The sequence below is a fragment of the Mycolicibacterium sp. XJ2546 genome (assembly GCF_053483195.1).
Map to the genome: position 1 here is coordinate 1 of NZ_JBEFRW010000001.1, position 226,406 is coordinate 226,406.

General features: G+C 66.4%; 228 protein-coding genes, 5 tRNA genes and 4 pseudogenes (1 of these 237 running past the window's edge). 135 read left to right on the forward strand and 102 right to left on the reverse strand.

The window, feature by feature from the left end; translation table 11 throughout:
* Positions 1-13: 13 nt before the first annotated feature.
* Together ABQE44_RS00005 and ABQE44_RS00010 are read right to left on the reverse strand one after the other, a co-directional pair.
* Entirely contained in the window at positions 14-1,174 is a 1,161-nt protein-coding gene (locus tag ABQE44_RS00005) for a pyridoxal phosphate-dependent aminotransferase (protein WP_448427656.1), read from the reverse strand.
* Positions 1,174-1,605 (reverse strand): MerR family transcriptional regulator, encoded by a 432-nt coding sequence (locus ABQE44_RS00010; protein WP_448394683.1) that lies wholly within the window; start codon positions 1,603-1,605, stop codon positions 1,174-1,176. The genes ABQE44_RS00005 and ABQE44_RS00010 overlap by 1 nt, the downstream gene beginning before the upstream one ends.
* 56 nt (positions 1,606-1,661) lie before the next feature.
* Here ABQE44_RS00010 and ABQE44_RS00015 point away from each other — a divergent pair, with 56 nt between their 5' ends.
* Complete coding sequence (locus tag ABQE44_RS00015) at positions 1,662-1,964, forward strand: hypothetical protein (protein WP_448394684.1); 303 nt, start codon at positions 1,662-1,664, stop codon at positions 1,962-1,964.
* Positions 1,961-2,335 (forward strand): SpoIIAA family protein, encoded by a 375-nt coding sequence (locus tag ABQE44_RS00020; RefSeq protein ID WP_448427658.1) that lies wholly within the window; start codon positions 1,961-1,963, stop codon positions 2,333-2,335. Before ABQE44_RS00015 ends, ABQE44_RS00020 begins: the two co-directional genes overlap by 4 nt.
* A 3-nt stretch (positions 2,336-2,338) precedes the next feature.
* On the opposite strand, the gene ipdE2 is transcribed toward ABQE44_RS00020, so the two are convergent.
* From ipdE2 to fadD3, 4 genes are read right to left on the reverse strand one after another with little or no spacing between them, the layout of a single operon-like run.
* On the reverse strand, positions 2,339-3,280 hold the full coding sequence (ipdE2, locus tag ABQE44_RS00025) for an acyl-CoA dehydrogenase IpdE2 (RefSeq protein WP_448427660.1): 942 nt from the start codon (positions 3,278-3,280) through the stop codon (positions 2,339-2,341).
* Positions 3,277-4,242: an acyl-CoA dehydrogenase family protein gene (locus tag ABQE44_RS00030; protein ID WP_448394687.1), complete on the reverse strand. Its 966-nt coding sequence runs from the start codon at positions 4,240-4,242 to the stop codon at positions 3,277-3,279. Before ABQE44_RS00030 ends, ipdE2 begins: the two co-directional genes overlap by 4 nt.
* Before the next feature lie 4 nt (positions 4,243-4,246).
* On the reverse strand, positions 4,247-5,371 hold the full coding sequence (locus ABQE44_RS00035; protein WP_448427662.1) for an acyl-CoA dehydrogenase family protein: 1,125 nt from the start codon (positions 5,369-5,371) through the stop codon (positions 4,247-4,249).
* Positions 5,371-6,921, reverse strand: a complete 1,551-nt coding sequence (gene fadD3, locus ABQE44_RS00040) for a 3-((3aS,4S,7aS)-7a-methyl-1,5-dioxo-octahydro-1H-inden-4-yl)propanoate--CoA ligase FadD3 (RefSeq protein ID WP_448427665.1) — start codon at positions 6,919-6,921, stop codon at positions 5,371-5,373. Before fadD3 ends, ABQE44_RS00035 begins: the two co-directional genes overlap by 1 nt.
* A 47-nt stretch (positions 6,922-6,968) precedes the next feature.
* Here fadD3 and ipdE1 point away from each other — a divergent pair, with 47 nt between their 5' ends.
* The 4 genes from ipdE1 to fadA6 are packed head-to-tail and all read left to right on the forward strand — an operon-like array spanning position 6,969 to position 10,666.
* The gene (gene ipdE1 / locus ABQE44_RS00045) at positions 6,969-8,120 is read left to right on the forward strand and encodes an acyl-CoA dehydrogenase IpdE1 (protein ID WP_448427667.1); all 1,152 of its coding nucleotides are present in this window, start codon (positions 6,969-6,971) and stop codon (positions 8,118-8,120) included.
* Positions 8,117-8,905, forward strand: coding sequence for a (5R,7aS)-5-hydroxy-7a-methyl-1-oxo-2,3,5,6,7,7a-hexahydro-1H-indene-carboxyl-CoA reductase (gene ipdF / locus ABQE44_RS00050; RefSeq protein WP_448427669.1), 789 nt, complete (start codon positions 8,117-8,119; stop codon positions 8,903-8,905). Before ipdE1 ends, ipdF begins: the two co-directional genes overlap by 4 nt.
* On the forward strand, positions 8,902-9,489 hold the full coding sequence (kstR2, locus tag ABQE44_RS00055) for a TetR family transcriptional regulator KstR2 (RefSeq protein WP_448394692.1): 588 nt from the start codon (positions 8,902-8,904) through the stop codon (positions 9,487-9,489). Before ipdF ends, kstR2 begins: the two co-directional genes overlap by 4 nt.
* 7 nt (positions 9,490-9,496) lie before the next feature.
* Positions 9,497-10,666 (forward strand): steroid 3-ketoacyl-CoA thiolase FadA6, encoded by a 1,170-nt coding sequence (gene fadA6 / locus ABQE44_RS00060; RefSeq protein WP_448427671.1) that lies wholly within the window; start codon positions 9,497-9,499, stop codon positions 10,664-10,666.
* On the opposite strand, the gene ABQE44_RS00065 is transcribed toward fadA6, so the two are convergent.
* From ABQE44_RS00065 to echA20, 8 genes and pseudogenes are all read right to left on the reverse strand, one after another.
* On the reverse strand, positions 10,667-11,575 hold the full coding sequence (locus ABQE44_RS00065; protein ID WP_448427673.1) for a hypothetical protein: 909 nt from the start codon (positions 11,573-11,575) through the stop codon (positions 10,667-10,669).
* On the reverse strand, positions 11,572-12,687 hold the full coding sequence (locus ABQE44_RS00070) for an NDMA-dependent alcohol dehydrogenase (protein WP_448427675.1): 1,116 nt from the start codon (positions 12,685-12,687) through the stop codon (positions 11,572-11,574). Before ABQE44_RS00070 ends, ABQE44_RS00065 begins: the two co-directional genes overlap by 4 nt.
* A gap of 45 nt (positions 12,688-12,732) precedes the next feature.
* Positions 12,733-13,471: pseudogene (locus tag ABQE44_RS00075) on the reverse strand (hypothetical protein).
* A complete protein-coding gene (locus tag ABQE44_RS00080) occupies positions 13,468-14,109 on the reverse strand; it encodes a SatD family protein (RefSeq protein WP_448428278.1) in 642 nt (213 codons plus the stop codon). Before ABQE44_RS00080 ends, ABQE44_RS00075 begins: the two are co-directional and overlap by 4 nt.
* 52 nt (positions 14,110-14,161) lie before the next feature.
* Complete coding sequence (gene ipdC / locus ABQE44_RS00085) at positions 14,162-15,235, reverse strand: (3aS,4S,5R,7aS)-5-hydroxy-7a-methyl-1-oxo-octahydro-1H-indene-4-carboxyl-CoA dehydrogenase (protein ID WP_448427677.1); 1,074 nt, start codon at positions 15,233-15,235, stop codon at positions 14,162-14,164.
* Positions 15,232-15,975 (reverse strand): cholesterol ring-cleaving hydrolase subunit IpdB, encoded by a 744-nt coding sequence (ipdB, locus tag ABQE44_RS00090; protein ID WP_448428280.1) that lies wholly within the window; start codon positions 15,973-15,975, stop codon positions 15,232-15,234. Before ipdB ends, ipdC begins: the two co-directional genes overlap by 4 nt.
* 8 nt (positions 15,976-15,983) lie before the next feature.
* Positions 15,984-16,877 (reverse strand): cholesterol ring-cleaving hydrolase subunit IpdA, encoded by an 894-nt coding sequence (gene ipdA / locus ABQE44_RS00095; protein WP_448427679.1) that lies wholly within the window; start codon positions 16,875-16,877, stop codon positions 15,984-15,986.
* Positions 16,874-17,629: a (7aS)-7a-methyl-1,5-dioxo-2,3,5,6,7,7a-hexahydro-1H-indene-carboxyl-CoA hydrolase gene (gene echA20 / locus ABQE44_RS00100; RefSeq protein WP_448427681.1), complete on the reverse strand. Its 756-nt coding sequence runs from the start codon at positions 17,627-17,629 to the stop codon at positions 16,874-16,876. The genes ipdA and echA20 overlap by 4 nt, the downstream gene beginning before the upstream one ends.
* A gap of 64 nt (positions 17,630-17,693) precedes the next feature.
* Between echA20 and ABQE44_RS00105 the strand changes: the two genes are divergently transcribed.
* The gene (locus ABQE44_RS00105; RefSeq protein WP_448427684.1) at positions 17,694-18,470 is read left to right on the forward strand and encodes an SDR family oxidoreductase; all 777 of its coding nucleotides are present in this window, start codon (positions 17,694-17,696) and stop codon (positions 18,468-18,470) included.
* Between the two features lie 14 nt (positions 18,471-18,484).
* Complete coding sequence (locus tag ABQE44_RS00110) at positions 18,485-19,390, forward strand: SDR family oxidoreductase (protein WP_448427686.1); 906 nt, start codon at positions 18,485-18,487, stop codon at positions 19,388-19,390.
* A 16-nt stretch (positions 19,391-19,406) separates the two neighbouring features.
* Here ABQE44_RS00110 and ABQE44_RS00115 read toward each other — a convergent pair whose 3' ends face one another.
* Entirely contained in the window at positions 19,407-20,705 is a 1,299-nt protein-coding gene (locus ABQE44_RS00115) for a histidine phosphatase family protein (RefSeq protein WP_448427688.1), read from the reverse strand.
* Positions 20,706-20,886: 181 nt separating this feature from the next.
* The gene (locus ABQE44_RS00120) at positions 20,887-21,342 is read right to left on the reverse strand and encodes a nitroreductase family deazaflavin-dependent oxidoreductase (protein ID WP_448407336.1); all 456 of its coding nucleotides are present in this window, start codon (positions 21,340-21,342) and stop codon (positions 20,887-20,889) included.
* A 35-nt stretch (positions 21,343-21,377) separates the two neighbouring features.
* Between ABQE44_RS00120 and ABQE44_RS00125 the strand changes: the two genes are divergently transcribed.
* Positions 21,378-21,764 (forward strand): DUF8021 domain-containing protein, encoded by a 387-nt coding sequence (locus tag ABQE44_RS00125; RefSeq protein WP_448428282.1) that lies wholly within the window; start codon positions 21,378-21,380, stop codon positions 21,762-21,764.
* A 52-nt stretch (positions 21,765-21,816) separates the two neighbouring features.
* Here ABQE44_RS00125 and ABQE44_RS00130 read toward each other — a convergent pair whose 3' ends face one another.
* The gene (locus ABQE44_RS00130) at positions 21,817-22,980 is read right to left on the reverse strand and encodes a steroid 3-ketoacyl-CoA thiolase (protein ID WP_448394706.1); all 1,164 of its coding nucleotides are present in this window, start codon (positions 22,978-22,980) and stop codon (positions 21,817-21,819) included.
* Positions 22,981-23,110: 130 nt separating this feature from the next.
* On the opposite strand from ABQE44_RS00130, the gene ABQE44_RS00135 reads away from it, so the two are divergent.
* Genes ABQE44_RS00135 through ABQE44_RS00165 form a run of 7 tightly spaced genes read left to right on the forward strand, consistent with a single transcriptional unit; the run spans position 23,111 to position 29,959 of the window.
* The gene (locus ABQE44_RS00135) at positions 23,111-24,361 is read left to right on the forward strand and encodes a cytochrome P450 (RefSeq protein WP_448394707.1); all 1,251 of its coding nucleotides are present in this window, start codon (positions 23,111-23,113) and stop codon (positions 24,359-24,361) included.
* A 48-nt stretch (positions 24,362-24,409) separates the two neighbouring features.
* Positions 24,410-25,447, forward strand: coding sequence for an acyl-CoA dehydrogenase family protein (locus tag ABQE44_RS00140; protein ID WP_448427690.1), 1,038 nt, complete (start codon positions 24,410-24,412; stop codon positions 25,445-25,447).
* 2 nt (positions 25,448-25,449) lie between these two features.
* Entirely contained in the window at positions 25,450-26,625 is a 1,176-nt protein-coding gene (gene fadE29 / locus ABQE44_RS00145) for an acyl-CoA dehydrogenase FadE29 (RefSeq protein ID WP_448394709.1), read from the forward strand.
* Complete coding sequence (locus tag ABQE44_RS00150; protein ID WP_448427692.1) at positions 26,622-27,578, forward strand: bifunctional MaoC family dehydratase N-terminal/OB-fold nucleic acid binding domain-containing protein; 957 nt, start codon at positions 26,622-26,624, stop codon at positions 27,576-27,578. Before fadE29 ends, ABQE44_RS00150 begins: the two co-directional genes overlap by 4 nt.
* A complete protein-coding gene (locus tag ABQE44_RS00155) occupies positions 27,575-27,976 on the forward strand; it encodes a MaoC family dehydratase (protein ID WP_448394711.1) in 402 nt (133 codons plus the stop codon). Before ABQE44_RS00150 ends, ABQE44_RS00155 begins: the two co-directional genes overlap by 4 nt.
* The gene (locus tag ABQE44_RS00160; protein WP_448394712.1) at positions 27,976-29,142 is read left to right on the forward strand and encodes a 17-hydroxy-3-oxo-4-pregnene-20-carboxyl-CoA lyase; all 1,167 of its coding nucleotides are present in this window, start codon (positions 27,976-27,978) and stop codon (positions 29,140-29,142) included. Before ABQE44_RS00155 ends, ABQE44_RS00160 begins: the two co-directional genes overlap by 1 nt.
* A gap of 40 nt (positions 29,143-29,182) precedes the next feature.
* Positions 29,183-29,959, forward strand: coding sequence for a hypothetical protein (locus ABQE44_RS00165; RefSeq protein ID WP_448394713.1), 777 nt, complete (start codon positions 29,183-29,185; stop codon positions 29,957-29,959).
* A 19-nt stretch (positions 29,960-29,978) separates the two neighbouring features.
* On the opposite strand, the gene ABQE44_RS00170 is transcribed toward ABQE44_RS00165, so the two are convergent.
* The 3 genes from ABQE44_RS00170 to kstD all read right to left on the reverse strand — a co-directional run bounded on the left by ABQE44_RS00170 (position 29,979) and on the right by kstD (position 33,637).
* The gene (locus ABQE44_RS00170) at positions 29,979-30,842 is read right to left on the reverse strand and encodes an MPT63 family protein (RefSeq protein ID WP_448394714.1); all 864 of its coding nucleotides are present in this window, start codon (positions 30,840-30,842) and stop codon (positions 29,979-29,981) included.
* A 243-nt stretch (positions 30,843-31,085) separates the two neighbouring features.
* Positions 31,086-31,955, reverse strand: coding sequence for an enoyl-CoA hydratase ChsH3 (locus ABQE44_RS00175; RefSeq protein WP_448394715.1), 870 nt, complete (start codon positions 31,953-31,955; stop codon positions 31,086-31,088).
* A complete protein-coding gene (kstD, locus tag ABQE44_RS00180; RefSeq protein WP_448394716.1) occupies positions 31,955-33,637 on the reverse strand; it encodes a 3-oxosteroid 1-dehydrogenase in 1,683 nt (560 codons plus the stop codon). Before kstD ends, ABQE44_RS00175 begins: the two co-directional genes overlap by 1 nt.
* Before the next feature lie 73 nt (positions 33,638-33,710).
* Here kstD and ABQE44_RS00185 point away from each other — a divergent pair, with 73 nt between their 5' ends.
* From ABQE44_RS00185 to ABQE44_RS00210, 6 genes are all read left to right on the forward strand, one after another.
* A complete protein-coding gene (locus ABQE44_RS00185; protein WP_448394718.1) occupies positions 33,711-34,496 on the forward strand; it encodes a 2-keto-4-pentenoate hydratase in 786 nt (261 codons plus the stop codon).
* A gap of 14 nt (positions 34,497-34,510) precedes the next feature.
* Entirely contained in the window at positions 34,511-35,428 is a 918-nt protein-coding gene (locus tag ABQE44_RS00190; protein WP_448394719.1) for an acetaldehyde dehydrogenase (acetylating), read from the forward strand.
* On the forward strand, positions 35,425-36,483 hold the full coding sequence (gene dmpG / locus ABQE44_RS00195) for a 4-hydroxy-2-oxovalerate aldolase (protein ID WP_448394720.1): 1,059 nt from the start codon (positions 35,425-35,427) through the stop codon (positions 36,481-36,483). The genes ABQE44_RS00190 and dmpG overlap by 4 nt, the downstream gene beginning before the upstream one ends.
* Before the next feature lie 73 nt (positions 36,484-36,556).
* Positions 36,557-37,234 (forward strand): PAQR family membrane homeostasis protein TrhA, encoded by a 678-nt coding sequence (gene trhA / locus ABQE44_RS00200; protein ID WP_448394819.1) that lies wholly within the window; start codon positions 36,557-36,559, stop codon positions 37,232-37,234.
* Between the two features lie 15 nt (positions 37,235-37,249).
* Positions 37,250-39,328: a RecQ family ATP-dependent DNA helicase gene (locus ABQE44_RS00205; RefSeq protein WP_448427694.1), complete on the forward strand. Its 2,079-nt coding sequence runs from the start codon at positions 37,250-37,252 to the stop codon at positions 39,326-39,328.
* Between the two features lie 84 nt (positions 39,329-39,412).
* On the forward strand, positions 39,413-39,811 hold the full coding sequence (locus tag ABQE44_RS00210) for a hemophore-related protein (RefSeq protein ID WP_448394722.1): 399 nt from the start codon (positions 39,413-39,415) through the stop codon (positions 39,809-39,811).
* Positions 39,812-39,866: 55 nt separating this feature from the next.
* On the opposite strand, the gene ABQE44_RS00215 is transcribed toward ABQE44_RS00210, so the two are convergent.
* Complete coding sequence (locus tag ABQE44_RS00215) at positions 39,867-40,784, reverse strand: IclR family transcriptional regulator (RefSeq protein ID WP_448394723.1); 918 nt, start codon at positions 40,782-40,784, stop codon at positions 39,867-39,869.
* Between the two features lie 84 nt (positions 40,785-40,868).
* On the opposite strand from ABQE44_RS00215, the gene ABQE44_RS00220 reads away from it, so the two are divergent.
* The 3 genes from ABQE44_RS00220 to ABQE44_RS00230 are packed head-to-tail and all read left to right on the forward strand — an operon-like array spanning position 40,869 to position 43,924.
* The gene (locus tag ABQE44_RS00220) at positions 40,869-41,996 is read left to right on the forward strand and encodes a hypothetical protein (RefSeq protein ID WP_448394724.1); all 1,128 of its coding nucleotides are present in this window, start codon (positions 40,869-40,871) and stop codon (positions 41,994-41,996) included.
* Complete coding sequence (locus ABQE44_RS00225; RefSeq protein ID WP_448394725.1) at positions 41,997-42,782, forward strand: SDR family oxidoreductase; 786 nt, start codon at positions 41,997-41,999, stop codon at positions 42,780-42,782.
* On the forward strand, positions 42,782-43,924 hold the full coding sequence (locus ABQE44_RS00230) for a sulfotransferase family protein (protein WP_448394726.1): 1,143 nt from the start codon (positions 42,782-42,784) through the stop codon (positions 43,922-43,924). Before ABQE44_RS00225 ends, ABQE44_RS00230 begins: the two co-directional genes overlap by 1 nt.
* A gap of 31 nt (positions 43,925-43,955) precedes the next feature.
* On the opposite strand, the gene ABQE44_RS00235 is transcribed toward ABQE44_RS00230, so the two are convergent.
* The 4 genes from ABQE44_RS00235 to ABQE44_RS00250 form a co-directional block, all read right to left on the reverse strand.
* Positions 43,956-44,594, reverse strand: coding sequence for a sensor domain-containing protein (locus tag ABQE44_RS00235; protein WP_448394727.1), 639 nt, complete (start codon positions 44,592-44,594; stop codon positions 43,956-43,958).
* A gap of 109 nt (positions 44,595-44,703) precedes the next feature.
* Positions 44,704-45,111 carry a hypothetical protein gene (locus ABQE44_RS00240; RefSeq protein ID WP_448394820.1) on the reverse strand — a complete coding sequence of 136 codons (408 nt, stop codon included), beginning with the start codon at positions 45,109-45,111 and terminating at the stop codon, positions 44,704-44,706.
* 44 nt (positions 45,112-45,155) lie between these two features.
* Positions 45,156-46,310, reverse strand: a complete 1,155-nt coding sequence (locus ABQE44_RS00245; protein ID WP_448427696.1) for a 3-ketosteroid-9-alpha-monooxygenase, oxygenase component — start codon at positions 46,308-46,310, stop codon at positions 45,156-45,158.
* Positions 46,311-46,423: 113 nt separating this feature from the next.
* Positions 46,424-47,059, reverse strand: a complete 636-nt coding sequence (locus ABQE44_RS00250; RefSeq protein WP_448427698.1) for a hypothetical protein — start codon at positions 47,057-47,059, stop codon at positions 46,424-46,426.
* A gap of 55 nt (positions 47,060-47,114) precedes the next feature.
* Here ABQE44_RS00250 and ABQE44_RS00255 point away from each other — a divergent pair, with 55 nt between their 5' ends.
* Entirely contained in the window at positions 47,115-48,098 is a 984-nt protein-coding gene (locus ABQE44_RS00255; RefSeq protein WP_448427700.1) for an MOSC domain-containing protein, read from the forward strand.
* Between the two features lie 2 nt (positions 48,099-48,100).
* Here ABQE44_RS00255 and ABQE44_RS00260 read toward each other — a convergent pair whose 3' ends face one another.
* From ABQE44_RS00260 to ABQE44_RS00275, 4 genes are read right to left on the reverse strand one after another with little or no spacing between them, the layout of a single operon-like run.
* Positions 48,101-48,979, reverse strand: a complete 879-nt coding sequence (locus ABQE44_RS00260) for a TIGR03619 family F420-dependent LLM class oxidoreductase (RefSeq protein ID WP_448394821.1) — start codon at positions 48,977-48,979, stop codon at positions 48,101-48,103.
* Positions 48,979-50,154, reverse strand: a complete 1,176-nt coding sequence (locus tag ABQE44_RS00265; protein ID WP_448427702.1) for a thiolase family protein — start codon at positions 50,152-50,154, stop codon at positions 48,979-48,981. The genes ABQE44_RS00260 and ABQE44_RS00265 overlap by 1 nt, the downstream gene beginning before the upstream one ends.
* Positions 50,151-51,218, reverse strand: coding sequence for a thiolase family protein (locus tag ABQE44_RS00270; protein WP_448427704.1), 1,068 nt, complete (start codon positions 51,216-51,218; stop codon positions 50,151-50,153). The genes ABQE44_RS00265 and ABQE44_RS00270 overlap by 4 nt, the downstream gene beginning before the upstream one ends.
* Positions 51,219-51,228: 10 nt before the next feature.
* Positions 51,229-52,233 carry a Zn-ribbon domain-containing OB-fold protein gene (locus ABQE44_RS00275; protein WP_448394733.1) on the reverse strand — a complete coding sequence of 335 codons (1,005 nt, stop codon included), beginning with the start codon at positions 52,231-52,233 and terminating at the stop codon, positions 51,229-51,231.
* A 58-nt stretch (positions 52,234-52,291) separates the two neighbouring features.
* Between ABQE44_RS00275 and ABQE44_RS00280 the strand changes: the two genes are divergently transcribed.
* The 3 genes from ABQE44_RS00280 (at position 52,292) to ABQE44_RS00290 (ending at position 55,318) form a co-directional block, all read left to right on the forward strand.
* Entirely contained in the window at positions 52,292-53,332 is a 1,041-nt protein-coding gene (locus ABQE44_RS00280) for an LLM class F420-dependent oxidoreductase (RefSeq protein ID WP_448394734.1), read from the forward strand.
* Between the two features lie 76 nt (positions 53,333-53,408).
* A complete protein-coding gene (locus ABQE44_RS00285; protein ID WP_448394735.1) occupies positions 53,409-54,128 on the forward strand; it encodes an acetoacetate decarboxylase family protein in 720 nt (239 codons plus the stop codon).
* Positions 54,125-55,318, forward strand: a complete 1,194-nt coding sequence (locus tag ABQE44_RS00290; RefSeq protein ID WP_448394736.1) for a cytochrome P450 — start codon at positions 54,125-54,127, stop codon at positions 55,316-55,318. Before ABQE44_RS00285 ends, ABQE44_RS00290 begins: the two co-directional genes overlap by 4 nt.
* Here the strand turns inward: ABQE44_RS00290 and ABQE44_RS00295 are convergent.
* A complete protein-coding gene (locus tag ABQE44_RS00295) occupies positions 55,315-58,020 on the reverse strand; it encodes a cation-translocating P-type ATPase (protein WP_448427706.1) in 2,706 nt (901 codons plus the stop codon). The genes ABQE44_RS00290 and ABQE44_RS00295 overlap by 4 nt on opposite strands.
* A 70-nt stretch (positions 58,021-58,090) precedes the next feature.
* Positions 58,091-58,900 (reverse strand): crotonase/enoyl-CoA hydratase family protein, encoded by an 810-nt coding sequence (locus ABQE44_RS00300; protein WP_448427708.1) that lies wholly within the window; start codon positions 58,898-58,900, stop codon positions 58,091-58,093.
* Positions 58,901-58,935: 35 nt separating this feature from the next.
* Between ABQE44_RS00300 and ABQE44_RS00305 the strand changes: the two genes are divergently transcribed.
* Together ABQE44_RS00305 and ABQE44_RS00310 are read left to right on the forward strand one after the other, a co-directional pair.
* A complete protein-coding gene (locus tag ABQE44_RS00305) occupies positions 58,936-60,624 on the forward strand; it encodes a medium/long-chain-fatty-acid--CoA/3-oxocholest-4-en-26-oate--CoA ligase (protein ID WP_448394739.1) in 1,689 nt (562 codons plus the stop codon).
* On the forward strand, positions 60,624-61,745 hold the full coding sequence (locus ABQE44_RS00310) for an NAD(P)H-dependent flavin oxidoreductase (RefSeq protein ID WP_448427710.1): 1,122 nt from the start codon (positions 60,624-60,626) through the stop codon (positions 61,743-61,745). The genes ABQE44_RS00305 and ABQE44_RS00310 overlap by 1 nt, the downstream gene beginning before the upstream one ends.
* Before the next feature lie 83 nt (positions 61,746-61,828).
* Here the strand turns inward: ABQE44_RS00310 and ABQE44_RS00315 are convergent, their stop codons facing one another.
* On the reverse strand, positions 61,829-62,530 hold the full coding sequence (locus ABQE44_RS00315; RefSeq protein WP_448427712.1) for an envelope biogenesis lipoprotein LpqN: 702 nt from the start codon (positions 62,528-62,530) through the stop codon (positions 61,829-61,831).
* 312 nt (positions 62,531-62,842) lie between these two features.
* Here ABQE44_RS00315 and ABQE44_RS00320 point away from each other — a divergent pair, with 312 nt between their 5' ends.
* The 18 genes from ABQE44_RS00320 (at position 62,843) to ABQE44_RS00405 (ending at position 80,073) form a co-directional block, all read left to right on the forward strand.
* Positions 62,843-64,282, forward strand: a complete 1,440-nt coding sequence (locus ABQE44_RS00320; RefSeq protein ID WP_448394742.1) for an aldehyde dehydrogenase — start codon at positions 62,843-62,845, stop codon at positions 64,280-64,282.
* 184 nt (positions 64,283-64,466) lie between these two features.
* On the forward strand, positions 64,467-65,858 hold the full coding sequence (locus tag ABQE44_RS00325; protein ID WP_448427714.1) for a cytochrome P450: 1,392 nt from the start codon (positions 64,467-64,469) through the stop codon (positions 65,856-65,858).
* Positions 65,855-66,043, forward strand: a complete 189-nt coding sequence (locus ABQE44_RS00330; protein ID WP_448394744.1) for a ferredoxin — start codon at positions 65,855-65,857, stop codon at positions 66,041-66,043. Before ABQE44_RS00325 ends, ABQE44_RS00330 begins: the two co-directional genes overlap by 4 nt.
* A gap of 31 nt (positions 66,044-66,074) precedes the next feature.
* Positions 66,075-67,808: an N-acyl-D-amino-acid deacylase family protein gene (locus ABQE44_RS00335; protein WP_448394745.1), complete on the forward strand. Its 1,734-nt coding sequence runs from the start codon at positions 66,075-66,077 to the stop codon at positions 67,806-67,808.
* Positions 67,809-67,897: 89 nt separating this feature from the next.
* Positions 67,898-69,145 carry a phosphotransferase family protein gene (locus ABQE44_RS00340; RefSeq protein WP_448427716.1) on the forward strand — a complete coding sequence of 416 codons (1,248 nt, stop codon included), beginning with the start codon at positions 67,898-67,900 and terminating at the stop codon, positions 69,143-69,145.
* A 370-nt stretch (positions 69,146-69,515) separates the two neighbouring features.
* Positions 69,516-70,343: an ABC transporter permease gene (locus tag ABQE44_RS00345; protein WP_448394822.1), complete on the forward strand. Its 828-nt coding sequence runs from the start codon at positions 69,516-69,518 to the stop codon at positions 70,341-70,343.
* A gap of 44 nt (positions 70,344-70,387) precedes the next feature.
* Entirely contained in the window at positions 70,388-71,203 is an 816-nt protein-coding gene (locus ABQE44_RS00350) for an ABC transporter permease (protein WP_448394747.1), read from the forward strand.
* A 131-nt stretch (positions 71,204-71,334) separates the two neighbouring features.
* On the forward strand, positions 71,335-72,258 hold the full coding sequence (locus ABQE44_RS00355; RefSeq protein ID WP_448427718.1) for an MlaD family protein: 924 nt from the start codon (positions 71,335-71,337) through the stop codon (positions 72,256-72,258).
* On the forward strand, positions 72,255-73,253 hold the full coding sequence (locus ABQE44_RS00360; protein WP_448394749.1) for an MlaD family protein: 999 nt from the start codon (positions 72,255-72,257) through the stop codon (positions 73,251-73,253). Before ABQE44_RS00355 ends, ABQE44_RS00360 begins: the two co-directional genes overlap by 4 nt.
* On the forward strand, positions 73,250-74,209 hold the full coding sequence (locus tag ABQE44_RS00365) for an MlaD family protein (RefSeq protein ID WP_448394750.1): 960 nt from the start codon (positions 73,250-73,252) through the stop codon (positions 74,207-74,209). The genes ABQE44_RS00360 and ABQE44_RS00365 overlap by 4 nt, the downstream gene beginning before the upstream one ends.
* Positions 74,203-75,306 (forward strand): MlaD family protein, encoded by a 1,104-nt coding sequence (locus tag ABQE44_RS00370; RefSeq protein ID WP_448394751.1) that lies wholly within the window; start codon positions 74,203-74,205, stop codon positions 75,304-75,306. Before ABQE44_RS00365 ends, ABQE44_RS00370 begins: the two co-directional genes overlap by 7 nt.
* Positions 75,303-76,295 (forward strand): MlaD family protein, encoded by a 993-nt coding sequence (locus ABQE44_RS00375; protein WP_448427720.1) that lies wholly within the window; start codon positions 75,303-75,305, stop codon positions 76,293-76,295. Before ABQE44_RS00370 ends, ABQE44_RS00375 begins: the two co-directional genes overlap by 4 nt.
* Entirely contained in the window at positions 76,292-77,245 is a 954-nt protein-coding gene (locus ABQE44_RS00380; protein ID WP_448394753.1) for an MlaD family protein, read from the forward strand. Before ABQE44_RS00375 ends, ABQE44_RS00380 begins: the two co-directional genes overlap by 4 nt.
* A 21-nt stretch (positions 77,246-77,266) precedes the next feature.
* The gene (locus ABQE44_RS00385) at positions 77,267-77,902 is read left to right on the forward strand and encodes a hypothetical protein (protein WP_448394754.1); all 636 of its coding nucleotides are present in this window, start codon (positions 77,267-77,269) and stop codon (positions 77,900-77,902) included.
* A gap of 126 nt (positions 77,903-78,028) precedes the next feature.
* Entirely contained in the window at positions 78,029-78,646 is a 618-nt protein-coding gene (locus ABQE44_RS00390; RefSeq protein ID WP_448394755.1) for a hypothetical protein, read from the forward strand.
* Positions 78,647-78,678: 32 nt separating this feature from the next.
* Complete coding sequence (locus ABQE44_RS00395) at positions 78,679-79,113, forward strand: hypothetical protein (protein ID WP_448427722.1); 435 nt, start codon at positions 78,679-78,681, stop codon at positions 79,111-79,113.
* A gap of 25 nt (positions 79,114-79,138) precedes the next feature.
* Positions 79,139-79,507, forward strand: a complete 369-nt coding sequence (locus ABQE44_RS00400) for a hypothetical protein (protein ID WP_448394757.1) — start codon at positions 79,139-79,141, stop codon at positions 79,505-79,507.
* 68 nt (positions 79,508-79,575) lie between these two features.
* A complete protein-coding gene (locus tag ABQE44_RS00405) occupies positions 79,576-80,073 on the forward strand; it encodes a hypothetical protein (protein WP_448394758.1) in 498 nt (165 codons plus the stop codon).
* Here ABQE44_RS00405 and ABQE44_RS00410 read toward each other — a convergent pair.
* Positions 80,054-81,595, reverse strand: coding sequence for a GMC family oxidoreductase (locus ABQE44_RS00410; protein ID WP_448394759.1), 1,542 nt, complete (start codon positions 81,593-81,595; stop codon positions 80,054-80,056). The two genes, ABQE44_RS00405 and ABQE44_RS00410, sit on opposite strands and share 20 nt — an antisense overlap.
* A 349-nt stretch (positions 81,596-81,944) precedes the next feature.
* Between ABQE44_RS00410 and ABQE44_RS00415 the strand changes: the two genes are divergently transcribed.
* The gene (locus ABQE44_RS00415; protein ID WP_448427724.1) at positions 81,945-82,910 is read left to right on the forward strand and encodes an Lrp/AsnC family transcriptional regulator; all 966 of its coding nucleotides are present in this window, start codon (positions 81,945-81,947) and stop codon (positions 82,908-82,910) included.
* Between the two features lie 30 nt (positions 82,911-82,940).
* Here ABQE44_RS00415 and ABQE44_RS00420 read toward each other — a convergent pair.
* From ABQE44_RS00420 to ABQE44_RS00435, 4 genes and pseudogenes are all read right to left on the reverse strand, one after another.
* Positions 82,941-83,234, reverse strand: a pseudogene (locus tag ABQE44_RS00420) (3-ketosteroid-9-alpha-hydroxylase); the annotation flags it as partial.
* A gap of 77 nt (positions 83,235-83,311) precedes the next feature.
* Positions 83,312-84,835: a long-chain-fatty-acid--CoA ligase FadD17 gene (gene fadD17 / locus ABQE44_RS00425; protein WP_448427726.1), complete on the reverse strand. Its 1,524-nt coding sequence runs from the start codon at positions 84,833-84,835 to the stop codon at positions 83,312-83,314.
* A gap of 2 nt (positions 84,836-84,837) precedes the next feature.
* Entirely contained in the window at positions 84,838-85,938 is a 1,101-nt protein-coding gene (locus tag ABQE44_RS00430) for an acyl-CoA dehydrogenase family protein (RefSeq protein WP_448427728.1), read from the reverse strand.
* Between the two features lie 12 nt (positions 85,939-85,950).
* Complete coding sequence (locus tag ABQE44_RS00435; RefSeq protein ID WP_448427730.1) at positions 85,951-87,132, reverse strand: acyl-CoA dehydrogenase family protein; 1,182 nt, start codon at positions 87,130-87,132, stop codon at positions 85,951-85,953.
* A gap of 126 nt (positions 87,133-87,258) precedes the next feature.
* Between ABQE44_RS00435 and ABQE44_RS00440 the strand changes: the two genes are divergently transcribed.
* The 12 genes from ABQE44_RS00440 to ABQE44_RS00495 all read left to right on the forward strand — a co-directional run bounded on the left by ABQE44_RS00440 (position 87,259) and on the right by ABQE44_RS00495 (position 99,028).
* On the forward strand, positions 87,259-87,450 hold the full coding sequence (locus ABQE44_RS00440) for a ferredoxin (protein ID WP_448394764.1): 192 nt from the start codon (positions 87,259-87,261) through the stop codon (positions 87,448-87,450).
* 13 nt (positions 87,451-87,463) lie between these two features.
* Positions 87,464-88,414 carry a 3-oxoacyl-ACP reductase gene (locus tag ABQE44_RS00445; protein ID WP_448427732.1) on the forward strand — a complete coding sequence of 317 codons (951 nt, stop codon included), beginning with the start codon at positions 87,464-87,466 and terminating at the stop codon, positions 88,412-88,414.
* Between the two features lie 255 nt (positions 88,415-88,669).
* Positions 88,670-89,434, forward strand: a complete 765-nt coding sequence (locus tag ABQE44_RS00450; protein WP_448427734.1) for an MlaE family ABC transporter permease — start codon at positions 88,670-88,672, stop codon at positions 89,432-89,434.
* Positions 89,431-90,273 (forward strand): MlaE family ABC transporter permease, encoded by an 843-nt coding sequence (locus tag ABQE44_RS00455; protein ID WP_448394767.1) that lies wholly within the window; start codon positions 89,431-89,433, stop codon positions 90,271-90,273. The genes ABQE44_RS00450 and ABQE44_RS00455 overlap by 4 nt, the downstream gene beginning before the upstream one ends.
* A 10-nt stretch (positions 90,274-90,283) precedes the next feature.
* A complete protein-coding gene (locus tag ABQE44_RS00460; protein ID WP_448394768.1) occupies positions 90,284-91,483 on the forward strand; it encodes an MCE family protein in 1,200 nt (399 codons plus the stop codon).
* Positions 91,483-92,520, forward strand: a complete 1,038-nt coding sequence (locus tag ABQE44_RS00465; protein WP_448394769.1) for an MCE family protein — start codon at positions 91,483-91,485, stop codon at positions 92,518-92,520. The genes ABQE44_RS00460 and ABQE44_RS00465 overlap by 1 nt, the downstream gene beginning before the upstream one ends.
* The gene (locus tag ABQE44_RS00470; protein ID WP_448394770.1) at positions 92,513-93,571 is read left to right on the forward strand and encodes an MCE family protein; all 1,059 of its coding nucleotides are present in this window, start codon (positions 92,513-92,515) and stop codon (positions 93,569-93,571) included. Before ABQE44_RS00465 ends, ABQE44_RS00470 begins: the two co-directional genes overlap by 8 nt.
* Complete coding sequence (locus ABQE44_RS00475) at positions 93,568-94,971, forward strand: virulence factor Mce family protein (RefSeq protein ID WP_448394771.1); 1,404 nt, start codon at positions 93,568-93,570, stop codon at positions 94,969-94,971. The genes ABQE44_RS00470 and ABQE44_RS00475 overlap by 4 nt, the downstream gene beginning before the upstream one ends.
* Entirely contained in the window at positions 94,968-96,128 is a 1,161-nt protein-coding gene (locus ABQE44_RS00480) for an MCE family protein (protein WP_448394772.1), read from the forward strand. Before ABQE44_RS00475 ends, ABQE44_RS00480 begins: the two co-directional genes overlap by 4 nt.
* A complete protein-coding gene (locus ABQE44_RS00485; protein ID WP_448394773.1) occupies positions 96,129-97,853 on the forward strand; it encodes a virulence factor Mce family protein in 1,725 nt (574 codons plus the stop codon). It begins immediately after the preceding gene.
* Positions 97,854-98,546 (forward strand): Rv1363c family protein, encoded by a 693-nt coding sequence (locus tag ABQE44_RS00490; RefSeq protein WP_448394774.1) that lies wholly within the window; start codon positions 97,854-97,856, stop codon positions 98,544-98,546.
* Positions 98,546-99,028: a mammalian cell entry protein gene (locus ABQE44_RS00495; protein ID WP_448394775.1), complete on the forward strand. Its 483-nt coding sequence runs from the start codon at positions 98,546-98,548 to the stop codon at positions 99,026-99,028. The genes ABQE44_RS00490 and ABQE44_RS00495 overlap by 1 nt, the downstream gene beginning before the upstream one ends.
* Positions 99,029-99,044: 16 nt before the next feature.
* On the opposite strand, the gene ABQE44_RS00500 is transcribed toward ABQE44_RS00495, so the two are convergent.
* The 4 genes from ABQE44_RS00500 to ABQE44_RS00515 form a co-directional block, all read right to left on the reverse strand.
* A complete protein-coding gene (locus tag ABQE44_RS00500) occupies positions 99,045-100,487 on the reverse strand; it encodes an alpha,alpha-trehalose-phosphate synthase (UDP-forming) (protein ID WP_448394776.1) in 1,443 nt (480 codons plus the stop codon).
* Positions 100,488-100,652 (reverse strand): hypothetical protein, encoded by a 165-nt coding sequence (locus ABQE44_RS00505; RefSeq protein WP_109747019.1) that lies wholly within the window; start codon positions 100,650-100,652, stop codon positions 100,488-100,490.
* Between the two features lie 34 nt (positions 100,653-100,686).
* Positions 100,687-101,064 carry a hypothetical protein gene (locus ABQE44_RS00510; protein ID WP_448394777.1) on the reverse strand — a complete coding sequence of 126 codons (378 nt, stop codon included), beginning with the start codon at positions 101,062-101,064 and terminating at the stop codon, positions 100,687-100,689.
* A gap of 81 nt (positions 101,065-101,145) precedes the next feature.
* Entirely contained in the window at positions 101,146-101,493 is a 348-nt protein-coding gene (locus ABQE44_RS00515) for an intersectin-EH binding protein Ibp1 (RefSeq protein WP_448394778.1), read from the reverse strand.
* Between the two features lie 151 nt (positions 101,494-101,644).
* Here ABQE44_RS00515 and ABQE44_RS00520 point away from each other — a divergent pair, with 151 nt between their 5' ends.
* On the forward strand, positions 101,645-102,565 hold the full coding sequence (locus tag ABQE44_RS00520) for an enoyl-CoA hydratase (protein WP_448394779.1): 921 nt from the start codon (positions 101,645-101,647) through the stop codon (positions 102,563-102,565).
* 46 nt (positions 102,566-102,611) lie between these two features.
* Positions 102,612-103,436 (forward strand): SDR family oxidoreductase, encoded by an 825-nt coding sequence (locus ABQE44_RS00525; protein ID WP_448427736.1) that lies wholly within the window; start codon positions 102,612-102,614, stop codon positions 103,434-103,436.
* 112 nt (positions 103,437-103,548) lie between these two features.
* Here ABQE44_RS00525 and ABQE44_RS00530 read toward each other — a convergent pair whose 3' ends face one another.
* The 5 genes from ABQE44_RS00530 to ABQE44_RS00550 form a co-directional block, all read right to left on the reverse strand.
* Positions 103,549-104,019 carry a (2Fe-2S)-binding protein gene (locus ABQE44_RS00530; protein WP_448427738.1) on the reverse strand — a complete coding sequence of 157 codons (471 nt, stop codon included), beginning with the start codon at positions 104,017-104,019 and terminating at the stop codon, positions 103,549-103,551.
* A complete protein-coding gene (locus ABQE44_RS00535; RefSeq protein ID WP_448427740.1) occupies positions 104,012-104,887 on the reverse strand; it encodes an FAD binding domain-containing protein in 876 nt (291 codons plus the stop codon). Before ABQE44_RS00535 ends, ABQE44_RS00530 begins: the two co-directional genes overlap by 8 nt.
* The gene (locus ABQE44_RS00540) at positions 104,884-105,588 is read right to left on the reverse strand and encodes an SRPBCC family protein (protein ID WP_448427742.1); all 705 of its coding nucleotides are present in this window, start codon (positions 105,586-105,588) and stop codon (positions 104,884-104,886) included. Before ABQE44_RS00540 ends, ABQE44_RS00535 begins: the two co-directional genes overlap by 4 nt.
* An 8-nt stretch (positions 105,589-105,596) precedes the next feature.
* Positions 105,597-107,966 (reverse strand): xanthine dehydrogenase family protein molybdopterin-binding subunit, encoded by a 2,370-nt coding sequence (locus tag ABQE44_RS00545; RefSeq protein ID WP_448427744.1) that lies wholly within the window; start codon positions 107,964-107,966, stop codon positions 105,597-105,599.
* Positions 107,967-108,063: 97 nt separating this feature from the next.
* Complete coding sequence (locus tag ABQE44_RS00550; RefSeq protein ID WP_448427746.1) at positions 108,064-109,185, reverse strand: XdhC family protein; 1,122 nt, start codon at positions 109,183-109,185, stop codon at positions 108,064-108,066.
* 80 nt (positions 109,186-109,265) lie between these two features.
* Between ABQE44_RS00550 and ABQE44_RS00555 the strand changes: the two genes are divergently transcribed.
* A complete protein-coding gene (locus tag ABQE44_RS00555) occupies positions 109,266-109,919 on the forward strand; it encodes a M15 family metallopeptidase (RefSeq protein ID WP_448427748.1) in 654 nt (217 codons plus the stop codon).
* Here ABQE44_RS00555 and ABQE44_RS00560 read toward each other — a convergent pair.
* The 3 genes from ABQE44_RS00560 to ABQE44_RS00570 form a co-directional block, all read right to left on the reverse strand.
* Positions 109,916-110,389 carry a hypothetical protein gene (locus ABQE44_RS00560; RefSeq protein WP_448394787.1) on the reverse strand — a complete coding sequence of 158 codons (474 nt, stop codon included), beginning with the start codon at positions 110,387-110,389 and terminating at the stop codon, positions 109,916-109,918. The genes ABQE44_RS00555 and ABQE44_RS00560 overlap by 4 nt on opposite strands.
* Before the next feature lie 4 nt (positions 110,390-110,393).
* Complete coding sequence (locus ABQE44_RS00565; protein ID WP_448427750.1) at positions 110,394-112,538, reverse strand: glycoside hydrolase family 183 protein; 2,145 nt, start codon at positions 112,536-112,538, stop codon at positions 110,394-110,396.
* Between the two features lie 358 nt (positions 112,539-112,896).
* On the reverse strand, positions 112,897-113,262 hold the full coding sequence (locus ABQE44_RS00570; protein WP_448394789.1) for a hypothetical protein: 366 nt from the start codon (positions 113,260-113,262) through the stop codon (positions 112,897-112,899).
* 54 nt (positions 113,263-113,316) lie between these two features.
* On the opposite strand from ABQE44_RS00570, the gene ABQE44_RS00575 reads away from it, so the two are divergent.
* The 6 genes from ABQE44_RS00575 to ABQE44_RS00600 all read left to right on the forward strand — a co-directional run bounded on the left by ABQE44_RS00575 (position 113,317) and on the right by ABQE44_RS00600 (position 118,946).
* Positions 113,317-114,585, forward strand: a complete 1,269-nt coding sequence (locus tag ABQE44_RS00575) for a spinster family MFS transporter (RefSeq protein WP_448394790.1) — start codon at positions 113,317-113,319, stop codon at positions 114,583-114,585.
* A 621-nt stretch (positions 114,586-115,206) separates the two neighbouring features.
* Positions 115,207-115,734: a MarR family winged helix-turn-helix transcriptional regulator gene (locus tag ABQE44_RS00580; RefSeq protein WP_448394791.1), complete on the forward strand. Its 528-nt coding sequence runs from the start codon at positions 115,207-115,209 to the stop codon at positions 115,732-115,734.
* Positions 115,735-116,128: 394 nt separating this feature from the next.
* Positions 116,129-116,467, forward strand: coding sequence for a hypothetical protein (locus ABQE44_RS00585; RefSeq protein ID WP_448394792.1), 339 nt, complete (start codon positions 116,129-116,131; stop codon positions 116,465-116,467).
* A complete protein-coding gene (locus ABQE44_RS00590) occupies positions 116,464-116,976 on the forward strand; it encodes a hypothetical protein (RefSeq protein ID WP_448394793.1) in 513 nt (170 codons plus the stop codon). Before ABQE44_RS00585 ends, ABQE44_RS00590 begins: the two co-directional genes overlap by 4 nt.
* Positions 116,977-117,044: 68 nt before the next feature.
* Positions 117,045-118,073 carry an NADP-dependent oxidoreductase gene (locus tag ABQE44_RS00595; protein WP_448427752.1) on the forward strand — a complete coding sequence of 343 codons (1,029 nt, stop codon included), beginning with the start codon at positions 117,045-117,047 and terminating at the stop codon, positions 118,071-118,073.
* Between the two features lie 105 nt (positions 118,074-118,178).
* Entirely contained in the window at positions 118,179-118,946 is a 768-nt protein-coding gene (locus ABQE44_RS00600) for a cutinase family protein (RefSeq protein ID WP_448427754.1), read from the forward strand.
* Here the strand turns inward: ABQE44_RS00600 and ABQE44_RS00605 are convergent.
* Positions 118,943-119,278, reverse strand: coding sequence for an Lsr2 dimerization domain-containing protein (locus tag ABQE44_RS00605; RefSeq protein ID WP_448427756.1), 336 nt, complete (start codon positions 119,276-119,278; stop codon positions 118,943-118,945). The genes ABQE44_RS00600 and ABQE44_RS00605 overlap by 4 nt on opposite strands.
* A 457-nt stretch (positions 119,279-119,735) precedes the next feature.
* On the opposite strand from ABQE44_RS00605, the gene ABQE44_RS00610 reads away from it, so the two are divergent.
* From ABQE44_RS00610 to ABQE44_RS00625, 4 genes are all read left to right on the forward strand, one after another.
* Positions 119,736-120,275, forward strand: coding sequence for a hypothetical protein (locus tag ABQE44_RS00610; RefSeq protein ID WP_448427758.1), 540 nt, complete (start codon positions 119,736-119,738; stop codon positions 120,273-120,275).
* Positions 120,276-120,405: 130 nt separating this feature from the next.
* Entirely contained in the window at positions 120,406-121,812 is a 1,407-nt protein-coding gene (locus ABQE44_RS00615) for a PepSY-associated TM helix domain-containing protein (RefSeq protein WP_448427760.1), read from the forward strand.
* Positions 121,805-122,302: a copper chaperone PCu(A)C gene (locus ABQE44_RS00620; protein WP_448394799.1), complete on the forward strand. Its 498-nt coding sequence runs from the start codon at positions 121,805-121,807 to the stop codon at positions 122,300-122,302. Before ABQE44_RS00615 ends, ABQE44_RS00620 begins: the two co-directional genes overlap by 8 nt.
* Positions 122,295-123,515 carry a Dyp-type peroxidase gene (locus ABQE44_RS00625; protein WP_448394800.1) on the forward strand — a complete coding sequence of 407 codons (1,221 nt, stop codon included), beginning with the start codon at positions 122,295-122,297 and terminating at the stop codon, positions 123,513-123,515. The genes ABQE44_RS00620 and ABQE44_RS00625 overlap by 8 nt, the downstream gene beginning before the upstream one ends.
* Positions 123,516-123,533: 18 nt before the next feature.
* Here ABQE44_RS00625 and ABQE44_RS00630 read toward each other — a convergent pair whose 3' ends face one another.
* From ABQE44_RS00630 to ABQE44_RS00690, 13 genes are all read right to left on the reverse strand, one after another.
* On the reverse strand, positions 123,534-123,908 hold the full coding sequence (locus ABQE44_RS00630) for an HNH endonuclease (RefSeq protein WP_448427762.1): 375 nt from the start codon (positions 123,906-123,908) through the stop codon (positions 123,534-123,536).
* 45 nt (positions 123,909-123,953) lie between these two features.
* Positions 123,954-124,029, reverse strand: a tRNA-Thr gene (locus tag ABQE44_RS00635).
* A gap of 23 nt (positions 124,030-124,052) precedes the next feature.
* Positions 124,053-124,871 carry a hypothetical protein gene (locus ABQE44_RS00640; protein WP_448427764.1) on the reverse strand — a complete coding sequence of 273 codons (819 nt, stop codon included), beginning with the start codon at positions 124,869-124,871 and terminating at the stop codon, positions 124,053-124,055.
* A 74-nt stretch (positions 124,872-124,945) separates the two neighbouring features.
* Positions 124,946-125,353, reverse strand: a complete 408-nt coding sequence (locus tag ABQE44_RS00645; protein WP_448427766.1) for an HIT family protein — start codon at positions 125,351-125,353, stop codon at positions 124,946-124,948.
* A 38-nt stretch (positions 125,354-125,391) separates the two neighbouring features.
* Positions 125,392-126,222, reverse strand: coding sequence for an SDR family NAD(P)-dependent oxidoreductase (locus ABQE44_RS00650; protein WP_448428284.1), 831 nt, complete (start codon positions 126,220-126,222; stop codon positions 125,392-125,394).
* 25 nt (positions 126,223-126,247) lie between these two features.
* The gene (locus tag ABQE44_RS00655) at positions 126,248-126,679 is read right to left on the reverse strand and encodes a nuclear transport factor 2 family protein (protein ID WP_448394803.1); all 432 of its coding nucleotides are present in this window, start codon (positions 126,677-126,679) and stop codon (positions 126,248-126,250) included.
* 5 nt (positions 126,680-126,684) lie between these two features.
* Positions 126,685-127,812: an NDMA-dependent alcohol dehydrogenase gene (locus ABQE44_RS00660; protein WP_448427768.1), complete on the reverse strand. Its 1,128-nt coding sequence runs from the start codon at positions 127,810-127,812 to the stop codon at positions 126,685-126,687.
* A gap of 92 nt (positions 127,813-127,904) precedes the next feature.
* Positions 127,905-128,465, reverse strand: a complete 561-nt coding sequence (locus ABQE44_RS00665) for a nuclear transport factor 2-like protein (RefSeq protein WP_448427770.1) — start codon at positions 128,463-128,465, stop codon at positions 127,905-127,907.
* Between the two features lie 2 nt (positions 128,466-128,467).
* Positions 128,468-128,674: a ferredoxin Fdx gene (locus tag ABQE44_RS00670; RefSeq protein ID WP_448427772.1), complete on the reverse strand. Its 207-nt coding sequence runs from the start codon at positions 128,672-128,674 to the stop codon at positions 128,468-128,470.
* A gap of 9 nt (positions 128,675-128,683) precedes the next feature.
* Entirely contained in the window at positions 128,684-130,054 is a 1,371-nt protein-coding gene (locus tag ABQE44_RS00675; RefSeq protein WP_448394807.1) for a lanosterol 14-alpha demethylase, read from the reverse strand.
* On the reverse strand, positions 130,047-130,877 hold the full coding sequence (locus ABQE44_RS00680) for an SDR family oxidoreductase (protein WP_448394808.1): 831 nt from the start codon (positions 130,875-130,877) through the stop codon (positions 130,047-130,049). Before ABQE44_RS00680 ends, ABQE44_RS00675 begins: the two co-directional genes overlap by 8 nt.
* Entirely contained in the window at positions 130,877-132,088 is a 1,212-nt protein-coding gene (locus tag ABQE44_RS00685) for a cytochrome P450 (RefSeq protein ID WP_448427774.1), read from the reverse strand. Before ABQE44_RS00685 ends, ABQE44_RS00680 begins: the two co-directional genes overlap by 1 nt.
* A 20-nt stretch (positions 132,089-132,108) precedes the next feature.
* The gene (locus tag ABQE44_RS00690; protein ID WP_448394810.1) at positions 132,109-132,717 is read right to left on the reverse strand and encodes a TetR/AcrR family transcriptional regulator; all 609 of its coding nucleotides are present in this window, start codon (positions 132,715-132,717) and stop codon (positions 132,109-132,111) included.
* 140 nt (positions 132,718-132,857) lie between these two features.
* Here ABQE44_RS00690 and ABQE44_RS00695 point away from each other — a divergent pair, with 140 nt between their 5' ends.
* From ABQE44_RS00695 to ABQE44_RS00715, 5 genes are all read left to right on the forward strand, one after another.
* Positions 132,858-134,324: an aldehyde dehydrogenase gene (locus tag ABQE44_RS00695; RefSeq protein ID WP_448427776.1), complete on the forward strand. Its 1,467-nt coding sequence runs from the start codon at positions 132,858-132,860 to the stop codon at positions 134,322-134,324.
* 89 nt (positions 134,325-134,413) lie between these two features.
* Positions 134,414-135,166, forward strand: coding sequence for an SDR family oxidoreductase (locus tag ABQE44_RS00700; RefSeq protein WP_448394812.1), 753 nt, complete (start codon positions 134,414-134,416; stop codon positions 135,164-135,166).
* On the forward strand, positions 135,163-136,014 hold the full coding sequence (locus ABQE44_RS00705) for an NAD(P)-dependent oxidoreductase (RefSeq protein WP_448427778.1): 852 nt from the start codon (positions 135,163-135,165) through the stop codon (positions 136,012-136,014). Before ABQE44_RS00700 ends, ABQE44_RS00705 begins: the two co-directional genes overlap by 4 nt.
* A 4-nt stretch (positions 136,015-136,018) precedes the next feature.
* On the forward strand, positions 136,019-136,450 hold the full coding sequence (locus tag ABQE44_RS00710) for a carboxymuconolactone decarboxylase family protein (RefSeq protein ID WP_448394814.1): 432 nt from the start codon (positions 136,019-136,021) through the stop codon (positions 136,448-136,450).
* Positions 136,440-137,666 carry a hypothetical protein gene (locus ABQE44_RS00715; RefSeq protein WP_448427780.1) on the forward strand — a complete coding sequence of 409 codons (1,227 nt, stop codon included), beginning with the start codon at positions 136,440-136,442 and terminating at the stop codon, positions 137,664-137,666. Before ABQE44_RS00710 ends, ABQE44_RS00715 begins: the two co-directional genes overlap by 11 nt.
* On the opposite strand, the gene ABQE44_RS00720 is transcribed toward ABQE44_RS00715, so the two are convergent.
* From ABQE44_RS00720 to ABQE44_RS00730, 3 genes are read right to left on the reverse strand one after another with little or no spacing between them, the layout of a single operon-like run.
* The gene (locus ABQE44_RS00720; protein ID WP_448393590.1) at positions 137,663-138,157 is read right to left on the reverse strand and encodes an EspA/EspE family type VII secretion system effector; all 495 of its coding nucleotides are present in this window, start codon (positions 138,155-138,157) and stop codon (positions 137,663-137,665) included. The two genes, ABQE44_RS00715 and ABQE44_RS00720, sit on opposite strands and share 4 nt — an antisense overlap.
* Positions 138,158-138,201: 44 nt before the next feature.
* A complete protein-coding gene (locus ABQE44_RS00725; RefSeq protein WP_448393591.1) occupies positions 138,202-138,798 on the reverse strand; it encodes a TetR/AcrR family transcriptional regulator in 597 nt (198 codons plus the stop codon).
* A gap of 26 nt (positions 138,799-138,824) precedes the next feature.
* A complete protein-coding gene (locus tag ABQE44_RS00730; protein WP_448427782.1) occupies positions 138,825-140,063 on the reverse strand; it encodes a cytochrome P450 in 1,239 nt (412 codons plus the stop codon).
* 62 nt (positions 140,064-140,125) lie between these two features.
* Here ABQE44_RS00730 and purD point away from each other — a divergent pair, with 62 nt between their 5' ends.
* Positions 140,126-141,394 (forward strand): phosphoribosylamine--glycine ligase, encoded by a 1,269-nt coding sequence (purD, locus tag ABQE44_RS00735; RefSeq protein ID WP_448427784.1) that lies wholly within the window; start codon positions 140,126-140,128, stop codon positions 141,392-141,394.
* A gap of 87 nt (positions 141,395-141,481) precedes the next feature.
* Here purD and ABQE44_RS00740 read toward each other — a convergent pair whose 3' ends face one another.
* On the reverse strand, positions 141,482-142,303 hold the full coding sequence (locus ABQE44_RS00740; RefSeq protein ID WP_448427786.1) for an alpha/beta hydrolase: 822 nt from the start codon (positions 142,301-142,303) through the stop codon (positions 141,482-141,484).
* A gap of 78 nt (positions 142,304-142,381) precedes the next feature.
* Between ABQE44_RS00740 and ABQE44_RS00745 the strand changes: the two genes are divergently transcribed.
* The 5 genes from ABQE44_RS00745 (at position 142,382) to ABQE44_RS00765 (ending at position 147,821) form a co-directional block, all read left to right on the forward strand.
* Positions 142,382-143,005 carry a TetR/AcrR family transcriptional regulator gene (locus ABQE44_RS00745; RefSeq protein WP_448427788.1) on the forward strand — a complete coding sequence of 208 codons (624 nt, stop codon included), beginning with the start codon at positions 142,382-142,384 and terminating at the stop codon, positions 143,003-143,005.
* Between the two features lie 31 nt (positions 143,006-143,036).
* Positions 143,037-144,461, forward strand: coding sequence for an APC family permease (locus ABQE44_RS00750; protein ID WP_448393596.1), 1,425 nt, complete (start codon positions 143,037-143,039; stop codon positions 144,459-144,461).
* 37 nt (positions 144,462-144,498) lie between these two features.
* Positions 144,499-145,917, forward strand: a complete 1,419-nt coding sequence (gene purB / locus ABQE44_RS00755; protein WP_448393597.1) for an adenylosuccinate lyase — start codon at positions 144,499-144,501, stop codon at positions 145,915-145,917.
* Positions 145,914-147,152 carry a cytochrome P450 gene (locus tag ABQE44_RS00760; RefSeq protein ID WP_448427790.1) on the forward strand — a complete coding sequence of 413 codons (1,239 nt, stop codon included), beginning with the start codon at positions 145,914-145,916 and terminating at the stop codon, positions 147,150-147,152. Before purB ends, ABQE44_RS00760 begins: the two co-directional genes overlap by 4 nt.
* 99 nt (positions 147,153-147,251) lie before the next feature.
* Entirely contained in the window at positions 147,252-147,821 is a 570-nt protein-coding gene (locus ABQE44_RS00765) for a DUF1707 SHOCT-like domain-containing protein (protein WP_448393599.1), read from the forward strand.
* On the opposite strand, the pseudogene ABQE44_RS00770 reads toward ABQE44_RS00765, so the two are convergent.
* Both ABQE44_RS00770 and ABQE44_RS00775 read right to left on the reverse strand, forming a co-directional pair.
* Positions 147,818-148,425 (reverse strand): annotated as a pseudogene (locus tag ABQE44_RS00770) (type IV toxin-antitoxin system AbiEi family antitoxin domain-containing protein). The gene ABQE44_RS00765 and the pseudogene ABQE44_RS00770 overlap by 4 nt on opposite strands.
* A gap of 93 nt (positions 148,426-148,518) precedes the next feature.
* Positions 148,519-149,130 (reverse strand): hypothetical protein, encoded by a 612-nt coding sequence (locus ABQE44_RS00775; protein WP_448393600.1) that lies wholly within the window; start codon positions 149,128-149,130, stop codon positions 148,519-148,521.
* Between the two features lie 30 nt (positions 149,131-149,160).
* Between ABQE44_RS00775 and ABQE44_RS00780 the strand changes: the two genes are divergently transcribed.
* Positions 149,161-150,066 (forward strand): phosphoribosylaminoimidazolesuccinocarboxamide synthase, encoded by a 906-nt coding sequence (locus tag ABQE44_RS00780; RefSeq protein WP_448393601.1) that lies wholly within the window; start codon positions 149,161-149,163, stop codon positions 150,064-150,066.
* Positions 150,063-152,171: a S9 family peptidase gene (locus ABQE44_RS00785; protein ID WP_448393602.1), complete on the forward strand. Its 2,109-nt coding sequence runs from the start codon at positions 150,063-150,065 to the stop codon at positions 152,169-152,171. Before ABQE44_RS00780 ends, ABQE44_RS00785 begins: the two co-directional genes overlap by 4 nt.
* On the opposite strand, the gene ABQE44_RS00790 is transcribed toward ABQE44_RS00785, so the two are convergent.
* Positions 152,130-152,579, reverse strand: a complete 450-nt coding sequence (locus ABQE44_RS00790) for a DoxX family protein (RefSeq protein WP_448393603.1) — start codon at positions 152,577-152,579, stop codon at positions 152,130-152,132. The two genes, ABQE44_RS00785 and ABQE44_RS00790, sit on opposite strands and share 42 nt — an antisense overlap.
* Positions 152,580-152,663: 84 nt before the next feature.
* On the opposite strand from ABQE44_RS00790, the gene ABQE44_RS00795 reads away from it, so the two are divergent.
* The 4 genes from ABQE44_RS00795 to ABQE44_RS00810 all read left to right on the forward strand — a co-directional run bounded on the left by ABQE44_RS00795 (position 152,664) and on the right by ABQE44_RS00810 (position 156,173).
* Complete coding sequence (locus ABQE44_RS00795) at positions 152,664-153,230, forward strand: TetR/AcrR family transcriptional regulator (protein ID WP_448427792.1); 567 nt, start codon at positions 152,664-152,666, stop codon at positions 153,228-153,230.
* Between the two features lie 10 nt (positions 153,231-153,240).
* Positions 153,241-153,738, forward strand: a complete 498-nt coding sequence (locus ABQE44_RS00800) for a glutathione peroxidase (RefSeq protein WP_448393605.1) — start codon at positions 153,241-153,243, stop codon at positions 153,736-153,738.
* 68 nt (positions 153,739-153,806) lie between these two features.
* Positions 153,807-154,511, forward strand: a complete 705-nt coding sequence (locus ABQE44_RS00805) for a DUF2334 domain-containing protein (RefSeq protein WP_448427794.1) — start codon at positions 153,807-153,809, stop codon at positions 154,509-154,511.
* A gap of 24 nt (positions 154,512-154,535) precedes the next feature.
* Positions 154,536-156,173 (forward strand): FAD-binding dehydrogenase, encoded by a 1,638-nt coding sequence (locus ABQE44_RS00810; RefSeq protein WP_448427796.1) that lies wholly within the window; start codon positions 154,536-154,538, stop codon positions 156,171-156,173.
* A 63-nt stretch (positions 156,174-156,236) separates the two neighbouring features.
* On the opposite strand, the gene ABQE44_RS00815 is transcribed toward ABQE44_RS00810, so the two are convergent.
* Positions 156,237-156,920, reverse strand: coding sequence for an MBL fold metallo-hydrolase (locus tag ABQE44_RS00815; RefSeq protein ID WP_448427798.1), 684 nt, complete (start codon positions 156,918-156,920; stop codon positions 156,237-156,239).
* A gap of 45 nt (positions 156,921-156,965) precedes the next feature.
* Here ABQE44_RS00815 and ABQE44_RS00820 point away from each other — a divergent pair, with 45 nt between their 5' ends.
* From ABQE44_RS00820 to purQ, 3 genes are read left to right on the forward strand one after another with little or no spacing between them, the layout of a single operon-like run.
* A complete protein-coding gene (locus ABQE44_RS00820; protein WP_448393609.1) occupies positions 156,966-157,631 on the forward strand; it encodes an ATPase in 666 nt (221 codons plus the stop codon).
* 36 nt (positions 157,632-157,667) lie between these two features.
* Entirely contained in the window at positions 157,668-157,907 is a 240-nt protein-coding gene (gene purS / locus ABQE44_RS00825; protein WP_448393610.1) for a phosphoribosylformylglycinamidine synthase subunit PurS, read from the forward strand.
* On the forward strand, positions 157,904-158,578 hold the full coding sequence (gene purQ, locus ABQE44_RS00830; protein ID WP_448393611.1) for a phosphoribosylformylglycinamidine synthase subunit PurQ: 675 nt from the start codon (positions 157,904-157,906) through the stop codon (positions 158,576-158,578). Before purS ends, purQ begins: the two co-directional genes overlap by 4 nt.
* An 18-nt stretch (positions 158,579-158,596) precedes the next feature.
* On the opposite strand, the gene ABQE44_RS00835 is transcribed toward purQ, so the two are convergent.
* Both ABQE44_RS00835 and ABQE44_RS00840 read right to left on the reverse strand, forming a co-directional pair.
* The gene (locus ABQE44_RS00835; protein ID WP_448393612.1) at positions 158,597-159,400 is read right to left on the reverse strand and encodes a family 1 encapsulin nanocompartment shell protein; all 804 of its coding nucleotides are present in this window, start codon (positions 159,398-159,400) and stop codon (positions 158,597-158,599) included.
* On the reverse strand, positions 159,397-160,437 hold the full coding sequence (locus ABQE44_RS00840; RefSeq protein ID WP_448393613.1) for a Dyp-type peroxidase: 1,041 nt from the start codon (positions 160,435-160,437) through the stop codon (positions 159,397-159,399). The genes ABQE44_RS00835 and ABQE44_RS00840 overlap by 4 nt, the downstream gene beginning before the upstream one ends.
* 42 nt (positions 160,438-160,479) lie before the next feature.
* Here ABQE44_RS00840 and ABQE44_RS00845 point away from each other — a divergent pair, with 42 nt between their 5' ends.
* Positions 160,480-161,757 (forward strand): M18 family aminopeptidase, encoded by a 1,278-nt coding sequence (locus ABQE44_RS00845; RefSeq protein ID WP_448427800.1) that lies wholly within the window; start codon positions 160,480-160,482, stop codon positions 161,755-161,757.
* A 7-nt stretch (positions 161,758-161,764) separates the two neighbouring features.
* Here the strand turns inward: ABQE44_RS00845 and ABQE44_RS00850 are convergent, their stop codons facing one another.
* A complete protein-coding gene (locus tag ABQE44_RS00850) occupies positions 161,765-162,154 on the reverse strand; it encodes a nuclear transport factor 2 family protein (protein ID WP_448427802.1) in 390 nt (129 codons plus the stop codon).
* A gap of 63 nt (positions 162,155-162,217) precedes the next feature.
* Between ABQE44_RS00850 and ABQE44_RS00855 the strand changes: the two genes are divergently transcribed.
* Positions 162,218-162,568: a VOC family protein gene (locus ABQE44_RS00855; protein ID WP_448427804.1), complete on the forward strand. Its 351-nt coding sequence runs from the start codon at positions 162,218-162,220 to the stop codon at positions 162,566-162,568.
* Positions 162,569-162,574: 6 nt separating this feature from the next.
* On the opposite strand, the gene ABQE44_RS00860 is transcribed toward ABQE44_RS00855, so the two are convergent.
* Positions 162,575-162,805 (reverse strand): hypothetical protein, encoded by a 231-nt coding sequence (locus ABQE44_RS00860; protein ID WP_448427806.1) that lies wholly within the window; start codon positions 162,803-162,805, stop codon positions 162,575-162,577.
* Positions 162,806-162,914: 109 nt separating this feature from the next.
* Here ABQE44_RS00860 and purL point away from each other — a divergent pair, with 109 nt between their 5' ends.
* Genes purL through ABQE44_RS00875 form a run of 3 tightly spaced genes read left to right on the forward strand, consistent with a single transcriptional unit; the run spans position 162,915 to position 167,595 of the window.
* Positions 162,915-165,221, forward strand: a complete 2,307-nt coding sequence (purL, locus tag ABQE44_RS00865) for a phosphoribosylformylglycinamidine synthase subunit PurL (RefSeq protein ID WP_448393618.1) — start codon at positions 162,915-162,917, stop codon at positions 165,219-165,221.
* Entirely contained in the window at positions 165,218-166,948 is a 1,731-nt protein-coding gene (locus tag ABQE44_RS00870) for an alpha/beta hydrolase (protein ID WP_448427808.1), read from the forward strand. The genes purL and ABQE44_RS00870 overlap by 4 nt, the downstream gene beginning before the upstream one ends.
* The gene (locus tag ABQE44_RS00875) at positions 166,945-167,595 is read left to right on the forward strand and encodes an Rv0804 family intramembrane glutamic endopeptidase (RefSeq protein WP_448427810.1); all 651 of its coding nucleotides are present in this window, start codon (positions 166,945-166,947) and stop codon (positions 167,593-167,595) included. Before ABQE44_RS00870 ends, ABQE44_RS00875 begins: the two co-directional genes overlap by 4 nt.
* A 36-nt stretch (positions 167,596-167,631) precedes the next feature.
* Here the strand turns inward: ABQE44_RS00875 and ABQE44_RS00880 are convergent, their stop codons facing one another.
* Positions 167,632-168,837 carry an MCE family protein gene (locus ABQE44_RS00880; RefSeq protein ID WP_448427812.1) on the reverse strand — a complete coding sequence of 402 codons (1,206 nt, stop codon included), beginning with the start codon at positions 168,835-168,837 and terminating at the stop codon, positions 167,632-167,634.
* Between the two features lie 16 nt (positions 168,838-168,853).
* Here ABQE44_RS00880 and ABQE44_RS00885 point away from each other — a divergent pair, with 16 nt between their 5' ends.
* Together ABQE44_RS00885 and purF are read left to right on the forward strand one after the other, a co-directional pair.
* Positions 168,854-169,258: a sterol carrier family protein gene (locus ABQE44_RS00885; RefSeq protein WP_448393622.1), complete on the forward strand. Its 405-nt coding sequence runs from the start codon at positions 168,854-168,856 to the stop codon at positions 169,256-169,258.
* 12 nt (positions 169,259-169,270) lie between these two features.
* Positions 169,271-170,854 carry an amidophosphoribosyltransferase gene (gene purF, locus ABQE44_RS00890; RefSeq protein WP_448393623.1) on the forward strand — a complete coding sequence of 528 codons (1,584 nt, stop codon included), beginning with the start codon at positions 169,271-169,273 and terminating at the stop codon, positions 170,852-170,854.
* A gap of 9 nt (positions 170,855-170,863) precedes the next feature.
* Here purF and ABQE44_RS00895 read toward each other — a convergent pair whose 3' ends face one another.
* On the reverse strand, positions 170,864-171,826 hold the full coding sequence (locus ABQE44_RS00895) for an NAD(P)H-binding protein (protein WP_448427814.1): 963 nt from the start codon (positions 171,824-171,826) through the stop codon (positions 170,864-170,866).
* 323 nt (positions 171,827-172,149) lie between these two features.
* Here ABQE44_RS00895 and purM point away from each other — a divergent pair, with 323 nt between their 5' ends.
* Positions 172,150-173,223, forward strand: a complete 1,074-nt coding sequence (gene purM, locus ABQE44_RS00900; protein WP_448427816.1) for a phosphoribosylformylglycinamidine cyclo-ligase — start codon at positions 172,150-172,152, stop codon at positions 173,221-173,223.
* A 4-nt stretch (positions 173,224-173,227) separates the two neighbouring features.
* Here purM and ABQE44_RS00905 read toward each other — a convergent pair whose 3' ends face one another.
* Together ABQE44_RS00905 and ygfZ are read right to left on the reverse strand one after the other, a co-directional pair.
* A complete protein-coding gene (locus ABQE44_RS00905) occupies positions 173,228-173,395 on the reverse strand; it encodes a DUF3073 domain-containing protein (RefSeq protein WP_448393626.1) in 168 nt (55 codons plus the stop codon).
* 126 nt (positions 173,396-173,521) lie between these two features.
* Positions 173,522-174,595: a CAF17-like 4Fe-4S cluster assembly/insertion protein YgfZ gene (ygfZ, locus tag ABQE44_RS00910; protein WP_448393627.1), complete on the reverse strand. Its 1,074-nt coding sequence runs from the start codon at positions 174,593-174,595 to the stop codon at positions 173,522-173,524.
* Between the two features lie 33 nt (positions 174,596-174,628).
* Between ygfZ and ABQE44_RS00915 the strand changes: the two genes are divergently transcribed.
* Positions 174,629-175,516: an aminodeoxychorismate lyase gene (locus ABQE44_RS00915; protein ID WP_448393628.1), complete on the forward strand. Its 888-nt coding sequence runs from the start codon at positions 174,629-174,631 to the stop codon at positions 175,514-175,516.
* Positions 175,517-175,814: 298 nt separating this feature from the next.
* On the forward strand, positions 175,815-176,684 hold the full coding sequence (locus ABQE44_RS00920) for an ABC transporter substrate-binding protein (protein WP_448393629.1): 870 nt from the start codon (positions 175,815-175,817) through the stop codon (positions 176,682-176,684).
* 15 nt (positions 176,685-176,699) lie between these two features.
* Here ABQE44_RS00920 and ABQE44_RS00925 read toward each other — a convergent pair whose 3' ends face one another.
* The 7 genes from ABQE44_RS00925 to lmeA all read right to left on the reverse strand — a co-directional run bounded on the left by ABQE44_RS00925 (position 176,700) and on the right by lmeA (position 181,003).
* Entirely contained in the window at positions 176,700-177,329 is a 630-nt protein-coding gene (locus ABQE44_RS00925) for a heme-binding beta-barrel domain-containing protein (protein ID WP_448393630.1), read from the reverse strand.
* A gap of 132 nt (positions 177,330-177,461) precedes the next feature.
* Entirely contained in the window at positions 177,462-177,782 is a 321-nt protein-coding gene (locus tag ABQE44_RS00930; protein ID WP_448427818.1) for a DUF732 domain-containing protein, read from the reverse strand.
* Positions 177,783-177,897: 115 nt separating this feature from the next.
* Positions 177,898-178,200, reverse strand: coding sequence for a DUF1416 domain-containing protein (locus ABQE44_RS00935; protein ID WP_448393632.1), 303 nt, complete (start codon positions 178,198-178,200; stop codon positions 177,898-177,900).
* A gap of 1 nt (position 178,201) precedes the next feature.
* Positions 178,202-179,035: a sulfurtransferase gene (locus ABQE44_RS00940; protein WP_448393633.1), complete on the reverse strand. Its 834-nt coding sequence runs from the start codon at positions 179,033-179,035 to the stop codon at positions 178,202-178,204.
* 35 nt (positions 179,036-179,070) lie between these two features.
* Positions 179,071-179,547 (reverse strand): DUF4395 domain-containing protein, encoded by a 477-nt coding sequence (locus ABQE44_RS00945; RefSeq protein WP_448393634.1) that lies wholly within the window; start codon positions 179,545-179,547, stop codon positions 179,071-179,073.
* 239 nt (positions 179,548-179,786) lie between these two features.
* Positions 179,787-180,209 (reverse strand): thioredoxin family protein, encoded by a 423-nt coding sequence (locus ABQE44_RS00950; protein WP_448427820.1) that lies wholly within the window; start codon positions 180,207-180,209, stop codon positions 179,787-179,789.
* Complete coding sequence (gene lmeA / locus ABQE44_RS00955; RefSeq protein ID WP_448427822.1) at positions 180,206-181,003, reverse strand: mannan chain length control protein LmeA; 798 nt, start codon at positions 181,001-181,003, stop codon at positions 180,206-180,208. The genes ABQE44_RS00950 and lmeA overlap by 4 nt, the downstream gene beginning before the upstream one ends.
* Positions 181,004-181,181: 178 nt before the next feature.
* Here lmeA and ABQE44_RS00960 point away from each other — a divergent pair, with 178 nt between their 5' ends.
* From ABQE44_RS00960 to pstB, 6 genes are all read left to right on the forward strand, one after another.
* Complete coding sequence (locus tag ABQE44_RS00960) at positions 181,182-181,967, forward strand: winged helix-turn-helix transcriptional regulator (protein ID WP_448393637.1); 786 nt, start codon at positions 181,182-181,184, stop codon at positions 181,965-181,967.
* Complete coding sequence (gene mshD / locus ABQE44_RS00965) at positions 181,964-182,884, forward strand: mycothiol synthase (protein WP_448427824.1); 921 nt, start codon at positions 181,964-181,966, stop codon at positions 182,882-182,884. The genes ABQE44_RS00960 and mshD overlap by 4 nt, the downstream gene beginning before the upstream one ends.
* A gap of 104 nt (positions 182,885-182,988) precedes the next feature.
* Entirely contained in the window at positions 182,989-184,122 is a 1,134-nt protein-coding gene (gene pstS / locus ABQE44_RS00970; RefSeq protein WP_448393639.1) for a phosphate ABC transporter substrate-binding protein PstS, read from the forward strand.
* Between the two features lie 46 nt (positions 184,123-184,168).
* Positions 184,169-185,212: a phosphate ABC transporter permease subunit PstC gene (pstC, locus tag ABQE44_RS00975; protein WP_448393640.1), complete on the forward strand. Its 1,044-nt coding sequence runs from the start codon at positions 184,169-184,171 to the stop codon at positions 185,210-185,212.
* The gene (gene pstA, locus ABQE44_RS00980; RefSeq protein WP_448393641.1) at positions 185,209-186,123 is read left to right on the forward strand and encodes a phosphate ABC transporter permease PstA; all 915 of its coding nucleotides are present in this window, start codon (positions 185,209-185,211) and stop codon (positions 186,121-186,123) included. Before pstC ends, pstA begins: the two co-directional genes overlap by 4 nt.
* Positions 186,124-186,131: 8 nt before the next feature.
* Positions 186,132-186,908: a phosphate ABC transporter ATP-binding protein PstB gene (gene pstB / locus ABQE44_RS00985; protein WP_448393642.1), complete on the forward strand. Its 777-nt coding sequence runs from the start codon at positions 186,132-186,134 to the stop codon at positions 186,906-186,908.
* Between the two features lie 104 nt (positions 186,909-187,012).
* On the opposite strand, the gene phoU is transcribed toward pstB, so the two are convergent.
* The 4 genes from phoU to ABQE44_RS01005 form a co-directional block, all read right to left on the reverse strand.
* A complete protein-coding gene (phoU, locus tag ABQE44_RS00990) occupies positions 187,013-187,681 on the reverse strand; it encodes a phosphate signaling complex protein PhoU (protein ID WP_448393643.1) in 669 nt (222 codons plus the stop codon).
* A gap of 91 nt (positions 187,682-187,772) precedes the next feature.
* Positions 187,773-189,869 (reverse strand): LCP family protein, encoded by a 2,097-nt coding sequence (locus tag ABQE44_RS00995; RefSeq protein WP_448428286.1) that lies wholly within the window; start codon positions 189,867-189,869, stop codon positions 187,773-187,775.
* Positions 189,870-190,068: 199 nt separating this feature from the next.
* The gene (gene dusB, locus ABQE44_RS01000; RefSeq protein WP_448428288.1) at positions 190,069-191,202 is read right to left on the reverse strand and encodes a tRNA dihydrouridine synthase DusB; all 1,134 of its coding nucleotides are present in this window, start codon (positions 191,200-191,202) and stop codon (positions 190,069-190,071) included.
* A 26-nt stretch (positions 191,203-191,228) separates the two neighbouring features.
* Complete coding sequence (locus tag ABQE44_RS01005; protein WP_448393644.1) at positions 191,229-192,227, reverse strand: acyl-ACP desaturase; 999 nt, start codon at positions 192,225-192,227, stop codon at positions 191,229-191,231.
* Between the two features lie 195 nt (positions 192,228-192,422).
* Here ABQE44_RS01005 and ABQE44_RS01010 point away from each other — a divergent pair, with 195 nt between their 5' ends.
* From ABQE44_RS01010 to ABQE44_RS01020, 3 genes are all read left to right on the forward strand, one after another.
* Complete coding sequence (locus tag ABQE44_RS01010) at positions 192,423-192,878, forward strand: hypothetical protein (protein WP_448393645.1); 456 nt, start codon at positions 192,423-192,425, stop codon at positions 192,876-192,878.
* A gap of 124 nt (positions 192,879-193,002) precedes the next feature.
* Positions 193,003-193,410 (forward strand): hypothetical protein, encoded by a 408-nt coding sequence (locus tag ABQE44_RS01015; RefSeq protein WP_448393646.1) that lies wholly within the window; start codon positions 193,003-193,005, stop codon positions 193,408-193,410.
* A 92-nt stretch (positions 193,411-193,502) separates the two neighbouring features.
* On the forward strand, positions 193,503-193,931 hold the full coding sequence (locus tag ABQE44_RS01020; RefSeq protein ID WP_448393647.1) for a PASTA domain-containing protein: 429 nt from the start codon (positions 193,503-193,505) through the stop codon (positions 193,929-193,931).
* Positions 193,932-193,934: 3 nt separating this feature from the next.
* Here ABQE44_RS01020 and ABQE44_RS01025 read toward each other — a convergent pair whose 3' ends face one another.
* The gene (locus ABQE44_RS01025) at positions 193,935-194,519 is read right to left on the reverse strand and encodes a TetR/AcrR family transcriptional regulator (RefSeq protein WP_448393648.1); all 585 of its coding nucleotides are present in this window, start codon (positions 194,517-194,519) and stop codon (positions 193,935-193,937) included.
* Between the two features lie 72 nt (positions 194,520-194,591).
* On the opposite strand from ABQE44_RS01025, the gene ABQE44_RS01030 reads away from it, so the two are divergent.
* The 4 genes from ABQE44_RS01030 (at position 194,592) to nrdF (ending at position 199,298) form a co-directional block, all read left to right on the forward strand.
* Positions 194,592-195,629, forward strand: a complete 1,038-nt coding sequence (locus tag ABQE44_RS01030) for an oxygenase MpaB family protein (RefSeq protein WP_448393649.1) — start codon at positions 194,592-194,594, stop codon at positions 195,627-195,629.
* Between the two features lie 46 nt (positions 195,630-195,675).
* Positions 195,676-196,869, forward strand: coding sequence for a serine/threonine-protein kinase (locus tag ABQE44_RS01035; protein ID WP_448427826.1), 1,194 nt, complete (start codon positions 195,676-195,678; stop codon positions 196,867-196,869).
* A 70-nt stretch (positions 196,870-196,939) separates the two neighbouring features.
* Complete coding sequence (locus ABQE44_RS01040; RefSeq protein ID WP_448427828.1) at positions 196,940-198,154, forward strand: RtcB family protein; 1,215 nt, start codon at positions 196,940-196,942, stop codon at positions 198,152-198,154.
* Positions 198,155-198,329: 175 nt separating this feature from the next.
* Positions 198,330-199,298: a class 1b ribonucleoside-diphosphate reductase subunit beta gene (nrdF, locus tag ABQE44_RS01045; RefSeq protein ID WP_448427830.1), complete on the forward strand. Its 969-nt coding sequence runs from the start codon at positions 198,330-198,332 to the stop codon at positions 199,296-199,298.
* 108 nt (positions 199,299-199,406) lie between these two features.
* On the opposite strand, the gene ABQE44_RS01050 is transcribed toward nrdF, so the two are convergent.
* Positions 199,407-199,482: transfer RNA gene (locus tag ABQE44_RS01050), tRNA-Lys, on the reverse strand.
* A 142-nt stretch (positions 199,483-199,624) separates the two neighbouring features.
* Positions 199,625-201,058 (reverse strand): RNA-guided endonuclease InsQ/TnpB family protein, encoded by a 1,434-nt coding sequence (locus ABQE44_RS01055; protein WP_448393652.1) that lies wholly within the window; start codon positions 201,056-201,058, stop codon positions 199,625-199,627.
* 143 nt (positions 201,059-201,201) lie between these two features.
* Between ABQE44_RS01055 and ABQE44_RS01060 the strand changes: the two genes are divergently transcribed.
* The 5 genes from ABQE44_RS01060 to ABQE44_RS01080 all read left to right on the forward strand — a co-directional run bounded on the left by ABQE44_RS01060 (position 201,202) and on the right by ABQE44_RS01080 (position 203,009).
* Positions 201,202-201,274, forward strand: a tRNA-Glu gene (locus ABQE44_RS01060).
* 35 nt (positions 201,275-201,309) lie between these two features.
* A tRNA-Asp gene (locus tag ABQE44_RS01065) sits at positions 201,310-201,386 on the forward strand.
* A gap of 41 nt (positions 201,387-201,427) precedes the next feature.
* Positions 201,428-201,504: transfer RNA gene (locus ABQE44_RS01070), tRNA-Phe, on the forward strand.
* 2 nt (positions 201,505-201,506) lie between these two features.
* A complete protein-coding gene (locus tag ABQE44_RS01075; protein ID WP_448427832.1) occupies positions 201,507-202,100 on the forward strand; it encodes a TetR/AcrR family transcriptional regulator in 594 nt (197 codons plus the stop codon).
* 72 nt (positions 202,101-202,172) lie between these two features.
* Positions 202,173-203,009: an SDR family NAD(P)-dependent oxidoreductase gene (locus ABQE44_RS01080; protein WP_448427833.1), complete on the forward strand. Its 837-nt coding sequence runs from the start codon at positions 202,173-202,175 to the stop codon at positions 203,007-203,009.
* Between the two features lie 4 nt (positions 203,010-203,013).
* Here the strand turns inward: ABQE44_RS01080 and ABQE44_RS01085 are convergent, their stop codons facing one another.
* From ABQE44_RS01085 to ABQE44_RS01095, 3 genes are read right to left on the reverse strand one after another with little or no spacing between them, the layout of a single operon-like run.
* The gene (locus ABQE44_RS01085; RefSeq protein WP_448427835.1) at positions 203,014-203,805 is read right to left on the reverse strand and encodes an MBL fold metallo-hydrolase; all 792 of its coding nucleotides are present in this window, start codon (positions 203,803-203,805) and stop codon (positions 203,014-203,016) included.
* The gene (locus ABQE44_RS01090; protein WP_448427837.1) at positions 203,802-204,266 is read right to left on the reverse strand and encodes an ester cyclase; all 465 of its coding nucleotides are present in this window, start codon (positions 204,264-204,266) and stop codon (positions 203,802-203,804) included. The genes ABQE44_RS01085 and ABQE44_RS01090 overlap by 4 nt, the downstream gene beginning before the upstream one ends.
* Before the next feature lie 29 nt (positions 204,267-204,295).
* Positions 204,296-204,784 carry a DUF2834 domain-containing protein gene (locus tag ABQE44_RS01095; RefSeq protein WP_448427839.1) on the reverse strand — a complete coding sequence of 163 codons (489 nt, stop codon included), beginning with the start codon at positions 204,782-204,784 and terminating at the stop codon, positions 204,296-204,298.
* A gap of 73 nt (positions 204,785-204,857) precedes the next feature.
* Between ABQE44_RS01095 and ABQE44_RS01100 the strand changes: the two genes are divergently transcribed.
* Genes ABQE44_RS01100 through ABQE44_RS01110 form a run of 3 tightly spaced genes read left to right on the forward strand, consistent with a single transcriptional unit; the run spans position 204,858 to position 208,127 of the window.
* Positions 204,858-205,472, forward strand: a complete 615-nt coding sequence (locus ABQE44_RS01100; protein ID WP_448427841.1) for a TetR/AcrR family transcriptional regulator — start codon at positions 204,858-204,860, stop codon at positions 205,470-205,472.
* A 54-nt stretch (positions 205,473-205,526) separates the two neighbouring features.
* Positions 205,527-207,089 (forward strand): phytoene desaturase family protein, encoded by a 1,563-nt coding sequence (locus ABQE44_RS01105; protein ID WP_448427843.1) that lies wholly within the window; start codon positions 205,527-205,529, stop codon positions 207,087-207,089.
* Between the two features lie 57 nt (positions 207,090-207,146).
* Positions 207,147-208,127, forward strand: a complete 981-nt coding sequence (locus ABQE44_RS01110; protein ID WP_448427845.1) for an NAD-dependent epimerase/dehydratase family protein — start codon at positions 207,147-207,149, stop codon at positions 208,125-208,127.
* Here the strand turns inward: ABQE44_RS01110 and ABQE44_RS01115 are convergent.
* Together ABQE44_RS01115 and ABQE44_RS01120 are read right to left on the reverse strand one after the other, a co-directional pair.
* On the reverse strand, positions 208,124-208,288 hold the full coding sequence (locus ABQE44_RS01115; protein ID WP_448393661.1) for a hypothetical protein: 165 nt from the start codon (positions 208,286-208,288) through the stop codon (positions 208,124-208,126). The genes ABQE44_RS01110 and ABQE44_RS01115 overlap by 4 nt on opposite strands.
* Before the next feature lie 138 nt (positions 208,289-208,426).
* Complete coding sequence (locus ABQE44_RS01120; protein ID WP_448427847.1) at positions 208,427-208,870, reverse strand: nuclear transport factor 2 family protein; 444 nt, start codon at positions 208,868-208,870, stop codon at positions 208,427-208,429.
* 32 nt (positions 208,871-208,902) lie between these two features.
* On the opposite strand from ABQE44_RS01120, the gene ABQE44_RS01125 reads away from it, so the two are divergent.
* The gene (locus ABQE44_RS01125) at positions 208,903-209,346 is read left to right on the forward strand and encodes an SRPBCC family protein (protein WP_448393663.1); all 444 of its coding nucleotides are present in this window, start codon (positions 208,903-208,905) and stop codon (positions 209,344-209,346) included.
* Positions 209,347-209,450: 104 nt separating this feature from the next.
* On the forward strand, positions 209,451-212,027 hold the full coding sequence (locus ABQE44_RS01130; RefSeq protein WP_448428290.1) for a helix-turn-helix transcriptional regulator: 2,577 nt from the start codon (positions 209,451-209,453) through the stop codon (positions 212,025-212,027).
* On the opposite strand, the gene ABQE44_RS01135 is transcribed toward ABQE44_RS01130, so the two are convergent.
* Positions 212,024-215,632: a cadherin-like domain-containing protein gene (locus tag ABQE44_RS01135; RefSeq protein WP_448427849.1), complete on the reverse strand. Its 3,609-nt coding sequence runs from the start codon at positions 215,630-215,632 to the stop codon at positions 212,024-212,026. The two genes, ABQE44_RS01130 and ABQE44_RS01135, sit on opposite strands and share 4 nt — an antisense overlap.
* A gap of 270 nt (positions 215,633-215,902) precedes the next feature.
* On the opposite strand from ABQE44_RS01135, the gene ABQE44_RS01140 reads away from it, so the two are divergent.
* Both ABQE44_RS01140 and ABQE44_RS01145 read left to right on the forward strand, forming a co-directional pair.
* Positions 215,903-216,982 (forward strand): CaiB/BaiF CoA transferase family protein, encoded by a 1,080-nt coding sequence (locus ABQE44_RS01140; protein WP_448427851.1) that lies wholly within the window; start codon positions 215,903-215,905, stop codon positions 216,980-216,982.
* A gap of 58 nt (positions 216,983-217,040) precedes the next feature.
* Entirely contained in the window at positions 217,041-217,520 is a 480-nt protein-coding gene (locus ABQE44_RS01145) for an SRPBCC family protein (protein ID WP_448393668.1), read from the forward strand.
* A 33-nt stretch (positions 217,521-217,553) separates the two neighbouring features.
* Here the strand turns inward: ABQE44_RS01145 and ABQE44_RS01150 are convergent, their stop codons facing one another.
* Positions 217,554-218,726: a pyridoxal phosphate-dependent aminotransferase gene (locus tag ABQE44_RS01150; protein ID WP_448427852.1), complete on the reverse strand. Its 1,173-nt coding sequence runs from the start codon at positions 218,724-218,726 to the stop codon at positions 217,554-217,556.
* Positions 218,727-218,932: 206 nt separating this feature from the next.
* Between ABQE44_RS01150 and ABQE44_RS01155 the strand changes: the two genes are divergently transcribed.
* From ABQE44_RS01155 to ABQE44_RS01165, 3 genes are all read left to right on the forward strand, one after another.
* A complete protein-coding gene (locus tag ABQE44_RS01155; protein ID WP_448427854.1) occupies positions 218,933-220,144 on the forward strand; it encodes an acetyl-CoA C-acetyltransferase in 1,212 nt (403 codons plus the stop codon).
* Between the two features lie 5 nt (positions 220,145-220,149).
* Complete coding sequence (locus tag ABQE44_RS01160) at positions 220,150-222,318, forward strand: 3-hydroxyacyl-CoA dehydrogenase NAD-binding domain-containing protein (protein WP_448427856.1); 2,169 nt, start codon at positions 220,150-220,152, stop codon at positions 222,316-222,318.
* Positions 222,319-222,423: 105 nt separating this feature from the next.
* A complete protein-coding gene (locus ABQE44_RS01165; protein WP_448427858.1) occupies positions 222,424-223,896 on the forward strand; it encodes a class I adenylate-forming enzyme family protein in 1,473 nt (490 codons plus the stop codon).
* Between the two features lie 6 nt (positions 223,897-223,902).
* On the opposite strand, the gene ABQE44_RS01170 is transcribed toward ABQE44_RS01165, so the two are convergent.
* Entirely contained in the window at positions 223,903-224,328 is a 426-nt protein-coding gene (locus ABQE44_RS01170) for a pyridoxamine 5'-phosphate oxidase family protein (RefSeq protein ID WP_448393673.1), read from the reverse strand.
* A gap of 43 nt (positions 224,329-224,371) precedes the next feature.
* Positions 224,372-224,569, reverse strand: coding sequence for a hypothetical protein (locus ABQE44_RS01175; RefSeq protein ID WP_448427860.1), 198 nt, complete (start codon positions 224,567-224,569; stop codon positions 224,372-224,374).
* A 146-nt stretch (positions 224,570-224,715) separates the two neighbouring features.
* On the opposite strand from ABQE44_RS01175, the pseudogene ABQE44_RS01180 reads away from it, so the two are divergent.
* Positions 224,716-225,612, forward strand: a pseudogene (locus tag ABQE44_RS01180) (amidase family protein); the annotation flags it as partial.
* 11 nt (positions 225,613-225,623) lie between these two features.
* Positions 225,624-226,406 carry the 5' portion of an LLM class F420-dependent oxidoreductase gene (locus tag ABQE44_RS01185; RefSeq protein ID WP_448393675.1) on the forward strand. Its footprint extends 210 nt past the window's final position, so only the first 783 of its 993 coding nucleotides appear in the window; its start codon is at positions 225,624-225,626; its stop codon lies beyond the right edge, outside the window.

Consider the following 226,406-nt stretch of genomic DNA (forward strand, 5'->3'; position numbering starts at 1 on the left):
AAGGGCAGGGGGCCTAGCCCAACCAGGAGCCGATACGGCGCAACGCCTCATCGATATCACTGGTTGGCCCGGCGAACGACAACCGCACGTAAGAACCACCGCGTGTGGGGTCGAAGTCGATGCCGGGTGCGATGGCAACACCGGTGTCGTTCAGCAGCTTTGAGCAGAACGACAGCGAGTCGGTGGTCAGATGGGACACATCGGCGTACACGTAGAACGCACCGTCGGTCGGTGCCAGCCGGTCGATGCCGATACCGCGCAACCCGTCGAGCAGTCGGCGACGGTTGGCGGCGTAGTGCTCCAGCAGCGCATCGGCCTCGACGACCGACTCCGGCGTGAACGCCGCGACGGCCGCGACCTGCGCCAGCGCCGGCGGGCAGATGGTGAAGTTTCCGGTCAGGCAGTCGACCGCGCGCTGCAGCTCCTTGGGCACCAGCAGCCAGCCCAGCCGCCAACCCGTCATCGCGAAGTACTTCGAAAAGCTGTTCACCACAACGGCTTCCCGGGATGTCGCCCAGGCGCAGCTGGTCGCGGGCGCGCCTTCGTAGACCAGGCCGTGGTAGACCTCGTCGCTGATCAGCCGCACGCCCGACAACTCGCACCAGGATGCGATCGCGGCCAGCTCCTCAGGCGGGATCACCGTGCCGGTGGGGTTGGCCGGGCTCGCGACGATGACGCCATGCACCGGTGGGTCCAGTTCGGCGAGCATCTGCGCGGTCGGCTGGAACCGCGTCTCGGGTCCGCACGGGATCTCGACGACTTCACAGCCCAACGCCGAAAGGATGTTGCGATAACACGGGTAGCCGGGGCTGGCGATCGCGACCCGGTCGCCGACGTCGAAACAGGCCAGGAACGCCAACAAAAACCCACCCGACGAACCGGTGGTGATCACCACGTCGTCCGGGTTGATGGTCACCCCGCGTCGCGCGGCATAGGACTGGGCGATGGCGTTGCGCAGTTCCGGAATCCCCAGCGCGACGGTGTATCCGAGCGCGGTGTTGTCGAGTGCGTCCTTGGCCGCGGCCCGCACCGCCGCGGGCGCTCCGGCGCTGGGCTGGCCCGCCGACAGGTTCACCAGGTCGCCGTGGCTGCGCTGGCGCTCGGCGGCAGCCAGCCACACGTCCATCACATAGAACGGCGGAATACCCGCCCGCAACGCGATCTTCCCGCTCATCACCCGTGATCCTCGCACGCCGGCTCGGCGAGGCCGCGCAGCACGGCACAGTCCGCACCCGGGCCGCCGTCGCAGACGCCGTCGGCTGCGTCGAGAAACCCCGCGATGTTGCGCTCGAGCGCATGCAGTTCCGCCAGCCTTTCGCGGATCGAAGCCAGATGCGTCTCGGCCACCTCGCGGGCCTCGCTGCAGGAGCGGTCGGTGTCTTGCATCAGCGACGCCAGCGTGCGCACCTGGTCGATCGGAAAGCCGAACTCCCGGCAATGCCTGATGAACGTCACCCGCCCGATGGCGTCGTGACGGTAGCGTCGCTGACCTCCCGCCCGGCCCGGCGGTGGCAACAGACCGATGTCCTCGTAGTAGCGGATGGTGGACGGCGATGTGCCGGCCGCCCGCGCCAGTTCCCCGATCTTCAATTCCGTGCGAGCCATCGAAAACATCTCGCTCTCTTGAACCTCAAGCGACGTGAAGGATCATCATCGAGGATATGGAACCGTCCCCAGCATGTAACCTGCCGGCGGCCGACTATCAGAAACGCCTCGCATGGATCCGTGAGCTCAACTCCACAGCCTTGCGCGGCTACCGCCGCGAAAGCCGGGAGATCCAGCTCGAATATCACCCGAGCGCCATCGACCGCGTGCACGAATTCGTCCGCGGTGAGCGCGAATGCTGCCCGTTTCTCGGCTTCAGCGTGCACGAAAACCGCGACGCGGTCGTGGTGCGCATCGAGGTGCCCGACGATCTGCGCCATGCCGCTGACGAGCTGTTCGCGCCCTATACCGCGTCATGATCGAATTCGAGGCCACCGAGGCCACCGAAGCCGCCGACGTCCTTGTCGTCCACGCGCGAGGGAGGTTGACCCGGCACGACTACCGCGACGTCCTCGCGCCGCGGGTGCAGTCGCTGCTCGAACAGTCCGGCACGCTGCGGGTGATGTTGGTGATGGACGACACCTTCGAGGGATGGACTCTCGGCGCCGCATGGGAGAACACGCTGTTGGATATCAAACACCGCCGCGACTTCGAGAAAGTGGCGATGGTGGGGGCGCCGAAATGGGAGGAGTGGTGCGTCAAAGTGGCGGCCGCCCTGCTGATGAGAGGCCAGCTGGCGACGTTTCCGCTCGACGAACGTGCGCAGGCGTGGAAGTGGCTGTACGCCTGAGCTTTACAGCACCTCGGGTTCAAGTCGGCGCAAATGTTCGCGGGGCGCCCCGAGCAGCTGGGAGCTGCCGTGCGCACGCTTGAAGTACAGCTGGATGTCGTGCTCCCAGGTAATCGCGATACCGCCGTGCATCTGCACCGCCTCGGCGGCCACCTTGGAGAACCCCTCGCTGGCCGTCACCCGCGCCAGCGCCGCCGACGTCGCCGACGGTGCGCTGATCGCCTCGTCGACGACCGCACGCGCCGACTGCACCGTGACATACAGATCGGCCATCCGGTGCTTGAGCGCCTGGAAGCTGCCGATCGGACGGCCGAACTGTACCCGCTCCTTGGTGTACTGCACGGTCAGGTCGAGACAGCGCGACGCTGCGCCGATCTGCTCGGCCGCCAACAGGATCGCCGCGGTGTCGGCCAGGCCGGGATCGGCGCCGACGTCGGCGGTGTCGCGTGGCTGAATCCGTGCCAGCCGGCGGGTGAGGTCCATGGTTTCGACGCGCTCGGCGCTGAAATCGGTCCAGCGGGTCAGCCGCTCACCGTCGGCGGCGATCACGACGTCGGCGACGTCGCCGTTGATCACGTAGTCCGCGTCGAACACGACGGCACCCAGACGGGTGCCCTCGGTCAGCCCCTCGAGCGCCGCGGTGTCGGGTTCATCGGCGGCCAGCAGGGCCAACTCGGCGAGCGTCGTGCCGAGCAGCGGTGTGGGTACCAGCGCCTTACCCAGCTCCTCGAGGACGACGGCGGCGTCGGCGAGCTCACCGCCTGCCCCGCCCAACTCCTCGGGCACCACCAGCGCCGCGGCGCCGACCTGCTCGCACAACAGCTGCCATAGCGTCTCGTCGTAGCCGCGCTCGGATGCCATCGCGTCGCGCACGGCGGCCGGTGCCGCGTGCTTGTCGATCAACGCCGCGACGGTCTGCCGGAGCAATTGACGTTCTTCGGTCACAGCGCCTCCAATACCCGTCGCCGGTGCACGGTCGGATCACCCCAGGCCGAGCGCAGCGCCTGCACCCGCAGCAACCACAGCGATAGGTCGTGTTCCTGAGTGAAGCCGATCGCGCCGTGGGTCTGCAGCGCCGAACGCGCCGACAGCAGCGCGGCGTCAGCGGCGGCGACCTTGGCGGCGCTGACATCGCGTGCGGTGTCGGAGGGGCCCCCGGCCCCTTGATCGGCTAGAGCCAGCGCCGCCCCGTACACCAGCGGGCGCGCCAGCTCGACGGCGATGTGCACGTCGGCGAGCTTGTGTTTGATGGCCTGATAGGTGCCGATCACCTTGCCGAACTGGCTGCGCTGCTTGGCGTATTCGACCGACATGTCCAGCATCGCCTGCCCCGCCCCGACCAGTTGGGCGGCCGTGGCCAGCGCCCCGAACTCGTAGGCCCGCACCACATCGGCCGGCCGCCCGTCACCGGATGCGGTGACGTCGAACAACTTTCGGCTCGGGTCGACGGATTCGTGCTGGGCGTCGGCGCTCGCGTCGCGTACCTCGCCGTCGGCCGCCATCAAGACCAGCCCGGCGTTGTCGGCATCGACAGCGCGTGGGACGTGCGGCGGCAGCGCGACGGTGGCGATCAGTTCACCGGCGGCCAACCCGGCGGCACGGTCGTCGTCCGCAAGCAAAACCGGTGCCACCGCAATCGATTCGGTGACCGGCCCGGGCACACACCAGCGGCCGAGCCGTTCGGCGGCGACCACCAGGTCGACCGGATGCGCCTCGATGCCATCGTATTTCTCCGCCACGTTCAGCGCGGTGACGCCGAGCTCAGCCAGCTGCGACCACACCTTGCGGCCCGGTGCGGTGTCACCGGCCGCCCACGCCCGTATCGCGCCGGGCAGATCGGCCGCACCGAGCGCCGCGTCGATACTCGCGGCGAAGTCGCGCTGCTGTTCGTCCAGTTCGAAGTTCATATGTCTACTTTCTCGGCAGACCCAGCAGGCGCTCGGCGATGATGTTGCGCTGAATCTCGTTCGTGCCGGCGTAGATCGGGCCCCCGAGTGCGAACAGCAGCCCGTCTGTCCAGGAATCGGTCAGCTCGCCGTCGGCACCGCGCATGTCCAGCGCGGTCTGGTGCAGCGCGACGTCGAGATCAGACCAGAACACCTTGGTCACGCTCGACTCGGCGCCCAGCTCACCGCCCGCAGCCACCCGGGTGACGGTGCCGAAGGTGTGCAGCCGGTAGGCCTGCGCCTTGATCCAGGCGTCGGCCACCCGGTCGGCGTAGGCGGGCTCGGGATTCATTTTCCACTGCGCAACAAGACGTTCCGCCGGCGCCAGGAAGCGCGCCGGGCTGCGCAGCGACATGCCGCGTTCGTTGCTCGACGTGCTCATTGCGGCACGCCAACCGTCGTTGACGTCGCCGATGACGTCGTTGTCGGGCACGAACACGTCGTCGAGAAAGATCTCGCCGAATCCAGTGTCGCCGCCGAGCTGGGCGATGGGGCGCACCGTCACGCCGTCGGCTTTGAGGTCGAACATGAAATAGGTCAGGCCACGGTGCCGTTCGGCCTCCGGGTCGGAACGAAACAACCCGAACGCCCGCTCCCCGAACGGTGCCCGTGAGCTCCAGATCTTCTGGCCGTTGAGCAGCCAGCCGCCGTCGGCGCGGGTCGCCGTCGAACGCAACGACGCGAGATCGCTTCCGGACTCGGGCTCGGACCAGGCCTGCGCCCAGATCTCCGCACCGCTGGCCATTTTCGGCAGCACCCGGTCGAGCTGCTCCTCGGTGCCGTGTGCGAACAAGGTGGGGGCCAGCATGGACGTCCCGTTGGCGCTCGCGCGCCCGGGGGCGCCGGCGCGGAAGTACTCCTCCTCGAACGCCACCCACTGCAGCAGCGAAGCGTCACGGCCGCCGTACTTTTCGGGCCAGGTGATCACCGACAGACCCGCGTCGAACAACACCCGGTCCCAGAGCCGGTGCTGCTCGAACCCCTCGGCGGTGTCGTAGGACTTCGTCGGGAACGAGTCCCGGTTGGCCGCGAGGAACTCGCGCACCTCGGCCCGGAACTCGAGCGTCGCGTCGTCGAAACTCAGATCCATCAAGCTTCTTCCTGTCTCATCGTCCCGCGAAGAACTGGCTTGACCACCTTGCCGCCCGGGTTTCGCGGCAGCCCGTCGAGGAACTCCACCGACCTCGGCACCTTGAAGTTGGCCAAATGCTGCCGTGTGTAAGCGATTACCGTCTCTTCGTCCAGGTCGACACCCGGTTTGGTGACCAGGAAAGCCTTGCCGACCTCACCGAGGCGTTCGTCGGGCACACCGATGACCGCGGATTCGGCGACGCCGTCGAGCCGGGCCAGGACCTGCTCGACCTCGGCGGGATAGACGTTGAACCCGCCGCAGATGTACATGTCCTTGAGGCGGTCGGTGATCTGCAGGTTGCCCCGGTCGTCCACGCGTCCGACGTCGCCGGTGTGCAGCCAACCGTCGGCGTCGATGGCCGCGGCGGTGGCCTCGGGGTCGTCGAGATAGCCCAGCATGACGTTGGGGCCGCGTAACAGCACCTCACCGGCGCCGTCGTCATCGGCTGCGTCGATGCGCAGTTCGAAGTCGGCGATCGGGCGCCCGCAGGTGGTGGCGACGGTGACCGCGTCGTCGTCGGGGCGGCACATGGTGCCGAAGCCGCTGGCCTCGGTGAGCCCGTAAGCGGTCAGCACGATGTCGATGTCCAACTCGTCCTGCATGCGTTCGATCAGCACCACCGGGATCGTCGCGGCGCCGGTGACTGCGAACCGCAACGACGTCAGGTCGTAGTCGCCGCGGCGCGGGTGGTCCAGCAGGCTCTGGTAGATGGTCGGCGGCCCGGGCAGCACGGTGATCTTGTGCTGGGCAACGGCCTGCATCGCCTGCTCGGGATCGAAGGTGAGCTGGGGGATGAGCGTCGCACCGGTCTGCAGGCACGCGAGGATGCCTGCCTTGTAGCCGAAGTTGTGAAAGAACGGGTTGATGCACAGATAGCGGTCGGCGCTGGTGAGCTGACCGCACTCGGCCCACGCCGCGGGGGCGGCCAGCGACTGCCGGTGTGCGCACAGCGCGCCCTTGCTGCGGCCGGTGGTTCCAGAGGTGAACAGGATGTCGGACACGTCGTCGGGTGTGACGGCCGCGGCGCGGGAGTCGACGGTCGCCAGGTCCGTTCCGCGCGCGACGAACTCGTCCCAGTTGCCGTCGTCCTTTTCGATCGGCACCCGCACAATGTCGCGTAGCCGCGGCAGCGCCTTTCGGTCGAGCGAAGCGGCTTTGTCAGCGCCGAGGAACTCACCCGAAGCGAACAACAACGGTGCGCCGGTGCGGCCGATCACGTCGGCGGCCTCGCCGGCCGTGTAGCGGGTATTCAGCGGGACCAGGACGCCGCCGGCGTAGTGAGTGGCCAGACACGCCACCACCCAGTGCCAGGTGTTGGGCGACCAGATCGCCACCCGGTCGCCAGCCGCGATGCCGAGGTCGATCATGGCTGCGGCGGCCGTGCGGACCTCGTCGCGCAGTTGGGTGAATGTGAACGTGCGGTCGTGGGTGACCAGCGCGGGATGGTCACCGAATCTGTCGGCAATGTCGTCCAAGACCTGCGGAATGGTCCTTGGATCCGAACTCATCGACGCTCCCTTAACAAAGCAAGTGCTTGGTAGGTTAGCCTACAAGGGTGATTGAGGTCGAGGCGTTCCGGGCCGAGGTCCGCGACTGGCTGGCCGCCAACCTGGTCGGTGAGTATGCCGCGCTCAAGGGCTTGGGCGGGCCCGGTCGCGAGCATGAGGCGTTCGAAGAACGACGGGCGTGGAACCAGCATCTGGCCGCCGCCGGGCTGACCTGTCTGGGGTGGCCGGAGGAGCACGGCGGGCGCGGCCTATCGGTGGCCCACCGGGTGGCGTTCTACGAGGAGTACGCGATCGCCAATGCCCCCGCCAAGGTCAACCACTTCGGCGAGGAATTGCTCGGGCCGACGCTGATCGCCTACGGCACCCCCGACCAGCAGCAGCGGTTTCTGCCGAAGATCCTCGATGTGACCGAGCTGTGGTGCCAGGGCTATTCGGAGCCCGGCGCGGGCAGTGACCTCGCCAACGTGTCGACGACCGCTGAACTCGACGGCGATCGGTGGGTCATCAACGGGCAGAAGGTGTGGACGTCGCTGGCGCACTGGGCGCAGTGGTGCTTTGTTGTCGCGCGCACCGAGAAGGGCTCCAAACGGCATGCGGGCCTGTCATATCTGCTGGTGCCGCTGGATCAGCCGGGTGTAGAGATCCGCCCGATTGTGCAGCTCACCGGTGACTCGGAGTTCAACGAGGTGTTCTTCGACGACGCCCGCACCGAGGCGTCGCTGGTGGTGGGCGACCCCGGGGACGGCTGGCGGGTGGCGATGGGTACGCTGACGTTCGAGCGCGGGGTGTCGACGCTCGGCCAGCAGATCGAGTACGCGCGTGAACTGTCCGGTGTGGCTGAGTTAGCGAAACAGACTGGCGCGGCCGATGATCCGCTGATCCGCGAGCGGCTGACCCGGTCCTGGGTGGGGCTGCGCGCGATGCGGTCGTATGCGTTGGCGACCATGGACGTGGAGCAGCCGGGCCAAGACTCAGTGTCGAAGCTGTTGTGGGCCAACTGGCATCGCGAGCTCGGCGAGATCGCGATGGACGTGCTCGGCCGTGCCGGGCTGACGCTGACCGACGGCGACTTCGACGAGTGGCAGCGGCTGTACCTGTTCTCGCGGGCCGACACGATCTACGGCGGCTCCAACGAAATCCAACGCAACATCATCGCCGAGCGCGTGCTCGGCCTACCGAGGGAGGTCAGGCCTTCGTGAACCTGTCCGAAGCCCCCAAAGAGATTGCCGGACATGGACTTCTGACCGGAAAGGTCGTCGTCGTCACGGCCGCGGCCGGCACCGGAATCGGGTCGGCTGTCGCGCGTCGGGCACTGGCCGAGGGCGCCGACGTCGTGGTCTCCGACCACCATGAGCGCCGACTGGGCGAAACCCGCGACCAGCTCAGCGAACTCGGCCTGGGCCGGGTCGAGAGCGTGGTGTGCGACGTCACCTCCACCGCGCAGGTCGACGCGCTGATTGCGTCGACGACGGCCCGGATGGGACGGCTGGACGTGCTGGTGAACAACGCGGGCCTCGGCGGGCAGACGCCGGTGATCGACATGACCGACGAGGAGTGGGACCGCGTCCTCAACGTCACGCTGACGTCGGTGATGCGCGCGACGCGCGCGGCGCTGCGCTACTTCCGCGACGCCGACCACGGCGGTGCGATCGTCAACAACGCCAGCGTATTGGGCTGGCGCGCACAGCATTCACAGTCGCACTATGCGGCGGCCAAGGCCGGGGTGATGGCGCTGACGCGGTGCAGCGCCATCGAGGCCGTCGAGCACGGCGTGCGCATCAACGCGGTGTCGCCGAGCATCGCGCGGCACAAGTTCCTGGAGAAGACCAGCAGCTCAGACTTGCTGGACCGGCTCTCGGAGGGCGAGGCGTTCGGCCGGGCCGCCGAGCCGTGGGAAGTGGCGGCCACCATCGCGTTTCTAGCCAGTGAGTACTCCAGTTACCTGACTGGAGAAGTTATTTCGGTGTCGAGCCAGCACCCATGAGCAGCCAACCGGTGAGCAGACGCGACGAGCTACTCGAGCTCGCCGCGTCCATGTTCGCCGAGCGCGGTCTGCGCGCCACCACAGTGCGCGACATCGCGGACAGCGCGGGGATCCTGTCCGGCAGCCTGTACCACCACTTCGCCTCCAAGGAAGAGATGGTCGACGAGGTGCTGCGCGGGTTCCTGGATTGGTTGTTCACCCGCTACCAGGAGATCGTCGACACCGAGCCCAACCCGCTCGAGCGGCTCAAGGGCCTGTTCATGGCGTCGTTCGAGGCGATCGAACATCGGCACTCGCAGGTGGTCATCTACCAGGACGAGGCCAAACGGCTGTCCGGTCAGGACCGGTTCTCTTACGTCGAAGAGCGCAACCGCCAGCAGCGAAAGATGTGGCTGGACCTGCTTCACCAGGGCGTTGAGGAGGGATACTTCCGGCCCGACATCGACGTCGACCTGGTGTACCGGTTCATCCGGGACACCACCTGGGTTTCTGTCCGCTGGTATCAGCCGGGCGGACCGCTGACGGCCGAACAAGTCGGTCGTCAATACCTCGCTATCGTTCTTGGTGGCATCACGAAAAAATGAGGAACCAATGACTCCAACATCGCAGGCATACGTCATCGACGCCGTCCGCACCGCCGTCGGCAAACGCAACGGATCGCTGGCCGGAGTGCACCCGGTCGATCTCGGCGCGACCGGGTGGCGCGGGCTGTTCGACCGCAACGACGTCGACCCCGGCGCGGTCGACGACGTCATCGCCGGCTGCCTCGACACCATCGGGCCCCAAGCCGGCAACATCGCCCGGTTGTCGTGGCTGGCGGCGGGCTTTCCCGAAGAGGTTCCCGGCGTCACCGTCGACCGGCAGTGCGGCTCCAGCCAGCAGGCGATCTCCTTTGGCGCCCAAGCGATCATGTCCGGCACCGCCGATCTGATCGTGGCCGGTGGCATGCAGAACATGAGCCAGATCCCGATCTCGTCGGCGATGACGGTCGCCGAACAGTTCGGGTTCACCTCGCCCACCAACGAATCCAAGAGCTGGCTGCACCGCTACGGCGACCAGGAAATCTCCCAGTTCCGCGGCGCCGAGCTGATCGCGGAGAAGTGGAACCTCTCCCGCGAAGAGATGGAGCAGTTCTCCCTGACCAGCCACCAGCGTGCACAGGAGGCGATCCGCGCCGGCTACTTCGAGAACGAGATCATCCCGGTCGAGGTCGACGGCGGCACCTTTGTCACCGACGAGGGTCCGCGCGACACGTCGCTGGAGAAGATGGCGGGGCTCAAGACGCTCACCGAAGGCGGACGGTTGACCGCCGCGATGGCCAGCCAGATCTCCGACGGTGCCAGCGCGGTGCTGCTGGCCTCTGAGCAGGCAGTCAAAGAGCACGGACTGCAGCCTCGCGCCCGCATCCACCACATCAGCGCCCGCGGCGCGGACCCGGTGTTCATGCTGACCGGACCGATTCCCGCCACCGAGTACGCCCTGAAGAAGACCGGTCTTTCGGTCGACGACATCGACACCGTCGAGATCAACGAGGCCTTCGCCCCGGTGGTGATGGCCTGGCTGAAGGAGACCGGTGCCGACCCGGCGAAGGTCAATCCCAGCGGCGGGGCGATCGCGCTCGGCCACCCGCTCGGCGCCACCGGCGCCAAGCTGTTCGCAACCATGTTGAACACGTTGGAGCGCACCGGTGGTCGCTATGGTCTTCAGACCATGTGCGAGGGCGGCGGCACTGCCAACGTCACGATCATCGAGCGCCTCTGATCAGCCCCCAGAAGGTTGCCCCTCGGTAGCGCTGAGCTGGCGCAACTGGGCGAACCCGTTGTGCCGCTGGGCTTCCAGCACCCAGATCGCGGCGATCACCGGAAGGGGCGCCAACGCCGCCCACCAGTTCACGCCCGCCGGTAGCAACTCGGCGATCACGTCGGCCCGCGGCCGCCCGTTCACGGTGGCCGGCAGCCAGTCGTTGAGCAGGGTCTGCAGCAGCCGGGTGGTCTCGAGCGGTCCGACGGTGGTCGCAATAATCCAGCTGGCCCAGCCGATTCCGAGCGACCACGGCCACGCCAGCAGCAGCGACTGCTTGTCCACCACCTCCGCCGAGCACCGCACCGTCTCGGCGAGGAAGGCAAACCCCAGGGCGGTCAGCAGCACACCGATCTGCGCGGCCAGCAGATCGTCGAGCACCGAGTACGCCCGCTCGGTGTCACGACGCGTCGGCAGCCCGATCGCGAGCGCGACGACGCCGGCCAGCAGCGCAAGGGTCGCCAGCCGGGCGGTGGTGTCGGCGACGCGGTCGAACGAGTCGACGATGGTGCGGACCACCAGCCGCGACGATTCCGCCGGGCCGGTTCGGTAGAACACCACGAGCACCAGCCCCGAGACCGCGGTAGCGACCACCCAGGTGACCACCGCCGTGCCCACGGCCGTCAGCGCCACCGACCCCAGCAGCGGAACCAGCACGTCGTCGGTGTCCACGCCGGTGCGGATCACCAACAGCGGCACCGCCCCGAATGCGAGCACACTCACCACTCGCAGCAGCAGCGGAAAGGTGAACCGGGTGAGATCTGCTGGGTTCAGGTCGATCTGGCGATGACGAACCGTATCGATCTCGGCGCGCAGCACCGACCGCAGATGCGACAGCCAGCGCGGCCGCTTCCTACCGTTGCCGGTCAAGGATGATCGTGGACGACCACGCCGCGGATGTTGCGGCCCGCGAGCATGTCGTCATAGGCCTCGTTGACGTCGTCGAGCTTGTACTCGGCGGTCACCGTCTCATCGAGAAGCAACTGTCCGTCGCGGTAGAGGTTGAGCAGCCGCGGGATGTCGGCGCGGGGGTTGGCCTCGCCGTAGAGGCTGCCCAGCAGACGCTTCTGGAAGAGCGTGAACATCATCATCGGCAGGGTCGGCGTGACGTCGGTCATCGCCGCGATCGCGGTCACCACCACCGCGCCGCCCTTGCGCACGAGGTTGAGCGCCTCGTCGATCATCGCGCCTTCCAGTAGACCCACGGTCAACAACACCGAGTCGGCCATCACCCCGCGGGTGAGGTCGCCGACGAGCTCCATCGCTTCGGCCGCCGATGTCACGAAGTGGGTGGCGCCGAACAGCAATGCCTTGTCCCGCTTGCTCTCCACGAGATCGACGACGACGATCTTTTCCGCACCGGCCAGCCGCGCACCCTGGATCGCGCCGCTGCCGATACCGCCGCATCCGATCACCACTACGGTATCGCCCGGACCCACCTTGGCGGTGTTGACCGCCGACCCCCAGCCGGTCGTCACCCCGCAGCCCAGCAGGCAGGCCCGCGACAGCGGAAAGTCGTTGTCGATCTTGACCACCGAGGCCTCCGGCACCGTGCCGAATTGCGAGAAGGTGCCGACGAGCGCCATCGCCCCGATATCCGTGCCGTTCAGATGGCGGCGGTATGTGCCGTCCAACTGGGTGCCGGTCATGATCATCGCGCCGAGATCGCAGAGGTTCTGCTGGCCCGTGGAGCACCATCGGCAACGACCGCACGCGGGGAGGAACGACGCCACCACGTGGTCGCCGGGCGCCAAACCCGGTACGCCGGGCCCCACTTCCTGCACGACGCCCGCGCCCTCGTGGCCGCCGACGAGCGGGAGCGGCGCAGGCAGATCACCCCGATGGACGTGTTCGTCGGAATGGCACAGCCCGGTGGCCTCCCACGACACCAGGACCTCGCCCGCCTGCGGCGGGTCCAACTCGATCTCCTCGACGCTCCAGTCGGCGCCGAACTCCCACAAAACCGCTGCCTTGGTCTTCATGCGCCGAGTGTAGGAACGGGCGGCGGTAGAAATCGGCGAATCGCGCTACTGCGCGAGGGCCAGACCGCCCAGCGCGACGATCCAACTGGCGAAGCTACCCACCAGGAAGTACTCGACGACATCCCCGATGCCGATGTGCCCGTTCTCTCGGGCCTTCTGGGCGTTGATTTCCGGGAACCGGATGATGCTCTTGGCGGCGATGACGACCGAGACGGCCATGAGTTGACCGGCCAGCCCGAGCCCGAGGATCAGCAGCCGCTCCATCGGGCCGAGCAGGCGGCCGCCCTTCAACCGGTCCGACGGCTGCGGCTCGCCGGTCGGTTTCACCGCGCCGATCGCACCGAGGACCAGACGCACCAGCTGGTTTCCGGTGACCACCTGTAGCAGCACAACGCCGACGATCATCAGCAGCCGGTCGGCGTCCACGCCGCGGATGTCAGGCAGACCGACCCACGCGAACCAGCGCTGCACCAGCCCGGCCACGTCAGAACCCAAGCCCGACAACAGAAGCAGTAGCCCGACGGCCACACCGAACACCACCAGCGGGGTCAACTCCCGCTCACCGCTCCGCTCGGCACGCGCGCACAGCACCGCCCAGCACATGGTGGCCACCGCCGCGATGATCAACAGCACGATGTCACCGAGGTGCCACAGCGCCGGTCAGCGCGGCGCACCCCGCGACGACCACGGGTGCGGTCAACACCGGCGCCCAGAGCCGGGGCGTCAGCCGTCGCACGATGTCGGCGACACCCATCGCGATGAACATCACCGCCAGCGCGCTCACGGGATACTTCTCAAATAATCGGAGGCCATCACGATCAGGTCCAGCCCGTCACGGCCGGCGCGCTGCGAAACGGCCGAGGCGCTGATGCCCTCGGCTGCGGCGATGTCCTTCTTGGTGTGCTCGCTCAACAGTCCCTTCACAATCCGTAGTGAGCGGTCATCGAGCGATCCAAGCAGATGGTCCCGACAAATCAGCGCCGCGTTGATCGCGTCGGTATCGCCGCGAGCATCGCCGGCCCGGAACGACGTGCGCACCAGCGCCAACCCCGGCCGCCGCTGTGCGGTGGCGGTCCACGTGATCGCCTCGCGGGCGGTCCACCATCCCGGTCCGTCTTGTATGCCTGTGGTGGCGTCGAGCACCGTGACGGCGCCCCAGCCGATGCCGAACCGCACGTCGATGTCCGGTGCGACGGCCAGCCGGATGGTTAGCGCCGCGTCGATCGCCGCGCCGATGGTCGGATAGCTGCCCTGAAACTCGTCGCCGACAGTGAAGGCCGGTGCGGCGATTGCCCCGCCTGCCGCGTCGGCCAACGCGTTGTTGAGCGCGCGGTGCGCGGCGGCGCGGTCAGCGACGCGGCGTGAACCGACCATATCGCCGATCAACGTCGCGCGGGCATCCGCTGAAGCTATTACCTCCATCACGGACATATGAAGATTATAGCTTCATTTGAACTAAGTTAAGTTGAGAGCTTCACTCGATGTAGTCGGTGGCCGCCCGCAGGTGCTTGACCGCGTCGCCGACAATCGTCTCGACCAACTCCGCACACGTCGGCAGATCACCCAAGATGCCCGCGACCTGGCCCGATGCCAACACGCCCGCATCGGTGTTGCCTTCCACCAGGCCGGCCTTCAGCAGCATCGGGGTGTTGGCGGCCATCACGACTTGCGACCACGTCAGCTCCTTGCCGTGGCGCATCTCCAGGCCGTCTTTGATCATCGACCGCCAGGTCATGCCGGACATCTTCTTGAACTTCTGGGCGTTGCGCACTGCCGCGGTGAAGCCGCGAAGCCGTGAACCGCTTTCGAGCTTCTCGACGAGCCCGGTGCGCAATACCCGGTGCGGCATGCCGTCGACACGGGTGGAGACGACGGTGCCGTCCAGCCCGGCCTCCAGGTAGCGCCGTTTGACCGCATCGGGCACCGTGGAGTCCGACGTCAGCAGAAACCGGGTGCCCATCGCGACGCCTGCCGCGCCGTAGGAGAGCGCCGCCGCCAGACCGCGGCCGTCGAAGAAGCCGCCCGCGGCGACCACCGGGATATCGACGGCATCCAGCACCGACGGCAGCAGCAGCGTCGTCGCGATCGGACCGGTGTGGCCGCCGCCTTCGCCGCCTTGAACGATCACCGCGTCAGCGCCCCAGCCGGCGACCTTCTTGGCATGCTTGGCCAGCCCGACCGACGGAATCACCACCACGCCGGCCTCTTTCAGTTTGGCGATCAGATCCGGCTTGGGCGCCAACGCAAACGACGCGACCTTGACCCCTTCGCGGATCAGCAGGTCGATACGCTCACCTGCGTCGCCGGCGTCGGCGCGGATGTTGATGCCGAACGGTTTGTCGGTCGAGCTCTTGACCTTGGTGACCGCGGCCTGCAGTTCGTCGAGCGTCATGGTCGCCGACGCCAGGATGCCGAGGCCGCCGGCGTTGGAGGTCGCCGACACCAACCGTGCACCTGCCACCCAGCCCATCCCGGTCTGGACCACCGGATGGTCGATGCCGATGAGCTCGGTCAGCGGGGTGCGCAGCCTGTGCGACGGAGTGCTCACCTTATCTCCTTGTCCCGCAGGCCTTTCGGATCGATAACCGTGCGGATCAGATCCAGTTCACGTTCGGTCGGCAATCGGGTCGGTTCGGCTTTGTCCAGATCGTGGATCTCGAAGGAGGTGTTCTCGGCTACCTCTTCGGGCCCGATGCCGGGATGCAGCGAAACCGCCCGCATCTGATGGTCGGGGCCGTTGAAGTCGAACACCCCTAGGTTGGTCACCACCCGGAACACGTTGACGAACCGGAACGCCGGGTTGTCCGGATCCACCTTGTCCCAACCGATGCCCGACACGACGTCAACGGCCTCGCCGAACACCCGCTTGGAATGGTTGCCTACCCAGTAACTGGTGGCGTGGTTGATGGTGTTGCCGGGGGCGCCGCGCACGCCGAACATCTGCCGGGTGGGTTGTTGCAACGGTCCGAAGGCCGACAGGTTCTGGTTGCCGTAGCGGTCAATCTGGTTGGCGCCCATGACGACATGACGCCGACCCCATGCCAGGGTCTCGAACACGCGGCCGAACGGCATCCAGCCCTCGATAGCGCCAGCGGCGCCGACAGCGGGGGTATCGGCCAGCAGGCGTGCCTCGCCGTCGGTGAGCAAGATGTCGGGGGAGAACGTCAACCTCGCCAGCCGCGCGCCGATGGCCACCATCGTGGTCATCGGGCTCACCATGATCTCGCGGGCGTCGCGGAACAGTTCCGCACACGCCACCACGCACACTTCGGGACGGCTCGCGGACATCGCTGCGCTCATGCCTTTTCGCTCCTCGCGTCCGCGGCCTGGAATCTGCGTACTGCGGCCTGATAGTCGGATTCGCTGCCGGACAGATACGTCTGGATGAACTGCTGCCACGACTCGTCTGATGCGGCGGCCTCGGCGTAGTGCCGCTGGAACTTCTCGTCGCGCCGGTAATCGGGTTCGGCCGTGGTGAAGTGGGCGCCGTTGGGCGCTTCCACGACGTTGTCGACCATCATCCGGTTGATCAGCAGCGCCTGCGGCGGAACGGCTTTGACCAGTTCCTCGGTGGACACCACCCGTTCGACCGACAGGAACCGCTTCTCGGCGGCCATCAGGTACAGGTCGTCGAAATACGGGTCGATGCCGGTGTAGGCGGCGTTGCCTTGTGCGTCCCCGAGGTTCATGTGCACGAACGCGGCGTCCAACGTCAACGCGGGCATCGCGATGAGCTCCTCATAATCATCACCGGTCGGGTAAGGCGATCGCACGGTCGTGAGTTCGTCACCCCAGAAGGACCGCACATCGCTGCCCAGTCCCGCCCGGATCGGCAGGAAAGGCAACCGCTGCGCGGCCGCCTGCAGACCGCACCGCAGCATGCCCTCGTCCATCTCGCGTGCCTCGATCGTGCCGGCCTTACGTGCCTTGCCGAACCACGGGTCGTAAAACGGTGGCGAGTCCAATGACACGAAGCCGTAATACGCGCGCCGCACCTTGCCCGCAGAGCACAGCAAGCCCAGGTCGGGGCCGCCGTAGGTGACCACGGTCAGGTCGGTGACCTCGGTGCGCAGCAGGGCCCGCACGAACGCCATTGGCTTGCGACGGGAGCCCCAGCCGCCGATACCGATGGTCATACCGCTCTGGACCGAGGACACGGCCTCGTCCAGAGTTGTTCTCTTATCGGTCATTTCGACCCCTTGTCGGTCCCGGCGAAGGCGTCGCGGTGCTCGTCGGACACACCGGCGAGGTTCAGCTCGAACGTGAAACCCTGCTCCATGCGGTATCTCGCGTTTACCGGTTGCACGTCGATGAAGTTCAGCGCTTCCTTGGCCGCGCGGATCACCCGAGTGTCCTTGGCGGCGATGTCGCGGGCCACGCGCAGCGCCGCCTCGTCCAAGCCGTCGCGCGGCACCACTTCGTGCACCGAGCCGTAGTGGTGCAGCGTCGCGGCATCCACGGTGGCGGCGGTGAAGAACATCCGCCGCATCACGTGTTGCGGCACCAGCCTAGACAGGTGCGTGGCCGCGCCCAGCGCGCCGCGCTCGACTTCCGGAAGACCGAACGTCGCGTCGTCAGAGGCGACGATGACGTCGGCGTTGCCGACCAGGCCGATGCCGCCGCCCACGCAGAAGCCGTTGACCGCGGCCACCACGGGAACCGCGCATTCGTAGACGGCCTTGAAGGCGGCATAGCAACCGCGGTTCGCGTCGATCAGCGCGGTGAAGCCCTCGGTGCGCTGCATCTCTTTGATATCCACGCCGGCGTTGAACCCGCGGCCTTCGGCGCGCAGGATCACGACGTGCGTGGTCGGGTCCTGGCCGGCCGTGGTGAGGACATCGGCGAGTTCGAACCAGCCGCGCGAGGGAATCGCGTTGACGGGCGGATAGTCGACCGTGACCGAGACGATGCCCGGTTCGGTGACGGTATGCGTGATGGTCATCTAAGCCTCCGAGCACTTCCTGGGTCCGGTAGGAAAGCAAGCACTTGCTTGGTACGCTAGCACAGTGACCGACCGGCCAGAGATCAAGCTCGGACTTCACGACAAGGTCGTGCTGGTGACCGGCGGCGTCCGCGGCGTCGGCGCCGGCATCAGCGCCGTCTTCGCCGCTCAGGGCGCGACCGTCGTCGCCTGCGCGCGCAGACCTGTCGAAGGTTCGCCGTATGAGTTCCACAGCTGCGACGTACGCGACGACGCGTCGGTCGCGGCCATGATCGAGACGATTGTCGATCGTCACGGCCGCCTCGACGTGGTGGTGAACAATGCCGGCGGGTCGCCGTACGTTCCGGCCTCAGAGGCGTCGGCGAAGTTCAGCACCAAGATCGTTGAGCTCAACCTGCTTGGGCCGCTTTCGGTTTCCACCCATGCCAACGCGGTCATGCAGAACCAGGATCGTGGCGGCTCGATCGTCAACGTGGCAAGCGTCAGCGGCAGGCGGCCGACTCCCGGCACGGTTGCCTACGGTGCCGCCAAGGCCGGCATGGAGAGCATCACCAGCACTCTCGCGGTGGAGTGGGCGCCGAAGGTGCGCGTCAACTCCGTGGTCGTCGGGATGGTCGAGACCGAGCAGTCGGAATTGTTCTACGGTGACGCGGATTCGATCGCGGCGATCTCGAAGAACGTGCCGCTGGGCCGGCTGGCCACTCCGGCCGACGTCGGCTGGGCAGCAGCGTTCCTGGCGTCGGACGCCGCGTCATACATCAGCGGGGCGTCGCTGGAAGTGCACGGCGGCGGCGAGCCTCCGCACTATCTGGCCACCACGACAGCGGACATCAAACAATAAAGGAGACAACGGATATGGGACTGCTCGACGGTCGTGTGGTCATCGTGACGGGTGCAGGCGGCGGCATCGGCCGGGCGCACGCGCTGGCGTTCGCCGCCGAGGGGGCGCGCGTCGTGGTCAACGACATCGGTGTCGGCCTGGACGGCTCACCCGCCGGCGGTGGCAGCGCCGCGCAGGGCGTCGTCGACGAAATCACCGCTGCCGGAGGCGAAGCCGTGGCAAACGGGGCCAATGTGGCGGACTGGGCGCAGGCGGAAGGGCTGATCCAATCGGCGGTCGACACCTTCGGCGGGCTCGATGTGTTGGTCAACAACGCCGGCATCGTGCGCGACCGGATGTTCGCCAACACCAGCGAAGAGGAGTTCGACTCCGTCGTCGCCGTACATCTCAAGGGCCACTTCGCCACCATGCGCCACGCCGGGTCGTACTGGCGCACCAAGTCCAAGGCGGGCGAGACCGTGGATGCCCGCATCATCAACACCAGTTCCGGCGCCGGGCTGCAGGGCAGCGTGGGACAGGCGAACTACAGCGCCGCCAAAGCCGGGATCGCCGCCCTGACGTTGGTGGCGTCGGCGGAGATGGGCCGCTACGGCGTCACTGTCAATGCGATCGCGCCGTCGGCGCGAACCCGGATGACCGAGACCGTGTTCGCCGAAATGATGGCGACGCAGGACAAGGACTTCGACGCGATGGCGCCGGAGAACGTTTCGCCGCTGGTGGTTTGGCTCGGCAGCGCCGAGTCCAAGGACATCACCGGCAAGATGTTCGAGGTCGAGGGCGGCAATATCCGGGTCGCCGAGGGCTGGGCGCACGGTCCACAGGTCGACAAGGGCGCGCGGTGGGATCCCGCCGAGCTGGGTCCGGTCGTCAAGGACCTGCTGGCCAAGGCCCGTCCGCCGGTTCCCGTCTACGGGGCCTGAGCACACCAGCCAGGGGCTAAGCGGCGGCCTGCTCCGATCCCGCGTCGGCGTCGGCCTTATCGGTGCCACCGAGGCGGTCGGTGATCGCTGTGACGAAGCCCTTGAGATTGCGAGGCTCGGCATCGGAGTCCGCGTCGGCGTCAGTGTCCACGTCGACATCGGCGGATTCGATGGTGTCACCGGGCTTGACCTTGTTGCCATCCGTCAGATCCGTTGCCCCGGCGCGGTTCCTGACCTTGGTCAGCAGCGGCGTGGCGTCGGCCTCGTCCGTCGTCTCAGCAACAGCCGTTGTCTCCGATTCGATTGTCGTCGCGTCGACTTCCACGTCCAGCGAGCTGATATCGACGGCATTGATGTTCACCGGTTCGTCGACCGTCTGCGCGGACGGACCGCGGAACTCGTCGACGATGTCTCGAATCACGTTGGGCACGAACTCGACCGCGGTCTTGACGACGTCGATCACCCCGTCTCGCACCGCGTTCGCCAACGCGGCGATGTCCCCGCTGGCGAATGCCTGGCCGATGTTGTACAGCGCCGTCTGAGGTGCTGTGACGAGATCGCGGACATCGACGAACAGTTTGGTGAGCAGGGGCGGATCCGTGGAGACAGCCACGCCGTCCCACTCGGTGAGCAGCCAACCGTCTTCCGGGTTGCCGGTGACGATGACGATTCCGGTGTTGCCCAACGGACGACGCAGCATCAGTCCTAAGTCGGGGTTATCGACGTTCATCATCACCCAGAACATGATCGTGGCGCCGTGCGAGAACGCCACGGCGTTGCGGTCTCCGCTGTCGTAGATGGTCTGAATGGCGTTGTCCACCCGGGCGTCGAACGCGTTGCCGTCCGCAGCGCCCAACACGGGCACGAAGCGTGCGCCCAGCGTCCACGCCGCCGGCACCACGACGTAGCCCAGCCGGCCCAAGCCGCCGGACTCCGGTGAGCCTTCGAAGATGCCCGCGTTGATCTCTCGCAGTCCTGGCAACACCACCACAGGTTGGCCCAACATGGTGGCCAGCGGTGCCGCGGTCAACTGGGTTCGCACCATGTTGGAGGCGTAGATGCCGTCGAAGCCCCTGTCCGCCAGGACGATCGCGACATCTGCCGCCTGCTGCTGGCCCAGCGGGGTGAGCCCCGGCCCCGGAACCGACGTGTCGATGCGATCGGCTGCGTTGGCCTCCGACTGGCCGTGGCGGACGAAGGTCAACGTCATCGACTCCGCGGCCCACGCCGGCAGCGCCGACACGAAGAACAGGACCGCGGCTGTGATCGCGGTGAACACAAGGCGCAGAAGCCGCCTGGTGGAATAAGGCTGCATATCGACGCTCCGCCAGTAGCCCGGTTGTCCGGCTCACAGTACGTCCGGTGGGCCGCCGGTGAGCACAGAACCCAAGAATCAGGTGGGCTCGCTGTGGATGAACGGCCGCCGGTGCGCCGATGGCCCCGAATGTGGGCGCGCGCAAAGTATCCGGCCTGTCATGCGAAATTACTGCCCGGGTTCAGGGCTCGCAGACGACGAGCGGGATGACCCGGTCGGTCCAGGACTGGTAGTCCTCGTAGGTCGGGTACATCTCGACCAGCTTCGGCCAGTACTTCGCGCGTTCGGCGTCGGTGGCGTCGCGTGCGGTCAACTCGAGCACATCTTTCTTGATCTGCACCTGCACCTTGGGATTGGCCTTGAGGTTGAGGTACCACATCGGGTGCTTGTCGCTGCCGCCTTTGGACGCGGCCACCACGACGATGTCGCCGTCGCGGTGGAAGTACAACGGGCTGATCCGCGGCTGGCCCGTTTTGCGACCGGTGGTGGTCAGCAGCGCCACGGGGATGCCCTGAAAGTCGCTGCCGAAGCCCTCGCCGTCGCTGCGGCGGTACATGTAGGTGTTGACCTTCGCCATCCACTTGATGAAGAAGTCCGCTGGCTTGGTGTCCATGAAACGCGGGCGCGACTTTGCCATGGCGGTCATCCTATGCTGGGGAAATGGACCAGGAAATGGGCACCGTGTCGGACACCGACCGTATCGCGGCCGCTGACGCGTACATCGACGCGCTCGCCAGCCATCGCGCCGAGCAGGTGCAGTTCGCGCCGGGCTGTGTCCGGATCGAGGTGGGCCTCAAGACCGGTTTCTCCGCAAATCATCTGCGGCGCAGCCTGAACCGCGGCCCGCAGTACCGCGTCATCGACGCGACCACCGATCGCGAGTTCCGCGTCGACGGCGACCACGTGCACGCGACGTTCACCGTGGTCACCAAGGCGGCGCTGGGCCGGCGTCGCGTCGTCGCCGACGTCGACGAAACCTTTTTGATCCCAGCCGCCGACGGCAAGATCCACCACATCAGGGCGCGGATCCGTCCGCGCATCCGGCGCGAGCAGGCATAGAAGGCCGTTCTCAGACTCCGAATCGCGGCCTTCTGCAGCTGCTCGCCGAGAATTAAATCCGCTCGATGATCGTGCCGGTGGACAGTGCACCACCTGCGCACATGGTGATCAGCGCCGTGCTCTTGTCGGTGCGTTCGAGCTCGTGCAGGGCGGTGGTGATCAGCCGGCTACCGGTGCTGCCCACCGGGTGCCCCAGCGCGATCGCCCCGCCGTTGACGTTGACCTTGTCCATATCGGGGTTGTGCACCCGGGCCCACGACAGCACGACCGACGCGAACGCCTCGTTGATCTCGGTGATGTCGATGTCGCCCATCTTCATCCCGGCCTTCTCAAGCACCTTGGCAGTGGACTGCACGGGTCCGTCGAGGTGGTAGTAGGGCTCGGCGCCGACGAGCGCCTGGCTGACGATCCGCGCGCGCGGCTTCAGTCCCAGCGCGCGAGCCTTGTCTTCGTCCATCCACAGCACCGCGGCCGCGCCGTCGGAGATCTGGGACGACGTACCCGCGGTATGGATACCGCCCTCGATCACCGGCTTGAGCGCGCCGAGGCCCTCCACTGTGGTGTCGCGCAACCCCTGATCGCGGGTGACGACGTGGCGCTCGCTGGTCGGCTGCTTCTGGTCGTCGAGCACCGGCGCCTCGATACCGCTGATCTCGCGGTCGAACCGGCCTTCGGCCCATGCCTGCTTGGCCTTGGCCTGCGACTGGAAACCGAACTGGTCGATGTCCTCGCGGGTGATGCCGCGGCGTTTGGCGATCCGCTCGGCGGCGGTGAACTGGTCGGGCAGGTCAATGTCCCAGGATGACGGCCGCAGGATGCTGCGGTCGGGTCCGGCGTTCGCGCCCAGCCCCACCCGGCTCATCGCCTCGATGCCGCAGGCGATGCCGATGTCGATGGCGCCGGCCGCGATGAGGCCCGCGATCAACCCGTTGGCCTGCTGCCCGCTGCCGCACTGGCAGTCCACGGTCATCGCGCCGACGTGGTCCGGCAGCCCGGCGACCAGCCAGCTCACCCGGGTGATGTTGTTGGACTGCTCACCGAACTGGGTGACGCAGCCGCCGATGACCTGCTCGACTTCACCGGCGTCGATCCCGGCTTTCTCGACAAGAGCCTTCTGCGTGGCGCCCAGCAACTCCGTGGCGTGCAGGCCGGACAACCAACCGTTGCGCTTTCCGATGGGGCTACGAGTGGCTTCAACAATGACAGGGTTACCCATTACGTCAGGCTAGAACACGTTTCATTACCCTGACAAGCGAGGATGGTTACCTGCCTTTCATCTGCGCAGAAGGCATGTTTTACTGGCACTAGAACACGTTGCAGAAGTGTTGCGCAAAGGAGCTCACCGCATGTCTGGTCCGAACCTGCCCAAGGGATTCGATCCCCTCGACGCCGATTTGAACCTCAAGGGTCTCCCCGTCGCTGAGCTCGCCGAACTGCGCGATTCCGACCCCATCCACTGGGTCGACGTACCCGGTGGCACCGGCGGCTTTGGAGACAAAGGGTACTGGCTCGTCACCAAGCACGCCGACGTCAAGGAAGTCTCTCGGCGCAACGATGTCTTCGGCAGCTCGCCCGACGGCGCCATTCCCGTCTGGCCGCAGGACATGACCCGCGACGCCATTGATCTGCAGCGCAATGTGCTGCTCAACATGGACGCCCCGCAGCACACCCGGCTGCGCAAGATCATCTCCCGCGGCTTCACCCCCCGCGCGATCGGGCGCCTCGAGGACGAACTGCGCGCCCGCGCGCAGAAGATCGCCGAGACCGCTGCTGCGCAGGAAAGCGGCGACTTCGTCGAACAGGTGTCGTGTGAGCTGCCGCTGCAGGCCATCGCCGAGCTGCTCGGTGTTCCGCAGGAGGACCGCGACAAGATCTTCCGCTGGTCCAACGAGATGACCGCTGGTGAGGATCCCGAGTACGCCCATGTCGACCCCGCGATGTCGTCGGTCGAGCTGATCCAGTACGCCATGCAGATGGCCGAGGAGCGGGCCAAGAACCCGACCGAGGACATCGTCACCAAGCTGATCGAGGCCGACATCGACGGCGAGAAGCTCACCGACGACGAGTTCGGCTTCTTCGTGGTGATGCTGGCGGTGGCGGGCAACGAGACCACGCGCAACTCGATCACCCACGGCATGATCGCGTTCTCTCAAAACCCCGACCAGTGGGAGCTTTACAAGAAGGAACGTCCCGAGACCGCCGCCGACGAGATCGTGCGCTGGGCCACCCCGGTTTCGGCGTTCCAACGCACCGCCCTCGAGGATGTCGAGCTTGGCGGAGTGAAGATCAAGAAGGGCGAGCGGGTGGTGATGTCCTACCGGTCGGCCAACTTCGACGAAGAGGTCTTCGAAGACCCGCACACCTTTAATATCCTGCGCGACCCGAACCCGCACGTCGGCTTCGGCGGCACCGGTGCGCATTACTGCATCGGCACCAACCTGGCGCGCATGACCATCAACCTGATCTTCAACGCGATCGCGGACCATATGCCCGACCTCAAGCCGATCGGCGACCCCGAACGGCTGAAGTCGGGGTGGCTCAACGGCATCAAGCACTGGCAGGTTGACTACACCGGTAAGTGCCCCGTCAAGCACTGATCGGTACCGAACCCGCGCGGGGCGCGTCGTTTGCAATAAGGAGGACGGGTGGATTTCACGCCCAACCCGGAGCAGCAGGCTGTCGCCGACGTGGTGACATCCGTGCTCGACCGAGACAACAGCTGGGAAGCACTGGTCGCCGGCGGAGTGGCCGCCCTGGCGGTGCCCGAGCGCCTCGGCGGTGACGGTGTCGGGCTGCCCGAGGTGGCCACGGCACTGACCGAGATCGGTCGGCACGGCACCGTCAGCCCGGCGCTGGCCACGCTGGGTCTTGGGCTGTTGACGCTGCGGGATCTGGCCTCCGACGAGCAGCAGGACCGCTACCTCTCAGGAGTTCCCAAGGGGGCGGTGCTGACGGCCGCGCTCAACGAACCCGGTGCGCCGCTGCCCGACCGGCCGGCCACGACACTCACCGACGGCAAGATTTCCGGCACCAAGGTCGCGGTTCCCTATGCGGGACAAGCGGAATGGATGCTGGTGACCGCCGACAACGGGGTCGCCGTCGTGTCGCCGAAGGCCGACGGCGTCCAGGTGACCAAGACCCCGACCTCCAACGGAGGGGATGAGTACACCGTCACGTTCACCGACGCGCATGTCGACGCGGTACTGGACGGCGCGACACCGCGCCGCGTCAACCAGTTGGCGCTGGCCGCGATCGGGGCCTTCGCGGCCGGTCTGGTCGCCGGCGCACTGCGGCTAACCGCGGACTACGTCGCCAACCGCGAGCAGTTCGGTAAGCCGTTGTCGACGTTTCAGACGGTGGCCGCACAGCTGGCCGAGGTCTACATCGCTTCTCGCACTTTGACGTTGGCGGCCACGTCGGTGGTTTGGCGGCTCTCCGAGGGGCGCGACGCCAGCCCACAAACTCAAGAGGATCTCGACGTCCTCGGCTACTGGCTCGCATCGCAGGCACCTCCGGTGATGCAACTCTGTCACCACCTGCACGGCGGGATGGGTATGGATATCGCCTACCCGATGGACCGCTACTACTCCACGATCAAAGACCTCACCCGACTGGTGGGTGGTCCGGCACACCGGCTCGACCTGGTGGGAGCCGCATTGGGCGAGCGAAGCGACGGGAGATAGCAGTGTTCATCGACCTGACGCCCGAACAGAAACAGCTGCAGGCGCAACTGCGGGCGTACTTTTCCAACCTCATCTCTCCAGAAGAGGCCAAGGAGATGGAGAAGGACCGCCACGGCGAGGCGTATCGTGCCGTCATCAAGCGGATGGGCTCCGACGGCAAGCTCGGCGTCGGGTGGCCCAAGGAGTTCGGCGGTCTGGGCTTCGGTCCGATCGAGCAGTCGATCTTCGTCAACGAGGCGCAGCGGGCGGACGTGCCGCTGCCGGCCGTCACGTTGCAGACCGTGGGGCCCACGCTGCAGCAGTACGGCACTGCGGAGCAGAAGAAGAAGTTTCTGCCCGCCATCCTCGCCGGCGAGGTGCACTTCGCGATCGGCTACACCGAGCCCGAAGCCGGCACCGACCTGGCGTCGCTGCGCACCACGGCGGTGCGACGCAGGGAAGGGTCCGCCGAATACTACCTAGTCAACGGGCAGAAGGTGTTCACCACCGGCGGGCACGACGCCGACTACATCTGGCTGGCGTGCCGTACAGACCCAGAAGCGGTGAAGCACAAGGGCATCTCGATCCTGATCGTCGACACCAAGGACCCCGGCTACTCCTGGACGCCGATGATTCTGTCCGACGGCGCACACCACACCAACGCCACCTATTACAACGACGTCCGGGTCCCCGCCGACATGCTCGTCGGCGAGGAGAACGGCGGTTGGAAGCTGATCACCACTCAGCTCAACAACGAGCGCGTGATGCTCGGCCCGGCAGGCCGGTTCGCCTCGCTCTACGACCACGTACACGCGTGGGCATCCAAGCCGGGCAGTAACGGCGTCGCCCCGCTCGAACATGACGACGTCAAGCGTTCGCTGGGTGAGCTCAAGGCGATGTGGCGCATCAACGAGCTGCTCAACTGGCAGGTCGCCGCGTCCGGTGAGACCATCGACGTTGCCGACGCAGCAGCGACCAAGGTGTTTGGCACCGAACGCATCCAGTACGCGGGCCGGCTGGCCGAGGAGATCGTCGGCAAGTACGGGGATCCGGCGGATCCGGAAACCGCGGAGCTGCTGGAGTGGCTCGACAGCCAGACCAAACGGAACTTGGTGATCACGTTCGGCGGAGGTGTCAACGAGGTAATGCGGGAGATGATTGCGGCTGCGGGACTGAAGGTTCCAAGGGTCCCCCGGTGAGTATCGACGACATCAAGGCCGCCGCCGAGCGGGTCAAGGCGGAAGGCAAGAGCAAGCCCCGTGTGGGCCGCCACCCGGTCAACCAGCCGATGATCGACCACTGGGTCGATGCGATGGGCGACAAGAACCCGATCTACGTCGACGAGGCCGCGGCGAAGGCGGCCGGTCACCCGGGCGCCGTCGCGCCGCCCGCGATGATCCAGGTGTGGACGATGATGGGTCTGGGCGGTGTGCGCCCCGACGACGACCCATTGGGCAAGATCATCGAATTGTTCGACGACGCAGGCTATATCGGTGTGGTCGCCACCAACTGCGAACAGACCTATCACCGATATCTGCGGGTCAGCGAACAGGTCAGCGTCACCGCCGAACTGACCGACGTCATCGGGCCGAAGAACACCGCGCTGGGTGAGGGCTTCTTCATCACGCAGAAGATCACTTGGCAGGTTGGCGATGAAGATGTGGCCGAGATGATGTGGCGCATCATGAAGTTCAGACCCGCCGACAGCGGTGCGCGAACCCAGGTGCCCGAGGATCTGGATGCTGATTCGATGATGCGGCCGGCGTCGTCGCGGGACACCAAGTTCTTCTGGGACGGCGTCAACGCGCACGAACTGCGGATCCAAAAGCGTCCCGACGGCACGCTGCAGCATCCGCCGGTGCCCGCGCTGTGGCAGGACAAAGAGCAGCCCACCGACTACGTCGTGGCAAGCGGCAAGGGCACGGTGTTCAGCTTCGTGGTGCACCACGCCCCGAAGGTGCCCGGTCGCACACTGCCGTTCGTCATCGCGCTCGTCGAACTCGAGGAGGGCGTCCGGATGCTCGGGGAGCTGCGCAATGCCGAACCCACCGCCGTGGAGATCGGAATGCCGGTCCGGGCAACGTTTATCGACTTTCCAGAAGGCGATTCAGGCCCACCCTGGACACTGTACGCATGGGAGCCGGACACGTGAGCACACCCACTGTCGAAGTAGGCACCAAGCTGCCCGAACTGGCGCTGTACGGCGACCCGACGTTCATCGTGTCGACGGCGATCGCCACCAGGGACTACCAGGACGTCCACCACGACCGCGACAAGGCGCAGGCCAAAGGGTCGAAGGACATCTTCGTCAACATCCTCACCGACACTGGGCTGGTTCAGCGCTACATCACCGACTGGGCCGGGCCTACCGCGGTCATCAAGTCGATCGGTCTGCGCCTCGGGGTGCCGTGGTATGCCTACGACACCGTGACGTTCAAGGGTGAGGTCACCGCGATAGAAGACGGTCTCATCAGCCTGAAAATCACTGGCAGCAACAGCCTGGGTGATCACGTGATCGCCAACGCGACGCTAACCCTCGGAGGTAACTGATGCCCGGCGAGTTGTCCGGCAAGGCGGCGATCGTCGGGATTGGCGCCACCGACTTCTCCAAGAACTCCGGTCGCAGCGAGCTTCGGCTCGCCTCTGAAGCCGTTCTGGACGCGCTCGACGACGCGGGTCTGACCCCTGCCGACGTCGACGGCATGGTCACGTTCACGATGGACTCCAACACCGAGGTGGCGATCTCGCGCGCGATCGGCATCCCTGAGTTGAAGTTCTTTTCCAAGATCCACCACGGCGGCGGCGCGGCCTGCGCCACGGTCCAGCAAGCCGCGATCGCGGTGGCGACCGGAGTCGCGGATTGCGTTGTGGCATACCGGGCTTTCAACGAGCGCTCGGGAACCCGCTTCGGACAGGTGCAGATGCGGCTGGTGGAGAACGCCGACTCCACCGGCGTGGACAACTCGTTCTCGTATCCGCACGGGCTGTCCACCCCCGCTGCGCAGGTGGCGATGATCGCCAGGCGCTACATGCACCTGTCCGGTGCCACCAGCAAGGACTTCGGCGCGGTATCGGTGGCCGACCGCAAGCACGCGGCCAAGAACCCGAAGGCGTACTTCTACGAGAAGCCGATCACTATTGAGGACCACCAGAATTCGCGGTGGATCGCCGAGCCGTTGCGGCTGCTGGATTGCTGCCAGGAAACCGATGGTGGTGTGGCGTTGGTGATCACGTCCGCCGAGCGGGCCAAAGACCTCAAACACCGGCCCGCGGTCATCGAGGCGGCGTCGCAGGGTTCCAGCGCCGACCAGTATTCGATGGTCAGCTACTACCGGCCCGAACTCGGCCTGCCGGAGATGGGGCTGGTGGGCAGGCAGTTGTGGGAGCAGTCAGGGCTCAAGCCAACCGACATCCAGACCGCCGTCCTCTACGACCACTTCACGCCGTTCACGCTGATCCAGTTGGAGGAGCTGGGCTTCTGCGACAAGGGCGATGCCAAGGACTTCGTCGCCGACGGCGCCATCGAGATCGGTGGGCGGCTGCCGATCAACACCCACGGCGGCCAGTTGGGTGAGGCCTACATCCACGGCATGAACGGCATTGCCGAAGGGGTACGCCAACTGCGCGGCACATCGGTGAACCCGGTGCCGGACGTCGAGCACGTGCTCGTCACCGCGGGCACCGGTGTGCCGACATCGGGTCTGATCCTGGGCTGACCCCGCCACGGCGGGTGCCGCTGCTACTACCCTCGGAGCCGTGAGTTCGCCGCAGCCACCGGACCCGTCGTCGACGCCGCACGACGACTTCCACAGTCCTGGCCCCAACGACGACGACACCGGGCCGGTGCGCGCTGTGCCGCGCGCACCAGACACCCAGATGAGGCGCTTTGACGCCCCGCTCTCCGTGACACCGCGGCCGGTGCAGCCGCGTTCGGTGCCCAAAGCGGTGCCAGTTGCGGTGGCTGCGGTCATTGCCGTCGCCGCGATTGGCGGGTTGGGATTCTGGCTGCTGCGTCCGTCACCGCAGGACGATGCGCCCGCCGTCGCCGCGCCGCCGACATCGGATCCAACAACAACGCCGCCAACAACGCCGGCGACGACAATCCGGCCCGACGACGCGCCACGCCTCATGCAGATGCTTCCACGCGGCTACCCGCCGGGCGCGTGTGAAGCGGTCGACGCGCCGGAAAACGTTCTGGCACAGGTCAACTGCACACAGAACGTGGACCCGGACGGCCCGCAGTCAGCCGTCTACACGTTGGTCGAAGACAGGGCTGCACTCGACGCCGTGTTCAACAACGGGATGCGGACCGCGACCCAGGTGGTCTGTCCCGGCAACATCCAGTCACCTGGGCCGTGGCGACGTAATGCCACCCCGGACAAGGTAAGCGGCACGTTGTTCTGCGGCCTTCGGGAAGGTCAGCCCACGGTGATCTGGACCGACGACGACCGACTTGTGGTCAGCGCCGTCGAAAGCGGCCCGCAGGGGCCGACCTTCCCGCAGCTGTACGCGTGGTGGTCATCCCACTCGTGACAGCCGCTGGCCGCTGCGATCAGGGCGTCGGAGCCGGCGTGTAGGTGGCCGGCGTCGGCGCCTGGTCATCGGCGGGCACCGGAGTTCCCTGGCTGCCCGCGGGCTGCGGCGTCCCCTCCGCGGTCGCTTGGGTCGGCGCACCCTCGGCCGGAGGTGCGGCAGGAGCGCCCTCAGCCGGCGGCAGCGGCGTTCCCGCCGAACCTGCCGGCACCTGCTCGGTGCCCTCCGGCAGCGGGGTGCCCTGGCTGCCCTCGGGTGCCTCGGTTCCGACTGCCGCGGGCGCGGCCTCGGTTGCCGGCGCCTGGGCCGGGCTCTGCGACCCCGTCGACGGGTACGACGTCGACGCAGCGCCGCTCGACGTGGATTCAGGGGCCTCGACCCAGACGATCAGGTCCTGGCCGCCCGCGTTGTAGACGATGCTGTTCGGCTCGGCGCCGGTGACGTCGAAATACACCTTGCCCGTGGTCTGTTCGCCTTGCGGTATCGCGGCCGGGTTGACGCCCTGTGGGGTGGCGACACCGAACAGCGCGCGATACGCCTCGCCGTTGGCGGCCCGGGCGTTGAGGTTCGACACGATCGGGATCACGGTGCCTTGGATCGCTTGATCGTTGGCGGTGATCTCCCACAGGGTTCCTTGTACGTTGTAGGGAATCGGGTCGGAACTCGGCTGAAGGTTGTCGACCGTCCAACCCTGAATGACGTTTCCGTCAACCAACTTTCCCTGATCGCCCAGCGTCAGTGTCTGAACTTGGATTTGTGGCTGAGTTGGTGTCTGTGTGGTGGCTTCGGCTTCCGGGTCCGCGCCTGCGACCGGCGCGGCGAAAACGCCGATGACTCCGGCCGCAGCGAATGTGGCGGTTGCCGAGATCGTGATCTTGCTCATCTTGTTCAAAGTGATGCTCCTGGTCGTCCGAAATTCGGCATCCCCTTACCCGCGGGGACGGTTTCCCAAACCGAAAGTAGCAGGTCGGTAGGCCGTCATGCCCGGTCGGTAGTGCATCGGGACGCGAAATACGTTCTGCGAGCATGCGTTGAGCAACGCGTTGTAACCGATGGTATGGGCGAACACCTACGTAGACACCGGAACTGGGTTCTGCTGGCAAAGTAGCTAGGCCAATGCCATTTGTCAGGCCGGAATCAGTTCCACTCCGGCCAGCGCCACGGCGTCGTCACGCTCCGGCGCGGTAACCATCGCGACGAAGCCGTCACCCTCTTTCCAGATGCGCGCCTTCAGCGTTTCGCCAGGGAACACAACTCCGGCGAAACGCGCACCGTAACTTGCGACCCGGGCGGTGTCACCGTCGAGCAGGGCGTCCACCATCGCCTTACACGTCATGCCGTAGGTGCACAACCCGTGCAGGATCGGCCTCGGAAAGCCTGCGGCCGCCGCGAAATCCGGATCGGAGTGCAGCGGGTTGCGGTCTCCGCACATGCGGTAGAGCAGGGCCTGCTGCGGCGACGTCGGGATCGCCAGTTCGAAGTCGGCCGCGCGCTGCGTGTGGCCCGAGGACAACGAAGATCCAGACGGACCTCGCTCGCCGCCGAAACCGCCCTCACCGCGGGCGAAGATCGACCGCTTCTGCGTCCACAGCAGCGTGCCGTCCGGTGCGGTGACCGTTGTCTCCGACCAGATCACCGCGGCCTTGCCCTTGTCCCAGATGTCGGTGAACCGCGTGACCGCGCGCCCGGTGCCCGACGCGGGGATCGGGCCGGGCGCCGACACCGCCTCGCTGGCGTGCAGCACCTTGGACAGCTCGATGTCGATACCCGGGAACTTCACCGTCGGGGGCTCGGTCATGTGAAAACTCTGTGCGACATTGCCGAACGTCGGCAACACCTGCGGGGTTTCGTCGGTCAGGTACCGCAGCTCGCGCCTGTCCATCGGGTCCATCCCGGCGCCGAGGCCGAGATGGTAGAGCTGGATATCGCTGCTGGACCAAGAGAATTCGGCGGCGGGAAGTTCCGCGCCGAGGGCCTCGTCGAGATTGATGGGCATTAGTTCTTTCCTGCCAAGTGGAGAGCCGCCAGGTAACCGAACGTCATCGCCGGGCCGATGGTCCCGCCCGGACCGGGATAGGTGTGTCCCATCACCGGGGCGCTGACATTGCCCGCAGCATAGAGCCCTTCGATGATCGAGCCGTCGTCGCGTAGCGCGCGGCCGTGCACGTCGGTGCGAATACCGCCCTTGGTGCCCAGATCGCCCGGCACCATCTTGGCGGCGTAATACGGCGCATGGCTGATTTCACCGAGGTTGGGGTTGGGCTTGTTGGTGGGATCGCCGTAGTAGCGGTCGTAGGCGCTTTCGCCGCGCCTGAAGTCCTCGTCGACGCCGGTGCGCGCGAAACCGTTGAACCGCTCGACCGTCGCCTTGAACGCGTCGGCGGGCAGGCCCGCCTTCGCTGCCAGCTCGTCGAGAGTGTCGGCCTTGACGATGACCCCCGACTCGAGCCATTTGCTCGGGATGCGTTGTCCGGGTTGTAGCCCGGCGAAGATGTAGCGGTCGCGGTACTGCTGGTCGAACACCAGCCAGGCCGGGATGTTCTCGCCCGGACCGGGCCCCTGTCCGTACTGCCCGCCGTACATGTGGTGGCAGGCCTCGACATAGGGCATCGATTCGTTCATGAACCGCTTACCCGCCATGTTCACGATGATCGAGCCCGGCGAATTGCGCTCCGACAACGCAAACCACGGCGCACCGACCAGCGGCACCGTCGGACCCCACCAGGCGTCTTCCATGACGTCCAGTGCGGCGCCCAGCTTTTCGGCAGCCAGGATGCCGTCGCCGGTATTGGCCACCGCGCCCACCGTCCACTCGGTGCTGATCGGCGCCCGCTGGTACTTCACCCGCATCTGCTCGTTGTGCTCAAAGCCACCCGAGCCGAGAATCACGCCGCGGCGGGCTCTGATGAGCTCGGGCTCAGTGGATTCCGGGGCGTTGGTGTCGCGGACATAGATTCCACGAACGACACCGTCCTCGATGTAGAGGTCGGTCAGCGCGGTGTTCAGCCGCACCGGCACGCCAGCTTTCCGCAGCCCGATGCGCAGCGGCGCGATCAGCGCGCGGCCCATGCCGACCAGGTTCTTGCCGGTGACCTTGCCCCAGGTGGCGCGCACGCCGACCTTGAGGCTGCGGAGCAACCCGCGGGGGTGGCGCTTGAGCTGGTTGAGCCGCACGTAGTCCTGCTGCATGACGACCATGTTCATCGGAACCTTGCCGTAGGGCGGCTCCAGCCCCGGCAGGTCGGGGCCCAGCTTGTTGGCGTTGAACGGCTTGGGCTCCACGGACCGCCCGGTGGGCTTGCCGCCGGGAGTCTCCGGGTAGTAGTCGGAGTAGCCGGGCACCCAGCACAGCTTCAGCGGCGAATTTCGGAGCACGAAGGACAGCATCTCCGGGCCGCGCGCGAGGTAGGTGTCGATCTTCTCGGCGGGCACGACGTCGCCGATGATGTTGTGCAGGTAGGTGCGGGCGGCCTCAGGTGTGTCCTTGACCCCGTCGCGTTTGAGCACCTCGTTGTTCGGAATCCACACGCCGCCGCCTGACCGCGCAGTGGAACCACCGTAGTGCGGCGCCTTCTCAACGACTATCGTCGAGAGTCCCTGGTGAGCAGCGGTGAGGGCGGCGACCATGCCGGCGGCGCCGCTGCCCACCACCACGACGTCATACTGCTGTCCGGTCATGTAGAACACGTTATAGAATTGCCCGGCCGACCTACAACTGCGCCGGTCGACGAAACGAGGGGACTTCACGTAAATGCTTAGTTCCGAGGTTCGTGAGCGACTGGCCGCCGATCTGGCCGAGGCCGAGCGCACCCGGGTTCCGGTCGCGCCGTTGACCGACGGCTACCCGGGTATCGACGTTGTTGATGCCTACGAGATCCAGCTGATCAACATCCGGCAGCGGGTCGCCGAAGGGGCGAAGGTCATCGGCCACAAGGTCGGGCTGTCGTCGAAGGCGATGCAGCAGATGATGAACGTCGACGAACCCGACTACGGACACCTGCTGGACGAGATGGCGGTGTTCGAGGACAAGCCCGTGAAATCCGCCGACTACCTCTATCCGCGCGTCGAGGTGGAGGTCGGGTTCATCCTCGCCGAGGACCTTCCGGGTGCTGACTGCACCGAGGAGGACGTGCTGGCCGCGACGGCGGCGTTCGCGCCGGCCATCGAGTTGATCGACACCCGGATCAAGGACTGGAAGATCAAGCTCTGCGACACCATCGCCGACAACGCTTCCTCGGCGGGCTGGGTGCTCGGGAAGAACCGGGTCTCACCCAGCGACATCGACATCACCGCGATCGAGGCCGTGCTGACCCGCAACGGCGAGGTGGTGGCCAAGGGCCGCAGCGATGCGGTGCTGGGCAACCCGGTGACGGCGGTGGCGTGGCTGGCCCGCAAGGTGGAGAGTTTCGGGGTCCGGCTCAAGGCAGGTGACATCGTGTTGCCCGGGTCGTGTACCAAGGCGTTCGACGCCACCCCCGGCGCCGCATACGTCGCCGATTTCGCCGGGCTCGGCTCGGTGCATTTGAATTTCGAATAGTCGAGGAGCTAGTTATGCCGAACAAGGTTTCGGTCGCGATCGTCGGATCGGGCAACATCAGCACCGACCTGCTCTACAAGCTGCTGCGCTCGGAGTGGTTGGAGCCGCGGTGGATGATCGGCATCGATCCGGAGAGCGAGGGCCTGGCGCGGGCCCGCAAGCTGGGCCTGGAGACCTCGCACGAGGGCGTGGACTGGCTGCTGGCCCAGAGCGAGAAGCCCGACATGGTCTTCGAGGCCACCAGCGCCTACGTGCACCGTGACGCGGCCCCGAAGTACGCCGAGGCGGGTATCCGCGCGATCGACCTCACGCCCGCGGCGATCGGCCCCGGCGTGATCCCGCCGGCCAACCTGCGCGAGCACCTCGAGGCACCCAACGTAAACATGGTCACCTGCGGCGGGCAGGCGACCATCCCGATCGTGTACGCGGTCTCCCGCGCGGTGGAGGTGCCCTACGCCGAGATCGTCGCGTCGGTGTCGTCGGCCTCGGCCGGACCCGGAACCCGCGCCAACATCGACGAGTTCACCAAGACCACCGCGGCCGGGGTGGAGGTGATCGGCGGCGCCCAGCGCGGCAAGGCCATCATCATCCTCAACCCGGCCGAACCGCCGATGATCATGCGCGACACCATCTTCTGCGCGATTCCAGAGGATGCCGACCACGACGCGATCACGCAATCCATCCGCGACGTCGTCGCCGAGGTGCAGACGTACGTGCCCGGATACCGGCTGCTCAACGACCCGCAGTTCGACGAACCGTCGGTGGTCAACGGCGGCAACCACCTCGTTACCACGTTCATCGAAGTGGAGGGTGCGGGCGATTACTTACCGCCCTACGCTGGAAATCTGGACATCATGACCGCCGCGGCGGCCAAGGTCGGCGAGGAGATCGCGAAAGAGAGCCTCGCTACGACAGCAGGAGGCCAGGCATGAGCACGCAGGAAATCTACTTCAACCCGATCTGGGACGTCCGGATGACGGACACGTCGCTGCGCGACGGCAGCCACCACAAGCGGCACCAGTTCACCAAGGACGAGGTACACGCGATCGTCGCTGCGCTGGACGCCGCCGGTGTGCCGGTCATCGAGGTGACCCACGGTGACGGGCTGGGCGGTTCGAGCTTCAACTACGGCTTCTCCAAGACCCCCGAGCAGGAGCTGATCAAGCTGGCCGCCGAGACGGCCACGGAATCCAAGATCGCGTTCCTGATGCTGCCCGGGGTGGGCACCAAGGAAGACATCAAGGAGGCCCAGCACAACGGCGGGTCGATCTGCCGGATCGCCACGCACTGCACCGAAGCCGACGTGTCGATTCAGCATTTCGGGCTGGCGCGCGAGCTGGGTCTGGAGACCGTCGGTTTCTTGATGATGAGCCACACGATTCCGCCGGAGAAGCTGGCCGCCCAGGCCCGCATCATGGCCGACGCCGGCTGCCAGTGCGTCTACGTCGTCGACTCCGCCGGCGCGCTGGTGCTCGAGGGCGTCCGGGACCGGGTGGCCGCGTTGGTGGCCGAACTCGGCGACGACGCGCAAGTGGGGTTCCATGGTCATGAGAACCTCGGGCTCGGCGTCGCGAACTCGATCGAAGCGGTGCGCGCGGGGGCCAAGCAGATCGACGGCTCCTGCCGCCGGTTCGGCGCGGGCGCGGGCAACGCACCCGTCGAGGCGCTGATCGGGGTGTTCGACAAGATCGGCGTAAAGACCGGCATCGACTTCTTCGATATCGCCGACGCGGCTGAAGAGGTCGTCGCACCTGCGATGCCCGCCGAGTGCTTGCTGGACCGCAACGCGCTGATCATGGGCTACTCCGGGGTGTACTCGAGCTTTCTCAAGCACGCGATCCGGCAGTCGGAGCGCTACGGCGTGCCCGCCCACCAACTGCTGCACCGCGCGGGCCAGCGCAAGCTGATCGGCGGCCAGGAGGACCAGCTCATCGACATCGCGCTGGAGATCAAGCGCGAACTGGACGCCGCGTCGACGGCCGGCTAGCGCATCCGGCCGGTACCCTCGGCGTGGGTTTTCGACTGCCCCACGACATCGGGGGGATCTGACGGACCAGCTACTGGCAGCAGGCGCAAACGTCGTCCGCGTCGGGGACCCCACCGGCACCCCGCGCGCACGGGGCTGGATCCATCTCGTCTTCGCGGTAGTGGCCGTCGTCGCCGGTGCGGCGATGGTGCCCGTTGCGTGGAGTTCGGGCACACCGCGCGCCGGATGGTCGGCGCTGGTCTACGTGGCCGCCATCATCGCCATGTTCGCCGTCAGCGCCGTCTATCACCGGGTCCGCTGGGTTTCGGCGGTCGCGCACCGATGGATGATGCGCGTCGACCACTCGACGGTGTTCATATTCATCGCCGCCACATACACGCCACTGGCGGTGGTGGCGATGCCGCCGCAGATCGGATCGAAGATGTTGGCCATCGTCTGGACGGGGGCCGGGTTGGGCGTTGCGCTCAAGATGGTGTGGCCGTCGACGCCTCGATGGGTGGGTGTGCCGCTGTATCTTCTGCTCGGCTACGTCGCCGTCTGGTTCGCCGAAACCCTGCTTGACGGAGCAGGTCTGGCGGTCGTCGCGCTCCTGGTCGCCGGCGCGGTGCTCTACAGCATCGGTGCCGTCGTCTACGGCGTGCGGTGGCCCAACCCGTGGCCGCAGACGTTCGGGCACCATGAGTTCTTCCACGCATTCACCGTGGCTGCCGCGGTCTGCCACTTCGTCGCGATCTGGCTTGTCGTTGCCTAGTTGCACGATGGAGCGATGACAACGCGAGAGCAAGCCCACACGATCCTCGAACAGTTGGCCGGCCCGCAGGCGCGGTTGCGCGACGACCAATGGGCCGCGATCGAGGCGTTGGTCGTGCACCGTCGGCGCGCGTTGGTGGTCCAGCGCACCGGTTGGGGCAAGTCCGCGGTCTACTTCATCGCCGCCAAACTGCTGCGCACCGACGGGCATGGCCCGACGGTGATCGTGTCGCCGCTGCTGGCGCTGATGCGCAACCAGGTCGCCGCCGCCGAACGGGCGGGCGTGCACGCCGCGACCATCAACTCGAGCAACGTCGCTGAGTGGGACGACATCCACCGCCGGGTGCGCGCCGGTGGCCTCGATGTGCTGCTGGTGAGCCCAGAGCGGTTGAACAACCCGGACTTTCGCGATGCGGTGTTACCGGCACTGGCGCACGACGCCGGGCTGGTCGTGGTCGACGAGGCGCACTGTGTCTCCGACTGGGGCCACGACTTCCGCCCCGATTACCGGCGGATCCGCACGCTGATCGCCGAACTGGGCGCCGACATCCCGGTCCTCGCTACGACGGCGACCGCCAACGACCGCGTCGTCGACGATGTCGCGGCGCAGTTGGGCGTCGGCGGCGGTGACACGCTGGTGCTGCGCGGCGGCCTGGACCGCGAGTCGCTGCGGCTGTCGGTGGTGAAGGCCGGCAATCCCGCGCAACGCGCGGCTTGGCTTGCGGCGCATCTGGATTCGTTGCCCGGCTCGGGCATCGTGTACACGTTGACGGTGGCGCAGGCACACGACATCGCCGCACTGCTGCGCGAGCAGGGACATCCGGTGGCGGCCTATACCGGTTCGACCGAGGCGGCGGAACGCGAGCAACTCGAGGCGGATCTGTTGGCCAACCGGGTGAAGGCGCTGATCGCGACGTCGGCGCTGGGCATGGGGTTCGACAAACCCGACCTCGGGTTCGTCGTACATCTGGGCGCCCCGTCTTCGCCGATTGCCTACTACCAACAGGTCGGCCGCGCCGGCCGGTCGACCGAGAGCGCCGAGGTGGTGCTACTGCCCGGCCGCGAGGACCAGGACGTCTGGCGGTACTTCGCATCCGTCGCGTTCCCGGCGGAAGCGCTGGTACGAAAGGTGATTCGGGAGCTCGACCCGGCGCGCCCGCAGTCGACGGCCGCTTTGGAGCCCCTCGTCGATCTGAATCGGACGCGGCTGGAGATGGTGCTGAAGGTGCTCGACGTCGATGGTGCGGTGCGGCGCGTCAAGGGCGGTTGGGTCGGGACGGGTCAGGAGTGGACCTACGACAAAGCCCGCTATCGCAAGCTCGACGAGGCGCGCAAACGTGAACAGCAGGCGATGCTCGACTATCAAGCGACCGATGGCTGCCGAATGGCGTTCCTGCGAGCACAACTCGATGATCCCGAACTCACCGAGGGTGAGCGGTGCGGGCGCTGCGACAACTGCACGGGTTCGCGCTATGACGCCGTCGTCGACGCCGGGGCCGTGGCGGACACCCGGGCCCGGCTCATGCGGCCCGGTGTCGAGCTGACGCCGCGGAAGCAGTGGCCGACCGGGCTGGACAAGGTCGGGCTGGACGTGCGTGGCCGAATCACCGACGGCCCGGAAGCCGGCCGGGTCATCGGGCGGTTGACGGACCTCGGATGGGGCGCACGGTTGCGCCGTCTGCTCGACGAACCCGATGCGGAGGTGCCGGGGGAGGTGGTCGAGGCCGGCGTGCAGGTGTTGGCGTCGTGGGACTGGGAGATCCGCCCGACGGCGGTGATGGCGCTGGATTCCGACACCCATCCCGTGCTCATCACGTCGATGGCCCGCGAACTCGCCCGCCTCGGCCGGCTGGTCGACCTGGGTGTACTGCGCTACGCGCCTGGGCGCAGGCCGGTGACCGCGGCGAATTCGGCCTATCGCGTGGCCGCGCTGAACGGTGCGTGGCAGCAGCCTGACCTGGTGGGGAACACGGGACCGGTGCTGCTGGTGGACGACGTGACCGATACGGGGTGGACGCTGACGATGGCATCGCGGCTGGTCAGGGCGGCGGGGGCGGCCCAGGTGCTGCCGTTTGCGCTGGCCAGCGTGAGCTGAGCTGGGGTTTGTTTAGCCTTGCCCCGACGCCGGTTATGCCTTTGGGGAGCGACCACCGAGTCGCAGACCGAAGGAGAGAAATCCATGAAGATGTCCGCAACGACCGTTCGACGCGGCCTGTACGGAATGTTCGCCGGGGGTCTGCTTGCTTTCGGGTCCGCAGCGATCGTCACGCCGGTCGTCAACGCACAACCGGCCCCGGAAACTGACTGCAGCGTGAGCGCGATTGCCACTACCTCCAGCACGGTGGCGGCATCCACCGGCACCTACCTCGCCGCCAACCCGGAGGCGAATCAGGCGCTGACGCAGATCACGACGCAGTCGCCTGCCGAGCCGACTGAGGCGTTCAGCGCATACTTTGAGCAGAACCCCCAGGTCGAGTCGGAACTGAAGGCGATCAACCAGCCGGCCGCGGAAATCTCGAACCAGTGTGGCGTTGAGGTGAACCCGACGCCGCTTTCCGAGGCGCTGACTGACGCCTAACCCATAGCGCGACCTTGTGGCGCCGGTTTCGACCGGCGCCACAAGCGTGTTTCACTCACCCGAGACGCTTCGGCTTCACCCCGCCGAGCTGCGCCGTCACGGAATCGGCCGTCGCGACCAAAGCGCGTGCCCGCTCGGTGATCTCGGTGTCGGTCAGCGCCGTTCCGATATGCATCGAGGCAACCATGACCTGCCGTTGGTAGTGGTCGTACACCGGTGCCGAGATCACGCTGATGTCATGGCGCTTGCGCGCGCCGGTGTTCTCGTCGCGCAGATACACCCGCTCGCCGATGTCGGACACCAATTCGCCCAGCAGAGCGCGCAATTCGTCGGGCAAGTCTGTCGACATACCGGCCATCAAGGAGTACAGCCGACGTCCACCGGGCGTCAGCCGCTCGACGAGGTATCCATCCGCGCGGCACTCTTCGACCACCCGGTTCAGGCGTCCGGTGTTGGTCCGCAACGGCGTCCGAAGTGGCACGGTCGGCTCCTTGGCCAACCACTCGCGTTCGGCCTCGTCGTCCCACAGCACGAACATCAGGCCCACCGGCGGGGCGAACGGATAGCTCTGGCCGACCTCGACCCCGGGCCGGGAGCCGGGCGGCGCCACCAGGTCCAGGACCGTGATCCGGTCGTCGACCACGCCTGAGAGCGCCGCGGTGACGCCGAACCGTGCCGAGAGCCGACGCAGTTCCTCCCGTGCGGCCGGGTTGACGCGCATCGACTCCTGGGCCCGGTGACCGAGGGTGATCAGCGACGGACCCAGCCGGTAGGTCTTATCGGCGACGTCGCGCACCAGGTAGCCGGCGTCGCACAACGCGGTGACGATGCCCAGGCAGGTCGGCTTGCTCAGACCCACGCGGCGAGCCAGGTCCGACACACCGAAGCGCTCCGTGGGACGGTCCGCGAGGTAGTCCAGGACGCGTACCACCCGATCGGTTGGGGGTGAGGTGCGGCCGGTCGGAGTCAACACGTCAGCAGCGTACCCTTCGTTCCATATATGTACCGTTGCGGTCGAAATATTGACTCTGGCTAGAACGAGTTCTAGTTTCAAGGCGTGTACTCACAGCCACTGATCGACGCCATCGCCGAGGCCGAGCGACTGGTCACCGAGGCGCCCTTCATCGAATCCGAAGCCGACCTACTGGAAGGTCTGCAATACCTCGCCGGATGCATCTCCGCATGCACGCACCTGGCATTCGACTACGAACGCGACCATCCATTCCTGCAGTCGGGGACGGGGCCGTTCACCAAGATGGGCCTCGACAACCCCGACGCGCTGTACTTCGGCACCCGGGTGCAGGCCAGCCACGAGTACGTCGTCACCGGAAAGCGCGGCACCACGACCGATCTGGCGTTTCAGATGATCGGCGGGGAGTACACCGACGACAACGTCCCGCCCAGCCAGGCCGCGTTCGACGACCGCGAGCTCGACATCGCCGACGACGGTACGTTCGAATGGCGGGTGGTGCCGAACAGCCCAGCGCAGTTGGTCATTCGCGAGGTGTACAACGACTGGGCGGCGCAGCGCGGACACCTCAGCATCACGCGCACCGACACCGCGGGCACCGCGCCGCCTCCGCTGACACCCGAGAAGATCCACAAGCGTTACGCCGTCGCGGGAAAGCAGCTAGTGCAGCGGGTCAAGACGTGGTTGCAGTTTCCGCAGTGGTTCTACGACAACCTGCCGGTCAACACGCTGACCGCGCCAAGGCTCACCCCCGGTGGACTGGCCACGCAGTACTCGTCGGTGGGGCACTTCGACCTGGCGCCGGAGCAGGCGATGGTCATCACGCTGCCGGTGCCAGACGCGCCGTATATCGGCTTTCAGCTGGGCAGCCTCTGGTACATCTCGCTGGACTACATCAACCATCAGACTTCGTTGAACGGTACTCAGGCACAAGCTGATCCGGACGGCAAGGTCCGCATTGTCGTCGCCGACAGCAATCCGGGCGTGACGAACTGGTGCGAGACGCTGGGGCGCCGCAAGGGCTACCTGCAATTCCGGTGGCAACGGCTGTCGCGGGCGTTGACCGAAGCCGACGGGCCCACCGCCGAAGTGGTCGACCTCGACAAGGTGGCGAGCGCATTGCCGTACTACGAATCGAACAAAATATCCGATGAGGATTGGCGTGCCCGGATCGCGTTGCGCCAGCAGCAGATTCAGAACAGGATGGTGGGCTGAATGGCGGCGGAACTGCTCAAAGACCGAGTCGTGGTCATCAGCGGCGTCGGACCGGCGCTGGGCACCACGTTGGCGCGCCGGTGCGCCGAGGCGGGTGCCGATCTGGTGTTGGCCGCGCGTACCGTCGAGCGCCTCGACGACGTGGCCAAGCAGGTCGCCGACATCGGCCGTCGTGCCGTGACCGTCGGCACTGACATCACCGACGAGACTCAGGTGAACAACCTCGTCGAGGAGACGATGAAGGCCTATGGCCGCGTCGACGTGTTGATCAACAACGCGTTTCGGGTGCCGTCGATGAAGCCGCTGGCCAACACCACGTTCGAGCACATGCGCGACGCCATCGAGCTGACCGTCTTCGGTGCACTGCGGCTGATCCAGGGCTTCACCCCGGGGCTGGCTGAGGCCAACGGTTCGGTGGTGAACGTGAACTCGATGGTGGTGCGTCACTCGCAGGCCAAGTACGGCGCCTACAAGATGGCCAAATCCGCGCTGCTGGCGATGTCCCAGTCGCTGGCCACCGAACTGGGTGAACAAGGCATCCGGGTGAACTCCGTTCTCCCTGGCTACATCTGGGGCGGCACGTTGGAGAGCTACTTCAACCACCAGGCCGGCAAGTACGGCACCACGGTTGAGGAGATCTACAACGCCACCGCCGCCGCATCGGACCTCAAGCGGTTGCCCACCGAGGACGAGGTCGCCTCGGCCATCCTCTTCATGGCCAGCGATCTGTCCAGTGGTATCACCGGCCAGGCCCTCGACGTCAACTGTGGGGAGTACAAAGCCTGATGGCACGCACCGATGTGGGTACCGTCGAAGACCTGCACGCGTCAGCGACCAAGGCCTGCGGGCTGGACGACTTCGGTGCCGATGACGACAACTACCGTGAGGCGCTGGCCGTCCTGCTGGAGTCCTATAAGCGCGATGCGGACCTGACTGAGTTCGGCAGCAAGATGCAACGGTTCTTCGTCCGTAATGCGCTGGTCGCCCGGTTGCTTTCGGAGGCGGCGTGGAGGCAGTTCCCGCAGCACGCCGACGTCGTCATCGAACGGCCCATTTTCGTGACCGGCCTGCCGCGCACCGGCACGACCGCCATCCACCGGCTGCTCACTGCCGATCCGTCGCACCAGGGCCTGGAGCTCTGGCTCGCCGAGTTCCCACAACCCCGGCCGCCACGCGAAACCTGGCCGGACAACCCGGCGTTCGCCGGACTGGACGCGCGGTTCAAGAAGGCCCACGATGAGAACCCGGACTACACCGGGCTGCATTACATGACCGCTGACGAGGTCGAGGAATGTTGGCAGCTGCTGCGGCAGTCGCTGCACTCGGTGTCCTATGAGACGTTGGCGCATCTGCCGACGTACTCGCAGTGGCTGGCCAAGCAGGATTGGACCAAACCGTACCAACGGCACCGTCGCAACCTGCAGCTGATCGGCCTCAACGACGCCGAAAAGCGTTGGGTGCTCAAGAACCCCAGCCACCTGTTCGCGCTCGATGCGTTGTTCGAAACCTATCCCGATGCGTTGATCGTGCAGTGCCATCGGCCGGCCGAGACCATCATGGCGTCGATGTGCTCGCTGTCACAGCACACCACTGCGGGCTGGTCGAACTCGTTTGTCGGCGCCCAGATCGGTGAAGACGCCATGGAGACGTGGTCACGAGGTCTGCGGCGGTTCAACGCCGTTCGCGCCGAGCACGATGCAGGGCAGTTCTGCGATGTCGACTACTCCGAATTCGTTGCGGACCCGGTCGCTTGTGTCGAAGGTATCTACCGGCACTTCGGCATCGAGTTCACCGACGCGGCGCGCGCGGCGGTGCAGCAGCGTTACGCCGAGAGCCAGCAGGGTCCGCGCGCACCCAAACACACGTATTCACTGGCCGATTACGGGTTGACCGCCGACGAGGTCAAGGAACGGTTCAGAGGACTGTAACCTCTTTTGGCGAGCAGCTATAGGGGCGGTGTCAGGCCGTCATATTGGCCAGCGTCTGAATGCGTTGCAACGCATCCTCAGCCAATCGCAGCGCGTCGAGACCGCCGGCCGCCCCGCACGTCGAGATTTCGACGGCCGCATTGTGCGCAGCCACGAACGTGTTGTCGCACGCCCAGTCGGAGGCCTCGAAGGACCACCGCACGATGTCGGGCGATCCGGACGCCACCTCCGGTAACAGCGCGAACTGGTATGTGCGGCCCTTCATATCGGTGACGGTGAACGGTGTGTCGCGGCACGTCTCGATGGTGTGCCTCGCCTGCGTGACTGCCTCTTGAGCATCGAAATCGGCGCGGTAGACGGCGACCATCTCCTCGATGTACACCGCGCTGTTCTCATAGACCGTCCAGTGGCCGCCGTCGGTGGCGGCCGGGCCGGAGTCGAACAGGAACGGCGGATCCACCTCCCTGGCAACCCCGCTGCACATGTCGGGTTCGACGGTGGTGAACAGGTTGCCGTCGGTCTTGTCGACCTTGTCGCTGAGCAGATCGCCGACCTGACCTGCGGTGATGGGCGCCACCGGCGGGGCGGGCTGCGGTTGCGGCGTGTCGATGACCCGGGTGCAGCCGGCCAGCGCCACGCCAGCCACCAGCACCGCCGTGCGTGCACCCATATGCCGCAGTGTAAGGACCGCTGCGCCTCGCGCCGAAACCGACGTTTTGGCGAGGTCTACTCGCACTTCCCCGTCCGTTTGTCCCGTTGGGCCAAGAAGAACAAAGCGCTCAGCCGTCGCCGGGGGACGGGGCTGAGGACGGTTCCTCCAAACACCCCTCCGCGACGGCGTGTTTGATGCTGTCGGTGAGCCTCGGACAGGACGGCACGCGGGCCGGATCGCCACCGGACTGTCGAATCTCGCTGAAGTATGCGCAGCGCCTCGACGCCTCGGTGTTCCACTGCACCGACGTGTGCGTCGGCCCGAGCTTCTTCACATCGACAGCCACATGGCAGAACCGGCAGTCGACCGAAACCAGGCCCGAGGTCAGATACCGTTCGCGGTCGCGTTGGGTGGCCTCCCGCAGCGCCGCGGCCCGATCGGCACTGAAAACCCTTGCCTTGGACCGTGTTCCACCGCTACCGCGGTCGCCGACCGGATGCTCGTCGTCGTCATGACCGCCGTGCAGCATCAACATCGCCCGGGCCAGCCGGTCGACGTCGGGTGCCTGGCGGTCGTCGGTCACGACTTCTGCTCGGCCCTTTCCTTCTCCGCGGCCTGCCGCTTGAGGTTCTCCTCGACCTCGACGTTCCACTTCTCGTTGGCCGCCGTGGTGTCGACCTCGATCTCGAAGCGGTCGGTCATCTCCGGTGTGACGTCGGCGACGTCGACGTAGAACTGCTGATACCACCGGCGCATCTGGTAGACGGCGCCGTCCTCTTCGACCAGCAGCGGGTTGTCGATGCGGGTCTTGTGCTTCCAGATCTCGACGTCCTGCAGGAAGCCCTTGCTGACACCGTCGGTGAACGTGTTCGCCAGCTTCTCGGTCATCTTCTCGTCCAGGCCCTTGGGCTTCTCGACGATGACGCCCCACTGCAGCATGAACGAGTTCTGCGTGACCGGATAGTGGCAGTTGATCAGGATCGACTCAGCCTTGTATCCGCCGTAGTTGTTGTGCAGCCAGTTGATCATGAACGACGGACCGAAGTACGACGCCTCCGAATCGAGATGCGCCTCACCGTAAGTCGTGCCCATGTCGCTGATGTCAGGCCGGCCCACGTTGTGCAGGTACTGCGACGCGATGTGGCCCTCGAAGACGTTCTTGAAGTACGTCGGCAGCCCGTAGTGGATGTAGAAGAAGTGCGCCATGTCGGTGACGTTGTCGATGATCTCGCGACAGTTGGCGTTCTCGATCAGGATCGAGTTCCACTTCCAGTCGGTCCACTCCGGGTTCTCGACCTCCGGGATCTCGGGGATGCGCACCTCGGGCTGCGGCGGGTTGCCTTCATGGTCGTGCCAGACGAACAGCAGGCCGCCGCGGACGTCGGTGTGCCATGCGCGGGTGCGGGCCAGCCGGGGGGTGCGCTTGGCGTAGGGCACCAGCTTGCATTTGCCGTCGCCGCCCCACCGCCAGTCGTGGAATGGGCAGGCGACCTCGTCGCCCTTGATGGTGCCCTGGGCCAGGTTTCCGCCCATGTGCCGGCAGTACCCGTCGAGCACGTTCAGGTTGCCCTTCGAGTCGGCGAAAACGACCAGCATCGTGCCGAAGATCTCGACGCCGTGTGGCTTGCCGTCCAGATAGTTCTGCACCGGCCCCAGGCAGTGCCAGCCGCGCGCATACCGATCGGGCAGGGTGCCGGTATCTATCTCGCGGATTCCTGCGGTTTCCGTGTTCACGGTGGCCTCCCCGTTTCTGTGTCTCTAACTAGAACACGTTACAGTTTTCCCCGCGTCGGGCGCAATCTAAACCCCTCTACCTGCGGAAAAAGTCTGTGAAGATTCGTCGGCCCTCACTGCAGGCCGGTGCGCAGGGCGATTTGTTGCATCTTGCCGATGTTGATGACGAAGCCATCCGTGGTGGCATCGCCCAGCGCGCTCTGGAACTCCAGGCGCGCCAGGGCCGGACCGTGCGTGAACAGCAGCAGCGTGGCCGCCTTGGTGCCGTCGGGTGACGTACCGATGGCAATGGTGCCGTCGGTGCCGACCGGGACGGACTGCGGTGTCGCAGCCGAGACCGCCGTGTCGATCCTGGGTAGGGCCTCGCGCAGCGTCTTGGACGCCGTCTCGGCGTCGGGATAGATCACGATCGTGTTCGAGATGGCCCGAGTGTCGTCCTGGTTGACGAACAGGGCACTGGCGCCGGGCAGCCCGTCCGGCCCGGGGTTGGTCGACGCAACCCTGAACGTGTCCTCGGCATCGCTGAGGTCGGATGCGGTAAGCAGCAGGTGACTGTAGTCCTGCGCGATATCGGTTGGGCTCGTCGTTGGAGAGGCCTGCGCCGACGTGGTCGTCGGGGCGGCGGCGGGGTCCTGCACACCGCTGCCGTTCGGGTCGGGGCCCGTCGTTTCACAGCCGACCGCGGCCGCACAGATCAACACCGCTGCAGCGGTGACATAGAGCGACTTCAGTCGGCGGCCAGCGATCACGCACTCACGGTACTGAAAAAGCCGTATGCGCTGGTACTGACGGTACGGTGTCGAGATGACAATCGGCCGGGTCTGTCAACTGTGGCGTTATCCGGTCAAATCGCTGGGCGCAGGGCCGGTCGAGCAGGTCGAGATCAGCGCCCGCGGCCTGCACGGCGACCGGCTGTGGGCGGTGCGTGACGTCGCCCGCGACGTCACCGCGTCCGCGCGACGGATACCGGCGCTGCTGAGCGCCACGGCGCGCTACGTCGACCCGGTCCCCGCCGACGCGGGCCCCGGTAACGTGCCCGAAGTCGAAATCAGCTTCGCCGACGGCACCGTGCTGTCCAGCAGCGACGGCGCCGTCCATGCCAAGCTCTCCGAGCTCGCCGGGCGCGAGGTCCGGTTGACGCCATTGCCGCCCGCCGACGACACCAGCCTGCACCGGTTGAGCCGCGCCGAACGCGCCAACACCTCGATCGCCTCGGTGCGCAACGACTTGGGCATCACCGACGGCGAGAAACTGCCTGACTTTTCGATACTGCGGATGTCTGATGTGGCGACACAGGCGCGCTACTCGACACCGCCGGGCGCCTTCGTCGACTTAGCGCCGGTCCATGTGCTGTCCACGACCAGCATCGCGACCATCGGCGCCGAGCTGGACGCGGAACTCGACGTGCGCCGGTTCCGGCCGAATATTCTTCTGGCGTTGGATGATCCCGATGACGATCTACCTGAATCGCAGTGGTTAGGCGCGCGGCTCACGCTGGGCGGAGCGGTTCTGGACGTGACGAACCCGACGATCCGCTGCGTGGTGCCCAGCCGCGCGCAACCGGGCCTGGACGTCGACCGCAGGATCACCCGGGCCGTGGCGCGGCGGGCCGGCCGAAACCTGGGCGTGTACTGCTGGGTCGGCGCCGCCGGGGCCGTCCGCGTCGGTGACCCCGTGACGCTCGGTGAGGTGGCGGTCCCGCGGCGGCTGCTCGGTGGCGCGGCGCGGCACGCCAGGCGGTTCGCGTTCCGGCTGGCTACCGCGGCGGTGGAACGGCTTTCACACTAGCGCTAGTTCTGCCAGCCCGAGTGGATGAAGGTGTCGGCGAAGCGTTTCATCGCGTCCTGCTTCTTGTCCAGCGGCGCGTCGAAGCCGAGCCCTTCGAAGACCCACGGCATCACGATGTTGTCGGTGACCCCCGACTCGGCCAGCTCGCGGTGCCCGTCGACGTCGAACTTGTCGATGCACACGGCCTGAAATTCGAACGGGTCGTCCCCGCGGCCGAATTCGGCGAGCAACGCCTTGAGTTTGCCGACGGTTTCGGCCAGCTCGGCGGCCGTCATCATCGCGCTGGTCCAGCCGTCGCCGACACGGGCGGCCCGCTTGAGTGCGATGTCGGTGTGCCCGCCGACGTAGAACGGCACCGGCTCGCTGGGCGCCGGGCTCATCTGCAGCTTGTCGAAATCGTAGAACTCGCCGTGGAACTCCACCATGCCGCCGCCGAGCACGAGCTTGATCACCTCGATCATCTCGTCGACGCGTTTACCGCGTTTGGCGTAGGGTTGACCGCACCACTCGAACTCTTCTGGGGCCCAGCCGATTCCGACTCCGAAACCGAACCGGTTGCCGGTGATGTTGGCGACCGAGCCGACCTGGCGCGCCAGCAGCAGCGGATTGCGGGAGCCCAGCTTCATCACGTTGGTGTAGAACCGCAGCGTCGAGGTCACCGCCCCCATGGCGCCCGCGGCGATCAGCGGGTCGATCCACGGGGTGTCGGAGTCCCACATCCGCGAGCCGTCCGGCGTGTACGGGTAATCCGCCGACTGCTTCTCCATGTAAAAGATCGAGTCGGGTAGCGCTATCGAGGTAAAGCCGACTTCCTCAGCGGTCTTGGCGATCTCGATGAGCTGGTCGATCTGGCACATCGGCACCGCGCAGGTGTACTTCATCATCGGGCCGGTTTGTCCGCCCCGACGACCCACATCGAGTAGTACTGTGACCCGCCGCCGTAGGCGTGGCCCAACGCCTTACGGGCGTTCGGGACCTGGTGGTCGCCGGCCTTGCCCATCACCTGAATCGCCGATTCGGCGAACCGGATCATGCCTGAGGCGCCGATCGGGTTCGACGACAGCACACCGCCCGAGGCGTTGACCGGAAGCCGCCCGCCGATCGCGGTCTCACCGGCCTCGGTCAGCTTCCAGCCCTCACCTTCGGGGGCGAAGCCGAGGTTCTCCAGCCACATCGGCTCGAACCAGGAGAACGGCACGTAGATCTCGGCGGTGTCGATCTCGTCGATCGGGCTGGTGGTCCCCGCCGCCTGCCACAACGCCTTGGCGGCGTCGCGGCCCGCCTCGGGGTTGACCTGGTCACGACCGGAGTACGCCAACGGTTCGGTGCGCAGCGCGGTGGCGTGAATCCACGCGACGGGATGGCCTTCGGCGGCCCGCTTGTCGGCGATCTCCTCATCGCCAATCACCAACGCGCAGGCGCCGTCCGAGGACGGACACGTCTCGTCGAAGCGGATCGGATCCCACAGCATCTGGGAGGACAACACCTTCTCCAGCGTGATGTCGGGTTGGTGCAGATGCGCAAGCGGGTTCTTAGCCCCGTTGAGCCGATCCTTGACCGCCACCATCGCACCGATGTGTGTCGGCGCCCCCGAGCGGCGGATATAGGCGCGCACATGCGGTGCGAAGTATCCGCCGGCCCCGGCGCCGACGGGCTTGGTGAACGGCACCGGAATGCTCAACGCCCACATGGCGTTCGACTCCGACTGCTTCTCCCACGCCATCGCCAAGACGCGGCGGTACTTGCCTGACTGCACCAGGCTGGCCGCCACGATGGCCGTCGATCCGCCCACCGAGCCGGCGGTGTGCACCCGGATCAACGGTTTACCGGTGGCACCCACGGCGTCGGCCATGAACAGCTCGGGCATCATCACGCCCTCGAAGAAGTCCGGCGCCTTACCGACCACCACGGCGTCGATATCGTCCATCGTCGCACCCGAATCCGCCAGCGCCCGGTCGATGGCCTCGCGCACCAGACCGTTCATCGACACGTCGTGACGCTTGGAGACGTACTTGGTCTGCCCGGTGCCCAGCACCGCGGCCAACTGCTTGCTCATGCCCGTCCCTCCATGACTGCGACCAGATTCTGTTGCAGCGCAGGACCGCTCGTCGCATGCGCCAGCACTCGCTGTGCCGAGCCGTTGAAGATGTGCTGCGCGGCGAAGCCGATGCGCTCCAGCCCGGCCGAGAACATCGGGTTGGCGGCCAGCGCCCCGCCCGACGGGTTCACCTTCGCCGACGACGGCAGCCCGATCGCCTCGGTCAGGATCAGGTGCTGGTGCGTGAACGGGGCGTAGATCTCGGCCACCTCAACCGAATTGACGTCACCACCGGTGGCCGCCTGTGCCGACGCGGCCGTGGACGGCGAGGCGGTGAGGTCGCGGGCGCCCAGCACCGGTGTCTCGATGCGGTGCTCGAACCCGGCGATCCACGCCGGGTTCTCGCGCAGCTCGCGGGCCCGGTCACCGGCCGCGAGCACGATCGCCGAGGCGCCGTCGGTGATCGGCGCGATGTCGTGGCGGCGCAACGGATCCGCGAAGTACGGCCGCTCGAGCAGTTCGTCGATGGACTTGGCCGGTTTCTCGCTGTCGGTGCGGCCCGCGGCGGCCATCGAGTCCAATGCCACCTGCGCCATCTGCTCGGCCGTCCACTTGCCGCCGTCGAGGCCGAGCCGCGCCTGCAGCCCGGCGATCGACACCGAGTCCGGCCACAGCGGCGCCATGCTGTACGGGTCGGTCTGCAGCGCGAGGATCCGGCGCAGCACACTCGCACTGGACTTGCCGAAGCCGTACACCAGCGCGGTGTCGACCTCTCCGGTCAGCACCTTGATGTAGGCCTCATACAGCGCCCATGCCGCGTCCATCTCGACGTGCGACTCGTTGATCGGCGGCACCGCGCCGATCGAGTCGATCGCAGAGATAAACGAAAACGCCCGGCCGGCAAGGTAATCCGAGGAACCCGAGCACCAGAACCCAATATCGGTCTGCTGCAGGCCCAGTTCGTCATAGAGCTCGTGAAAGCACGGCATCAGCATTTCCACGCCGTTGGTGGTGCCGTCGGTGCGGCGCACATGCGGTGCATGTGCGAAGCCGACCACTGCTACATCTCTTGAACCAGTCACGTCCAGCCCTTCACAGATGGTGCTTGTAGGAGTCGTAGTCGGCGTCGGGTTCACCCGTGGGCCGGAAATGGTCGATGTTGTCGATGCCAAGACCCCACTCTTCGCGGGGCTTCCACACGGCCTCGACGCGCATACCCATCCGGACCTCGTCGGCCTCGATCTCGGTGACCAGATGCAAGAACGCGATATCCGCTCCGTCGAGCAACACGTAGGCCGCGACGTAGGGGGGTTTGATGCGCTGTCCGGCGAACGGGATGTTGATGACGGCAAAGGTCGTCACGGTGCCCTTGTCGGGCAGTTCGACGAACTCGTCGAGCGCCAGGCCGGTGGCGGGATCGGCTTCTTTGGGCGGGAAGTACACCTTGCCCGGCTTGCCGTCGCGGCCGCTCTTGGTCCGGGCGCCCAGCAGCTTGCCCTCCTCGAGCGCGCGCAAGAACACGCTCTCGGGCAGCGATGCGGTGTGCTGGATCTCGATCTCCGACGGGCTCACCTGCACGGTGACCGGCTCGCGCTCGTCGGGTGGGCCCTCAGGTTCGGCCTGAGCGCCGAGCTTGAAGTACGCAATGTCGGTGATCGCGCCGACGGGCTCGTCGACCCAGTGCGCGTGCACCCGCGCGCCGGTGCTGATGGATTCGGAGGAACCGGCGTCGACCGCGTGCAGCAGCGCGGTGTCGGCGCCGTCGAGTTTGATCAGCGCCCACGCGAACGGGCGGTCCAGCGGCTGGCCCGGGAGCGGGGCCGGCTGCCAGGTCCACGACAGCACAGTGCCTACGGCGCTCACGGGTACGATTTCCGTCAATCGTTCGTAGGTGACGGGATCGAACTCCGCAGGCGGCACGTGCACTCGCCCGTCGGAACCGCGCACGCCGACGATGCGTCGCTCACGCAGAGCGGTGAAGAACTGGGACAGGAGTGGCCCTACTGAACGGGTGTAGTCGAACGAGAGCTTCAGCGGTGCTGAAAGCGGTGGCTCATGCGTATCGATCTGCACCGGGCTGCCATGGCTGGTGGTCACGGCATCGAGTAGAACAGGTTCTAACAATGGTTTCAAGAACAGGTCGAGAGGCTCGCTAATGAAGTTGGGACTTCAACTGGGGTATTGGGGCGCGCAGCCGCCGGACAACCACGCCGAACTGGTCGCGGCCGCCGAGGAAGCCGGTTTCGACACGGTATTCACTGCGGAGGCCTGGGGGTCGGACGCGTACACGCCGCTGGCCTGGTGGGGCCGCGAAACCAAGCGGATGCGGCTGGGCACGTCGGTGGTGCAGTTGTCGGCGCGCACACCGACGGCCTGCGCGATGGCGGCGTTGACGCTCGACCACCTCTCCGGCGGCCGCCACATCCTCGGTCTCGGGGTGTCCGGGCCGCAGGTCGTGGAGGGTTGGTATGGGCAGAAGTTCCCGAAGCCGTTGGCGCGTACTCGCGAATACGTCGACATCCTGCGCCAGGTGTGGGCGCGGGAGGCGCCCGTGCGCAGCGACGGCCCGCACTACCCGTTGCCGCTGTCCGGCGAAGGCACCACGGGCCTGGGCAAGAACCTCAAGCCGATCACCCATCCGCGCCGCGCCGACATCCCGGTGATGCTGGGGGCGGAGGGACCCAAGAACGTCGCGCTGGCCGCCGAGATCTGCGACGGTTGGCTGCCGATCTTCTACTCGCCGCGCGTCGCCGACATGTACAACGAGTGGCTCGACGAAGGTTTCGCCCGCCCGGGTGCGCGGCGCAGCCGCGAGAACTTCGAGATCTGCGCGACGGCTCAGGTGGTGGTCACCGACGACCGCGCTGAGATCATGGAGCTGATGAAGCCGCACCTGGCGCTGTACATGGGCGGTATGGGCGCCGAGGACACCAACTTCCACGCCGACGTCTACCGCCGGATGGGTTATGCCGAGGTGGTGGAGGACGTCACCAAGCTGTTCCGCTCTGGTCAAAAGGACGGCAAAGAGCAAGCGGCCAAGATCATTCCCGACCAATTGGTGGACGACTCCGCGATCGTCGGCGACCTCGGCTACGTGCAGGAACAGATCAAGGCGTGGGAAGCCGCGGGCGTCACGATGATGGTGGTGGGTGCGCGTTCGCCCGAGCAGATCCGGGATCTTGCGGCCCTGGTGTAGCCGGCGGCGAGCCGCCAATCCAACCCCGACTAGACACTTCCTTGATAGTTGTCTACCCGCGTTCTAGATTGACGCAATGACCCAGCACACCATCGCGGGCACCGTGCTCACCATGCCGGTGAGGATCCGCAAGGCACACCAGCACATGGCGATGTTCTCGGTGGACGCCGAGGCCGCGCAACGCTTGATCGACTACAGCGGCCTGACGGTCTGCCGTTACCTTCCCGGGCGCGCGATCGCCGTGCTGATGCTGATGCGGTACGAGGACGGCGACCTCGGTCAGTACTACGAGTACGGCACCAACCTGATGGTGAACCCGCCCGGTTCGACGGCGTCCGGCCCGCGCGCACTGCAGGATGCGGGTGCGTTCATCCACCACCTTCCCGTCGACCAGGCGTTCACCCTCGAGGCGGGCACCAAGATCTGGGGCTATCCGAAAGTCATGGCGGACTTCACGATCCGCGACGGCCACAGGTACTCGTTCGACGTGACCATCGACGGCCAGTTCGTTGTCGGGATGGACTTCGGGAAGGGGTTGCCCGTCCCGGCCCGGTTCACGTCAAAGCCGCAGGCGCATCCCACCTACTCCTACCGCGACGGGGTGGTGCGCCGCACGCTCGGCGAGATGATGCTGCACGATGTTCGCTACCGCCCCGGCGGTGCGAAGGTGCGGCTCGGGCAACATCCCTACGCCAAAGAACTTGCGTCGCTCGGCTTCCCGAAACGCGCGCTGTTCTCGGGTTCGGCAGGAAACGTGGAGATGTCGTTCGCAGACGCGCAGGAGGTGCAGCCGTGACAGAATCCAAACCCGACGTCGATCTGACCGACGGCGACTTCTACGCCGGGGACTCCCGTTTGGTCTACAAGTGGATGCGCGAGAACGAACCGGTGTTCCGCGACCGCAACGGGTTGGCCGCCGCAGCAACCTATGCCGCGGTGATCGAGGCCGAGCGCAACCCCGAGTTGTTCTCCAACGCCGGCGGGATCCGGCCCGACCAGCCGGGTGTCGAGATGATGATCGAGATGGACGATCCGCAGCATCTGTTGCGGCGCAAGCTCGTCAACTCGGGCTTCACCCGCAAACGGGTGAAAGATCTCGAGGGATCGATTGTGGCCCTCTGTGATTCGCTGATCGATGCGGTATGCGAGCGCGGTGAGTGCGACTTCGTCTGGGATCTGGCCGCGCCGCTGCCGATGGCGGTCATTGGCGACATGCTCGGCGTGCGCCCCGAGGAACGCGAGATGTTCCTGCGCTGGTCCGACGATCTGGTCGGCGCGTTGAGCAGCACCGCGGACCCCGAGAAGTTCCAGCTGACCATGGACGCGTTCGCGGCCTACAGCGAATACATGATGGGCATGATCAATGTCCGCAAGGACCAGCCCACCGACGATCTGGTGAGCATCCTGGTGCACGCCGAGGTCGAAGGCAGCAAGCTGGAGGACCATCAGATCGTCACCGAGGTGCTGCTGCTACTGATCGGCGGCGACGAGACCACCCGCCACACGCTGTCGGGCGGCACCCGCCAGTTGCTCGAGCACCCCGACCAGCACCAGCGCCTCGCCAACGATCTGAGCCTGCTGCCCAACGCCATCGAGGAGATGCTGCGCTGGACCGCGCCGGTGAAGAACATGGCGCGCACGCTGACCGCCGACACCGAATTCCACGGCACCGCGCTGGCGGAGGGCGAGAAGATGCTGCTGCTGTTCGAGTCGGCCAACTTCGACGAGGACGTGTTCGACGACCCGGACACCTTTAACATCGAGCGCTATCCGAACAACCACCTGGCATTCGGCTTCGGCACCCACTTCTGCCTCGGCAACCAGTTGGCCAGGCTCGAACTGTCGATCATGCAGACCCGCCTGCTGCAGCGGCTGCCCGACATGCGGCTGGCCTCCGACGCCGAACTGCCGCTGCGGCCCGCGAACTTCGTCAGCGGGCTGGAGAAGATGCCGGTCAAGTTCACCCCGTCGAAGCCGGTGAACTAATCCCAGTGCACGTGGCTGGTGCCGAGTGGCCACCGGCGGCGCACCCACTTGTGCGCCTCGACGACGACCAGCACCGACACCGCGACGGCGATGGCCCGCACCCAGGCCTCGGCGCTGATCGGTTCGACGCCGAGCACGAACTGGGTGGGCGGGAAATACAGCGCGGACACGTGTAGACCGATGGCGCCGAGCGTGGCCCAGAACAAAAACGGGTTGCCCCACGGGGTGATGGTGAACAGCGAACGGTTCTCCGCGCGGGCGTTGCCGGCCTGAAAGACGTTGTAGATCACCAATGTCGTCAATGCGACGCTGTGCGCTGCGATCAGCGAGTCGTCGCGGCCGAGTTGCCAGTGGAACATGTACAGCGCTCCGGCGGCCATCACGGTGCCGACGAGCACGGTGCGTTCCCACATCATCGCCGACAGGATTCCTTCGCGGCGCGGTCGAGGTGGGCGCTTGAGCACGTCGCGGCTGCCCGGCTCGAACGCCAGCGCCAAGTCCTGCACGCCGTTGGTGACGAGGTTGAGCCACAGGATCTGGGCCGGAACCAACAGCAGCGGCCAACCGAGCCACACCGACACCATGATGGCTGCGGTTTCCGCTACCGCGGTGGAGATGAGGAAGAACGCGACTTTGCGGATGTTGGCGAAGGCGATGCGGCCCTCTTCGACAGCGCTGACGATGCTGACGAAGTTGTCGTCGGAGAGCACCATGTCGGAGGCTTCCCGTGCCACGTCGGTGCCCGACCGGCCCATCGACACCCCGATGGCGGCCGCACGCAGCGCCGGGGCGTCGTTGACGCCGTCGCCGGTGACCGCGACGACGTGGTCGCGGTCCTGCAGGGCGCGCACGATGCGAAGCTTGTCGTTGGGTGAGACCCGCGCGTACACCGAGACGTCGTCGACCAGGTCGCGTAGCGCGTCGTCGTCGAGATGGCGCATCTCGGCGCCGGTCAGCACCCGTCCGTCGGGCTCATCGAGGATGCCGAGCGCGTGTGCGATGGCCCGCGCGGTGATCGAGTGGTCACCGGTGATCATCGCGACCCGCACGCCTGCGGTGTGGCAGTCTTCGATCGCCTCCCGTACGCCCTCGCGCGGCGGATCCATCATCGCCTGGAACCCCACCAACACGAGGTCGTCCGGGTCGGTGTAGTCGCCAGGCGGCCCGTCGCCGTCCCCGGCCAGCGAGCGTGCGGCCTCGGCGGTGAGTTTCCGATAGGCCATGCCGAGCACCCGCATCCCGCGGGCGGCGAGTTCGCGCACCGCCTTGTGCGCGGTCTCCGGATCGAGGGGCACCGGTCCCTGGTCGGTGTTCATCGCCGTGCACATCGAGATGATTCGCTCGGGTGCGCCCTTGACGAACACCGCGTGCCCGCCGCCGTACTCGCGGAGGGTGGCCGAGTATCGGCGATGCGACTCGAACGGGATCTCGGCGACGACCCGGTGGCTGTCGCGGAGTTCGCCGGGGTCGATGCCCGCCCGGTCCGCCGCCACCAGCAGCGCGACCTCGGTGGGATCACCGGTCGTGACGGGGCCCTGGGCGGTCTTGACCAGATCGGCTTCGTTGGTGAGCACGCCGGTGGTCAACAACATCTCCACGGTCGGGCCTGCGCCCCGCAGCTCGGGGGCGTCGTAGTTGCGCCCGCCGGCCCACACCGCCGGCACCGTCATGCGGTTCTCGGTGAGGGTGCCGGTCTTGTCCGAGCCCACCACCGTCGTGCTGCCCAGCGTCTCCAATGCCGGCAGCCGGCGCAGCACCGCGTTTCGCCGTGCCATCCGGGTCACCCCGATCGCGAAGGTGACGGTCATCGCCACCGGAAGGCCTTCGGGCACGGCCGACACCGCCATCGCGACGGCGACACGGAACATCTGGCTGACCGACTCGCCGAGCAGCACACCGGATACGAACGCGACGATCGCCGCGACGACGACGGAGACGCCGATGATCTGCGCGAACTTCGCCATCCGCGCCTGCAGAGGCAACTCCCCGGCCTCTTCGGTGCGGATGCTCCCGGCGATCGATCCGAGCTCGGTGTCGTCTCCGGTGGCCACGACGTAGCCGCGGCCGCGGCCGTTGGCGACGATGGTGCCGGTGAACGCCATCGAGTGGCGATCAGCCGCGCCCGCGTTCTTCTGCACCGGCGCGGTCGTCTTGGTGACCGGCAGCGATTCACCGGTGAGCAGCGACTCGTCGATCGTGAGGCTGTTCACCGCGCTGAGCCGGATGTCGGCGGGCACCCGGCTACCCGATTCCAGCAAGACCACATCGCCGGGTACGACGTCGCGGCTGTCGATCTCCCATTCCTGCCCATCGCGCACCACCCGGCAGTGCGGCACCACGAGCTGCATCAGCGCCTGCACGGCGTCGGCGGCGCGACGTTCCTCGTGGAACCCGATCACCGCGTTGAGCAGCAGCGCGATCGCGATCAGGGCGGTGTCGAGCAGTTCACCCAGCGCCAGGGTCACCACGGCGGCGACGACGAGGATGAGGATGAACGTGCTGGAGAACTGGCGCAGGAACACCACGATCGCGCGCGGTGGCGGTTGCTCGCGAATGCGGTTCGGGCCGTACCGCATAAACCGTGCTTCCGCGTCTTCGGCCGTCAGGCCGTGCGGTGAGGTCGCCAATGACTCTTCGACGTCGGCGACCGCGGTGGCGTGCCAAGGGATTTCTTCGGTTACGCCGGCCGAGCTTTCGGTCATCGGCCACTAGCGTAACGACGACACCGGGCCTCCGGCAGGCGCATCGTCACCTCGTGCCGGATCAGGGTGGCTACTTCATCTTGAAGTTCGGGGCGCGCTTCTCCTTGAACGCCCGCGGGCCCTCCTTGGCGTCCTCGGAAAGGAACACCTCAATACCGATCTTGGTGTCGATCTTGAAGGCCTCGTTCTCGTGCAGACCCTCGGTCCCGCGGATGGTCTTGAGGATGGCCTGCACCGCGAGCGGGCCATTGTTGTTGATCACCTCGGCGATCTCCAGCGCCTTGTCCAGCGCGGATCCGTCCGGCACGACGTAGCCGATCAAGCCCATGTCACGCGCCTCGGCGGCGGTGATGTGCCGACCGGTCAGCAGCAGATCGCAGGCCACGGTGTAGGGGATCTGACGCACCAGTCGCACCGCGGAGCCACCCATCGGGTACAGGCTCCACTTGGCCTCGGAGATGCCGAACTTCGCGCTCTCACCGGCGATGCGGATGTCGGTGCCCTGCAGGATCTCGGTGCCGCCCGCGATCGCCGGGCCCTCGACCGCGGCGATCAACGGCTTCCTGAGGCGGCGGCCCTTGAGCAGGGCGTCGATGCGCGACGGATCGTAGCTGCCGTCCTTGAACGAGTCGCCCGGCGGCTTGGCGGTCGCGGCCTTGAGGTCCATCCCCGCGCAGAAGTAGCCGCCGGCGCCGGTGAGGATGCAGGTGCGGATCTCCGGGTCGTTGTCGACGCGGTCCCAGGCCTCCACCATGATCGAAAGCATCTCGGTGGACAGCGCGTTGCGCGCCTCGGGCCGGTTCAGCGTCAGAATCAGGGTGTGTCCGCGCTGCTCAATGAGGGCGTCGGGGTCCTTGTCGGAATTTCCTGCTTCGCTCACAAACAGCCGTCCCTTCCAGCATCAATAGCACAGACTTGAATGAAAATGTAACACGTTCTAGTTTAGGTGCTGTGGCCCTGAACATTGCTGATCTCGCCGAGCACGCCGTCGACGCCGTGCCTGACCGCGTTGCCCTGATCTGCGGCGACGATGAACTCACCTACGCCCAACTCGAGGAGAAGGCCAACCGGCTGGCCCACTACCTCATCGACAAGGGCGTCCAGAAGGACGACAAGGTCGGCCTGTACTGCCGCAACCGCAACGAGATTGTCATCGCGATGCTCGGCATCGTGAAGGCGGGCGCCATCCTCGTCAACGTCAACTACCGCTACGTCGAAGCGGAACTGAAGTATCTGTTCGAGAACTCCGACATGGTCGCGCTGGTGCACGAACGCCAGTACGCCGACCGCGTCGCCAACGTGCTGCCCCAGACCCCGGCGGTCAAGACCGTGCTGGTGGTCGAAGACGGCAGCGATCTGGACTACCAGCGTTACGGCGGCGTGGAGTTCAACGAGGCACTGAGCCAGGCGTCACCGGAGCGCGACTTCGGCCCCCGTAGCGCCGACGACATCTACCTGCTCTACACCGGCGGCACCACCGGTTTCCCCAAGGGCGTGATGTGGCGCCACGAGGACATCTACCGGGTGTTGTTCGGCGGCACCGACTTTGCCACCGGCGAGTTCGTCAAGGACGAGTACGACCTGGCCAAGGCGGCGGCCGAGAACGCGCCGATGATCCGCTACCCGATCCCGCCGATGATCCACGGTGCCACCCAGTCGGCCACCTGGATGTCATTGTTCTCTGGCCAAACCACCGTGCTGGCACCGGAATTCGATCCTGCTGAGGTTTGGGCCACCGTCGAGAAGCACAAGGTGAACCTGTTGTTCTTCACCGGCGACGCCATGGCGCGCCCGCTGCTCGACGCGCTGCTCGCCCGCCAGGCCGACGGCAAGGACTACGACTTGTCTGCGTTGTTCCTGCTGGCCAGCACCGCCGCACTGTTCTCGACCAGCATCAAGGACAAGTTCCTCGAACTGCTGCCTAACCGGATCATCACCGACTCGATCGGGTCCTCGGAGACCGGTTTCGGCGGCACCAGCATCGTGGCCAAGGGCCAGCCGCACGCCGGCGGGCCGCGGGTGACCATCGACCACCGCACCGTCGTTCTCGATGAGGACGGCAATGAGGTCAAGCCCGGCTCCGGGGTGCGCGGCGTCATCGCCAAGAAGGGCAACATTCCGGTCGGCTACTACAAGGACGAGAAGAAGACCGCGGAAACCTTCAAGACCTTCAACGGGATTCGCTACGCCATCCCCGGTGACTACGCGACGGTCGAGGAAGACGGCACCGTGACGATGCTCGGGCGCGGTTCGGTGTCGATCAACAGCGGCGGTGAGAAGATCTACCCCGAAGAGGTGGAGGCCGCGCTCAAAGGTCACCCGGATGTATTCGACGCGCTGGTGGTCGGCGTCCCCGATCCGCGGTTCGGCCAGCACGTCGCCGCCGTTATCCAACCGCGCGAAGGGGCCCGGCCCAAGCTGGCCGACCTGGACACGTTCGTCCGCAACGAGATCGCGGGATACAAAGTGCCGCGCAGTATCTGGTTCGTCGATGAGGTGAAGCGTTCGCCAGCGGGCAAGCCGGACTACCGGTGGGCCAAGGACCAAACCGAGCAGCGGCCCGCCGACGAGGTCAACGCCAACCACGTAGGGACCGCCACTTGATGCGCACCGAACTGTGCGACCGCTTCGGCATCGACTACCCGATCTTCGTTTTCACCCCATCGGAGAAGGTGGCAGCCGCGGTCAGCAAGGCCGGTGGACTCGGCGTGCTCGGTTGCGTGCGGTTCAACGACGCCGACGACCTCGAGAGCGTGCTGCAGTGGATGGATGAGAACACCGACGGCAAGCCCTACGGTGTCGATGTGGTGATGCCCGCCGAGGTGCCGCAGGAAGGCTCCGCGGTCGACATCGACAAGCTCATCCCGCAGAGCCACCGTGACTTCGTCGCCAAAACCCTTGTCGAACTTGGAGTTCCACCACTGGACAAGGAAGAATCGGGCAATGAAGGGGTGCTCGGCTGGCTGCACTCGGTGGCCCGCTCACACGTGGAGGTCGCGCTGCGGCACCCGATCAAGCTGATCGCCAACGCGCTGGGGTCGCCACCGCGCGACGTCATCGAGCAGGCGCATGCAGCCGGCGTGCCGGTGGCGGCGTTGGCCGGCAGCGCCAAACACGCCCAGCGCCATGGCGAGAACGGTGTGGACATCGTGGTCGCCCAGGGGCATGAGGCGGGCGGCCACACCGGCGAGATCGGTTCGATGGTGTTGTGGCCGGAGATCGTCGACGCCCTTGACGGTCAGGCGCCGGTGCTGGCGGCCGGCGGTATCGGCACCGGCAGGCAGGTCGCCGCGGCGTTGGCTCTTGGCGCGCACGGGGTCTGGATGGGCTCGGCGTTCCTTACCTCAGCCGAATACGACCTTGGGCACCGCAATCCCAGTGGCACGTCGACGATTCAGGAGGCGCTGCTGCGTGCGGCGTCCAGCGACACCGTGCGCCGGCGTATCTACACCGGTAAGCCCGCACGGCTGCTCAAGAGCAAGTGGACCGATGCCTGGGATGCACCCGACGCGCCGGAGCCGCTGCCGATGCCGCTGCAGAACATCTTGGTCAGCGAGGCTCATCAGCGAATGAACGCCTCGGACAACCCCGACACCGTCGCCATGCCCGTCGGCCAGATCGTCGGCCGGATGAACGAGATCCGCCCGGTCGCCGACATCATCGCCGAGCTGGTCGACGGATTCACCGAGGCCACCCGCCGCCTCGACGATATCCGGGACACCTAACCAGCGCGAGCAGACATGAAAACCCCTAAAATGCAGTAAATTTGGGGGGTTTCGCGTCTGCTCGGCCAAGAATGGCGGCCCGCTCAGAAGCCGATCGTGCTCTGCGCGTCGATCACGTCGGTTGCGGCGCCGACGATTCCGGCTTGGGCCTCCAGCCCGTCGGCGTTGAGCTGCAACACGTAAAGCCCGTCGGCACCGGGGATCACGACCGTCTTCTGCGCGACGACCTTGGTCTGCTCGTCTGATTCCCATGTGCCGGCGAGTTGGTAGGCCGGGTAGTCGCCGAGCGAGCTGACCTCTCCGGTGTTCAACGGATTCCAGCCAGGCAGGTTCTGCAGTTCACCGGGCGCGAGGTCGATGATCGCTTGCGGGTCAACGTTTCCGGCCAGCTTCGACACCAGGGCGACGATGCTCGGGGTGTACTCGCTGGCTTCGGGCCCGGTGTAGACGATGGCGCCGTACGCCCACTCCGGGGTGTTCTCAGCTGCATGCGCCCATCCCTCGGGCACCGGCAGATCCAGGACGGGCGCCCCCGGATCGCCCTGCTGCACCGGAGTCTCGCGAATGTTGTTCTCGGCGATGTAGTCGGCGATCGTCGGATGGGGGCCGGCCGCGTCCTCTGCGCGCGGTGCGATGCGGGCCGTTGTCGGCGCCGCCTCGGTGCTCGTCGTCGAGGTGGTGGGCGTGGCACTGCCTTCGGTCTTGGTGTCGGAGCCGCAGCCCGACAGCACGAGGGCGACGGTCGCGGCAAGCGCAGCTGCGCCCGAGATAACGGTGGGCTTCATCGGAACTCCTATCTGCGCAAGTATCGCTGCAGCGAAGAGTAGTGCAGAAGCTCGGCTATGAAGTCGGCCACTTTTATCTACTTTATGCGATCTGAGCAAACCCCACTGCACAGCGTCGGGCCTGCGTCAGGTGCTGACGAGCCGATAGCCTTCTGGTCGCTCGGTCCAGGCAATGAGAGCAGCGGGTCTACTGTATGCGTATCAATGACCGAAAGTTGTAACGCATCATTCGATATGGTGCTGAGTTTGCGGGGTGTATGCGAAGGCATATGTAGCGCTGGTGCAGGTCTCAGCGGGTCAGAAGGGAAGAGGATGATGCACCACCACACCGAGCTCTACATCGACGGCGCATGGGTCGAGGCTTCCGGTGGAGAGCCGATCGACGTGATCTCGCCGACGACCGAACAACGCATCGGCGCGATCCCGCGGGCGGCCAAAGGTGACGTGGACCGGGCCGTCGCGGCAGCCGGCCGCGCGCTCAGCGCTCCCGACTGGGCGGGCGTCGGCGCCGAGGGGCGCGCCAAGATCCTGCTTCGGTTGGCTGACGAACTCGAGGCCAACGCCAAAGAGCGAGCCGCTCTGACGTCGACGCAGAACGGCATGCCGATCGTGATCGCGACGGAGGCCGAGGGTGCCGCGCCGGTCGCGATCCTGCGCTACTACGCGACGTTGGCGACGCAGCTTCCGCTGGAGGAACGTCGCCCGCGGCTCGGCGGTGCGGGGGAGACGGTGGTGCGACGGGAGCCGGTCGGCGTGGTGACTGCGATCGTGCCGTGGAACTACCCGCAGGCTCTGACCATGTTCAAGCTGGCGCCGGCACTCGCCGCCGGGTGCACCGTGGTGCTGAAGCCCGCGCCCGAAACCACCTTGGACGCACTGGAATTGGTTGAAGCGGCAGAGCGGGCAGGACTCCCGGCGGGCACCCTTAACGTCGTCACCGGTGGTGCGGACATCGGTGCGTACCTGGTTGCGCACCCGAACGTGCACAAGGTGGCCTTCACCGGGTCGACGGCGGCGGGCCGGGCGATCGGCGAGGTCTGCGGCAAGCTGCTACGCCCGGTCACTCTCGAACTCGGCGGCAAGTCGGCAGCCATCGTCCTCGACGACGCGGACCTCGAGGCCACCGCCGCCGGTCTGGCCACCGCCGCCATGCTGAATAACGGGCAGACGTGCTACCTGTCCACGCGGATCCTGGCGCCGCGGTCGCAATATGACGAAGTGGTCGGTGCCGTGGCCGCGATGGTGTCGTCGCTGCCGATCGGTGATCCTCTGGAACCGACGACCTATGTCGGGCCCCTCGTGTCCAGTCGCCAGCGTGAGCGCGTGGAGAACTACATCGAACTGGGCAAAAGTGCCGGCGCGCGACTTGTCACCGGTGGTGGTCGGCCGGACCGTGATGTTGGTTGGTTCGTGCAGCCGACAGTGTTCGCCGATGTCGACAACTCGAGCCGGATCGCACGCGAGGAGATCTTCGGCCCGGTGCTGTCGGTCATCCCCTATGACGACTTCGAGCAGGCCGTACGCATAGCCAACGACTCCGAATACGGTCTCGGCGGGACTATTTGGACTTCGGACCCGGAGAAGGGGCTCGAGGTCGCCCGGCGGGTCGAGACCGGCACGGTGGGTGTCAACTTCTACGAACTCGACCTGGGTGCGCCGTTCGGGGGCGTCAAGGCCAGCGGCCTTGGCAGGGAACTCGGGCCCGAAGGTTTGGCGCCCTACTACCAGTTGAAGTCCATCTACCTGAAGTGAGTTTGAGGCCTGCGGCGGTGCATTCCCGATGGGAGACGACGCCGCTTTCTGTTGGGCCGCGAGAACTCGAGCACTCTATTACGAAAAATAACTACAAATTCCGAAAAGCGATAGACTTTGCGTAAGCGCTTTCGGCATACTGATGCGCAAGACAAAGTTGAATACGTGAGGTAGGTACAGTTCGTTGGCAATCAAGGAGCCGGTGAGCCACCCCGCCGCGGCGGGGCTGAGCAAGGCGCGACCTTCGGCAGACGGCCGGGCGCCCGGGCCGGGGGTCGGCAGGTTGGCGCTGATGTTCGCACGGTCGCGCGACCCGTTTCAGTTGCTTGCCGCTTGCGTTGACCGGTACGGCGACATCTACACCCTGCCGCTGGGGCCCGGTGGCACGACGGTGGTCAACGATCCGGAATATGTCGGCAGTTGGCTGCTGGACTATGGGAGCTTCCACAAGGGCGTCATGTCCCGCGCCCTGGTTCCCGCGCTGGGCGAGAGCATTCCGGTCGCCGATGGTGAGCCGTGGAAGCAAAATCGCAAGGCACTCAATCCCGCGTTCGCCCGCCGGAACCTCAACGGAATCGCGAAGATAGTCTCCGCGGCCGCAGATGACGTGCTGGCCGGGTGGGAGAAACTCGCCGACGCCGGCGAGGAGGTCGACCTCTATCGCGAACTCTCGATCCTCACGATGACTGTGGTGCAGCGATCGATGTTCTCGTCGTCGGTGTCCGACGACGAGGTGCCCGAACTGATCGACCTTTTCCGGGTTCAGACCCTCTACATGGGCGGTCTGATGCTCACGTTCTGGGCGCCGTCGTGGGTTCCGGTACCCGGTGCGCGCGCGGGAAGCCGTGCGGTGGCCAAGATCCGGCGTCGCATCGAGCAGGCCATCGCCGACCGGCGGGCCAACCCGAGCGAGGCCAGCGACATCATGAACACGCTTCTCGAGGTTCCGATGGAACACGAGAACCTGGTCGATCAGCTGATGGGGTTGTGGTTCGGCGGTTTCGACACCACCGCATCCGCACTGGCCTGGACCGTCGCGATGCTGGCGCAGAATCCGGACGCGATGGAGGCGCTTCGGGCAGAAGCCGACGCTTACAGCGGTGACTTCGACTCCTTCGCCGAGCTCACCCACTTGCCCTATGCCAGAGCCGCTTTCGATGAGGCACAGCGTATTCAGGGCGCGCTGCTGCTGACGCGCCAGGCGCTCAACGAGGACGAGATTGGTGGCTACTACATCCCGAGGGGCAGCCAGGTCGGGGTGAGCGCCTACACCATCAACCGGCATCCCGCGTTGTGGGACCACCCGGACCGCTATGACCCGATGCGCTGGCTGGACGAACGAAAGGACAAACAACACCGGTTCCAGTTCGTGCAGTTCGGCGGCGGTCCCCGGCACTGCATCGGAGTCGGGTTGGCTTACATGGAGGCGCAGTTCGTGCTCACCAAGGTCGCCAAGCGGTTCCATCTTCAGCCCCGGCCCGGCTGGACACCGCGGCATCAGTTCCACCTCAGCGTCGGGCTGAAGGACGGGCTGCCCGGCCGGATCATCCATCGGCATCGCGAAGGAGTCCAGTGACGCGCATCGAAATCGATGGCGATCTATGCATGGGATCAAAGGAGTGCGCCGGAATAGCCGCTCATGCAGTCACATTCGATGAGAACGGTATCGCATCTCCGACGGGCGCGGATCTCGACGAGGTGACCGCCGCACAGCTCGAGTCGTCCTGCCCCGCCATGGCGATCTCCGTCATCACCGACTGAACACGTGAACCCAACGAAAGAGGAGCAGACAGTGACAGGCAACGGCACCGACTACGACATCATCATCAAGGGCGGCACCCTGATCGACGGGACGAACACGCCCCGCAAGGTCACCGACATCGGCATCCGGAACGGCAAAATCGCCAAGGTCGGCAGACTCAACGGCGCTTCCGCCGCCCGAGTCGTCGACGCGTCGGGTCGTATCGTCGCGCCGGGCGTTATCGACGTTCACACCCACTACGACGCGGCGATCTTCTGGGATCCCTACTGCACACCGTCTGGCTACCACGGCATGACGACCGCGATCGTGTCCAACTGCGGGTTCGGCTTTGCTCCGTGCAAGCAGGACAAGGCAACCCAGGAACGCTACATGGGCATGATGGAGACCACGGAGCAGATTCCGACCGCCGCGTTGCGTGAGGCGCTGCCGTTCAACTGGGAGTCGTTCCCCGAATGGCTCGACGTCGTCCGGGGTATCGACAAGGGGATCAACGTCGCCAGCTACGTTCCGCTGAACTCCCTGATGATCTACGTCATGGGATCGGTCGAGGATGCCCGGGACCGGCTGCCCACCGAAACTGAGCTCACCGAGATGAAGCGGCTGCTGCGCGAGGCGCTGGAAGCCGGCGCGATCGGGTTCGCGTTCTCCAAGCTCAACGAGTTCAACTCGCATAAGGACCACGGCAAGCCGATGCCGACGGACGCCGCGGACGAGTCGACCGCGTACGCCCTGGCCGAGGTGCTGCGCGAAATGGACTACGGCATCATCCAATCCCTGGTCTATCTGCCGATGGCCATCGACAACAATCACATCGCCGAGAAGCTGGCGCGGATCTCGGGTCGTCCCGTGGTGCAGAACATCCTGGTGCCGTTCGACCACATTCCGGACGACGTCGACCGGGTGCTCGAATGGCTCGACCACTGTGAAGCCGAAGGTCTGGACTGCTACTCGCAGGCGCTGGCATTCCGCACCTGGCAAGAGTCCCGGCTGCTGGACTGGAACACCTGGGATATTCACCCCGTCTTCGCCGAGTTCTCTGAACTCGAAGACGACATCGATGCGCGGGTGGCCAAAGCCGCCGACCCCGACTGGCGCGCACGGCTGAAAGAGGTGCACACCGTCGACAACATGACCGCCGGTGGTGGCCTGTTGGACAACCTCAAGGTGATCGCGATGCCGGACGAGAGTGATCCGCGGATCGGGAAGTTCTTCTCGGAGATCGCCGCGGAACGGGGTATCGACGTGATCGACGCGTTTTTCGACGCGGTCGTGGACTCCCGGTGCGACATGGATTTCCGCACCGTCCAGTCCATGAGCCAGAATCCCGCGCTGTTCGAGAAGATGTACAAGCATCCGCGGGTGATCGCCGGTACCTCCGACGGTGGCGCGCACATCCGGTTCTTCAGCGGTGCCAACTTCTCGACCGACCTACTGCAGTGGCTGGCGCTCGAGGAAAAGCGATTCACTCTCGAGGAGCTGCACCACAAATTCAGCATGCTGCCCGCGCGGGTCCTCGGTTTCAACGACAGGGGCGCTCTCCTCCCGGGCTTCGCCGCGGACGTGATGGTCTACAACCCCGACGAACTCGGATACCCCGATCAGTACGAGGTGCTGCGGGACCTGCCCGGCGGTGAGTTCCGCCGGGTGATCCCGGCGTACGGTATCGACATGGTCACCGTCAACGGCCAGGTCACCTTCGAGAGCGGGATGAAGTCGACCGGCGCGACGCCGGGCCGCGTCCTGGTCCCCGCAGGGGCGAACTGATTGAGAACGCCGCGGCGGGCCGGTCCGGCCCTGGTCAACACCGGACCGGTCGCCGCATCATGTCCATGACGTCGAAAAGGTCAGGTTTCGTGAAGAGTTCAGTGCAGCCGTCAACGACGCGGGCTCCCCGGATTGGTAATCCCCCGTCCGCCGCGACGGCGGTGCGGCTCGCAGGCGAACTCGCGCCGGTGATCGCCACCGCGGTGCTCGACCGATTTCGCAGCACGCGGGTCCGGACCTCCGCGCCCGTGCCGGCGCGGGTGGAAAACATCACCACCGAATGGCTGAACCGGATCATGGCTTCCACCCTGCGCGGAACGCGAGTGGCCTCCTTCAGGGTGGAATCCCACTCCTCGGGAACTTCGGTACGAGCCCGAATCCACCTGAGCTACGGCGCTTCCCCGGATGCTGAGGCCGAACAGCCGCCGTCCACCGTCTTCGTGAAAACCGCGTCATCGTTGGTGACCCGAATCGGTAACGGTTTGTCGAAGACGTCCTACGCCGAAGCAGGCTTCTACAACGAGCTTCGCAAGTACTTCGATCTCGAAGCGCCATACGGCTACTACAGCGCCGCGGAGCCGCGAACCTGCCGGGCCATCCACCTGCTCGAGGATCTTGTGGCCACCCGAGGCGCTGACTTCTGCGACCCCACCACGTCGATCTCGCGCCAGCAGGCCGATCAGATCGTGGAACAACTGGCACTGTTACACGGACAGGCGAACGGCCTAAATCTCGAAAAGCAGCGGCCGACTTGGTTGTTCACCTATCCGCAGTGGTGGGATGCGACTGGTTCCATCGCCATGATCCGCCGCTACCACCTGCGAGGTCAACGTCTCGCGGACGAGGAGGGAATTTCGCCCCGTCGCCTCGTCGGGCGCGGTGAAGAGTTGTGGCGCAGCTTCGAGGCATCTGTGGATGAGCATCGCAGGCTTCCCTCGACCCTGATCCATAACGACACACATCTCGGCAACTGGTACATCAACGGGGCCGGTCACATGGGATTGTGTGACTGGCAGTGCGTCTCGGCGGGCCACTGGTCGCGCGACCTGGCTTATGCGCTCTCCTCGACATTGACTGTCGACCAACGCCGTGCCTGGGAGTGCGAGTTGATCGAGTCCTACCTCGATCACCTCGCGACTGCCGGAGGGAGCACCGAAACCCTTTCCCGCACAATGGAGTTGTACCGACATCAGCTCCCGGGTGCACTGGCGATGTGGACGACGACCTTCCACCCGCCGAAGTTCCTCCCGGACATGCAGCCCAAACAGACATCTGCCGAGATGCTGCGTCGGATTCTCACCGCGATCGTCGATCACGACGTGCTGGGCCATGGCTGAGTTCACTCTTGCCCCATACGGCCGGATGCTCTGAAAACCAGGTGATTTCGCGTGCAGTGCCAAGGCGGAGGCCGGCTCTGGCCAGGTGGGTCATCGGGGGCGGCGCTGCGACTGTGTAGTCCCCCGAGCGAAGATCGAACACCCGCGGCCATTGCAGCATTCTCGCAGCGCAATAGCTACAATATTACGCATACTGTACATAAAATGCGGCAGTAGATAAAAGTATTCATTGTGAAACAGTGGATCCTGTTGGGCATTGTGTGGTACACATCTCCCTTGTAGTTAACGGGGCTATCACGAGGTGGTGCAGTGCGGCGTTCTGGGAGCAAACGTGGTCGGTGACGTCCACGTCGGTAGCCGGGCGTCGGTCCTGCCGCTCGCCGGCGCGGCCGCTCGCCGACCTCTGCACCGGATCCTGTCGGTACCTGTGCGCAGCGCTGCGACGACCGGGCGGGGCGTGCTGTTGGCGGCCCAGGTCCTCCGGTATCTCGCCACCGATGGGGCCTCCCTGCGGATACCGTTCGGCGAAACGATCCTGCAGGCTTGGTTCCTCCTGAAGGTGACCGCCATTCCCGCGGTGCTGATGGCCATCCCGTTCGGGGCGATGGTGTCGGTCCAAACATCAGGCCTTGTCAACCAGGTCGGCGCGAGCTCGCTGGTGGGGGCGGCCAGCGGCGTCGGGGTCATCCGCCAGGGCGCCCCGATCGCGGCTGGGCTGCTGATGGGCGGTGCCGCGGCCTCGGCTATCGCGTCGGACCTCGGTGCCCGGCAGATCCGCGAGGAGCTCGACGCGATGCGCGTTCTGGGGATCGATCCGGTGCGGCGGTTGGTGGTGCCGCGGTTCGTCGCGCTGATCCTTGTCGCACCGATCCTCTGCACGATCATCATCACGTCCGCGGTTGCGGCGTCGTACATCCTTGCGGTGACGGTCAGCGACGTCACGTCGGGCAGCTTCTGGATGTCGTTCGGGTCCTTCGCGAAGATGGTGGACGTCTGGTTCGCCATGGGTAAGGCCGTGATCTTCGCCGGCATCGTCGCAGTGATCTCCTCGCTGCGCGGCATGGAGGCCAACGGCGGTCCACGGGGCGTCGCCGACGCTGTCAACTCGTCGGTCGTACTGAATGTCGTCGGTATCGTCATCGTGAATCTCGCTGTCACGCAACTCCAGACGATGTTCTTCCCGATGGCGGTGGCGTAGTGGCTGCGGGGCGGTCCGCGACGCCGTCGAAGCATCTGCCCGGGTTGCTGCCCACCGGGGCTGCCCAGGAGGCGTTGAGACTCACCGGGCAATGGGTCGCGTTCATCGCACAGACCTTGTGGCTCCTGCCGTTGACAGTCACCAAGTACCGGCGGCAGACACTGCAGGTGATGAACAACCTCGCGTGGGGGCGGGGTTCGCTCATCGTCGACGGCGGTGTTCTCAGCGTGCTGGTCATCCTCGGACTGGCCGTGGGTGCGTCGATCGCGATCGAAGCCTTCGCGACCCTCAACATCATCGGGTTCGGGGCGCTGTCGGGCATCGTCGGCGGCCTGGCGAATGTGCGCGAGATGGCGCCCCTGGTCGCAGGCATCGCCTTTGCGACGCAGGCTGGCTGTCGAATGACCGCCGAGATCGGTTCGATGCGTATCGCGGAGGAGATCGACGCGACCGAGGCGATGGGGTTGCGGGCCCTGCCGTTCGTGGTTGGCACCCGCCTCATGGGCGGCATGCTCTGTGTCATACCGGGGTTCCTGCTGACATTGATACTCAGCTTCTCCGTTTCGGACTTGATGATCCGGGTGGTCTACAACCAGCCGGGCGGCACCTACGAGCACTACTTCGTCCAGTTCCTGTCACCAGAGGATCTCTTCTACTCGTTGATCAAGGCGACGATCTTCTGCGCTGCGGTGACCATAATCCACTGCTACTACGGCTATTTCGCGTCAGGTGGGCCGGTCGGCGTCGGCCAGGCGTCCGGCCGTGCAGTCCGCGCGAGCCTCGTCGCGATCATGGTCCTCGACTTCGTGATGACCGTTGTTCTCTGGGGCCTCCGACCGGAATTCGTCTTCAAAGGGTAGGGATCAGATTGCTGTTCCGTGCAACGCCGGAGGAAGAGGCGCGACGGCTCAGGCTGATCGGCCTAGCCGTGGTTGTCGGCGTATTCGCTGTCGTCTCAATCGTTATCGCCAACCCGCTCCAGAACCGCCCGATGGCTCTGATGTCTGTCGTGATCGAGACGCCATACGTGGGTCAAGGCGTCGACGTGGGGACGGGTGTCATCATGCACGGCGTCGAGATCGGCCAGGTGACAGGCGTGTCCAGCCTGCCCGGCGGCGGGGTTCGACTCAGTGCTGATCTGCAGGCCGCATCAGCGGCGGGACTGACGGACACACTGGGGATCGATTTCCGCCCGGCGAACTACTTCGGCGTGACCGGCGTCAACCTGGTGCGCGGTGGTGGTGGCCGCCCCCTCGAAGACGGCATGCGGATCCAGGTGACACCCCGCGGGAACTTCGCGCTGCAGACGCTGCTCTCCCGGCTCGGCGAGATCACCGACGGGGTGGTGACACCGCAATTGGTCCAGGTGATCGACCGGTCGACGGCCTACGTCGACGGGCTAAACCCACTGATCGAGACGATGTTGATGGTGACGAAGGCGGTCGACAACGTGCAGACCGTGAGCACTGCGCGGCTGCTGGCCAATGCAACCGGATTGAGCGCCGTGTTCCCATTTTTCGTCGATGCGGCCACCGAAAGCGGTCACGTGTTCGACAACGCCGGGCTTGTCGTCTTCGACCACACAGGTGGAGAGGTGACTGAAGAATTCTGGCAGAAGCACTACCTCCCGACTGTCGAACTCGCAACGTACGGGCTTTTCGGTGCGGTCGGCAAGCTGGAGTCGTCGCACGTCGAGGAACTATTGCCGGCCGTGGAGATCGTCAAGACCCTGACCGACACCGTGCCGGGACTCGTCCGACCGGAGGACTTCGCTGAGACGATGACGGAGTTGCGGCGGCGGTTCGAGAACATGTACGGCGGTTCGCCGGAGCAGCGGGCACTGCAGGTGCGGATCGTGCTCGACAATCTGCCCGGTGTGGCGGCGCCGCTGGGCGCGATGGGAGTCACGCCGTGAGGCCCTTTGCCGCATTGTGGCGGTTCGGGCTGAGTGCAGCGGGCGCGTTAGTGTTGTTCATCGCGCTCGCGAACGTGATGCTGCAGCCCGTCGCCAGTGAGACTCGGTCCTATACAGCGGATTTCGCCGATGCCGCCGGTTTGCGGATCGACGCCGACGTGCGCGTGCGCGGTGTGCGTGTCGGCAAGGTGACGTCGCTGGGGCTGAAGCGCCAGAGCGGACAGAGCGTCGCATCCGTCGGCTTCACGTTGGACCGGCAGTACACCGTGACGTCCAAGACCCGGCTTGCCATCAAGTACCAGGCCCTCACCGGGTTGCGCTATGTGGATGTGGAGAATTCGGCCGAAAGCTCGTTGGACCCAGGAGTCAGCCACGTTCCGACGTCGATGACCCAGCCGTCGTTGGACATCACCACTCTGTTCAACGGCCTGCAACCGGTTTTCGCCACGCTGAGCCCCGAGGAGATTGACATCTTCACCGCGAATGCCGCCGCCTACCTGTCCGGTGATGGCAGCGGACTCGGCCCAATGCTCGACAGCATGCGCAAGCTGACCGACTTCATGTCCAACCGCCAGCAAGTTGTCGCGACCTTGATGCAGAACCTCGACGCGATCGCCGAGAAGATGGGCGGTCACTCCAAGGATCTGGTGCAGATCCTGGACTGGCTCAACCGGCCCCTCGACCAGATACTGAGCATCCTCGACGAATTCCGCAAGTCAGATCTCTACGGTGCCGGCTTCACCTCACCGGTTATGCGCCTACTGCACAACCTCGGTCTGCAGAAGGACATCGATATCGACGCTGCGCTCGACAAGGCGTTCACGAACCTGGACAACGCAATTCAGGCCTTCAAGGTGGTGCCTGTTATCTGGGAGAACATCGGCCCGCCGGTACCCACCGGAGAACCGAAGCCGTGCTCGCGGGGGCCGGCACAGCTGCCGCCGACGATGGACGTACTGCTCAACGGGCAGAGGGTGGTGCTATGCAACCGATGAAACTCCTGCGTAACCCGACCACGTGGGGTGTCGGCGCGCTGGCATTGTTGTGTGCACTGGCGACGGTCGTCGCGATGCTCTACATCAGCCCGCCCGGGTCCCAGAACATCGCCTTCTACACCAGGGACGCCTCATCGATTAGTCACGGCGACACCGTCCGGATCGCCGGGATCACGGTGGGCAAGGTGACCGACCTCGCCATGGAACGCGATCAGGTCAAGGTGAACGCGAAGATCGAAGGGTCAGCCTTCGTGGGCGACCAGTCCCAGGTAGAGATCCGGATGCTCACCGTCGTCGGCGGTTACTACGTCAACATCGCCTCGCTTGGCGAGAAGCCGCTGGGACGCACTGCGATTCCCGCTGAGCGGGTGACGGTTCCGTACAACCTCATGCAGACTCTGACCGATGCCACTGAGCTCACCGGACAGATCGACGCGACGCCGCTCCGGGAATCGCTTGACGAGATGCAGGAGGGGCTCACCGGTACCAACGTCGAGGCGCTGACCGCTGTCATCGAGGCCGGGAACAGATTGACTTCGATCAGCGAGCGACAGCGCGGTCAGATCACGGCGATCCTGAACCTCTCCGACGAGTACATCGAGAGTTTGAGCAACTTCAAGGGCCAACTCAGGGCGATCATCTCGAAGATCTCGATCGTCGAACAGACACTGGTGATCTACGGGGAGGGGTTCGCCGCGGCGCTGCAGGGGCTGGGTGCGGTCGGCGACTCGTTGGTCCCGGTGGCACCGTTCTACCTGAAACACCGCGAGAAGTTCATCGAGAAGATCCGCAACTGGCAGGAGATCTTCCGCACCTGGGCCGACCGCAACGGTGCCGTCGTCAAAGGGCTCCGCCGAATCAGGAACAAGCTCGATCGGGTCCTGGACGCCCAGAACGCACGCCCGGAATTACTCGCAACCGATATCTGCATACCGATGCCGGAAAGCCCATGTTGACACCGAAGATGTTGCCGCGTCGTCGCGAACGCGGCACGGTCACCGGACTCGTTGCAACGGGGCTCGCCGCGGCGACGCTGTCCTGCTCATCGAGCGCCGGGCGGCCCGCCGAATCCGTCGCCTACTGTGCGCACATGTCCGACAGCGTCGGTCTGTACGTCGGCAACCCGGTTACCCAGATGGGTTATCCCATCGGAGAGGTGACTTCCGTCGAACCCTCGACCACCCACGTGCGGGTCAATTTCAGCGTGACCGAGGACCGGCCGCTGCCCAGCGATGTCAGGGCGGTCACCCGGTCCCCGTCGATCCTTGCCGACCGGGCGCTGGAAATGGTCGGCAACTACGAGTCCGGTCCGCAACTGGCCGTCGGTGAGTGCATACCGATGGACCGGACAGCCACTCCGAAATCGCTGTCGGCGGTGATCGGGTCGGCGACCGAGTTCGTCAACTCCATCAGTCCGGACGGTGCGACCAGCATCGCCGCCACGGTCAGTGGGCTGGACAAAATGATGCAGGACAACGGACAGGCCGCCAATCAACTTCTCACCGCGTCGTCAGCCCTGTTGGACAGCCCCGACGGTGCGATCAGCGACATGGGTTCGATCATCCGGAATCTCGCCGAGTTGACCACCATGCTGACCGAGATGCGAGGCCCACTGAAGCAGATCCTGCTCGACGCGCAGACGACGACTCCGGAAGTCATTCGGGCCGTCGAAGGAGGTACCCGGTTTGTGGACGCCTTTCCGGAGGTGATCACGGCGGTCGCCGATCTGGAGGAGAACCTCGGTGAGGAAACACAGCTCACGCTGGACTCGCTGTCGATGGCGCTGCGGAAGATGAGCCCGCACGCGAACGCGATGGCCGACCTACTCAACCCGGTGCCCTGGTGGATTAACACCGCCGCCAATCACTTCAACAAACAGCAGTTCACGATCGCCTGGCGTCCGCCCATGTACCGCATACCCACTCATGACGGCCTTGCGCTCTGTGGCTTCATGAACACCACCGTTCCCGGTAGTTGCGCCGACGTGGCCGGCCAACCGTACGCGGTCGACGTCGCGCTCCTTCAGTACGTCCTGATGCAGGCGAAACGATGAAGCGCCGCTTGTCCTCGATGCTCGCGCTGATCTACACGCTGCTGCTCTCGTCGTGTGCATCGATCACCGTCAACTCATTGCCGGAACCGGGCGCAAGCTACCGCGATGGGTACGAGCTCGTCCTGGAGTTCTCCAACGTGCTCAACCTGCCCGATCGGGCGAAGGTGGTGATGGACGGCCGAAATATCGGCGCGGTCAGCGGAATCCGGCTCGCCGGCGATCACGTCGATGTCACCTCTCGAATCGATCCCGAGGTGGCGGTGCCATCCGATGTTCACGCGACGTTGCAGCAGGCGACCGTGCTCGGAGACATCTATGTCGCCCTCGAACGTCCATCGACTGTCGACACACCAGCACAAGCCTTACCGCCGGATGGGCGAATCCCGCTCGCGCAGACCACATCCCCGCCCCAGCTGGAAGACACTATCGCCGGCCTGGCGAACTTCATCGCAAGCGGGTCGATCCAGCGCGCACAGGACACCGTGATTCGGCTCAACCGCATCAATCCGCCAGAGCCGGAGATCCGTGGGCTTGCAGCGCGATTCGCCACCGACCTGTCCGAGCTGTCGGACAACATCGACGTCGTCGACACCTGGCTCGAGGGAGTCGCAGGCACGGTAGACGTGATGCACACCAAACTGCCCTACTTTGAGCACTGGTTCTCGCCCGCGGGCATGCTGGGCTTCGACCGGGGCTTCGAGGTGGCCTCCTACATCGGGATCCTGCTGCCCTCAATCGGCAGCATCTACAGCGGCGGATTCTGGCTGGTGCCGATGCTCGATTCGCTGGCTACCGCAGCCGGCGCCATCCAGCAGAGCAAGTGGGCCTTCGAAGACGAAGCCCCTCGCTGGCGAAAGCTGTTCACCGACTACTTCATGCCGGTGGACAAGTACCCCGCGATCAACATCACCTCGATCATCGGTCCCGATGGGCAGGAGATGATCCACAACGTCGAGGACGTGCTGCGAATACTGGGAGCGATGCCGTGAGGAAGCGAGCGCTGTTGTCATTTCTGGTTTTCGGAGCCATCTGCGTCTTGGCGATCGGCTATATCGCGTCGCTGGGAATCCGGCTCAAACCACCGGCCGACCGGGTCAGCCTGTTTATGACAGTCCCGGATATCAACGGCCTTGTGGTGGACTCGCGCGTTCTGCTCCGCGGCGTACCCGTAGGGAAGGTCACCCGCGTCGACGCGACGGTCGACCACGCGACAGTCGACTTCTATGTCGACGGCACCTACGAGGTCCCGGTCGACACCATCGTTCGCGTCGACAACCTGTCGGCGCTCGGCGAAACCTACATCGGTCTCTTTCCGCGGACGTCGGATGGCCCGATGCTGCAGGACAACCAACGCATCTCGACCGAGTCAGTCGAGCAACCCCCTTCCATTTCCGAACTGGCCACCAGCGTCGTGCGCGTCCTCAACCAGCTCGAGCCCGATCAACTCAAGCGGATCGTGGACGAGGCCGACGCCGCCTTACCCGACCCCCAACGGGTACTGCCGAATCTGCGGCGGACGAGCGTTATGCTGCGCAACGCCGCGGCCGATATGAACGGCCGAGGGCAGGCACTGCTCGACAACATGCAGACCCTGCTCCAGAACGCGGACTGGCTCGGCCCGACGCTGGCTGATCTCACCCCGGATATCCGAAAGCTCGGCCCGACGATTCACGCGAACTTCGACGCAGCGATGGATATCGTGCGCGCCAACAACCCACACAACCTAGAGCTGTTGCAGGCCTTCCTCAACCGGATCCAGAAGTTTCTCGACGATCGGGCGCCCGACCTGAAGGTCGTCACCGAGGCGCTCCTGCCGAAGATGCAGGGCATCTCGGGATCGCTGCTGAACTTCGACACCGGACGGATGCTGTCGAGCATGCTGGCGGCCGTGCCCGAGGACGGCGCGATAACACTGCGTGTCACTATCCCGCCGCCGTGACCGAAAAACGAAAGGCAAACGATGTCCACAAACCGCACTGAACACACCTCGGCAATCGCGACGGTCGCCGACGAGGAGGAGACGATCGAGTCTCCATCGACCGACTCCGATACGGCATCGACCCGAGTGCACCGGCTACCGGCGTCTATCAGCGTCCGCTCCGTGGTCGTCGGCGTCGTTCTCGTTGCCCTCATCGGTGCTGTCGCGGTCCTGGGTTGGCTGTACTACGACGCCGAAGCCGAACTCGACGCGAACGCCGCCCAGGCGGCGAACGACCGGCATGCCGAGCAGGTGGCGCTCGACTATGCCGTCAACGCCGCCGCGATGGACTTCAAAGATCTGGGCGCCTGGAAGTCCCGGCTCGTCGAGGGAACCTCACCCCAGCTGAAGGAGAAGCTGTCGAAAGCCGCCGACTCGATGGAGCAGATTCTCGTTCCGCTGCAGTGGAACTCGACAGCCAAGCCATTGGTGGCGAAAGTGCGCTCGCAGGAGGGTGGCATCTATGTGGTCGACGCGTTCGTCAGCGTCCTGACGAAGACCGTCCAGGCCCCCGAGGGGCTGCAGTCGACGGCGACCTACAGCATCACGCTCGACGGCAACAACAACTGGCAGATCACCGATGTCGGTGGCATCGACGCCGTCATGCCCCCGAACTGACCGACTTCGTCCACAGAAAGGTGTTCGTGTGTGACTGAGCCGACCCGAACGCGCCGACCACGAGATCTCCTGCGGTGGTTGGGAGTCCTGGCGTCCTGCGCAAGTATCGCCGCGTCCGCGGCCGCCGTGCTGACCGGTGTCGCCGGCGCGGATCCGGCAGGGGGCAGCGCGCCGAACCCGGTGCCGGGGCTCACGCAGGTGCCCTACTCGGATCCGTGGCGATCCGAGGACGCCCCGGCCGCCCCGCTGCCGGTGATCACACCGACGCCGTCGAACTGGGAACCCCAGTTCCCTCTCCCCTACGACCAGATGCGTGACGAGGTGACACCGGCCGACATTACCGCCATGGGCGAGATGTGCCAGTGGTACAACGCGCAGTATGACGAGCTGAACGGCCAGATCGACCGGATCAACGTCAACCTGATCAAGGCGAACGGGAACTATGCGACACCCGGGATCGCGGCGCAGGCGGACGCCGTGGCGGCGAACCTCGATCGGTCGTTGGACTTTCTGACCCCACGCGCCAACGCGCTAACGATCAGCCGGAACTACGTGGGTGACCTTTATTTCCCCGTCTACCAGGGGGAGAGCTTCTACCGGTTGTGGGAACAGCTGACGAACGTGCGCGACGGGATCAAGGGGCGGCAGCCGGCCTGGTTCACCGGGCCGTCGTTCCAGCATGCGATGCGCTTCGGCAGCAAGATCGACCGCTCTCACATCTGTGATCAGGGGAACGGCCCATGACAATGCGATACCCGGGAAGAACGGCACGGCTGGTGGCGGCGTACACGATTGTGCTGATCATCGATGGTGGGGGTCTTGCCGTCGCCGCCGCAGACCCGGCTCCGGCCCTGAGTGACGCTGTGTCACAGCTTCGCGCCGGCGGGCAATGCGGTCCACTCACACACGACCCGATCGCGGACGCGACTGCAAAGGTCGTCAACCGGTCGACCGACACCTACGTCAGTCACAACGCGAGGCACGTTCCGGTCAGCGACGCCTTGCCGATCTTTCATGATCTGGGCGGCGGAGGCGGAAAGACTCACATCCTGCGCGGCGCAGCCGATAACGAGGCGGACGCGATCAAAGGTCTGATCCTGCAGGGGTATGCGGCGATTCCAGACTGCTCCTACACTGGGTTCGGCACGAGCATGTCGCGCAATCCGGATGCGGCGAAAGTGCTGACCGCTGTCGTCCTGGTCGGGCCGTGAGCGCCACGTGCCGGCGGAGACTGCGATGAAACTCATTGCCCCGCTGATGATGGCGACTGCCGTTGTCGCGCCAGCCCTGTCGACCGCGACGTCTGCGGCGGCCGACGACGTCGTGACGTATGAGATCTACTCGAATGTGGTGCGCACCACGAACATCGAGTACAGGGACGGCGACCGGAAGACGCTTGTTCCCTCCGTACCGCTTCCGTGGCGGATCGAAACGGTCGTGGCTGGCGGTCCAGGCCGCGCCGAGGTACGCGCGGACTGGCGACCGGGAGCTTGGCCGAACAAATGGGTGACGGTACGAATCGTCCATCGAGGTGACGTGCTCTGCCAGAGCACGCTGGATATCGGGAACGCGACATGCTACGGCAACACGCCACACTTCGCCTAGACACAGCAATAACCATCGGCACGAGGGCTTTTCGGGGATCACGTTTGCTTCTGTGCGCCGCACTCACCATGGTCGGAACCTTCGCCCTGAGTGCCGTCGCCCCCGTGCACGCCGAGCCGGTTTCGCCGGCTGACCCGTGGCCGGACATCCGCTACTACGAGGAGGCCGACCTCAACCGCTTCATGCTGCCTGGCGGTCTGTGGTTCGTGGCGCCGACCGGACAGAACTGCGGAATCTGGGGCCGAGGCAACTTCGGCTGCACCGGCGTTATTCCCGGCGCCCCGCCTGACGTCAGGCATATCGGTTGGATCAACGGCGACCGCGCCGTGCACTACGACTGGTCGATGGCGGTGAGGTTTCCACCCACGCAAGCCCGCGAGTCGATACCACCGCGAAGTTTCATCCGCCACGAAGGCACCACCTGCGCGGTGACCCCGGATAGCAGAACCTATTGTGAGCGAGGGCCGTTGAGGTTCCTGATCGAGCCGACGCGGACGTGGCTTTCAGCGCCGTGGATGGACCTGAGTTGGCAGGTGCTGGGACCGACTACCGGTGCGGCGCAGTAGCCGTGTGCCTGATTGCTGACGTGATCAGGGCGGCGATCCGCTCCGCGATCATCACGCAACCGAGATAGGTATTGCCGGCTGGAATCGTCGGCATCGCCGACGCGTCTGCCACGCGCAATCCGGAGACACCCAGAACCCTGCACTGGGCGTCGAGCACCTGACCCATCGGGCAGGTCCCGACCATGTGCCCGTAGCTCACGGTGATTCGGGACAGTGCATCGGCCACTGCGGTCGGTGCGGTCAGGTCGTGCGGTTCGACGGCCCGGCAGCCAATCGCTTGAGCGGCGGGGGATTGTTCCCAGACGGCGATCTGACGGAACGCCTGGCCGAGTCGGTCGCCGACATCATCGGGCAGCGGTGGAGCGGTCACCCGCGGCGGAGCAGCCGGATCGGCGTCGAGGACAACGCCGCCACGGCCGGTGGAGCGCAGCAGAAAGACCAGCATCATGAACGTCGACGGGTCATCGCTGCCCAGCAGTGGTGTCGGAAAGGCATGGTAGTCAATGTCTTTACCGTTCGAAGCGCCGACCAGCACGGACTGTGCGGGGCCACCGGATCCGGCGCGGGGCGCGTCGTGGTGATAGATCAGCGCAGTGCCGAGATGGTCGCTCATCGTCGAGCCGACCGGGAGGTCCGCGTGGACGGGAAGGCCCCGAGCAGTCAACTGCTCACGCGGGCCGATGCCGGAACGCAGCAGCAGGGTCGGTGTTTCGACCGCCCCTGCCGTGACGATGACTTCATCGGCATGGAGTTCTTCGCCGGTGTCGAGCATCACGCCCCTGGTGCGCCCGTCGTCAACGAAAAGCCGGGCCACCGTGGCGCCGGTTCGGATGAGCAGGTTCGGCCGGCTCCGGACGTCCGTGGTCAGATACGCAGTGCTGGTTGTCATGCGCTGGCGCGACGCATTCAGGGTGGCAGGGAAGACACCGATACCGGGCAACTGAGCTGGATCGTTGACGTCTGCGACCGGCTTGATCCCGACCTGGCGCAGTCCTTCGGCGAACGCGGCTTGATAAGCGCTGTGTTCACCGGGCTTCCACCGTGAGACGGTCAGCGGACCCGCGTTGCCGTGAATAGCTGACCGACCGAAGTCGAGGTCGCTTTCGACGGCAATGAAATACCGCTGGACGTCTGACCATCCCCACCCAGCCAGGCCGGCCGCCTCCCAGGCGTCGTAATCCTGCGGCTGGCCGCGAAGCGTCGCCAGATAGTTGATCGCTGAAGTACCGCCCGTGATTCGGCCCTGTAGCATGGGGATGTCACCTGCCGGGCCTTTCATCGGGACGAAGTCCGAGTTAGCGAGGCTCGACCAAACCTCATGCGCCCGAGCCGGATTGGTGATCTCGTCGCCGTAGTCGTCGGTACCGCCGGCCTCCAGCAGCGTCACCGACAGGGCGGGCGATTCACTGAGCCGTGCGGCCAGGACGCTTCCGGAGGTTCCCGCGCCGACGATCAGCACCGAACGGTGAGACCCGGAGGGCGAAGCGGAAACGTGAGTAACTCGAACTTCGGCATCGGTCACGCGATGAGTATAGGCATACTTGATTAGTATCAACTGATAGCATCAACTATGCGTAGAACATTCTGGGCTTTCGATGCGCACCTCGGCGTATTGAGGACCGAGTTCATCGGTTGCGGGATAACGGGTTCGAAGCCCCAACGGAAGGGACGCACGTGGCGCACATTTTAGCGCGACAGTGCACGCTACCGGTGCAACGCCGTGTTGGCTCGCCTGCCCGCCGACGTGTTATAGCGTACGGAGGGCAGGCTGCGGAAGCGGCTGTATGTCGCAGACTTCGATGTGACAGGACGGTGGGGTGGCTCGCGACGAGGCAAGATCTCGTGTTGGCGATCAAGCTGATGGTGGCGACGTGGCAGATGTCGTAGATCCGTCCGCCCTATCGGAGTTGACCGATCTCGATCGTGCCCTGATCGAGCGACTGCGGCGCGATGGGCGGGAAGGCCACCGCTCCCTGGCGTCCCACCTCAGAGTCAATGAGGTCACGGTTGCGGCCCACTTGCGTAGGTTGGAGGAGTCCAATCTGATGCGCGTTGTCGCGGTCACCGATATCCGCCTTTTCGGCCACCGCGAAATGGTTTTGGCGATGCTGAACGTCTCCGGACGGCCCGCGCGTGACGTTGCGGCCGATTTCGCGAAGCTTCCAGAGGCGATCGGGGTGACCATCTGCTCTGGTCGCTATGACGTCATCGGCCCGGTGCTGTGCCGCGACCGTCAACACATCTCGGAAATGTTCGGCGGTCAACTCCGGTCGATTCGCGGGGTCGCGTCGGTGCACGGTGCGCTCTCGCTCGACGTTCTCAAGTTCGACAGCAACTGGGCCACATTTCGGGATCCCGGCACCATGCCCGAGGCGCAGCCGAGTGACACCGTCGACGAGACCGATCTGGAGATCATCCGACTCCTGCAGCAGAACGCGAGGCGCAGCAACCGCAGTATCGCCACCGAGTTGGGGGTGTCGGAAGGCACGGTGCGCGGGCGCATCAAGCGGATGCTCTCGGACCGGGTGTTCCGGATTCAGGCGGTGTCGAACGTCGCAGCGTTCGGCTTCGCGGCACACGGCTATATCGGTATCAAGACCGCGCCGGGCAAACAGAAGTCGGTTGCGGCAAAGGTGGCCAAGAGGGACGACGTTCCGGAATTGAGCCGGGTGCTCGACGACTTCGACCTGATCGCGGTGCTCATCGCCCCGGACCACGACGCGCTTATCTCCGCCGCGATGGACGAGATTGCCCAGTACCCTGGCGTCGATAAGGTGGAGATCTTCTACGGGTGTGACAGCATCAAGCACACCTACGGGTGGACGTGGATCGTCTGATCCGGCTTGGCTATTCGCCCGTCGCGGGTTAAGTGCCGCCGCCAGCTTCTCGGCGTTCTGAGCGGGCAGGCCGGGAATCCGCTGCACCGTAACCCCCCACTGCAACACGAACGAGTCGTGGGTGACGGGGTCGTGGCTGTTGATCAGCACCACCTCGGCGGTGAAGCCGGGGCCGAGATCGTGACTCCATGTACTGGCTCTCGGTGTGACCGTCGATCACGTTCTTGAAGAGGTCGCGAACGTGTGGTGGATATAGAAGAAGTGCGCCATGCCGACGACGTTGTCGAGCATGAGATCCGGTGTGCTGCAGTGCTGGTCGTCGACGCGTCGAGGTGGGCCACCACCTTCAGCGCCGAGGGCCGGGTCGGTGTTTAGCGCGTCGAGCCTAAGGCGTGTGTCGGTCATGGGCGGGTGGAGTGTGGCCGGGGCACCCGGTACACCGGGTCGGCGCAGTCGACGCCTTCGGCGGCCAGGTGACGCTTGATCACCTTGAACGTCTCGGTGCGCGGAAGTGCGTTGCTGATCCTGACGAACGGCGGCCACTGCTTCGGGCTCAGGTCGGGTTGTTCGGCCAGGAACCGGCGGAACGCCTCGGGATCGAACGTCGAACCGTCCGCCAACGTCAGCGCGGCCATCACCTGATCGCCGACGTCGGGCGCCGGGATGCCGTACACCGCCACCTCCACCACGTCGGGGTGGCGCAGCAGCACCCGCTCGATCGGTGCCGCGCCGAGGTTTTCCCCGTCCACCCGCATCCAGTCGCCGAGCCTTCCGGCGAAGTACGCGTAGCCGTCCTCGTCGCGGTAGGCCAGGTCGCCGCTGTGGTACGCGCCGTCGCGCATCCGCTCGGCGTCGGCCTGCGGATCGTTGTAGTAGCCCTCGAAACGCCCAGCGCCCGAGACATTCACCAACTCACCGGTCACCCCCGGTGGGCACGGTTCGCCGGTTTCGACGTCGACGATGTCGGTGCCCGGCGGCAGCGGGCCCAGCGCGCCCGGAGGCGTGTCGGGTGTCTTGGCGATCGCGATGCCGCCCTCGGTCGACCCGAACCCGTCCATCACCACGGTGGCGAACCGCCGGGCGAACCTCTCGACGTCCGCGGGTGCCCCCTCGTTGCCGTACACCGCCCGCAGCGGGTTGTCCGCGTCGTCGGGAAGCTGTGGGGTGGCGAGGATGTAGGACAGCGGCTTGCCGACATAGTTGGCGTACGTCGCCCCGTAGCGACGCACGTCGGGCAGGAATTGCGAGGCGGAGAACTTGCGGCGCAACGCAAGTGAGCTTTGTGACGCCACCGCGACCGACCAGCCCACCAGCACCGCGTTGGAATGGAACAGCGGCATCGAGACGTAGCAGACATCGCGGGGTCCCAGGTCGAAACGCCCCGTCATGGTCACCCCGGCGATCGCGACCTTGCCGTGGCTGCATTTGACCGCCTTGGGGTCACCGCTGGTGCCCGACGTGTAGATCAGCATGAACAAGTCGCCGGGTTCGGCGTCGTAGGCGCGGACCGGTTCGTCGGCGTACCCGGCCAGCTCCTGCGCCCAGTCTGGCGAGTCGACGTTGACGTGCTCGACGTCACCCAGGATGTCGGCATAGGCCGTATCGGCCAGCACCACTTGGCAATCCGCATGGGTGATGTCGCGGCGCAGCGCCTCGCCGCGGCGCACCGGGTTGAGTCCCACCGGCACGATGCCGGTCAGCCCCGCGGCCACCAGCACTGCCGAGAAGACCGGGGTGTTCTGCAGCAGCACGCCGACATGAGGTGGGCGGTCGGGATCCATGCGCGCCCGCAGCGCGGCCGCCACCGCCGCACTCTCGCTGAGGTGATCGCGCCAGCAGACGAAGGACTTCTCGAAGTACAGCCCGCGGTCCTCGACGTCGACCAGCGGCGTCAGCAGGGCCGCGACGGTGGGCAGTGCGTTCACGGCTACGCCGGCGAGTCCGCCAACTCCCTGCCGATGCGCAGCAACTGCCCGGTCGCGCTGCCGACCGCGAACTCGATCTGCTTGGCGGCCAGGAAGTACCGGTGCACCGGGTGGTCGATGTCGATGCCGACGCCGCCATGCACGTGCACCGTGGTGTGCGCGACGCGGTGCCCGGCCTCGGCGGCCCAGAACGCCGCGGTGCCGACGTCGATGTCGGCGGGAAGACCCTCGGAGAGCCGCCACGCCGCCTGGGTCACGGTCAGCCGCAACGCCTTGACATCGATGTAGCCGTCGGCCAACCGCGACGACACCGCTTGGAAGCTACCGATCGGCCGGTCGAACTGCTCACGCTCACGCGCGTACTCGGCGGTGAGCTCGAGCGCACGCTCGACCACGCCGAGCTGGAACGCGCTGCGGCCCAACGAGGCCCGCGTGGTCAACCAGGCCAGCACCTCGTCGCCGCCGACCGCGCGATCGGCGCCCAACTCCACGCCGTGCAGCGCAAGATGCCCGACGCTGCCATGGCCGGTGGTGTCCAGCGACTCGACCGTCACCCCGGCGTCATCGGCTGCCACGATGAAAACCGTTGTTCCGGAGTCGGTGTCAGCCGGGAGGAGAAACGCATCTGCGACGGGTCCGTAGAGCACCTGCGTACGCGACCCGGTGAGCCGATATCCGCCCTCCCCGGAGGACTGCGCCTTGACCGGACCCTCGCCCATCTCGCCGTCGAGCGCGACGGTGAGGATCATCTCGCCCTTGACCGCAGGCACCGCCCACTGCTGCTGCTGTGCCTCGGAGCCGAACGCCGCCAGGGCGCCCGCGCCCAGGACGATCGACTCGAGGTAGGGCACCGCGGCCAGCTGCCGACCCAGCGCCACCAGCACCGCGACCTGCTCCAGCACTCCGAAACCGCCGCCGCCCACCGCATCCGGCGCGGCGGCCGAGAGCACATCGGCCTCGATCAGCTTGGCCCACAGCGTCTTGTCGAACCGGTGGTCGAGGCCGTCGAGGTTCCGCTGGTGCTCGGGCGTGCACACCGAGTCGGTGATGGTGCGGACCAGCCCGCCGAGATCGTCGGCGGCTTCCGTCGTCTTGAAATCCATTGGGTGCCGTCCTTACCGGTTCACTCTGGGCAGGCCAAGCGCGACCATCCCGATGATGTCGCGCTGGATCTCGTTGGTACCGCCGCCGAAGGTCAGGATCAGGCAGCTGCGGTGCATCCGTTCGATCCGGCCCCGCAACAGCGCGCCCGGCGAGCCCGGCCGCAGTGTGGCCGCGGTGCCGAGCACCTCCATCAGCAGCCGGTAGGCCTCGGTCGCCAGTTCCGTGCCGTAGACCTTGGCCGCCGACGCGTCAGCGGGGGACGGTGCGGCATCCTCGGTGGACGCCAGCTCCCAGTTGATCAGCTTGAGCACCTCGGCCTTGGCGTGCACCCGGGCGAGGTTGAGCTGCACCCATTCCGCGTCGATCAGCCGGTTGCCGTGCACATCCTTGGTGTTCTGCGCCCATTCGCGAACCCCGTTGAGCGCCAGGAAGATCGGCTGTGCAGACACCAGGGCCACCCGCTCGTGGTTGAGCTGGTTGGTGACCAGTTTCCAGCCGGCGTTCTCCTCGCCGACCAGGTTGGAGACGGGCACCCGCACATCGGAGTAATAGGTGGCGCTGGTGTCCACGCCGGCCATGGTGTGCACCGGGGTCCAGGAGAAGCCCTCGGCGTGCGTGGGCACGATCAGCATGGAGATCCCCCGGTGCTTCTTGGCGTCCGGGTTTGTACGCACCGCCAGCCACACGTAGTCGGCGTAGGCGATCAGGCTGGTCCACATCTTCTGGCCGTTGATCACATAGTCGTCGCCGTCGCGCACGGCGGTGGTGCGCAGCGCGGCGAGGTCGGTGCCTGCACCCGGCTCCGAGTAGCCGATCGAGAAGTGCAGATCGCCCGAGGCGATCTTGGGCAGATAGAACTTCTTCTGCTCGTCGGCGCCGAACGCCATGATCGTGGGCGCGACGCTGTTGATGGTCAGGAACGGCACCGGAACGTTGGCGATGGCGGCCTCGTCGTTGAAGATCAGCCCGTCCATCGGCGGGCGGCCCTGACCGCCGAACTCCTTGGGCCAGCTCAGCGTCAGCCATCCGTCCTTGCCCATCTGGGCAACCGTCTCGCGGTAGACGTTGCCGCGGCCCATCTCGCCGTCGTTGGATGCGAGCGCCTCGGCACGCTCGGGTGTCATGAGCTTGGTGAAGTACGCGCGCAGCTCGCGGCGTAGCTCCTCCTGTTCGGGGGTGTAGCCGATCCGCATTCCGTCGTCCTCACTAATCTGCGCGCCGTAGTCTTGGGTGCCTGTGCACCCTGAGCCCAATTCCGGTTGTAACACGTTCTAGTCTGGTGGTCCAGGGTGGAGACGCCTGAGGGGTAGGAGGTTGTCATGCGAGTGGAAGTGGACCGGGACCGGTGCGAGGGTAACGCGATCTGCGTGGGAATCGACCCGGAACTGTTCGAGCTAGATGATGATGATTACGCCGTGGTGAAAATTGACCCGGTGCCCGCCGACCATGTGGAGAGGGCCGAGCGCGCGATCGAGGAATGCCCTCGCGCAGCCCTGAAACGCCAAGACTAGAGGTATTCATTAAGTGACGACCGAGCAAACCGCAACCGATCTGTCCGGACGCGTCGCGGTGGTGACCGGGGCAGCCGCGGGCCTGGGCCGCGCCGAGGCCATCGGCCTCGCCCAAGCCGGCGCGACCGTCGTGGTCAACGATATCGCCGCCGCGCTGGACAAATCCGACGTCATCGACGAGATCGTCGCGGCGGGCTCGAAGGCTGTCGCGGTCGCCGGGGACATCTCCGCGCGGTCGACGGCCGACGAGTTGGTCGAGACCGCCGACGGGCTCGGCGGGTTGAGCATCGTCGTCAACAACGCCGGCATCACCCGCGACCGGATGCTGTTCAACATGTCCGACGAGGATTGGGACGCGGTGATCGCCGTGCACCTCCGTGGGCACTTCCTGCTGACCCGCAACGCCGCCACCTATTGGCGCGCGAAGGCCAAGGCGGCCGGAGCCGACCCGTCGGCGACCTCGGGGCAAGCCGGGTCGGTCTACGGCCGGGTCATCAACACCTCGTCGGAGGCGGGGCTGGTCGGTCCGGTTGGGCAGGCCAACTACGGGGCGGCCAAAGCCGGTATCACCGCGCTCACGTTGTCGATGGCGCGGGCGCTGGAGCGCTACGGGGTGCGCGCCAACGCGATCGCACCGCGCGCCCGCACGGCGATGACGGCCGACGTGTTCGGCGAGGCGCCCGAGCTCGCCGAAGATCAGGTCGATCCGTTGTCGCCCGAGCACGTGGTAAAGCTTGTTCGATTTCTCGCTTCGCCGGCATCGGAAAGGGTCAACGGGCAGCTGTTCATCGTCTACGGTCCCACGGTGACGCTGGTGGCCGCGCCTACCGTCGAAGCTCGGTTCAATGCGGAGTCCGATGCATGGGACGCCACCGAATTGTCGGCGGTGCTGCAAAACCACTTTGCTGATCGCGACGCCGGACGGTGTTTCTCGGCCACGGAGCTGATGGAACAGCCAGACTGAGCCTGCGCCGAAGAAAGGCCGGCACGCACTAGAACACGTTCTACAATGACGCAGGTCACAGTGCTTCTGACCAGCGGCTTTATAACAGTTTGGTCTGTTTTTGCCGTTCTTTGACACTGCGAACTTGTTCTAGTTAGGATGAGCCGGCTCACTAAGAGCATCGCTTAGACCAGGGTTGGGCGGACCTCCGCGGCAAGGACTTTGGGATCCTTCGCCAAAAGAGTCCGCAGTCACCTATCCGAGAAGGAGCCTAGGTTGATCGAACAGCTCGCGGCACCGGCTCGGGCCGTGGGCGGGTTCGTCGAAATGTCGTTCGACACTTTCGCCAAGACCTTCCGGCGACCTTTTCAGTTCCGCGAGTTCCTCGATCAGACGTGGATGATCGCGCGGGTCTCGCTGGTGCCCACCCTGTTGGTCGCCATACCGTTCACCGTGCTGGTGGCGTTCACGCTCAACATCCTGCTTCGCGAAATCGGTGCCGCCGACCTTTCCGGCGCCGGTACCGCGTTCGGCACCATCACCCAGCTGGGCCCGGTCGTGACGGTGTTGGTGGTGGCCGGCGCGGGTGCCACCGCGATCTGCGCCGACCTCGGCGCGCGCACGATCCGCGAGGAGATCGACGCGATGCGGGTGCTGGGCATCGACCCGATTCAGCGTCTGGTGGTGCCGCGCGTGTTGGCGTCGACGTTCGTCGCGCTGATGCTCAACGGCCTGGTCTGCCTGATCGGCTTGTCCGGCGGTTACGTCTTCTCCGTCTTCCTGCAGGGCGTGAACCCCGGCGCGTTCATCAACGGCCTGACGGTGCTGACCGGGCTCGGCGAGCTCGTCATGGCCGAGATCAAGGCGTTGTTGTTCGGTGTCGTGGCCGGCCTGGTCGGCTGTTACCGCGGCCTGACGGTCAAGGGCGGACCGAAGGGGGTGGGCACTGCGGTCAACGAAACGGTCGTCTATGCGTTCATCTGTCTGTTCGTGATCAACGTGATCATGACGGCTGTCGGGGTCCGGGTGCTGGAACGATGAGCTACGACGCGACGCTTCGTTTCCGCCGGATTTTCCGCGGCCTGCCGAAGGTCGTCGACACCGTCGGCGAGCAGGCGCTGTTCTATGGCGAGACGATTCGCTACCTGCCCAACGCGGTCACCCGCTATCGCAAGGAGACCATCCGCAACATTGCCGAGATGACGATGGGCACCGGCGCGTTGGTGATGATCGGCGGCACCGTCGGCGTCGCGGCGTTCCTCACCCTGGCCTCGGGCGGCGTCATCGCCGTGCAGGGTTACTCCTCGCTCGGCAACATCGGCATCGAGGCGCTGACCGGGTTCCTCTCGGCATTCCTCAACGTGCGCATCGTCGCTCCGGTCATCGCGGGCATCGCGCTGGCGGCGACCATCGGCGCGGGCACCACAGCACAACTGGGCGCCATGCGGGTTTCCGAGGAGATCGACGCCGTCGAGTCGATGGCTGTGCACTCGGTGTCCTACCTGGTTTCCACGAGGCTGATGGCCGGGATGGTCGCGATCATCCCGCTGTACTCGCTGGCGGTGTTGGCGTCGTTCTTCGCAGCGCGCTTCACCACGGTGTTCATCAACGACCAGTCGGCGGGCCTCTACGACCACTACTTCAACACGTTCCTGATACCGACGGACCTGTTGTGGTCCTTTCTGCAAGCCATCGTGATGGCGGTCGCGGTGATGCTGGTGCACACCTACTACGGTTACAACGCATCCGGCGGTCCGGTCGGCGTCGGTATTGCGGTGGGCCAGGCCGTGCGCACCTCGCTGATCGTCGTCGTCACCATCACGTTGTTCATCTCACTCGCCGTGTACGGCGCGTCCGGCAACTTCAACCTCTCGGGCTAGGCGGGATTCGATGTCAGACGGTGACGCCAATCGCGGCCACGTACGGATCGCTGCTGCGATCCTGGCTGCGATCCTGTTGGCGGCGACGGTCTTCACCTATCTGGCCTACACCGCCGCGTTCACGCCCACCGACACCGTGAGCGTCACCTCACCGCGGGCCGGCTTGGTGATGGAACGCGACGCCAAGGTCAAGTACCGGGGTGTGCAGATCGGCAAGGTCAAGAAGATCGAGTACACCGGGGACGAAGCGAAGCTGACCCTGGCCATCGACAGCAGCGAGATGCGCTACATCCCGGCCAACGCTCCGGTACGAATCGGGAGCACAACGGTTTTCGGTGCCAAGGCCGTGGAGTTCCTCCCACCCGAGGAACCGGTCGGACACCTCAAATCCGGGGCGACGGTGGCCGCGAAAGACGTGCAACTCGAGGTCAACACGCTGTTCCAGACCTTGAACAAGGTGCTGCAGAAGATCGACCCGATCCACCTCAACGCGACGCTGAGCGCGTTGGCAGAAGGGCTGCGCGGTAACGGCGATGACCTCGGGGCTACCCTGGCCGGCTTGAATTACTATCTCGAGCAACTGAACCCGAAGCTGCCGACGCTGCAGGAGGATCTGCAGAAGACAGCGGTGGTGGCCAACATCTACGGCGACGCCGGGCCCGACGTGGCACGGATCCTCGACAACGCGCCGACGATCAGCAACACGATCGTCGACGAACAGGACAACCTCAACGCGACACTGCTCGCCGCGACGGGTCTGGCCAACAACGGCACCGCCACCCTCGAGCCGGGCGCGGAAGACTACATCGCCGCGATGCAGCGGCTGCGCGCGCCGCTGAGCGTGGCGGGCGAGTACTCGCCGGAGTTCGGCTGCATCCTCGAGGGCACGGCCCTGGCGGTGGACCGGTTCGCGCCGGTCATCGGTGGTATCCGTCCGGGCCTGTTCGTCGCATCGAACTTCCTTCCGGGTTCGCCTGCCTACACCTACCCGGAGAGCCTGCCGATCGTGAACGCCTCCGGCGGGCCCAACTGCCGTGGCCTGCCCAACGTCCCGAGCAAGCAGTTCGGCGGCTCGTGGTACCGCTCCAAGTTCCTGGTCACCGACAACGCCTATGTGCCGTACCAACCGAACACCGAGGTGCAGTTCGACGCACCCTCGACGCTGCAGTGGTTGTTCAACGGCGCGTTCGCGGAGAGGGACGACTTCTGATGAGGCGCGACCGCACGCTGCTCAACGTCAGCATCTTCACCGTGGTGATGCTGTTGGTCGCGGCGGGTCTCGTGGTGGTGTTCGGTGAGTTCCGGTTCGCGCCGGAAACCGGCTACCACGCGACGTTCGCCAACGCGTCACGGCTGAAGCCCGGTCAGGATGTGCGCATCGCGGGTGTGCCCGTCGGCAACGTGAACGAAGTAACGCTTAACCCCGACAACACCGTCGACGTCGCGTTCGACGTCGACGAGCGCTACCAGCTCTACACCTCCACCCGCGCCGTGGTGCGCTACGAGAACCTCGTCGGCGACCGCTATCTCGAGATCACCTCCGGACCCGGCGAGCTGAAGAAACTTCCTGCGGGCTCGACCATTCCGAAGACCAACACCCAGCCGGCGCTGGACCTCGACGCGTTGCTCGGCGGTCTGCGCCCGGTGCTCAAGGGCCTCGACGGCCAGAAGGTCAACGAGGTGAGCAACGCGGTCATCGAACTGCTGCAGGGCCAGGGCGGCGCACTGTCGAACCTGCTGTCGAGCACCAGCGCGTTCACCCAGAACATCGCCGCCCGAGACCAGCTCATCGGCGACGTGATCACGAATCTGAACACCGTGCTCGCCACCGTCGACGAGAAGGGGGCACAGTTCAACGCCAGCGTCGACCAACTGCAGAAGCTCATCACCGGTCTGGCCGAAGGCCGTGACCCGATCGCCGGCGCGATCCAACCGCTTGCCACCGCCGAGAACGACCTCACCGACATGCTGGTGCAGTCACGCCGACCGGTACAGGGCGTGATCGAGAACGTCCGCCCGTTCGCCCAGCGGTTCGACGAGCGCAAGGCCGACGTCAACAAAGTCATCGAGCCGCTCGCCGAAAACTACCTGCGGCTCAATGCGCTCGGCGCCTACGGTTCGTTCTTCAACATCTTCTACTGTTCGACCCGCTTGAAGATCAACGGTCCTGCCGGTAGCGACATTCTGGTCCCGTTCGGTGGACCGCCTGATCCGTCCAAGGGGAGGTGTGCACCGGTCGATGAGTAGACCCGACGAGTCGAACCCCTTGCGGACGGGGATCTTCGGCATCTTCCTGGTGACGTGTTTGGTGCTGGTGTCGTTCGGCTACACCAGCCTGCCGTTCTGGCCGCAGGGCAAGCCCTACGAGGCGTACTTCACCGATGCCGGCGGGATTTCGCCCGGCAACGACGTCAACGTGTCGGGCATCAAGGTCGGTCAGGTGACCGGCGTCGAGCTGGCGGGCGATGCGGCCAAGGTGACCTTCACCGTCGACCGCGCTGTCCGGGTTGGTGACCAGTCGCTGGTCTCGATCAAGACCGACACCGTGCTCGGCGAGAAGTCGCTGGCGGTGACGCCACAAGGGGGCGGTGATTCAACGGTGATCCCGTTGGGCCGCACCACGACTCCGTACACGCTCAACACGGCGCTACAGGATCTCGGCCAGAATGTCGGTGACCTGGACAAGCCACGCTTCGAGCAGGCGCTGCAGACGTTGACCGACTCGCTGCAGGAAGCCACCCCGCAGTTGCGCGGCGCCCTCGACGGCATCGCCAACCTGTCGCGCACCATCAACAAACGCGACGAGGCCCTCGATCAACTGCTGGGCCATGCCAAACGGGTCTCCGACACGCTCGCGGAGCGGGCCGGCCAGGTGAACCAGCTCATCGTCGACGGCAACCTGCTGTTCGCCGCGCTCGACGAGAAGCGCCAGGCGCTGAGCAACCTGATCGCCGGTATCGACGATGTGTCCGAACAACTTTCGGGGTTCGTCGCAGATAACCGCCGCGAGTTCAAGCCCGCAATGGAGAAGCTCAACCTGGTGATGGACAACCTGCTCGAGCGTCGCGAACACATCAGCGAGGCGCTTCAGCGGCTTCCCCCGTATGCCACGGCACTGGGCGAGGTGGTCGGTTCCGGACCCGGGTTCCAGATCAATCTGTACGGCCTGCCGCCCGCGCCGATCGCCGAGGTGCTCTTGGACGTCTACTTCCAGCCGGGCAAGCTGCCCGACAGCCTGTCTGACATGCTGCGCGGCTACATTTCCGAACGACTGATCATCAGGCCGAAGTCACCATGACGGACGCGAACCCGATTCTGGAACGCAGCCGCTGGCTGCGGGTGACGCTGGCCGTGCTGCTGGCGGTGACGCTGGTCGCCGGTGTGTATCTGGTGTGGCCGTCGCGCACCGGCGACAAGCTGACCGCCTACTTCACCTCGGCCATCGGCCTCTATCCCGGCGACGACGTGCGCATCGTCGGGGTGCCCGTTGGCAAGATCGACTCGATCGAACCGCGCGCCAACGACGTGAAGGTCTCGATGACCCTGCGCAACGGCATCAAGGTACCCGCCGACGCGAAGGCACTCATCATCTCGCCGAACCTGGTGGCGGCCAGGTTCATCCAGCTCACCCCCGCATACACCGACGGTCCCGCACTCGGCGACGGCGCCCAGATCGGCCTGGACCGCACCGCGGTGCCGGTCGAATGGGACGACGTCAAAGAACAGCTCACCGCCCTCAGCGCGCAACTGGGTCCGCAGCCAGGATCCGTGCAGGGCCCGCTGACCGAGTTCGTCAACCAGGCCGCCGACACGTTCGACGGCAACGGCGACACGTTCCGCCAAGCGCTGCGGGAACTCTCGCAGACCGCTGGCCGGCTCGGTGACTCGCGCACCGACCTGTTCGGCACCATCCGCAATCTGCAGGTGCTCGTCGACGCGCTGTCCAACAGCAACGAGCAGATCGTGCAGTTCTCCAACCACGTCGCCTCGGTGTCGCAGGTGCTCGCCGACAGCTCCGCCGACCTGGACAACACGCTGGGCACGCTCAACCAGGCGCTCGGCGACGTGCGCGGGTTCCTCGACGACTCCAACCAGGCGCTGATCGATCAGGTGACCAAGCTGACCGACTTCACCAGCCTGCTCACCGAGCGCAGTGAGGACATCGAGCAGATCCTGCACATCACGCCCAACGGCCTTTCGAACTTCTACAACATCTACAACCCGGCCCAGGGCACCGTCGGCGGCCTGCTGACCCTGCCGAACTTCGCCAACCCGGTGCAGTTCATCTGCGGCGGCACGTTCGAGGCCGGGGCATCGACGGACAACTACAAACGCACCGAAATCTGCCGCCAGCGCATGGGTCCGGTGTTCAAGCGCATCTCGATGAACTACCCGCCGGTGATGTTCCACCCGATCAACAGCATCACCGCGTACAAGGGCCAGATCATCTACGACACACCGGAAACCGAGGCCAAGGCCAAGACCCCGGTGCCGTATCTGCAGTGGGAATCTGCGCCGGGCGTCACACCACCGCCGGTGTCGGCCGACATGGACCTCAGCTCGCTGTTCGTGCCGCCGACGCCCGACGCTGCGACCGGCGCCTCGTCATCGCACGCCGGTGGACCCGAAGCGGCGCCCGCCGCACCGGAAGCGCACGGGCCGCAGGCATCGCTACCCGCCGAGGCAGGGGGCCGATGATGCGCAGAGCGTTGGCGATCTCGTCGCTGGCCATGCTCTTGGCCGGCTGTCAGTACGGCGGTCTGAACTCGCTGAACATGCCCGGCACCGCGGGCCACGGAGCCGGTTCCTATGAGGTCACCGTGGAGTTGCCCGATGTGGCGACGCTGCCGCAGAACTCACCGGTGATGGTCGACGACGTCACCGTGGGCAGCGTGTCGGGCATCGACGCCGTGCAGCGCGCTGACGGCACGTTCTACGCCGCGGTCCAACTGTCGCTGGACCGCAACGTCGAGCTACCCGCCAACGCGGTCGTGCGGGTGGCCCAGACCTCGCTGCTGGGGTCACAGCACATCGAGCTGGCCGAACCCGTCGGCGAGCCGGGCGTCGGGAAGCTGGCGAACGGCGACAACATCCCGATCGACCGCGCCGGACGCTATCCCACCACCGAGGAAGTGCTGTCCGCGCTGGGTGTCGTCGTCAACAAGGGCAATCTCGGTGCGCTGCAAGATATCACCGAGGAGACCTACAACGCGGTAGCCGGCAGGCAGGGCAGCTTCGAACATCTGGTCCCGCGGCTGGCCGAGCTGACCAGCTCCCTGGAAGAACAAACCGGCGACATCATCGCTGCCGCGGAGGGGCTGAACCGCTTCGCGGGCATCCTGGCGCGCAGCAAGGACAGCCTCGGCCGCACGCTCGACACCCTTCCCGAAGCGCTGACCGTCCTGAACAACAACCGCGCCAACATCGTCGACGCGTTCGGCGCGCTGCGCAGCTTCGCCACCGTCGCCTCGCACGTCCTGCAGGAGACCAAGGACGACTTCGCCGCCAACTTCATCGACCTCTACCCGGTGGTCAAGTCACTCAACGACAACGTCGACTTTCTCATCAAGGACCTGGAGTTGTTGCCGACCTTCCCGTTCCACTACAAGTACCTGCGTAATGCGGTGCGCGGTGACTACCTGAACGTCTACACCACCTTCGACCTGACGCTGCGGCGCACCGGCGAGTCGGTGTTCACCACCTCGTGGGGGCTGGACCCGAACATGAAGCGCATGCACGAGATCATCACCCCGCCAGAGTTCCTCACCGGGGCGTTGGCGAATCTGTCCGGCCAGGCCGCCGACCCGTTCGAGATCCCGCCGGGGACGGCGACCCAGCACGAGGCGGGGCCCTAGATGATCGACCGGCTCACCCGAATCCAGCTCGGGATCTTCGCGATCGTCACGGTGCTGACTGTCGGCGCGATATCGATCTTCTATCTGCGAGTGCCTGCCGCGCTCGGCATCGGCGTCTACAATGTGACGGCGAATTTCGTTGTGGCAGGCGGTCTTTACCAGAACGCCAACGTCACCTACCGCGGCGTGACCATCGGCCGGGTGGAGTCGGTCGGGCTGTCCGACGACAGCGTGGTCGCCCGCATGCGGCTCGACAGCGGAACGCCGGTGCCGGAGAACGTCACCGCGACAGTCAAGAGCGTCTCGGCCGTCGGTGAACAGTACGTCGACCTGGTGCCTCCGGAGAACGCGTCGCAGGAGAAGCTGCGCAACGGGGCCAACATCGACGTGTCGCGCACCGCGGTCGGCCAGGATATCGCCGGCCTGCTGGCTGAAGCCCAGGCTCTGGTCTCCAGCGTCGACGACAGCAGGATGCAGGATCTGCTGGACGAAACGTTCAAGGCGTTCAACGGGTCCGGGCCCGAACTGGCCAGGCTGATCACGTCCGCGCGCCTTCTCATCGACGAGGCCAACGCCAACTACGGCCAGATCAACCAACTCATCGACCAGGCCGGACCCTTCCTGGATGCGCAGATCCGCAGCGGCGATGACATCAGGTCGCTCGCCGACGGGTTGGCCCGGTTCACCACCGAGGTCGCCAACGCCGACCCGCAGTTGCGCAGCACGCTGCAGACGGTGCCCGGCGCCACGGCCGAGGCCAACGAACTGTTCAGCGGGATCCGGCCGTCGTTTCCGATCCTGGCCGCCAACCTGGCCAACTTCGGCCGCATCGGGGTGATCTACCGCGATTCGATCGAACACGCCCTGGTGGTGTTCCCGGCGCTGATGGCAGCGCTGCTGACAGTCGGCGGCGGGGTCCCCGCCGACGAGGGCGGCAAGCTCGACTTCAAGATCCACCTGCAGGATCCGCCGCCGTGCCTGACCGGGTTCGTCCCGCCCTCGCAGATGCGCTCACCGGCTGACGAGACGCTGCGTGAGCTGCCGAAGGACCTGTACTGCAAGACCCCGCACAACGATCCGGCCGTCGTGCGCGGTGCGCGTAACTACCCGTGCCAGGAATACCCGGGTAAGCGGGCACCGACCGTCCAACTCTGCCGCGACCCGCAGGGTTACGTGCCGCTGGGCAACAACCCGTGGCGCGGACCGCCGGTTCCGGTCGGCACGCCGATGGACACCCGCGAGGACGACACCACCGAGATCGGGCGCAACATCTTGCCGCCCAACAAGTTCCCGTACATCCCGCCGCAGGTCGATCCGGATCCGGGTCCGCCGGTGGTGCAGCTGCCGCCGGGTGTTCCGCCTGGCCCCGGCCCGGCGCCGCATGCGCCGTTCCCGCTGCCGACGCCACCGAATGAGGTGCAGCCCACCTTGCCGCCGGCGTGGCCGTTCTTCGCGCCGCCCGATCACGTGGTGCCGCCGTACGGCAGAACGCCGCCGCCGCCGGCGGGCGCGCCGGCCCCTGCGCCGCAGGCACCGCCACCCCCCAACGCTCCGCCGCTGCCCGCGGAGGTGCCCATGGCCTCAGGTGCGCAGTTCACGACCTACGACGACGACGGCAAGTTCGTCGATCCGGCCGGCGGAACTGGCGTGCTCGCGGACGCAACTGACACACTGGCGCCAGCAGAGAACTGGGTTGATCTGATGTTGGCTCCAAGGCAGGCGTAGATGACGGAACAGACGGCTTCGACGGAACGATCGCCGGGGCCCGCCGGGCGTCGGCGCGCGTCTCGCGCCGCCGGACCGGCCAGCGGTAGTGCCACGGCGACAGCCGTGCGGGTGGAAGCGCCACCCACGATGAAGGTTCGGCTGCCTCGGCAGCCCGGTCCACCGGCCCGGCGGCAACCGAACCGCCGGCTGGTTGCCGCGATCTTCGCCGCCACCGCGTTGGTGGCGGTGATGGTCCTGGTCGGGTTGACCGCCCTGATGTACGTCCAGCAGCGCGACACCGAAGAGGTCTTCGCGCGAGAGCAGCGGTTCGTCGACACCGCCGCCCAACTCGTCGTCAACATGTTCAGCTACGACCAGGAGAGCATCGACGAAAGCGTCGAACGGTTCGTCAACAGCACCAGCGGCCCGCTGCGCGCGATGATGACCGAAGGCAACAACACCGAGAACCTGAAGATGATTTTCCGCGAGACCAACGCCAGTGCGGAAACGGTGATCAACGGTGCGGCGCTGGAGAAGATCGACGAGATCGCGAACAATGCCGCGGTGTTGGTGTCGGCGCGGGTGACCGTGACGGACATCGACGGCAACAATCAACCGTCGCAGCCGTACCGGTTGCGGGTGATCGTGCACGAGGACGGCAACGGCCACATGACGGCCTATGACCTCAAGTACCCCGATGGGGGCAACTGATGCCCAGGCTGGTCGGTGTGCTGTGTGGGTTGTTGGCGGTCGCGTTCGTCACGGCGGCCGGCGTGGGTGGCGCGATGTACTGGAACCGGGTGGAGTTGCGCGGTGAACAAGCTGCCCGCGCCGAGCTCGCCCCGTTGGCGGAGAAGCAGATTCCGCAGGTCTTCGGCTACGACTATCAGACCGTCGAGCGCAGCCTCAACGAGGTGTACCCGATGCTGACCCCGGCCTACCGCCAGGAATTTCAGGATCGCGCCGCCAAGGACATCATCCCGCAGGCCCGGGAACGGCAACTGGTCAGCCAGGCCAACGTGGTCGGTGTGGGGGTCATGAAGGCACAACGCAACTCGGCGTCGGTGATGGTCTACATGAACCGCACGATCACCGACAAAGCCGAGGAGCCGATCTACGACGGCAGCCGGTTACGCGTCGACTATCAAAAGATCGACGGCAAGTGGCTGATCGAGTACATCACCCCGATCTGAGCCGGCCGGACCGCCGTCACGCGTTGGTGTTCGTGGCGGCGAGCGCGTCGAGAAACGACCGCGCCCAGCGGTCGACATCGTGGGCGAGCACCTGGCGGCGCAGGGCCCGCATCCGCCGTCGACCTTCCTCGGACGTCTGCGTCAACGCCTCCTCGATGGCGTCCTTGACGCCCTCGAGGTGGTGCGGGTTGACCAGGTAGGCCTGACGCAGTTCGGCTGCGGCGCCGGTGAACTCGCTGAGCACCAGCGCTCCGCCCAGATCGCTGCGGCAGGCGACGTACTCCTTGGCGACCAGGTTCATGCCGTCGCGCAGCGGGGTCACCAGCATGACGTCGGCGGCCACGAAGAACGCGATGAGCTCATCGCGGGGGACCGGCCGGTGCACATAGTGCACGATCGGCTGACCGACCTCGGCGTACTCACCGTTGATGTGCCCGACCTGGCGTTCGATGTCTTCACGCATCTCGATGTAGCTCTCGACGCGTTCGCGGCTGGGGGTCGCCAGCTGCACCAGCACGGTGTCCGCACGGCTGGCCCGGTTCTCGGCGAGCAGTTCGGCGAGCGCCCGCAGTCGAACGTCGATGCCCTTGGTGTAGTCCAGCCGGTCGACACCCAGCAGGATCTTGCGCGGGTTGCCCAGCTCGGCGCGGATCTCGCGGGCGCGTTTGCGGATCGCCTTGCTGCGCGCCTGCTGGTCGAGCGAGGCCGAGTCGATGGAGATCGGGAAGGCGCCGACCCGCACCACGCGGTCCTCGAGTTGGGCTTCACCGAAGCGCGCTCGCACACCGATCGAGCCGCGCGACGTGCTGGCACCCGCCAGGCGTCGGGCCAGGATCAGGAAGTTTTGTGCGCCGCCGGCCAGATGGAAGCCGACCAGGTCGGCGCCGAGCAGGCCGTCGACGATCTGGCTTCGCCACGGCAGCTGCATGAACAGCTCGATCGGCGGGAAGGGAATGTGCAGGAAGAAGCCGATGGTCAAATCGGGCCGCAGCGTGCGCAGCATCTTCGGTACCAGCTGGAGCTGGTAGTCCTGGACCCACACGGTGGCGCCTTGGGCCGCGGCCTTGGCGGTGGCCTCGGCGAAGCGCCGGTTCACCTCGACGTAGGAGTCCCACCATTTGCGGTGGTAGATCGGCTTGACGATGACGTCGTGGTACAGCGGCCACAGGGTGGCGTTGGAGAAGCCCTCGTAGTATTCGGCGACCTCGTGGGCCGACAGCGTGACCGGGTACAGGACCATATCGTCCTGCTCGATCGGATCTTCGTCGGCGTCGGGCACGCCGGGCCAGCCGATCCACGCGCCCCGACGGCTTCGTAGCAACGGCTCCAACGCCGTGACCAGACCGCCCGGACTCCGCTTCCACGTCGTGCTGCCGTCGGGCAGCCGTTCCATGTCGATCGGCAGCCGGTTGGCCACCACGACGAAGTCAGAGTTCCCCGTGCCGGCCTGCGGACTCACTTACGCCTCGAGCTTCGAGGGCCCAATACCGAGCATGGACAAAAAGACCCGGCACTCGTCGGCGTCGGTTGCGTACGCGGCGACAACCCGCCGCGCTTGGCGCGCGGTGCTGTCGGCGAGCGGCTCGACGTCGCCGAGCTCGGAGTGGTCAGATTTAGCAGCCATAGGACAACTCTAGCTGCGCGGCCGTCACCGCTGCTCAGGGACTATGGCCGGTCACCGTCGGGCTGTGGCCGACCACCGGATCCGGTGGCGGCGTCACCGTCATGGCTTCGGCTTCCTCGGCCAGGCCGATGCACCCTCCGGAGTTGTGCCCGAGACAGGGGACACCCAACACCTCGGGGACGTCCGGGTTGGCCGCGGTGGTGGTGAACGGCGAACCGGCGTTAGGCACGGTATGGGGGACGCACACGCCGGTGAACTGGTCGGCCTCTTCGCCGGAGGGGCAGTCCTGGGCGGTCGGGGTCATGGTGGGCACGGGCGCTGCAACGACGGCCATCACTGGCGCGGCGGCAACAGCGACGGCAAAGCCACCGGCAAGGAGCAGTCGTCGAGCTGAAAGCTGAAAGGTTGCCATCGTCACGCTTTCTGTGGTGATCAATCGCGTCGTCGGCAAGATTCTATGGAAGCCGCGAGCTTTCTGCACAACTTACGGGAGCTACGGGCTGGAACTGATGGTGACCTTCGGCTGCGCGGGCGGGCCTTCCATCTCCGCGTCCTCGGCCAAACCGATGCATCCTCCGCCGTTGTGCCCGATGCAGGGGATGCCGTCGATCTCGGGCACGTCGGGATTGGCCGCGGTGGTGGTGAACAGCGGTGGCGATTTGGGCACCATGAACGGCACGCACGTGGTGGTGAAGGTGTCGGACTCTTCCCCCGAAGTGCATTCAGCCAGCGGATTACCGGCCTGCGGCGCGGACTGAGCCGCGACGACAGGCGCGGCGGCCGCCGCCAGGATGAACACGCCGATCACGAACTGCCGTCGGACGGCCAACGATGAAGTCATCTCGCGATTCTAGAGAGCTTGTGGCTTTTGCGTAGTTCGTCGCGGAGCTTGCTAAGTGGCGCCTGGGATTTCGAGCGAAGCCGCCGAAACAAGCCGTCGACAGGCACCGTAATGTGCACGTAGTCGAACGAGAGCGAACGAGGTGGTCTGCGTGACAAGCGCGAAACCCGCTGTTGACGGTGCGTCCCAGCAGGTCACATACGAAACACTGGAGGACGGCCAGATCGCCCGGATCTGGCTGAATCGGCCCGATGCGCAGAACGCCCAGTCGCGCACATTGCTGGTGCAATTGGACGAGGCATTCGCCCGGGCAGAGGCCGATGACCAGGTGCGGGTGGTGATCCTGGCCGCGCGCGGCAAGAACTTTTCCGCTGGCCATGATCTCGGTTCCGAAGAGGCGATGCTCGAGCGCACACCGGGGCCGGATCAACATCCGACGTTTCAGGCGTTCGGTGCCACCCGGCCGGCGATCGCCGAGCGGACCTATCTGCAGGAGTGGCACTTCTTCTTCGAAAACACCCGCCGCTGGCGTGATTTGCGCAAGATCACCATCGCGCAGGTGCAGGGCAACGCGATTTCGGCGGGGCTGATGCTGGTCTGGGCGTGTGATCTGATCGTCGCCTCCGACGACGCGAAGTTCAGCGACGTCGTCGCCGTCCGGATGGGCATGCCCGGCGTCGAATACTATGCGCACCCATGGGAATTCGGTGCGCGTAAGGCCAAAGAGCTTCTACTGACCGGTGATTCGATCGACGCCGAGGAGGCCTACCGCCTCGGCATGGTTTCCAAGGTGTTCCCGCGTGCCGAACTCGAGGACAAGACGCTGCAATTCGCCAGGCGCATCGCCGAACGTCCTACCATGGCGGCGCTGCTGGTCAAGGATTCGGTCAACGCCGCAGCCGACGCGATGGGCTTCACCGAGGCCCTGCGGCACGCCTTCCACATTCACGAACTGGGGCACGCGCACTGGGCGGCGCACAACGAGAATCGCTATCCGGTCGGGCTGCCGCCCAACGTTCCGGACTGGCGCACGTTGGGCGCACCCAAGCCCGCCCGCCGGGACGAGCCGTGACGTATAACTGGGACTTGTTCTAGTTAGATCAGCGAAGGAGTCTGCGGTGTCATTGGCGGGTCAAACGGTACTGGTCACCGGTGGTGGCAGCGGGATCGGCAAGGGTGTTGCGGCCGGGGTGCTGGCCGCCGGCGGCAACGCGATGCTGGTCGGCCGCAACGCCGATCGGCTGGCGGCCGCGGCCGAGGAACTCTCCGCCGACCGCACCGGTGCGGTGCGCTACGAACCCGCCGACGTCACCAATGAGGACGAAGTGGCCCGCGTGGTGGCGGCCGCCACGGCATGGACCGGGCGACTGTATGGCGTCGTGCACTGCGCAGGCGGCAGCGAGACGATCGGCCCGATCACCCAGATCGACTCCGAGGCGTGGCGGCGCACGGTGGACCTAAACGTCAACGGCAGCATGTACATGCTCAAGCACGCGGCCCGCGAGATGGTGCGCGGCGGCGGCGGATCGTTCATCGGTATCTCCTCGATCGCGGCCAGCAACACCCACCGGTGGTTCGGCGCCTACGGTGTGAGCAAGTCGGCCGTGGACCATCTGATGATGCTGGCGGCCGACGAACTGGGCCCGTCGTGGGTGCGGGTGAACTGCATCCGGCCCGGGCTGATCCGCACCGAGTTGGTGGAGCCCATCATGAGTTCACCGGAAATCAGCGCCGACTACGCGTCGTGTACGCCGTTGCCGCGGGTCGGTGAGGTCGAGGACATCGCGAACGCGGCGGTGTTCTTGCTCAGCGATGCGGCCGGTTGGATCACCGGGCAGGTGATCAACGTCGACGGCGGCCACGGCCTGCGCCGCGGACCGGACATGTCGGCGATGCTCGAGCCGGTCTTCGGTGCCGACGGGCTGCGCGGCGTGGTCTCCTAACCCTTGCGGCTAGCCCTTACTCCCGCGATCCTTACTCCCGCGAGCGTGGGATTGACGCACGCTTGCGGGCGCTTGAGCGTGACACAACCGCACGCTCGGCGGAGTAGGGAACCTAGCTCATCTCCGCCGCGCGGCGCACGGCGTTGACGATGCCCTGGTAGCCGGTGCAGCGACAGAAGTTGCCCGACAGCCCTTCGCGGATCTCGTCGTCGGTGGGCTTGGGGTTCTCGCGCAGCAGCGCCGTGATGCTCGTGACGAATCCCGGTGTGCAGAAACCGCATTGCAGCCCGTGGCAGTCCCGCAGCGCGGCCTGCACCGGCGACAGTTCACCGTCGGGACCCGCGATACCCTCGACCGTCGTCACCTCGGTGTCCTCGGCCTGCACGGCGAAGACCAGGCACGCCCGCACCGCGTCACCGTCGAGCAGCACCGTGCACGCACCGCACGCTCCGTGCTCACAGCCCAGATGCGTCCCGGTCAGGCCGCACTTCTCGCGCAGGAAGTCCGCGAGCGTCAGGCGTGGTTCCACCACGGCGCGGTACGTGCGTCCGTTGACCGTCAATTCGACCGGTTGCTCATGCATCGAATGCCTCCGTAGTGGCTTTGGACCAGGCGCGCGCCACCATCGTCGCGCCGATTCTGGCGCGGTAGGCGGCCGAACCTTGCAGGTCGGACGGAATCTCGTCGATACCCGACAGGGCGAGTCCGCCGATCTCGTCGGCGCTGATTTCGCTGACCGGTCGGCCGGTGATCGCCTTTTCGGCCGGTGAGCCGCGCAGCGGTGTCGAGCCGAGGCCTAGAAGCCCTATGCCGCAGCGGTTCACCCGGTTGTCGTCGTCGAGTTCCACCGCGACGGCCGCGCCCGCGATCGCGAAGTCGCCGTGGCGGCGCACGAACTCCTCCATCGCGAAACCCGAGCGCGTACCCCAGACCGGGAAGTGCACGGCGGTCAGGATCTCCGCGGGTTGCAGCGAGGTCTCCCACAGCCCGGTGAAGAAATCCTTGGCGGCGATCTCGCGGGATCCGGTCGGGGACACCGCATCCATCCGGGCGTCGAGCGCCAGCGCCACCGCCGCGTACTCGGCGGCCGGATCCGCGTGGGCGATCGCCCCGCCGAGCGTCCCGCGGGTACGGATTTGGAAGTGGCCGATGTGCGGTGTGGCCAGAGTCAACAGCGGAACCGACTCGGCCACTTCGTCATCCATGCCGACATAGGAGTGCGGGGTGCCGGCGGCGATGCGCACCGCGCCGTCCACCAGGTCGATGCCGCGCAGCTCGTCGATACGGGAGATGTCGACGAGGTGCTCGAAGTGGGTGAGCCGCATCGCCAGCATCGGCACCAGGCTCTGCCCGCCGGCGAGCACCTTGGCGTCGTCGCCGTACTCGGCGAGCATCTCCACCGCATCCTTCACCGATTCGGCCCGGTGGTAGGCGAACGGGGCGGGCTTCATGAGACCAGCCGGGCCAACAGGGTTTGCAGATCCTCGGTGGCGCCGGCGCGGTTGCGCCTGCGGCCGACGAGGAACCCGATCAGCACACCCGCCGCGAGCGCGCCGGCCGCCGGGGCGTAACGCTTGGCCATCCCCGGTGCCACGGCCTTCGCCAGTGCCAGGGAGTCGATGACGTCGCCCTGTTCGGCACCTGATGCGGCATCCGTTGTGGGAGTCGATGATTCGGCAGCAGCAACGGGGGCGGCGCCGCCGAGCAGCTCGGTCTCCAGGCTGTTGGCGAACTGTGCGATCAGATGGCCTGCCACATCGGCGAGTACGCCCCGGCCGAACTGTGCGGCCTTACCGGAGATGGTCAGGTCGGTGTTGATGAGCACGCTGGTTGCAGGTTGGGTGCCGGAGCCCTCGCTCTTGAGCTGCGCGGTGACGACGGCCGCGGCGTTGCCGTTGCCCCTGGTCTCCTTACCGTTGGCCTTCAGCACCATCCGCTGCGCTGCGGCGTCCTTTTCCACGAACGCCGCTTCGCCCTGATACGACACGGTGATCGGGCCGACTTTCACCTTGACCTTGCCGGTGAACTCGTCGCCGTCGACGGACAGCACGGTCGCACCGGGCAGACACGGCGCGACCCGCTCGACGTCGGTGAGGAACTCCCACGTCTTCGCGGCGGGCACCGCGACGCGGAACTCGTTGTTCAGTTCCATTCTCTCCCTTACTTCGTGGCTTGTTCGATGAGGTCGACGATCGCCGCGGGGCTGGCGGGCAGTTTGGTCAGCGTCACACCCAGCGGTGCCAGCGCGTCGTTGATCGCGTTGATCACCGCGGGCGTCGACCCGATCGCGCCGCCCTCACCGCAGCCCTTGTATCCGCCGACACCCGGGCCGGGAATCTCGACGTGGCCGTACTCGATGACGGGCACCTCGGTGGCCGTCGGCAGCAGGTAGTCGACGAACGTCGACGACAGGGGGTTTCCGTCGTCGTCGTAGACCATGTCTTCGAGCAGCGCACCGCCGATGCCCTGCACCGTGCCGCCGGCGATCTGGCCCTCCACGACGTTGGGGTTGATCATCGGACCGACGTCCTCGCTGACGATGTAGCGCGTCAACGTGACCCGTCCGGTCTGCACGTCGACCTCGCAGGAGCAGACATGCGTGGCGTTGGCCCAGTGGATGGGCGCCTCCGAGGTGAACCGCGCGGTCGCCTCCAGTGATGCGGACACCCCCGGCGGCAACTGCTGGGGCTCGTAGTACGCGCGGTACGCCAGCTCGGCGAAACTCACGCTCTTGTCGGGGTTGTCGCGCACGACCGCGCGGGACCCGGCGAGCTCGATGTCGGCTTCGTCGACCTCGAGACGCGGCGCGGCCATGGCGAGGATCTGGCTGCGCAACATCGCGCCTGCCTCGTCGACGGCGCCTGCCGTCATCGGCGCGCTGCGGCTGCCCTGGGTGCCTGCGCCGTACGGGGTGACCGCGGTATCGCCCTGGATCGTGGACACGTCGTTGATGTCGGCACCGAGCGCGTCGGCCGTTAGCTGAACGACGGTGGTCTCCAGGCTGTTACCCGTGGAGCCGCCGTTGACGTAGACGTTGATCTTGCCGGTCGGCTCCATCCGGATGGTGGCGCCCTCGGTGGCCAGGTGACCGGTCGCCGCACCCGTCGGCTCGATGTAGGCCGAGAAGCCCAGGCCGAGGTAGCGGCCCGCGGCCAACGCGTCGGCCTGCTCCTTGCGAAAGCCTTCGTGGTCAAGGATTTTCACGGCCTGCTCGAAGGTGTCCGCCGGCGCGACGTGGTCGTAGGGCATGCCGTTGGGGTTGACGTACGGCATCTCGTCGCCGCGCAGGATGTTGCGTCGGCGCAACTCGACCGGGTCGATGTCCATTTGGCGTGCGGCGATGTCGAAAAGTATTTCCCGAGCCAGGGTTTCGTACTGCCACGGGCCGCGGTAGGCGTGCAGGCCCGCGGTGTTGGAGAACACCGTCTTGTAGTTGAAGCTGGCCTTGGGCACCCGGTACGGCCCGGGAAAGAACATTCCGACGGCGGCGGTGGTCAGCACCGGATACGGGGTCGGATAGGCGCCGACGTCGTAGGTGAAGTCGATGTCGGCGGCCAGGATCTTGCCGTCCTCGTCGAACGCCATGCGCGCCTTGCCGTCGACGTGGCGGGCCTGCCCGGCCGACATCAGGTTCTCGCGGCGGTCCTCGATCCACTTCAGCGCTACGCCCGACGTCCCTGTGCCCGATGGCGCGTTCGACGTCGCGGTCACCTTGCGCGCGGCCAACATGATGCACATGTCCTCGCGCATCGGTACGACCTTCTGCCCGAAGCCGCCGCCGGTGTCGCGCATGATGACCCGCACGTTCTGCGCGGGGATGCCGAGCAGTCGGGCGCAGAACGCCCGCAGCTCGTGCGGGGTCTGCGTGGACGCCCACATCGTCAACTCGCCGGTGGACGCCGCCCATTCGACGACCAGGCCGCGTGTCTCGATCGGCACCGGCGCGTGGATCTGCTGATAGATGTCGGCCTCGGCCACGTATGCGGCGTTGGCGAACACCTCTTCGTCGGGCGGCGCACCGCCCATCCCGCCGGCGACGTTGTCGGGGTAGGCCTCGTGCACGATCACGTCGGAGCCGATCGCCTTGCGGAAGTCGGCGACCGCAGGCAGCGGTTCGTAGTCGACGTCGACCAGTTCGACGGCGTCCTCGGCGAGGTACCGGCTGTCGGCGACGACGAGCGCGACGGGGTCACCGACGAACTTCGCCTCACCCTCGGCCAGCGGCGGGCGCGGGGTGTCGGGCATATCCTTGCCCGCCACCGCATGCCAGGCCTCCTTGACCTCGTGGTTGAGGTCGGCGGCGGTGAACACCGCATGCACACCGGGCATGGCCAGCGCCGCGGACGCGTCGATGCCCTTGATACGCGCCCGCGCGAAGGGGCTGCGCACGAAGCACACGTGCAGCATGCCCGGTCGGATCACATCGTCGACAAATGTGCCGTGACCAGTGAGAAGTCGATTGTCCTCGACACGTGCGAGGCGGGTGCCCGCATACCGGGTCGCGACGGTTCCTCCTGCGGGGGAAGCCACGGCTAGCGCTCCAATCCGACGGCTTGAAGAGTCTCGTTATCCTACTGCGGTAAATAAAATGCCGAAAGACGAGAACGACATTATCGGATGATCTGTCTCATCCGTCGTGGTGGATGCGACCCGTCGTCTCGGTCAGCGGGCGCCCGCCGCCGCCCCACCGCTGGGCGATGATCTCCGCGGCGATCGACACCGCGGTCTCCTCGGGCGTGCGCGCGCCCAGGTCGAGCCCGATCGGACTGGCCAACCGGTCCAGTTCGGCGTCGGTTACCCCGCCCTCCCGCAACCGGGCCGTCCGGTCGTCGTGGGTGCGCCGTGAACCCATCACCCCGATGTAGCCGACCTCGGGTAGCCGCAGCGCGACCTGCAGCACCGGGACGTCGAACTTCGGGTCGTGGGTGAGCACACAGATCGCCGTGCGCGCGTCGATGGCGCCCTGTTCGGCCTGCTCGGCCAGATACTTGTCGGGCCATTTGACGATCACCTCGTCGGCTGCGGGGAAGCGGGCAGGCGTCGCGAACACCGCACGCGCGTCGCACACGGTCACCCGGTAGCCGAGCAGCGCGCCCTGCGCGGCGAGCGCGCTGGCGAAGTCGATCGCCCCGAAGATCAGCATCCGTGGCCGCGGGGCGTGGCTGGCGACGAACACCTCCATCCCGGACTCCTGGCGTTGTCCGTCGGGGCCGTAGCACAGCACCGCGGTCCGCCCCGCCGCGAGCAGTCCGCGCGCGTCGTCGGTGACGGCGGCGTCGGCGCGCGCCGAACCCAGCGAACCGTCGGCCGAGTCCGACGAGATGACCAGCCTGCGACCGAGGACCTGCGGGTCGGGGTGAGTGATGACCGTCGCGACGGCGGTCGGGCGGTGCGCGGCGATGTCGTCGGCGATCGCCTGCAACTGTGGGAAATTGTCGCGCGACATCGGCTCGGCGAAGATGTCGATGATGCCGCCGCAGGTGAGGCCCACGGCGAACGCGTCGTCATCGCTGAAGCCGTAGCGCTGCAGTTCCGGGCGGCCCGAGGCCACGACCTCGTTGGCCAGTTCGTACACCGCGGACTCGACGCAGCCGCCGGACACCGAACCCGCGACCGTGCCGTCGGGGGAGACGACCATCGTGGCGCCGGGTGGACGCGGTGCCGACCGGATGGTGCGCACGACGGTGGCGACCCCGGCGGTGCCGCCCGCCTTCCAGACCGATAGCAGTTGGTCGAGTACGTCACGCACGCTATGAGTATGCCGCGGATGCGCGCGTCCGCTGTGCAAATGCAAAGCGGGCTAACCTGGTTGCTGCGTAGGAGGTATCGATGCGACGGGTCGTGACAGCGTTGGCCGCGGTGGGTGTGGCATGCGCGACGCCTGCGGTGGCCGCCGCGTCACCGCAGCAGCCGGTGCCGCCGGTTTCCGAAGCGGCCCGGGCGGCCGGTCTGGTCGATGTGCGCACGGCCGTGCCGGACGCCGTGATCGACCTGCGCTACGCGACGCCGAACAACTTCGTCGGCCAACAGCTCTATCCGTCCGACGCGCGATGTCTGGTGCATCAGTCGATTGCGGCGGGCCTTGCCGCGGCGGCCGAGGCGCTGCGGCCCGACGTGCTGGTGTTCTGGGACTGCTACCGCCCGCGCGAGGTGCAGAAGCGGATGTATGACGTGGTCTCGGATCCGGGCTGGGTGGCGCGGCCGGGACCCTACGCCCGCAGCCACGAGGCCGGTTTGTCGGTCGACGTCACATTGGCGCGCGACGGCGCGTACGTGGACATGGGCACCGACTTCGACGACTTCGCACCGCGCGCCAACGCGTATGCGACCGAGGGCGTCAGGCCTGCCGCGCAGCAGAATCGAGCCCGGCTACGCGAGGCGATGAAGATCGGTGGGCTCTCGGTGTACTCGGGTGAGTGGTGGCACTTCGACGCCCCCGACGCCCATGCCAACCATCGCGTCCTCGACGTGCCGGTGAACTAGTCCGTTTTCTCCCACAGGCATTCACCGCTGAGCGTGGCCTCGAACATCCTCGGCGGCACCGTGATCGAAAGCGGTTGGCCGGGCTGGCTTTCGGCCTCCTGGGCGGGTCCGACCACACCGGCGCTGACCACATCCGACAGCACTGCGCTACACCGGCTGTCCGGATCTTGCGGCGTCCCCGTCCAGCTGCCCGAAGCGACTTGAGGGTTGCGCTTGCCCTGTCCGCGCAACGTTATCGGGGGCCCGTAGCTCAACCACCTGTCGTTGGGCGGTTGCGGGGTGGTGACGGCCTGCCATTGCCCGTCGTGGCAGGTCAACGGCATACGGGCGTCCTGCGGTACGGTGGCGACGTTGGCCAAGTCGCTTGGGCATGGCGTATTCGGTTGCGGCTCAGAGGGATTCGCGGATGCGACGGCGGGTACGGCCAATAAGGTCGCCGCCGCGGCCAGTGCGATAACGCTGCCACGCATCGGGTTACACCTTGTCGAGGTCGGTACTCATCAACATCACGTTGTACTCCGACCACAGCGACAGGTTCCAGTACAGCTCCGAACCTGTACCCTGCGTGGACGGCGACCAGGGGTGCATCATCGGCGCGTAGATGCCGCCGTTCTGCTGGCCCATCAGGATTTTCGCGCTCGACCACGTCCCCTCCGGGCGGTCGGCCGTGCGCATCACGATATTGTTGAACTGGTCACCGTGCAGCACAACGTACTTGCCGAGATGCTCGTTGTACTGAACCGACATCTCGCTGACCTGGTTGCCCACCTTGGCGACTCCGCAGGCGCCCTTGTCGACCCCGAACACCGCGGTCGCCTTGCCGGGATCGTTCTTGTACCATCCGGCCGGGGTGCTCCAGAACCAGCCCTTCTGGCCCTTGTTGTAGTACTCGTACTGGCTGACGTCGAGGATGTCCTCCTCGGCGACGCGGGCCAGATGTGCGGCGCCCTGACGGCCGTTCGGCGTGCCGTACACGTAGACGTAACCGTCATCGCCTCGCACGAACGCCGACTGCTGGAAGTTCTTGTGACCGCTCCAGGGGTCGTTGTAGCGCACCGAAGTCGGTGCGACGGTCCAGTTCTCGCCGTTGTCGGTCGAATACGCGATCGCCGAGTAGTTCGTGGTCCACCGGCCCGGTGAACCCCACTGGGACACCGACATGAAGCTGACGTACTGGGTGACGCCGAACTGGGTGCCTTCCGACGGAAGTGCGATGCCTGCAGTCGGGATGAGCGTCACCCCGGTCGGCAACCCCGGGGCGGGATGGATGATCTGCCTGGCGAACGTGGGGTTCGATAGCGGCGCACCGCCGAACATGTTGCCGTTGAACCATTCGCCGTCCGGAATCGTCATGCCGTCCGAAAGGTCGTCGTCGGAACTGCGGAAAAGCGTGTTGAGCCGCCATATTCCGGACATGTTGGGACCGCTGAACGTGTCGCCGACCGCGATGAGCACCTGGTTCTCGTTCCACGGCGTCTCCGGGTCGTCGACCATGCCGTTGTCCCACATGACGCCGACATCGGTGCCCCACACGCCGAACCGGTCGGCGGTGTTGTTCGTCGGGTAGTTACCCGTGACCCAGTCGATGAACTTGGTGGACCCGCTGAGCTGCTGACCGGGCCTCGGAAAGCCCGGCCGTGGGTTGGCTGCCGCGGCGGCCAGGGCAAGGCTGGTGGTGGGCAGGGCGGCGATAGCCGATTCGGCCGAAGTCTGTCCGCTTAAACCGGTGAGGAAGCTCTCGAACTCACGGCGCGCGAACGCGAGCAGGCCCCACATGAACATCGGCTGGGTGGGCGCCGTCGGCGCCGTACCCGCGAGCGGGTTCAGCACCCAGTTGACCACGCTGGAGACCACGGTCGTCACTGTTGCGAGCAGATCCTCCGGCGGGGCCGGCGCGGCTACCTCCGTGACGTCGGTCGACTGTGCGGCCATCTTCGGCGACATCATCATCGGCGAGGCCGCAGCCAGCACCCGCGCATCGACGAACTGGGCGACCGCTTCGGTGCGCCGGACCGCTGACGCCGGGTCGTCGAGCGACGCGACGGTGCGGGATGTGGCCGTGGCGGGCGTGGCCGTCGGTGATTTGGCCGAGGTGGTCGGCGCCGCACTGGCGGACTTCGACTTCGACTTCGACTTCGACTTCGACTTCGACGAGTCCGCTGAGTTCGACGACGACGTGGACGCGTCATCCTCGGGGGCGGTCGGCTCAGGGTCTGGCGTCTCGGAGGTGGCGGACGGTTCTTCGTCCTCGTCGACCTCCTCTGCGTTGTCGGTCTCCGGGTCTTCGACGTCGGCCTCGTCAGCCTCCTCGTCCTCGGTGTCCTCGGCGGCGGGTGACGTGCCGGTATTGGTCTGCGCCTGTACGACGCCCGTCGTCGTGTCGGACGTCTCGTCTGAGGTCTCATCGGCTGTCGAGTCGGTCCGCGACGGTGCCTCGGTGCTCTGCGACGTCTCGCTGGCCTCGGCGGGGCTCGACGCGCTCTCAGCCGACGACGAGGCTGCGGTCGCGCCGGCACCGTCGTCGGCCAGCGCCACCCCGTGTCCGGTGGCGATTGCCGTACCGACTCCCAACGCGACAGCCAGTCCCCCGACCCGGCCGATATGAGCTGCGGCTCCCATGGTGCTTGTCCTCCAGTTACTTCTCCCCCGAGCGTTTGCGCTATGGGCATTAAAGCGAACCTCGGAGATGATCACAGCAAAAGAGGCGAATGTCTCAGAAACCACATGAGACTCTTTGGCACTGATCTTGATGGGCTTTTGTTCACCCGCTTAGATGCCGAGCAATGACGTCAAGCCCGTACAGCTAAATTGTGGACCGCGAGATGCACGTTAGCGATGTCTCTACTCGCACTTCTCCGCGTTAACGTGCATCTCGTGACGGATTCGCCGGCGCGCACCCGTGTGTGGGCACCGGCGGCGCCGAGGGCGCCGATCCCGCATCGGTGGCGTTCGACGTCGTCGACGCCGCCGCCCGGCGCTACGGGGTGATGCCGGCCTCGCGCAGGGCCTGCTCATAGAGGTCGGTGGCTTCGGTGAGCCCGTCGTTGACCCAGGCATCCACGATCCCGACCCGGTCGGCGACAAGCTGGGCCTGGTTCAGCCACACCTGGAAGTCGTCGTCGCGACGCAGCGCGTCGATTTGCGCCTCCGAGCCCTGGATCAGGATGAAACCGCCCAACTCGATGCTCTGCGGTTTGAGGATCGCAATGTCGAAACGCTCGATCTTGCCGTCCTGGCTCAGGCGGTCGAGGTAGCCCGTGGTGTCTCGCAGCAGCGCGAGCGCCTGCGGTTCACGTCCGGGCGTGGGTATCCCCCAAGCAATCCAGAATGCTGCGTCGGCCATTGCTTACCTTCTACACCACATGTGGCCGTGGGCCAATCATGCGACGCTCCTTGGATGCTGCAACGTCATCAGCCACGCCGCGCATGGGCGGCGGTCGTACTGCTCGCGATCGTCGGCACGCTGAACTACGCGGACCGCTTCCTGCCTGCGGTGCTGGCCGAGCCGATCAAGCGGGACCTGGCGTTGTCGGACACGATGATCGGGGTCATCAACGGCTTCGGGTTTCTGGTCGTGTACGCCGTTATCGGCATCGTGATCGCCCGGATCGCCGACCGGGGCGCCTTCGGTCTGGTGGTCTCGGTATGTCTGACGCTGTGGGGTGGGATGACGATATTGGGCGGCGCCGTGCAGTCGGGGTTCCAACTCGTGCTCACCCGCGTCGGCGTCGCGATCGGCGAGGCCGGCAGCACCCCGGCCGCGCACGCCTATGTGGCACGAAACTTCGTACCCGAACGTCGCGCCGCCCCATTGGCCGTCATCACGTTGGCCATCCCGTTCGCCAGTGCCGCGAGCCTGATCGGCGGCGGCCTGCTGGCCCAGTCGCTGGGCTGGCGAACGACTTTCGTGGTGATGGGTGTGATCAGCGTGCTTTTCGCCCCGTTGGTGCTGCTGGTCTTGGGGCGCCGCCAGGAAATGCCCGCCCGGCCTGCGCAAGGTGAGGTGGCATCGGGTAACCCGTGGGACCTGCTGAGGAAGCCCGCGTTTTTGATGATCGTCGCGGGCGGCGCAGGTGTTTCGTTCGCGGGGTACTCGCTGACGGCGTTCGCTCCGGCATACCTGGTCCGCACCAGGGGAATGTCGCTGGGTGAGGTCGGTGTGCAATACGGGATTGCGAGCGGTCTGACGGGGATCGTCGGCCTTTTGGTCGTCGGCCGGATAGCAGATCGCCTGTCGGCCAGGGATCCCCGCTGGTTGCTCTGGCTGGTGGGGGTGATGATAGCTGCGCTGCTGCCCTTTTCGGCGCTGGCGTTCCTGGTGCAAGACCGGACGCTGTGCATTTTGTTCATCGCGATGAGCTATGTCGTCGGCACCGCCTATATGGCGCCGTCGATCGCGGCGATCCAACGGCTGGTTCGCGTCGAACAGCGCGCGACGGCGTCGGCGGTGTTCCTTTTCTTCGGCGCCATCGTCGGGTCCGCCGGCCCGTTCCTGACCGGTGTCATCAGCGATGCGCTGAGCGCGGGCATGGGTGCGATGTCACTGGGGCGGGCGCTGTTGATTGTTCCGGTGGCACAGATCGTCGCGATCGGATGCTACGCGGCGGCGAGCAGGTGGTTCATGAGCGACGTCGTCGATGTACCGGAGCTGGCAACCAGTAATTGACCGGAGTGGGTTGGCCGCCGCAGGCATGTGGTGCGGCTCAGCACGCACACCGGGCCCTGCCCACCATTTGCTGTGGTGGATCCGAGGTGGTGCGCCGACCTGCCCATAGCCGATGGCCGCAGCATTTTGGATGCAAGTGGGGATTTCCATCGGCGCAGTAATGGCGGTAATTTCTGTACTTTCCGAGAACATGATTTCGTCGCACTTCGCAATTCGAACAAACCGGAACACCGCACCTAAATCTCGGTTTTGTGGATTTGCTCCCGCTTCGCGCCTACCTGCCAATGGTTCGTCGGGGGAGGTATCGACGGGATCGTGTCGCACCGGTCACAGCAAACACCCGAGATGGTCGTCCGCTGAGTTTTGCTGGGCACTTAACGCAGAGGGGGCACCTACAGCCAACTTACGGTTCCGAGTAGAACGCGTTACAGTATCAGCGATGGCTGGCTGCTGACGCATTGGTGCATTCGATCCGGCAGGGGGTTCTACTGTCTTGTCGGAACGGCCGTGTCGAGCGACTTGATTGGCTTTGCCCATTGCTGGAATTGATCGTGGATCGGGGGATCGATGACAATTGCTGGAATTGCCGTCCAAGGCTCCGGCGACGAGCAATCAGCGTCCATGCCATTGCCCGCCGCCGACGGCGCCAGCGTCGAGCCGCCGTCCGGGTACCTGCCGGGACTCGACGACACCGAGTACATCTCCTGGCAGAACTTCAGCGAGACCGCTACCGCGCTCTGTGCCATGCTGAACCGAGAACTCGTCGCGGCGCACGGGCTCACCCTCTGGGATGTCATGTTGTTGCGGTACCTGGCCAACTCGACCGACGGCTTCGCGCGGATGGGCGAGATCGCCGAGGTCCTTGGGGTGATACCCAGCCGGGTCAGCCAGCAGATGCGTCGACTGGAGGCGCAAGGACTGGTCCGTCGATGCAAGAGCCAGCATGACCGGCGAGTCGTACTCGCCAGCATCACCCGCGCGGGTCGGGCGAGGCTCAAACCGGCACTCTCGACGTACGCCGACGGTGTTCGCGCCCTGTACCTGAAACCGCTGACCCGCCAACAGATGACGAGCTTCGGCGACAGCTGTCGACGAATCGGCACCCCGTTGCGCCACCACGGCACGCGGCCTAAGTCCGCCCGCAATTAGCCGTTCGGTGTTGCGGTTACGCGTGCCCGAGGGCAAAGTCATGGCCATCGTGGTGGCGCGCACCGCAATGGCCGCATTTCGAAGGTTCCTCGCTGTAGTTTCGGCTTGAAACTGTCTGACGCTGCCGTTATTTTGCGGGCAACTCGGCGCAATCGACTGCCCAGCAGTTTCGCCCAACCGTCCAATTGCCCGAGTCGCGACGTCGCTGACGAATCCGTCAACCGCACCGGCAAAAGGGGCGATGGCCTGCGGTTTTTCGGTACCTTCTGCCGTAGTCGACCAGGGGAGTTGCATTGGCGGATAGCGCCGGACGACAGGCATCGGCAGCTGCCGGCCGGGCAACATCTCACGGCGTTGCTGTGTTCGTTTTCGGGCTAGAACGGAGCCATTCCTGATGCACTCGGATGAATTCAGCGTGCCGCCCCCAATCGACGCGACCGGTGTCGGCGCGTGGAAGAACCGCGACGGAGACATCGCACGGCATTTCCTCGGCACCCGCCGGGGCGAACAGGTGCCCGTCCAGATCGTCGGTCTGCAGGACGCAAGCGGCGCCGTTATCACCCGACAGATTCGGATCGGCCGCGAGCAGGTGGAGCTCGATATCGCTGATGTGCACAAGCTGATATGGACGCTTGCCGATGCGTGCAACGAAGCCGATCGGTTAAACCACCTGTCGAGTGAGTTCGAGCGCGACTGGTGCCCGGATCTCCTTTGGGATGTCGACTCGGCGTGAACGTCGGCGCGATCCCTCCCACCAACCGCCACAAACTCCGCGGCACGAACGTCACCTGCGCGGAGTTGCAGGACCTTCTGCGTCGTGACGCGGCCATCGCCACCGAATGGCTCGTCCGTCGCCGATTCCGCGGAAGCGCCGAGGATCTGGCCACACAACGCAGACGGGCGCTGGCCTATATCGAGTGGTGTGGGGCCGCCTCAGCTGCCTTACAGGAAAGTGAGCTGCTCGACTACACCGACTTCATTCGTGAGTGGCGAATGCAGGCGGTGCACAGCGACATTCGCGGTCTGCCGCATCGTTTCGCATGGCTGTTTGGTTCCCAGGTGCTCTTCGCCATCTCGATGATGCTGTTCATCGCCGGTCTCCCGGCGGTGGCCATACCGGTTCTTGCCGGAGCGCTGTTCGGCGGATTGCATGTGTACCTTGCCGTGCCGCCGGTAGCCGTTGGTCCCGACAACGCGCGGCTCTCGCGGGCCGACAGCGATCTCGGTGTGCGACGGGCGTAACGGGTCTAGTCGGCTCAGCCGCGGGCGGGTTCCCACCAATTCCGATGGAAGCCGGTAGTTTCGCGGGCGTGGCCGAGTTGATGAATCGCCAGATCGTGTTGCGGCGCCGGCCCAGCGGCCTGGTACAACCCGATGACACCGAGTTGATCAGCACGCCTGCGCCCGAACCTGCCGAGGGTGAAGCGCTGGTGCGCACTACCTATATCGGCATCGACGCCGCAGCGCGCACCTGGCTCAACGATCAGCCCGGCTATCTGCCGCCGGTGCAACTCGGCGAGGTCATCCGTGCGGCGGGAATCGGCGAGGTGGTGGCCTCCCGCTGCGACGCCTACGCCGTCGGCGATGTCGTCACCACGCTGACCGGGTTTCAGGAGTATGTGATCAGCCGCGACGACGTGTTCACGACACCGGTGCCCGGTCCGGCGGTCGACCAGCTCGCGGTCATGAGCGTGTACGGGCCGACCGGCGCCACAGCGTATTTCGGCATGAACGACATCGGCAAGCCACAGCCGGGGGAGACGGTTGTGGTGTCGGCGGCTGCCGGGGCGACCGGGTCTGTCGCCGGGCAGATCGCCAAGATCGCGGGTGCGCGTGTGGTCGGAATCGCGGGTGGTTCGCAGAAGTGCCGTGCGGTGGTGGAGGATTTCGGCTTCGACGCCTGCATCGACTACCGCGAGGACAATCTCAAGGCAGCACTCAAGCAGCACTGCCCGAAGGGGGTCGACGTCTACTTCGACAACGTCGGCGGCCCGATCCTGGACGCGGTACTTGGCCGCCTGGCGCCCAAGGCCCGCGTCGTGCTGTGCGGCGTCATCTCGAGCTATCTGACCGGAGAGCATCCCGGGCCGGCCAACTACGTGAACCTGCTGTCGAAAACGGCGTCGATGCAGGGATTCAATGCCCTCGACGAATGGGGACGCTTCGAGGAGGCGTTCGGCCCGCTTCGAAGGTGGGCACAGCAGGGCCGCCTGGTGCACCGCCAAACGATCTTCGAAGGCATTGAGTCCTGTGTCTACGCATTGAATGGGCTTTTCACCGGCGTTAACATCGGCAAGATGCTGGTGAACGTCAGCGAAGCTACTGCCCCGGTCAAATGACCGCAACCGCCGCGGTTAGACCAGCAAACGCCGGGGTATGGGGTCACCGGCGACGGCCGTCGCACTTCAGTTTGACGTGATGCATTGACGTGTAGGAGTTGAACCATGAACGCTGGGCGAATCGCTCGATTGCTGGCCGTTGCGGCGGTGACGTCCGCTGCGCTGCTTGCAGGACCCGTCCCGATCGCCGCAGGACAACCGGCCCCAGCCCCAGCCCCGGCGCCGGCACCGCCGCCGTGTCCGGACGTGCAGTTGGTCTTCGCGCGCGGAACCGGCGAGCCGCCCGGTGTCGGCGGTATCGGCCAGGCGTTCGTTGACACCCTGCGCACGCAACTGGCGCCCAGGACCATGAACGTGTACCCGGTCAACTATCTCGCGAGCGGTGCGTTCGGCGATCGAATCCAATTTGCTCGCACGGTGATCGATGGCATTCGCGATGCGGCGCTCAAAGTCCAAGCGACGGCTGCCAACTGCCCGGATACCAAGGTGGTTCTCGGCGGCTTCTCGCAGGGGGCGGTCGTTGCCGGTTACGTCACCGCCGCCGAGATACCCGAGCAGATTCCGGCCGAGTATCGCGAGTTCATTCCGGAGCCCATGCCCGAGGAAATCGCCGAGCACGTCGCCGCAGTGATTTTGATCGGCATGCCGTCGGATCAGTTCATGCGGGATATCGGCGCCCCGCCGGTCGTGATAGGCCCGTCCTACGTGGACAAGACCATGGAACTGTGTGCACCTGACGACACCATCTGCAACGGCGCGCCCGCCGGCGGACCGTCCTTCGCGCACAACGTCTATGGCGTCAACGGAATGGTCGGTGAGGGAGCAGCTTTCGTGGTGAGTCAACTCGGGCCTGAAGCCGACGACGCCAGCTAACCCTGCTGCACTTTTCTGCCGTGGGCTGCCTCGTAAGCGTTGAGGACGTCGCGCGGTATTCGACCGTGGACTGCAACGCCGTGACCGTACATCCAGGCCCACTGTCGAATTGCCGCGCGACGCATCGCCGCGGCCTCGGCGGAGTCTAGCTTTGCGCTGAATAGGTGCGTGCGCTGACGGATTGCTGTTTGGCGCGCGGCGCCTATCCAGGAAGCGAAAGTATCGCGGAGCTTCTTTGCATTCTCCCGCGAGAGGTAGATCTCGTATCGGACGCCGTCCAATTCGAACACGACGATCTCATCAGCTGCGCTGGTTCGATCGTATTCGTCCACGAATGCGACCTCGGCCGACAATTTCGTGCCCCCCTTGCAGCGATTTCACAGCGCAGCCATAACAGGAAGAGCGGACCTGCACGCCAGCGCTACACCCCTCGTTGTTAATCGAAGCGCTGGCTGCCTTTGCAATTCCCTATGGCGGGTGCGATTGCAGTCAATTGGCAAAATACCCCCGTGCCGCCCACCGAGGAGGAGTTTGTCGCAAATAATTAACGCGTGCGTCGACCGCAGCGAAGATCTGCGCAGCTGCGCCGCCCGACGACGGCTGATCAATGCTCACACCGCCGCTTGCCAGCAAACGCAGGACCGCCAGCAGTTGGTTGAAATCGCAAATTGACCCGGGCCGAAACGCCAGCTTGCAAGGGGGTTATCACCAAGACCGGTGACCTGTACGGACAAGTGGCAACCTGCTCTCTACTAGGCGCTGTAGTAGCGAAGCGGTAAGGTTCGGCACGTGAGCACTCCGCATGTCCGTGCGCGCTGGTTGCGCGGCGGCCTGGTCGGCGGGTGCTCGGCCTTGCTCACCGTTGCTGCCCACACCGCCGTCGACGACGCGATTCCGCACGGCGCTGTGCTGATGGTCGTCCTGTTGCTGTGTGCCACCGCGGGTGTCGCGGTGGGCACCGCGGCACCGGGTGACTCCCACGGCCGTCTTCTCAGTGTCATCGCCGCATTGGGCGGCACGCAGCTCCTGGGTCACGGGGCGCTGGCGTTGTTCGGTGGCCACGGCCATGGTGTCAGCGGGTTCGGCATGTCCGTGTCCATGGCAGCCGCCCATGCGGTCGCGGCGGTCGTGCTCGGTGCGGCCATCGCAGCGGTGGAATACCTCTACGTCGTATGCGAGTCAGTGCTGTGCTGGCTGCGGCTGTTCACACTCGACGCGGTCCGCGCGACCTCACGTCCCCGGCACTGGACCGCCAACAGCGTTGTCGCGCAGGCAGTCCTACTGCATTCAGGTTTGGGCATGCGTGCCCCGCCTGCGCCGATTGTCTAGCTTCACGCCTTTCGTTCCTGTCGCCATCGCGCTGATGGCCGTTCAGCACGCCGCGTAAGCGGCGAAATTCTGCGCTGCACCGTCCGTGGTGTCGGGGCGCGCACCCTACTTTCGAAAGCCCTTCCCGTTTATGACAACAACCCCCGAGACATCCCGCGGGCTGCGAGCCCTGCTCATGCGCCTGCACTTCTATGCGGGCGTATTCGTCGGTCCGTTTCTTTTGATCGCCGCCGTCACCGGCCTGCTCTACGCGGTCATCCCGCAGATCGACAACGCGGTGTACCGCCACGAGCTGACCGTTGACCGTGTCGGCGAGCAGCGTCTCGCGTTGGCCGACCAGATCGCTGCCGTGCGCACATCCCATCCCGCCGGAACCGTCGAGAGCATTCGGCCGCCCACCGACGCCGACGAGACCACCCAGGTCAGGCTGCTGGTCGATGACGTGCCTGCCGACTATGCCCGCACCGTGTTCGTCGACCCCTACACCGGGGACGTGCGCGGCGCGCTGACCACCTACGGGCAGTGGATGCCGCTGCGGGCGTGGTTCGACGAGCTGCACCGCACACTGCACCTTGACGCGACCGGACGAAATTACAGCGAGCTCGCCGCGAGCTGGCTGTGGGTGATTTCGCTTGCCGGGCTGATGCTTTGGTATCTGCACCGCCGGGACAGCCGCAAGCTGCGCCGGCTGGCGCTGCCCGACCGCACCAAGAAGGGCCGTCGCCGAGCACTGTCCTGGCACGGTGCGGTTGGAGTGTGGATCCTCGTTGCGCTGCTGGGGCTCTCGGTCACCGGCATCACATGGTCGCGCTACGGCGGCAATTCCGTGGACCTGATCCAGCATAAGCTGAACACCACCGCGCCCGCCGTGGACACCACGCTGGGGCAGCACAACGTTGCGGGTACACACCATCACGCAGGCCACCCCGGTGGTAGCGACCCGTTGCTGTACGGGGTCGACACCGCGCTGCGCACCGCCGAGCACGCGGGGTTGGAAGGGCCGATGTGGTTGTATCCGCCGGCCGAAGCGGGGCGGAGCTGGCGCGTCGAGGAGAACAAGCGCGACTGGCCCACCCGACGTGACGCTATCGCGGTCGACCCGGACAGCGGTGCCGTCACCGACCGGGTCAACTTCGCGGACTGGCCGTTCTTGGCCAAGCTCACCCGCTGGGCCATCGACACGCACATGGGCATCCTGTTCGGGTGGCCCAACCAGATCCTGCTGGCGCTCACCGCGATCGGGCTCATCACCATCATCGCCCGCGGCTACCAGATGTGGTGGCAACGCCGTCCGACCCGCGGGTCGTCGTGGGCAGTCGGGCGTCCGCCGCTGCGCGGAGTCCTCAGTACCCTGCCGCCGACGGCAATAGTCGCGGTGATCGTCGTGGCTGGTGTAGTCGGCTGGTTGCTGCCGCTGTTCGGCTTGAGCCTGGTGGCTTTCGTGGTCGTCGATCAAATCATCGGCGTGGTCAAACAGCGGCGAACCGCCGCGGACAACAACAAAGAAGGCAAGGAGAAGGAGTACTCGGATGCGTAGCGCACGTATCGCGGCGCTGGGCGCCGTCGCATTGTTGGTCTCGAGTTGCACCTCGCAGCCACACGACGAGCCGCCGATGGCGGAGGCGGTCACCATCACCGACCAATGGGCGAGCGCGGCCGACGCGGGGATGGCGGCGGTCTTCGGCACGTTCACCAACACCGGCCATCACGATGCGCACATCGTCTCCGGCGATTCACCCGCGGCCGACCGGGTCGAGCTGCACGAGGTGACGGCCGACGCCACCGGTGCGAAAACGATGCGCGAGAAGGACGGCGGGTTCGTCGTTCCCGCGGGCGGCACCCGCGACCTGGTGCCCGGCGGCGATCACCTGATGCTGATGGATCTGCGCGAGCCGTTGCATCCGGGCGCCGACGTCGAGGTGACCGTGGTGTTCGAGGACGGTTCGACGTTGCCCGTCACCGCACAAATCCGCGATTTCGCAGGCGCTGACGAGGACTACGACGCGCCCGCGCACGACCATGGTTGAGCAGGCCCCGCGCGGTCGTTTCACGGTCAACCGGCGGCGCCTTCTGACCGGAAGTGCCGCCGCGTTGGCCGCCAGCGCCGCGCTGACCCAGTGTGCAAGAGGCCAACCAGCCACGGACCAACATGGGTTCGGGACCGAGGTCGAACCGTTCCACGGCATACACCAAGGCGGAATCGCCACACCGCCGCAGGCACATGCGCTGTTCATCGCGCTCGATCTGAAACCCCAGGCCCGGCGCACGCCGCGTGACACCTTGGCGGCGGTACTGCGACTGTGGACCGCCGACGCCGCCAGGCTTACTCACGGCCAGCCGGCGCTCGCCGATACCGAGCCCGAACTCGCCCACCGGCCGGCACGCCTCACCGTCACCGTCGGGGTGGGTCCTGCGCTGTTCGACCGCGTCGGGCTGGCCCATCTACAACCTCCAACGGCCACCGAGCTACCGGTGTTCCGCACCGATCAGCTCGAATCCCGTTGCAGTGGAGGCGATCTGCTGCTGCAGATCTGCGCCGACGACCCCGTCGCCGTTGCGCACGCCAGCCGCGTCCTGCTGAAGAACGTGCGCACCATGACGACCCAGCGTTGGCGCCAGAGCGGTTTCCGCGACGCTCGCGGCTCGGATGCGTCGGGCGCGACGATGCGCAATCTGATGGGACAGATCGACGGCACGGTGAACCTGGCCGATCCGGCGGCATTCGACCGCCAGGTGTGGGACTCCGGCGATGCGCAGCCGTGGTTTGCCGGCGGCACGATTCTCGTGCTGCGACGGATCCGCGCCGAGATGGACACCTGGGATCAGATCGACCGGGAGAGCAAAGAACTCGCGGTCGGTCGGCGGCTCGACAGCGGCGCGCCGCTGACCGGGCGCCAGGAGTTCGACGAACCCGACTTCGCCGCGAGCGTCAACGGGATTCCGGTGATACCACCCAACTCGCACATCGCGTTGGCCAGGCACCGCACCGAGGACGAGCAGTTCCTGCGTCGGCCCTACAACTATGACGACCCGCCGCCGGACGGCCAGACCAGCGACAGCGGCCTGATCTTCGCCACCTACCAACGTGACCCCGCCAAGCAGTTCGTGCCCGTGCAGCAGCGGCTGGCCGACGCCGACGCGCTCAACGAGTGGATCACCACGATCGGGTCCGCGGTGTTCGCGATCCTGCCGGGCGTCGACGATGGTGAGTATCTCGGCCAGCGGCTGCTGGCGGCGTAACAGCGGCTGCGGTAAACCTCAGTACGACTGCCAGTTGGCGTAGCGCTGCCGGCGGAAGTGGCGGCCCTTGCCGCGGTTGCGGCTCTTGTATGTCGGTAGCTGAGTATCGCAGTTCGGGCAGCCCAGCGGCAGGTTCTCGCGTCGATTATTGGTCGGGCTGCCGTCGACGTGGGCCAACACCAGCGCGAGCGGCATACCCAGCCAGGTGCCGGCGCCGCCGCAAGTCGCGCAGCAACCCTGAGCGTTCACGCTCGGATGTGATAAGTTTGGTGGCTGTCGAATCCAGTGCTTCGTACTAGCGTGGCGCCGGAACGATGGCTGACATGCATTGCTGCAGTAGACCTTCTGGCTGCGTTTCGAGAACGGCGAACCGCAACCGCGACACTGTCTCATGCTGCAAAGCTGCGGCCGGGTACAACGCAAACGTCGTGACCCGTATGGAGCCTCCTGTCGGAATCGAACCGACGGCCTACACATTACAAGTGTGTCGCTCTGCCAACTGAGCTAAGGAGGCCTGCGAGGTCCGAGCTTATCGGGTCACTCCTCGGCCTCGATGATGCGCTGTGACGTCACGGTACGCGACGTCGTACGGGCCCGCGGCCGCCGGCCCGGGATCGGGATCCGGTCGGCGATGTTGCTCAGCGGATTGACCACCTGCGCCAGCGTGACGACGGCCTCGTGCAGCGCGTCGATCGTCGGCGCCAACGCCTCCAGCCCGGGCGCCAACCGGTTCAGGGTGTCGGCGACGTCGGCCAGCTTCAGCAGCGGCCCGTCGGGATCGGTCAACGTGTCGAGCAGCCCGTCCTCGGCGAGCAGCCGGTCGGCCACCCCGTCCTCGCGCAGCACCCGCTCGATCAGGCCGTCGTTGGCCAGCAGTTGATCCGCCAGCCCGCCCGGCGCGATGACCCGAGAAAATGCGCCGTCGTCGGCGGTCATCCGGTCGATCAAGCCGTCTTCGGAGGCGATCTGGTCCACCAGCCCACCGGGAGCCAGAGCTCGGGACATCGGACCGTTCTCCGCGGTCAGCCGGTCCAGCAAGCCGCCCTCCTCGGTCAGCTGATCGACCAGCCCGCCGGGCTGCAGCAGCCGGTCGATCGGGCCATCGGGCCGCAGCGCCCGCCCCAGCGGTGCGTCGTCGTCCATCAGCCGGGCCAGTCGGTTCGCGCGCTCTACCGCGTCATCGATACCCAACATGTGCGCCACCGAGGCGTTGCGCGTCGCCGTATTCGGTTCACCAAGTGACCGCTGCGCCATGCCGAGCGCGCCGCTGGCCATGGAAATGCCGGCGTCGGCCATCGCGAGCCCGACTCGTACCGGGGCTGTCGCCAGGTCCGTCACGGCTTTGCCGAGGTTCATCGCCCCAGTCTAGAGACTGCGAGTTGTGTGCGTTTTGTTGCGCTGAGCGCGCTCAAACGCACACAAATCGCCGATCAGGAGGATAATTCGGCCAGCGCTGCCTTGATCTTGGCCTGTGCCTCGTCGAGTGACTCCGCTGAGGGGTTGCGGTCGACGTGCGCGAACCCGAAATCGGTCAGGTTGTAGGCCGGAAATACGTGCACGTGCAGATGCGGTACTTCGAGCCCGGCGATGATCACACCGGCCCGGTCGGCACTGAAGGCCCTACACACCGCCTTGCCGATCAGCTGCGAAACCTCCATGACCCGGCCGAAAACCGCGGGTTCGATCTCCTGCCAATGGTCGATCTCCGCTCGCGGCACCACCAACGTGTGGCCCTGCGTCATCGGTTCGATCGTCAGAAACGCGACGATCTCGTCGTCTTCGTACACGAACCTGCCGGGCAGTTCCCCGTTGATGATCTTGCTGAAGACTGTTGCCATCCTTCGAGCATAGTGAGCGCAGCGATGTCAGCCTGGCCTCAGCCTGCGTGGACGGCTGCGTGGATCTCGGCAACCGTCCACGGCGGCGAGTCGTTGTGATCGCGGAACGCGAGGACCGTTGGCGTCGGCCGGTCGAAGCGGCCGACGAAACCGCCCGCGGCGATGAAGACCTGACCAGTCACGTCCTTCGCCAAGTCGCTGGCCAGGTAAGCGTAGGTCGGGGCGACGTACGCTGGCGGCGCCGCGTCGAGGGCGCCCTGCATGCTCACGTCGTCCAGCAACCCACGCCGATTCAACTCCGCGATGTGGGCCTCGTACTCCCGGCCGGTCGACAACCTGGTCTTGGCGCCGGGGCATATGACGTTCGCGCGGACGCCGTGCTCCTTCAGTTCGGCCGCGATCGCCATCGTCAACGCGTTGACGCCGCCCTTGCCCGCCGGATAGCCGGTCCCGCCGTAGTCGCCGAGGAAGGCGAACGAACTGGTGTTGACGATCGCGCCGCCGCCCTGGGCCACCATCTGCGGTGCCGCGGCGCGGCACGTCTCGAATACCGTGCCGAGATGCGCGTCGACCAGATCGCGAAACTGCGCGCTGCTGACCGTCAGTATTGACGAGCCGGGCGGCTCCGCGATGCCCGCACAGTTGACGAGGATGTCGATGCGGCCGAACTCGCCAATGCACTTATCGATCAACGCGTCGGCAAGCTCCGGTTCGACGGGAGAGCCTGCGAGGCCCACTGCATTCGGGATGCGTTGGGTCGCTTCGGATACCGCGTCGGCATCGCGTCCGTTGACCACCACGCCTGCACCCTGTTGGGCGAGCAGTTCAGCCACCGCGAGCCCAACGCCGCGCGAGCCGCCGACGACCACAGCGCCGCGGTCGGCCAACGGTGGGTTAATTGCTTTCGCCCGCCTGACCGAACTGCATCGCGTCCATGTTCCAGTAGCCGCGCAGGTTGGTCAGCAGACCGGCGTCGTTGACCTGGTAGGTGAATACGCCGCGCACCGTGCTGGTCATACCGTTCTCGAACTTGCTGCGCAGCACCAGGATATGGGCGATCTCGGTTGGTGAGCTCGACGGGAACGTTTCCTCACAGGTGATGCGGAGATCGTTGGTGGCGATGTTGGCGTCGAAGAACGCCGCGACCGCCTCCTTACCGCGCACGCCGTTGCCGTCGGGGTTGGTGATGGCCGGCCCGATCGGGTCCTCGATGACGACGTCGTCGGCCATCAGGGCCAGCCAGCCCTCTTTGTCGTGAGCATGAACGCAGCGCCACGAACCCTGCGATGCGGCCAAAGCCGGTGTCTGCGCGACGGTTTCGGTCATGCCGGTCACCTGTCGTCGTCGGTGTAGCGGATGATGCCGCGGATGTTGCGGCCCTCCAACATGTCCTGGTAGCCCTCGTTGATCTGCTCCAGCTTGTACTGGCGGGTGATCATGTCGTCGAGGTTGAGCTTGCCTGCCTTGTACATCGACAGCAGCTGCGGAATGTCGTAGTGCGGGTTGCCGCCGCCGAAGATGGTGCCCTGCAGGTTCTTCTGCATCAGCGTGAGCATCGCCAGGTTGAGTGTGACCTGGGTGTCCAGCAGGCTGCCGATGGCGGTGGCCACACACGTGCCGCCCTTGGCGGTGATGTTCATGTAGTTCTCGATGTCGGCGCCGTGCAACTCGCCGACCGTCACGATCACCTTGTGCGCCATCAGGCCCATGGTGACCTCGGCCATGCCCATCATCGCGGTCTCGAGATCCGGATACACGTGCGTCGCACCGAACTTCAGTGCGGCGTCGCGCTTCCACTCGACCGGCTCGATCACGAAGATGTGCCGGGCGCCCGCGGCGACCGCGCCCTGTAGCGCCGACATGCCCACCCCGCCGACACCGACGACCGCGACGTCCTGGCCGGGCCGGATGTCGGCAGTGCGGGTGGCCGAGCCGTACCCGGTGGTGACGCCGCAACCGACAAGGCACGCCACCTCGAAGGGGATCGACGGGTCGATCTTCACGACCGAGGACTTGTGCACGACCATGTACGGGGAGAAGGTGCCCAGCAGGGTCATCGGGAAGACGTTCTGGCCCTTGGCCGTGATCCGGAACGTGTTGTCGGACACCGCCGCGCCGTTGAGCAGGCCCGCACCGAGGTCGCACAGGTTGCGCATGCCGGCCTGACACGACGGACAGCTGCCACAGGACGGGATGAACGACAGCACCACGTGATCGCCGGGGGCGAGGTCGTCGACGCCCGGTCCGACCTCGGTGACGATGCCGGCACCCTCGTGGCCGCCGAGCACGGGGAAACCGCCCATCGGGATACCGCCGGTGACCAGGTGGTGGTCGGAGTGGCACATCCCGGACGCTTCCATCTGGATCTTGACTTCATCCTTGACGGGGTCGCCGATCTCGATCTCCTCGATCGACCACGGCTGGTTGAACTCCCAGATGAGCGCGCCTTTTGTCTTCATTCCTACGTGCCTTCCATTTCAGCGTGTGACCACAGACTAGAGCTAATAGTTAGATGCGTCACAGGCACCCCCAATCAACTGCTTGGCCGGGTTCACCAGAGCGGCACGGGCGCCTGTCCCACCGGGTAGTAGCCCGGCAGCTTCTCTCCGGCCAGCGAGCGCTCGATGCGCTTCTGCATCCCTGCAGACAGGTCGCCGGACTCGATCAGCTTGCCGAACATGGAGGACACGTGGCCGAAGTCGAAGAAGTCGCGCTGCCATTCGATCTTGAGCGCCCCGTCCTGTCGTTGGGCGGCGAGCCGGAACCAGCTGCCGCCGATGCCGTAGATCTCGCCCTGGGTGCCGTCGGACTTGTTCACAATCTGCTTCCAGAAGCCGACGATCTCACCGAGCTTGTCGTCGATCAGCACCCGCTGGTACTCGTAGACCCAGTTCTCCAGGCCTTCCATCTCCAGGCCCAGCGCGACGTCACGGATTTCGTCGCGGCCGACGCACATCACGTCCTCCTTGGGGCCGATGTTCCAGCCGTAGGTCGCGTCCTCGGTGAAAAACTCTGCCAACGGCTTCCAGTCACCGTCCCGTTCAGCCTGACGGTTGGCTTCCAGCCACTTCTCGACCCAATCTTCCATTTGCTCACGCGGCAATGACGGCATTGTCAGTCTCCTATTTCTCTGATGGACAAAGCTTGGGTGGGACACAGCAGGACGGCCTCCTCGACCTGCGCGCGGGCGTCGTCGGGCGGCTCGGAGTCGAGGATCTCGACCTTGCCGCGTTTGGGCACCGCGAACACGTCGGGTGCCTCCAGTTCGCACATGGCGTGGCCCTGGCACAGGTCCAGATCCACTTCGACTCGGTAACCCATCGGCTCCTCCTACGACCGACGCTTGCGGTAGCGGGCCTTGGCAGGGCGCTGCAACTGCACGACCATCTTGGAGTGGTCGTTGCGGTATGTGTCGGCGGGCTGGGCCATCTCGAACTCGTACTCGCGCAGCAGAACCGAGAAGATTGCCTTGATCTGCATCTGGGCGAATGCCGCGCCGACGCAGCGGTGTCTGCCCGCGCCGAACGGAATCCACGTCCAGCGGTTGACGATGTCGGCCTGCTCGGGCTTGTTGTAACGCTCCGGCTTGAACGCGTCCGGTTCGGGGAAGTCCTCGGGGATCCGGTTGCTGATGGCAGGTGACGCGGCGACAAAGTCACCTTTGTGGATCGGAAAGCCGGCCACTTCGAACTCGCCCTGGGCCACCCGCATCAGGATGATCAGCGGCGGGTGTAGCCGCAGTGTCTCCTTGACAACGTTGTCCAGCAGCGGGATCTGGCGCAGCGCGTGGAAACTCACCTCTTGCCCGTCGGCGTAGAGCTCGTCGAGCTCCTGGGTGACTTCCCGGTAGACCTCGGGATGGCGGATCATCTCGATCAGCGTCCAGGCCGACGTGCCCGAGCTGGTGTGGTGCCCGGCGAACATCAGCGAGATGAACATCCCGGTGACCTCGTCTGCGGAGAACCGGGGATTGCCGTCTTCATCCTTGATCGACACCAGCACGTCGAGCATGTCGCGGTCGGCCTTGTCCTTGGGCGGGTTGGCCAGCCGCTGGTCCATGATCTCCTGCACCAGCCCAACCAGTTTCACCCGTGCCGCATCGCGGCGCTGGAAGCTCTCGATCGGCAGGTAGGGGTCGACGTAGCACAGCGGGTCGGTGCCGCGCTCGAGGTCGTGGTAGTACTCGGCGAACCGGTGGTCGAGTTGGTTGCGGAACTTCAACCCGATCAGGCATGCGGTGGAGGTGTAGATGGTCAGCTCGGCGAAGAAGTCCAGCAGCTCGATCTCGCCTTCATCGCCCCAGTCGGCGATCATCTTGCGCACTTCGCCTTCGATGGTGACCGCGTGGCCTTTCATGTGTTCGCCACGTAGCGCCGAGTTGTGCAGCATCTCCTTGCGCCGCTCGGGGCTGGCGTCGAACACCACGCCTTTGCCGAAGATCGGTGTCATGAACGGGTACGCCTCGGCCTGATCGAGATCCTCGTCGGCAGAACGGAAAAAGAACTCGTTGGCCTCCGCCCCGGACAGCAGGATGACGTGCTTGTCGACGAGCTGGAACCAGCCCACATCCCCACATTCCTGCCGCGTTCTCCTCATCAACCCGATCGGGTCGGTGCGGAACTCCTCAAGGTGTCCGTGTTCTTCCTCGCCGCCGGAAACCCGGGGCACGATCGCGGTCGTCGCGGCACTTGATTCAGCCATGTCCTGGCATCCCCTCTTCGCCCAGTGCGAGCTTCTGACGGTCGGTGTTGTCGGCCAACGGGGCTTCGGGCTGAAGCTCCATGTTCGCGATGAACCCGCCGCGCGGTGTCTCGGCCACGAACGTGATGGCGCGGGCCAGATCCGACGCCCGCAGGAAGTAATCGTGCCGGGCCTGTCCCCACTTCGCCCAGTCCTCAAGGGCTGGACCGATTTTCTCGGCAGGCAGGCTCCATCCCATGCTTGTCTTGGTTGGCCCGGGATGCACCAGCGACGCGCGTACGCCGGTGCCCTCCAGTTCCATCTGCAGGTTGTTGACCATGGCCACCAGGCCTGCCTTAGCGGCGCCGTAGGCGCCCATATGTGGGCGCTGGCGCAGCGCGACATCGGAGCCGACGAAGATCACATCGCCTCGCTGGCGTTCGATCATCCCCGGCAGCACCGCGGTGGCCAATCGGTTGGCGCCGACCAGATGGATCTGCAGCTGCGATTCGAACTCGTCGGTGCTGATCTCATAGAGCTTGCCGAAGTAGGTGTCACCCGCGCCGGCGACCAGCACCTCGATCTCCCCGAGTGCCTCAACCGACTGGGCGACAAACGATTTGACCGAGTCGGGATCAGTGACGTCGAGGTAAAACCCGACGGCCTCGCCGCCGTCGGACCGAATCTTGCCGACCAGCTCGTCGAGCTTCTCGACGCGCCGTGCCCCGACGGCGACGGGAAATCCGCGCGCCGCCAGATGCAGTGCGGTGGCTTCGCCGATTCCCGACGACGCGCCCGCCACGATGGCGGGTCGACGGTCCGGAAGTGGATCAAAGCGTGGCATCAGGCAACCTCAACAGTGATGGGTAGGTGGGCGAATCCGCGGACGTTGCTCGAGTGGACGCGGACGGCGTTGGCTTCGTCGACCTCGTATCCCCGGATTCGTTTGAACAGTTCGGTCAACGCGACCCGCGCCTCCATCCGGGCCAGATGCGCACCGAGGCAAAAGTGCGCACCGCTGCCGAAACTGAGGAGCTTCGCCCCGATGTCGCGGCCGATCACGTACTCGTCGGGTTCGTCGAACACCCGCTCGTCGCGATGCCCCGAACCCGGCAACAGCAACACGACGTCGCCGTCGGGAATCTTGGTGCCGTACAGGGTGAGGTCGCCGACCACCGTCCGCGCCAGGATCTGGCTGGAAGTGTCGTAGCGCAACGTCTCCTCCACCCACAGCGGTACGCGGTCCAGGTCGGCATACACCGGAACGAGCTGGTCGGGGTTTCTGTGGCCCCAATACGCCGCGTTGGCAAGCAGTTTCGTGGTGGTCTCGTTGCCGGCGATGACCATCAGGAACATGAACCCGAGCACTTCGTCGTCGGTGAGCCGGTCACCGTCGATCTCGGCCTCCAGAAGCGCGGTGGTCAGGTCGTCGGTGGGTTTCTTGCGGCGCCCGGCCACCATCTCCTGGTAGTAGACGATGAGGTTGATCGAGGCCTCGACGGCGGCCGGCGGCACGTCGGTGACGCCTTCATCGCGGTGCATGACGCCGTCGGCCCACGCGCGCACCTGATCTCGGTCGGGTTCCGGCACGCCCATCAACTCGGAGATGACGTCCATCGGCAGCTTGCCCGCGAATTCGTTGACGTAGTCAACCGTTCCGGCATCGGCCTTCTCCAGCATGACGTCGAGATGCCGCACCGCGATCTCGGTGACCCGAGGTTCCAGTTCGCGGATTCGACGCGGGGTGAAGCCTTTGGAGACCAGGGTGCGCAGCCGCAGGTGTGCGGGGTCGTCCATGGCCAGAAACGACATCGTCTTCGACGCATGTGGGCCGCGCGACGCCGGATCCAGTGACACGCCGTACTTGTTCGACAGCGTCGTGCTGTTGCGGAAACCCTGCAGCACATCGCTGTGCCGCGACAGCGCCCAGAACCCCAACTCGTCGTTGCGGTACAGCGGCGCCTCGTCACGCAGCCGCTTGTAGTAGGGGTACGGGTCTTCGTGGAAGTCGTAGTTGTACGGGTCCAGCACCAGGTCGCTGGTCGGGACGGTCACTGTTCTGCTCCGAGCTTCATCTATGGATCCTCTCCGAGGATCAGGCCGACCACGTAGCTGAGGCGGTCGGCGATCTGGCGATAGGTGAAGGCGCCGCTGCCCGCGTTGACCAGCGCGCCGAAGAACGTCATCTCCAACGCCGACAACATGCGCGGATCCGCGTCGGGGCCCATGGCTGCGCGGATGCGGCGGTGGATCTCCGCGCCGATGCGATCACGCACGCTGCGCACCGCGGCGTCATTTCCGCTCAACAGCGCCGTCGTGCATGCGGCCGCGAACTCGGGTTCGTCGGCGATCATCAGCGCCATGCTGCGCAGCGTCTTCTCGACCCGGACCAGCCGGCTCTCGTTGACGTCGGTGAAGTACGGCACCTGACGCATCAGATCCAGGTAGACCTCCGCGATCAGGTGGTTCTTGGAGGAGAAGTAGGTGTAGGCCGTTGCGGGTGCGACCTTGGCGCGCGCCGCGACCGCGCGGACGGTCAGATCGGCGTACGAGGATTCGCGCAGCATCTCCATCCCGGCGGCGAGCACCTTGCGGAAGGTCTCCTCCTGGCGCCGGTTGCGCGGGGTTTCACCGGACGCCTCGGTGGGCGGGCTGGTGATCGCAACCGCCGGATCGCTGGACACGTGTCCAAGGTATCCGATGAACACATTCATCGGCAAGCGTGCAGGTAGGAGAAGTCGCCCTTGCCAGGCGCGACGATCTGCGACTATGGTTCGACTGATACATTTCGGACAGTTGTCCAGTAGCGTTCGATCGGAGGCCGATGGCACTGCTAGCCAATCGCGAGAGTCGACTGTTCATCGACGGCAAGCTTGTCGCGGGAAGTGTGGGGACGTTCCCGACGATCAACCCGACCACCGAGGAGGTGCTCGGCGTCGCGGCCGACGCGAACGCTGACGACATGGGTCGCGCGATCGAGGCGGCGCGTCGCGCCTTCGACGACACCGACTGGTCGACGAACTCCGGGCTGCGGGTGCGCTGCGTGCGCCAGTTGCAGGAGGCGATGACCAGGCACGTCGAAGAACTGCGCGAGATCACCATTGCCGAGGTCGGCGCGCCGCGCATGCTGACCTCCGCCGCGCAGCTCGAAGGACCCGTCGCCGACCTGAGCTTCTGCGCCGACACCGCCGAAAACTACCAGTGGACAACCGATCTCGGTGTCGCCTCGCCGATGGGCATCAAGACACACCGGACGATCGCCCGCGAGCCAGTCGGGGTAGTGGGTGCTATTACGCCGTGGAACTTCCCGCATCAGATCAACCTCGCCAAGCTCGGGCCCGCCTTGGCGGCCGGTAACACCGTGGTACTCAAACCCGCCCCGGACACCCCGTGGTGCGCAGCCGTGCTCGGGGAGCTGATCGCCGAGCACACCGACATCCCGGCGGGCGTGGTGAACATCGTCACCGCCAGCGACCACAGCGTCGGCGCGCTGCTCTCCAAAGACCCACGGGTGGACATGGTTTCGTTCACCGGGTCGACGGCGACCGGCCGCAACGTGATGGCCGACGGCTCGGCCACCGTCAAGAAGGTGTTCCTCGAACTCGGTGGCAAGTCGGCGTTCGTGGTGCTCGACGACGCCGATCTGGCGGGTGCCTGCTCGATGTCGGCGTTCACCGCGTCGATGCACGCCGGCCAGGGCTGCGCAATCACCACCCGACTGCTGGTGCCGAGGGCCCGCTACGACGAGGCCGTCGACGCCGCCGCGGCGACCATGGCCGGATTGGTCCCGGGTGATCCCGACGACGCCGGAACCATTTGCGGCCCGCTGATTTCGGCGCGCCAGCGCGACCGCGTGCAGGGCTATCTCGATTCGGCCGTCGAGGAGGGCGGCCGCTTCGCCGCCGGCGGTGGTCGACCCGCCGGCCGCGACAGGGGATTCTTCATCGAGCCCACCGTGATCGCCGGGTTGGACAACAACGCCAAGGTGGCGCGCGAGGAGATCTTCGGCCCGGTGCTCACCGTGATCGCCCACGACGGCGACGACGACGCCGTCCGCATCGCCAACGACTCGCCCTACGGTCTGTCCGGCACCGTGTTCTCCCCGGACGTCGAGCGCGCCAACCGCGTTGCAGCACGGATGCGCGTCGGTACGGTCAACGTCAACGGCGGCGTCTGGTATTCGGCCGATATGCCGTTCGGCGGATACAAGCAATCCGGGATCGGCCGGGAAATGGGGCTGGCCGGCTTCGAGGAGTACCTGGAAATCAAGGCGATCGCGACAGCGGTCTGACTTTTCACCCGCCGAACGTGGATTACCCGCACGCGAAAGAGCGCGAGAACGTGCATCAAGCCCACACTCGGCAGTGAGGAAGGAACACGATGGGGCAGTTCGACGACAAGGTGGCGATCGTCACCGGATCCGGTGGCGGGATCGGCCAGGCCTACGCCGAGGCGCTGGCCCGTGATGGTGCGGCGGTGGTGGTGGCCGACATCAACGCCGAGGCGGCCGAAGCGGTGGCCAAGCAGATCAGCGCCGACGGCGGCACGGCGATCAGCGTGCCCGTCGACGTGTCGGACATCGACTCGGCGAAAGCCATGGCCGACCGTACGCTCGCGGAATTCGGCGGCATCGACTACCTGGTCAACAACGCGGCGATCTTCGGTGGGATGAAGCTGGACCTGCTGCTCACCGTGGACTGGGAGTACTACAAGAAGTTCATGAGCGTGAACCTCGACGGCGCGCTGGTGTGTACCCGCGCGGTGTACAAGAAGATGGCCAAACGCGGTGGGGGAGCGATCGTCAACCAGTCCTCGACCGCGGCATGGATGTACGCGAACTTCTACGGGCTGGCCAAGGTCGGGGTCAACGGGCTCACCCAACAACTGTCCCGCGAACTGGGCGGTATGAACATCCGCATCAACGCGATCGCCCCGGGCCCCATCGACACCGAGGCGAACCGCACCACCACGCCGCAGGAGATGGTCGCCGACATCGTGAAGGGAATCCCGTTGTCGCGCATGGGACAACCCGACGACCTCATCGGCATGTGCCTGTTCCTACTCTCCGATCAGGCCAAGTGGATCACCGGCCAAATCTTCAACGTCGACGGCGGACAGATCATCCGGTCATGAGCGAGCAGGTGAAGCTGGGCTACATCGGGCTGGGAAACATGGGCGCGCCGATGGCCAAGCGGATGGTCAAATGGCCCGGCGGCGTGACGGTGTACGACGTGCGTACCGAGGCGATGACGCCGCTGGCCGAAGTCGGTGCGACGCTTGCCGACAGCGTCGCCGACGTGGCCGGTGCAGACATCATCAGCGTGACGGTGCTCAACGATGAGCAGGTGCGCACCGTCGTCGGCGAGTTGGCGGCACACGCGAAGCCGGGCACCGTCATCGCGATCCACTCGACGATCAGCCCGCAGACCGCCGAGCAGCTCGCAGCGGAGCTGCAGCCCAAAGGTATTCATATCGCCGACGCGCCGGTCAGCGGCGGCGCGGGCGCTGCGGAGAAGGGTCAGCTGGCGACCATGGTGGGCGCCAGCGACGAGGCGTTCGCGTTGGTGAGCGAACCGTTCAAGCAGTGGGCATCGCTGGTGATCCACGCCGGCGCACCCGGTGCGGGCACCCGGATGAAGATCGCCCGCAATATGCTGACCTTCGTCGGCTATGCCGCGGTGTGCGAGGCACAGCAGCTGGCCGAAGCCGCCGGGGTGAACCTGCAGGATTTGGGCAACGTGGTGCGCCACACCGACAAGCTGACCGGTGGGCCGGGCGCGATCATGTTCCGCGACGACACGAAACCGCTTGAAGCCCACCATTTCCTCTACGAACCGTTCCTGCACACCCGCGGGCTGGGGGAGAAGGACCTGACCCTTGCCGTCGCCCTCGGCGAGGACACCGGTGTCGACCTCCCGCTGGCACAGCTCGCGTTGAAGAACCTCGCTGCAGGGTTGGGCGTACCGCACACAAAGGAGTAGCACCGTGGACGAACAGCGCCGCAAAGGCCTCGAGAAGATGAACGAGGTCTACGGCTGGGAGATGCCCAACATCGAAGGCGACCCGTACTTCGATCTCACCGTCGACCATCTCTTCGGCACCATCTGGACGCGTCCCGGCCTGTCGATGCGCGACAAGCGGATCATGACACTGACCGCCGTAACCGCCGTCGGGAGCGCCGAACTCGCCGAGATCCAGGCCAACGCGGCGCTGGCCAACGATGAGATGACCGAGGACGAACTCAAGGAGATGGCGGTCTTCTTGACCCACTACCTCGGGTTCCCGCTGGGCTCGAAGTTGGACGGGGCGGTCAGCAAGGTCATCAAGAACCGCAAGAAGGGCAAAGGCGAGGACAAAAAAGCCAACGTGAACGCGGCAGTGAAGATGCACTCCGGGAAGACGCTCGATGACCAGTAGGTATGCCGGGCTGTCCCGGGAGCAGCTGGCCACCTTGCTCCCGGAGCTGCTGTTGATCGGCCAGATGATCGACCGGTCCGGAATGGCCTGGTGCATCAGTAATTTCGGCCGAGAAGAAATGCTGCAGATCGCGATCGAGGAATGGATGGGCGCCAGCCCCATCTACACCAAGCGGATGCAGGAGGCGCTGCGCTACCAGGGTGACGACGTCATCACGATCTTCAAGGGCCTGCAGCTCGACATCGGTGCGCCGCCGCAGTTCATGGATTTCCGCTACACCGTGCACGACCGCTGGCACGGCGAGTTCCAGCTCGACCACTGCGGTGCGCTGCTCGACGTCGAACCGATGGGCGAGGACTATGTGCGCGGCATGTGCCACGACATCGAAGACCCCACATTCGACGCCACCGCGGTCGCGACCAACCGTAAGGCCCAGATCCGTCCGATCCACCGCCCGCCGCGCGAACCCGCCGACCGGCAACCGCATTGTGCGTGGAGCGTGATCATCGACGAGTCCTACCCGCCGGTCGACGATCACCCCGTGCTCGACGTGGTGCGCCGAACGTGTGCGGCCCGAACCGACCTCGATCCGATCGATCCCGACGACGACGGTCAGTCGGACTACTCGGGTCCGTTGGTGACGGATCTGGACTTCTCCGCGTTCTCCCACTCGGCGCTGGTGCGCATGGCCGACGAAATCTGCCTGCAGATGCACCTGCTGAACCTGTCGTTCGTCATCGCCGTCGGCAAGCGCGCCGGTACCGACCAAGCGCTGGCCACCGAGATCTGCACCAAGCAGCTCATCGGCGTCGCCGGGCTGGGCGCCGAGCGTATCCACCAGGCACTGGAACTGCCCGGCGGCATCGAGGGGTCCGTTCGGGTGCTGCAGTTGCACCCGCTGCTGAACCCCGCCGCCTACGTCGACGCCGAGTTCGGGCCCGACGTCGTAGGGGTGCGGCGCTCGCCCGCCCACGAGGACGGCGCCTGGGTGTCGCTGGTGACGCCGGACGAAAAGCGCCCGTTACAGGCCATCGTCGCCGCCGTGGACCGCCACCTCGACGTGGAAATCGGTGGCGATCAGCAGAACTGGACGGCACGCATCGTCGAAACCGACACGGCCGCCAAGGAATTCTCCGAGGTTTCGGTCGCCAAGGTCAGCGGCGGCGCGACTTTTGCGTTCCAGCCGCGCAAGTCGCTGCCGCTCACCGTGCTCTAGGCGTCGCGGTTATCGTCGCCCAGCTCCCCGTACTGGCCGCCGAGCGAACGGATCCGTTCGGCGATCGCCGACAGGTCGCCGTGCGCGCGTTCGATGATCTCCGCGACCTCGCGGGCGCCCTTGCTGACCACCGGCCAGACCATCTGCTCGTTGGGTGCGGTGGCTGCGGCGTCGAGCACCCACTGTCTGACGGCGTCGAGCTCGCGGCGGCCAGCCGCGACGACGGCCGCGGAGCGGTCGACCTCGGCGGCCAGCCGCTGATCCAGCTCGGCGAGCGCGCCGAGAGTGCGCCCGTGGCGGATGTTTTCGTCCGCGTAGGTGTCGGAGGACGCACCGGTCCACTCGGAGGTCGGCACGGCCGATTCCACGTCGCCCTGCAGCATCCGCAGCCGTGCGCTTTCGTCGAACTCGGCGCCGGCCTGCGGACTTCCCTCGCCGAATGTGGCGCGGGCGTGCGACCACGTCGTCAGAAAGCCGTCCAGGGCGCCCATGGTGACAAGTCTATGGCCGGCCGGACCGTGCATCGCGCGGCAATTCAGCGCGTCGGGAGGGCAGCCCCGACCCAGCGGCGCAGGTAGTCACGCAGCTCGAGGCCCTGTCGCGGTGGGCGGCCCGGGTCGATGACGAACGACTGGATGATCCTCAGCAGGTGCTCGGCCAGCTCTTCGAGGTCGTCCTGGGCGAAGCCCAGCCCGGCCCAATCGACGTCGAAACGGTGTAGCAGCGCATCGGCGAACTGCAACGCGACGTCGGATGTCACCGTCTGGCTGAAGGCGTTGGCCTTACCCGGCATGAGCAGCAGGCCGATGTGCTTGTCCTTGGGGATCCACTCCAGCGCGGTGGCGATACCTTCGGCGACCGCTTCCCGCGGGTCGGAGAGCCCTTGCAGATGGTCGGCCAACCGGTCGAGAAAGTCGGTGGCCGCCCGCTGCGCCGAGGCCTGCAGCAGGGCGTCGGTGCTGGGGAAATACCGGTACACCGTCTGCCGGGTCACCCCGAGCGCGCGGGCCACGTCGGCGATGGAGAACTCCGCGCCGCGGGCGTCGATGGCCTTGCCTGCGGCATCGAGGATACGCTCGATGGCCTCGTCATCGGTCGCTGGCGTCGAACCGGACCAACCGTGGGTGCGCACGGCGAAATCCTACTCAGCCAGCCGAATCAACCTGAGTACGACACCTGCAGATCCTTGACCCCGTTGATCCACCCGGACCGAAGGCGTTGCGGTTCAGACAGTTTGGCGACGTCAGGAATCTGCTCGGCGATTTCGTTGAAGATCAGGTTGATCTCCATCCGGGCCAGGTTCGCCCCGATGCAGTAGTGCGCGCCGTTGCCGCCGAAGCCCAGGTGCGGGTTGGGGTCGCGGCTGATGTTGAACTGGAAGGGCGCCTCGAACACGGCATCGTCGTAGTTGGCCGAGCTGTAGAACAGCCCCACGCGCTGCCCCTCGCGGATCGTGACGCCGCCGATTTCGGTGTCCGCCAACGCCGTTCGCTGGAAGCAGTGCACCGGCGTGGCCCAGCGCACGATCTCGTCGGCGGCGGTCTGCGGCCGCTCACGTTTGTAGAGCTCCCACTGGTCGGGGTTCTCGAAGAACGCGTTCATGCCGTGGGTCATCGCGTTGCGTGTCGTCTCGTTACCCGCAACCGCCAGCAGGATGACGAAGAACGCGAACTCGACGTCTTGGAGGCCTTCACCGGCTTCGCCATTCATGTCGGCCTCCACCAGCCGGGTGACGATGTCGTCGGCCGGGCAGCGGCGACGCTCCTCGGCCATGGCATAGGCGTAGCCCATCAGCTCGGCGTTGGCCGCCGCGTAATCGCTTGCGTAGTCCGGATCGTCGGTGTTCATGATCGAGTTGGTCCACTCGAACAGCTTCTGCCGATCGGCCTCGGGGACACCGATCAGATCAGCGATCGCCTGCAGCGGCAGCCTCATCGCGATGTCGTCGACGAAGTTGCCGCTTTCCTTATCCTTTGCCGCGGCAACGATTTCGCGCGCCGCGTTGGCGAGCTTCTCTTCCAGGCCGGCCACCGCCCGCGGGGTGAACAGCCGCGAGACGATCTTGCGCAGCCGGGTGTGCTCGGGTGCGTCGTGGTTGATCAGCAGCGCCTTGGTCAGCTCGAGCTGCTCGGCGTCGGTGCCCTCGGGCAACCGCATGACGACACCCTTGCGGTTGGTCGACCACCGATCGCCGTCGCGGGATATCGCCTTGATGTCCTCGTGGCGGCTGATCACCCAGTAGCCGCCGTCGTCGAAGATCGATTCCGCCTGCTCGTTCCACCACACCGGGGCGGTTTTGCGCAGCTCGGCGAACTCGGCGACGGGTATGCCCTTGAGCAGCAGGTCAGGGTCGGTGAAGTCCCATCCCGGCGAAAACGGGCAGGTGCTCTGCGTCATATTTCGACCATACACCCCGGTGTCAAGTGTATGGCCAAGTGAAGTTGTTTAGAGTTGGCGCTGTGCGTGTCCTGGTGATCGGCTCCGGAGCCCGTGAACATGCGTTGCTGCTCGCCCTGCGCCGCGACCCGGAGGTCGAGGCGATGGCCATCGCCCCCGGAAACGCCGGCACCGCGGCCATCGCCGAACAACACGACGTCGACATCACCTCCGGCGAGGCTGTCGCCACGTTGGCCAAGCAGTTCGGCGCCGATCTGGTGATCATCGGCCCGGAGGTGCCGTTGGTGCTCGGCGTCGCCGACGCCGTGCGCGAGGTGGGTATCGCCTGTTTCGGACCCAGCAAGGCGGCCGCGCGCATCGAGGGCTCCAAGTCGTTCGCGAAAGACGTGATGACCGCCGCCGGGGTGCGCACCTCGCGCAGCGAGATCGTCGACAACCCGGCGCGGTTGGACGCGGCGCTGGACCGCTTTGGGCCGCCGAGCGGCGAGTCGGCGTGGGTGGTCAAGGACGACGGGCTCGCCGCGGGCAAGGGCGTGGTGGTGACCACCGACCGCGACGTGGCCCGCGCGCACGCCGCCAGCCTGCTCGACGCCGGGCATCCGGTGCTGCTCGAGTCGTTCCTGGACGGCCCTGAGGTATCGCTGTTCTGCATCGTGGACGGGGAGACGGTGGTGCCGCTGCTGGCGGCGCAGGACTTCAAACGCGTCGGCAACAACGACACCGGCCCCAACACGGGCGGGATGGGTGCATACGCGCCGCTGCCGTGGTTGCCGGCAGAAGCCGTCGACCGCATCGTCGACGAGGTCGTCAAACCCGTTGCCGCCGAACTCCTTCGCCGGGGCAGCCCTTTCTCCGGGCTGCTCTATGCCGGACTGGCCATCACCTCGAACGGGCCGGCCGTCATCGAATTCAACTGCCGTTTCGGCGATCCCGAGACGCAGTCCGTACTAGCGCTGCTCGACAGCCCGGTCGGTCAGCTGTGCTACGCCGCGGCGACCGGCACGCTGGCCGAGGTGCCTCCACTGCGCTGGCGCGACGGCGCCGCGGTGACCGTGGTGCTGGCCGCTGAGAACTACCCGAGCCGCCCCCGGCTCGGTGACGTCATCGCGGGCTGTGAGGTCGACGGTGTGCTGCACGCAGGCACCGCCCGCCGCGCCGACGGTGCAATCGTGTCGTGCGGCGGTCGGGTGTTGTCGGTGGTGGGCACCGGGTCCGACCTGGCCGCGGCCCGTGCCGCCGCGTACGCGTTGATCGACTCGATCCGGTTGCCCGGCAGCCATTTTCGTCGTGATATTGGGTTGGCGGCGGTCGACGGCCGCATCACCCTTTGACGGCGAGTTGCGCCCACGCGCGAGCAGACAGAGAATGGTGTGAAACCCGGCCGCAACACCACCTTTTGTGTCTGCTCGCGCAGGAAGTCAGCCGGTCAGCAGCGGCGCGATCCAGGTCAGCTCAGCGGGCAGCTGCGAACTCCAGAACCCGCCGTCGTGTCCGCCGGGCGAGAAGCCGCCGGCGGGCGGGTTGGGTAGTTGGGCGATGAACTGTTTGGTCGCGGCATAGAAGGGATCGCCGGTGCCGCAGTCGATCCGGATCGGAATGCGGCCGAGCTCAGGTAGTCCCCACACGTTGTTGGCCGCGTAGTCGTGGGCGCCGTCGAACGCGCCGGGAGCCGTCGCGCCCGAGGAAGTCCACAGCGCCGGGCTCACCGCGCAGATGGCCGCCGTCCGGGTCGACCCCAGCCGCGCCCCGAGCAGAAGCGCACCGTAGCCGCCCATCGACCAGCCGAGGAACGCCACCCGCGAGGTGTCGAGGTCGTGCTCGCCCAGCATCGGGATGAGCTCGTCGAGCACCATGGCGCCGGAGTCCTCACCGGATGCGCGCTTGTGCCAGTAGCTCCCGCCACCGTCGACAGCGACGACCGCGAACGGCGGCAGGCCCGCCGCCACCGCCTGGGCCAGACCTTGTTCGACACCGCCGGCCATGACGGTGGCGGCGTCGCTGCCTTTACCGTGCAGCGCGATGACCGGACGCAGCGGGCCGGCGTGCCCCGGTGGCCGGGCGATCGCCCAATTGGTCGTCACACCGCCGCGCGCCGCCGAGACGAACGAGCCCTCGACGTAGGTCGGTGCCGCGGCCGCGGTAGGCGCCGTGCGAAAGACTGCCATCCCGGCGGCCACACCCGTCACACTGCCGCCCAGACGCAGCAGCGCGCGCCGGCTCAGTTCGGACATGGCGGCCATCATGCCATCGCCGAGAGTTTCTGAGTAAAGCCTGTTGATTGGCCGAAAGCGCAATGGGAGACCCGCCCGGCTGGCAGCATGCTAGAGGTGACGGCAGCAGTCACTCCTAAGGGAGAACGTCGGCGGTGCGCGCTGGTCAGCGCGGCTGCCGATCTGCTGTGCGAAGGCGGCTTCGACGCGGTCCGGCACCGCGCGGTGGCCCGTCGCGCCGGGCTGCCGTTGGCGTCGACGACGTACTACTTCTCCTCGCTGGACGACCTCATCGCCAAGGCCGTCGAACACGTCGGTGAACGCGAAACCGAACAACTGCGGGCGCGGGTGGCAATGCTGCCGCGGCGCCGTCGCGGCGCTGAGTCGACCGCCGCCATCCTGGTCGACCTGTTGGTCGACGACGCCGTCGGGCAGGGCGGCAGCGAACAGTTGATCTCGCGGTACGAGCGCTACATCGCATGTGCGCGCCAACCGATGCTGCGCGACATCCAGCGGCAGATCCTGCGCCAACGCACCGACGCCGTCATCGAGGTGATCGAGCGCTCCGGGCGGTCGGTGCGGTCCGAGTACCTGACGGCCTTGGTCAACGCCGTCGACGGTGCGGTGGTGGCCGCGCTCGTCGGCGACGGCGACGGTCCACGCGCATCGGCACGCGCCACGCTCATCGACGTCATCGATGTCCTGGCGCCGGTCGACGAGCGAATCGCGTAGCGGCGGGCCCAGGAAAGGCCCGGGACAGCTGATGGGCACTCCCGCCACCGCGAATCAGGAGCCGGAACTACGACGGGTGCTGGGCCCCGGCCTGTTGCTGCTCTTCATCGTTGGCGACATCCTCGGCACCGGCGTCTACGCGCTGACGGGTGACGTCGCGGCCGAAGTCGGTGGGGCGGCGTGGCTTCCGTTCTTGATCGCGTTTCTGATCGCGACCCTCACCGCATTCAGCTATCTGGAGCTGGTGACGAAGTATCCGCAAGCCGCCGGTGCTGCGCTCTACGTGCACAAGGCGTTTGGTATCCAGTTCGTGACATTCCTGGTCGCCTTTGTGGTGATGTGCTCAGGTATCACTTCGGCGTCCACCGCATCGCGCTTTTTCGCCGCCAACTTCGACACCGGTTTCGGGCTGGGTTGGAGCAAGTTCGGAATCGCCGTCCTCGCACTGCTGTTCATGGCGCTGCTGGCGATGGTCAACCTGCGCGGTGTCGGCGAGAGCGTGAAACTCAATGTCGTGCTGACGATCATCGAGGCGACCGGCCTGATGCTGGTGCTCTTCGTCGGGTTGTGGGCCTTCACCCGCGGGATCGACGTCGACTTCGGCCGGGTGGTCGCGTTCGAGACCGCGTCGGACAAGAACACGTTCATGGCCGTGACCGCCGCGACGTCGCTGGCGTTCTTCGCGATGGTCGGATTCGAGGACTCGGTGAACATGGCCGAGGAAACCAAGGATCCGGTGAACATTTTTCCCAAGGTGCTGCTTTCGGGTCTGGGTATCGCCGGGGTCGTCTACATCCTGGTGGCGATCGTCGCGGTGGCGCTGGTGCCGGTCGGCACGCTGGCCGCCAGCGACACTCCGCTGGTGGAGGTGGTCAAGACCGGCGCGCCAAACCTGCCGATCGAAGAGATCTTCCCGTTCATCTCGATGTTCGCAGTGTCCAACACCGCGTTGATCAACATGCTGATGGCCAGCCGGTTGATCTACGGCATGGCCCGCCAACACGTTTTGCCGCCGGTCCTGGGCACTGTCCATCCGCGCACCCGCACGCCATGGGTGGCGATCGTGTTCACCACGTTGATCGCGTTCGGGCTCATCCTCTACGTGTCGGTGTTCGCCAGCTCGAACGCCATCGCGGTGCTCGGCGGCACCACGTCGCTGTTGCTGCTCGCGGTGTTCGCGATGGTCAACGTCGCCGTGCTGGTGCTGCGGCGCGACGTGGTCGCGGGCGGCCGACATTTCCGCACGCCGACGGCGTTGCCGGTGATCGGGTTCATCGTGTCGCTGTATCTCGTGACCCCGCTGTCGGGTCGGCCCGCCCAGCAGTACGTCGTCGCGTTGGCGCTGGTCGCGATCGGGATCGTGCTGTTCTTCATCACGATGGTGATCAACCGTCGGCTCGGTGTCGACTCGGCGGAGCTCTTCGACGAGAAGCATCTGAGCGACGCGCCGGACTAGGTCTGGGCCCGCCCGGTGGCCCGTAAGCTGTGTGGCTGTGACGATCCCCAATGTGTTGGCGAACCGCTACGCCAGCGAGGAGATGGCGACCATCTGGTCGCCCGAGGCCAAGATCGTCGCGGAGCGCCGACTGTGGCTGGCGGTGCTGCGCGCGCAGGTAGAGCTGGGGGTCGACGTGCCCTCGGCTGCTCTCTCCGACTACGAGCGGGTGCTCGAACAGGTCGACCTGTCCTCGATCGCAGCACGCGAACGGGTGCTGCGCCACGACGTCAAGGCGCGCATCGAGGAGTTCAACGCGCTGGCCGGCCACGAGCACGTGCACAAGGGCATGACGAGCCGCGACCTCACCGAGAATGTCGAACAGCTGCAGATCCGCCGGTCGATGGAACTGGTGCACTCCCATGGCGTCGCCGTCGTGGCCCGGCTGGCCGAGCGGGCGATCAGCTACCGCGACCTGGTGATGGCCGGCCGCAGCCACAACGTCGCGGCGCAGGCCACCACGCTCGGCAAGCGGTTCGCCTCGGCCGCCGAAGAGATGCTGATCGCGCTGCAACGACTGCGTTCGCTGATCGACCGTTATCCGCTGCGCGGAATCAAGGGCCCGATGGGCACCGCACAAGACATGCTCGACCTATTCGGCGGAGACACCGCCCGGCTGGCCGACCTGGAACGCCGGGTTGCCGAATTCCTGGGGTTCACCGAGCTTTTCAGCAGCGTCGGGCAGGTGTATCCGCGGTCGCTGGACCACGACGTGGTCTCGGCGCTGGTTCAGGTGGGTGCCGGCCCGTCCTCGTTGGCGCACACCATCCGGTTGATGGCGGGCCACGAGCTGGTGACCGAAGGGTTCGCCCCGGGGCAGGTCGGTTCGTCGGCCATGCCGCACAAGATGAACACCCGCTCGTGTGAGCGGGTCAACGGGCTGCAGGTGGTGTTGCGTGGCTACGCGTCGATGGCTGCGGAACTCGCAGGCGCGCAATGGAATGAGGGCGACGTATTCTGCTCGGTGGTGCGACGGGTGGCGCTGCCCGACGCGTTCTTCGCGATCGACGGGCAGACCGAAACGTTCCTGACGGTGCTCGACGAGTTCGGCGCCTATCCGGCCGTGATCCAGCGTGAACTCGACCGGTACCTACCGTTCTTGGCCACCACCCGGATCCTGATCGCTGCGGTGCGCGCGGGTATGGGTCGCGAAGCCGCTCACGAGGTGATCAAGGAGCACGCGGTGGCCGTCGCGCTCGCCATGCGGGAGAAGGGTTTCGAACCCGACCTGCTCGACCGGCTCGCCGCCGATACGCGGCTGCCGCTGGACCGGCCCGCGCTCGACGCGGCCCTGGCCGACAAGCAAGCCTTCACCGGTGCGGCCGGTGACCAGGTGGACCGGGTCGTCGAGGCCGTCGACGAGTTGGTCAGCCGCTACCCCGAAGCGGCCAAGTACACCTCGGGTGCCATCCTGTGACCTCGGCAGCGGAGCTGGCCCGGGTCGACTTCACCGATCTGGACAACTTCGCCGACGGTTTTCCGCACGAGCTGTTCGCGCTGCATCGGCGTGAGGCGCCGGTGTACTGGCATGAACCGACCGAGCACACCCCCGACGGTGAGGGCTTCTGGTCGGTGGCCACCCACGCCGAAACCCTTGCCGTGCTGCGTGATCCGGCGACCTATTCGTCGGTGACCGGTGGGGAGCGACCGTACGGCGGCACGCTGCTGCAAGACCTGTCGGTCGCCGGGCAGGTGCTCAACATGATGGACGACCCGCGACACTCCGAGATCCGGCGGCTGGTCAGCTCCGGTTTGACCCCGCGGATGATCCGCCGAGTCGAGGACGACCTACGCGCCAGGGCCCGGCGGCTGCTGGACGCCGTGGTGCCAGGGGAGCCGTTCGACTTCCTTGTCGACATCGCCGCCGAACTGCCGATGCAGATGATCTGCATCTTGCTGGGAGTTCCTGAGTCCGAACGCCATTGGTTGTTCCACGCCATCGAGCCGCAGTTCGACTTCGGCGATGCCCGCAGAGCCGAACTGGGGCAGGTCGGGCCGGTGTCGGTGGAGGAAGCCGGGGCCAGGATGTATGCATACGGCCAGGAGTTGATCGCGGCCAAGCGCGCCGAGCCGACCGACGACATGTTGTCCGTCGTCGCCAACGCCACGCTCGAGGAGGGCTTGTCGGAGCTGGAGCTGTACCTGTTCTTCAGCCTGCTGTTCAGCGCCGGAGCCGAGACCACCCGCAACTCCGTGGCAGGTGGGTTGCTCGCACTGATCGAGCATCCCGACCAACTGGCGGCGCTGCGCACTGATCTGGACCAGCTGCCCACCGCCGTCGAGGAGATGGTGCGCTGGACGTCGCCGTCGCCGTCGAAGCGGCGTACCGCCACGCGCGAGGTCGAACTGGCGGGCTGCCACCTCCATGCCGGGGAGAAGGTGCAGGTCTGGGAAGGTTCGGCCAACCGCGACGCGACGGTGTTCGCCGAACCGGACACGTTCGAGATCACCCGTAAACCCAACCCGCACTTGGGTTTCGGGCACGGCGTGCACTACTGCCTCGGGGCGAACCTGGCTCGTTTGGAGCTTCGGGTGCTGTTCGGGGAGCTGCTGACCCGGTTCTCGTCGGCGCGGCTGGTAAAACCCGTGGAGTGGACACGCAGCAACCGGCACACCGGCATCCGGCATTTGGTGGTCGAGCTGCAGGTGTGAAGCCCGATGCGTTCGCCGCCGTCATGGCGACCGGCATCGTGTCGATCGCGGGGCTATCGCTGTTGGGGCACCATCTGCGCCAGCGCCTACCCTTGAAGCATGGACTCCGGTGACGCGAACCTGCGTGTGTCCGATGCCGACCGTGAACACACGCGCCAACTGCTCGAGCGCGCCGTCGGCCAGGGCCTGCTCACGCTCGACGAGTTCAGCGAGCGGCTCGACACGGTGCTGACCGCCCGCACCCGCGGTGACCTGCGTGCGGTGCTGGCCGACCTGCCGCAGTCGCCGTCGGCGTCGCCGGACGGCGGTGAGCTGGTGCGGGGCCGGATGTCGACGATCACCCGCCGCGGACAGTGGACGGTGCCCTCGCACCTGCGGCTGCACACCCGGATGTGCGACACCACGCTGGATTTCACCAGCGCCACGTTGCAGAGCCCGTCCGTCGTGCTGGACATCGACGACTATTTCAGCTCGACCGAGCTGATCCTGCCCGACGGCGCCACGGCCGATCTCAACGGCGTCGGCACCCTCGGCGGCAGCGCCACCTTGAAGGTGCCCTACGGTCCGCACTCGGCGCAGCTGCACCTCGTCGTGCGCGGGCGGGTGCGGTTCGGTTCGGTCACCGCGCGCTACTCCTACGGGCGGGTGTGGCGGCGCATGCTCGGCTAGCGGCACGCGCACTTGATCTCGGCGATGACGCGGTCGGGGTACTCGGCGAGGTCCAGCCATGTGAAGCGCAGCACCTGCCAACCGAGCAGGGCGAATGGCGGCCCTTGTTTCGTAGGTGTGCACGCCAGAGCTGCGGCAGTTCGACGCGTCGTTGCAATGCCGCATCCATCAGCATCGCACCGCCGCGACGGACGGCTGCTTCGACGACCGTCAGCGGCAGCGCGGTAATCTGCAAGCCTTTTCGTTCGACGATGTCCTTCGGCGCCAAGTCGCGTCGTCGAGTGCGGACTCCCGGCCGCCGCCGATGATTGCTGACTCTCGGTACCGTCACTTCGACGACATCCGGTGCGAAGCCGGTTAGTCCGTGCCACCATGCTGCGCTCAAGCCGCTGGCGACTGCCAGCGGACCATGAGACCAGACCGCTGCGCGGATTCGTGACGCGTCGGTGAACGGGCGATCGTCGGCGAAAAACACACCCGGCGAGCACCGAAGCCACCGGCCGGAGCGGACCCGCCTGCCGACTGCGTCGTCGCTGAGGCCTGCGGCGCGCGCCTGAGCCAGCGTGATGACGCCGTCGTGGTCGCGAAGGTAGTCCTCCAGCACACTTAAGCAGACGCGCCGCGACCGAGAACGGTTCCATCCCCGCGATTTGTGCACGAAAACCCGCGGTCACCGCGGGAAATCGTGCACAAATCGCTAACGGCGGATGCCGGCCGCGCGTAACTCCAGCGCGGCCAAACCCTGGATCGCCACCGCGTCGTGGTTACGCCAGGCCCCGACGGGATCGGCATGGATCTGCGCCAACTGCGCCAGCGGCCGATTGGCCAGTGCCCGCAGCGCCAACAACTGTTCGCCCGCCGGCGTACGGGCCAGCGTGATCGCCGTCCACTTGCGACGGGCGAACCGCACCCGCAGCATCAGCCACGGCATCGCGACGAACAGGATCGGCGGGGCGGCCACGGCGAGCGCCAACACCCACGCCAGCCACGACGCGGTGGTGTCGAGGCTGTGCCCGGCACCGGCGATGTCGAGCGCGGCATCGGCGGCCGCCCGCAACGGTTTGGCCAGCGCATCACCGACGAACGGCACATCGTCAGTGCGGCTGCCCGCCGTGTCGAGGTTGTCGGCGACACCGTTGGCGCCGATCTCGACCTGGCGGCCGACGGCGGCGATGGTGGCCACCGCGGATTGCACGGCCGCGCCGACCGACAGCCACACGATGGTCCAGCCGAGCACGACGACGTCGCTGAGGAACTGGCCGACGAAGCGCGAAGGCGTCGTGGCATAGGGGAGAAACCGCGAACTCATGCGGTTGATGCTGCCCGATAGGCTGGCCGGATGCGCCCCGCTCTGTCCGACTACCAACATCTGGCCAGCGGTAAAGTCCGTGAGCTGTACCGCGTCGACGACGCGACGCTGCTGTTCGTCGCCAGCGACCGCATCTCGGCCTATGACCACATCCTGGACTCGCAGATCCCGGACAAGGGCCGCATCTTGACCGCGATGAGTGTGTTCTTCTTCGAATTGTTGGCCCGGTCGGCTGATGCGCCGAACCACCTGGCCGGCCCGCCCGACGACGAGCGCATCCCCGAAGAAGTGCTCGGCCGCGCGCTGGTGGTGGCCGAACTCGAGATGCTTCCGGTGGAAGCGGTGGCCCGCGGTTACCTCACCGGCTCGGGCCTGATCGACTACCAGAATAGCGGCACGCTGTGCGGGATCGCGTTGCCGTCCGGGCTGGTCGAAGCCAGCAGGTTCGACGAGCCGCTGTTCACCCCGGCCACCAAAGCCGAACTGGGACAGCATGATGAGAACATCTCGTTCGACGCGGTGGTGGATCTGATCGGCGCCGAGCGCGCCGAGCAGGTGCGCGATGTCACCCTACGGACCTACCGCCAGGGCGCGGATTACGCGCTGAGCAAGGGCATCATCGTGGCCGACACCAAGTTCGAGTTCGGCGTGCACGACGACGGCACGCTGCGACTGGCCGACGAGGTGTTCACCCCCGACTCGAGCAGGTACTGGCGCGCCGACGACTGGAAAGAAGGGGTTGTGCAGCAGAGCTTCGACAAACAGTTCGTCCGCAACTGGCTCACCAGCCCGGAGTCCGGTTGGGACCGCTACGGGGAGGACCCACCCCCACCGCTACCCGCGCACATCGTCGACGCCACACGAGCGCGCTACATCGAGGCCTACGAACGTATTTCCGGCCGCAACTTCGCCGACTGGATCGGAACCGCCGCGTGAACCCTCCTGAAGCCAAGCGCATCGAACACCGCCGCGAACATCACGGCGACGTCTTCGTCGACCCCTACGAGTGGCTGCGCGACAAATCCAACCCCGAGGTCATCGAGCACCTCAACGCCGAGAACGCCTACACCGAGCACGTCACCGCACACCTGGCGCCGTTGCGCGAGAAGATCTTCGACGAGATCAAGGCCCGGACCAAGGAGACCGACCTCTCCGTGCCGACCCGGCGCCAGGACTGGTGGTATTACGGGCGCAGCTTCGAAGGCCAGCAGTACAGCGTGCACTGCCGCTGCCCGGTCGAGGACCCCGACGACTGGACGCCGCCGGTGCTCGACGAGAACACCGAGATACCCGGCGAGCAGGTGTTGCTCGACGAGAACGTGGAGGCCGACGGACACGAGTTCTTCGCGCTGGGCGCCGCGTCGGTGAGCCTGGACGGCACCGTGCTGGCGTATTCCGTCGACGTCAAGGGCGACGAACGGTACACGTTGCGGTTCAAGGACTTACGCACAAACCAGCTGTTTGATGACGAGATCGTCGGGATCGCTCCCGGGGTGACGTGGGCGGCCGACAACCGCACCGTCTACTACACCACCGTCGACGCCGCGTGGCGTCCCGACACCGTCTGGCGCCACCGCATCGGGTCCGGGTTGCCCGCGCAACGCGCATATCACGAACCCGACGAACGGTTCTGGCTCGCGGTGGGCCGCACCCGAAGCGACAAGTACATCCTGATCGCGGCGGGTAGCGCCGTCACGTCGGAGATGCGCTACGCCGACGCGAGTGACCCGCAGGCCGAATTCGCCACGGTGTGGCCGCGCCGCGAACTCGTCGAGTACTCGGTGGAACACGCTGTTGTCGGCGGGCAGGACCGCTTCCTGATCCTGCACAACGACGGTGCGGAGAACTTCACGCTCGTCGAGGCGCCGGTATCCGATCCGACTGCGACGCGTACGCTGATCGAGCACCGCGACGACGTGCGGCTGGATTCGGTGGACGCGTTCGAATCGCATCTGGTGGTCGGCTACCGCAGCGAGGCGCTGCCCAAGATCCAGCTGTGGCCGCTCTATGAGGACGGCCGATACGGGCAGCCCCAAGAGATCACGTTCGACACCGAGTTGACGTCGGCTGGTCTGGCAGGCAACCCGAACTGGAGCTCACCGAAGCTGCGGATCGGCGCGACCTCGTTCGTGACGCCCGTCCGGATCTACGACTTCGACCTGGCGACCGGTGAGCGCACGCTGCTGCGCGAGCAGCCTGTGCTCGGCGATTACCGGCCAGAGGACTACGTGGAGCGCCGGGACTGGGCCGTCGCGCCCGACGGCGCCCGCATCCCGATCTCGATCGTGCACCGCATCGGCGTGCAGTTTCCGGCGCCGACGCTGTTGTACGGCTACGGGGCCTACGAGATGTGTGAAGACCCGCGCTTCTCCATCGCGCGGCTGTCGCTGCTGGATCGCGGAATGGTCTTCGCGGTCGCGCACGTGCGCGGCGGCGGCGAACTCGGCAGGCCATGGTATGAGCACGGCAAGATGCTGGAGAAGAAGAACACCTTCACCGATTTCGTCGCGGTGGCGGAGCATCTGGTGGCCACCGACGTCACGCGCCCGGAGAACCTGGTGGCGCACGGCGGAAGCGCAGGCGGACTGTTGGTGGGTGCGGTGGCCAACATGGCGCCCGAGGTGTTCGCGGGAGTTCTGGCCGTGGTGCCGTTCGTCGACCCGCTCACCACGATCCTGGACCCGTCGCTGCCGTTGACCGTCACCGAATGGGACGAATGGGGAAATCCGTTGGAGGACAAGGCCGTCTACGAGTACATGAAGTCGTACTCGCCGTACGAGAACGTGACCGCCAAACGGTATCCGAAGATCCTGGCGATGACGTCGCTCAACGACACCAGGGTCTACTACGTGGAGCCGGCGAAATGGGTTGCCGCCCTTCGCTACACCAAGGCCGACAGCGAGCCGGTGCTGCTGAAGACGGAGATGAACGCCGGCCACGGCGGCATCAGCGGACGCTATGAACGTTGGAAGGAAGCCGCGTTCCAGTACGCCTGGCTGCTAGATGCCGCCAAGGCCGACCACGATGGCGGCGGCGCCTAGAAACAGCACCTGTTCGGCGGTGCGCAGAGGCAGCCGCGTGTTCATCGACTTCGGGGGGTTGGGCATCCGGGCCGCGTAGACATTGGCGGGAAACATCACCAGCATCAGCGCGAACAGGCACACCGCTGCCGCGACCCGGGTGGGCGGATACAGCAACCCGACCGCGCCGAGAAGTTCCAGCACGCCGGTGATGCTCACCAGCAGGGCAGGTGCGGGCAGCCGCGGCGGGACGATCGCGATCATGTCGCGGCGCAGCGGGTTGACGAAATGCGCGACGCCGGTGAGCGCGAACATCGCGGCCAGTCCGACGGCGATCGCCGCGGGCCAGCTGTCGACGTAGTCGATTCCCAACCAGCCGACGACCCGGGCCGCAAGCGTGCCGAACACCAGGGCGAGAACTACAGCCATGACAAACTCCGATCTTGACAGTGACAAGTTCACGGTAGAGCCGGAATCTAGTCATTGTCAAGATTGAGCCGGTATGCTGGCCCCGTGAGCAAGGCGTCCTATCACCACGGCGACCTCAAGGCCGTCATCCTGGCCCAGGCCGCCGACCTGGTGGCCGAGCGCGGCGCCGACGGCATCTCGCTGCGCGAACTGGCCCGGGCCGCCGGCGTCTCGCACGCCGCGCCCGCACACCACTTCGCCGACCGCCGCGGGTTGTTCACCGCGCTGGCGGCCGAAGGTTGGCGGTTGCTGGCTGCCGAACTCGCCGACGCCCGAGGAGAGTTCATCGACGCCGCGTTGGCCTATGTGCGGTTCGCGCTGGGCCACTCCGGTCACTACGCGGTGATGTTCGACCGCGCCCTGGTCAACCCCGGAGACCCCGAGTTGACGGCCGCGGTGGGCGCGGCCGGCACCGAGCTCGCGCAAGGCGTCGGCACCCTCGGCGACTCCCGCGCCGTCGGCGACCCGCAAGCCGCGGCGCTTGCGGCATGGTCTCTGGTACACGGCTTTTCGCTGCTGTGGCTGAACGGCAACATTCCAGCGATCGACACCGGCGACGATCCGATCGCGTTGGTGCACCGAGTCGCGGGGATGCTTTTCAAAAGCGAGTAGCGTGCCAGTCATGACCGACACACCGCTGACCGATATCCCGCTGACCACACTCGACGGCAAGAACACCACGCTCGGCCAGTTGGCCGACGGCGCCGCGCTGGTGGTCAACGTCGCCTCCAAGTGCGGCCTCACCCCGCAGTACACGGCGCTGGAACAGTTGGCGAAGGACTACCGCGACCGTGGACTCACCGTCATCGGCGTGCCGTGCAACCAGTTCATGGGACAGGAGCCCGGCACGGCCGAGGAGATCGGCGAGTTCTGCTCGACCACCTACGGTGTGACGTTTCCGCTGCTGGCCAAGACCGACGTCAACGGCGCAGAGCGGCATCCACTGTACGAACAGCTGACCAAGACACCCGACGCCGACGGCGAGGCCGGCGACATCCAGTGGAACTTCGAGAAATTCCTGCTGGCCCCTGACGGCAAGGTGGCCAAGCGGTTCCGGCCGCGCACCGAACCCGACGCGCCCGAGGTGATCGCGGCCATCGAAGAGGTCTTGCCGAAGTAAACCAGCGGCCACCTGGCGTCGACGTGTCAGACACCGTCGCGACACCTGGCGTTGCCACAGTGGGGCGCGTGGCTGGACAACTCATCGTCTCGATCTGCGGGATCAGCGACCGCACCCTGGCCGACGTCGACGCGTTCTGTGCCCAGCTGGACACGCGCGGTGTGCCCGCGTCGTTTCTGGTTGCGCCCCGGCTCAAGGGCGGCTACCGGCTCGAGGCCGACGCGCCCACCGTGGACTGGCTGAGGACCCGCCGCGCCGGCGGTGACGCCGTCGTGCTGCACGGCTTCGACGAAGCCGCCACCAAGAAGCGCCGCGGCGAGTTCGCGACGCTACCCGCGCACGAGGCGAACTTGCGGCTGATGGGTGCCGGCCGGGTGATGGAACACGCCGGGCTGCGCACCAGGATTTTCGCCGCACCCGGGTGGGCCCTGTCGACGGGGACGACGACGGCGTTGCCGCGCAATGGGTTCCGGCTTGTTGCCGGGCTGAGCGGCATCACCGACCTGGTCCGTGCGACGACGGTGCGCGCCCGGGTGCTCGGTATCGGCGAGGGTTTCCTTTCCGAACCCTGGTGGTGCCGGACGCTGGTGCTGTCCGCGCAACGCACGGCGCGCCGCGGCGGCGTCGTGCGGATCGCGGTCGCCGCACGCCAGCTCCGCAGGCCCGGGCCACGGCAGGCGATGCTCGACGCCGTCGACCTCGCGCTACTGCACCACTGCACCGGCAGCGTGTATCAGTGGCCGACGTACCGGGCAATGCCGGCCGCGGCGTAGCACCTGACCGCTAACGTGGCGGCCATGGCAGATGCTGACGTCATCGTCGTGGGAGCGGGGCTGGCCGGGCTGGTGGCGGCGTGCGAAGTCGCCGAACGCGGCAAGCGGGTGCTGATCGTGGACCAGGAGAACGCCAACAACCTCGGCGGTCAGGCGTACTGGTCGTTCGGCGGGCTGTTCTTCGTCGACAGTCCCGAACAGCGCAGGCTCGGTATCCGTGACAGCCATGAGCTCGCGCTGCAGGACTGGCTGGGCACCGCCGGATTCGACCGGCCAGAAGACCACTGGCCCCGGCGGTGGGCGCACGCCTACGTCGACTTCGCGGCCGGTGAGAAGCGTAGCTGGTTGCGCGAGCGTGGATTACAGACCTTTCCGCTCGTCGGCTGGGCCGAACGCGGTGGCTACGACGCACGCGGGCACGGCAACTCGGTGCCCCGGTTCCACATCACCTGGGGCACCGGGCCCGCCATCGTCGACGTCTTCGCGCGCCGGCTGCTCGACTCACCCGCCGTCACGTTCAGATATCGCCACCGCGTCGATGAGCTGATCGTCGAAGGTGGCGCCGTGGTCGGGGTGCGCGGCACCGTGCTCGAGCCGTCCGACGACGCACGCGGTATCGCGTCGTCGCGAAATCCCGTCGGCAACTTCGATTTCCGCGCCCAAGCGGTCGTCGTCGCCAGCGGCGGCATCGGCGGCAACCACGATCTGGTGCGGCAGAACTGGCCCAAGCGGATGGGCCGGGTGCCCGACCAGTTGCTCTCCGGTGTGCCCGCGCACGTCGATGGCCGGATGATCGGCGTCACCGAGACGGCGGGCGGGCGTGTCATCAACAGCGACCGGATGTGGCACTACACCGAGGGCATCACCAACTACGACCCGGTCTGGCCGATGCACGGCATCCGCATCCTGCCGGGCCCGTCGTCGCTGTGGTTGGACGCGCACGGCAACCGCCTGCCCGCGCCGCTGTATCCGGGTTTCGACACCCTCGGCACGCTGGAACACATTGCGCGCACGGGCCAGGATTACACCTGGTTCGTGCTCAACGCCCGCATCATCGCCAAGGAGTTCGCGCTGTCGGGCCAGGAGCAAAACCCCGATCTGACCGGCCGCAGCATCGCCGCGGTGCTGCGCCGGGTGCGTCCGGGCGCGCCGCCGCCGGTGCAGGCGTTCGTCGACCGTGGCGTGGACTTCGTCAGTGCGAACACGTTGCGCGACTTGGTGTCTGCCATGAACGACGTGCCCGACGTGCTGCCGCTGGACTACGCGACGGTGGAAGCCGAAGTCACCGCCCGCGACCGCGAGGTGGTCAACAAGTTCACCAAGGACACCCAGATCGCCGCCATCCGGGTGGCGCGCAACTATCTGGGCGACCGGGTCAGCCGCGTCGTCGCCCCGCGCCGGCTCACCGACCCCAAAGTCGGCCCGCTGATCGCCGTCAAGCTGCATATCTTGACGCGGAAGTCGTTGGGCGGGTTGGAAACCGACCTGGACTCGCGGGTGCTCAAAGCCGACGGAAGCGTGTTCGACGGGCTGTTTGCGGCGGGGGAGGCCGCTGGGTTCGGCGGCGGCGGCGTACACGGCTACCGGTCGCTGGAGGGCACGTTTCTCGGCGGCTGCATCTTCTCCGGTCGGGCCGCGGGCCGCGCCGCCGCCTCCACTTAGCGCGAGCAGACGCGAAGTCGCACAAAACCGGGGGCAAACGTGCGAGTTTGTGTCTGCTCGCGGTCAGAAGGTGACGCCGTTCTCCTCGGGCAGCACCTGGAAATCGGTGTCGGTCATCTCCGAGAGCCGGCCGTAGAAGATGCCGCGGGCGCTGGGATCGATGATGCCCTGGTGGATCGGCACCGCATGTGTCGGCGCGACGGCCCGCAGGTAGTCCACCGCTTCGGAGATCTTCATCCACGGCGCGGCCGCAGGCGTCGCGAGCACGTCGACCGGCTCGCCCGGGATGTACAGCGCGTCGCCCGGATGCATCAGCCGGGCGGCATGGGATCCGTCGTCGACGAGGTAGGAGATGTTGTCGATCACGGGGATCTCGGGATGGATCACCGCATGTTGGCCGCCGGCGCCGCGCACGGTCAGGTGGCCGATCTGCAACTCATCGCCGACCTGCACGGCCTGCCACGGCCCACCGAGCTGCGCGGCGGTCTGCGGGTCGGCGTACAACGCGGCCTGCGGGTTCGCGTCGAGCAGGGCGGGTAGCCGCTCGGTGTCGGCGTGATCGGCGTGCTGATGGGTGATCAGGATCGCCGAGAGGCCCGTGATGCCCTCGAAGCCGTGCGAGAAGACGCCCGGATCGAAAAGAACGGTGGTGCCGGAATCCCCGGAATCCCCGGAATCCCCGGAATCCCCGGAATCCGTTGTGAACGTCGCGAGTAAGCATGAATGGCCGAAATGCGTCAATTCCATACCTAATATTGTGGCGGCCTAAGGCTGTCAGGGGGTGGTTCAAGCGTGCGGATGATGCTCGCGGTGCTCCTGGCGGCCTGTGGACTGGCCGTCATACCAGGTCCGCCGGTACACGCCGCCCCAGACATCTGCCCGCCGGCCTGCAACACCATCCCCGACTCGGCGTGGATGGTGTCCACCGCGATCCCGCTGTACCCGGTCTATCGCTGGCCAGGGCTCGCCGAGCTGGCCGTCACCGCCACCGCGCCGCGTTTCGCGTTCGAACAGGCCTGCGCCAGCCCGCCCGTCATCGCCGACCCCCGCGACCACGCCGTCGCCGCGCAGGCGGCGGTGCCCAACCCGCCCGGCGAATGGCAGCTGCAGGCGCAGGTGGTGCACTGGCGCGGCCCGGTGTCCCAGGGCGGCCCGACGGCGACGCAGACGTTCGAGCAGGCCAAAACCCGGCTGCGCAGCTGCCAGCTGACCGCGCCGTTCGTCTCGCCGTCGATCACCACCGACCAACCCGATCGGCTCGCGGCGGTGATCAGCGTGGCGGGCCAGCAGATCATGCGGCAGTACCTGCTGGCCCACCCCGACAGCAGCACCATCGTCGAGCTGGCGATGTGGTCGACGCTGCCGGCGCGGGTGCCCTGGTCGCCGGTTCCCGACGTGCAGATCTTCGACGCCATGGCGACCCCGCTGTGCGGGGCCTACCTCGGATCGTGCCGATGAGACCAGGGCGCTGAACTCGCCGGTACAGTTGTCGCCGTGGCAAAGGTGGTGGTGCACGTGATGCCCAAGGCGGAAATCCTCGATCCGCAGGGCCAGGCGATCGTCGGCGCGTTGAGCCGTCTCGGGTACAACGGCGTCTCAGATGTGCGGCAGGGCAAGCGATTTGAACTCGAGGTCGACGACAGCATCGATGACGACACGTTGGCGCAAATTGCCGAATCGCTGTTGGCGAACACCGTCATCGAGGACTGGTCGGTGAGCAGGGAGCAGTCATGAGTACACGTGTGGGGGTCATCACATTTCCCGGCACGCTCGACGACATCGACGCCGCGCGGGCCGTGCGGTTAGCCGGCGGCACCGCGGTGAACCTCTGGCACGCCGACGCCGACCTCAAGAACGTCGACGCCGTGATCGTGCCCGGCGGCTTCTCCTACGGCGATTATCTGCGCGCGGGCGCCATCGCGAAGTTTGCGCCGGTGATGGGCGAAGTGGTGGCCGCCGCGAAACACGGCATGCCAGTGTTGGGCATCTGCAACGGTTTTCAGGTGCTCTGCGAGGCGGGCCTGCTGCCCGGCGCGCTGACCCGCAATGCCGGTTTGCATTTCGTGTGCCGTGACCTGTGGCTGCAGGTGGCCTCCAACTCCACGGCGTGGACGTCGCGTTACGACCTCGGCGCCGACATCCTGGTGCCGCTGAAATCCGGTGAGGGCCGCTACGTCGCCAGCGAGCAGGTGCTCGACGAACTCGAGGGCGAGGACCGTGTGGTGTTCCGCTACCGGGACAACCCCAACGGCTCCCAACGCGATATCGCCGGGATCTGCTCGCAGAACCGCCGGGTCGTCGGGCTGATGCCGCACCCCGAACACGCCACCGAGGCGCTGACCGGCCCGTCCGACGACGGATTGGGCATCTTCTACTCCGCGCTGGACTCGGTGCTCGCGGCCTGAGTCTCGCGGCAGATGGGGTCAGCCGGCGGTCAGGGCGACCGAGGCCTCCGAGGTGTAGCACAGGAACGTCAGCGTCTCTTCGAGGTAGAGCTGCACGGTGCCTGCATCGTGTGACAGGTAGCCGATCGCCACGTCGGTGCCGATCTGCAGATCGAAATCGCCGCCGCGGGTGGACAGCACGAACGCGCCGTCGATGGCGGGCGCCCAGATGATGTCGCCGCCGCCGATCAGCCGGTTGAGATGCTCACGGATCGGATAGCCGTGCTCGGTGGTTTCGCTGACCTTGGTGTAGGCCTCCGCCGACAGCAGCACCGAATACGGCCCTCCGACACCGGACAGCCGCAGTTCCGACAACGCCTGGGCCATGACGTCGGCGAAGTCGCGTGGATCGTCGGGCAGCGCGAGCGCCGGGTTGGAGCTGCACTGGCGGATGCCCTCGATGGCGGCGGCCGCGTACCCCTCGAAAATCGCCCGGTCTTCGACGAACGCCAGCGTCTGGGCGGCCTCCTTGACCGGATCCCAGTCAGAGTCCTGCGCACCGCGCTCGACGTCGTCGATCGCGGTGCGCGTCACCGTGAAGGGCACCCGCAGCCGCACCAGCGGCTTGCTCTCGCGCAGGTGGGCCACCACGCCCTCCCCGGGCGGCGCCACGTCACGCAGATGTCCGGTGGTCACCGCGGCCATCACCGGTCCGCCCGGTTCGCTGACGTCGACGACCCGACGTCCGGCGATGTGCCGCCGAAACGTCCGGGTCGCCTCCTGCTCGATTTCGGCCCAGGCCACCTCGGTGATCGGAGCGAGGTCGCGATACAGGTTGTTCATGGCGTTCCTTTCAGGCTGCCGATCGAAAGCGAACCGGCATAGCTGGCCGGGGCTGCCACGGTAGGCGACGGGGATTGATCGGATGCCGCTGAATTGGGCAGCGGCGGTGGGTTATTGAGGAAGTCGACGATCGGGGTGAAAAACATCGAGCCCGTCACCGCGGTGGAAAAGTCCAGCAGTCGGTCGGTGTTGCCGGGCGGATCGCCGAGGAACATGTTCTCCAGCATCCGTTCGGTGACCTCGGGCGTGCGTGAGTAACCGATGAAATAGGTGCCGAACTCACCCTTGCCGATCTCGCCGAACGGCATGTTGTGGCGCACGATCTTGAGTTCTTCACCCTCGTCGTCCTCGATGACGTTCAGTGCCACATGGGAGTTCGCGGGTTTGACCGCGTCGTCGAGTTCGATGTCGTCCTGCTTGGTGCGGCCGATGATCCGTTCCTGCTCGGATGTCGGAAGCGCGGCCCACGCCTCCATGTCGTGCGTGTACTTCTGCACGTGCACATAGCAGCCGCCCGCGAAATCGGGATGCTCCCCATCATCTGGGCCGATTTGCGTCGCGCTGCGCGCCAGTGGGCCGTCGGGGTTCTCGGTGCCGTCGACGAAACCCAACAGGTCGCGGTTGTCGAAAAACCGGAAGCCGTGCACCTCGTCGACGACGGTCAACGCGCCCTCGGTCGCGGCGATGAGTCGGCTCGCCAGGTCGAAGCACACATCCATCGACTCGGCCCGGATGTGAAACAACACGTCTCCCGGGGTCGACGGGGCGTGGTGGCGGGGCCCGTCGAGCGCGATGAACGGATGCAGTTCGGCGGGCCGCGGCCCGGAGAACAACCGGTCCCAGGCGTCGGAGCCGATCGACGTCACCACCGAGAGGTTCTTGGTCGGATCGCGAAATCCGATCGCGCGCACCAGCGCCGAGATATCGGGCAGCGCCTGGTGCACGGCCTGCTCGCCACCCTCGTCGATGGTCGCCACCAGAAATATGGCCGCCGGGGTGAGCGGCGCCAGCACAGGCTGCGGTAAGGGGTCGGGCACGGTTCGACCCTAGATCAAGATCGTCAGCGATGATGAATAACCATGACGGCAAGTCCAGAGGCCCTGTGTGAGTTCATCGATGCGTCACCGTCACCATTTCACGTCTGCGCGACGGTGGCCGAGCGGTTGCGGTCGGCGGGGTTCCGAGAGCTGGCCGAAGGCGAAGGGTGGCCTTCCGCCGCGAGCGGCGAATCCAGCTCCGATGGCCGTTTCTTCAGCGTCCGCGCCGGCTCGCTGCTCGCATGGCAGACCGGTGAGCCTGGTGTGCCGTTCCGCATCGTCGGCGCCCACACCGACAGCCCCAATCTGCGCGTCAAACAGCATCCCGACCGGTTCGTCGCTGGCTGGCAGGTGGCCGCGCTGCAGCCCTACGGCGGCGCGTGGCTGAACTCGTGGCTGGACCGGGATCTCGGCATCAGCGGGCGGCTTTCGGTGCGCGACGGCAACCGGCTCGCGCACCCGCTGGTGCGGATCGACGAGCCGATCCTGCGGGTGCCGCAGCTGGCCATCCACCTGGCCGAGGATCGCAAGGCCGTGGCGCTGGACCCGCAGCGCCACGTCAACGCGGTCTGGGGCGTCGGCGGCGGGCCGCGGTCGGTTCTGGGCTATGTCGCCGAACGGGCCGGCGTCGACGTCGACGATGTGCTGGGCGCCGACCTGATGACCCACGACCTGACACCGTCGCGGCTGATCGGCGCGGGCAATGAACTGGTCAGCGCACCGCGGCTGGACAACCAGGCCAGCTGCTACGCGGGCCTCGAGGCGTTTCTGGCCGCCGAACCGGGCGACTACACACCGGTGCTGGTGCTGTTCGACCACGAAGAGGTCGGCTCGCAGTCCGACCACGGCGCACAGTCCGAGTTCTTGCTGACCGTGCTGGAGCGCATCACGTTGAGCCAGGGCGGCGGCCGCGAGGAGTTCCTGCGCCGGCTGCCGGGCTCGATGGTGGCCTCCGGCGACATGGCCCACGCCACGCACCCGAACTACCCGGAGCGCCACGAGCCCGCGCACCTCATCGAAGTCAACGCCGGCCCGGTGCTCAAGGTGCACCCCAACCTGCGTTATGCCACCGACGGGCGCACCGCGGCGGCGTTCGCGCTGGCCTGCGCGCAAGCCGGGGTGCCGTTGCAGCGCTACGAGCACCGCGCCGACCTGCCGTGCGGATCGACGGTCGGGCCGATGACATCGGCGCGCACCGGCATTCCGACCGTCGACGTGGGCGCGCCGCAGCTCGCCATGCATTCGGCGCGTGAGCTGATGGGCGCCGCCGACGTCGCGGCCTACGCCGCGGCGCTTCAGGCGTTCCTGGCGCCGGCCTGACCCAGGTCTAGGACTCGTCGACCTGGTCGTAGCGGATGACGTTCTCGACCACGATGCCGTCGCGGGTGCGGACCCGGTCGAGCCCGCGGATCAGAACCGGGCCGTCGGGGCCGGTGCCGTGGCCGGTGTAGTGCAGGAACACCAGCTGCTCGCCGGGCGCCCGGCCCGGTACGGTTGCGCTGTCGAGCAGCCGCAGCCGCAGATTGGGGATGGCGGCCACGAGCTCGGCGATCTTGCTGACGTAGGCCTCGCGGCCGCGGACCGGCGTCGGCTCGCCCTGCCAGTAGCCGACGATGTCCTCGGCGAGGACGTCTTCGATCGGTGTTGCGGTCGGTGCGGCCCAGAAGGCCGCCCACATCTCGGCGCTGAACTTCGGTGGGATTTGGATGGTTGTCATGCGTTGAGCCTGCGCGCGCCGCGGCGGGCGCTCAATTACGCGCGAGGTAATAGGGTCAGCGGCATGGCTCTTAACGTGGAAATGGTCACGCTGGACTGCGATGATCCCGAAGCGCTGGCCCGGTGGTGGGCGCAGGCGGTGGGCGGTGAAGTAACCGCCTTTGCGCCAGGCGAATTCGTGACCGTCACCCGCGCAGGCGGGCCGACGCTGGGTTTTCAGCGGGTGCCCGATCCGACGCTGGGCAAGAACAAGATGCACATCGACTTCACGGCCGCTGACGTGGAGGGCGAAGTCAAGCGGCTGGTCGGGTTGGGTGCCCGCGAAACCGGCAGGCACAGCTTCGGTGCCGACTTTCGCTGGGTGGTGCTCGCCGATCCCGCGGGCAACGCGTTCTGTATCGGTGCTGCCGGCTGAGCCTGCTCAGCCCAGCCGCTGCGCGAGTAGCTGCTTGGCCATCTCGGCGCCCTTGCGGCTGTCGGCCTGCGCCTTCTGGAACAGCTCGACCACTGCGTTGTCACCGTCGCGTTTGGCGTCTTCGATGTAGGTTTCCATCTTCAACGCGTTCTCCAAGCACTGCTCGGTGTACCAGATCAGGTTGTAGTTCTTGTCTTTGGTTCCGGTCACCTGGCCGGTTTCGGTCGCTGTAGTCATGGGTCACCTTCCTTCCGTATTTCGTGTGACACAGTTCGGCTACCCGCCGCGGCGGTGCGGAAACCCGTGTCAAACCGATGCCGGCGGTGCCCCAAACTAGACTGGTGGCGTGACGTCCGGGCTTCCTGCTGAGGTCGACACTGTCGACCACGCCGCCGCCACCCCAGAACACCCGCAGCCGTTCCGCGAACTCGGTCTCAAGGACGATGAGTACGAGCGGATCCGCGAGATTCTGGGGCGACGGCCCACCGACGCCGAACTGGCGATGTACTCGGTGATGTGGAGCGAACACTGCTCCTACAAATCCTCGAAGGTACATCTGCGCTACTTCGGCGAGACCACCACCGAGCAGATGCGCCAGTCGATGCTGGCCGGCATCGGTGAGAACGCCGGCGTGGTGGACATCGGTGACGGCTGGGCGGCCACGTTCAAGGTGGAATCGCACAACCACCCGTCCTACATCGAGCCGTACCAGGGTGCCGCGACCGGCGTTGGCGGCATCGTGCGCGACATCATGGCGATGGGTGCACGGCCCGTCGCGGTGATGGACCAGCTTCGGTTCGGCGCCGCTGACGCACCCGATACCCGCCGTGTGCTCGACGGGGTGGTGCGCGGTATCGGCGGCTACGGTAACTCCCTGGGCCTGCCCAACATCGGCGGCGAAACCGTGTTCGACGCCTCATACGCAGGCAACCCGTTGGTGAACGCGCTGTGCGTCGGGGTGCTGCGCAAGGAAGACCTGCACCTGGCGTTCGCTTCCGGAACCGGCAACAAGATCATCCTGTTCGGCGCGCGCACCGGCCTGGACGGTATCGGCGGTGTGTCGGTGCTGGCCTCGGAGACGTTCGGCGGTGACGAGGCAGGCGCGGGCCGCAAGAAGCTGCCGAGCGTGCAGGTGGGCGACCCCTTCATGGAGAAGGTGCTGATCGAGTGCTGCCTCGAGCTGTACGCCAACGATCTGGTGGTCGGGATCCAGGACCTCGGCGGAGCCGGATTGTCCTGCGCCACCTCAGAACTCGCGTCAGCAGGCGACGGCGGGATGACGGTCGAGCTGGACAAGGTGCCGCTGCGCGCGGCGAACATGACGCCCGCCGAGATCCTGTCCAGCGAATCGCAGGAGCGGATGTGCGCCGTCGTCACACCGGAAAACGTGGAGAAGTTCCTCGAGGTCTGCCGCAAGTGGGAGGTGCTGGCCACCGTCATCGGTGAGGTGACCGACGGTGATCGGCTCCGCATCACCTGGCACGGCCAGACCGTCGTCGACGTGCCGCCGCGCACGGTGGCGCATCAGGGCCCGGTCTACGAACGCCCGGTGCAGCGGCCCGACACCCAGGACGCATTGAACGCCGACACGTCGGCAAAGCTGCGGCGGCCGGCCACCGGCGAGGACCTGAAGGCGACTTTGCTTGCGCTGCTTTCAAGTCCGCACCTGTGCAGCCGCGCGTTCATCACCGAGCAGTACGACCGCTACGTGCGAGGCAACACCGTGCTCGCCGAGAACGCCGACGGCGGCATGCTGCGCGTCGACGAGACGACCGGGCGCGGCATCGCGATCTCGACCGACGCGTCGGGCCGCTACACCGCGCTGGACCCGTACGCCGGCGCGCAACTGGCGCTGGCCGAGGCGTACCGCAACGTCGCGGTCACCGGCGCCACCCCGATCGCGGTAACCAACTGCCTCAACTTCGGCTCACCGGAGGACCCGGCGGTCATGTGGCAGTTCAGCGAGGCGGTCCGCGGTCTGGCCGACGGCTGTGTCGCGCTTGGTATCCCGGTCACCGGCGGCAACGTCAGCTTCTACAACCAGACCGGTGCCACCGCGATCCTGCCGACCCCGGTCGTCGGCGTGCTCGGCGTCATCGACGAGGTGAAGCGCCGCATCCCCACCGGTTTCGGCGCCGAACCGGGCGAAACGCTGATCCTGCTCGGCGACACCCGCGACGAATTCGACGGCTCGATTTGGGCGCAGGTCACCGCCGACCACCTCGGCGGGCTGCCGCCGAAGGTCGACCTGCAACGCGAGAAACTGCTCGCCGACGTGCTCACCGCCGCCTCACGCGACGGGCTGGTCTCCGCGGCCCACGACCTGTCCGAAGGCGGGCTCATCCAGGCCGTGGTCGAGTCCGCGCTGGCCGGTGAAACCGGTTGCCGCATCGTGCTTCCCGAAGGTTGGCAAGAAGGCACAGCCCCCTTCACCTTCCTCTTCTCGGAGTCGGCGGGCAGGGTGCTCGTCGCCGTGCCGCGCACCGAGGAAAGCCGGTTCCGGGCCATGTGCGAGGCCCGTGGGTTGCCCGCCACCCGCATCGGGGTCGTCGACCAGGGCAGCCAGGCCGTGGAGGTACAAGACCACTTCACGGTCAGTCTGGAGGATCTGCGCAGCACGTCGGAGGGCGTGCTACCCAGGTTGTTCGGGTGAACCAGCGCACCGACGACGAACGACATCCGGTATACGTCTGGGCCTGGCGCCTGCTTCGCCTGGACTTCGTCGGTATCGCCTTCGGTGCGCTGTTCTTCTGCCTGTCGCTGACCCCGTCGTTGCTGCCGCGCGGCTGGCTGTTTCAGGGTGGGATCGGCGGCCTGAACGCCGCGATCGGCTACGGCATCGGGGTGTTCGCCGGAACCCTTCTGCATCGCTTCGTCTTACGGCGCGCGCAGTGGTGGCCGCCGCCGAAACGGGTGCTGCGGCTGCTCAAGACCGTGGTCGTGGTCGGCGCAATCGCGGCCTGCCTGCTGATGCTGGTGCCCGCGGCGGCGTGGCAGCGGCACATCTCGGCGAAGATGGGCATCGAAGGCCCGGAGACCCCGGCCTACCTGCGCACCCTGACGATCGCGATCCTCGTCGCCGCGGTATGCGTGGCCGTGTCCCGTTTGCTGCTCGACGTAATCAAGACCATGGCACGGTTTTTCATCAGGCGCTGGCGCCTCAACGACGAAGTGGCCCTGTTCATCGGGACGGCCATCGTCGTGGTGCTGGTCATCCTGTTGGTCAACGGCGTGCTCATCCGCGGTTTTCTGGCCGGCGCCAACCGCGTGTTCCAGCCGCAGAACACCACTACCAGAGCGGGCGTCACCCAACCGCTGGAACCCGAAAGATCCGGCAGCCCAGAGTCTTTCGCCGGGTGGGACACCCTGGGATATCAGGGCAGGAACTTCGTGGGCACCGGACCCGACGTCGACGAGCTGACCCGGCTCAACGGCGCCCCGGCCAAGGTGCCCATCCGCGTCTACGTCGGCCTGCAGACCGCCGACACCGACGAGGAGCGGATGGCCGTGCTGCTCAGCGAACTCGAGCGCACCGGCGCGTTCGACCGCAAGGTGCTGGTGATCATCCCGACCACCGGCACCGGCTGGGTGAACCCGATCGCCGCACGCGCGGTAGAGATGATGTACAACGGCGACACCGCGCTGGTCGCATCGCAGTATTCCTTTCTGCCGAGCTGGATTTCGTTTCTCGGCGACCGGCAGAAGTCGATGGAGTCCGGACGCATGATGATCGACGCCGTCCAGCAGCGGTGGGCTCAGCAGCCCCCGGACCGGCGGCCCGACCTCATGCTGTACGGCGAAAGCCTCGGCTCGATGGCGGGTCAGGCCGCGTTCAGCTGGCTGCCCGACATCTCGCAGATGGGCTTCTCGTCGGTGCTGTGGGTGGGCCCGCCCAATGCCAGCCCGCTGTGGCGGGCGCTCATCGAGCGGCGCGATCCCGGCACACCGGTGGTCGAACCCCGCTACGACGACGGCCGCACGGTGCGCTTCTCCCAGGCCACTGACGTCGAACAGATCGCGCAGGTCACCGAGAAACCGTGGCACGGCACCCGGGTGCTGTTCCTGCAGCACCCGTCCGATCCGATCGTGTGGTGGTCGGAGGATCTGTTGTTCACCCGACCGGACTGGCTCAGCGAGCCCCCGGGCATCGACCGCTCCGCGACGATGCGGTGGTATCCGATCGTGACGTTCTGGCAGGTCGCCGCCGATATGACCAACGCCAGCTCGGTGCCGGACGGACACGGCCACAACTACGGCGAGTACATCCTCGACGGCTGGGCCGCTGTCGCCCCGCCCGACGGCTGGACATCCGAGGACACCGAACGTATGCGCCTGGCGTTGCACGAGTCCATGGCCGCGGCCGAAGACACCCCCAAGTGACCGGCGGTAAGCGGACGGCAGCGCTGGGCCTGGCCGCCGGGCTCGTCGGCTGGAGCCTGGTGCTGCCCCGGTTGCCGTCGCGCTGGCATCCCGGCCCGCAGGCCGGGGTCGCCACCGCGCTCGCGGCGCTCACCCGGGCCGAGCTGGGGCTGCGGCCACCGCGGGTGTGGCAGGGCCTGCGGCTGGGCGGGGCCACGGCCGCGGCGGTCACGGCAGCCGTCGCCGCGACCACCGCGGTCCCGAGGGCGCGACGCGAACTCAGCGGTCGCGAGGTACCCGCCGGGGTGGCGCGCTGGCTGCTGCTGGGCATACCGCTGGGCACGGTGTGGTCGGAGGAGGTGGCCTACCGGGGCGTGCTCGGCACCGTCGCGGCCGACGCGTTCGGGCCGACCGGCGGCAGGCTCCTGCAGTCGGCCGCGTTCGGCCTGTCGCACGTCGCCGACGCGCGCGGTACGGGGACGCCGGTGCTGCCCACGGTGCTGGTGACCGGCGCGGCGGGCTGGCTGTTCGGGTGGCTGCACGACCGCGCGGGCAGCCTGCTGACGCCGATGCTCGCGCACTTGGCCGTCAACGAAGCCGGCGCCGTGGCGGCGCTGGGGGTGCAGTATCGGGTGCGAGCAGACGCAAAAGCGTACGAAACTGGCTGAAAAAGCAACACTTTGCGTCTGCTCGGCGAAGGGGGCTCAGGGGTTGATGGTCAGCTCGCCGACCTGGCGGCCCCATACGTACTCGATGTACATCGGCTGGCCCAACTCGAGATGGTTGTAGGGCGCGATGCTGGCGCCGGTGTCCATCACGAGATACGGCGCCGGCCACAGTTCACGCGTGATCTTCTGCCAGCAGCCGGGCCGACCCTCCGGGCCGCCGCGCGCGTTCACCCGCGGCAGGTTGTCGGGATAGATGTAGGGGTTTGCTCCGCCTGCGATGGTGCCCGACGAGGTCGCCAACGAATACCCGTTGCCGCCAAGGGTTTCCGACACCACCTTCTCCATCTCGTTGAACGTGCGGATGCTGCAGAACATCATGCCGCGATAGTCGTCGAGGAGCTTCGACGTCGGGATCAGGTCGGCGGCCCCGCGCACGAAATACGGTCCGCTGCGCGCGAAGGTGTCCGCGCCGACGTCACCGAAGCCCAGCGTCGCCACCAGCGCCGCGTCCAGTTCGCTGCGGTGGGCGTTGAACGTCGCCGCCGACGTCACCGCGTCACCCAGCCCGTCGAACAGGTCCGGTGCCGCGTCGGCGTACACCTCGCCGAGGTCGGCCAACAGGCGGGTGTCGTCGTGGATCTGCGGCATCTGCGGGTTGAGGTCGGCCAGGATGCGGTTGCCGTCGATCAGGGATTCGCCGAACCGGTGCCCGAGGCCGGTCAACGCCTCGGCGGTCGCGGACAGGGTCTGGTTCAGCTTGACCGGATCGACTTGCTGCGCGATCTCCACCACGGTTTCGAACAGCGTGTTGAACTCGGTCGTCACCGCCGACGCCGGAATCACGTCGTGGCTGGCGATCCGTTCGGGCGAGGGGTTCTCGGGCACGGTCAGCGACACGTACTTGTTGCCGAACACCGTCGTAGCCCGGATGTCGACGTGCACGTTGGCCGGAATCAACGACAGGTAGCGCGGGTCCACGTTGAGTTGAAGGCCGGCCGTCGGTTCGCCGTCGCCGTCGACGAGGCCGATGTGGCCGACCCGGCCGATCTCGACACCGTTGTACGTCACCTTCGCGCCCCGCTCGACGACCAGGCCCGCCCGCGCCGACACCACCGTCAGCTCCGCCTTCGGGGTCAGGTCGCCGCGGAACTGGAGGTAGATGAAGCCGGCCGCGATCACGGCGACGATGATCAACACCGCTCCGGCCGCCTTGTACGGCGGATTGTGGCGGTCGAAGGCCATTTTGAGAATCTAGGGTATGGCTAGCCGTCGTAGTGCCGATCCTGTGAAGACGCGCGCCGCCGTCGCGGCGCTCGGGGGGTGGCTGCGCGACGAATCCCTACCCGCGCCGACGCGCACCGAGTTGGCGGCGGCGGTGCGGCTGACCGCCCGCACCCTGGCGGCGACGGCTCCCGGCTCAAGCGTCGAACTGCGGGTGCCGCCGTTCGTGGCGGTCCAGTGCATTGCCGGCCCCGCGCACCGGCGCGGCACCCCACCCAACGTGGTGGAGACCGACCCCCGCACCTGGCTGCTGTTGGCCACCGGGCTGCTCGAGGTGGCCGACGCCGTCGCCAGCGGTGCGCTGCAGCTCTCAGGCGCCCGGGCCGGCGAGGTCGCGCAGTGGCTGCCGCTGGTGTCTGCCGAGGGCGAGTGTGTCCGGTGACACTCGGCCGTGATGCCGACTTTGGTCGGGGTAGACCGTAAGCTGGTGGAGTCACCCCCGCCCCGATGGAGCAGCCCTATCGTGACCGCCCCCGAACCCGAACCAAGAGAAGAGTGCGGCGTATTCGGCGTATGGGCGCCGGGTGAGGAAGTCGCCAAGCTCACTTATTACGGCTTGTACGCCCTTCAGCACCGCGGGCAGGAAGCCGCAGGGATCGCCGTCGCCGACGGTTCGCAGGTGCTGGTGTTCAAGGACCTCGGGCTGGTCAGCCAGGTTTTCGACGAGCAGACCCTGGCCGCGATGGAGGGCCACGTCGCGATCGGACACTGCCGGTACTCCACCACCGGCTCCACGACCTGGGAAAACGCCCAGCCGGTGTTCCGCAACACCTCGGCCGGCACCGGCGTCGCGCTCGGGCACAACGGCAACCTGGTCAACGCCACCGAACTCGCGGGCCGCGCGCGCGAAGCCGGGCTGTTGGACACCCGCGGCGCTCCCGCGGCCACCACCGACTCCGACATCCTCGGCGCGCTGCTGGCGCACGGCGCCGCCGACGCGACGCTGGAGCAGGCCGCGCTCGAGCTGCTGCCCACTGTGCGCGGCGCGTTCTGCCTGACCTTTCTCGACGAGAACACGTTGTACGCCGCACGCGACCCGTACGGGGTGCGCCCGCTGGTACTGGGCCGGCTCGACCGCGGCTGGGTGGTCGCCTCTGAGACGGCGGCCCTCGACATTGTCGGCGCCTCGTTCGTGCGCGACATCGAACCCGGTGAGTTGCTGGCCATCGACGCCGACGGTGTGCGCTCCACCCGGTTCGCCAACCCCGAACCCAAGGGCTGCGTTTTCGAGTACGTCTACCTGGCCCGGCCGGACAGCACGCTGGTCGGCCGCTCGGTGCACAAGACCAGGGTCGATATCGGCCGTGCGTTGGCCCGCGAGCATCCCGTTGAGGCCGACCTGGTCATCGGCGTGCCGGAGTCGGGCACCCCGGCGGCGGTCGGCTACGCGCAGGAGTCCGGCATCCCGTTCGGGCAGGGCCTGACCAAGAACGCCTACGTCGGGCGCACCTTCATCCAGCCGTCGCAGACCATCCGTCAGCTGGGTATCCGGCTCAAACTCAACCCGCTGAAGGAAGTGATCCGCGGTAAGCGGCTCGTCGTGGTCGACGACTCGATCGTGCGCGGCAACACCCAGCGGGCGTTGATCCGGATGCTGCGCGAGGCCGGCGCGGTCGAAGTGCACGTGCGCATCGCGTCGCCGCCGGTGAAGTGGCCGTGTTTCTACGGCATCGACTTCGCCACCCCGGCCGAGTTGATCGCCAACGCGGTCGAGTCGCAGGGCGAGATGCTCGAAGCCGTGCGCCACGCCGTCGGCGCCGACACGCTCGGCTACGTCAGCCAGCAGGGCATGATCGCGGCCACCGAACAGCCCGCGTCACGGTTGTGCAGCGCCTGCTTCGACGGCAATTACCCGATCGAGCTACCGGGTGAAAGTGCGCTGGGCAAGAACGTCATCGAGCACATGCTGGCGACGGCCGCGCGCACCGGCGTCCCGGTCACGGAAAACGACAACGCCTCGGCGCTTCGCCGACCGTAACTGTCGGCCCTAGCCGCGCCCCATATGCGCCCAGCGCGGATCGGTCGGTAATGGCCCGCGCTGCAACGCGTTTGCCACCGCGTCCCGGTATCCGGTCAGCCCGCCCGGCGGCGGCGCGATGATGCGGTCGACGTCGTGGTCGCCCATCACCGCATCGCATTCCAGTGATTCGACCAGCGGACGGGCCAGACCCGACGGCATCGGTGTGACCAGCCCGACCCATAGGCTGGCGATCGCCGGGGTCAGCAACGGAAGCGCGACGATCAACCGGCGCCGCAGACCCGCCACCTCGGCGTAGCCCTGAATCGCATCGCCGTACTCGAGCACATCGGGTCCGCCGATGTCCCAGGTGCGCGATTCCGGTACGTCGGCGGTGGCGGCCTTGGCCAGATAATGCAGCACGTCGTCGATGGCGATCGGCTGGATCTTGTTGTGCACCCACTTCGGCGTCGTCATCGCCGGAAGCCGCTGGGTGAGGTGCCGCAGCATCTCGAACGACGCCGACCCCGCCCCGACCACGATTCCGGCCTGCAGCACCACGGTCTCGATGCCCGACTCGATCAGGATCTGCCCGACCGCGGTCCGGGACCGCAGATGTGGCGACAGCTCGGTGCCGGACGGGTGCAGACCGCCCAGGTACACCAGCCGGCGCACCCCGCTGTCGGCGGCCGCGGCCACCACGTTGCGGGCCGCGGCGGCTTCGGCGGCGACGAAATCCGACGAGGTACCCATTGAGTGCACCAGGTAGTAGACGACGTCGGCGTCGTCGAAGGCGGCCCGCAGCGACGCCGTGTCCTCGAGGTCGCCGCGCGCCACGTCGACCCGGTCGCGCCACGGCACGTCGGCGAGCTTGTCGGGGTTGCGCGCCAACGCCCGCACCGAATGTCCGCGCTCGAGCAACGAGGGGACCAACCGGCCGCCGATGTAGCCGGTCGCCCCGGTCACCAGACAGCGGATCTCGTCAGGTCGCACCCCGGCTCTATGGCCGTTTTATGCCTCAGGCAAACCCGCAACCCGGATCCGGCGCGTCCTCCGACAGTGGCAGGCCGGTCGGCTGGATGTAGACCACGGTCATGACCAGCGGGGTCGGGCCGAGATGGCGCCCGACGTGGACGTGTTCGGGTCCGACGCCGTCCTCGGTCGACTGCGAAACGTCACCGCCTCGACACCGACCGACGGGGTGGCCGAGGGCGTCAATCTGTCACGTCGGACGGGATTTTGCGGAGCTGACCCGCGAATAGGTATCTGTGAAGGTGGTTACCGCGGCGCGCGCCGCGACGGTAGCCTTGCTGTCGATGACCGAACGCGCCGAACCTGTCGGCATCTCCTACGCGTCCGCCGGGGTCGACATCGAGGCCGGGGACCGCGCCGTCGAACTCCTCAAACCGCTGGCCGAGAAAGCCACCAGACCCGAGGTGCGCGGCGGGATCGGCGGATTTGCCGGCCTGTTCGCGCTGCGCGGCGGCTACCGCGAACCCGTGCTGGCCTGTTCGACCGACGGGGTCGGCACCAAGCTCGCCGTCGCCCAGGCGATGGACAAGCACGACACGGTGGGCATCGACCTGGTCGCGATGGTGGTCGACGACCTCGTGGTCTGCGGGGCCGAACCGCTGTTTTTGCAGGACTACATCGCGGTCGGGCGCACGGTGCCCGAGCGCATCAGCGAACTGGTTTCCGGTATCGCCAACGGCTGCGTGATGGCCGGTTCCGCGTTGCTCGGCGGTGAGACCGCCGAGCATCCCGGGCTGATGGCACCGGATCACTATGACGTGTCGGCCACCGGTGTCGGCGTCGTGGAGGCCGACGACGTGCTGGGCCCCGACCGGGTCAAGCCGGGCGACGTGATCATCGCGATGGCCTCGACCGGGCTGCATTCGAACGGCTACTCGTTGGCGCGCAAGGTGCTGCTGGAGATCGACCGGATGAACCTGGCCGGCCACGTCGAGGAGTTCGGCCGCACCCTGGGCGAGGAGCTGCTCGAGCCGACCCGCATCTACGCCAAGGACTGTTTGGCGCTCACCGCCGAAACCCAGGTCCGCACCTTCTGCCACGTCACCGGGGGCGGGCTGGCCGGAAACCTGGAACGCGTCATCCCCCACGGCCTGGTGGCCGAAATCGACCGTGGCACTTGGACGCCCGCGCCGGTGTTCGGCATGATCGCCCAGCGCGGCCGCATCGAGCGGGCCGAGATGGAGAAGACGTTCAACATGGGTGTCGGCATGGCCGCGATCGTCGCGCCAGAGGACACCGACCGCGCGCTGGCGATCCTGACCGCGCGCCACCTGACCTGCTGGACGCTAGGAACCATCAAGAAGGGTGGGAAGGACGCTCCGAGAGCCAAGCTCGTCGGGCGTCACCCGCGCTTTTAGCGGACTAGGGGCGCCATTCGTCGTCGTCGGCCCAGTCGTCGCCGTTGAGCCTGTCGTCGTCGGAAGCACCCGACAGCTCTCGCTGTAGCCGTTCGAAATCGGTCTGTGGAGAGCTGTACTTGAGCTCACGAGCAACCTTGGTCTGCTTTGCCTTAGCCCGGCCGCGGCCCATGGGGGAACCCCCTTGCGCAATAACGGAGCGGCCCAATTTGTAGGCGGCTCCGGTCTGAATGTCGTTTATTTTCCTGCCCCCACCTTACCGTGCCTGGCCGCGGTGTGCTGGCAGGGTGTCGTGCGGTCAGCGCTTGCCGCTGCGTAACTGTTCGACCGCGCGCCTTCCGGCGCCGACGGCATCGGCGGGCGGCATCGAATCCGGGTCGATGACCGCACCGACGGCCGACTCCCCGCCGGTGACCAACTCGGTGTCGGCGGGCAGGCCGCGCTTCACCAGCGCCAGCGCGATCGGGCCCTCGTCGACGTGGTCGACCACGGTGCCGATCCGGCCGACCGACCGCCCGCCGGCCAGCACCGGATCACCCGTCGCGGGCCGGTCCGTGGAGCCGTCGAGCTGCACCAACACCAGCATGCGGGGCGGTTTACCCAGGTTGTGGACCCGCGCGACGGTTTCCTGCCCGCGGTAGCAGCCCTTGTCCAGGTGCACCGCCGGGCCGATCCAGCCCACCTCGTGCGGGATCGTGCGCTCGTCGGTGTCCACGCCGAGCCGGGGCCGGCGTGCGGCCACCCGGTGCGCCTCGTAGGTCCACACGCCTGCCTGCCGCGCGCCCGCGTCCACCAGGCGCTGGCGCCACGCGGCGGCGCGCTCACGCGGCACCACGACGTCGAGTTCGAGCGCTGGCCCGCGCACCCTGCGCACGAAACCGCCGTCGGCAAGGGCGACTGCGGTGCCTTCAGCCGGCAGCGAACCCACACCCAGCGCGTCGAGCACCGCGGGATCGGCCAGCCGCGGACCGAGCAGTGACAACACCGCTAGGTCGGCGGGTTCGACGGTGACGTCGGACCAGAACACCATCTTGCGCAGATAGGCCAGCAGCGGTTCGCCGCGGCCAGGTTCGGTGTCCAGATACGTGACGTCGCCCAGTTCAGTCTGGATCCAGTGATCTTCCACACGTCCCTGCCCGTCCAGGCTCAGGTTGTCGGTGACCGCGCCGTCGGGCAACTCGCTGACGTGCTGCGTGGAAAGGCTGTGCAGCCAGGTTTTGCGGTCTGGTCCGGTGAGCGTGATCACGGCGCGGTGCGAGCGGTCCACGACGACCGCCTCGGTGGCCGCGGCGCGTTGCTCGCCGAGCGGATCGCCGTAGTGCCAGACGGCGCCGGCGTCGGGTCCGGTCTCGGGTGCGGAAACGGCTGACATACCTTCAACCTTACGGCGCTACGCTTCTTGGCCATGGCGAGCCAGAACGCCGTCGTCGTGACCATCGACGGGCAACTGCACGACCCGGCCCAACCGCTGCTGTACGCCGACGATCTCGCCGCGGTCCGCGGTGACGGCGTCTTCGAGACGCTGCTGGTACGCGACGGCAGGCCCTGTCTGCTGGAAGCCCACCTGGCGCGGCTGGCCCGCTCCGCGCAGCAGTGCGAGCTACCCGCACCCGACCTGCCGCAGTGGCGCCACGCCATCGGTGTGGCGGTGAAAGGCTGGCTCGACGGCGGCTCCGAGGAGGGCGTGCTGCGGCTGGTCTACAGCCGGGGCCGGGAAGGTGGTTCGGCGCCCAGCGGGTACGCGACCATCGGCGCGCTGCCGGCCAGGGTCGCCGCCGCGCGGACCCGGGGCGTGGCCGCGATAACGCTTGCGCGTGGGCTGCCCGCCAAGGGCGCCGATGAGATGCCGTGGCTGTTGGCCGGTGCGAAGACGCTGTCCTATGCGGTGAACATGGCCGCGTTGCGCCACGCCGAACGACACGGCGCCGACGACGTGATCTTCGTCGGCTCCGACGGCTACCTGCTGGAGGGGCCGCGCTCGACCGTGGTGATCGTCACCGAAACCGGCCGGGAAGCCGCAGGTCCGGTGTTCCTCACGCCGCCGCCCTGGTTTCCGATCCTGCGCGGGACCACCCAGCAGGCCCTGTTCGAGGTGGCCCGCAACAAGGGTTACGCCTGCGATTATCGTGCCCTGCGACCAGCGGATTTGCTTACCGCACAAGGCATTTGGTTGGTGTCGAGCATCACGCTGGCCGCGCGTGTGCACACGTTGGACGGTAAGCCGGTGGCGGCTTCACCGCTGGCCGCGGAGTTCACCGGACTGGTCGACGCCGCCATCGTCAGCGATCGCTGAGCGCGTAACCGTCCTTAATCGCTTGTCGGCGCGGTGGCGCACGGGTAACTTCGCTCGTACACAGGGAAGGAGGTGGTCCAAGATTTTGAGTGACTTATGGACTTGTGAGGTGGCTGCGAGCTAGCAGCGCCAGGGGGATGAGCGCACGGCTCTTCGCGTCCTGTGCGCGCTGGCGAATTCCCGGCAGTCACCCGGCCCCCGAGCCCCTCGGTCTTGTCCAACCAGGAACACACGGCTCGGGGGCCGCCCCATCTTCGGGCCCGGATCGGTAGGAAACCGTTGTCGCAACGAGCTTGGTTTGCGTCGGGGGCTGGGCGATGATGCGGCCATGCGCATCGCCTGGAAGCTCGGCGCGTTGCTGGCCGCGCTGGTGCTCACCTCGTGCGCCCCGATCGCCCGTGACGCAACGCCCCCCGCAGAGGACTGCCGCGAGGACCGGCTGACCACCCTGTACAAGGGTGTCTTCACGTTCGGCACCGACCAGCCCGTCTATCCGCCGTGGTACATCGGCGACGACCCCACCAACGGAGAAGGGTTCGAATCGGCGGTGGCGTATGCGGTCGCGGCCAGAATGGGCTACACCGGCGAAGACGTCCGCTGGGTGCGGGTGCCGTTCAGTGAGGCGCTGTCCACTGGCCCGAAATCCTTTGACGCCAGCATTTCTCAATTCTCCATCACCGATCAGCGCAAGGCCGTTGTCGACTTCTCGTCGCCGTACTTCGACGTCACCCAGGCCGTCGTCACGGTCAAGTCCTCACCCGCGGCGCACGCCGGCACCCTCGACGAGCTGAAACCGCTGCGGTTGGGTGCGCAGGTCGGCACCACCAGCTACACCGCGGCCCTGTCGATGGGCAACGCGAAATCGGTCGAGGTCTACAACACCAACAGCGACGCGAAACTGGCGCTGCGGGAAGGGGAGATCGACGCGCTGGTCGCCGACCTTCCGACCGCGTTCGCGGTAGCCGACGAGATCCGCGACGGCGTCATGGTCGGCCAGTTGCCCGCCACCACCGAGGATGTCGAACAGTTCGGCATCGTGCTCGACAAGGACAGTTCGCTGACCCCCTGTGTGTCGGCGGTCGTCGAAGAGCTGCGCGCCGACGGCACCCTGGCCGAGCTGAAGACCAAGTGGTTGACCGACGCGGGTAAGGCGCCGGTGCTCACCTGAGGAGCCGGCGCGGCGTTATCCGGCGAAGCGTGACAGCCGGGCCGAAAGATGCGGCACCAGACCGCCGTCGGCGTCGACCCGTTCCTCGACATAGCCGAGATCGCCGCCCTCGACGATGCCGTAGAGCCGTTTTGCCCCGCCGACGAGCTCCCCTGACTTGCTGCGGGCCAGCGCGTCGGTGGCCAGTTCCCACGACGACGCGGACAGCGGGCGCCCGTAGAACAACTCGATGTAGCCGGAGGAGTGCGCCAGCAGGAGCTCGATGGCCTCGGACTCCGACGGGTCGGCAGGGTCGCTGATGAAGCGCCAGAAGCCCGATTCGCGAAGCCACGGCCGGTCGTACTCGCCGTCCTCGGTCAGTCGCCACGACCGCGACTCCCAGATCAGGTAGTCGGCGCCGCAGTGGGAGACGACGATCTGCTGGCCGAAGCGGTAGTCACCGCCGGTATCGCGGCCTTCCCCCTCGCCGCGCCACACCCCGACCAACGGGAGGAGGGCCAGCAGCGCATCGTCGAGGTCGGGGCCTTCGCGTAGGTTGGCGGTGTCGCGCGGGCCGGGCAGATCGGCGAAGACCGGGATGTTGCGCGAGGCGGTCGCTTTGGCCCGCTCGGCCGCCGCCGCTACCGCGTCGTCGCCGGAGGTCACGACTCGTCGGTGACCAGCCGGTACAGCGCGTAAAGAGCGAACCAGGTGATCACCACAACCGCTGCCACCAGCAGAATCTCGAAGAACAGCACCACGGCGTCGAGTTTAGTTGGCGGCCGTCGGTCTACCGAATCAGGGCAATTCGGACTCGTACTCCGGGCACAGGGTGCTGGTGGCGGCGTCCACGAAGACCCGTGCGAGGCTTTGGCTGCCACCGATATTGGCGGCGACATCGGCGACGCAGTCGGAGTAACTGTCGCCGGCCGACCAACCCTGGCACACGCTGTGCCCGCCGCCGATGACGTTGTCGACCGCCGCGGGCGGGAACGACAGGCCGTTGTGGGCCAACGCGTCGAGGAATTCATCGTCGGCGTCCGCGCCGGCCAGCGGCGCAGCGGCCAGGGCGGACATCGCCACCGCGGCGCCCACACCTGCGGCACGTGCAAATCCCATGAACGGGCCCTCCCCAAGATCGGATCCCCCGGCCTGCAGTGGCGCAGGACCGATCCCATGGTGGACCGCGAGGGACGCCCCACGCAGCGTTTCGCTACGAAGAGCGTGCCCGTCGCTAGGCGACCTTGACGTCGACCTCGTGGATGCCCGCGCCGGACGGCGCGATGCTGGCGTCGCCGCTACCGGCCGGCGACAGCGCCCGCACCGTCCAGGTGCCGGGTGCGGCGAAGAACCGGAAGTCGCCGGTGGCCGATGCCACGACCTCCGCGGTGAACTCCTCCGAGCCGTCGAGCAGTCGCACAAACGCGCCGCCGACCGCCTGACCCGAGCCGTCGACAACACGGCCGGTGATCACCGTTTCCTTCTCCAGATCAACGCTGGCGGGCAACGTCAGACCTTGCTTTGGTGCAGAGCACATATCAACTTCCCAACTCGATCGGGGCCCCTACCAGGGAGCCGTATTCCGTCCAACTGCCGTCGTAGTTCTTGACGTTCTTGTGTCCCAACAGTTCCTGCAGCACGAACCAGGTGTGCGATGAGCGCTCGCCGATCCGGCAATAGGCGATGGTCTCCTTCTCGCCGTCGAGGCCGGCTTCGGCGTACAGCTTGGCCAGGTCCTCGTCGGACTTGAACGTGCCGTCGTCGTTGGCGGCCTTGCTCCACGGCACGTTGATGGCACCGGGGATGTGGCCCGGCCGCTGGCTCTGCTCCTGCGGCAGGTGCGCCGGGGCCAGGATCTTGCCCGAAAACTCGTCGGGGGAGCGTACGTCGACGAGGTTCTTGGTGCCGATGGCGTCGATGACCTCATCGCGGAAGGCGCGGATGCTGTTGTCGGGGGCCTTGGCGGTGTAGCTGGTCGACGGCCGGTCCGCCACCTCCTTGACGAGCGCACGGCCGTCGAGCTCCCACTTCTTGCGGCCGCCGTCGAGCAGCTTGACGTCCTCGTGGCCGTACAGCTTGAAGTACCAGTACGCGTAGGCGGCGAACCAGTTGTTGTTGCCGCCGTAGAGGACCACGGTGTCGTCGTTGGAGATGCCGCGTTCGCTCAGCAGCTTGGAGAACTGCTCGGCGTCGACGAAGTCGCGGCGCACCGGATCCTGCAGATCGGTCTTCCAGTCGAGCCGTACCGCGCCCTCGATGTGACCGTCTTCGTAGGCGCTGGTGTCTTCGTCGACCTCCACCAACACGATGTTGGGGGTGTTGAGATTGCTCTGCACCCAGTCTGCGGTGACTAGGACGTCGGAGCGTGCCATGTATGAAATCCTTTCGGTTGCTTGGGCTTTGGACCCTATGCGGGTGATGTAACGCGCGGATTCCTACGGAACCGTGCGACGAGCGGATAGAGCTGGCAGCCCAGGCAGATGCCGAAGGCTGCGTTGAGCAACGCCGCCACCAGGGCGAGCCCGGTGGCGAGCAGGCCGAGCGCCGTGAGCCCGGTGGCGAACCCGACCGCGCCGGCCGTCGCGAACACCAACCCGACCAGCTGCGCGAACTTCAGCGGCGGTTCCGGTTCGCGTTCGGTGGCCGGACCCAGCCGGGGCGCGAGCAGGTGTGCGAACACCCGGCCGTACGGGTGACGACGCGGGCCGAGCGCCGCGCCGACGGCGAACACCGCGGCCTGCGCACCCAGTACCAGCGCGGCGCCGAGTTCGCTGACCGCCGACAACAACAGGGCAATCACCAGCACGGCCGTGGTCACCCATGCGGTGAACCTGGGACCGCGCACGTCCACGTCGGCGGTGGTGGGGCGGGGATCGGTCGACATCGAGTCACACTCCTGAGCGGTTGGGCTGGGCTGATTGCGAGCAAGCCGAAACGGCTGGCCCCGAGCGCGCGCGCTTAGAGTGCGCAGCTGCGCTCAGCAGCTACAACAACAACAGGAAGAACCCGCGACGCGGCACAGATCGACTGCGCGGCGCTTGGTGAGCATCGGCTCCCGATGCGTGGCGAGCTGACGCTCGGTGCGGGCGGACACGCGGGAAAGCTTACCCAATGACATGGTGCTCAGGCCAACAGCGGTGCCAGCGCCGAGCGCAGGTCCGCCGCGGTGGGGACCCCCGTGGTGCGGTAGCGGGGCCGTCCGTCGGCGTCGAAGATGATGGTCGTCGGCAGCGAGAGCACCGAAAGCCGCTTGGCCGCTTCGGGATCGGCGTCCATGTCGATCTCGAGGTGCGCAACCTGCGGCAACTCGGCGCACACCTGCTCGACCACTCGACGCACCCCCGCACACGGTCCGCACCATGGCGCGCTGAAGTGCAGCACGGTCGGCCCGGTGGTCGACAAACCGAGGCCGCTGGTGTCGATGCTGGCGGCTTCCTCACCGGCTTTGCGCAATTGCTCGCGCAATGCCAGCAAACGGCTGATCAGATAGGCCACGCCGAACGCGGCCACCAGCACGGTGACCACCAACACCCACGAAGTGCTCATGACAACCTGAACTCGTCGAGCGCGATCGTTACTCCCTCGGCGATGCCCTCGATGATGATGTCCGAACCACGTGCTCCCTGGGCAGTGGGCGCCAGCCCAAACGGCAACGACTGCCCCGGCACGCTGGCCGAGAACGCCTCCAGCACCGCGGGCTTCTTGTCGTCGGGCACCTCCTGGTCTGCGGTGCCAGGCCCGGTCAGCACCTCGGTGGCCGTCATCACCAACGTGGTCTGGTCCGGCCCGGCGACCTCGAGGTCCACTGCGATGCTCACCTTCTCGTGGTACCCGACTTTGTCGGGGGTTCCGGTGAACACCACCCCCCGATTGCTCGAGATGCCCGATTCGGTGGTTCCGCCGGTGGAGTCGTTGGTCTCCCGGGTCGGAGCCTCCACCAGAAGGTCAGTGATGTCCATGAACCGGCCGAGATGGGTGGAGTCGATGATGATGCGGCTTTCGGCCTTGCCGACCGGCAGGCGCGCGTCGGGGCCGATCAGCCACGACGCCTCGGTGACGTCGATGTCGTGCAGCGTGGCCTCCAGCGACGCCTTGCCGACGACGGCGTTGTCGACGCTGGCCGCGCGGATCTCGATCTCGTCGTAATGACGGTCGGCCGCCTGGGTGAGGAACGGGAACCCCAGGATCGCCGCCGACGGGTCGTGCTGCAGGTCCGCCGCCGTGCGCACGCTTCTGGCCAGGCGGTATTCGGCGTAGATGGCCGCGCCGAAATCCACCCCGACCGCGCCGACGACCACGACCGTCACGGTTGCCAGCACTCCGATCAGTAGCTTGCGCACCCGCACATTCTGGCCCACAGCGTCGGATCGACCGGTTCGGCGCGGCTAACCAGCAGGTGGCACGCTATCGTTAGATGACTAACGGCCGGGTAACGGCCACATGTCAGCTATGAAACTGGGAAGTCACCAGCGACACCGTTGTCATCGGCGAGGTCCCCAATGGCTGCTGGAGGGCCAGTTGGATCTACTGCTATTGACCGTCGACCCACGACCTGAGTCGGTGCTGCCGTCATTGGCGCTGCTGCCGCACACCGTGCGCACGGCCCCGACCGAGGTCTCATCGCTGCTCGAGGCCGGCAGCGCAGACGTGGCCATCGTCGATGCGCGCACCGACCTGGCCGCTGCCCGCGGGCTGTGCCGCCTCCTGGGCACCACCGGCACCTCGGTTCCGGTTGTGGCCGTCGTCAACGAGGGCGGGCTGGTGGCCGTCAACGTGGAGTGGGGTCTCGACGAGATCCTGCTGCCGAGCACCGGGCCCGCCGAGATCGACGCCCGGTTGCGGTTGCTCGTGGGCCGCCGCGGCGGCGTGTCCAACCAGGAGAACGTCGGCAAGATCACCCTCGGTGAACTGGCGATCGACGAAGGCACCTACACCGCGCGGTTGCGCGGCAAGCCGCTGGACCTGACCTACAAGGAGTTCGAGCTGCTGAAGTACCTGGCCCAGCACGCGGGCCGGGTGTTCACCCGCGCGCAACTGCTCCAGGAGGTATGGGGCTACGACTTCTTCGGCGGCACCCGCACCGTCGACGTGCACGTGCGGCGGCTGCGGGCCAAGCTCGGCCCCGAATACGAGTCGCTGATCGGCACCGTGCGCAACGTCGGCTACAAGGCCGTGCGTCCCGCCCGCGCCCGCCAATCGGCCCCGGCGTCCGAGCTGGTCGACGACGTCGACGACGAGCCGCCGCACGAAGCCATGCCCAACGCAGTGCCCGACTCGCTTGCCGACCCGATGCGCAGTCAGTGACGGCGTTCGAGTGGCGCACCGGCCTGTCCACTGACGACCAGCGGACGATTCGCGAGCTGATCGATGTCGCCACCGCCGTCGACGGCGTCGCCCCGGTGGGCGATCAGGTGCTACGGGAGCTGCCGCGCGACCGCACCCGACATCTCGTCGCCGTCGAGGACCACGCCGTCGAGGACCAAGCCATTGTGGGCTACCTGAACGTGGCGCCCGAACCGCCCACGGCCGAGCTCGTCGTGCACCCGCAGGCCCGGCGCCGCGGCATCGGGTCGGCGCTGGCGCGCGCCGGCCTCGCCGAAGGCGGCCCGGGCACCCGGATCTGGGCGCACGGCAACCTCGAGCCGGCCCGCGCCACCGCCGCCGCGCTGAACATGGTGGTGGTGCGCGAACTGCTGCAGATGCGCCGCCCGCTCACCGATCTGCCGCCCGTCACGGTTCCCGATGGGGTGCGCATCGCCACCTATTCCGAGCCCGACGACGACGCCGAGTTGCTGCGGGTGAACAACGCCGCGTTCGTCTGGCACCCCGAACAGGGCGGGTGGTCCGAAGCCGACCTCGCCGAGCGGCGCGCCGAACCGTGGTTCGACCCGGCCGGGCTGTTTCTGGCCTTCGACGAGCAGACCGGTGCGTTGCTGGGCTTCCACTGGACGAAAATCCATGCCGCGCCCCGCGGCGAAGTGCACGACGCCGATCTTGGCGAGGTGTACGTCGTCGGCGTCGACCCGGCCGCGCAGGGCCGCCGGCTCGGCGGGTTGCTCACCCTGATTGGCCTGCACCACCTTGCCGACCGCTTGTCGAATAGCTCACAACCGACGGTGATGCTATACGTCGAAGGAGATAACTCCGCGGCGGTAAAGACATACCAGAGACTGGGTTTCGAGGTTTTCGCGGTCGATGCCGCCTACGCGGCACACCAGTGACTAGCCGAACCTGTTCACCGTCCGTTTACCTTCCATCCCCGCGGTGTCCACCGGGGCCGCATACGTTGCCGGAGGACCAACCTCGTCGACCGAAAGTGGGATACGTGAAGTTCTTCAGCTTGGGCACTGGCGCGCCGCTCGGCAAGATCTTGTCGGCGTCGGCGATCGCCGCGCTGACGCTGTCCGCGTGCGGCAGCGACAACAACGCCGCAACGACGCAGACCGGTGCCACGGGCACCGACACCGCGTCGGAGCAGTGCGACGGCAAGGACCAGATCACGGGCGAGGGTTCGACGGCACAGCAGAACGCCGTAGCGGTGTTCAACCAGGCCTGGGGCCAGATGTGTGCGGGCAAGAACATGTCGTACAACCCGACCGGCTCAGGCGCCGGGCGCCAGCAGTTCATCGCGGGCCAGGTCGACTTCGCGGGTTCGGATTCCCCACTGTCCGACGAGCAGGTGCAGCCCGCCGCCCAGCGTTGCAACGGAAACCCGGCCTGGCACTTGCCGTTGGTGTTCGGTCCGGTCGCGATGGCCTACAACCTCGAGGGCGTCGACAGCCTGGTGCTCAACGCGGATCTGCTGGCCCAGATCTTCCAGGGCCAGATCACCAACTGGAGTGACCCGGCGATTGCCGCGCTCAACGGCGGCACCACGCTGCCCGACGCGCCGATCACGCCGATCTACCGGTCGGACTCCTCGGGCACCACCGACAACTTCCAGAAGTACCTGGCCGCTGCGGCGCCGGAGAGCTGGACCAAGGGCGCCGGCAGCGAGTTTCAGGGTGGCGCAGGTGAGGGCGCGCAGAAGTCGGCGGGCGTCGTGCAGGCCGTCCAGGCCACGCCCGGCTCCATCGGCTACGTCGAAAAGGGCTTCGCCGAACAGGGCGGCGTGCCGTTCGCTGCCATCGACAGCGGTGCCGGCGCGGTCGAACTGACCGACGAGTCCGCGGGTAAGGCGATCGACGCCGCCCAGTTCGCCTCGGAGGGCAACGATCTGGTGCTGGATCTGAACTCGCTGTACGGCACCACGGAGCCCGGCGCCTATCCGCTGGTGCTGGCCACCTACGAGATCGTCTGCTCGGCGGGCTACGACGACGCCACCTCCGCAGCGGTCAAGTCCTTCATCACCGCCGCGGCGTCCGAACAGGGTCAGTCCGACCTGCCCGCCGCCGGCTACGTTCCGCTACCCGACCGGTTCAAGGAGCGGTTGCTGACGGCGGTGAACGCAATACAGTAGTTCGGCTGCAACCGATACTGGAGCGGCGAGTATGAGGACCAAATCGATGAGTGATGGGGTCGATGTGACAACGCCGAATCCGTCGGACGCAGGTTCCGGCGAGGCGATCGCCCAACCGTATGGCGAACCGCGCCCCATCTCCCTCGATCCGTCGCGAAACGCGAAGGTTCGACCGGGAGACCGGGTCTTCAGCGCGCTTGCGGAGGGCTCGGGGATCTTCATCGTCGTTCTCATCGCGGCGATCGGGTTCTTCCTGCTGTGGCGCGCGATCCCGGCACTGGCCCGCAACGAAGAGAACTTCTTCCTCTACGGCGGAAACTGGATCACCACCGATACGTCGGCGATGCACTTCGGCGTGCTGGACCTGCTGCAGGTAACGGTGTTCGTGTCGGTGTTCGCGCTGGTGCTCGCGATGCCCGTGGCGCTGGGGATCGCGATCTTTCTCACCCAGTACTCGCCGCGGCGGGTGGCCGGCCCGCTGGCCTACATGGTCGACCTGCTGGCCGCGGTGCCGTCGATCATCTACGGCGTCTGGGGCCTGTATGTGCTGGCCCCGGTGATCGCGCCAGCCGCACAGTGGCTCAACGAGAACCTCGGCTGGTTGTTCTTGTTCAAGACCGGCACCGCCTCGGTGGTCGGCGGCGGAACGATCTTCACCGCGGGCATCGTGCTCGCGGTGATGATCCTGCCGATCATCACCGCGGTCACCCGCGAGGTGTTCGTTCAGACCCCGCGCGGCCAGATCGAGGCCGCGCTGGCGTTGGGCGCCACCCGCTGGGAGGTGGTGCGCACAACGGTGCTGCCGTTCGGGATGTCGGGTTACATCAGCGGGGGCATGCTCGGCCTGGGGCGTGCGTTGGGTGAGACCATCGCGCTGCTGATCATCCTGCGCGGCACCCAGGAAGCGTTCGGCTGGTCGCTGTTCGACGGCGGCTTCACCTTCGCAAGCCTGATCGCTTCTGCCGCTTCGGAATTCAACGACCAGTTCAAGGCGGGCGCCTACATCTCGGCCGGTCTGGTCTTGTTCGTGCTGACGTTCGTGGTCAACTCGCTGGCCCGTGCCGCGGTTGCCGGAAAAGGTGCCAAATGACCGCTACGCTGGATCGGCCCGTCAAGGCGGTCACATTTCAGGGTGTGAGCCTGCGCCGCAAGATCACCAACAACCTTGCGACCGTACTGGTCACGTTGTCGGTGCTGATCGCGTTGGTTCCGCTGCTTTGGGTGCTCTACTCGGTGGTGGTCAAGGGCTTCGGGGTCATCATCGACAGCGACTGGTGGTGGTACTCGCAGGCGGGTATGACGGCCTTTGCGGCCGGCGGCGGCGTGTACCACGCCATTGTCGGCACCCTGCTGCAGGGCCTGGTGTGTGCGGCCATCTCGATTCCGATCGGCATCTTCGTCGGCATCTATCTGGTCGAATACGGCGGCGGCACGCGGATGGGCAAGCTCACCACGTTCATGGTGGACATCCTCACCGGCGTCCCTTCGATCGTGGCGGCGTTGTTCATCTACGCGCTGTGGGTCGCCACGCTGGGGTTCGAGCGGTCCGGCCTTGCGGTATCGCTTTCGCTTGTGCTGTTGATGATTCCGGTCATCGTGCGCGCCACCGAGGAGATGCTGCGCATCGTGCCAATGGACCTTCGGGAGGCCAGTTACGCGCTGGGTGTGCCGAAGTGGAAAACCATTGCGCGCATCGTCATCCCGACTGCGCTGTCGGGCATCGTCACCGGCATCATGCTGGCGCTGGCCAGGGTGATGGGTGAGACCGCGCCGCTGCTGATCCTCGTCGGCTACAGCCAGGCCATCAACTTCGACATGTTCAGCGGGTTCATGGGGTCGCTGCCGGGCATGATGTACGACCAGACATCGGCGGGCGCCGGCGCCAACCCGGTGCCCACCGACCGGCTGTGGGGCGCCGCCCTGACGCTGATCCTATTGATCGCCGTCCTCAACGTGGGGGCGCGGCTGCTGGCAAAGCTGTTCGCGCCCAAGAAGGTTTAGGAGCTCCTATGGCAAAGCGGTTGGACCTCAAAGACGTCAACATCTACTACGGTTCCTTCCACGCCGTCGCCGACGTGTCGCTGGCCGTTCCGCCGCGTAACGTGACGGCGTTCATCGGCCCCTCGGGCTGCGGAAAGTCCACGGTGCTACGCACCCTCAACCGGATGCACGAGGTGATCCCCGGCGCCCGCGTCGAGGGTTCGGTGCTGCTCGACGGTGAGGACATCTACGGCGCCGGTGTCGACCCGGTCGGGGTGCGCAAGACCATCGGTATGGTGTTTCAGCGGCCAAACCCGTTCCCCACCATGTCGATTAGGGACAACGTGGTGGCCGGACTGAAGTTGCAGGGGGTACGCAACAAGAAGGCCCTCGACGAGGTCGCCGAACGCTCGCTGCGAGGCGCGAACCTGTGGACCGAGGTCAAGGACCGGCTCGATAAGCCCGGCGGCGGGCTGTCCGGCGGTCAGCAACAGCGGCTGTGCATCGCCCGTGCCATCGCGGTGCAACCCGATGTGCTGCTGATGGACGAACCGTGCTCAGCCCTGGACCCGATCTCCACGCTGGCGATCGAAGAACTGATCGCCACGCTGAAGCAGGAATTCACCATCGTCATCGTCACGCACAACATGCAGCAAGCCGCCCGGGTGAGCGATCAGACCGCGTTCTTCAACCTCGAGGCCACCGGTAAACCGGGCCGGCTGATCGAGATCGACGACACCGAGAAGATCTTCTCCAACCCGAGCAAGAAGGCCACCGAGGACTACATCTCCGGGCGCTTCGGCTAGTCACCTCCGCCACCTTCGCGACCGTGCGGTTTCATCCGCGACACACCGCTTGAATCCAAGCGCGCACGGCGGATGAAACCGCACACTCGGCGCAGTGTGTCGGGTCAGCGTGACGCCGGCAGATTTTCCTCGTCGGGGTGCTTGCCGGTGACCTGGAAGATGACCCGGCGGGCCACCTCGACCGCGTGGTCGGCGAAGCGCTCGTAGAACCGGCCCAGCAGCGTCACATCGACCGCGGCGGCCACGCCGTGCTTCCATTCGCGGTCCATCAGCACCGTGAACAAATGCCGGTGCAAATCGTCCATCGCGTCGTCTTCTTCTTGTATCCGGGCGGCCTTCTCCGGATCACGGGTGATCAGCACCTCCTGGGCGCTGTTACCGAGTTCGACTGCGACCCTACCCATTTCGGCGAAATATCCGTTGACCTCTTCGGGCAGCGCATGCTGGGGATGGCGACGCCGGGCGATCTTGGCGACGTGCAGGGCCAGCGCACCCATCCGGTCGACATCGGCGACGATCTGGATGGCGCCGACGATGGCGCGCAGATCACCGGCGACGGGCGCCTGCAGTGCCAGCAGCACGAACGCCGCTTCTTCGGCACGCCCGCTCATCGCGGCGATCTGCTCGTGGTCGGTGATCACCTGTTCGGCCAGCACCAGATCGGCTTGCAGCAGGGCCTGGGTCGCGCGTTCCATTGCAGCGCCTGCCAGCCCGCACATCTCGCCGAGCTGCGCCGTCAAGGCATCGAGTTGCTCGTGGTACGCGGTTCGCATGGCAGTCAGCCTACGGGCTTTCGGTATCCGACGTCACGACGTGCGGGTGAACCAGGGGTGAACGCCACCTGGCAAAACGCTGGCCGCGGGGCTATTCGCAGGTGGTGTCGGCGGCGTTGGTGACGGCGAGGTCCTCGGGCAGCGCGGTCGGCGTGCTGCCGGTCCCGCGGACCACGTGGACCTGCACGGTCGAGCCGCTCGGCGACGGCGGGTTCACCGAGCCGAAGTCGGTGCCCAGCACCACCTGCACGGTGTCGCCCTTACCCATCACCCGCTCGATGGTCGGGTTGACGAACGCCGAAGCCACCGTCGCCGCGGCCTCCTCGTTACCGGGTGAGAAGAACACGGTCGTCTCGTCCAGTGGGCCCGGGTAGTCGTTGGGCGTTGTGACGTTGAAGCCATGGGTCTGCAGTGCTTCGGCCGCGCTGGCGGCCAGACCGTTCTGACCGGTGGAGTTCGACACCTGCACGGTGATGTCCTGCGGGTTCGTGGTCACCGCATCGATCAACTCGCTGGAATCAGTGGCGCCTTGACTCGGCGTCTGGCTCATCAGCTCGTTGTCGGACGACGACTCCGGGGTGCCGGGGATCGGCGTGTTGTCGGCGTTGCGTTCCTCGGGCAGCGGTTCGTCGTTGATGATCGCGTCGAAGATCGCCCGGGTGTCCTCCTCGCGCAGGTGTTCGTTGCCCCACTCGTCCATGTAGCCGGTGGTGGGTACGGTCAGGAATGTGATCCGGCCCGCGGCGATGCCCTGGATCGACTGCCCGAGGGTGACGAGGTCCTTGGTGTCCATGTTGTCGACGTAGCTGTCGTTGATGAACATGTTGACCACGTTGTTGAGCTTGGACAGCGAGAAGAACACTTCCTTGGAGATCAGGGAGCGCAGCAGCGACGACAAGAACCGTTGTTGGCGTTTGATCCGCCCGTAGTCACCGTTGTTCTCGGTGGTGATCTGGCGCGCGCGCACGTACTGCAGTGCGGTCTGGCCGTCGATGATCTGGCGGCCGGCGCGCGGCAGCACCGTGCCGACCTCGTAGTCCTCCAGTGGGGTGGTGCTGCACACCTCCACGCCGCCGAGCGCATCGACCATCTTGGAGAAGCCGGTGAAATCCACTGCCATGAAGCGGTTTATCGACAGACCGGAGATCTTCTGGATGACCTTCACCAGACACTTGGGCCCTCCGACGGCATAAGCGGAGTTCAGCTTGTATTCGGTGTAGACCTTCTCGGCGCCGTACATCGGCGAGTCCGGGTCAGTGATCGGGCCGTATTCGCGGGTGCGCGGATCCCACGGCTCGCACTGCATCGGTTCGATCTCGAGATCGCGGGGAAACGACACTCCGACAACGCGTTCGCGGTTGGCCGGGATGTTCACCAGCATGATGGTGTCCGAACGTGCGCCGGCTGCGTCTTCAGTGGTGCCCGCGCCTATCTCGCTGTTTTCGCCGATGCGGCTGTCGACACCGACGATCAGGAAGTTCTCGTCGCCGAACTGTGCGTTCGGGTCGAGGATGTCGCGCGAGTCCGGATCCAGCGCCGAAATCCGGTTGAGCATGTTGTTCTTCGAGGTCTGCCACTGCCACGCGCCGCCGGTGAGGACCAGCGCAAGCACCGCCATCAACGCCGCGGCCGCGCGGCCTACCACCACCGTGGAGCGCAGGCCCCGGCGGCGCTTGCGGCGGTGCGGTTCGTCGTTGCCCCGTCGGGCGATGACGTGCGTCGGCGCCACCCGCCGGGTCGCGCGCAGCGCGGTCAGGTCCGGCACCTCCGAGGACGGCAGCTGCACCGCCGGAATGATCTCGGTGTCGTGCTCGTCGTCCGTCGGCTCGTCGGCCTCGACCGCGTCGATGATGTCGGTGGGCGGAGCCGCTTCGTCGGATTCGGCTTGCTCGGGTTCGGCGTCCTCGGGTTCGGCACGGTGGCGGCGCAATCCCTGCGGTACGGCGGTGTCACCCTTCACCCGGGCGATCAGGTCGGCGACGGTGAGGCGGTCGGGGTGGCTGCCGGTGTCCGCCGCATTCGTCAGATCGCGGCGATCAGCGCGGCGTTTGCGCTCCCACGGCGCGGCGCCTGGCGATGGGCGGGCACTTCGGGTAAGCCATTGGTTGTCGTCGGTGGACCGGTCCGGCCCCGACGGACCGGAGGGGCCAGGAGTGGCACCAGCACCTGGGCTGTCGCCGTCACTCATGTTCCCACCGGCCTCCGACTCTTCGTCGTCGCGCACACCAATGCGCATGGAACGTCCGCAGGGCCGCATGCCGTGTCACAGCGCCTGCGTGGCTCCGCCTACGGGAGCCCATTACCGAACAAGATCCATATCGTACTGAGACATCCTGAAAGTTGTGATGTCGGAGTCGTCTCAGTATCGAGACGACTCCGAGACAGCGTCAGCCGCCCGAGTGCATGACCTCGGCGCCGGCGGGGACCGTGCAGTCGTCGGGATCGGCCAGCCAGCCCTCGGGCAGCGCCACCGACGCGGCCGAGCCCTGGCGGCCGCGGGGGCCCTGCGCCGCATCGGGGAACGGCACTGTCGCGTCGAGCTGGCCGAGCAGCTCCTCGAGCTCCGTAACCGTCTTGACCAGCGCTAATGCGCGTCGCAGCTGGGTGCCGGCGGGGAACCCGTGCAAGTACCAGGCGACGTGCTTGCGGATGTCGCGCATGCCTTTGTCCTCGCCGAAATGGTCGGCCAGCAGCTGGCCGTGGCGCACCACGATCTGGGCGACCTCACCGAGCGTCGGCGCGACGGGAAGTGGGTTTCCGGTGAACGCGGCCGACAGTTCGGCGAACAACCAGGGCCTACCCAGACAACCACGTCCGATGACCACCCCGTCGCACCCGGTCGCCGCCATCATGGCCAACGCGTCGTCGGCTTCGAAGATGTCGCCGTTGCCGAGCACGGGAATGGCGTTGACGTGCTCTTTCAATGCTGCGATGTGCTCCCAGTTCGCTTTTCCGGAGTACCGCTGGGCGGCTGTTCGGGCGTGCAGCGCGACGGCGGCCGCACCTTCCTCCGCGGCGATCCGCCCGGCATCGAGGTAGGTGTGATGTTCGTCATCGATGCCGACGCGGAACTTCACGGTGACCGGGATGTCGGTGTTCTCCGTGGCCGCCACCGCGGCCGCGACGATCTGGCCGAACAGGCGGCGTTTGAACGGCAGCGCCGCACCTCCGCCGCGGCGCGTGACCTTGGGTACCGGACAGCCGAAGTTCATATCGATGTGGTCGGCCAACCCCTCGTCGGCGATCATCTTGGCTGCGGCGAACGTGTACTGCGGGTCCACGGAGTACAGCTGCAGCGACCGCGGCGACTCATCGGCGCCGAACGTCACCATGTGCATGGTCGCCGGATGACGCTCCACGAGAGCGCGCGCGGTGACCATCTCGCATACGTACAGCCCGCTGACCGTGCCGACCCGGGCCAGTTCCAGCTCGCGGCACAACGTCCGGAAGGCGACGTTGGTCACCCCGGCCATCGGGGCCAGCACCACGGGGCTGCGTAGCGCGATCGGGCCGATCCGCAGCTGTTGGCGGGTTTGCGCTACAGCCGTCATGAAGAGCTGGAGGCGAGCACCTTCTTGGCGGTGAGCTTCTCGGCCTTGCGCGCCTCGCGCTCGAGCCGACGCTGCTTGGATTCCTCGAACTTCTGGGAGGCTTCCTCCAGCTCTTCAACGAGCACACCGAGGTCATCGCGCATCCGCGCGGCCTCGCCGGTGAAGTCCTCGCGCTCGAAGATGCGCCACTTCTTGAGCACCGGCATCACCACATCGTCGAGGTGAATGCGCGGGTCGTAGACCCCGCCGACGGCGATGATGACGGCCTTGCGGCGGAACTCCGGCACCGTGTAGCCAGGCATCTTGAAGTTGCGCAGCACCCGGTGCAGGGAGTGCATGGCCTGGTCGGGCGCGATGTCGAAGCCGGCCTCCGAAACGTCGCGGTAGAAGATCATATGCAGGTTCTCATCGGCCGAGACCCGCGCCAACAGCTGGTCAGCGACGGTCTCGTTGCACGCCTTACCGGTATTGCGGTGCGAGACGCGGGTCGCCAGCTCCTGGAACGTGACGTAGATGACCGAGTCGAACAGGCTCTCGGCGAACAGATCGCCCTGCTGGTTCTGGCCGGGCGAGAAGCCGCGGGTGACCTGCTCCAGGCGCAGCTGCTCGAGCTGCACCGGATCGACCGAGCGGGTGACGACCAGGTAGTCGCGCAGCGCGATGCCGTGGCGGTTCTCCTCGGCCGTCCAGCGGTTCACCCACTGGCCCCAGGCGCCGTCCATACCGAAGTTCATCGCGATCTCACGGTGATACGAGGGCAGGTTGTCCTCGGTCAGGAGGTTCTGCACCATCGCCACCTGGGCGACTTCGGAGAGCTTTGACTCCTCGGGGTGCCAGTCCGTGCCGCCCAGCGCGTAGTAGTTCTTGCCGTCGGACCACGGGATGTAGTCGTGCGGGTTCCAGTCCTTCCGCATCGACAGATGCCGGTTGAGATTCTTCTCCACCACGGGCTCAAGTTCATGCAGCAGGTGGAGGTCAGTCAAGTTCTCGTGCATGGCGCCTCCAGTTATCTGTACCTGTTAGTAGCACTCAGAGTATCTGTGTACCCCGGTGACATTCAAGTAACGCCACGCGCTTGTCACATCTGCATCACAAGGCTCTTTTGTAGGCGGTACCATCCCTTGTTAATGCGTGGCGAGCAAACAGTTCGCGCTCGATTCAGCACACGCGCCGACGCGGAGGTTCCCGGAGTGGTGAAGATCGTCAGGATTGTCGCGAGCGTGGTCGCCGCAACGTCGGTGGCCGCCAGCACCCTACTCGCCGGGGCTCCACCGGCAGAGGCCGCTCCCGATGTCACCAACCGCACCTATCAGGACGCCAAGCGGATAATCCAGCGCTCAGGCGGCAAGGCAGTGGTGGCGACGCGGACTGGCAATGCCCTGTCCGAGTCGAGGTGCCTGGTGACCAATGCGTGGGATGCCGCGGTCCGCCGCCCCAACCGCCGCGGCAACCCGGTGGCCAACCGCGAAGTGCATGTGGCGCTGAACTGCAACGGGGAGTTGGCGGCGCCGGGCTCGCCAGGAAACTCGGCGGCCAGTCCCGCCGGCCGGGCAGCAAAGAAAGAGCAGGAAGCCAAGGCTGCCAAGGCCGCGCGAGACCGGGCCGCCAGGCAAGCCGCCGCGGCCCGCCAGCAGCAGGGGCAATAACAGCGTCTAACCGACGTATCTGCTGATAGACGGCCCGCTGGGGTGGCGGCCGAGGCCTGCGCGCCATAGGCTTTCCGATATATGACTTCGGCGATTTTCGCCTGGAAGTTGGAGGTCGGAAGACATGGACAAACTCATGGTTTTCGGGACCGGACCCGTGTTCGCGGCGGCCATCTTGTCGGGCGCGGGCATCGCAACCGCCGAAGACGACCCCGATGTGGTGGGCAAGAAATACTCGGATGCGACGAAGGAGATCAAAAGCAGCGGGGGCACCGCGGTGGTCGCCTCCAGAGTGGGTGACCGCCTGTCGCAGAGCGGCTGCATCGTCACCAACGCCTGGGATGCGTCCTTCGTGCGCAACGGGCGCTCGGACCGCGGCGAGGTCATGGTGTCGTTGAACTGCAACGGCGACTATGCGACGGCGACAAACCCGGGCACCTCGATTCAGCATCCGCTGGGCCGGGAGGCCAAAGCCGAGGCTGACGCCAAAGCCGAGAAGGCCGCCGCCGCCAGGTCGGCCGCGCAGAGCTAGTAACCGCTGAGCGTTACGTAAACGCAACGGAATTCACACGCGCTTTATCCGGGCGTTCTATCCCGTTCATGTCGCCGGGCGAATGTGGCGGCATGAGGACGAAACGTGTGCTGGGTGTCGGTGCTGCGGCCTGCGCGGTGGGAACGCTCGTGCTGCTCGGAACACCCACTGCCGCAGCAGATTACGTGGGTCAGAGCTACGCGGACGCATCCGACGCGATGGATGAGGCCGGTCTGGAGCCGATCATCGCCACGCGTGTCGGCGACCAGCTGGAGGAGGACGACTGCATCGTCACCGCCGCATGGGCACCGTCGTTCCTCCGTGGAGTCGGAGACAACTTCGAGCACTCCGATGGCGAGATGATGGTGGCGTTGAACTGCGCCGGCGCGTACGCATCGGAGACGAATCCCGGTGCATCGGTGCAACATCCGTTGGGCCGGGCGGCCAAGTCCGACGCCGAGGAGGAAGCCGCCGACACCGAAGAGCAGGAACTCGCGGCGGTCGTCACGCCCGACGAGTAGCGGTCAGTAGCTCGGTACCCGGCCGACCAGCATTCCGACGCAGTAGTCGATGAACTGTTCGCGGGTCGCGGTCAGCCGACCGTCGAGGTACGCGGTGAAAAGCGCGGTGAGCGCACCGATCAGCCCGGTGGCGACCATGGCCGCCAGCGCGGGTTCGGTGATACGGGTGAGCTTTTGCTGCAGCAGCTCGATGAAGTTTGGCATCCATTCGGCGCCGGAGCGGACCAGCACCGGCTCCACTTCCGGTGCCAGCAGCAGCACGCGCCCGCCCGCCGGATCGTCGACCATCAACTCGACGAAGCGCTCGACCGCCTCGCGAGGGGTCTCGGCGGTCGTCAGCGTGGACATCGCCCGCGCGCACACATCGTCGTAGACCGCACGAACGAACTCGTCACGATCGGCGAAGCTCTCGTAGAAGTAGCGTTCGGTCAGCCCAGCGGCCCGGCAGACCGCGCGCACGGTGAGCGCCGGGCCGTCCGCGCTGCCCAGCAGAGCCGACCCGGCGGAGATGAGTTCGTCGCGGCGCAGCGCTTGACGGTCCCGCAGCGGAACGCCGGACCATCGACCGCGTCGTTGACCCGAGGCCACATCCCTCCTAAGCTCGTCGCTGACAACGCCTGTAGTCAGAATTTACTCTCTGACTGGATGGGAAGCTCTTCAGTGACTCAAGATACGTCCGATGCACGCCCGGTGTCCTGGGGACACCACCCGCACACAGGGCAGGGGGACGAGTCAGCAGAGCTGGCGGCTGGCTGCCCGGTGACCAGCGGGGGATATGACTCCCTGCCGGAGCCGCTGGGGCCCGATTCGCTGACGTGGAAGTACTTCGGGCAGTGGACCGGCATGCTGCAGGGGCCCTGGGCGGGTTCGATGCAAAATATGCACCCGCAGTTGGGCGCGGCCGTGGAACAGCACTCGATCTTCTTTCGGGAGCGGATGCCGCGGCTGTTTCGGTCGGTCTACCCGATCGGCGGTGTGGTGTTCGACGGCGACCGCGCACCGCGCACCGGGGCGCAGGTGCGCGACTACCACATCGGCATCAAGGGCGTCGACGACCAGGGGCGTCGCTACAACGCGCTGAACCCCGACGTCTTCTACTGGGCGCACGCCACGTTCTTCAAGTCGACGCTGTTGGCCGCCGAATGGCTCGGCGGCGGGCTCACCGAAGACCAGAAGCGGCAGCTGTTCGATGAGCACGTCCAGTGGTACCGGATGTACGGGATGAGCATGCGGCCGGTGCCCAAAACCTGGGAGGAATTCCAGGAGTACTGGGACCACATGTGTCACAACGTTCTAGAAAACAACTGGGCGGCAAGAGAAGTCATGGATTTGTCCACGATGCCCAAGCACCCCTCGCTGCAATGGGTGCCCGATTGGGCGTGGCGGCTCAACCTGAAGGTCATGCAGCGGGTCCTGACTTTCTTCGCCGTGGGGCTGTATGACCCGCCGGTGCGCGAGTTGATGGGCTACACCTGGTCGCCGCGCCAAGCGTGGCTACACCGGCAGTTCGGCAACATGGTTTACCGGATCAGCAAGCTGCTGCCCAAGCGCGTGTTGATGCACCCCCGTAAACGAACTGCCTGGGACCGCGCACACGGGCGGCTGCCTGCAGATGCGCCGCTGGTGGAGACGCCGGCGCGCAACCTGCCGCCGGTCGAGTACCGCGACAACCCGCACTACTACAGCCCCAAGGTCTGACCACCCGAAGGTTTGCGCCAGCCGTTGGATGGCTAGCTTTACCGGTATGCAGGCGCCAGAAGTTCTTGGCGGCCGGTACGAACTGCGCAGCGTCCTGGGTCGGGGCGGCATGTCGGAAGTGCACGACGGTTGGGACAGTCGCCTCGACCGACCGGTCGCCATAAAGCTGCTGCACCCGGTGTTCCTGGCCGACCCGGTCAACCGCGAGCGCTTCCAACACGAGGCCCGAGCAGCCGCAGCGCTCAGCCATCCGCACATCGTCGCCGTGCACGACAGCGGCGAGCAGGACGGCACCCCCTACATCGTGATGGAGCGGCTGTCGGGGCACACGCTGGCGGACATGATCGCCCGCGGGCCGCTTGCACAGCCGCAGGTGCAGTCCGTCCTCGACGACGTGTTGTCGGCCCTGACCGCGGCGCACGCCGCCGGAATCGTGCACCGCGACATCAAACCGGCCAACATCCTGTTCACCGAATCCGGCCATACCAAGGTCGCCGATTTCGGCATCGCCAAGAGCGCCGCGACCCCCGACACGATGACCGGTCAGATCGTCGGCACCATGGCCTATCTCAGCCCGCAGCGGATCAACGGTGCGTCCGCGACGGCGTGTGACGACCTCTACGCGCTGGGTGTCGTCGGCTACGAGGCGTTGACCGGCCGCAGGGCCTTCCCCCAGGAGAACTTCGCGGAGTTGGCGCGCGCCATCGCGGAGAGCGCACCGGTACCGCTCGCGGCGCTGCGCCCGGACGTGCAACCCGTGCTGGCAGCGGTCGTGGAGCGGGCGATGGCGCCTGACCCGGGGTGGCGGTTCACCAGCGCGCCGTCGATGCGCGCGGGCCTGGCGGGCCGGTTCGAGCCGCCCGCGGGAAAGCGTCCACCCACCAAGGTCCTGGCCGCGCCGCTGCCTCCGCCGACGACGATGGCGGTGCGCCCGCCCGCTGCGCGAAACCGCACCGGGGTGCTTCTCGGGGTGGCCGCGGCGCTGGTCGCCGTGGTGGTCACGTTGGCCGCGGTGATCGCCGAGTCGGCGTCGCGCCCGCCGACACCGACCCCGGCCAGCACCAGCACGACCGTGCCCACCACCCCGTCGCCGTCGGTGCTGCCGCCACCGCCGTCGCCCGTACCAGCGCAAGTCGAGCAGGGACCTCCCTGGAATGACCGCGGCGAGAACGGGCGAGGTCCCAAAGGACCAAGGGGGCCAAAGGGTCCGGACGGGCCGAGGGGCGGCGACGACGACTGAAGTCGCCGGAGGCGACGATCACATCCGCGACATCGACCGCATGGCGCTACGCCAGCACCAGGAGGATTTTATGACAGCGACGGTTACCGACCGGCTCGTCAACTTTGCCAGCGAGGTGGATGAGCAGACCATCGAGCAGGCCAAGCAGACGGCCTCGATGCCGTTCGTCTACCCACACGTCGCGCTGATGCCCGATGCTCACTTCGGCAAGGGCAGCAGCGTCGGCACGGTCATCCCCACCGCCGGCGCGGTGATCCCCGCCGCCGTCGGCGTCGACATCGGCTGCGGGATGATCGCTGCGCGCACCACGTTTGACGCCAAGCGTATCGCCGGGCTGAACCCGGCCATGTTGCGAAGCTCGCTTGAATCGGCGATCCCGATGAGCGCTGGCAAGTACAACCGCCGCCTCGGCCGGTACAAGTTCACACAGCAGCGCATCAGCGAGCTCGAGGAGAAGGCCAGGCGCGAGGACGTCGACCTGTCGCACTCGCCGAAGTGGCGTGAGCAGCTCGGCAGCCTCGGCGGCGGCAACCACTTCATCGAGCTGTGCCTCGACGATTCTGATCAGGTGTGGCTGTTCCTGCACAGCGGCTCGCGTGGCGTCGGCAACCGGATCGCCCAGAAGCACATTCGCAAGGCGCAAGAGATCTGCGCGAAACACTCTGTCGCGCTTCCGCATCGTGACCTGGCGTACCTGACTGAAGGCACCGCAGCGTTCGACGAATACATCCGCGAGCTGCGCTGGGCGCAGCACTTCGCGCTGTTGAACCGCGGCGAAATGATGGACCGTTTCGCTCAGGCCTTCGCCCGCTGGACCCGCAACGACATCGCCGGCGCCGCTGACCCGATGGCGCGGTGGTACACCGACTTCGAGGTGGAGCGCATCAACACGCACCACAACTACACCCAGCGCGAGGTCCACGGCGGCCGCGAGGTCTGGCTGACCCGCAAGGGCGCCATCGACGCCCACGAGGGCGTGCGCGGCCTGATCCCGGGCTCGATGGGCACCCGGTCGTATGTCGTGACCGGCAAGGGCAACCCCGAAGCGCTGTGCAGCGCACCCCACGGCGCGGGGCGGCGCTACTCGCGTACCAAGGCGCGCAAGCTGTTCACCGCCGCAGACCTCGACAAGCGGATGAAGGGCATCGAGTACCGGCCCGGCGCCGATTGGGTCGACGAGATCCCCGACGCCTACAAGCCGATCGACGTGGTGATGCGCGACGCCGAGTCGATGGTGACCATCGACGACGAGCTTCGACAGATCCTCAACGTCAAGGGTAAGTAAGCAGGCGATCAGGAAATCCGAAGAAAACCAGCGGATTTCGGACGTATAGCCCCATAGGTCAGATCAGCAGACACGGCTACGATCTGCCGACGACGCCGCGGGGGAGCGGATACAGTTGGACGCGGCGCGGGCTTGGGGCCGCGCCACCGCTTCGTGTGGGCTAGGAGGAAATATTTTGAGCACCAAAGTGATTGACCGCGTGCGCGCTGTCAACTGGAACGACATCCAGGATGACGGCGACCTTCACGTCTGGAACCGTGTCACCACCAACTTTTGGCTGCCCGAAAAGATTCCGCTGTCCAACGACGTTCCGGCGTGGAACACGCTGACGCCGAACGAGCAGCAGGTGGTCATCCGAGTGTTCACCGGGCTGACGCTGCTCGACACGATTCAAGGCACCGTCGGCGATGTCGAGATGATCGAGGACGCCGTCACCCCGCACGAAGAGGCGGTGCTGGGCAACTTCATCTTCATGGAGGCCGTGCACGCCAAGAGCTACAGCTCGATTTTCTCAACGCTGTGTTCTACCAGGGAGATTGACGAGGCGTTTCGCTGGTCGGAAGAGAACCCGCACCTACAGCGCAAGGCGCAGCTGCTCGTGGACTACTACCGGGGCGACGACCCGCTCAAGAAGAAGATCGTCTCGGTCATGCTCGAGAGCTTCTTGTTCTATTCGGGGTTCTACCTGCCGCTGTACTGGGCGGCGCGGGCAAAGCTGACCAACACCGCCGACATCATCCGGCTCATCATCCGCGACGAAGCGGTCCACGGGTATTACATCGGCTACAAGTTCAAGCGCGCCATCGAACACGAATCGCCCGAGCGTCGTGCGGAACTGCATGAGTACGCCTATTCGCTGCTGATGGATCTCTACGACAACGAGGTCGACTACGCCCAGGATCTCTACGACCAGATGGGCGTCACCGAGGCCGTCAAGGCGTTCATGCGCTACAACGCGAACAAGGCGCTGCGCAACCTCGGCTACGACCCGCTGTTCCCGGCCGACGAGTGCGAGGTGGCGCCCGAAATCATGGCCCAGCTCGATCCCGGCAGCCTGGAAACGCACGACTTCTTCTCGGGCAGCGGTAGCGCCTACGTCATCGGCCGCACTGAGGAAACCGCCGACGAGGACTGGACCTGGTGACGCTCAGTCAGTGAGGCCGAGGTAAGCCATGAGCTTGTCGGCCTCAGTAGCAAGAACCGTGTGCTCTTGTTTCTTACCTCCCGGGCACCGGTTCGGGTGTCGAGCGAATGGTGCCCCCGCGGAGTTTCGATCTCCGTACCCGCGGATTAAAAGTCCGCTGCTCTTCCGAGTGAGCTACGGGGGCGCGAGCCACTCTAGCGGAGGTATTGCCATGGTTGCGCACGCCCTGGCTCAATAAAGACGAGTCGCAGCGGCTACCACTGAGCTATGAAGCATGCTCAACATCTACTTCTGTGTTGGCATCGCCCTTCTCGGGCGTCGTCGGTTCAGGCCAGGAGGGCTGGCTGAACGTCGGTTCCCGCGTCATTCGGCCTCGCTCTAACGGCACGCGTGGAGTGCCGGTCGGCGCGGGCCCGTCGGCGGGCGTTGATAGCCCGGCCTCCTGCTTGGGGGTCCGGGGATCGATGAGAGCCATGGTGAGCCTGACCCCAGCGAGCCAAATTCGCCGCGGCGTTGCAGTCGCGGTCGGCGGAGTGCCCGCAATCACAGGTGAACACTCGATCGGCAAGCGTGAGATCGCTCCGGATGCGCCCGCATGCCGGACATAGCCGACTGGATGGATACCAGCGGTCGGCGACGGCAACGGTGCCGCCCCGCCAGGCCTGTTTGTACTGCACCAGCCGGGCGAATTCGGCCCAACCTGCGTCGGCGATGGCGCGGGCCAGCCGGTGGTTGCCCAGCATTCCTCGTACGTTCAGGTCTTCGATGACGAGCCGATCGTGTGTCTTGACCAGCGCGTTGGAAACCTGATGCAAAAAATGTCGGCGTACGTTCGCGACATGTTGGTGATGCCGCGCCAACTTGGCGGCGGCCTCGTGATGGTTCCGTGACCCCTTCTGCTTGCGTGACAACGCTTTCGCCAACCGTCGTTGCCGTACCAGCCCGGCGACGAGTGCTTTGGGGGCATCGGCGATTCGGGCAACTTCCTTTCCTTCGGTGGTCGCGGCGACCATGAATACTGACAAGCCCAGATCGACACCGACATATCCGGCGTCGTCGTCTGGGTCACGGGCCGGGTGCGTGGCGGTGGGGTGGAGATGGGCGGCCGCCACGCTCAACGACACCCACCAGCGGCCACCGCGCCGGCTGACGGTGGCGAACACGATCTTGGCGCGGTCTTTGGAAAGCATGCGCCGTAAGCGGCGGGTGTCGTCATGCACGCTGATCTGCCCGATGCCTGGCAGGGTGACCGAACGGTGTCGGCCATTGTCGCCGACTCGGATCGCCGGCGCACGGCCTTCGCGGTGCCTGTTACGCACCCGGAACGACGCCGTCCCGCTGGCCTTCTTCTTGAACTTCGGAAATCCGACTCGTCTGCCTTTTCGCCTGCCTGACCGTGAGTCGGACCAGGCTTTCAGTGCCTTCCCGAGGTCGACTGCCGCTGCTTCGAATACCTCCTGACATACTTCACGTCGCCAGAGCAGTCCGGTCACCGCCACCTCTGCCTCGCCATCTCTGCCGACTGCGATGACCCTGCCAGCGTCTTCGGTCATCTTCCACGCGTTGAACGCGTTGATCAGATCGAAGCCTGTCCACGGCACATCGACGCTGGTACTCGTCCTGCGTTGGTTGATCGCGGTCTTCACCATCGCTAGACACTGATTGAACGCGAAGCGGGCCGCTCCGGCATGCCGGGCCAACACTTCGCTCTGCTCGACCGATGGGTCGAGACAGAAACGGAATGCGGTGTGCCGGGACATGTGATGAGGATCGCACTACCGACCGACAAGTCTCCGTGGCGTTGAGAGCAGCCTCAACAGTTTGAGGATTGGGGTGCAGGTACCCTAAGCTATCGAGGCTCCCAACGACATGGCGTTGTGAGTACCCCGGAGAGATTCGGCTGGCCCCCTTCGTCTAGCGGCCTAGGACGCCGCCCTTTCAAGGCGGTAGCGCGGGTTCGAATCCCGTAGGGGGTACACGCGACCTACGTACGATGGGAGTCGCAGAGTAAGGCCCTGTGGCGCAGTTGGTTAGCGCGCCGCCCTGTCACGGCGGAGGTCGCGGGTTCGAGTCCCGTCAGGGTCGCCAGAACGGCGGGCATATCGGTTTTTCGCCGACCGGTGCCATCCGGCCAGGTAGCTCAGTTGGTACGAGCGTCCGCCTGAAAAGCGGAAGGTCGCCGGTTCGATCCCGGCCCTGGCCACCAGAATGGGTAGCGTGACGACCGCCGATTTCCGGCAGCGATTGCTCGACGCCCTCGAAGAGTGCATCGCCGACGAGGGCTACCCCAAGACCACCGTGGCCGACATCGTGCGCCGCGCCAAGACGTCGCGGCGCACCTTCTACGAGCATTTCGAGAGTAGGGACGCCTGCTTGGTCGCGCTGTTGACGGAAGCCAACGCCGACCAGGTGTCCCAGATCGCCGCCGCGGTCGACCCCGGGGCTCCGTGGCGCACCCAGGTGCGCCAGGCCATCGAAGCCTGGATCGCCTCCGGGGAGTCCCGGGCGGCGCTGACGCTGAGCTGGATACGCGACGTGCCCTCGCTCGGCAGCGCTGCGCGCGCCCTGCAACGTGAAGCGATGGAGAACTTCATCGCGATGATTCACACTCTTGGCGACACCGGTGAGTTCCGCGCCGCGGGCATCGGACCCGTGTCACGCCAGCGGAGCATTATGCTGCTCGGCGGGCTGCGCGAGTTGGTCGCCATCACCGTGGAAGAGGGCGGTCGGATGACCGACATCGCCGACGAGGCCGTCCAGGCATCGATCGCGCTTCTCGCGCCCGCCGCACAGACCAACTGAGCCGTCGCCTTGTCAACGTCGGTACTAACACGTACCTTTGCGCTACCTGGGAGACTGCACGCAGGGGGAGATATGGGCAAACGTCGCATCACGATCAGCGGTCGTACCGCGGTCATCACCGGCGCCGCCTCGGGCATCGGCCGCGCGCTGGCGCAGCGGTTATCCGCGCACGGCTGTCCGGTGGCGATCGCTGACGTCGACGAACAAGGCCTGAAGGAGACCGAGGCCTCGTTGAGCGGGCCCACACTGCTGCGGGTGCTCGACGTGCGTGATGCGGCGGCCCAACGCGACTTCGCCGACCAGGTTCGGCAATGGGCGCCACAACCGATCGGCGCGGTGTTCAACAACGCCGGTGTGTCGGTGAACTCGACCGTGCTCGACGCGGTGCCCGAGGATGACCAGTGGCTCTGGGACATCAACTTCGGTGGTGTGGTCAACGGCACGCGAGCGTTCCTGCCGATCCTCGTCGAGCAGGACCAAGGCGTGATCGTCAACACGTCCAGCGTCTTCGGTCTCGTCGGTATGCCGGGCCAAAGCGCATACTGCTCAGCGAAATTCGCGGTGCGCGGGTTCACCGAAGCGCTGCGCCAGGAGTTGCGCGGCACCGGGGTCAGCGCGGTCACCGTGCATCCGGGCGGCGTCGACACCAACATCGTGCGCAACGCCCGTTACCGCAAGGATCCCGAGGGCCGCGGTCGTACCCAGGAGCAGATGGCAGAGGACTTCGCCGCCATCACGATGACCAAACCCGACGGCGCCGCCGAAGCCATCCACCGCGGGGTGGAGGCGGGTAAGGCGCGGATCCTCGTCGGGCCCGACGCCCAGATGTTCGACCTGCTCGGGCGGCTGGCGCCGACCCGTTACTACGACGCGCTGAAGTGGATACAGCGTCGACGCAAAGCCTCGTAAGACATCACGTCGCGGTGGCTCGCGCGTGTTCGAACATCTCCGTGTCGTGTGCACAGACCAGCACCAGGTCCTGCTCGCCGCGCCGGTAGAGCTCGGCCAGCCGAGCGTGGTTGTCGCGCAGGCGCTTACGTTCGTATGCGACCGCCTTCTCGAAGGTGAGAAGCGCGCGCGGGCCGCGCGTGCTGCCGTCGACGGTGCCGCGGTGAAAGAAGGCGTCACCGCAGTGCAACAGCCAGCGGTTGCCGGCATCAACAGCGACGCAGGCGTGACCGCGGGTGTGCCCGGGCATCGAGACCAACACGATGCCCGCCGAGATGTCCGTCAGCGGTTTGGCCGCAGCGAAACCGCGCCAGCCCTCGCCGTCGGGTTCGTGCTCCACGATCGTGGCGCCGTGACTGCGTTGCACCGGCCGGAAGCGCACCCGCTCACGCAGCGAAGGCCGGTGTATCGCTCCGAGCGCTTCTGCTGCGGTGCAATGGATCAGGGCCTGCGGGAAATCGGCGATGCCGCCGATGTGGTCGATGTCGAGGTGTGTCAAGACGATGTGGCGCACGTCGTCGCGCGCAAAGCCCAGCCGCTGGATTTGGCGGACGGCGCTTTCTCCGGGATCGAACACCGGTCTGATGAGATGGCGGATCGGGCCGATGCGGCGGCGCGGATCGTCGCAGTCGGCCAACCCATATCCGCTGTCGACAAGCACCAGTCCGTTGTCGGTCTCCACCAGCAGCACATGGCAGACCAGTTCAGGGCAGCCTGGCGGATACATGGTCCCGCAGTTGAGGTGGTGAACCCTCACAGTTGGTCGGTCCCGACCAGCGACAGCAGTTCGGCCCGACCGATCTGGGAGACCAGGCTCGCCGAGTCGAAGTAGATCCGCTCGTTGACGATGCGGTCACCGTCGAAGAAGAAGACCGCGGCGATCGGCACCCGAAACGCCTTACCGGTCGGCGGCAGACCGTAGAACTCGCCGAGATTGGTTCCCAGCAAGTCGAACTCGACGATCACGGTGTCGTCGGCGACGTGATAGCGCACATTGTCGTGGCGCTGGTCGGGAAACGCGGTGCGGGTTGTCCGGTAGTAGCCCATGACTTCGTCGTCACCGTCGAAAACCTGTCCGGTGGCCATGATTTCGTAGTGCGCATGTCCTTCGGAACCGGCCCTGAACGTTGCCAGCGTCCGGTCGAATTCCTTGGTCACCTCGGTGTCCATGTGCTCGCGGATCACCTCGAGGCGGCGCTGCCGCAAGTCTTCGGTCATAGTTCGCACCCTACGGCCGCGGCAGCCGGTCAGGCAGGCGAACTGAGCTCCGCAGCGGCCAATTGGTGACGACGCTGGCGCTCCATCGTGGCGAAGTAGAACGCGTAGGCGAAGACACAGCTGGTGAACAGGCTCGAGACGAAGAACAACCAAGGATGGCGGATTCCGCGGCGCCGGCCGTCGATGATCGTGAACAGCGGCAGCAGGATCACGTTGATGATCGTGTAGTCCGCGCTGGCCGAACTGGCCGCCGGGTTCGTGTAGCCGAGCGCGATGAACTCCTGCCAGCTCCCCGGGCCCCAGATCGGGTTCGACCCCGCGGTCGCGTACTCGTTGACGAACTGAATGTTGTGGTACCACAACAGCGGAATCGACGCGAGACCGACTGCCCAGAAGACGATTTCGATGGCGGAGAACCGCGACCCGGCAGGCGGGCGACCGAAGATCTTGGGGTTGGAGGCGATGGTGAACCAGACGACAGCGATACCCAGCACGGCGTGCACAAGGAGCGAAACCATGACGGGGAGTCTCTCACCAAACGCCGAAGTTTTGTCAATATTGACATAAGTTGGTCTGCGGTAGCTTACCCAGATGGTCCGACCAGCCCAGACTGCGCGCAGTGAGCGCACCCGTGAAGCGCTGCGCAAGGCCGCCCTCGTCCGGTTTCTCGCCCAGGGCGTCGAGGACACCTCGGCAGAACAGATCGCCGCTGACGCCGGGGTTTCGCTGCGCACCTTCTACCGCCACTTCGCCTCCAAGCACGACCTGCTTTTCGCCGACTATGACGCAGGGCTGCAGTGGTTTCGGGCCGCACTGGCGGCACGCGCACCCGATGAGCCGCTCATCGAATCGGTGCTCGCGGCGATCATGGCGTCGCCGTATGACGACTGGGCGGTGGTGCGCACCGCGGCCCTGCGTGCCCAAGAACTGGACTCCGATCGCATCGTCCGGCACATGCGGCAAGTCGAGACCGAGTTCGCCGACGCCATCGAGGACCACCTCATTCGGGACGACGCGCCGGCACCCGGCACCGACCAGCGCATGCGCATCACCGTCACCGCCCGGTGCATCGCGGCCGCGGTGTTCGGCGCGATGGAGGTCTGGATGGTCGGTTACAGCGGCAGCGAGGACTCGCTGCCCGAACTGGCGCGGCTGTGCCGGGAGGCGCTGGACACGCTGCGGTCCGGTATCGGCGACGCCATTTGACGAGCAAGTTTTGTCAATATTGACAAAACTGTGCCCGCGTGCCAGCCTCAGCCCATGACGGACTTCGACGCGATCGTCATCGGCGCAGGTCACAACGGATTGACTGCGGCAACCCTGCTGCAGAAGGCCGGCCGGCGCACGCTATGCCTGGACGCCAAGCTCTACGCCGGGGGCATGGCGTCCACTGTCGAGCTGTTCGACGGGTTCCAGTTCGAGATCGCCGGCTCGGTGCAGATCCCGACGTCGGCGACGGTGAGCCGGGAACTGGGGCTGGACGAACTACCGACCGTCGACCTGGACGTGATGTCGGTGTCGCTGCGCGGCGTCGGCGACGAGCCGTTCGTCTACTACACCGACCCAATCCAGCTGATGAGCCACGTCAACGAGGTGCACGGCGCGGAAGCCGTCAACGGAATGGCCGGGCTGATGGCGTGGTGCCAGGCGCCGACGCGGGCGTTGGGCCGCTTTGACGCCGGCCAGCAGCCCAAGACGCTGGACGAGATGTATACCTGCGCCACAAACGAATTCGAGCGGTCGGCGATCACCGACATGCTTTTCGGGTCGGTCACCGACGTCGTCGACCGGTATCTGCCCGACCGCGAGAAATACGGCGCGTTGCGCGGCATGCTCGCACTGCTGGCGTGCAACACCACCTACCGCGGACCTGCCACACCCGGCACCGCCGCGGCCCTGGCGTACGGGTTCGCCGTGCCGGACGAGAACGCACTGCTGGTCAAGAAAGTGCGCGGCGGCATCGGCGCGCTCACCCAACATCTGTGCGAGGTCTTCACCACCAACGGCGGCGAGCTGCGGCTGCGCAGCAAGGTCGAGGAGATCACCGTCGTCGACGGCCGGGTGAGCGGTGTGCGCCTCGAGGACGGCTCGACCATCACCGCACCCGTCGTCGTCTCCGCCATCGCACCGGACTTCACGCTCACCGAACTGATCACCCCGGCCGCGGTGCCCGACGATGTGCGCCAACGGTTTTCCCGCATCGACCACCGCGGCAGCTACCTGCAGATGCACTTCGCGCTCGACGGCATCCCGAAGTTCGCGGCGCCATACGAACTGCTCAACGACCCGGCGATGCAATCGAACATCGGCATCTTCAGCACGCCCGAGGAGTTGCAACAGCAGTGGGAGGACTGCCGCCGCGGCATCGTCCCGGCCGATCCCGCCATCGCGCTGCAGATCCCATCGGTCAACGACCCGGGGTTGGCCCCTCCGGGTAAACACGCGGCCTCGGCGTTCGCGCTGTGGTTCCCCATCGAAGAAGCCCAGGCGAGCTACGGCGACATGAAGGTCGAGATGGGCCGACGCGTCATCGAGAAGATCACCCGGTTGGCACCAAACTTCGAAAGCCTCATCACCCGGCACACCACGTTCACACCCAGACACATGGGCACCATGTTCGGCGCACCCGGCGGGGACTACTGCCACGGGCTGATCCACCCAGACCAGATCGGCCCCAACCGGCCCGGCCCGAAAGGCTATGTGGACCAACCCATTCCCATCGACGGGCTGTACCTGGGCAGCGCCGGATGCCACGGCGGGCCCGGTATCACGTTCATTCCCGGCTACAACGCGGCGCAGGCGGCGCTGGCCGACGCGCTCTGACGCACAGGCGCCGCGGCGGCCGTTTCGGATGCGTCTCGACGGGGAACGCCTTCCCGCATGGCACTGACAGTGGCCGTCACCGGACCGACCGGGGAGATCGGGCTCTCGGCGGTCGAGGCGCTGGAAGCCCATCCCGACGTCGAACAGATCATCGGGATGGCGCGCCGCCCCTTCGATCCGGCGGCACACGGATGGACCAAGGCGCGCTATCAGCAAGGCGACATCCTGGACCGCGATGCCGTCGACGCCCTGGTCGCCGATGCCGACGTGGTTGTGCACCTGGCGTTCATCATCATGGGTTCGCGGGAGGAAAGCGCCCGCGTCAACCTCCAAGGCACCCGCAACGTGTTCGAGGCGACTGTGGCAGCGCAGCGGCCGCGACGGCTGGTGTACACCTCGTCAGTCGCCGCCTACGGCTATCACTCCGACAACCCGGTGCCCATCACCGAGGACGTGCCTGCGCGGGGGTCACCTGAGCACTACTACTCCGCGCAGAAGGCAGCGTGTGAGGCCACGCTGGCGGAGGTCACCGCGGGCTCCGATCTCGAGGTTTACGTGCTGCGGCCCTGCATCGTCGCGGGCCCGAAGGCGCCGGCGCTGGCCGACGCGATGCCGTGGAACCAGTTACCCGGGCCGATCAGGCGGATTCCGCAGGCCCTGCCGCTGTTGAAGCCCCCGTTTCCGGATCCCGGAACGCCGCTGCAGCTGGTCCACCACGATGACGTCGCGAGCGCAATCACACTGGCCGCCACCACGTCTGCGCCACCGGGTGCCTACAACATCGCCGGTGACGGCGTGTTATCCGTGTCGCAGATGGCGTCGGCGCTGGGAGCCCGGCCGGTGCGGGTTCCCCATGTCACTGTGACGGCCGCGTCGGAGGTGGTCGCCCGGCTGCCGTTCGTGCCGTCGGCGCTGGAGTGGCTGCACATCGGGCGGACGTCGGTGGTGATGGACACCGCCAAGGCGAAGTCACGGCTCGGGTGGACGCCGAAACACACTGCCGCCGATACACTGTCGGCCTTGGCGGACTCGCTCTAGCCGTCGTCGGTGTCCTCGGCGGGTCCGCTCGGAGTCGCGCCGCCTTCGTCGGACCAGTCGGCGCGGTCCTCGTTGCCCAGCCCGGGGTCGCTCAGCACGTCGTCGTCGGTGTCGGGCGGGCCGGCATTGGTTTCGACGGTGTCGGGGTTGTCCTTCTTCATGAGCGCCGAATACCCAGATTCAGCGTCCGCGACTCCCGGCACGCCGCCGCGACGCGACTCTGATCTCGCGAACTGCACACCAGGGTCGTGATCGATGCCCGGACCACAGCCCTCATGTACACCTCGCGAGGCGCAGCATCAGCGCGCCATCGTCGAATTCGGTGCGCTCCAGTCGGTGGAGACAAAGCGATGACGGATCAGCCAGTCGCCGTCGACGGGCACGAACACATCGCGGTAGCGGCCGAAATGGTCGATGCCGATCTCGGTGAAAACGGTGAAATAGCATGCCACGCGCGCCTGTTGCGGTGTCACTTCGGTGAAGCTGATGTTCGCCACGTTGTGCCGCACGATGCGTTTGACGCTCGACGCCTCCGCTGCCGCGTTCGGGGCTGCGACGGCACCGCCGAGAAAGTCGACGATCGCGCGATGGCCGCGCACCGGTTCGGAGCCCCGCACCTCCAGTTCGCCGTCCTCACAGAACGCGCCAGCGAGGTCGTCGAGTCGCATCGCATCACCGGACCAGTTGTACCGCGCCAGCGTGTCTCTGATGCGTTCGCGGGCTGCCAAATCCCAAAGCTCCATGCCGCCAACCGTAACCGGGATAGGGTCTGGACATGGCCACCAAGGATTCCCGCGAGGTCGTGATCGAGGCGAGCCCCGCCGAAATCCTCGACGTCATCGCCGACGTGGAGTCCGCGCCGGACTGGTCGTCACAACACCAGGGCGCGGAGGTGCTCGACCGCGACGCCGACGGCCGGCCGGGCCGGGTACGCCTGAAGTTGAAGACAATGGGCATCTCCGACGAACAGGTCGTGCAGTACTCCTGGACCGACAACAGCGCGAGTTGGACGCTGCTCGAATCCAGCCAGCTCAGAACGCAGAGCGCGTCGTACACCCTCACTGCCGACGGTGACAAGACCAAGGTGCGCTTCGAGATCACCGTCGACCCGGCGGTGCCGATCCCGGGTTTCGTGCTCAAGCGCGCGATGAAGGGCGGTCTCGAAGCGGCCACCGACGGTCTGCGCAAACAGGTGCTCAAGGTCAAGAAGGGCCGCTAGACAGCGCTGAGGCTGAAGTCGGGGAATGCCGCGCGAAGCGGTTGCGCCGCTTCTAGGCTCTGTGGGTGGGGTTGAGGTGGCCGTTCATCGGCCGCACCGAACAGATGCGGACCATCGAGGCCGCCATCTCGGCCCCGGATGCCTGCGGAGTGCTCATCTGCGGTGCGCAGGGCGCGGGAAAGACGCGCATCGCCCGCGAGGCGCTGTCGACCCTTCCGCCGACCGTCTATGAGACGCGCTGGACGGCAGGGGCGGCGTCGGCGCGCTCGATTCCGCTTGGCGCCTTCACGGCGTGGGCCACGCGCGACGTCACCGACACCTTCGCGTTGCTGCACGGGGTGATCGATTCGCTGACCGCCACGTCGACGACGGCTACGGTGGTTCTCGGCGTCGACGACGTGTACCTGCTCGATGATCTTTCGACCTTCGTCCTGCATCAGATCGTGGTGCGGGGCGCGGCAAAGGTCATCCTCACCGTTCGCGACGGTGAGCCGATTCCGCCTGCGATACAGCAGATATGGACAAAGAGCCGGTTCGACCGCATCGACCTCGAACCACTGTCCCTGGACGAAACGACCGCATTGCTATCGGCGACGCTGAAGGGGCGGGTGGATGCCGAGGCCGCGCGACGGTTGTGGCGGCTGACGCGCGGCAACGTGTTGTATCTGCAGAATATCGTCGAGCAGGAGGTCGCAGGCGGCCGACTGGTCCGGGAGAACATGCGTTGGCGCTGGATCGGTGATCCCGTCATGCCGCCGGGGTTGGTCGAGTTGGTCGAGTCCCGCATCGGAAACCTGCCGGCGGCGGTTGGCGATGTGGTCGACGTCGTAGCCGTCGGGGAACCGATCGACCTCGCTGCCCTGGCCCGGATCACCGACGCGGCCGCCGTTGAGGAGGCCGAAACCCGCGGCCTTATCACCCTGGAGGCAGCGGGGGACGGTATCGAAGCGCGGGTGGCCCATCCGTTGTACGGCGAAGTGCGTCGCAGGCGCGCACCGCAAAGTCGGCTGCGACGGCTTCGTGGCCTGATCGCAACGGAACTCGCGGCCTCGGCTCATCCCGACGACATCCGAGGCGTCGTGCGCCGCGCGGCGTTGAGCACCGAATCTGACCTCACCCCGGACCCGGACCTGCTCACCAAGGCGGCGCACGGCGCGGTGTGGCTGGGGGAACTGACGCTCGCCGATCGCATCGCCGAAGCGGCGCGCAAGGCCGGTGCGGAACCTGAACCCAATTTCGTCCGCGCGCACGCGTTGTCGTGGCTGGGCCGTGGCGAAGACGCGGAGAATGTGCTCGCCGGCATCTGTGCCGACCAACTGACCGACCGCGACCGTGCCAAGTTGGCGTTTCTGCGGTCCAGCAACATGCTGTGGGCGCTCGGCAAACCCGGCAGAGCCAAAGAGATCATCGACGAGGCAGCGCGCCGCACAACGTTGGAAGGTCGCGCTTACGTCGACGCGTTCCTCACCGTCTACTGGTTCGCCACGGATCACCCCGACCGGGCGGCCGAGGTATCCAAACACCTTGCGCTGAAGGACCTTCCTGTCGTCGGAACGGAGGTGTCCTGGGTTCTTGTGCAGATCTCGGCAGATGCCGGGCGCTCGGCCGAGGCCGTTTCCAGCGCCGAGGCCGGATATGCCGTCGCCGCCCGAACCCTTGACGCCCCGCACATGAGGTTCAACATTGCCGACGCCGAAGTGAGCGCGTTGCTGCTGGCCGGGCACGTCAACGGGGCGCTCGAGGTGGCTGAGCGCACCCGTCAGCAGGCAGCAGATCTGCCGGGGGCGGCCTCACTGCTCGGCGCGGCCATCGCAGGTCGAGCCGCGCTCGGGGCCGGGGATCTGCAGACCGCCAGCGCGCTGCTGGAGTATGCGGTCGACGGGCTGTCGACGTCGCATCCGCTGGGTTGGGGCTACCGCTACCGCCTACCTCACGCGACGACGCTGGCGCTTTGCGGGTCGACAACCGAGGCAGCCGACGCGCTGGCCTTGGCCGAAAGGGTGCAACGCCGGTTTCGGTCGTTGGACTTCGAGCGGAGCCTCGCGCGGGCGTGGTTGGCCGCCGGTCAGGGCGCCGTCAGCGAGGGGATCGCCGACGTGTTGGCGGCTGCCGAAAGATGTTCGGTCAAAGGACAGTTCGGGTCAGAGGTGCTCTGTCTGCAAACCGCGACCCAGTTCGGTGACCGTACCTGCGCGCCGCGGTTGCACCAACTCGAGTCGATGGTCGACGGCCCGCGGGTGGGTCTGGCGGCGCGGTTCGCCGCTGCGCTGCGCGTCGGCGATCCGGGGCAACTCGCGTCGCTCTCAGAGGAATTCGAGGACATGGGCGACCGCGTCGCCGCGGTCGACGCGGCCGCCCACGCTACTCTCGCGTACCGACGCCAAGACAGACGCGGGTCGGCATTGGGATGCTCGGCGCGAGCGGAAGCTTTGGCGGCCCAATGTGGCATCAGCACTCCTGCGCTTCGTCAGGCGTCCGAAAAGCTGCCGCTGACCGACCGCGAAGCAGAGATCGTGATGCTCCTCGGTGAGGGACTGTCCAATCGGGCGATCGCCGAACGGCTGACGCTGTCCGTCCGGACTGTCGAGAGCCATATCTACCGGGCCATGACGAAGACCGACACCGCAAGTCGTGATGAACTGGCCAATATACTGCCGCGGCGCAACCGCAACGGCCGCTAGACAATCCGCATCACTGTCACCTCGGGGACGCCGTTGGTGAAGGTTGTGATCAGGGCCTTGCTGCCGTCGGCGCTCAATTCGACCGTGGGCGGCTGGGCCCCGGAGAAGGTGAGGGTGGTGCCGACCTGCCTGCCGGTGGTGGTGTTGATAGCCACCACCCGATAGGTGGATGTAAAGACGTTCACAACTGTCGCGGTCACGATGACGGCCCGGGTGCCATCCGGGGTCGATACCGTCGAGATCGGGCGGCCCGCCACGGCGACGGCCAGGCCAACCGGCTTACCGGTGCCGGTATTGAAAACCGTGAGCCGGGTCGTGTAACTGTTACCGAACAGTCTGTAGACGACGGTGTTGACCAATACGCGGGTGCCATCGGCGCTGAACGCCGGTTCTCGCCACACCCCGCCGGGAAGGGTGGTGCGCACGGCGCTGCCGGCAGCCGTGTTCACAACCGCCACTTGAGTGTTGCCGTCCTTCCCGGTGGTCGCGACGACGACGCGGCTGCCATCGTCGCTCATTTGCATATAGCCGTAGCCGCTGAACGTCAGCGTGTTGCCGACTTGATTGCCGGTGGCGGTGTTGATTACCGCGACCGAAGTGGTGTTGGTTGTGCTGGTGGTATGGCTTGTGGAGAACACGGCGCGGCTGCCGTCGGGGCTCACCAGAGCCCCGCCCAGTGCCTGGTGGCCGGTCAGGACCAAGCCGTTGCCGATCTGGGCGCCGGTGGCGGTGTTGATCACGCGGACCCGCATCGCGTTCGTGCTTGTTCGCCCATCGTATGAGTTGAGGCTGAGCAGAACATGGTCTGCGTTGGCGGTCACCGGAAGAACGGTGGATGATTCGCCGGTGAAAGTGAGGGTGGTTCCCTTCTGGGCGCCGGTCGCCAGATTGATGACCGCTATGCGGGTGGTGTAAATCCCGGTGTTCTCGTCTCTGGTGGAGCCACTCAGTAGAGCGTGGCTACCGTCAGGGCTCAACTGAGCCGAGGCCAACCCACCGGCCAGGACGGTGGTGGGGCCGGTCTGGGTTCCGCTGAGAGTGTTGATCACCATGATCCGAGTGGTGTCTGCGTCGGCCGTGGTGATCAGCGCCTGGGTACCGTCGCCGAACGCCAGGACAGACGCGACCCCGGCGAAGGTGAGGGTCGTTCCCTTCTGGGTTCCGGTGGCCAGATCGATCACCACGCCCCGTGTCGCATCGGCGTCGTAGGTGACGATCAAAGCCCGGGTGCCATCGTTGGTCACGACTGTGCCCGCCTGAAACCCCGGCAAGGTGATCGTGTTGCCGATCTGGTCTCCGGTGACGAGGTTGACCACGGCGGCCCAGGTGGTTTCGCTGCCGTCCCCTTCGATGGCATACGAGGTGATGACAGCGTGGGTGCGGTCGGTGTTCGCGAAGATACCTGACGGTGTGCCGGGCAAGGAGACGTCGATGGGGGGCCCACCCGGGTCGGCACTGAGCGGTGCGACGGGCACGGTGACGGTGACGGTTGCGGTGGCTTCGCCGTCGTTGGCGTTGACGACGAACGTGGCGGATTCCCGGCCCGGGGTTTGCGTGGCCTGTTCTCGTGCCGCTTGGGTCGGTGTGTACGTGTAGGTGCCGGTCGAAGTGATGGTGACGGTGCCGCTGGAGGGCTGGGTCACGCTGTAGGACAGGGTGTCTCCGTCGGCGTCGGTGAAGTTGAGTGCTCCGCTGACCGCGCCGGTGGCGGTGTCGGGCGTGCCGACGGTCGGTGTGCCGCTCTGGGGCGCGGCGTTACCCTGGCGGACCAGTACACGCACGGTGCGGTCAGCGGCGTCGGCGATGTAGACGGTCCCGCCGGCGCCGACGGCGACGACGTGCCCACCGGTTCGGTCGGTGTCGATCGCCACGGTGCTGAGCAGAGTGGAGGTGGTGGTGTCGATCACCGACACGGTGCCGTTGGCATTGGCGACATAGGCGAACGCGCCGTCTGGGCTCAACGCCGCCGAACTCGGCGCGGGCCCGACGGAAATATGTTGCACTCCAGCGGTATTGATCACAGACACCGTGTTACTGCCGGTGTTGGCGACATACACCTTGCCGTCGGCGCCGAGCGCGACGCTGGACGGCTGCTTTCCGACGGCGACGGTGGCGGTGACGCTGAAGTTTGCCGTGTTGATCACCGATACCGTGTTGCTGGCGCGGTTGGCGACATACAGTCGGCCATCAGGACTGGCCGCCAGCGCGCTTGGTGAGGAACCCACCGAAATTGACTGAACCCCTGCTGCGTTCGGGTTGGTGTCGACCAGCGTGTTGGTGGTGGTGTTGATCACCGACACGCTCTTGCTGCCGCGGTTGGCCACATACAGCCGGCCGTCGGAGCCGAAGGCCAGTGCGATGGGGGCGGCTCCGACCTTGATGTCCATCGAGAAGGCGCTCGGGTTGGCGTCGACGCGCATATAGGTGACGGTGTCGACCACCGACACGGTGCCGCTGGCGGTGTTCGCCACATACAACCGTTTGCCATCGAGGCTGAGCGCCAACGCGCTTGGTGCCGCCCCCACCCGGATGTCCATCGAGGATGAAGTCGGACTGGCATCGATTCGTTGACCGGTCTCGGTGTTGATGACCGACACGGTGCCGCTGCCGGTGTTGGCCACGAACATCCGGCCGTCTGGACCGATAACCACACCGGAGGGGTTGACACCGACCGGTATCGACGGCTTGTTCACAAACCGCGGCGCCGCCGCGGCAGTCAAAGTCTGTACTTCGTCGGCGATTTGGCCGTTGGGCGACGAACCGAATGGGCGTGGCCGGGCACCGAGGGCCAGCAGCGCCATTTCCAACGGCGAGTTCCTCGGCGCCGCTGGACTGTTGGGCGTCAGCGGAGCCCAGCCCGTTCTCGCCAACGCGGCCAGGACAACCGTGCTCAAAGGGCTGGGCGGATCGGACGGCGCGGTGTCGGCGGCCGAAATGGTTTGCGTCACAACCTTGACGGGCGCTACGGGAAGCGTGGTGGTCTCAAATGCCACCGGCTCCTTCTCGACAACAGCGGTGTCCGCGTCGTCAGCGACCGTGTCCGGCTGTGGTGGTGAGATTTCCTGCCACGAACGTTGAGCCGGCCGCACCACCGCGGTCACGTCCGCGTCCTCGTCCTGCGTACCCACCACCTCGAGCCTTTTTTGCCGCGTGTTCGATCGGCCCACCGGTTCCCTCGTCGCCGTGGCCGATTCCTCAGTGGCGTCGTCGAGTGCCGCGCCCTTAGGGCCCGACTTTGAGGTGTGCGCACCACCGGTGGAGATGGCCAGACCCCGCGGCACCCGCCGCACCAGCTCGCCCATCGGCGTCGAGAAGTCATGTCCGGCGCGGTCGGCCGAACCATCTCCGTCAGCGTCGGTCGATGCGGTCGGATCGTCGTCCGTGGTAGTCGTGGTAGTCGTGGTGGTGATGGCAGAGGCGTCTTGCGCTCCAGCAGTGTCGTCGGTCTGGCTGGTGCCCGCCGCGCTGGTAGCTGCCTCGCCCGAAGCTGCAGACCCGGTGTCGTCGGCCCATGCCGCCGCGGCCGACCCGAGCGAAACCGCTGCGCCGACCCCGAGCGCCACCGCCAAACCGCCGACACGTCCGATGACATGCGATGACTTCATGACAACCTCCCCGGTTCGCGCCTGTGGGAGATCGTGGCTCCGCTTGAACGCGACGGTCTCAGTAGCGCACCACTGCAAATTCGCGGGCTTCGGCCACCGACCACGTAGGGGACATGGCTAGATACCGGTGTCGGCCAACCCCTCGGGCCGGGCGATCCGGTGTTCAAAGCCGAGCGATTCGGCCATCGCGCGCTAGCACTCGCACAGTGCGCCGAAGACCTCGAGAGCGGGGAAGTGACCACATTTGGCAGGTCGCGCTACGTTGCTTCGGTGACGAACAGCGGACCCCTGGCCGGGGTAAAGGTCATCGAACTCGGCGGCATCGGGCCTGGACCGCACGCCGCGATGGTGCTGGCGGACTTGGGCGCCGACGTCGTGCGGGTGCGTCGACCCGGGGGACTGCAGATGCCGGCGGAAAACGTCGATCTGCTGCACCGCGGCAAGCGCGTCGTCGACCTCGACGTGAAGCAGGATCCGGCGGCGCTGCTGAACCTCGCCGCCAAGGCCGACGTGCTCATCGACGCGTTCCGCCCGGGCACCTGCGAGCGCCTGGGCATCGGGCCCGATGACTGCGCGGCCGTCAACCCGCGGCTCATCTTCGCCCGCATCACCGGGTGGGGGCAGCACGGACCGCTGGCGCACACCGCCGGCCACGACATCAACTACCTGTCGCAGACCGGGGCGCTGTCGGCCATCGGGTTTCGTGACCGCCCGCCCGTCGCGCCGCTGAACCTGGTGGCCGATTTCGGTGGCGGGTCGATGCTGGTGCTGCTCGGCATCGTATCGGCGCTGTATGAGCGGGAGCGTTCCGGTAAGGGGCAGGTGATCGACGCCGCCATGGTCGACGGTGTCTCGATTCTGACCCAGATGGCGTGGACGATGAAGTCGACGGGCACGCTGCGGGACGAACGCGAGTCGTTCCTGCTCGACGGCGGCGCACCGTTCTACCGCACCTACGAAACCGCCGACGGCAAGTACATGGCTGTCGGGGCGATCGAACCGCAGTTCTACGCGCAACTGTTGGCCGGACTCGGGCTGAGTGCCGATGAACTTCCTCCACAGATGGACAGGGAGGCGTTTCCCGACGTGCACAATCTCTTCGCCGAACGGTTTGCGAGCAAGACCCGCGAGGAGTGGACCGAAGTCTTCGCCGGTACCGACGCATGCGTCACACCTGTGCTCACCTGGTCCGAAGCCGCGCAGAACGAGCATCTGCGCGCGCGGTCAACCATGGTGGCCGCCAACGGCGTCGACCAGGCGGCACCGGCGCCGCGATTCTCCCGCACACCGGCGCCGCCGATCGGCGCACCGCCCCAGTCGACCACCCCCATCGATGAGATTCGCTGGTAGCGTCAATTAGCTGTCAAACGCGGTACGCAAGCACGTGGTGTTAGCTACGATTTGCGACATGGCGGTCCGCGCGTCGCGAGAAGTCGTCTTTGAAGCGCCCAAAGGCGCGATTCTCGATGCGCTCGCCGACATCGAAGCGGTGCCGTCGTGGTCGTCGGTGCACAAGTACGTCGAGGTGCTCGACCGGCACCCCGACGGACGTCCGCACCACGTCAAGGCGACGTTCAAGATCATGGGGATCACCGACAAGGAACTGCTCGAGTACCACTGGGGCGATGACTGGGTGGTCTGGGACGCCAAGGCCACGTTGCAGCAGCGCGGTCAGCACGGAGAGTACAACCTCACCCCGGTCGGGGAGGACCGCACGCGGGTGCGATTCGACATCGTGATCGACCTGGCCGCACCCATTCCCGAGTTTCTGCTGCGCCGGGCGAAGAAGATGGTGCTCGACGTCGCCACCGAGAACCTGCGCGAGCGAGTCAGCGCCCAAAGGGCCAAAAGTGCCCAAAGGGACAACCGGGCGGGAAAGTACGAGTAGATCGCGCCAAAACGCCGGTGTCGGCACCACGGCCTAATGCGGGCGCAGCACTTCTAGCCGGCGGATCGCTTCGTCGAGCGTGTCGTCGCGTTTGCAGAAAGCGAAGCGGACCAGATGGTTCCACGCGCCGGCGTGCTCGGCGCGCGGGTCGCAGAACGCCGACATCGGGATGGCCGCGACGCCGGCTCTATGCGGCAGCTGCGCGCAGAACTCGGTGCTGTCGTGGTAGCCGAGCGGACGCGGATCGGCGCACAGGAAGTAGGTGCCGAAGCTGTCGTGCACCGCGAAACCGATATCGGTCAATGCAGCGCCCAACCGGTTTCGTTTGGCCTGCAAGGAGTCCCGCAGTGCAGCGACCCAGGCATCCTCGGTGTTGAGCGCATGGGCCACCGCGGGTTGAAACGGTGCGCCGCTGACATAGGACAGGTACTGTTTGGCCGCGCGCACGCCAGCGATGAGATCAGCCGGGCCACAAGCCCAACCAATTTTCCAGCCGGTGACGTTGAACATCTTGGCAGCGCTGGAGATCGTCACGGTGCGGTCGGCCATTCCCGGATAGTTGGCCAGCGGCAGGTGCTCTCGGCCGTCGAACACCAGATGCTCGTAGACCTCGTCGGTGATCACCAACAGGTCCGCGTCGACGGCAAGCTGGGCCAGCGCCCGCAGTTCGTCGTCGCCGGCGACCATGCCCGTCGGGTTGTGCGGCGAATTGACAATCAGCGCCTTGGTTTTCGGGGTGATTGCGCGACACAGGCCGTCGATGTCGATGCGGAAGGTGCCGCCGTCTTGCAGCAGAGATACCGCGCGCCGCTGGCAACCGGCCATCGCGATGACGGGGGAGTAGGAGTCGTAGAACGGTTCGATCAATAACACTTCGGAGCCGGGTTCCACCAGCCCCAGCACCGCGGCGGCGATCGCCTCCGTGGCACCGACCGTCACGAGTACCTCGGTGTCCGAATCGTATTCGGTGCCGAAGCGCCGCCGTCGTTGCGCGGTGATCGCCTCACGCAGCGACGGGATACCAAGACCGGGCGGGTACTGGTTGACGCCATCGGCGATCGCGTCCTTCGCGACCTCGAGCATCGCCGGCGGGCCATCCTCGTCGGGAAAGCCCTGGCCCAGGTTCACTGCGTCGATGCGCGCGGCCAGCGCCGACATCTCGGCGAACACCGTCACCGCGTAAGGCTGTAGCCGACGAACCGTCACGGTTGTCGAGCGTAGCGCTGTGGCGAACGTGGGTTACCAACACGCGATTCGCGCGATTTGCGTGCCGGTAACCCACGTTCGGCCGGATGCGCGCTGCTTAGGTTGCCCAACCAACAGGTTGGCCGAAACTGTTAGGCTGCGGACAGCAGGACTACCGTCCGTTGGACAGGGCATTCCGTACGCCAACCTGAACAGGAAATATCTTCATGTCTGAAGAAGCCTTCATCTACGAGGCCATCCGCACCCCCCGCGGCAAGAACAAGAACGGCGCGCTCAACGAGGTCAAGCCGATCGACCTGGTCACGGGCTTGATCGACGAGGTGCGCCACCGCCACCCCGACCTGGACGAGACGCTGATCAGCGACGTCATCCTCGGCGTCGTCTCCCCGGTCGGCGACCAGGGCGGCGACATCGCCCGCACCGCGGTGCTGGCCGCCGGCATGCCGGAGACCACCGGCGGCGTGCAGCTCAACCGCTTCTGCGCCTCCGGGCTGGAAGCGGTCAACATGGCGGCGCAGAAGGTGCGCTCCGGCTGGGACGACCTGGTGCTCGCCGGCGGTGTGGAGTCGATGAGCCGCGTCCCGATGGGTTCCGACGGCGGCGCCTGGGCCACCGACCCGGATACCAACTACACCGTGGGCTTCGTGCCGCAGGGCATCGGCGCCGACCTGATCGCCACCATCGAGGGCTTCTCCCGCGAGGACGTCGACCGGTTCGCGCTGCGCAGCCAGGAAAAGGCCGCGGCAGCCTGGTCGGGTGGTTACTTCGCCAAGTCGGTGGTGCCGGTCAAGGACCGCAACGGTCTGGTCATCCTCGACCACGACGAACACATGCGCCCCGACACCACCATGGAAGGGCTCGCCAAGCTCAAGACCGCGTTCGACGGCATCGGCGCGATGGGCGGCTTCGACGACGTGGCGCTGCAGAAGTACCACTTCGTCGAAAAGATTAACCACGTGCACACCGGCGGTAACAGCTCGGGCATCGTCGACGGCGCCGCGCTGGTGCTGATCGGCTCGGAGAGCGCAGGAAAGGCTCAAAATCTCACGCCGCGCGCCCGCGTGGTGGCCACCGCCACCAGCGGCGCCGACCCGGTCATCATGCTGACGGGCCCGACGCCGGCGACCCAGAGGGTGCTCGACCGCGCGGGTCTGACCGTCGACGACATCGACCTGTTCGAGCTCAACGAGGCGTTCGCATCGGTGGTGCTGAAGTTCCAGAAGGACCTGGGCATCCCCGACGAGAAGCTCAACGTCAACGGTGGCGCCATCGCGATGGGTCACCCGCTGGGCGCCACCGGCGCCATGATCACCGGAACCATGGTCGACGAGCTCGAGCGCCGCGGTGCGCGACGCGCGCTGATCACGCTGTGCGTGGGCGGCGGCATGGGCGTGGCCACCATCATCGAGAGGGTTTAACAGCAATGGCAGAGAACACCATTCAGTGGGACAAGGATGCCGACGGCATCGTCACCCTGACGCTGGACGACCCGACCGGCTCGGCCAACGTGATGAACGAGCACTACAAGGCTTCGATGCATGAGGCCGTTGAAAAATTGGCACGGCTTGTCGCAGACGACCCCGCTTCGATCACCGGTGTCGTCATCACCAGCGCCAAGAAGACCTTCTTCGCCGGCGGTGACCTCAAGGGCATGATGAACGTCGGCCCCGACAACGCCGCCGACGCGTTCGCAGAGGTCGAGTTCATCAAGGCCGACCTGCGCAAGCTGGAGACGCTGGGCAAGCCGGTCGTCGCCGCCATCAACGGCGCCGCGCTCGGCGGCGGACTGGAGATCGCGCTGGCGTGTCATCACCGCATCGCCGCGGACGTCAAGGGTTTGGTGATCGGCCTGCCCGAGGTCACCCTCGGCCTGCTGCCCGGCGGTGGCGGCGTCGCCCGCACCGTGCGGATGTTCGGCATCCAGAAGGCCTTCATGGAGGTGCTGAGCCAGGGCACCCGGTTCAAGCCGGGCAAGGCCAAGGAGATCGGCCTGATCGACGAATTGGTCGACAGCGTCGAGGAACTCGTTCCCGCCGCGAAGTCCTGGATCAAGGCTGAAATCTCTCAGCACCCCGATGGCACATCCCAGCCGTGGGACGCCAAGGGCTACAAAATGCCCGGCGGCACGCCGAGCAGCCCGGGCCTGGCCAGCATCCTGCCGTCATTCCCGGCGCTGCTCAAAAAGCAGCTCAAGGGTGCGCCGATGCCGGCGCCGCGGGCGATCCTCAACGCCGCGGTCGAGGGCGCGCAGGTCGACTTCGACACCGCATCACGCATCGAGAGCCGCTACTTCACGTCGCTGGTGACCGGCCAGGTCGCCAAGAACATGATCCAGGCGTTCTTCTTCGATCTGCAGACCATCAACGGCGGCGGATCGCGACCTGACGGGATCGACAAGACGCTGCCGACCAAGATCGGTGTGCTCGGCGCCGGGATGATGGGCGCCGGCATCGCCTACGTGTCGGCCAAGGCCGGCTTCGACGTCGTGCTCAAGGACGTGTCCCTCGAAGCCGCGCAGAAGGGCAAGGGCTACAGCGAAAAGCTGGAAGCCAAGGCGCTCGAGCGGGGCAAGACCACCGAAGAGAAATCCAAGGCGCTGCTCGACCGCATCACCCCGACCGGCGATCCCGCCGACCTGAAGGGCGTCGACTTCGTCATCGAGGCCGTCTTCGAGAACCAGGAACTCAAGCACAAGGTCTTCCAGGAGATCGAGGACATCGTCGAGCCCAACGCGCTGCTCGGCTCGAACACCTCCACGCTGCCGATCACCGGTCTGGCCACCGGGGTCAAGCGACAGGAGGACTTCATCGGCATCCACTTCTTCTCGCCGGTGGACAAGATGCCGCTGGTGGAAATCATCAAGGGCGAGAAGACATCTGACGAGGCGCTGGCCCGGGTGTTCGACTACACGCTGGCCATCGGCAAGACGCCGATCGTCGTCAACGACAGCCGTGGCTTTTTCACCAGCCGCGTCATCGGCACGTTCGTCAACGAGGCGCTGGCCATGCTCGGCGAGGGTGTCGAGGCGGCCAGCATCGAGGCCGCGGGTTCGCAGGCCGGCTACCCGGCCCCGCCGCTGCAGTTGTCCGACGAGCTCAACCTCGAGCTGATGCAGAAGATCGCGACCGAGACCCGCAAGGGCACCGAGGCCGCCGGCGGCAGCTACGAGCCGCACCCGGCCGAGGCGGTTGTCAACAAGATGATCGAAATCGGCCGTCCGTCACGGCTCAAGGGCGCCGGCTTCTACGAGTACGTCGACGGCAAGCGCGCCGGGCTGTGGCCGGGACTGCGGGAGACGTTCAACTCCGGCAGCGCCGATATTCCGCTGCAGGACATGATCGACCGCATGCTGTTCGCCGAGGCGCTGGAAACCCAGAAGTGCCTCGACGAGGGCGTGCTCACGTCGACGGCCGACGCGAACATCGGCTCCATCATGGGTATCGGCTTCCCGCCGTGGACCGGTGGTAGCGCGCAGTTCATCGCCGGCTACGAGGGCCCCGCCGGTGTTGGCAAAGAGGCGTTCGTCGCGCGGGCCAAGGAGTTGGCCGCCCGCTACGGCGATCGGTTCAGCCCGCCGGAGTCGCTGACTTAACAAACCGCGCCGAGCGCTCACCTTGGTACGTTTTTAGGCCGAAAACCTGTACCGGGGTGAGCGCTCGTCGGCTGTCGGGGCGTGAACCCCGCTAAATTGTTGGCCGTGTCCGAAAGCTTCACCGAAACCTTCGCGGCCGGGCTGGCGAGTTACGGCGACCAACCCTGCATCCAATACGACGGCCGCTGGTACTCCGGTGACGAGATCACCGCCTACATGCGCGCGATCTCCGACGCGTTGCGCGATGCGGGGGTGGCCGACGGTGCCCCGGTCGGGTTGGTGGTGCGCAACCGGCTGCCGCACGCCGCGGCGATCATCGGCTTCCTCGCCGCCGGCCGGCCGGTGTCGATGATCTACTCGTTTCAGTCGCCCGAAGCCATCGGCCGTGACATCGAAGCGCTGCGCTTGTCCGCCGTCGTCGCCGACATCGAGGACTGGACCGACCCGGTCATCGCCGCCGCCGAGCGGGCCGGCAGCGCCGCAGTCGCGATCTCCCTGCAGCCACCGACCGTCGCCGGCCTCAGCCGTCGCGACGAAGGCTGCGCGCACGCCGAGGCCGAACCCGATGTGGCGCTGCAGATCCTGACCAGCGGCACCACCGGGCCGCCGAAACGACAGTCGATCAGAACACCCGTGCTGCAGCGCACCGTATTCAGCGTCACCAGCGGAGAGAACGCCCCAACCGACGCGCCACCCGAACTTGCCTACTGGCAGTTCGGCGGCATCGGGGTGTGCCAACTGGTCGCAGGCATCCACAACGGCAGGCGGATCGTGCTGCTGGAGCGGTTCAGTGTCGACGGTTTCGTCGCCGCGGTCAAGGAGCACCGCATCACACGTTCGGGTGTGCAACCGGCGGTGATCCGCATGCTGCTCGACGCCGACGTCGCCAAGGAGGACCTGGCGTCGCTGGACGTCCTGATCAGCGCATCAGGTCCGTTGGACCCCGAGATACGCGACGAGTTCGAGGCGCGGTACGGCATTCCTATCGTGTTGGCTTACGGTGCAACGGAATTCGCAGGGTCACTGTGCGCGTGGACGCCCGATATGCAAGCCGAGTTCGGCGCATCCAAACGCCACAGCGTCGGCAGGGCGCTGCCGGACACCCAACTACGCGTCGTCGACCCCGAAACCGGCTTCGAGCTGGCACCGGGTGAGCAGGGGCTGCTGGAGGCCAAGGTCGCCCCGATCGGACCCGACTGGATCCGTACCACCGACATCGCCTCGATCGACGTCGACGGTTTCGTGACCCTGCACGGGAGAGCCGACGGCGCGATCAATAGGGGCGGATTCAAGGTGCAGCCGGAAACGGTTCGGCACGTGCTGATCTCGCATCCCGCCGTGCGTGACGCCTGCGTCGTCGGGGTGCCCGACGCACGGCTCGGGGAGGTGCCGTTCGCGGCGATCGAAGTTGCCGACGGAGCTACTGCTCCCTCCGAGGCGGAGCTTGCCGCCTTGGTACGTGCGCAGCTGCCCGTCTACAACGTGCCGGTGGCGTTCACTGTCGTCGACGAGTTGCCGCGCAACCCGGCGCTGAAGGTCAGCCTGCCCGCCGTCGCTCAGCTTTACCGGCCTCGCTGAAATCGCTCAGATCGATCCGAGGTCCGACGACAACCAGTGCTGCGGCGTCAGGAAGATCGCCACGCTCTCGCCGTGCTCGCGGCGAGCGACCGCGAGATACGCATCGACCCTCTCGGGCGGCAGATAGCGCTTGGTCATCTCGACCAGTTGCTCGTCAGTGCCCGGCTCGATGCGGCTGACCGGACCGTCGACCGCCACGTAGCGCACCGACGGTTCCAGGCGCTGCGCCATGAGCGTGAACTCACCCTGCGCCTCGATGAGCCGATGTTTGCGTGAGCCGGCCCCGGTGATCACCCACGGCTCACCGCCCGGGCTGTACTGATACCAGATCGGCACGGTCAGCGGACCGCGCTTGTCGCCAGCGCTCACCGACAGCGCGGCGATGTGCGGTTCTGCCAGAAACGCCTCGCGTTCTTCCTTGGAAAGGGCCATCGCACCAGGCTAACTGCAGCCCCCGACAGCTACGGGTAAAGCGTCAGGCCGCCACCCGCGAGAAGAATGCCATGGTGACCAGGCCGATGATGATGGCGACCTGTGTCTGACCCATCGCGACGGTGCTCACGATGCCCGCGGCGGCCGCGATGGCGATCACGACGAGAAGAAGGACATAAAACCAGCGCACGCCGACGGACTCGCCAGCACGTACGGGATGCGTCTCGAACTCCCGGCCCACGACACTCCTATGTGACAGATTTCACACGACAGCTTTCATGTGATGCACACCATATACCACCATTGTGGCGATCAGAAGGCCATCCGTGGTCGTCGTGATGGAAACCGCGACCCACGTAATCGAACCGAGATGAGTCAGACGCGGTCAACCCCGCCCTCAATGCGCTGGTCCAGGCGGCTGATCCGGAGGACTGCCTGCAGGCCGCGGCAGACGCCGATGACCGGGCCGCGCGCGGTGTTCGGTTGGGCCGGGCGCACGGGTTACCGGTGGTCGTCAAGGACGTCATGTTGGTGGCCGGGCTCGACTGTTCCGGCGGCACCCGGCGCTGCGCGGTCGCGCCGGCGACGACGCGACGGTGGTGGCCAGGCTGCGCGACGAGGGCGCGATCGTGCGGCGGCGGCAGCATCCGCCAGCCGTGCCACAACACCGGGCTTGCGGGCCTCAAGCCGACCCATGGCCGAATCCCGAGGACCGGCAGCGTCTTTGGTGACGCGTGGGGGATCTTCGGCCAGTTCAACTGCTACGGCCCGCTCGCACGGTCGGTCCGAGACCTGTATCTCGCGTTGTCGATCATGAACGGCCCCGATCTGCGTGACCCCTACGCCGTGCCCGCCCCACTGGGGAACCCGGACGACGTCGATGTGACGAACCTGCGGGTCGCCACCTACCTGGACGACGGCATTTCGCGACCCGACGACGACGTCGCCAGAAGGCGTCTGGCCGATGTCGATGCGTACCGCGTCGAGATGCTCACGTTCATGGCTGATTACGACGTCATCGTCGGGCCCGCGATGCCGACCGCGGCCAAGCCCCATCATCACCGCCTGGTTGAGATCTCCGACTTCTCCCACCTGATGGTCCACAACCTGACCGGCTGGCCGGCCGCCGTCATACGGTGCGGCACCTCGAAGCACGGGTTGCCCATCGGAGTGCAGGTCGTCGCCAGGCCGTGGCAGGACGCCACAGCGCTCGCGGTGGCGGGCCACCTGGAGAAGGTGTTCGGAGGGTGGCGTTCCCCGCCGATGGCAGGCCCGGTCGCCTAGAGTCGGATGCCATGCGCTTCGGACTGTTCATCCCGCAGGGCTGGCGACTGGATCTGGTGGATATCCCCACCGAAGAGCACTGGCCGGTGATGCGCGGCCTCGCCGAATACGCCGACGACAGCTCCTCCTGGGACTCGCTGTGGGTCTACGACCACTTCCACACCGTGCCGGTCCCCACTCCCGAAGCCACCCACGAGGCCTGGACGTTGATGGCCGCCTACGCGGCGACGACATCACGTATCAAGCTGGGCCAGATGTGCACGGCGATGAGCTACCGCAACCCGGCGTATCTGGCCAAGGTCGCCGCCACCACCGACATCATCTCCGGCGGCCGGGTTCAGATGGGCATCGGCGGCGGATGGTACGAACACGAATGGCGCGCCTACGGATACGGGTTTCCCTCCGCGGGCGAACGTCTCGGCCGCCTCGACGAGGGCGTGCAGATCATGCGCGACGCCTGGCGCGACGGGCAGGTCAGCTTCCACGGTAAGCACTATCAGGTTGACGGTGCGATCGTGGCGCCAAAGCCGCTCCAGCAAGGCGGTATTCCGCTGTGGATCGCCGGCGGCGGGGAAAAGGTGACGCTGCGCATCGCCGCCAAGTATGCGCAGTACACGAACTTCACCTCCGAACCCGAGGGGTTCACGCACAAGTCGCAGGTGCTGGCCGAGCATTGCCGCGCGGTCGGCACCGACTACGACGCGATCGTGCGGTCGGCCAACTTCAACGCGGTGATCGGCGACTCGGAAGCCGACGTCAAGGCTCGGGTCGAGCGGCTTCGCGCCCGGCAGGTC

Bases quoted from the DNA above. Each gene is read 5' to 3' on its own strand.
- ABQE44_RS00740 (WP_448427786.1), bottom strand. From the start codon at position 142,303: ATGGCCGCCATGTCCGAACTGAGCCGGCGCGCGCTGCTGCGTCTGGGC.
- ABQE44_RS00640 (WP_448427764.1), bottom strand. From the start codon at position 124,871: ATGAACCTCGGCAAAGCCGTGACGGACCTGGCGACAGCCCCGGTACGA.
- ABQE44_RS00130 (WP_448394706.1), bottom strand. From the start codon at position 22,980: ATGGGTAACCCTGTCATTGTTGAAGCCACTCGTAGCCCCATCGGAAAG.
- ABQE44_RS00495 (WP_448394775.1), top strand. From the start codon at position 98,546: ATGCCCAGGCTGGTCGGTGTGCTGTGTGGGTTGTTGGCGGTCGCGTTC.
- ABQE44_RS00625 (WP_448394800.1), top strand. From the start codon at position 122,295: ATGGTTGAGCAGGCCCCGCGCGGTCGTTTCACGGTCAACCGGCGGCGC.
- ABQE44_RS00515 (WP_448394778.1), bottom strand. From the start codon at position 101,493: ATGACTTCATCGTTGGCCGTCCGACGGCAGTTCGTGATCGGCGTGTTC.
- ABQE44_RS00845 (WP_448427800.1), top strand. From the start codon at position 160,480: ATGACGGCAAGTCCAGAGGCCCTGTGTGAGTTCATCGATGCGTCACCG.
- ABQE44_RS00600 (WP_448427754.1), top strand. From the start codon at position 118,179: ATGAACGCTGGGCGAATCGCTCGATTGCTGGCCGTTGCGGCGGTGACG.
- ABQE44_RS00540 (WP_448427742.1), bottom strand. From the start codon at position 105,588: ATGGAACTGAACAACGAGTTCCGCGTCGCGGTGCCCGCCGCGAAGACG.
- ABQE44_RS00715 (WP_448427780.1), top strand. From the start codon at position 136,440: ATGACCAGTAGGTATGCCGGGCTGTCCCGGGAGCAGCTGGCCACCTTG.
- ABQE44_RS00480 (WP_448394772.1), top strand. From the start codon at position 94,968: ATGATGCGCAGAGCGTTGGCGATCTCGTCGCTGGCCATGCTCTTGGCC.
- ABQE44_RS00780 (WP_448393601.1), top strand. From the start codon at position 149,161: ATGCGCCCCGCTCTGTCCGACTACCAACATCTGGCCAGCGGTAAAGTC.
- fadD3 (WP_448427665.1), bottom strand. From the start codon at position 6,921: ATGAGTTCGGATCCAAGGACCATTCCGCAGGTCTTGGACGACATTGCC.
- ABQE44_RS00120 (WP_448407336.1), bottom strand. From the start codon at position 21,342: ATGGCAAAGTCGCGCCCGCGTTTCATGGACACCAAGCCAGCGGACTTC.
- ABQE44_RS00375 (WP_448427720.1), top strand. From the start codon at position 75,303: ATGAAGCGCCGCTTGTCCTCGATGCTCGCGCTGATCTACACGCTGCTG.
- ABQE44_RS01160 (WP_448427856.1), top strand. From the start codon at position 220,150: ATGGCAGAGAACACCATTCAGTGGGACAAGGATGCCGACGGCATCGTC.
- ABQE44_RS00745 (WP_448427788.1), top strand. From the start codon at position 142,382: ATGCTAGAGGTGACGGCAGCAGTCACTCCTAAGGGAGAACGTCGGCGG.
- ABQE44_RS00945 (WP_448393634.1), bottom strand. From the start codon at position 179,547: ATGTCGACCGATCCCCGCCCCACCACCGCCGACGTGGACGTGCGCGGT.
- ABQE44_RS01105 (WP_448427843.1), top strand. From the start codon at position 205,527: ATGACGGACTTCGACGCGATCGTCATCGGCGCAGGTCACAACGGATTG.
- ABQE44_RS00035 (WP_448427662.1), bottom strand. From the start codon at position 5,371: ATGGATCTGAGTTTCGACGACGCGACGCTCGAGTTCCGGGCCGAGGTG.
- ABQE44_RS00475 (WP_448394771.1), top strand. From the start codon at position 93,568: ATGACGGACGCGAACCCGATTCTGGAACGCAGCCGCTGGCTGCGGGTG.
- ABQE44_RS00440 (WP_448394764.1), top strand. From the start codon at position 87,259: ATGCGAGTGGAAGTGGACCGGGACCGGTGCGAGGGTAACGCGATCTGC.
- ABQE44_RS00355 (WP_448427718.1), top strand. From the start codon at position 71,335: ATGGCTCTGATGTCTGTCGTGATCGAGACGCCATACGTGGGTCAAGGC.
- ABQE44_RS00160 (WP_448394712.1), top strand. From the start codon at position 27,976: ATGCCCGGCGAGTTGTCCGGCAAGGCGGCGATCGTCGGGATTGGCGCC.
- ABQE44_RS00070 (WP_448427675.1), bottom strand. From the start codon at position 12,687: ATGAAGACCAAGGCAGCGGTTTTGTGGGAGTTCGGCGCCGACTGGAGC.
- ABQE44_RS01120 (WP_448427847.1), bottom strand. From the start codon at position 208,870: ATGGAGCTTTGGGATTTGGCAGCCCGCGAACGCATCAGAGACACGCTG.
- pstA (WP_448393641.1), top strand. From the start codon at position 185,209: ATGACCGCTACGCTGGATCGGCCCGTCAAGGCGGTCACATTTCAGGGT.
- ABQE44_RS00295 (WP_448427706.1), bottom strand. From the start codon at position 58,020: ATGACCGAAAGCTCGGCCGGCGTAACCGAAGAAATCCCTTGGCACGCC.
- ABQE44_RS00585 (WP_448394792.1), top strand. From the start codon at position 116,129: ATGCACTCGGATGAATTCAGCGTGCCGCCCCCAATCGACGCGACCGGT.
- ABQE44_RS00235 (WP_448394727.1), bottom strand. From the start codon at position 44,594: ATGGGTGCACGCACGGCGGTGCTGGTGGCTGGCGTGGCGCTGGCCGGC.
- ABQE44_RS00860 (WP_448427806.1), bottom strand. From the start codon at position 162,805: ATGACTACAGCGACCGAAACCGGCCAGGTGACCGGAACCAAAGACAAG.
- ABQE44_RS00455 (WP_448394767.1), top strand. From the start codon at position 89,431: ATGAGCTACGACGCGACGCTTCGTTTCCGCCGGATTTTCCGCGGCCTG.
- ABQE44_RS00705 (WP_448427778.1), top strand. From the start codon at position 135,163: ATGAGCGAGCAGGTGAAGCTGGGCTACATCGGGCTGGGAAACATGGGC.
- ABQE44_RS00385 (WP_448394754.1), top strand. From the start codon at position 77,267: ATGTCCACAAACCGCACTGAACACACCTCGGCAATCGCGACGGTCGCC.
- ABQE44_RS00850 (WP_448427802.1), bottom strand. From the start codon at position 162,154: ATGACAACCATCCAAATCCCACCGAAGTTCAGCGCCGAGATGTGGGCG.
- ABQE44_RS00615 (WP_448427760.1), top strand. From the start codon at position 120,406: ATGACAACAACCCCCGAGACATCCCGCGGGCTGCGAGCCCTGCTCATG.
- ABQE44_RS00110 (WP_448427686.1), top strand. From the start codon at position 18,485: ATGGGACTGCTCGACGGTCGTGTGGTCATCGTGACGGGTGCAGGCGGC.
- ABQE44_RS00080 (WP_448428278.1), bottom strand. From the start codon at position 14,109: ATGGAGGTAATAGCTTCAGCGGATGCCCGCGCGACGTTGATCGGCGAT.
- ABQE44_RS00460 (WP_448394768.1), top strand. From the start codon at position 90,284: ATGTCAGACGGTGACGCCAATCGCGGCCACGTACGGATCGCTGCTGCG.
- ABQE44_RS00430 (WP_448427728.1), bottom strand. From the start codon at position 85,938: ATGGATTTCAAGACGACGGAAGCCGCCGACGATCTCGGCGGGCTGGTC.
- ABQE44_RS00400 (WP_448394757.1), top strand. From the start codon at position 79,139: ATGAAACTCATTGCCCCGCTGATGATGGCGACTGCCGTTGTCGCGCCA.
- ABQE44_RS00680 (WP_448394808.1), bottom strand. From the start codon at position 130,877: ATGCCACGCTTTGATCCACTTCCGGACCGTCGACCCGCCATCGTGGCG.
- ipdA (WP_448427679.1), bottom strand. From the start codon at position 16,877: ATGACCGATAAGAGAACAACTCTGGACGAGGCCGTGTCCTCGGTCCAG.
- ABQE44_RS00210 (WP_448394722.1), top strand. From the start codon at position 39,413: ATGAAGATGTCCGCAACGACCGTTCGACGCGGCCTGTACGGAATGTTC.
- pstB (WP_448393642.1), top strand. From the start codon at position 186,132: ATGGCAAAGCGGTTGGACCTCAAAGACGTCAACATCTACTACGGTTCC.
- ABQE44_RS01090 (WP_448427837.1), bottom strand. From the start codon at position 204,266: ATGACCGAAGACTTGCGGCAGCGCCGCCTCGAGGTGATCCGCGAGCAC.
- ABQE44_RS00265 (WP_448427702.1), bottom strand. From the start codon at position 50,154: ATGAGCAAGCAGTTGGCCGCGGTGCTGGGCACCGGGCAGACCAAGTAC.
- ABQE44_RS00125 (WP_448428282.1), top strand. From the start codon at position 21,378: ATGGGCACCGTGTCGGACACCGACCGTATCGCGGCCGCTGACGCGTAC.
- ABQE44_RS00510 (WP_448394777.1), bottom strand. From the start codon at position 101,064: ATGGCAACCTTTCAGCTTTCAGCTCGACGACTGCTCCTTGCCGGTGGC.
- ABQE44_RS00005 (WP_448427656.1), bottom strand. From the start codon at position 1,174: ATGAGCGGGAAGATCGCGTTGCGGGCGGGTATTCCGCCGTTCTATGTG.
- ABQE44_RS00555 (WP_448427748.1), top strand. From the start codon at position 109,266: ATGCGACGGGTCGTGACAGCGTTGGCCGCGGTGGGTGTGGCATGCGCG.
- phoU (WP_448393643.1), bottom strand. From the start codon at position 187,681: ATGCGAACCGCGTACCACGAGCAACTCGATGCCTTGACGGCGCAGCTC.
- ABQE44_RS00225 (WP_448394725.1), top strand. From the start codon at position 41,997: ATGGCGGCGGAACTGCTCAAAGACCGAGTCGTGGTCATCAGCGGCGTC.
- ABQE44_RS00575 (WP_448394790.1), top strand. From the start codon at position 113,317: ATGCTGCAACGTCATCAGCCACGCCGCGCATGGGCGGCGGTCGTACTG.
- ABQE44_RS00565 (WP_448427750.1), bottom strand. From the start codon at position 112,538: ATGGGAGCCGCAGCTCATATCGGCCGGGTCGGGGGACTGGCTGTCGCG.
- pstC (WP_448393640.1), top strand. From the start codon at position 184,169: ATGAGTGATGGGGTCGATGTGACAACGCCGAATCCGTCGGACGCAGGT.
- ABQE44_RS00700 (WP_448394812.1), top strand. From the start codon at position 134,414: ATGGGGCAGTTCGACGACAAGGTGGCGATCGTCACCGGATCCGGTGGC.
- ABQE44_RS01145 (WP_448393668.1), top strand. From the start codon at position 217,041: ATGGCGGTCCGCGCGTCGCGAGAAGTCGTCTTTGAAGCGCCCAAAGGC.
- ABQE44_RS00135 (WP_448394707.1), top strand. From the start codon at position 23,111: ATGTCTGGTCCGAACCTGCCCAAGGGATTCGATCCCCTCGACGCCGAT.
- ABQE44_RS00370 (WP_448394751.1), top strand. From the start codon at position 74,203: ATGTTGACACCGAAGATGTTGCCGCGTCGTCGCGAACGCGGCACGGTC.
- ABQE44_RS00485 (WP_448394773.1), top strand. From the start codon at position 96,129: ATGATCGACCGGCTCACCCGAATCCAGCTCGGGATCTTCGCGATCGTC.
- ABQE44_RS00175 (WP_448394715.1), bottom strand. From the start codon at position 31,955: ATGCCCATCAATCTCGACGAGGCCCTCGGCGCGGAACTTCCCGCCGCC.
- ABQE44_RS00800 (WP_448393605.1), top strand. From the start codon at position 153,241: ATGACCGACACACCGCTGACCGATATCCCGCTGACCACACTCGACGGC.
- ABQE44_RS00855 (WP_448427804.1), top strand. From the start codon at position 162,218: ATGGCTCTTAACGTGGAAATGGTCACGCTGGACTGCGATGATCCCGAA.
- ABQE44_RS00915 (WP_448393628.1), top strand. From the start codon at position 174,629: ATGGCGAGCCAGAACGCCGTCGTCGTGACCATCGACGGGCAACTGCAC.
- ABQE44_RS00240 (WP_448394820.1), bottom strand. From the start codon at position 45,111: ATGTTGATGCTGCACGGCGGTCATGACGACGACGAGCATCCGGTCGGC.
- ABQE44_RS00750 (WP_448393596.1), top strand. From the start codon at position 143,037: ATGGGCACTCCCGCCACCGCGAATCAGGAGCCGGAACTACGACGGGTG.
- ABQE44_RS00660 (WP_448427768.1), bottom strand. From the start codon at position 127,812: ATGAAGACAAAAGGCGCGCTCATCTGGGAGTTCAACCAGCCGTGGTCG.
- ABQE44_RS00285 (WP_448394735.1), top strand. From the start codon at position 53,409: ATGACCCAGCACACCATCGCGGGCACCGTGCTCACCATGCCGGTGAGG.
- ABQE44_RS00190 (WP_448394719.1), top strand. From the start codon at position 34,511: ATGCCGAACAAGGTTTCGGTCGCGATCGTCGGATCGGGCAACATCAGC.
- ipdB (WP_448428280.1), bottom strand. From the start codon at position 15,975: ATGTCCGCGAGCCGTCCCGAAGTGTGCGTGGTGGCGTGTGCGGAACTG.
- ABQE44_RS00630 (WP_448427762.1), bottom strand. From the start codon at position 123,908: ATGAGACAGTGTCGCGGTTGCGGTTCGCCGTTCTCGAAACGCAGCCAG.
- ABQE44_RS00560 (WP_448394787.1), bottom strand. From the start codon at position 110,389: ATGCGTGGCAGCGTTATCGCACTGGCCGCGGCGGCGACCTTATTGGCC.
- ABQE44_RS00255 (WP_448427700.1), top strand. From the start codon at position 47,115: ATGACAATCGGCCGGGTCTGTCAACTGTGGCGTTATCCGGTCAAATCG.
- ABQE44_RS01155 (WP_448427854.1), top strand. From the start codon at position 218,933: ATGTCTGAAGAAGCCTTCATCTACGAGGCCATCCGCACCCCCCGCGGC.
- kstR2 (WP_448394692.1), top strand. From the start codon at position 8,902: ATGAGCAGCCAACCGGTGAGCAGACGCGACGAGCTACTCGAGCTCGCC.
- ABQE44_RS00015 (WP_448394684.1), top strand. From the start codon at position 1,662: ATGGAACCGTCCCCAGCATGTAACCTGCCGGCGGCCGACTATCAGAAA.
- ABQE44_RS00695 (WP_448427776.1), top strand. From the start codon at position 132,858: ATGGCACTGCTAGCCAATCGCGAGAGTCGACTGTTCATCGACGGCAAG.
- ABQE44_RS01170 (WP_448393673.1), bottom strand. From the start codon at position 224,328: ATGGCCCTTTCCAAGGAAGAACGCGAGGCGTTTCTGGCAGAACCGCAC.
- ABQE44_RS01005 (WP_448393644.1), bottom strand. From the start codon at position 192,227: ATGCACGAGAACTTGACTGACCTCCACCTGCTGCATGAACTTGAGCCC.
- ABQE44_RS00940 (WP_448393633.1), bottom strand. From the start codon at position 179,035: ATGGCACGCTCCGACGTCCTAGTCACCGCAGACTGGGTGCAGAGCAAT.
- ABQE44_RS00205 (WP_448427694.1), top strand. From the start codon at position 37,250: ATGACAACGCGAGAGCAAGCCCACACGATCCTCGAACAGTTGGCCGGC.
- ABQE44_RS01095 (WP_448427839.1), bottom strand. From the start codon at position 204,784: ATGGTTTCGCTCCTTGTGCACGCCGTGCTGGGTATCGCTGTCGTCTGG.
- ABQE44_RS01020 (WP_448393647.1), top strand. From the start codon at position 193,503: ATGAGGACGAAACGTGTGCTGGGTGTCGGTGCTGCGGCCTGCGCGGTG.
- ABQE44_RS01080 (WP_448427833.1), top strand. From the start codon at position 202,173: ATGGGCAAACGTCGCATCACGATCAGCGGTCGTACCGCGGTCATCACC.
- ABQE44_RS00490 (WP_448394774.1), top strand. From the start codon at position 97,854: ATGACGGAACAGACGGCTTCGACGGAACGATCGCCGGGGCCCGCCGGG.
- ABQE44_RS00170 (WP_448394714.1), bottom strand. From the start codon at position 30,842: ATGAGCAAGATCACGATCTCGGCAACCGCCACATTCGCTGCGGCCGGA.
- ABQE44_RS00535 (WP_448427740.1), bottom strand. From the start codon at position 104,887: ATGAAGCCCGCCCCGTTCGCCTACCACCGGGCCGAATCGGTGAAGGAT.
- ABQE44_RS00310 (WP_448427710.1), top strand. From the start codon at position 60,624: ATGCGCACCGAACTGTGCGACCGCTTCGGCATCGACTACCCGATCTTC.
- ABQE44_RS01125 (WP_448393663.1), top strand. From the start codon at position 208,903: ATGGCCACCAAGGATTCCCGCGAGGTCGTGATCGAGGCGAGCCCCGCC.
- ABQE44_RS00730 (WP_448427782.1), bottom strand. From the start codon at position 140,063: ATGACGCAGAGCACCTGCCCGTTTTCGCCGGGATGGGACTTCACCGAC.
- ABQE44_RS00905 (WP_448393626.1), bottom strand. From the start codon at position 173,395: ATGGGCCGCGGCCGGGCTAAGGCAAAGCAGACCAAGGTTGCTCGTGAG.
- ABQE44_RS00810 (WP_448427796.1), top strand. From the start codon at position 154,536: ATGGCAGATGCTGACGTCATCGTCGTGGGAGCGGGGCTGGCCGGGCTG.
- echA20 (WP_448427681.1), bottom strand. From the start codon at position 17,629: ATGACCATCACGCATACCGTCACCGAACCGGGCATCGTCTCGGTCACG.
- ABQE44_RS00435 (WP_448427730.1), bottom strand. From the start codon at position 87,132: ATGCGGATCGGCTACACCCCCGAACAGGAGGAGCTACGCCGCGAGCTG.
- ABQE44_RS00775 (WP_448393600.1), bottom strand. From the start codon at position 149,130: ATGAGTTCGCGGTTTCTCCCCTATGCCACGACGCCTTCGCGCTTCGTC.
- fadA6 (WP_448427671.1), top strand. From the start codon at position 9,497: ATGACTCCAACATCGCAGGCATACGTCATCGACGCCGTCCGCACCGCC.
- ABQE44_RS01035 (WP_448427826.1), top strand. From the start codon at position 195,676: ATGCAGGCGCCAGAAGTTCTTGGCGGCCGGTACGAACTGCGCAGCGTC.
- purF (WP_448393623.1), top strand. From the start codon at position 169,271: ATGCCGACTTTGGTCGGGGTAGACCGTAAGCTGGTGGAGTCACCCCCG.
- ABQE44_RS00995 (WP_448428286.1), bottom strand. From the start codon at position 189,869: ATGAGTGACGGCGACAGCCCAGGTGCTGGTGCCACTCCTGGCCCCTCC.
- ABQE44_RS00655 (WP_448394803.1), bottom strand. From the start codon at position 126,679: ATGACCGAAACCGTCGCGCAGACACCGGCTTTGGCCGCATCGCAGGGT.
- ABQE44_RS01110 (WP_448427845.1), top strand. From the start codon at position 207,147: ATGGCACTGACAGTGGCCGTCACCGGACCGACCGGGGAGATCGGGCTC.
- ABQE44_RS01135 (WP_448427849.1), bottom strand. From the start codon at position 215,632: ATGAAGTCATCGCATGTCATCGGACGTGTCGGCGGTTTGGCGGTGGCG.
- ygfZ (WP_448393627.1), bottom strand. From the start codon at position 174,595: ATGTCAGCCGTTTCCGCACCCGAGACCGGACCCGACGCCGGCGCCGTC.
- ABQE44_RS00670 (WP_448427772.1), bottom strand. From the start codon at position 128,674: ATGGGTTACCGAGTCGAAGTGGATCTGGACCTGTGCCAGGGCCACGCC.
- ABQE44_RS00405 (WP_448394758.1), top strand. From the start codon at position 79,576: ATGGTCGGAACCTTCGCCCTGAGTGCCGTCGCCCCCGTGCACGCCGAG.
- ABQE44_RS00675 (WP_448394807.1), bottom strand. From the start codon at position 130,054: ATGGCTGAATCAAGTGCCGCGACGACCGCGATCGTGCCCCGGGTTTCC.
- ABQE44_RS00665 (WP_448427770.1), bottom strand. From the start codon at position 128,465: ATGCCGTCATTGCCGCGTGAGCAAATGGAAGATTGGGTCGAGAAGTGG.
- ABQE44_RS00315 (WP_448427712.1), bottom strand. From the start codon at position 62,530: ATGAAGCCCACCGTTATCTCGGGCGCAGCTGCGCTTGCCGCGACCGTC.
- ABQE44_RS00115 (WP_448427688.1), bottom strand. From the start codon at position 20,705: ATGCAGCCTTATTCCACCAGGCGGCTTCTGCGCCTTGTGTTCACCGCG.
- ABQE44_RS00950 (WP_448427820.1), bottom strand. From the start codon at position 180,209: ATGAGCACTTCGTGGGTGTTGGTGGTCACCGTGCTGGTGGCCGCGTTC.
- ABQE44_RS00465 (WP_448394769.1), top strand. From the start codon at position 91,483: ATGAGGCGCGACCGCACGCTGCTCAACGTCAGCATCTTCACCGTGGTG.
- ABQE44_RS00885 (WP_448393622.1), top strand. From the start codon at position 168,854: ATGGCTAGCCGTCGTAGTGCCGATCCTGTGAAGACGCGCGCCGCCGTC.
- ABQE44_RS01015 (WP_448393646.1), top strand. From the start codon at position 193,003: ATGGACAAACTCATGGTTTTCGGGACCGGACCCGTGTTCGCGGCGGCC.
- dmpG (WP_448394720.1), top strand. From the start codon at position 35,425: ATGAGCACGCAGGAAATCTACTTCAACCCGATCTGGGACGTCCGGATG.
- purM (WP_448427816.1), top strand. From the start codon at position 172,150: ATGACCGAACGCGCCGAACCTGTCGGCATCTCCTACGCGTCCGCCGGG.
- kstD (WP_448394716.1), bottom strand. From the start codon at position 33,637: ATGACCGGACAGCAGTATGACGTCGTGGTGGTGGGCAGCGGCGCCGCC.
- ABQE44_RS00230 (WP_448394726.1), top strand. From the start codon at position 42,782: ATGGCACGCACCGATGTGGGTACCGTCGAAGACCTGCACGCGTCAGCG.
- ABQE44_RS00815 (WP_448427798.1), bottom strand. From the start codon at position 156,920: ATGGAATTGACGCATTTCGGCCATTCATGCTTACTCGCGACGTTCACA.
- ABQE44_RS00790 (WP_448393603.1), bottom strand. From the start codon at position 152,579: ATGGCTGTAGTTCTCGCCCTGGTGTTCGGCACGCTTGCGGCCCGGGTC.
- ABQE44_RS00720 (WP_448393590.1), bottom strand. From the start codon at position 138,157: ATGGGCGCCCTGGACGGCTTTCTGACGACGTGGTCGCACGCCCGCGCC.
- ABQE44_RS00260 (WP_448394821.1), bottom strand. From the start codon at position 48,979: ATGAAGTACACCTGCGCGGTGCCGATGTGCCAGATCGACCAGCTCATC.
- ABQE44_RS01130 (WP_448428290.1), top strand. From the start codon at position 209,451: ATGCGGACCATCGAGGCCGCCATCTCGGCCCCGGATGCCTGCGGAGTG.
- ABQE44_RS00930 (WP_448427818.1), bottom strand. From the start codon at position 177,782: ATGGGATTTGCACGTGCCGCAGGTGTGGGCGCCGCGGTGGCGATGTCC.
- ABQE44_RS00280 (WP_448394734.1), top strand. From the start codon at position 52,292: ATGAAGTTGGGACTTCAACTGGGGTATTGGGGCGCGCAGCCGCCGGAC.
- ABQE44_RS00530 (WP_448427738.1), bottom strand. From the start codon at position 104,019: ATGCATGAGCAACCGGTCGAATTGACGGTCAACGGACGCACGTACCGC.
- ABQE44_RS00505 (WP_109747019.1), bottom strand. From the start codon at position 100,652: ATGGCTGCTAAATCTGACCACTCCGAGCTCGGCGACGTCGAGCCGCTC.
- ABQE44_RS01115 (WP_448393661.1), bottom strand. From the start codon at position 208,288: ATGAAGAAGGACAACCCCGACACCGTCGAAACCAATGCCGGCCCGCCC.
- ABQE44_RS00835 (WP_448393612.1), bottom strand. From the start codon at position 159,400: ATGAACAACCTGTATCGCGACCTCGCTCCGATCACCGAGGTGGCCTGG.
- ABQE44_RS00030 (WP_448394687.1), bottom strand. From the start codon at position 4,242: ATGAACTTCGAACTGGACGAACAGCAGCGCGACTTCGCCGCGAGTATC.
- ABQE44_RS01100 (WP_448427841.1), top strand. From the start codon at position 204,858: ATGGTCCGACCAGCCCAGACTGCGCGCAGTGAGCGCACCCGTGAAGCG.
- ABQE44_RS00470 (WP_448394770.1), top strand. From the start codon at position 92,513: ATGAGTAGACCCGACGAGTCGAACCCCTTGCGGACGGGGATCTTCGGC.
- ABQE44_RS00620 (WP_448394799.1), top strand. From the start codon at position 121,805: ATGCGTAGCGCACGTATCGCGGCGCTGGGCGCCGTCGCATTGTTGGTC.
- ABQE44_RS00765 (WP_448393599.1), top strand. From the start codon at position 147,252: ATGGACTCCGGTGACGCGAACCTGCGTGTGTCCGATGCCGACCGTGAA.
- ABQE44_RS00185 (WP_448394718.1), top strand. From the start codon at position 33,711: ATGCTTAGTTCCGAGGTTCGTGAGCGACTGGCCGCCGATCTGGCCGAG.
- ABQE44_RS00570 (WP_448394789.1), bottom strand. From the start codon at position 113,262: ATGGCCGACGCAGCATTCTGGATTGCTTGGGGGATACCCACGCCCGGA.
- ABQE44_RS00935 (WP_448393632.1), bottom strand. From the start codon at position 178,200: ATGTGCTCTGCACCAAAGCAAGGTCTGACGTTGCCCGCCAGCGTTGAT.
- ABQE44_RS00880 (WP_448427812.1), bottom strand. From the start codon at position 168,837: ATGGCCTTCGACCGCCACAATCCGCCGTACAAGGCGGCCGGAGCGGTG.
- ABQE44_RS01075 (WP_448427832.1), top strand. From the start codon at position 201,507: ATGGGTAGCGTGACGACCGCCGATTTCCGGCAGCGATTGCTCGACGCC.
- ABQE44_RS00580 (WP_448394791.1), top strand. From the start codon at position 115,207: ATGCCATTGCCCGCCGCCGACGGCGCCAGCGTCGAGCCGCCGTCCGGG.
- ABQE44_RS01055 (WP_448393652.1), bottom strand. From the start codon at position 201,058: ATGTCCCGGCACACCGCATTCCGTTTCTGTCTCGACCCATCGGTCGAG.
- ABQE44_RS00010 (WP_448394683.1), bottom strand. From the start codon at position 1,605: ATGGCTCGCACGGAATTGAAGATCGGGGAACTGGCGCGGGCGGCCGGC.
- purQ (WP_448393611.1), top strand. From the start codon at position 157,904: ATGAGTACACGTGTGGGGGTCATCACATTTCCCGGCACGCTCGACGAC.
- ABQE44_RS01040 (WP_448427828.1), top strand. From the start codon at position 196,940: ATGACAGCGACGGTTACCGACCGGCTCGTCAACTTTGCCAGCGAGGTG.
- ABQE44_RS00645 (WP_448427766.1), bottom strand. From the start codon at position 125,353: ATGGCAACAGTCTTCAGCAAGATCATCAACGGGGAACTGCCCGGCAGG.
- ABQE44_RS00365 (WP_448394750.1), top strand. From the start codon at position 73,250: ATGAAACTCCTGCGTAACCCGACCACGTGGGGTGTCGGCGCGCTGGCA.
- ABQE44_RS00320 (WP_448394742.1), top strand. From the start codon at position 62,843: ATGATGCACCACCACACCGAGCTCTACATCGACGGCGCATGGGTCGAG.
- ABQE44_RS00020 (WP_448427658.1), top strand. From the start codon at position 1,961: ATGATCGAATTCGAGGCCACCGAGGCCACCGAAGCCGCCGACGTCCTT.